General features: G+C 41.2%; 177 protein-coding genes, 1 tRNA gene, 3 pseudogenes and 1 riboswitch. Of the genes and pseudogenes, 76 read left to right on the forward strand and 105 right to left on the reverse strand.

The genetic code is table 11. From position 1 onward, the window contains the following. Both RMX98_RS08995 and RMX98_RS09000 read right to left on the reverse strand, forming a co-directional pair. The coding region (locus RMX98_RS08995) for a DUF937 domain-containing protein (RefSeq protein WP_409881344.1) at positions 1 to 2,650 on the reverse strand (2,650 nt) is incomplete at its 3' end. A 57-nt stretch (positions 2,651 to 2,707) separates the two neighbouring features. Continuing rightward, complete coding sequence (locus RMX98_RS09000; protein WP_409881345.1) at positions 2,708 to 3,031, reverse strand: hypothetical protein; 324 nt, start codon at positions 3,029 to 3,031, stop codon at positions 2,708 to 2,710. A 177-nt stretch (positions 3,032 to 3,208) separates the two neighbouring features. Here RMX98_RS09000 and RMX98_RS09005 point away from each other — a divergent pair, with 177 nt between their 5' ends. Next, positions 3,209 to 3,646 (forward strand): hypothetical protein, encoded by a 438-nt coding sequence (locus RMX98_RS09005; protein WP_322676414.1) that lies wholly within the window; start codon positions 3,209 to 3,211, stop codon positions 3,644 to 3,646. 220 nt (positions 3,647 to 3,866) lie between these two features. Here the strand turns inward: RMX98_RS09005 and RMX98_RS09010 are convergent, their stop codons facing one another. The 7 genes from RMX98_RS09010 to RMX98_RS09040 all read right to left on the reverse strand — a co-directional run bounded on the left by RMX98_RS09010 (position 3,867) and on the right by RMX98_RS09040 (position 12,980). Next, positions 3,867 to 5,084, reverse strand: a complete 1,218-nt coding sequence (locus RMX98_RS09010; RefSeq protein WP_322676415.1) for an ABC transporter permease — start codon at positions 5,082 to 5,084, stop codon at positions 3,867 to 3,869. A 92-nt stretch (positions 5,085 to 5,176) separates the two neighbouring features. After that, positions 5,177 to 6,646, reverse strand: coding sequence for an efflux RND transporter periplasmic adaptor subunit (locus tag RMX98_RS09015; RefSeq protein ID WP_322676416.1), 1,470 nt, complete (start codon positions 6,644 to 6,646; stop codon positions 5,177 to 5,179). 505 nt (positions 6,647 to 7,151) lie between these two features. Next, positions 7,152 to 7,793: a Uma2 family endonuclease gene (locus RMX98_RS09020; protein WP_322676417.1), complete on the reverse strand. Its 642-nt coding sequence runs from the start codon at positions 7,791 to 7,793 to the stop codon at positions 7,152 to 7,154. A gap of 568 nt (positions 7,794 to 8,361) precedes the next feature. Continuing rightward, on the reverse strand, positions 8,362 to 8,964 hold the full coding sequence (locus RMX98_RS09025; RefSeq protein WP_322676418.1) for a hypothetical protein: 603 nt from the start codon (positions 8,962 to 8,964) through the stop codon (positions 8,362 to 8,364). Between the two features lie 45 nt (positions 8,965 to 9,009). Next, on the reverse strand, positions 9,010 to 10,035 hold the full coding sequence (locus RMX98_RS09030) for a glucokinase (RefSeq protein WP_322676419.1): 1,026 nt from the start codon (positions 10,033 to 10,035) through the stop codon (positions 9,010 to 9,012). Positions 10,036 to 10,120: 85 nt separating this feature from the next. Next, the gene (locus RMX98_RS09035) at positions 10,121 to 10,768 is read right to left on the reverse strand and encodes a histidine phosphatase family protein (protein WP_322676420.1); all 648 of its coding nucleotides are present in this window, start codon (positions 10,766 to 10,768) and stop codon (positions 10,121 to 10,123) included. A 406-nt stretch (positions 10,769 to 11,174) separates the two neighbouring features. Further along, entirely contained in the window at positions 11,175 to 12,980 is a 1,806-nt protein-coding gene (locus RMX98_RS09040; protein WP_322676421.1) for an endonuclease, read from the reverse strand. Positions 12,981 to 13,249: 269 nt separating this feature from the next. On the opposite strand from RMX98_RS09040, the gene RMX98_RS09045 reads away from it, so the two are divergent. Continuing rightward, a complete protein-coding gene (locus tag RMX98_RS09045; RefSeq protein ID WP_322676422.1) occupies positions 13,250 to 13,984 on the forward strand; it encodes an SGNH/GDSL hydrolase family protein in 735 nt (244 codons plus the stop codon). A 237-nt stretch (positions 13,985 to 14,221) separates the two neighbouring features. Here RMX98_RS09045 and RMX98_RS09050 read toward each other — a convergent pair whose 3' ends face one another. The 4 genes from RMX98_RS09050 to RMX98_RS09065 all read right to left on the reverse strand — a co-directional run bounded on the left by RMX98_RS09050 (position 14,222) and on the right by RMX98_RS09065 (position 19,870). Beyond that, complete coding sequence (locus tag RMX98_RS09050; protein ID WP_322676423.1) at positions 14,222 to 14,683, reverse strand: hypothetical protein; 462 nt, start codon at positions 14,681 to 14,683, stop codon at positions 14,222 to 14,224. A gap of 27 nt (positions 14,684 to 14,710) precedes the next feature. Then, entirely contained in the window at positions 14,711 to 16,549 is a 1,839-nt protein-coding gene (locus tag RMX98_RS09055) for a bifunctional serine/threonine-protein kinase/formylglycine-generating enzyme family protein (RefSeq protein ID WP_322676424.1), read from the reverse strand. A gap of 556 nt (positions 16,550 to 17,105) precedes the next feature. Next, positions 17,106 to 17,915: an ABC transporter permease gene (locus RMX98_RS09060; RefSeq protein ID WP_322676425.1), complete on the reverse strand. Its 810-nt coding sequence runs from the start codon at positions 17,913 to 17,915 to the stop codon at positions 17,106 to 17,108. A 323-nt stretch (positions 17,916 to 18,238) separates the two neighbouring features. After that, positions 18,239 to 19,870, reverse strand: coding sequence for a DUF655 domain-containing protein (locus RMX98_RS09065; protein ID WP_322676426.1), 1,632 nt, complete (start codon positions 19,868 to 19,870; stop codon positions 18,239 to 18,241). Between the two features lie 373 nt (positions 19,871 to 20,243). Here RMX98_RS09065 and RMX98_RS09070 point away from each other — a divergent pair, with 373 nt between their 5' ends. Both RMX98_RS09070 and RMX98_RS09075 read left to right on the forward strand, forming a co-directional pair. Further along, the gene (locus tag RMX98_RS09070; RefSeq protein WP_322676464.1) at positions 20,244 to 21,413 is read left to right on the forward strand and encodes a cysteine desulfurase family protein; all 1,170 of its coding nucleotides are present in this window, start codon (positions 20,244 to 20,246) and stop codon (positions 21,411 to 21,413) included. Positions 21,414 to 21,705: 292 nt separating this feature from the next. Beyond that, entirely contained in the window at positions 21,706 to 21,933 is a 228-nt protein-coding gene (locus tag RMX98_RS09075) for an antitoxin (RefSeq protein WP_196518916.1), read from the forward strand. Positions 21,934 to 22,128: 195 nt separating this feature from the next. Here the strand turns inward: RMX98_RS09075 and RMX98_RS09080 are convergent, their stop codons facing one another. The 3 genes from RMX98_RS09080 to RMX98_RS09090 are packed head-to-tail and all read right to left on the reverse strand — an operon-like array spanning position 22,129 to position 22,889. Beyond that, positions 22,129 to 22,305, reverse strand: coding sequence for a hypothetical protein (locus RMX98_RS09080; protein WP_322676427.1), 177 nt, complete (start codon positions 22,303 to 22,305; stop codon positions 22,129 to 22,131). Positions 22,306 to 22,359: 54 nt separating this feature from the next. After that, a complete protein-coding gene (locus RMX98_RS09085) occupies positions 22,360 to 22,569 on the reverse strand; it encodes a hypothetical protein (protein ID WP_322676428.1) in 210 nt (69 codons plus the stop codon). Further along, complete coding sequence (locus tag RMX98_RS09090) at positions 22,566 to 22,889, reverse strand: hypothetical protein (protein ID WP_322676429.1); 324 nt, start codon at positions 22,887 to 22,889, stop codon at positions 22,566 to 22,568. Before RMX98_RS09090 ends, RMX98_RS09085 begins: the two co-directional genes overlap by 4 nt. A gap of 433 nt (positions 22,890 to 23,322) precedes the next feature. Here RMX98_RS09090 and RMX98_RS09095 point away from each other — a divergent pair, with 433 nt between their 5' ends. From RMX98_RS09095 to RMX98_RS09110, 4 genes are all read left to right on the forward strand, one after another. Further along, positions 23,323 to 25,389: a pentapeptide repeat-containing protein gene (locus tag RMX98_RS09095; RefSeq protein WP_322681241.1), complete on the forward strand. Its 2,067-nt coding sequence runs from the start codon at positions 23,323 to 23,325 to the stop codon at positions 25,387 to 25,389. Between the two features lie 258 nt (positions 25,390 to 25,647). Continuing rightward, entirely contained in the window at positions 25,648 to 27,195 is a 1,548-nt protein-coding gene (locus tag RMX98_RS09100) for an FAD-dependent oxidoreductase (protein ID WP_322681242.1), read from the forward strand. Between the two features lie 23 nt (positions 27,196 to 27,218). Beyond that, on the forward strand, positions 27,219 to 27,923 hold the full coding sequence (locus tag RMX98_RS09105) for an actin-binding WH2 domain-containing protein (RefSeq protein WP_322681243.1): 705 nt from the start codon (positions 27,219 to 27,221) through the stop codon (positions 27,921 to 27,923). Between the two features lie 43 nt (positions 27,924 to 27,966). Next, on the forward strand, positions 27,967 to 28,674 hold the full coding sequence (locus tag RMX98_RS09110; protein ID WP_322681244.1) for an actin-binding WH2 domain-containing protein: 708 nt from the start codon (positions 27,967 to 27,969) through the stop codon (positions 28,672 to 28,674). Positions 28,675 to 28,735: 61 nt separating this feature from the next. Here RMX98_RS09110 and RMX98_RS09115 read toward each other — a convergent pair whose 3' ends face one another. The 4 genes from RMX98_RS09115 to RMX98_RS09130 form a co-directional block, all read right to left on the reverse strand. Beyond that, entirely contained in the window at positions 28,736 to 29,317 is a 582-nt protein-coding gene (locus tag RMX98_RS09115) for a L,D-transpeptidase (protein WP_322681245.1), read from the reverse strand. Between the two features lie 198 nt (positions 29,318 to 29,515). After that, entirely contained in the window at positions 29,516 to 30,214 is a 699-nt protein-coding gene (locus tag RMX98_RS09120) for a hypothetical protein (RefSeq protein ID WP_409880829.1), read from the reverse strand. A 595-nt stretch (positions 30,215 to 30,809) separates the two neighbouring features. Next, positions 30,810 to 31,196, reverse strand: a complete 387-nt coding sequence (locus tag RMX98_RS09125) for a response regulator (protein WP_322681247.1) — start codon at positions 31,194 to 31,196, stop codon at positions 30,810 to 30,812. After that, positions 31,168 to 34,242 carry a response regulator gene (locus RMX98_RS09130; RefSeq protein WP_322681248.1) on the reverse strand — a complete coding sequence of 1,025 codons (3,075 nt, stop codon included), beginning with the start codon at positions 34,240 to 34,242 and terminating at the stop codon, positions 31,168 to 31,170. Before RMX98_RS09130 ends, RMX98_RS09125 begins: the two co-directional genes overlap by 29 nt. A gap of 412 nt (positions 34,243 to 34,654) precedes the next feature. On the opposite strand from RMX98_RS09130, the gene RMX98_RS09135 reads away from it, so the two are divergent. Then, positions 34,655 to 35,059, forward strand: coding sequence for an NIL domain-containing protein (locus tag RMX98_RS09135; RefSeq protein WP_322681249.1), 405 nt, complete (start codon positions 34,655 to 34,657; stop codon positions 35,057 to 35,059). A gap of 30 nt (positions 35,060 to 35,089) precedes the next feature. Here RMX98_RS09135 and RMX98_RS09140 read toward each other — a convergent pair whose 3' ends face one another. Then, entirely contained in the window at positions 35,090 to 36,157 is a 1,068-nt protein-coding gene (locus tag RMX98_RS09140) for a DUF3616 domain-containing protein (protein WP_322681250.1), read from the reverse strand. Positions 36,158 to 36,445: 288 nt separating this feature from the next. Here RMX98_RS09140 and RMX98_RS09145 point away from each other — a divergent pair, with 288 nt between their 5' ends. The 5 genes from RMX98_RS09145 to argC all read left to right on the forward strand — a co-directional run bounded on the left by RMX98_RS09145 (position 36,446) and on the right by argC (position 44,684). After that, complete coding sequence (locus RMX98_RS09145) at positions 36,446 to 37,429, forward strand: CHAD domain-containing protein (RefSeq protein ID WP_322681251.1); 984 nt, start codon at positions 36,446 to 36,448, stop codon at positions 37,427 to 37,429. Between the two features lie 1,899 nt (positions 37,430 to 39,328). Next, positions 39,329 to 40,498, forward strand: coding sequence for a PAS domain S-box protein (locus tag RMX98_RS09150; RefSeq protein ID WP_322681252.1), 1,170 nt, complete (start codon positions 39,329 to 39,331; stop codon positions 40,496 to 40,498). Positions 40,499 to 41,014: 516 nt separating this feature from the next. Beyond that, complete coding sequence (gene glpK / locus RMX98_RS09155) at positions 41,015 to 42,529, forward strand: glycerol kinase GlpK (protein ID WP_322681484.1); 1,515 nt, start codon at positions 41,015 to 41,017, stop codon at positions 42,527 to 42,529. A 103-nt stretch (positions 42,530 to 42,632) separates the two neighbouring features. After that, complete coding sequence (locus RMX98_RS09160; RefSeq protein WP_322681253.1) at positions 42,633 to 43,235, forward strand: hypothetical protein; 603 nt, start codon at positions 42,633 to 42,635, stop codon at positions 43,233 to 43,235. A gap of 453 nt (positions 43,236 to 43,688) precedes the next feature. Further along, a complete protein-coding gene (gene argC, locus RMX98_RS09165; RefSeq protein ID WP_322681254.1) occupies positions 43,689 to 44,684 on the forward strand; it encodes an N-acetyl-gamma-glutamyl-phosphate reductase in 996 nt (331 codons plus the stop codon). Between the two features lie 99 nt (positions 44,685 to 44,783). Here the strand turns inward: argC and RMX98_RS09170 are convergent, their stop codons facing one another. From RMX98_RS09170 to RMX98_RS09200, 7 genes are all read right to left on the reverse strand, one after another. Further along, positions 44,784 to 45,773: a DUF1350 family protein gene (locus RMX98_RS09170; protein ID WP_322681255.1), complete on the reverse strand. Its 990-nt coding sequence runs from the start codon at positions 45,771 to 45,773 to the stop codon at positions 44,784 to 44,786. A 354-nt stretch (positions 45,774 to 46,127) separates the two neighbouring features. Continuing rightward, positions 46,128 to 49,364 carry a hypothetical protein gene (locus RMX98_RS09175; protein ID WP_322681256.1) on the reverse strand — a complete coding sequence of 1,079 codons (3,237 nt, stop codon included), beginning with the start codon at positions 49,362 to 49,364 and terminating at the stop codon, positions 46,128 to 46,130. A 268-nt stretch (positions 49,365 to 49,632) separates the two neighbouring features. Continuing rightward, a complete protein-coding gene (locus tag RMX98_RS09180; RefSeq protein WP_322681257.1) occupies positions 49,633 to 50,259 on the reverse strand; it encodes a transposase in 627 nt (208 codons plus the stop codon). A 75-nt stretch (positions 50,260 to 50,334) separates the two neighbouring features. Beyond that, on the reverse strand, positions 50,335 to 54,312 hold the full coding sequence (locus tag RMX98_RS09185; RefSeq protein WP_322681258.1) for a TonB-dependent receptor: 3,978 nt from the start codon (positions 54,310 to 54,312) through the stop codon (positions 50,335 to 50,337). Then, positions 54,309 to 55,859 carry a hypothetical protein gene (locus RMX98_RS09190; RefSeq protein WP_322681259.1) on the reverse strand — a complete coding sequence of 517 codons (1,551 nt, stop codon included), beginning with the start codon at positions 55,857 to 55,859 and terminating at the stop codon, positions 54,309 to 54,311. The genes RMX98_RS09185 and RMX98_RS09190 overlap by 4 nt, the downstream gene beginning before the upstream one ends. A gap of 140 nt (positions 55,860 to 55,999) precedes the next feature. Beyond that, positions 56,000 to 56,563 carry a hypothetical protein gene (locus RMX98_RS09195; RefSeq protein ID WP_322681260.1) on the reverse strand — a complete coding sequence of 188 codons (564 nt, stop codon included), beginning with the start codon at positions 56,561 to 56,563 and terminating at the stop codon, positions 56,000 to 56,002. 275 nt (positions 56,564 to 56,838) lie between these two features. After that, positions 56,839 to 59,328 carry a hypothetical protein gene (locus RMX98_RS09200; RefSeq protein ID WP_322681261.1) on the reverse strand — a complete coding sequence of 830 codons (2,490 nt, stop codon included), beginning with the start codon at positions 59,326 to 59,328 and terminating at the stop codon, positions 56,839 to 56,841. 830 nt (positions 59,329 to 60,158) lie between these two features. Here RMX98_RS09200 and thrC (RMX98_RS09205) point away from each other — a divergent pair. Together thrC (RMX98_RS09205) and RMX98_RS09210 are read left to right on the forward strand one after the other, a co-directional pair. After that, positions 60,159 to 61,463, forward strand: a complete 1,305-nt coding sequence (thrC, locus tag RMX98_RS09205) for a threonine synthase (RefSeq protein WP_322681262.1) — start codon at positions 60,159 to 60,161, stop codon at positions 61,461 to 61,463. An 89-nt stretch (positions 61,464 to 61,552) separates the two neighbouring features. After that, on the forward strand, positions 61,553 to 61,828 hold the full coding sequence (locus RMX98_RS09210) for a ubiquitin-like small modifier protein 1 (RefSeq protein WP_179064724.1): 276 nt from the start codon (positions 61,553 to 61,555) through the stop codon (positions 61,826 to 61,828). Between the two features lie 164 nt (positions 61,829 to 61,992). Here the strand turns inward: RMX98_RS09210 and RMX98_RS09215 are convergent, their stop codons facing one another. Both RMX98_RS09215 and RMX98_RS09220 read right to left on the reverse strand, forming a co-directional pair. After that, positions 61,993 to 62,346 carry a hypothetical protein gene (locus RMX98_RS09215; protein ID WP_322681263.1) on the reverse strand — a complete coding sequence of 118 codons (354 nt, stop codon included), beginning with the start codon at positions 62,344 to 62,346 and terminating at the stop codon, positions 61,993 to 61,995. A gap of 953 nt (positions 62,347 to 63,299) precedes the next feature. Next, positions 63,300 to 64,967, reverse strand: a complete 1,668-nt coding sequence (locus tag RMX98_RS09220) for an iron uptake porin (RefSeq protein WP_322681264.1) — start codon at positions 64,965 to 64,967, stop codon at positions 63,300 to 63,302. A 291-nt stretch (positions 64,968 to 65,258) separates the two neighbouring features. On the opposite strand from RMX98_RS09220, the gene RMX98_RS09225 reads away from it, so the two are divergent. Then, on the forward strand, positions 65,259 to 67,619 hold the full coding sequence (locus tag RMX98_RS09225; RefSeq protein WP_322681265.1) for a hypothetical protein: 2,361 nt from the start codon (positions 65,259 to 65,261) through the stop codon (positions 67,617 to 67,619). A gap of 236 nt (positions 67,620 to 67,855) precedes the next feature. Here RMX98_RS09225 and RMX98_RS09230 read toward each other — a convergent pair whose 3' ends face one another. After that, the gene (locus RMX98_RS09230) at positions 67,856 to 68,047 is read right to left on the reverse strand and encodes a hypothetical protein (protein ID WP_322681266.1); all 192 of its coding nucleotides are present in this window, start codon (positions 68,045 to 68,047) and stop codon (positions 67,856 to 67,858) included. Between the two features lie 766 nt (positions 68,048 to 68,813). Between RMX98_RS09230 and thrC (RMX98_RS09235) the strand changes: the two genes are divergently transcribed. Next, on the forward strand, positions 68,814 to 69,905 hold the full coding sequence (gene thrC, locus RMX98_RS09235) for a threonine synthase (RefSeq protein ID WP_322681267.1): 1,092 nt from the start codon (positions 68,814 to 68,816) through the stop codon (positions 69,903 to 69,905). A gap of 114 nt (positions 69,906 to 70,019) precedes the next feature. Here the strand turns inward: thrC (RMX98_RS09235) and RMX98_RS09240 are convergent, their stop codons facing one another. Continuing rightward, complete coding sequence (locus RMX98_RS09240) at positions 70,020 to 70,478, reverse strand: hypothetical protein (RefSeq protein WP_322681268.1); 459 nt, start codon at positions 70,476 to 70,478, stop codon at positions 70,020 to 70,022. A gap of 174 nt (positions 70,479 to 70,652) precedes the next feature. Here RMX98_RS09240 and RMX98_RS09245 point away from each other — a divergent pair, with 174 nt between their 5' ends. From RMX98_RS09245 to RMX98_RS09255, 3 genes are all read left to right on the forward strand, one after another. Next, positions 70,653 to 71,552, forward strand: coding sequence for a YihY/virulence factor BrkB family protein (locus RMX98_RS09245; RefSeq protein WP_322681269.1), 900 nt, complete (start codon positions 70,653 to 70,655; stop codon positions 71,550 to 71,552). An 87-nt stretch (positions 71,553 to 71,639) separates the two neighbouring features. Continuing rightward, a complete protein-coding gene (locus RMX98_RS09250; RefSeq protein WP_322681270.1) occupies positions 71,640 to 72,146 on the forward strand; it encodes a DUF4112 domain-containing protein in 507 nt (168 codons plus the stop codon). 19 nt (positions 72,147 to 72,165) lie between these two features. Next, positions 72,166 to 73,098, forward strand: a complete 933-nt coding sequence (locus tag RMX98_RS09255) for an alpha/beta hydrolase (RefSeq protein ID WP_322681271.1) — start codon at positions 72,166 to 72,168, stop codon at positions 73,096 to 73,098. A 129-nt stretch (positions 73,099 to 73,227) separates the two neighbouring features. On the opposite strand, the gene RMX98_RS09260 is transcribed toward RMX98_RS09255, so the two are convergent. After that, a complete protein-coding gene (locus tag RMX98_RS09260; protein ID WP_409881347.1) occupies positions 73,228 to 76,164 on the reverse strand; it encodes a TIR domain-containing protein in 2,937 nt (978 codons plus the stop codon). Between the two features lie 205 nt (positions 76,165 to 76,369). Between RMX98_RS09260 and RMX98_RS09265 the strand changes: the two genes are divergently transcribed. Further along, positions 76,370 to 76,642 (forward strand): hypothetical protein, encoded by a 273-nt coding sequence (locus tag RMX98_RS09265; RefSeq protein ID WP_322681273.1) that lies wholly within the window; start codon positions 76,370 to 76,372, stop codon positions 76,640 to 76,642. Positions 76,643 to 77,383: 741 nt separating this feature from the next. Here RMX98_RS09265 and RMX98_RS09270 read toward each other — a convergent pair. The 5 genes from RMX98_RS09270 to RMX98_RS09290 all read right to left on the reverse strand — a co-directional run bounded on the left by RMX98_RS09270 (position 77,384) and on the right by RMX98_RS09290 (position 85,112). Beyond that, positions 77,384 to 77,878, reverse strand: coding sequence for a hypothetical protein (locus tag RMX98_RS09270; RefSeq protein ID WP_322681274.1), 495 nt, complete (start codon positions 77,876 to 77,878; stop codon positions 77,384 to 77,386). 357 nt (positions 77,879 to 78,235) lie between these two features. Further along, positions 78,236 to 79,336 (reverse strand): D-alanine--D-alanine ligase family protein, encoded by a 1,101-nt coding sequence (locus tag RMX98_RS09275; protein WP_322681275.1) that lies wholly within the window; start codon positions 79,334 to 79,336, stop codon positions 78,236 to 78,238. Between the two features lie 203 nt (positions 79,337 to 79,539). Further along, entirely contained in the window at positions 79,540 to 80,631 is a 1,092-nt protein-coding gene (locus tag RMX98_RS09280; RefSeq protein WP_322681276.1) for a hybrid sensor histidine kinase/response regulator, read from the reverse strand. A gap of 152 nt (positions 80,632 to 80,783) precedes the next feature. After that, positions 80,784 to 81,521, reverse strand: a complete 738-nt coding sequence (locus RMX98_RS09285) for a response regulator transcription factor (protein ID WP_322681277.1) — start codon at positions 81,519 to 81,521, stop codon at positions 80,784 to 80,786. A gap of 273 nt (positions 81,522 to 81,794) precedes the next feature. Next, positions 81,795 to 85,112, reverse strand: coding sequence for a PAS domain S-box protein (locus RMX98_RS09290; RefSeq protein WP_322681278.1), 3,318 nt, complete (start codon positions 85,110 to 85,112; stop codon positions 81,795 to 81,797). 1,571 nt (positions 85,113 to 86,683) lie between these two features. Here RMX98_RS09290 and RMX98_RS09295 point away from each other — a divergent pair. The 3 genes from RMX98_RS09295 to RMX98_RS09305 are packed head-to-tail and all read left to right on the forward strand — an operon-like array spanning position 86,684 to position 92,465. Then, the gene (locus RMX98_RS09295; RefSeq protein ID WP_409881348.1) at positions 86,684 to 90,295 is read left to right on the forward strand and encodes a PAS domain S-box protein; all 3,612 of its coding nucleotides are present in this window, start codon (positions 86,684 to 86,686) and stop codon (positions 90,293 to 90,295) included. 28 nt (positions 90,296 to 90,323) lie between these two features. Then, a complete protein-coding gene (locus tag RMX98_RS09300) occupies positions 90,324 to 91,337 on the forward strand; it encodes a response regulator (protein ID WP_409881366.1) in 1,014 nt (337 codons plus the stop codon). A 12-nt stretch (positions 91,338 to 91,349) separates the two neighbouring features. Then, entirely contained in the window at positions 91,350 to 92,465 is a 1,116-nt protein-coding gene (locus tag RMX98_RS09305; protein ID WP_322681280.1) for a hybrid sensor histidine kinase/response regulator, read from the forward strand. On the opposite strand, the gene RMX98_RS09310 is transcribed toward RMX98_RS09305, so the two are convergent. The 4 genes from RMX98_RS09310 to RMX98_RS09325 form a co-directional block, all read right to left on the reverse strand. Next, the gene (locus tag RMX98_RS09310; RefSeq protein WP_322681281.1) at positions 92,437 to 95,763 is read right to left on the reverse strand and encodes a GAF domain-containing protein; all 3,327 of its coding nucleotides are present in this window, start codon (positions 95,761 to 95,763) and stop codon (positions 92,437 to 92,439) included. The two genes, RMX98_RS09305 and RMX98_RS09310, sit on opposite strands and share 29 nt — an antisense overlap. 255 nt (positions 95,764 to 96,018) lie before the next feature. Next, positions 96,019 to 97,206 (reverse strand): TRC40/GET3/ArsA family transport-energizing ATPase, encoded by a 1,188-nt coding sequence (locus RMX98_RS09315; protein ID WP_322681282.1) that lies wholly within the window; start codon positions 97,204 to 97,206, stop codon positions 96,019 to 96,021. 104 nt (positions 97,207 to 97,310) lie between these two features. Further along, positions 97,311 to 97,592 carry a hypothetical protein gene (locus tag RMX98_RS09320; protein ID WP_322681283.1) on the reverse strand — a complete coding sequence of 94 codons (282 nt, stop codon included), beginning with the start codon at positions 97,590 to 97,592 and terminating at the stop codon, positions 97,311 to 97,313. A 286-nt stretch (positions 97,593 to 97,878) separates the two neighbouring features. Continuing rightward, complete coding sequence (locus tag RMX98_RS09325) at positions 97,879 to 98,256, reverse strand: hypothetical protein (protein ID WP_322681284.1); 378 nt, start codon at positions 98,254 to 98,256, stop codon at positions 97,879 to 97,881. Between the two features lie 130 nt (positions 98,257 to 98,386). Here RMX98_RS09325 and RMX98_RS09330 point away from each other — a divergent pair, with 130 nt between their 5' ends. Together RMX98_RS09330 and RMX98_RS09335 are read left to right on the forward strand one after the other, a co-directional pair. Continuing rightward, positions 98,387 to 98,575: a hypothetical protein gene (locus tag RMX98_RS09330; protein ID WP_292809150.1), complete on the forward strand. Its 189-nt coding sequence runs from the start codon at positions 98,387 to 98,389 to the stop codon at positions 98,573 to 98,575. 460 nt (positions 98,576 to 99,035) lie between these two features. After that, positions 99,036 to 99,533, forward strand: coding sequence for a hypothetical protein (locus tag RMX98_RS09335; protein ID WP_322681285.1), 498 nt, complete (start codon positions 99,036 to 99,038; stop codon positions 99,531 to 99,533). A gap of 64 nt (positions 99,534 to 99,597) precedes the next feature. On the opposite strand, the gene RMX98_RS09340 is transcribed toward RMX98_RS09335, so the two are convergent. From RMX98_RS09340 to RMX98_RS09350, 3 genes are all read right to left on the reverse strand, one after another. After that, positions 99,598 to 99,975: a DUF2358 domain-containing protein gene (locus RMX98_RS09340; RefSeq protein WP_322681286.1), complete on the reverse strand. Its 378-nt coding sequence runs from the start codon at positions 99,973 to 99,975 to the stop codon at positions 99,598 to 99,600. Positions 99,976 to 100,029: 54 nt separating this feature from the next. Further along, on the reverse strand, positions 100,030 to 100,593 hold the full coding sequence (locus RMX98_RS09345) for a leucine zipper domain-containing protein (RefSeq protein WP_322681287.1): 564 nt from the start codon (positions 100,591 to 100,593) through the stop codon (positions 100,030 to 100,032). Positions 100,594 to 100,850: 257 nt separating this feature from the next. Next, positions 100,851 to 101,525, reverse strand: a complete 675-nt coding sequence (locus tag RMX98_RS09350) for a HupE/UreJ family protein (protein ID WP_322681288.1) — start codon at positions 101,523 to 101,525, stop codon at positions 100,851 to 100,853. A gap of 701 nt (positions 101,526 to 102,226) precedes the next feature. Here RMX98_RS09350 and RMX98_RS09355 point away from each other — a divergent pair. Then, positions 102,227 to 102,901 carry a hypothetical protein gene (locus tag RMX98_RS09355; RefSeq protein ID WP_322681289.1) on the forward strand — a complete coding sequence of 225 codons (675 nt, stop codon included), beginning with the start codon at positions 102,227 to 102,229 and terminating at the stop codon, positions 102,899 to 102,901. Here the strand turns inward: RMX98_RS09355 and RMX98_RS09360 are convergent. The 4 genes from RMX98_RS09360 to sat all read right to left on the reverse strand — a co-directional run bounded on the left by RMX98_RS09360 (position 102,888) and on the right by sat (position 109,313). Then, positions 102,888 to 104,429, reverse strand: a complete 1,542-nt coding sequence (locus RMX98_RS09360) for an NAD(P)/FAD-dependent oxidoreductase (RefSeq protein WP_322681290.1) — start codon at positions 104,427 to 104,429, stop codon at positions 102,888 to 102,890. The genes RMX98_RS09355 and RMX98_RS09360 overlap by 14 nt on opposite strands. Positions 104,430 to 104,601: 172 nt before the next feature. Further along, on the reverse strand, positions 104,602 to 105,732 hold the full coding sequence (locus RMX98_RS09365; protein WP_322681291.1) for a tetratricopeptide repeat protein: 1,131 nt from the start codon (positions 105,730 to 105,732) through the stop codon (positions 104,602 to 104,604). A gap of 67 nt (positions 105,733 to 105,799) precedes the next feature. Beyond that, on the reverse strand, positions 105,800 to 107,968 hold the full coding sequence (locus tag RMX98_RS09370) for a caspase family protein (RefSeq protein WP_322681292.1): 2,169 nt from the start codon (positions 107,966 to 107,968) through the stop codon (positions 105,800 to 105,802). Between the two features lie 166 nt (positions 107,969 to 108,134). Further along, positions 108,135 to 109,313 carry a sulfate adenylyltransferase gene (gene sat / locus RMX98_RS09375; RefSeq protein ID WP_322681293.1) on the reverse strand — a complete coding sequence of 393 codons (1,179 nt, stop codon included), beginning with the start codon at positions 109,311 to 109,313 and terminating at the stop codon, positions 108,135 to 108,137. A 190-nt stretch (positions 109,314 to 109,503) separates the two neighbouring features. Between sat and RMX98_RS09380 the strand changes: the two genes are divergently transcribed. Beyond that, a complete protein-coding gene (locus RMX98_RS09380) occupies positions 109,504 to 110,082 on the forward strand; it encodes a Uma2 family endonuclease (RefSeq protein ID WP_322681294.1) in 579 nt (192 codons plus the stop codon). A gap of 5 nt (positions 110,083 to 110,087) precedes the next feature. After that, the gene (locus RMX98_RS09385) at positions 110,088 to 110,357 is read left to right on the forward strand and encodes a type II toxin-antitoxin system ParD family antitoxin (RefSeq protein ID WP_322681295.1); all 270 of its coding nucleotides are present in this window, start codon (positions 110,088 to 110,090) and stop codon (positions 110,355 to 110,357) included. Between the two features lie 12 nt (positions 110,358 to 110,369). On the opposite strand, the gene RMX98_RS09390 is transcribed toward RMX98_RS09385, so the two are convergent. From RMX98_RS09390 to mnmA, 3 genes are all read right to left on the reverse strand, one after another. After that, positions 110,370 to 110,771 carry a hypothetical protein gene (locus RMX98_RS09390; RefSeq protein WP_322681296.1) on the reverse strand — a complete coding sequence of 134 codons (402 nt, stop codon included), beginning with the start codon at positions 110,769 to 110,771 and terminating at the stop codon, positions 110,370 to 110,372. Continuing rightward, on the reverse strand, positions 110,761 to 111,105 hold the full coding sequence (locus RMX98_RS09395) for a hypothetical protein (RefSeq protein WP_322681297.1): 345 nt from the start codon (positions 111,103 to 111,105) through the stop codon (positions 110,761 to 110,763). Before RMX98_RS09395 ends, RMX98_RS09390 begins: the two co-directional genes overlap by 11 nt. A gap of 86 nt (positions 111,106 to 111,191) precedes the next feature. Further along, on the reverse strand, positions 111,192 to 112,247 hold the full coding sequence (gene mnmA, locus RMX98_RS09400) for a tRNA 2-thiouridine(34) synthase MnmA (RefSeq protein WP_322681298.1): 1,056 nt from the start codon (positions 112,245 to 112,247) through the stop codon (positions 111,192 to 111,194). Positions 112,248 to 112,642: 395 nt separating this feature from the next. Between mnmA and RMX98_RS09405 the strand changes: the two genes are divergently transcribed. After that, entirely contained in the window at positions 112,643 to 114,523 is a 1,881-nt protein-coding gene (locus RMX98_RS09405) for an ABC transporter ATP-binding protein (RefSeq protein ID WP_322681299.1), read from the forward strand. A 266-nt stretch (positions 114,524 to 114,789) separates the two neighbouring features. Here the strand turns inward: RMX98_RS09405 and RMX98_RS09410 are convergent, their stop codons facing one another. The 12 genes from RMX98_RS09410 to RMX98_RS09465 all read right to left on the reverse strand — a co-directional run bounded on the left by RMX98_RS09410 (position 114,790) and on the right by RMX98_RS09465 (position 133,102). Further along, on the reverse strand, positions 114,790 to 115,347 hold the full coding sequence (locus tag RMX98_RS09410; protein ID WP_322681300.1) for a hypothetical protein: 558 nt from the start codon (positions 115,345 to 115,347) through the stop codon (positions 114,790 to 114,792). An 84-nt stretch (positions 115,348 to 115,431) separates the two neighbouring features. Beyond that, entirely contained in the window at positions 115,432 to 117,141 is a 1,710-nt protein-coding gene (locus tag RMX98_RS09415; protein WP_322681301.1) for a multicopper oxidase family protein, read from the reverse strand. A 282-nt stretch (positions 117,142 to 117,423) separates the two neighbouring features. Further along, entirely contained in the window at positions 117,424 to 118,608 is a 1,185-nt protein-coding gene (gene tyrA, locus RMX98_RS09420; protein ID WP_322681302.1) for a bifunctional chorismate mutase/prephenate dehydrogenase, read from the reverse strand. A 188-nt stretch (positions 118,609 to 118,796) separates the two neighbouring features. Then, positions 118,797 to 119,234 (reverse strand): chorismate mutase, encoded by a 438-nt coding sequence (gene aroH / locus RMX98_RS09425; protein WP_322681303.1) that lies wholly within the window; start codon positions 119,232 to 119,234, stop codon positions 118,797 to 118,799. A 229-nt stretch (positions 119,235 to 119,463) separates the two neighbouring features. After that, positions 119,464 to 120,954 carry a DHA2 family efflux MFS transporter permease subunit gene (locus tag RMX98_RS09430; RefSeq protein WP_322681304.1) on the reverse strand — a complete coding sequence of 497 codons (1,491 nt, stop codon included), beginning with the start codon at positions 120,952 to 120,954 and terminating at the stop codon, positions 119,464 to 119,466. Positions 120,955 to 121,317: 363 nt separating this feature from the next. Continuing rightward, entirely contained in the window at positions 121,318 to 121,980 is a 663-nt protein-coding gene (locus tag RMX98_RS09435) for a PEP-CTERM sorting domain-containing protein (RefSeq protein WP_322681305.1), read from the reverse strand. 509 nt (positions 121,981 to 122,489) lie between these two features. Further along, positions 122,490 to 123,635 (reverse strand): 3-oxoacyl-ACP synthase III family protein, encoded by a 1,146-nt coding sequence (locus RMX98_RS09440; protein ID WP_322681306.1) that lies wholly within the window; start codon positions 123,633 to 123,635, stop codon positions 122,490 to 122,492. Positions 123,636 to 123,986: 351 nt separating this feature from the next. Then, positions 123,987 to 125,837, reverse strand: a complete 1,851-nt coding sequence (locus RMX98_RS09445) for a ScyA-related TPP-binding enzyme (RefSeq protein WP_322681307.1) — start codon at positions 125,835 to 125,837, stop codon at positions 123,987 to 123,989. Positions 125,838 to 125,885: 48 nt separating this feature from the next. After that, complete coding sequence (locus RMX98_RS09450; protein WP_322681308.1) at positions 125,886 to 127,406, reverse strand: long-chain fatty acid--CoA ligase; 1,521 nt, start codon at positions 127,404 to 127,406, stop codon at positions 125,886 to 125,888. Between the two features lie 340 nt (positions 127,407 to 127,746). Continuing rightward, a complete protein-coding gene (locus RMX98_RS09455; protein ID WP_322681309.1) occupies positions 127,747 to 129,450 on the reverse strand; it encodes an aromatic amino acid ammonia-lyase in 1,704 nt (567 codons plus the stop codon). Between the two features lie 247 nt (positions 129,451 to 129,697). Continuing rightward, positions 129,698 to 130,804 (reverse strand): 3-deoxy-7-phosphoheptulonate synthase, encoded by a 1,107-nt coding sequence (gene aroF / locus RMX98_RS09460; protein WP_322681310.1) that lies wholly within the window; start codon positions 130,802 to 130,804, stop codon positions 129,698 to 129,700. A 1,422-nt stretch (positions 130,805 to 132,226) separates the two neighbouring features. Next, complete coding sequence (locus RMX98_RS09465) at positions 132,227 to 133,102, reverse strand: DUF3102 domain-containing protein (RefSeq protein WP_322681311.1); 876 nt, start codon at positions 133,100 to 133,102, stop codon at positions 132,227 to 132,229. A gap of 464 nt (positions 133,103 to 133,566) precedes the next feature. On the opposite strand from RMX98_RS09465, the gene RMX98_RS09470 reads away from it, so the two are divergent. Together RMX98_RS09470 and RMX98_RS09475 are read left to right on the forward strand one after the other, a co-directional pair. Continuing rightward, entirely contained in the window at positions 133,567 to 134,247 is a 681-nt protein-coding gene (locus tag RMX98_RS09470; protein ID WP_322681312.1) for a HEAT repeat domain-containing protein, read from the forward strand. A gap of 75 nt (positions 134,248 to 134,322) precedes the next feature. Then, positions 134,323 to 134,889 carry a phycobiliprotein lyase gene (locus RMX98_RS09475; protein WP_322681313.1) on the forward strand — a complete coding sequence of 189 codons (567 nt, stop codon included), beginning with the start codon at positions 134,323 to 134,325 and terminating at the stop codon, positions 134,887 to 134,889. Between the two features lie 73 nt (positions 134,890 to 134,962). Here the strand turns inward: RMX98_RS09475 and RMX98_RS09480 are convergent, their stop codons facing one another. Next, positions 134,963 to 135,466 carry a 2TM domain-containing protein gene (locus RMX98_RS09480; protein ID WP_322681314.1) on the reverse strand — a complete coding sequence of 168 codons (504 nt, stop codon included), beginning with the start codon at positions 135,464 to 135,466 and terminating at the stop codon, positions 134,963 to 134,965. Positions 135,467 to 136,029: 563 nt separating this feature from the next. Here RMX98_RS09480 and RMX98_RS09485 point away from each other — a divergent pair. Together RMX98_RS09485 and RMX98_RS09490 are read left to right on the forward strand one after the other, a co-directional pair. Next, the gene (locus tag RMX98_RS09485; RefSeq protein ID WP_322681315.1) at positions 136,030 to 136,746 is read left to right on the forward strand and encodes an ROK family protein; all 717 of its coding nucleotides are present in this window, start codon (positions 136,030 to 136,032) and stop codon (positions 136,744 to 136,746) included. 1,058 nt (positions 136,747 to 137,804) lie between these two features. Further along, the gene (locus RMX98_RS09490) at positions 137,805 to 138,359 is read left to right on the forward strand and encodes a peptidoglycan-binding domain-containing protein (protein WP_322681316.1); all 555 of its coding nucleotides are present in this window, start codon (positions 137,805 to 137,807) and stop codon (positions 138,357 to 138,359) included. A 155-nt stretch (positions 138,360 to 138,514) separates the two neighbouring features. On the opposite strand, the gene RMX98_RS09495 is transcribed toward RMX98_RS09490, so the two are convergent. Continuing rightward, positions 138,515 to 140,935, reverse strand: coding sequence for a sucrose synthase (locus RMX98_RS09495; protein WP_322681485.1), 2,421 nt, complete (start codon positions 140,933 to 140,935; stop codon positions 138,515 to 138,517). Between the two features lie 344 nt (positions 140,936 to 141,279). On the opposite strand from RMX98_RS09495, the gene RMX98_RS09500 reads away from it, so the two are divergent. Continuing rightward, entirely contained in the window at positions 141,280 to 141,933 is a 654-nt protein-coding gene (locus tag RMX98_RS09500) for a methyltransferase family protein (RefSeq protein ID WP_322681317.1), read from the forward strand. Positions 141,934 to 142,251: 318 nt separating this feature from the next. Here RMX98_RS09500 and RMX98_RS09505 read toward each other — a convergent pair. Then, a tRNA-His gene (locus RMX98_RS09505) sits at positions 142,252 to 142,324 on the reverse strand. A 124-nt stretch (positions 142,325 to 142,448) separates the two neighbouring features. Here RMX98_RS09505 and RMX98_RS09510 point away from each other — a divergent pair. From RMX98_RS09510 to RMX98_RS09570, 13 genes and pseudogenes are all read left to right on the forward strand, one after another. Next, entirely contained in the window at positions 142,449 to 142,832 is a 384-nt protein-coding gene (locus tag RMX98_RS09510; protein WP_322681318.1) for a DUF4359 domain-containing protein, read from the forward strand. A 144-nt stretch (positions 142,833 to 142,976) separates the two neighbouring features. Further along, positions 142,977 to 143,723 (forward strand): sirohydrochlorin chelatase, encoded by a 747-nt coding sequence (locus RMX98_RS09515; protein WP_322681319.1) that lies wholly within the window; start codon positions 142,977 to 142,979, stop codon positions 143,721 to 143,723. Further along, positions 143,720 to 144,499 (forward strand): uroporphyrinogen-III C-methyltransferase, encoded by a 780-nt coding sequence (gene cobA / locus RMX98_RS09520; RefSeq protein ID WP_322681320.1) that lies wholly within the window; start codon positions 143,720 to 143,722, stop codon positions 144,497 to 144,499. Before RMX98_RS09515 ends, cobA begins: the two co-directional genes overlap by 4 nt. A gap of 173 nt (positions 144,500 to 144,672) precedes the next feature. Continuing rightward, positions 144,673 to 145,047 (forward strand): DUF433 domain-containing protein, encoded by a 375-nt coding sequence (locus tag RMX98_RS09525; RefSeq protein ID WP_322681321.1) that lies wholly within the window; start codon positions 144,673 to 144,675, stop codon positions 145,045 to 145,047. Next, complete coding sequence (locus tag RMX98_RS09530) at positions 145,044 to 145,436, forward strand: ACP S-malonyltransferase (protein ID WP_322681322.1); 393 nt, start codon at positions 145,044 to 145,046, stop codon at positions 145,434 to 145,436. Before RMX98_RS09525 ends, RMX98_RS09530 begins: the two co-directional genes overlap by 4 nt. 27 nt (positions 145,437 to 145,463) lie before the next feature. Next, positions 145,464 to 145,559: pseudogene (locus RMX98_RS09535) on the forward strand (uroporphyrin-III C-methyltransferase); the annotation flags it as partial. Between the two features lie 176 nt (positions 145,560 to 145,735). Beyond that, positions 145,736 to 145,898: riboswitch (cobalamin riboswitch) on the forward strand. 21 nt (positions 145,899 to 145,919) lie between these two features. Next, positions 145,920 to 146,333, forward strand: coding sequence for a DUF1636 family protein (locus RMX98_RS09540; protein ID WP_322681486.1), 414 nt, complete (start codon positions 145,920 to 145,922; stop codon positions 146,331 to 146,333). Positions 146,334 to 146,555: 222 nt separating this feature from the next. After that, positions 146,556 to 147,311: a cobalt-precorrin-6A reductase gene (locus tag RMX98_RS09545; protein ID WP_322681323.1), complete on the forward strand. Its 756-nt coding sequence runs from the start codon at positions 146,556 to 146,558 to the stop codon at positions 147,309 to 147,311. Between the two features lie 75 nt (positions 147,312 to 147,386). Further along, on the forward strand, positions 147,387 to 147,992 hold the full coding sequence (locus tag RMX98_RS09550; RefSeq protein WP_322681324.1) for a PEP-CTERM sorting domain-containing protein: 606 nt from the start codon (positions 147,387 to 147,389) through the stop codon (positions 147,990 to 147,992). Positions 147,993 to 148,130: 138 nt separating this feature from the next. Next, positions 148,131 to 148,391 carry a hypothetical protein gene (locus RMX98_RS09555; RefSeq protein ID WP_409880821.1) on the forward strand — a complete coding sequence of 87 codons (261 nt, stop codon included), beginning with the start codon at positions 148,131 to 148,133 and terminating at the stop codon, positions 148,389 to 148,391. A gap of 243 nt (positions 148,392 to 148,634) precedes the next feature. Further along, positions 148,635 to 149,504, forward strand: a complete 870-nt coding sequence (locus RMX98_RS09560) for an inositol monophosphatase family protein (protein WP_322681326.1) — start codon at positions 148,635 to 148,637, stop codon at positions 149,502 to 149,504. A gap of 51 nt (positions 149,505 to 149,555) precedes the next feature. Beyond that, entirely contained in the window at positions 149,556 to 150,533 is a 978-nt protein-coding gene (locus tag RMX98_RS09565; protein ID WP_322681327.1) for a 2-dehydropantoate 2-reductase, read from the forward strand. A gap of 80 nt (positions 150,534 to 150,613) precedes the next feature. Next, the gene (locus RMX98_RS09570; protein WP_322681328.1) at positions 150,614 to 151,195 is read left to right on the forward strand and encodes a Uma2 family endonuclease; all 582 of its coding nucleotides are present in this window, start codon (positions 150,614 to 150,616) and stop codon (positions 151,193 to 151,195) included. Positions 151,196 to 151,231: 36 nt separating this feature from the next. Here the strand turns inward: RMX98_RS09570 and RMX98_RS09575 are convergent, their stop codons facing one another. The 8 genes from RMX98_RS09575 to RMX98_RS09610 form a co-directional block, all read right to left on the reverse strand. Next, positions 151,232 to 152,287, reverse strand: a complete 1,056-nt coding sequence (locus RMX98_RS09575) for an Mrp/NBP35 family ATP-binding protein (protein ID WP_322681329.1) — start codon at positions 152,285 to 152,287, stop codon at positions 151,232 to 151,234. 2 nt (positions 152,288 to 152,289) lie between these two features. Then, positions 152,290 to 153,273 carry a HEAT repeat domain-containing protein gene (locus RMX98_RS09580; protein WP_322681330.1) on the reverse strand — a complete coding sequence of 328 codons (984 nt, stop codon included), beginning with the start codon at positions 153,271 to 153,273 and terminating at the stop codon, positions 152,290 to 152,292. A gap of 18 nt (positions 153,274 to 153,291) precedes the next feature. Then, a complete protein-coding gene (locus tag RMX98_RS09585; RefSeq protein ID WP_012408944.1) occupies positions 153,292 to 153,519 on the reverse strand; it encodes a ferredoxin family protein in 228 nt (75 codons plus the stop codon). A gap of 78 nt (positions 153,520 to 153,597) precedes the next feature. Further along, positions 153,598 to 154,062 carry a GNAT family N-acetyltransferase gene (locus RMX98_RS09590; RefSeq protein ID WP_322681331.1) on the reverse strand — a complete coding sequence of 155 codons (465 nt, stop codon included), beginning with the start codon at positions 154,060 to 154,062 and terminating at the stop codon, positions 153,598 to 153,600. Positions 154,063 to 154,081: 19 nt separating this feature from the next. After that, positions 154,082 to 154,864: a class I SAM-dependent methyltransferase gene (locus RMX98_RS09595; protein WP_322681332.1), complete on the reverse strand. Its 783-nt coding sequence runs from the start codon at positions 154,862 to 154,864 to the stop codon at positions 154,082 to 154,084. A gap of 75 nt (positions 154,865 to 154,939) precedes the next feature. Next, a complete protein-coding gene (locus RMX98_RS09600) occupies positions 154,940 to 155,635 on the reverse strand; it encodes an HAD-IA family hydrolase (protein ID WP_322681333.1) in 696 nt (231 codons plus the stop codon). A 15-nt stretch (positions 155,636 to 155,650) separates the two neighbouring features. Next, positions 155,651 to 157,360 carry a fumarate reductase/succinate dehydrogenase flavoprotein subunit gene (locus RMX98_RS09605; RefSeq protein WP_322681334.1) on the reverse strand — a complete coding sequence of 570 codons (1,710 nt, stop codon included), beginning with the start codon at positions 157,358 to 157,360 and terminating at the stop codon, positions 155,651 to 155,653. 213 nt (positions 157,361 to 157,573) lie between these two features. Next, entirely contained in the window at positions 157,574 to 158,062 is a 489-nt protein-coding gene (locus RMX98_RS09610; protein WP_322681335.1) for an NUDIX domain-containing protein, read from the reverse strand. Between the two features lie 63 nt (positions 158,063 to 158,125). Here RMX98_RS09610 and RMX98_RS09615 point away from each other — a divergent pair, with 63 nt between their 5' ends. Beyond that, positions 158,126 to 158,746 carry an NADPH-dependent FMN reductase gene (locus RMX98_RS09615; RefSeq protein WP_409881356.1) on the forward strand — a complete coding sequence of 207 codons (621 nt, stop codon included), beginning with the start codon at positions 158,126 to 158,128 and terminating at the stop codon, positions 158,744 to 158,746. Between the two features lie 72 nt (positions 158,747 to 158,818). Here RMX98_RS09615 and RMX98_RS09620 read toward each other — a convergent pair whose 3' ends face one another. Both RMX98_RS09620 and RMX98_RS09625 read right to left on the reverse strand, forming a co-directional pair. Then, positions 158,819 to 159,784, reverse strand: a complete 966-nt coding sequence (locus RMX98_RS09620; RefSeq protein ID WP_322681337.1) for an acetamidase/formamidase family protein — start codon at positions 159,782 to 159,784, stop codon at positions 158,819 to 158,821. Positions 159,785 to 160,088: 304 nt separating this feature from the next. Next, positions 160,089 to 160,385, reverse strand: a complete 297-nt coding sequence (locus RMX98_RS09625; RefSeq protein ID WP_322669940.1) for a hypothetical protein — start codon at positions 160,383 to 160,385, stop codon at positions 160,089 to 160,091. 156 nt (positions 160,386 to 160,541) lie between these two features. Between RMX98_RS09625 and RMX98_RS09630 the strand changes: the two genes are divergently transcribed. The 4 genes from RMX98_RS09630 (at position 160,542) to RMX98_RS09645 (ending at position 165,402) form a co-directional block, all read left to right on the forward strand. Beyond that, positions 160,542 to 164,003: a tetratricopeptide repeat protein gene (locus RMX98_RS09630; RefSeq protein ID WP_409880820.1), complete on the forward strand. Its 3,462-nt coding sequence runs from the start codon at positions 160,542 to 160,544 to the stop codon at positions 164,001 to 164,003. Between the two features lie 336 nt (positions 164,004 to 164,339). Beyond that, positions 164,340 to 164,612 carry a hypothetical protein gene (locus RMX98_RS09635; protein ID WP_322681339.1) on the forward strand — a complete coding sequence of 91 codons (273 nt, stop codon included), beginning with the start codon at positions 164,340 to 164,342 and terminating at the stop codon, positions 164,610 to 164,612. A 5-nt stretch (positions 164,613 to 164,617) separates the two neighbouring features. Further along, positions 164,618 to 165,028, forward strand: coding sequence for a PIN domain-containing protein (locus tag RMX98_RS09640; protein WP_322681340.1), 411 nt, complete (start codon positions 164,618 to 164,620; stop codon positions 165,026 to 165,028). Positions 165,029 to 165,048: 20 nt separating this feature from the next. Beyond that, the gene (locus RMX98_RS09645; protein WP_322681341.1) at positions 165,049 to 165,402 is read left to right on the forward strand and encodes a hypothetical protein; all 354 of its coding nucleotides are present in this window, start codon (positions 165,049 to 165,051) and stop codon (positions 165,400 to 165,402) included. Between the two features lie 157 nt (positions 165,403 to 165,559). On the opposite strand, the gene RMX98_RS09650 is transcribed toward RMX98_RS09645, so the two are convergent. From RMX98_RS09650 to RMX98_RS09660, 3 genes are all read right to left on the reverse strand, one after another. Further along, a complete protein-coding gene (locus tag RMX98_RS09650; protein ID WP_322681342.1) occupies positions 165,560 to 166,198 on the reverse strand; it encodes a histidine phosphatase family protein in 639 nt (212 codons plus the stop codon). Positions 166,199 to 166,808: 610 nt separating this feature from the next. Then, positions 166,809 to 166,991, reverse strand: coding sequence for a CsbD family protein (locus RMX98_RS09655; protein WP_322681343.1), 183 nt, complete (start codon positions 166,989 to 166,991; stop codon positions 166,809 to 166,811). A gap of 349 nt (positions 166,992 to 167,340) precedes the next feature. Beyond that, on the reverse strand, positions 167,341 to 167,805 hold the full coding sequence (locus RMX98_RS09660) for a hypothetical protein (RefSeq protein WP_322681344.1): 465 nt from the start codon (positions 167,803 to 167,805) through the stop codon (positions 167,341 to 167,343). Between the two features lie 253 nt (positions 167,806 to 168,058). On the opposite strand from RMX98_RS09660, the gene uvrB reads away from it, so the two are divergent. Next, positions 168,059 to 170,056, forward strand: coding sequence for an excinuclease ABC subunit UvrB (uvrB, locus tag RMX98_RS09665; protein ID WP_322681345.1), 1,998 nt, complete (start codon positions 168,059 to 168,061; stop codon positions 170,054 to 170,056). Positions 170,057 to 170,145: 89 nt separating this feature from the next. Here uvrB and RMX98_RS09670 read toward each other — a convergent pair whose 3' ends face one another. Then, complete coding sequence (locus RMX98_RS09670) at positions 170,146 to 170,679, reverse strand: adenylate kinase (RefSeq protein ID WP_322681346.1); 534 nt, start codon at positions 170,677 to 170,679, stop codon at positions 170,146 to 170,148. Between the two features lie 375 nt (positions 170,680 to 171,054). Here RMX98_RS09670 and RMX98_RS09675 point away from each other — a divergent pair, with 375 nt between their 5' ends. The 5 genes and pseudogenes from RMX98_RS09675 (at position 171,055) to RMX98_RS09695 (ending at position 172,708) form a co-directional block, all read left to right on the forward strand. Further along, positions 171,055 to 171,381: a DUF1330 domain-containing protein gene (locus RMX98_RS09675; RefSeq protein WP_322681347.1), complete on the forward strand. Its 327-nt coding sequence runs from the start codon at positions 171,055 to 171,057 to the stop codon at positions 171,379 to 171,381. Then, a pseudogene (locus RMX98_RS09680) lies at positions 171,382 to 171,501 on the forward strand (Uma2 family endonuclease); the annotation flags it as partial. Between the two features lie 69 nt (positions 171,502 to 171,570). Beyond that, positions 171,571 to 171,900 (forward strand): DUF4258 domain-containing protein, encoded by a 330-nt coding sequence (locus RMX98_RS09685; RefSeq protein ID WP_322681348.1) that lies wholly within the window; start codon positions 171,571 to 171,573, stop codon positions 171,898 to 171,900. Beyond that, positions 171,893 to 172,114 carry a YgiT-type zinc finger protein gene (locus RMX98_RS09690; protein ID WP_322681487.1) on the forward strand — a complete coding sequence of 74 codons (222 nt, stop codon included), beginning with the start codon at positions 171,893 to 171,895 and terminating at the stop codon, positions 172,112 to 172,114. Before RMX98_RS09685 ends, RMX98_RS09690 begins: the two co-directional genes overlap by 8 nt. Positions 172,115 to 172,309: 195 nt before the next feature. After that, positions 172,310 to 172,708: a DUF1877 family protein gene (locus RMX98_RS09695; RefSeq protein ID WP_322681488.1), complete on the forward strand. Its 399-nt coding sequence runs from the start codon at positions 172,310 to 172,312 to the stop codon at positions 172,706 to 172,708. A gap of 164 nt (positions 172,709 to 172,872) precedes the next feature. Here RMX98_RS09695 and RMX98_RS09700 read toward each other — a convergent pair whose 3' ends face one another. Continuing rightward, positions 172,873 to 173,496: a hypothetical protein gene (locus RMX98_RS09700; RefSeq protein ID WP_322681349.1), complete on the reverse strand. Its 624-nt coding sequence runs from the start codon at positions 173,494 to 173,496 to the stop codon at positions 172,873 to 172,875. Positions 173,497 to 173,794: 298 nt separating this feature from the next. Here RMX98_RS09700 and RMX98_RS09705 point away from each other — a divergent pair, with 298 nt between their 5' ends. The 3 genes from RMX98_RS09705 (at position 173,795) to RMX98_RS09715 (ending at position 175,927) form a co-directional block, all read left to right on the forward strand. Continuing rightward, complete coding sequence (locus tag RMX98_RS09705; RefSeq protein ID WP_322681350.1) at positions 173,795 to 174,274, forward strand: MEKHLA domain-containing protein; 480 nt, start codon at positions 173,795 to 173,797, stop codon at positions 174,272 to 174,274. Between the two features lie 135 nt (positions 174,275 to 174,409). Further along, positions 174,410 to 175,129, forward strand: coding sequence for a rhomboid family intramembrane serine protease (locus RMX98_RS09710; RefSeq protein ID WP_322681351.1), 720 nt, complete (start codon positions 174,410 to 174,412; stop codon positions 175,127 to 175,129). Positions 175,130 to 175,255: 126 nt separating this feature from the next. Beyond that, positions 175,256 to 175,927 carry a rhomboid family intramembrane serine protease gene (locus RMX98_RS09715; RefSeq protein WP_322681489.1) on the forward strand — a complete coding sequence of 224 codons (672 nt, stop codon included), beginning with the start codon at positions 175,256 to 175,258 and terminating at the stop codon, positions 175,925 to 175,927. A gap of 81 nt (positions 175,928 to 176,008) precedes the next feature. Here RMX98_RS09715 and RMX98_RS09720 read toward each other — a convergent pair whose 3' ends face one another. From RMX98_RS09720 to RMX98_RS09740, 5 genes are all read right to left on the reverse strand, one after another. Continuing rightward, a complete protein-coding gene (locus RMX98_RS09720) occupies positions 176,009 to 178,183 on the reverse strand; it encodes a polysaccharide biosynthesis tyrosine autokinase (RefSeq protein ID WP_322681352.1) in 2,175 nt (724 codons plus the stop codon). 253 nt (positions 178,184 to 178,436) lie between these two features. After that, positions 178,437 to 179,618: a polysaccharide biosynthesis/export family protein gene (locus tag RMX98_RS09725; protein WP_409881358.1), complete on the reverse strand. Its 1,182-nt coding sequence runs from the start codon at positions 179,616 to 179,618 to the stop codon at positions 178,437 to 178,439. A gap of 242 nt (positions 179,619 to 179,860) precedes the next feature. Then, positions 179,861 to 180,583 (reverse strand): cyanoexosortase B system-associated protein, encoded by a 723-nt coding sequence (locus tag RMX98_RS09730; RefSeq protein WP_322681354.1) that lies wholly within the window; start codon positions 180,581 to 180,583, stop codon positions 179,861 to 179,863. A 259-nt stretch (positions 180,584 to 180,842) separates the two neighbouring features. Continuing rightward, positions 180,843 to 181,736 carry a cyanoexosortase B gene (gene crtB, locus RMX98_RS09735; protein WP_322681355.1) on the reverse strand — a complete coding sequence of 298 codons (894 nt, stop codon included), beginning with the start codon at positions 181,734 to 181,736 and terminating at the stop codon, positions 180,843 to 180,845. Positions 181,737 to 181,799: 63 nt separating this feature from the next. Beyond that, a complete protein-coding gene (locus RMX98_RS09740) occupies positions 181,800 to 182,993 on the reverse strand; it encodes a DegT/DnrJ/EryC1/StrS aminotransferase family protein (RefSeq protein ID WP_322681356.1) in 1,194 nt (397 codons plus the stop codon). A gap of 735 nt (positions 182,994 to 183,728) precedes the next feature. Between RMX98_RS09740 and RMX98_RS09745 the strand changes: the two genes are divergently transcribed. Continuing rightward, on the forward strand, positions 183,729 to 185,282 hold the full coding sequence (locus RMX98_RS09745; RefSeq protein WP_322681490.1) for a GAF domain-containing sensor histidine kinase: 1,554 nt from the start codon (positions 183,729 to 183,731) through the stop codon (positions 185,280 to 185,282). Positions 185,283 to 185,585: 303 nt separating this feature from the next. Further along, positions 185,586 to 187,004, forward strand: a complete 1,419-nt coding sequence (locus tag RMX98_RS09750) for an IctB family putative bicarbonate transporter (RefSeq protein WP_322681357.1) — start codon at positions 185,586 to 185,588, stop codon at positions 187,002 to 187,004. Positions 187,005 to 187,222: 218 nt separating this feature from the next. Here RMX98_RS09750 and RMX98_RS09755 read toward each other — a convergent pair whose 3' ends face one another. Together RMX98_RS09755 and smpB are read right to left on the reverse strand one after the other, a co-directional pair. Further along, positions 187,223 to 187,510, reverse strand: coding sequence for a WGxxGxxG family protein (locus RMX98_RS09755; RefSeq protein WP_322681358.1), 288 nt, complete (start codon positions 187,508 to 187,510; stop codon positions 187,223 to 187,225). A gap of 181 nt (positions 187,511 to 187,691) precedes the next feature. Then, positions 187,692 to 188,159 carry an SsrA-binding protein SmpB gene (gene smpB / locus RMX98_RS09760; RefSeq protein ID WP_094349892.1) on the reverse strand — a complete coding sequence of 156 codons (468 nt, stop codon included), beginning with the start codon at positions 188,157 to 188,159 and terminating at the stop codon, positions 187,692 to 187,694. 748 nt (positions 188,160 to 188,907) lie between these two features. Here smpB and RMX98_RS09765 point away from each other — a divergent pair. Further along, positions 188,908 to 189,591, forward strand: coding sequence for a response regulator transcription factor (locus RMX98_RS09765; protein WP_322681359.1), 684 nt, complete (start codon positions 188,908 to 188,910; stop codon positions 189,589 to 189,591). A 254-nt stretch (positions 189,592 to 189,845) separates the two neighbouring features. On the opposite strand, the gene RMX98_RS09770 is transcribed toward RMX98_RS09765, so the two are convergent. The 4 genes from RMX98_RS09770 to murC all read right to left on the reverse strand — a co-directional run bounded on the left by RMX98_RS09770 (position 189,846) and on the right by murC (position 193,822). Beyond that, positions 189,846 to 190,331, reverse strand: a complete 486-nt coding sequence (locus RMX98_RS09770) for a low molecular weight protein-tyrosine-phosphatase (protein WP_322681491.1) — start codon at positions 190,329 to 190,331, stop codon at positions 189,846 to 189,848. 186 nt (positions 190,332 to 190,517) lie between these two features. Next, positions 190,518 to 190,865: a YbaB/EbfC family nucleoid-associated protein gene (locus RMX98_RS09775; protein ID WP_099100025.1), complete on the reverse strand. Its 348-nt coding sequence runs from the start codon at positions 190,863 to 190,865 to the stop codon at positions 190,518 to 190,520. Between the two features lie 369 nt (positions 190,866 to 191,234). Further along, positions 191,235 to 192,233: a UDP-N-acetylmuramate dehydrogenase gene (gene murB, locus RMX98_RS09780; RefSeq protein ID WP_322681360.1), complete on the reverse strand. Its 999-nt coding sequence runs from the start codon at positions 192,231 to 192,233 to the stop codon at positions 191,235 to 191,237. A 125-nt stretch (positions 192,234 to 192,358) separates the two neighbouring features. Then, on the reverse strand, positions 192,359 to 193,822 hold the full coding sequence (gene murC / locus RMX98_RS09785) for a UDP-N-acetylmuramate--L-alanine ligase (protein WP_322681361.1): 1,464 nt from the start codon (positions 193,820 to 193,822) through the stop codon (positions 192,359 to 192,361). A 403-nt stretch (positions 193,823 to 194,225) separates the two neighbouring features. On the opposite strand from murC, the gene nadD reads away from it, so the two are divergent. Together nadD and RMX98_RS09795 are read left to right on the forward strand one after the other, a co-directional pair. After that, a complete protein-coding gene (nadD, locus tag RMX98_RS09790; protein ID WP_322681362.1) occupies positions 194,226 to 194,852 on the forward strand; it encodes a nicotinate (nicotinamide) nucleotide adenylyltransferase in 627 nt (208 codons plus the stop codon). Between the two features lie 117 nt (positions 194,853 to 194,969). Beyond that, the gene (locus tag RMX98_RS09795) at positions 194,970 to 195,983 is read left to right on the forward strand and encodes a type I glyceraldehyde-3-phosphate dehydrogenase (protein WP_322681363.1); all 1,014 of its coding nucleotides are present in this window, start codon (positions 194,970 to 194,972) and stop codon (positions 195,981 to 195,983) included. A gap of 64 nt (positions 195,984 to 196,047) precedes the next feature. Here RMX98_RS09795 and thiL read toward each other — a convergent pair whose 3' ends face one another. Then, positions 196,048 to 197,052, reverse strand: a complete 1,005-nt coding sequence (gene thiL / locus RMX98_RS09800; RefSeq protein WP_322681364.1) for a thiamine-phosphate kinase — start codon at positions 197,050 to 197,052, stop codon at positions 196,048 to 196,050. A 98-nt stretch (positions 197,053 to 197,150) separates the two neighbouring features. Between thiL and RMX98_RS09805 the strand changes: the two genes are divergently transcribed. Next, complete coding sequence (locus tag RMX98_RS09805) at positions 197,151 to 197,723, forward strand: Uma2 family endonuclease (protein WP_322681365.1); 573 nt, start codon at positions 197,151 to 197,153, stop codon at positions 197,721 to 197,723. Positions 197,724 to 197,756: 33 nt separating this feature from the next. Here RMX98_RS09805 and RMX98_RS09810 read toward each other — a convergent pair whose 3' ends face one another. Next, entirely contained in the window at positions 197,757 to 198,305 is a 549-nt protein-coding gene (locus RMX98_RS09810; RefSeq protein ID WP_322681366.1) for a pentapeptide repeat-containing protein, read from the reverse strand. A 108-nt stretch (positions 198,306 to 198,413) separates the two neighbouring features. After that, a complete protein-coding gene (locus RMX98_RS09815) occupies positions 198,414 to 199,520 on the reverse strand; it encodes a peptidylprolyl isomerase (RefSeq protein WP_322681367.1) in 1,107 nt (368 codons plus the stop codon). A 187-nt stretch (positions 199,521 to 199,707) separates the two neighbouring features. Here RMX98_RS09815 and efp point away from each other — a divergent pair, with 187 nt between their 5' ends. The 3 genes from efp to RMX98_RS09830 all read left to right on the forward strand — a co-directional run bounded on the left by efp (position 199,708) and on the right by RMX98_RS09830 (position 201,341). After that, positions 199,708 to 200,265 carry an elongation factor P gene (gene efp, locus RMX98_RS09820; RefSeq protein ID WP_109012189.1) on the forward strand — a complete coding sequence of 186 codons (558 nt, stop codon included), beginning with the start codon at positions 199,708 to 199,710 and terminating at the stop codon, positions 200,263 to 200,265. Positions 200,266 to 200,373: 108 nt separating this feature from the next. Continuing rightward, positions 200,374 to 200,931, forward strand: a complete 558-nt coding sequence (gene accB / locus RMX98_RS09825; RefSeq protein ID WP_322681368.1) for an acetyl-CoA carboxylase biotin carboxyl carrier protein — start codon at positions 200,374 to 200,376, stop codon at positions 200,929 to 200,931. 62 nt (positions 200,932 to 200,993) lie between these two features. Then, entirely contained in the window at positions 200,994 to 201,341 is a 348-nt protein-coding gene (locus tag RMX98_RS09830; protein WP_094349905.1) for an ArsR/SmtB family transcription factor, read from the forward strand. Between the two features lie 92 nt (positions 201,342 to 201,433). Here RMX98_RS09830 and RMX98_RS09835 read toward each other — a convergent pair whose 3' ends face one another. Both RMX98_RS09835 and RMX98_RS09840 read right to left on the reverse strand, forming a co-directional pair. After that, on the reverse strand, positions 201,434 to 202,045 hold the full coding sequence (locus tag RMX98_RS09835) for a GerMN domain-containing protein (RefSeq protein ID WP_322681369.1): 612 nt from the start codon (positions 202,043 to 202,045) through the stop codon (positions 201,434 to 201,436). 312 nt (positions 202,046 to 202,357) lie between these two features. Next, on the reverse strand, positions 202,358 to 204,172 hold the full coding sequence (locus RMX98_RS09840; RefSeq protein WP_322681370.1) for a proline--tRNA ligase: 1,815 nt from the start codon (positions 204,170 to 204,172) through the stop codon (positions 202,358 to 202,360). Between the two features lie 316 nt (positions 204,173 to 204,488). On the opposite strand from RMX98_RS09840, the pseudogene RMX98_RS09845 reads away from it, so the two are divergent. From RMX98_RS09845 to RMX98_RS09860, 4 genes and pseudogenes are all read left to right on the forward strand, one after another. Continuing rightward, positions 204,489 to 205,058 (forward strand): annotated as a pseudogene (locus tag RMX98_RS09845) (Uma2 family endonuclease). A gap of 273 nt (positions 205,059 to 205,331) precedes the next feature. Beyond that, on the forward strand, positions 205,332 to 206,714 hold the full coding sequence (locus tag RMX98_RS09850) for a 1-acyl-sn-glycerol-3-phosphate acyltransferase (RefSeq protein ID WP_322681371.1): 1,383 nt from the start codon (positions 205,332 to 205,334) through the stop codon (positions 206,712 to 206,714). A gap of 503 nt (positions 206,715 to 207,217) precedes the next feature. Next, positions 207,218 to 208,147 (forward strand): XDD3 family exosortase-dependent surface protein, encoded by a 930-nt coding sequence (locus tag RMX98_RS09855; protein ID WP_322681372.1) that lies wholly within the window; start codon positions 207,218 to 207,220, stop codon positions 208,145 to 208,147. A gap of 282 nt (positions 208,148 to 208,429) precedes the next feature. After that, entirely contained in the window at positions 208,430 to 208,552 is a 123-nt protein-coding gene (locus RMX98_RS09860; protein ID WP_322681373.1) for a hypothetical protein, read from the forward strand. Positions 208,553 to 208,808: 256 nt separating this feature from the next. Here RMX98_RS09860 and RMX98_RS09865 read toward each other — a convergent pair whose 3' ends face one another. The 7 genes from RMX98_RS09865 to cysE all read right to left on the reverse strand — a co-directional run bounded on the left by RMX98_RS09865 (position 208,809) and on the right by cysE (position 213,040). After that, complete coding sequence (locus tag RMX98_RS09865) at positions 208,809 to 209,354, reverse strand: (2Fe-2S) ferredoxin domain-containing protein (RefSeq protein ID WP_322681374.1); 546 nt, start codon at positions 209,352 to 209,354, stop codon at positions 208,809 to 208,811. A gap of 158 nt (positions 209,355 to 209,512) precedes the next feature. Beyond that, a complete protein-coding gene (nifT, locus tag RMX98_RS09870; RefSeq protein ID WP_069070440.1) occupies positions 209,513 to 209,716 on the reverse strand; it encodes a putative nitrogen fixation protein NifT in 204 nt (67 codons plus the stop codon). Then, positions 209,691 to 209,978, reverse strand: a complete 288-nt coding sequence (locus tag RMX98_RS09875; protein WP_069070441.1) for a nitrogen fixation protein NifZ — start codon at positions 209,976 to 209,978, stop codon at positions 209,691 to 209,693. The genes nifT and RMX98_RS09875 overlap by 26 nt, the downstream gene beginning before the upstream one ends. Next, complete coding sequence (gene nifV / locus RMX98_RS09880; RefSeq protein ID WP_322681375.1) at positions 209,965 to 211,098, reverse strand: homocitrate synthase; 1,134 nt, start codon at positions 211,096 to 211,098, stop codon at positions 209,965 to 209,967. The genes RMX98_RS09875 and nifV overlap by 14 nt, the downstream gene beginning before the upstream one ends. A gap of 371 nt (positions 211,099 to 211,469) precedes the next feature. Further along, entirely contained in the window at positions 211,470 to 211,667 is a 198-nt protein-coding gene (locus RMX98_RS09885; RefSeq protein WP_094349915.1) for a DUF2949 domain-containing protein, read from the reverse strand. Positions 211,668 to 211,969: 302 nt separating this feature from the next. Continuing rightward, on the reverse strand, positions 211,970 to 212,200 hold the full coding sequence (locus tag RMX98_RS09890) for an Asr1405/Asl0597 family protein (protein WP_322681376.1): 231 nt from the start codon (positions 212,198 to 212,200) through the stop codon (positions 211,970 to 211,972). 99 nt (positions 212,201 to 212,299) lie between these two features. After that, positions 212,300 to 213,040, reverse strand: coding sequence for a serine O-acetyltransferase (gene cysE / locus RMX98_RS09895; RefSeq protein ID WP_322681377.1), 741 nt, complete (start codon positions 213,038 to 213,040; stop codon positions 212,300 to 212,302). Positions 213,041 to 213,809: the final 769 nt, after the last annotated feature.

The raw sequence follows: 213,809 nt of genomic DNA on the forward strand, positions 1-213,809 counted from the left end.
CTGCCCATTTTTGGGGAAAAGCCTTACGGGTGAAAACTTCCATTGCTTCAGAAAAAGCTGCGATCGCAATTTCAATACTCTCTGCTTTCTCGCCCAATATTCTATCAAGGTAAACAGTTCCCAGATTATTTTGCGTATCTGCCCAATTTTGGGGAAAGGCGTTGCGGGTGACAACTTCTAGTGCAGCAGTATAAGCCGCGATCGCAATTTCGATATTTTCAGTTTTATCTCCCCTGATTCTCTTGTGGTAAGCAAATCCCAAATTATGTTGCGTATTTGCCCAATTTTGGGGAAAGGCGTTGCAGGTGAAAACTTCGATTGCCTCAGAAAAAGCTGCGATCGCAATTTCTACATTCTCGGCTCTATCTCCCCTAATTCTATCGAGGTAAGCACATCCTAGATTATATTGCGTCATTGCCCATTTTTCTGGGAAGACGTTGCGATTGCAACCATTGAGTACAGCAGTGTAAGTAGCGATCGCAATTTCGATATTTTCAGCTTTATCTCCCCTGATTCTATCAAGGTAAACACTCCCTAGATTATTTTGCGTATTTGCCCATTGTTCGGGAAAGCTGGTGCGATTACAAACACCAAGTACAGCATTGTAAGTAGCGATTGCAATTTCTATATTCTCGGCTTTATCTCCCCTGATTCTTTTACGGTAAGCATCACCTAGATTATTTTGCGTATCTGCCCATTGTTCGGGAAAGCTGGTGCAAGTACGAACTTCCAATGCACCTGAGAAAGCTGCGATCGCAATCTCTATATTTTCAGATCGCTCTCCTAATATTCTCTTAAAGTAAGCAAGCCCTAGATCATTTTGTCCCCTTGCCCATTCTTGGGGAAAGGTACTACGTGTGTAAACTTTTAAGGCAGCGTTCCAAGCTGCGATCGCTTTTTCGATATTCTCAGCTTTATCTCCCCTAATTCTTTCATAGTAAAGATTACCCAGATTATTTTGCTTAACTGCCCAATTTTGAGGAAAGGCTTCGCGGGTGTAAACTTCTAGTGCAGTAGTAGAAGCTGCGATCGTCATTTCGATATTCTCGGCTCTATCTCCCTTGATTCTGCAATAGTAGGCATTGGCCAAATTATTTTGCGTATCTGCCCATTCGTGGGGAAAAGCATTGCGGGTATAAACTTTTAGTGCGGCAGTGCAAGTAACAATAACCATTTCGATATTCTCGGCTTTCTCTCCCCTGATTCTGTCAAAGTAAGCAACCCCCAGATTTCTTTGCGTTCGTGCCCAATTTTCAGGAAAAGCAGTTTGGGTATGAACTTCTAGTGCAGCAGTATAAGCAGCGATCGCTTGCTCTATATTTTCGGCTCTATCTCCTAAAATTCTTTTAAGATAAGCAGTCCCCAGATTATTTTGCGTATCTGCCCAACCTTTGGCAAAAGCGCTGCGAGTAATAACTTCCAATGCACCTGAGAAAGCAGCGATCGCTTGTTCGATATTTTCAGCTTGCTCTCCTAAAATTCTCTCACAGTAAGCAATCCCCAGACTATATTTCACTAATGCCCATAGGCTGGGAAAACTGTGGCGAGTAACTTCTAGTACGTTTGTATATGCAGCGATCGCCAACTCCAGATTCTCGGCCCGCTCACCCAATATTCTATAACGGTAAGCAGTTCCCAGAGCATTTTGCGTCATTGCCCAATCATCTGGAAAGGCTTTGCGGGTATAAACTTCTAGTGCAGCAGTATAAGCTGCGATCGCAATTTCGATATTTTCAGCTTTAGCTCCCTCGATTCTTTCGCGGTAAGCATTACCCAGATTATATTGGGTATCTGCCCATTTTTGGGGAAAAGCCTTACGGGTGAAAACTTCCATTGCTTCAGAAAAAGCTGCGATCGCAATTTCAATATTCTCTGCTTTTTCGCCCAATATTCTATCAAGGTAAACAGTTCCCAGATTATATTGCGTATCTGCCCAATATCGGGGAAAGGCGTTGCGCGTGAAAACTTTTAGTGCAGCAGTATAAGCCGCGATCGCTTGTTCGATATTTTCAGCTTGTTCTCCTAAAATTCTCTCACAGTAAGCAATCCCTAGACTATATTTCACTAATGCCCATAGGTTGGGAAAACTGTGGTGAGTAACTTCTAGTGCGTTTGTATATGCAGCGATCGCCAACTCCAAATTCTCGGCTTTTTCACCTAATATCCTTTCAAGGTAAGTCTTCCCCAGATTATATTGCGTGATTGCCCATTCTTGGGGAAAGGCACTACGGGTCACGAGAGTTAAGGCTGTTTTATAACCACTAATAGCTATTTCGATATTGCTAGCTTTGCTACCCAAAGGAAATTGACGAACCAAACTACTAAAACTATCAATTATTCCAGCAATGTGCATTGCGACATCTGGTTCAACGTTTGTCAGGGTATTTGTTGCCCAATTCCGCAATACTTCTGCAAAAATATCATTTAGTTTATCAGTATTAGTTGCGAGTAATGGGTAAACTACCTGCTGATTGCCATCGCTGTCTAGCATTGCTTGCAGTACATCTCGTAAAAATTGCTCATAAACCTCTAAATCTCGTGAGGTAGCAGAGATAAGTTTTTGACGTTTTCGAGCTTTTTTTGCGGGGGGATTGAGTGCTGCACTGAGTTTCCTAGTCAAATTCCGTAGGCAATTTGCTATTCGCCGCATTGTAATTCTCTCTTTTGCACTTCCACAAAGTCAGCACCAAAAATACCGAGAAATAAATCATACGGTATTCTTAGGGTATGAGATGCGATCGCGTAATCTACCTTCATCAAGTTGATTCGGCGATCGCATTTGTTGATTCGGCGATCGCATTTGTTGATTTAGCGTTCGCATTTGTTGATTTGGCGTTCGCATTTGTTGATTTAGCGATCGCATTTGTTGATTTGGCGTTCGCATTTGTTGATTTGGCGTTCGCATTTGTTGATTTGGAGTTCGCATTTGTTGATTTGGAGTTCGCATTTGTTGATTTGGAGTTCGCATTTGTTGATTTGGCGTTCGCATTTGTTGATTTGAAGTTCGCATTTGTTGATTTGGAGTTCGCATTTGCTGATTGCACTTATTCTCAAACAACAAATCGATAAAAGAAATGAGTAAAAATACAGACAAATTCGTAATTATTTTGTTGAAATTTTAATGAAATAAATCCACAAAACTACCCATCTCAGGCAAAAGGATATTCCACTATGTTGAAAAAGGAATTATTAAAAAAAAGGATATCTCATGTCTTTAAGAACTCGTAGTTCTGCTGCTGTTGACAAAGCCCAACTTCGTCTCGCCTTGCTTAGATCCGTTGATGAAAATCTGGATTTAGGATATGGATTAAGCATTGAAGCCTACAATTACCTCATCAATACTACTCGTGCAACGTTAGAAGCTCATAACACACTTGTATCCAATCTTGAAGAATCGCGTAAAACAATAATCCAGATGGATAAAGCCCTCTCCGAAATGTCTGAACGAATGCTCAGTGGAATTGCAACTATCTACGGCAGAAACAGTATAGAGTATTCCAAAGCTGGCGGCTCTAATGGAAAAAGAAATAAAAAATCTACTTCAAAAATTGCTCCAGTTGTAGCGGTTCTTCCCAGTCAACCTGCTCAAGCTGCAATTGCGAATGCGTTAACTAACGGTAACGGCACAACTCCTTTGCGGCAATAATCCGCTTCGTGCATAAATCTAGTGCCGTGTCAAGCCTAAATTTGTACATTAAATGTAAGTTGGGTTGACGTAAGGAAACCCAAGATGGATCGTGTTGTTGGGTAACGCATTGCCTCAAGCCAACTTACCTTTAAATCCATGTGAATTTTATAGTAGCGATCGCCATCAAAAATCAACACCTCAATTCAATTAGGAAGATTAAGTTTCGCCATCCACATTTTTAAGCACTTCTTAAGGCCACAATAGGATCGAGTTTAGCAGCGCGGCGTGCAGGAACAACGCCAAAGAATAAACCAATCGCACCAGAGACACCAACGGCCATACTAATCGCTACAGGAGAAAGACTCGCTTCTAAAGGTGTCAAGGCTCCCACTATTAAGATGCCACTAACACCAACCGCAGTCCCAACTAAACCGCCAGCTGCGGAAACTATTACAGCCTCAATGATGAACTGTAGCAAAATATCTTGCTCTGTTGCCCCGATCGCTTTTCGCAATCCGATTTCTTGGGTGCGTTCGGTGACGGAGACTAGCATAATATTCATAATGCCAATGCCACCGACAAACAACGATATGCCTGCGATCGCTGCTAGCATAATTGTCAATGCACCTGTAATTTGACCGACAGTTTGCAAGGCATCTTTTTGGCTGCGGAGAGTAAAATCATCTTCACCATTAATTTTGTGCCGTAGACGCAACAAATTAGTAATTTGAAATTCTGCTGCATCCACGCTATCGGAATCACGAGCGGCAGCAACGAGGTAATCTAAGGCGATACCATAAGGAGAATTCTTGCCTACAAGTCGGTTGGCTGAGGTGGTGATTGGTATTAAGGCAGCATCATCATAATCTGCTCCCACGCTGGAACCTTTGGCTGTTAACGTCCCAATCACTTGAAAGCTGGTATTTCCAACTCGCAATTGCTGGCCGATGGCGTTACTATTACCGAATAGTTTTTCTGCCAAGTCTGCACCTAGCACAACAACTTGGTTACTTCGCTTGATGTCTACCTCAGAGAAAAATCTGCCTTTAGCAGTTTCAAAATCCCGCACCGATAGGAAGCTGGGAGTTGTGCCAATGATATTAACATCGGTGTTTCTGTTGCGGTATGTAACTACCTGTCTTCTGTTTAACTCTGGTGCAACTCCTACTACAGTTGGTACTTGAGAAGCGATCGCTTCCGCATCTTGCAACACTAGAGTTTTTGGCACTTCAAAGGAGATCCTCTGAGTTTCTTGATTACCTGGCAGTACAAATAGCACATTTGGTCCTAGTGACTCCAGCTGTTTATTGACATACTTTTGTCCACCTTCGCCAATGCCAATCATGGCAATCACTGAGGCGTTACCAATAACTATACCCAACATGGTGAGGGCGCTACGCAGCTTATTTGATAGCAGGGTTTTCCCCGCCATATTCATGCTTTCGAGGAAGTTCATATTAATTTGTAATTAAAATTTCAAAAACCTTTTTATCAGATGTTTTCTATTCGTTAATCTGCTGTTGAGACAATATATTCTTAGCAAGAAAATTATTTATTCTGTTGTTCTTTTACCTTTTCGATTTTGTAGTCTTTGGGTGGGTTGACAAATATGCGATCGCCTTCTTTAACTCCCCCTAAAATCTGAGTTTGATCTTGGATTTGTGCCCCAACTGTAATTTCGCGGAACTGGGGTTTATTGTTGGCATCTGGGATGAGTACGCCAGTTTTACCCTTTTCGGTAACGATTGACACCGTTGGTAATACCAAGGCATTATTAACGCGATCGCCTAAAAAAGTCAGATCCACATTCAAGCCAGAACGTAATTTATCAATGCCAGTATCAAGAGCAACCCGCACCTGGAAGGATGTTACACCTTGTTCCACCACTGCTTCTGGAGCAATCAGGCGGACATGACCTTTAAAAACTTGATCGGGATAGGCATCAGCAACAATTTCTACCTGCTGTCCCTGTTTCATTCTACCGAGGTCGGCTTCGGGAACTTGAGCTAATATTTCTAAACCACGTGCTACAGCGACAATTGAACTGGAAGTTGCCGATGCACTAGTAGATGCAGAAGTTGTGGGTGTGACAAACGCGCCTGGTTCAGCATACTTTTGGGTAACAATTCCCGACAGAGGAGCGCGAATAATAGTATCTTCCAACTGTACTTGTACACCCTTTAACTGAGCCTCAGCAGATGCAACGGCGGCTTGACGCTGGGCAATTTCTTCAGAACGAGTTCCATCTTCTAACAGCACCAATGCTGCCCGTGCTTCGTTAACAGCCGCTTGGCGTTGGTCGATTTCTTCACTACGAGAGCCACTTTGGACTAAAGACAATCGTTTTTTAGCTTCTTCTAAATTGGCTCTAGCACTTTTGTCTTCGCTAATGGCTTGATCGAGTAATTGTTTTTTCTCTGCTCCCTCTTTATATAGATATTGGTAACGCTTTACCTGTTCATTGGTGTAATTCACCTTTGCTTGAGCCGCATCCACTTGTGATTGAGATTGAGCAATTTCTTGGGGACGATTACCAGTCTTAGCTGCGGCTAACTGGGCTTGAGCTTGTGCTAGCCGCGCCTTTGCTTGAGCGATTTCTTGAGGACGACTACCAGCAAGGGCTTCGGCGAGTTGTGCTTGACTTTGGGCTAAGTTAGCACGGTACTGGCTCCTTTGAGCTTCAATGCTGGCGCTATCCATGCGGGCGAGAATTTGCCCTTGTTGAATGCGATCGCCTTGTTCTACATATAATTGTGATAGCACTCCGGGATTCTTCGGACTAATATTGACGCTCTGAACTGGCACGACTTTGCCACTAGCTGTAATCCGCAACGTCACGTTTTGTGCTGTAACTGGGACAGTTAATTGAGCAATGTTTTCTTTGTTCGCCCCTTGATTTACCAAAGTGTAAGTTGTTATGGTACCCACAACCAAAGCACTCCCCGCCATCAGCCCAATCAGCCAGCGCAATGGATACTTAACTTTGCCAATAACTGGAATTTCTATGTGCGTAGCCATATAGTAGAAGCCTGTAAATCTTGCTGTATAAGAATATTTTTTAATTAGAGGACAAGTGGAAAATACGGAGTTGTTAAAGCTTTGGGATTAAATTTTTATGAATCAATTAACAACTAGACGCATAATAAGCTTCACAGTTGCTTAATCTTCCTTCATACTAGGCATTCGTATTTCTGTATGTCTTCACCTGAAAGGGTGACTTTAGCCACAGCATGTTACACCTGCCTTGAAAATAGAGAACAGGTTACAGGTGACAGAGGATATGTTAAAGGGAAAAAATTTTGAGTTTCTTTACCCTTTCACCCGACTTTTGCAAGAAGTCTATTAGTGCAATCCTGAACTATTCGTGAGAAACGAGATCCTCGATTTTTTTGAGAAGCTGGGAATCTCCGGCTGGCAATTCTCACAAATCAGATAGGATTGCTATAGTGCGATCGCGCTTTAGTTGCTCTGTATTCTTTTCTTTTTCTCTACTCCCCATTCCCTACCGCCAAGCAGTTTGTAATTATTGCTGAAATTGAGTTAATAACCAAGCACCAACTTGACTTTGATTTATTTGACGAGTTCGCCGTAATGCATCATTTAATAAAGAAATAGCTAATCCTGACAATACCTGAGATTCGGTAATTCGCCTACTACCTTGGTTTTCAATAGCAAAAGCCATAATTTGAATATTCTGGACATTTAAAATCCAGTATTCTTTCACTCCTAAATCTTCGTATAAAAGTCGTTTTTCACCTTGATCGTCAGCAAGTGAGGTATTAGCTACTTCAATAACTAAATCTGGTGGTGGATATATATCTAGATTGATGATAGAAGTGCCGTAGGGAATGACATCAGCATTTTCACCAATATAATAAGACACATCAGGTTGAGCTTCTTTAAAACCTGCTTTCCGATATGTACAATTAGTTAAACCTTTGGTGGGTATGCCTTTTATTGTGCAAAAAAGGTTAACAGCAAAGGCAATAATTGTGTTGTCGCAAGCGTGGTCGTGGCCTAGTGGTGGCATTTCAATCCTCATGTGTTCATTGTAGTAATAGCCCTTGGCTTTTTCGTAGACAGGATTTTCAATTGCTTGAATATATTCATCCCAAGTGGCTTTTACCCAGGTATCGGTTGCTAGTTGGGTCTTTAATTCGCTCATAATATTGCCAAAGAGGAACTTTAACAACAATCATACAAGTTTTATTTTCCAGTATTAAGTTGATAGTCAAGCGTTAACTCCATCTTTACTTCAATCCTACCTCCTGAAAGACACGCAACGCAGATGCTTAAATCTATCTACTAGTGTAAAATCAGTACATTGTCGGCCACTAAAAACAGCCAAATCGGTTGTCTAGTCTTGAGGTTAACTTCTGCTGCTAGATTGTCTTGTGTCCACGCCTTGAGAGCAAATGCTTTTTATTTCACGTCAGAATTCAGTCCTTCAGAATTCAGAATAGTGGCGTTGCTGATTGCGGTATGAAAAATAATTTTGCGTTATTTCAAAATCCTTGTAGAGACGTTGCATTGCAACCCTTGTAGAGACGTTGCATTGCAACATCTCTACATCCAAATTTATACCTCGATTCAGCAACACCCAGAATAGTTAAAGAATCAGGAGAACATTTGATGAATAAATATACCAATCATTCTAGATTTCTGATAAATTATGACTCCTGACTCACCTCGGCTACGCTCGGCGACCACTTGGGTGCTGAATTCTTACTATTTCACTTTTTCAAAACTACATGGAAGGAATTTAAATACCCATTAATAGTTTTAGCTAATGTCTTCTGCTGTTTTTTTGTAGTTATTGCCATCACTTGATATAATCTACCTTCAGCGACATACATTCTACTTTTAGTGATTTTCCCTCCAGAATTGATGTATTCAATTTCTTTACCGGGATGATTATTAGAACTACGAATGTTTCTCTGACTAATTAAATTACTTTTCGTAGTTTTTAAAGCCATATCCCGTGCATTATTAAGTACAGCTTGGGGATCAGCCATTTGACCATAGCTATAAGGAAAATCATTGTAAGCAACTATGTATGCTACCTGCTGTTTTGGGGGTTGAGCGACAAATATTTCTAAGGTAATTTCCCCCATATAAGTTTTTTGGAATTCGGTATTTCTGTTGGGGTTTCCCGGCATCAAAATACTAAAGCGCCCATCGGGAGCGGTGTATAACTTCCATTTTGGCTGCACGGGTTGAGAAACCTTTGGTTTGACAACAGGCGTGGTAGGTTTGGGTTGACGCGCTTCCACAAAAACAGAACCACCACAGACGAGTGTGGCGGCGATTAGTGGCAACAGACTTTTAATTGTCATATTTTTTGCCTTTTGAGATGCTGATCTCACTGATGATGCTAGCTGTTATAACCTAGCAGCACATAAAGCAGCACCTATTAGCCCCACTTGTGGGTTGAGGATAACATACACAGGGATCTCTTCAAGGAGGCGGCGCATCCTGCCTTTTTGGGTGAAATTTAATAAGAAACCGTTGTTTTGAATTAAGGGCAAGATTTTGGGCGCAATTCCACCAGCAATATATAAGCCACCGTAAGGTAAGAGTTTCAGGGCAAGATTGCCAGCTTCTGCACCGTAAGCCTCTATAAATAATTGCAAAGTTTGTTCGCAGAGGCGATCGCGTTTTTCTAGTGCAGCTGTACCAATGACAGCACCAGGATCAACACTTTTCTCTTCTTGTCCAGCTTCTTCTTCCCAAGTTCTGACGATTTGGGCAATATCTGGGGATTCGACGGCAAATTTGCGATCGCGCAGAAATTGGTAAATTGCCACAATTCCCATTCCAGAAACCACGCGTTCTACAGAAACGCGCTGGATATCATGTTTACCCAACAGGTATTTCAACAGTTGAAACTCGATCTCGTTCCGAGGAGCAAAGTCAGCGTGTCCACCTTCTGAGGGAAAAACTTGATAGTCGTTTCCCTGTTTAATTAAAAATCCCTGCCCTAAGCCAGTACCAGCACCAATAATTCCAATGGGGGTTTCGGGTTGAGGTTTGCCAACTTGCAACGTCAGCAAGTCTTGTTTTTGTAAACCGGAAATGCCATAGCCAACGGCGGCGAAGTCGTTAATTAAAGAAATATGTCGGATACCCAATTCTTCTTCTAAACGTTCGGTATCTAGGAACCAAGCTAAATTGGTCAGTTTGGCAGTATTTTTGACAATGGGGCCTGCGATCGCAAAACAAGCCTTTTCTGGTATGGGTGTGTTAGCTTTGACCAAAAAATCCTGCACAATTGGTACTAAATCGGGAAAATCGGCACTGTGGTAACTTTCCTGATAAATAGTATGTAAAGCTGGTGAGTCTGATTTTTCAACCAATTGCAGAATCGTTTTCGTACCGCCGATGTCTCCTGCTAGTAACAAAGTCATAGAATTTATTGGTGAATTAAATTACTTTTTTTGTAAGATATACCCAACCTAGCAGAAGTCATGAACCCAAATCTCTATCAGAGGTTTAAGCAAATCGAATAACTTCTTCTATGTGGGTTAAATGGGAAGTATCTCCCGTTAGTTCTAATAACCATTCTGGGTCTTGGCGTACCACTTTTACTAGCGAACATAAAGAAGCTTTAACTTCTGTCTTAGCAATTTCCCCCACTAGCCCCATTGCTCCCCCCAATACAGATGCACCATGTGCTACTAGCAGGATATGTTCTGGGAAGTACTCAGTAGCTAAACATCTCGCAGTTTGCCCAGAACGTTCTCGCACTTTTTCGTGAGTTTCAGGATATTTGGCGGCGATGCGCGAAGTGTAGCTGGTGTCAATTCTGGGAAATAACTCTGCTAAGGCTGGAGTTGAGAGTCTTTTGGGTTCTTCTGTCATCCAAACTGGATTTAGCCATTCACTCAAGCCTGTTTCGAGTTTGATCGGCAAGTTGAGCATTTCTGCAACTGCATTTGCCGTCTGTACGGTTCGCAGGAAAGGCGAAGCGAAAATATGGCCAATCTTTTCTCCTTTCAATCGTCTAGCTAACTGTTGTGCCTGCACCATACCATCATCAGACAAGGGTGGATCGTAGCGTCGTTCGGCGGTGAGAAACCAATCAGGGTTTACGAAATCGAGGCGGTTAGCGTGTCTTGCGATCCAGACTATTTGACTCATGGGTTTAATTATTCCAATGAATAGAATTTGCCGCTAAACAAATAATAGATATCTGCAAGGAGGGCTAGAAATATTAATATATTATGACAAAATCGTAATAATTTTTAATAATACTAATGATTAGGAAAAGTTATAAATGCTGTCAATGCAGTTTTACTCAAAGCCTTTTTAGCCAAGTCTCTAAAGCAATATCAACTATAGTTTTATTCAATTCACGAAATCCATTATCTCGCTCTGACTTCAGTAAATTACTACTTTTAGCATTCCCAAAGCTAGATATGAATTTATACTATTGCTTATATGGCGGTTCTTAGTTTAGGTACTGAACCCCACCCCCAATCCCCTTCCCTTGTAGGGAAGAGGGTTGGAGGTGGGGTGTTAGGGACTTTTGCAAAAGGTCTATTTATTAATTACAGTATGCCCGTTCTGCTAATGTGACATCTAGGACAAATGGATTGTCATTACCCTGAAATTTAGTGATCGCCCGATTCCGTTCTATTTCAGTAGTATCAGGTAGGTCTTGCTGATTCCATTTACACAAAGTCTGACGCTGATTCTGAAAGTAATTTGGGTCTACTTTATCAGCCTGTTGCCGATAAATAGTGTAAAAGTAGAAAATTGCCCTGGCTATATCTCCTTTTACTTTCTCTCTCGGCTCAAAATTAGAAGATGCTGATTCGCTAAACTCGTCAATTCCACTACTAGGAATTGTAGATTGAACAGTGTTATTTCGATACCATTTCTTAGTAGTCGTGTCAGCTATATCATCAAAAGGTTTATTGCCTCGCTCACTATTAATATCTGCTCGTGCCGGAAATAAATGGTGCAGGTCACTTCGGGAATTACCTTTGTCAGCGCCTTTACTTTGTGGCCAAACATGCTCCGTATTCAGTCCTAATTTGTCAGCTTCCTGACTAGGATCGTCATTGCCAATTAAATTAATTGGGTAATTGGCATAAATGTCTGTCACAATCCCTGCTTGGTTATCAATAACACCAAACATTTCATCTCTTGCGCGATCGTAATTCAAAGTTTTGCTAGGCGTATATTCCTTAGCTAGTTCGTCAACTAGAGCGAATTTGGATAATTGAGGCAATATAATCGCTGAATCATCTATGGGAGTGGGAGTGGGTTGAATAACAGGAGGAATGGTGTCAGGGGTAGACTGGTTAGCAGGTAATGTAAACGCTGCAATCACAGGATCGTGGTCGCTGACAGGCTTCTTAAAGCCAACATTGACATGCACGATGTCAATTTCTGGTTTAGCAACACTAGAAAGATTTTTACTGACTAACAAATGGTCAATCAGTTGAGGATTTCCTTTAAATTTAAAACTATAGCGATCGCTAAGAGGTAAACGATCCGTCAAATTCTCCAGAATGTTACCCTTCAAAGCCTTCAGAGGTAAAGAATCTGGTAAATCGTTTAAATCACCCAATACAATTACTTTGGCTTGCGGGTCAACTTCTAGTAGTTGCGCTACAAATTCATTAACGATTTCGGCTTGTTTGACTCGTTTAACATCGCTGGGAGAACCTCCAAGCTTAGAAACAAAGTGATTAGCAATGATAAACACTTTTTGATCGTTAAAAATAAATTCTGCTGCCAGTGGTTTACGGCTTTCATCAAAAGCAGCATTCGTGGGGTCAATCCGACCAGGGTTAAGGGAGAGATCAAGACCATTTGGACTTTGAGTAATAGCTACGGCATCTAATGAACCGCCTCTTCTAGGTAGTTTTGCTAGAGTTATTCGGCTGGGTCGAAACAAGAAACCGACACGAATATTACCTCCAGGTTCTCCACCATCGCGATCGTCGCTGGGCGGAATATCAACAAAATCGTATGCTAGACTACCAATATTTTCCAGCGCCGCAATCAATTTTTGGTAAGTCTGGTTTGCATCCACAACATCATCATCGGTTGGCCCGTTGTTATCCTGAATTTCAATTAAACTGATGACATCTGGTGCGTTCAAATTATTGGCAATAATTTTGGCAATATTATCAAAACGTTGATCTTTCGGGTCTAAGTTCTCGACATTAAAACTAGCAACAGTCAATACATCCCGTGAATTTTTCAGAGATGTTGTTTCACGTTCTGCAACCAAAGGCAAAGAAGTTGGTAATTGCGCTATTGGACTAGCTTGGAGTGGACTAATCCATGCAAAGAAGATAAAAGCAATACTAAGTAGTAGCAATTTGATGGATTTCATTCTTTCTTCCAGCAAAGATATTTTCTAGATTAGTCTTCTTTCTTAATACAGTTCAGTTAAGAAAAGTTTTAGGTTGGGTAAAGTTTGCAATCTCTTGGGAAAAATTTTCAGATTTGGCAGTTTCAGAATAATTCATCAAAAGTCAGAACTATTTCCGAAAAAATCCCGTCGTGAGAATAAGTTATACTGCAAAGATTTCAGGGATGATGAGCAACACCAACATAATATATATTTGTTTATTCTTCTTTCTGATGATTGCTTTGTTTAAAATGCTAGGAAGTCCAATTCAGACAAATTTATTTCCAGTAGCTCAACAGCAAGCAATCAGAGTTTTATTTATTGGCAACAGCTATACCTATTTCAACGATCTTCCTTGGTTGACACAACAGTTGGCTGCCTCGGCAAAAGAACCGAAAACGCTGGAAACTGAAATGGTTGTGGTTGGTGGAGCTACACTCAAAAGTCACTGGAAACGTGGTAAAGCAATTAAGCGTTTGAAAGCAAAACGCTGGGATTACGTAGTACTGCAAGAGCAAAGTAATTTACCAATCACTAATCCCAAGGAAATGTACAACTACGCTACTCTATTTGATGCCGAGATTAAACGAGTGAATTCGCAAACAGTCTTTTACTTGACTTGGGCAAAACAAAATCAACCTGAAACGCAACAGATATTAACAAATTCATACATGAGCATTGCTAAAGAACTAAAAGCTAAAGTTGCACCTGTGGGAATAGCTTGGCAAAAAATTCAGGAAGCAAATCTAAAATTAAACCTTTACAGTTCTGATCAAAGCCACCCTAGTCCAATTGGATCGTATGTAGCAGCGTGCGTATTCTATACAACATTTTATGAGAATAGTCCTGTAGGCTTGAGTCGTCGTTTATACAGTAGTAATTCTAATACCCCACAAGAAAGCAACAGAATTGAGTTGGAAAGTTTAAGTAAAACAGATGCCCAAATGATTCAAAATTTAGTTGAGTACATTGTCATAAAAAGATAAAAACAGCCTGTTGTCTGCTTTCCAATACTTTTCGGATAAGCCTAACAATCTCTCTTTTGGTCTGGAAAAAGGTTAAAGGGTAAGCGGGAAAAGTGAATTAAAACCTTTCCCTTTCTCCTTTCCCCCAAAACCCGAAAAGTATTGGTCTGCTTCCAACAATTGTGAAAGTTTTTAGCCTTAACTACATTCAGACTTTTCGCTGTATTTTAATGTACCTAATTTGGCTTACTTCTTGGTTCACAAACTTGTTCTAATCCACCAGTTGATTTTCTCCAAATTAGGATCTATTTCCTGCCAACAACTTGCTGAAGAGTCTAACTCTCTTGTTGCTGCGAGTATTTTATCTATATCATCAAAGTTTTTTTGAATCAACTGCTTATCTAATTTAGGAATATCTAATTTAAGATATTTCAGACGGTTGGGTAACTCTACTTGCTCTTTTGACGGCAAGTTAGAAATTTGATTAACTTGTTCTAAAATTTTATCTACTGATACAATAACTTCTTGCAAGCTTGGCTTTTTAGTTTGTAATTTTAAATCTTTTTCTTCAAAAGCTTCTTCTTGATTACCTAACTTTACTAACACTATTTTGACAAAGAAAATATTGTAATCAATCTCACTTACTTCACCCACTTGCTGATGATATTTTCCACTTTTATTTATAATTACTATGTCACCTTTCTCAATTTTGTTGTTCATAATTTATACAGGATTTGAATTAAATTACTAAATAATTTCCTCTACAGAAAATACTACCCTAAAGCCACAAATCCTCAGTCCACCGTCTGACTCATTCCAGCTACGGCTAGCGCTGCGACACAGTTCTGCACTGAAACTCCAAGAACCACCGCGTAGCACTCGGCGATTAATATCACCGCCAACTTCCCAAGCTGTTCCATCTAAGGGTGCGTCGTTGTAATTGTTGTGCCAGGAATCAGCGCACCATTCCCAAACTAACCCGTGCATATCGTACAATCCAAAGGCATTAGCAACTTCAAAACTACCGACGTTTGTTGTTTCTTTACGGAATTTGCTTTTTGGTTCCATAGTGCAACTGACTAACTCAGGGGTAATCGTTTCGCCAAAGTGGAAGGATGTTGTAGTTCCAGCACGACAAGCATATTCCCATTCAGCCTCACTCGGTAAACGATAGTCGCGTCCAGTTTTTTCTGATAGCCTGAGACAGAATTCTACAGCCTCATACCAAGATACATTTTCTACTGGTCTATCTAAACCTTTGAATTTCGATGGATGGGGATTTAAAGCTTGTTTGACTTGGGGTAAAGCTGCTACTACTCTCCACTGTGCTTGAGTTACGGGAAATTTCCCCATAAAAAATGGTTCGACGGTAACTTGATGTTGAGGACGTTCGTCAGCATCTCCTTCAAACTCCGGTGAACCCATCATGTAAGTACCACCAGGAATCGATACCATTTCTAATGTGACAGACTTACTCAATTGTTCGGCAAAGAAGTTTGCATTGCAATTCATGCGGTTTACTTCTCTACCACCTGTGTCTACTGTTACTACGTCAAATTCAAAGGTTTCTAAGGGGGGTAATGGTACGATTACTTTTTGTGGTGGCGGCAGTAATATAGATTGAGACATCGAAACAATTTTTAAGGCAACAGGTTCAATGTTCGATGTTGCAAAATTTAAATCGTTGATAACATCTACTGCTGTTTGATACCTTTCACTTGGTAAATGTTTGAGTAATTTATCTAAAATTTTCCCTAATTCGTCGCTGATAGTAATACCTTTTTCTTGTAAACGTTCGCGCCATAACCATTTAGCGCTCATCGCATCATAAATAGGATCGTTAACTTGTCCAGAAGCATCCTGTAAAGGCAAACATCGAGTTAAAAGACGCACACAAGTTACACCCAAAGCATACAAATCACTGCCGTGACAGGCAAATCCAGCCATTTGTTCAGTTGGGGCATAACCAAGGGTATAAATTACTGTAGCTTGTCTTCCTAAACTGGTTTGTGTTACCTGTTTAGCACCACCAAAGTCAATTAATACGGGTTTTTGATCACTTGCACGGCGGATAATATTTTCTGGTTTGATATCCCGATGGATGACATTATGAGTATGAATGAATTGCAGAACTGGCAATAAATCAGCTAAAAGTTCCCAAATTTGTTGTTCGCTATAAATTTGTTGCTGAACTTCTTGTAAAAGAGTTTTTCCTTGAATAAATTCTTGTACGAGATATAAACTAGCACCTTGTTCAAAATAAGCTAATAATCTGGGAATTTGCGTATGATTTTCTCCCAGTTCATACAACCGAAAAGCCTCTTCTTTGAAAAATTCTGCTGCTTTGGTGCGTTGTCCTGTTCCCTGAAATTGTGGGAAAAATTGCTTGATGACGCAAGGCGCGTTTAGTCTGTCTACATCTTCTGTAGCATAAGTTCTACTAAATCCACCTTCACCTAAAAGCCTTAATACACGGTAACGGTTTCTTAGAAGTTTGCCAAAGTTGCTTTGTCCGCAACTCACGCAAAATCTATTGCTATCAGAGTTAAATGGATTTGAGCAATTGGGATTTTGGCAGATTTGCATAATGAGGGGGAAATAGCATCTTCTCCAAAGTTAGCCCCAATATTATCTAATTGAAAACAGTGATGTAGAGAAGCGAACACGGAAATTTATTCATGTGCTTAAAACTATCTTTCACACGAGGGCATAAGGATAAAGAAATTATATTTATTAAGAAGAATTCAGGAATCAAAAGCCAGAATAGGCTAAACCTTAGCTATCCGCTAACAGCATGAATTCTGTACGAATGGTCAATGAATATTGGTTAAAACCTTACTTTGTCCGGCTACGCTAACGTCCTTGGTGGGCGAAAAGGCGAAAAAATTAAAATATTCAATAAGCTAAAACTCTATCCCTTGATGGGTAAAGTATTCTGAATTCTGTATTCTGACTCCTTCTTTATTTACTTATTTATACTAAGACGTTACGTTAGCAAAAAGTACGGCATATTGCCATAATATTAGTAAGTTTTGGCAAGCCTAATGCACCCTAGATTTTAATATAGCTGTTGTTCACTATCTAAAAAAGTTCACGAAGAACCAAATCACCTACTTAGAACTTTTATGAGCGATTGTGACTCTTATTTGAAACTTTTATTTTCTCCAGAAGCGCGAATTAATTCAGCTAAAATAGCAACGATCGCAGATACTAAAATCAACATTACACTCAGTGCATTAATATCAGGTTTAACTCCGCTTCTAATCCGGCTAAAAATTTCCATTGGCAGGGTGTTAGAACCGCTACCGGCAGTAAAACTAGCAATAAGAAAGTCATCTAAGCTAAGAACAAAAGCCAAAAGACAACCAGCGACAATCCCAGGCATTAATTGAGGTAGCAATACTTTGATGAAAGCTTGGGTTGGTGTCGCGCCTAAATCTAGTGCTGCTTCTTCTAAGTGCGGATCTAAATTATTCAGTCGGGAAGCAACTACAAGCCCAACGTAGGCAAGACAAAACACGACATGGGCTGCAACTATCGTCCACAAACTCAAAGGTATTGCAAAGGCCGCTAAACATACTAGGGTAGCCACTGCGATCGCAATATCGGGAATAATCAATGGTAGGTAAGCAATACCGCTATACAATTTCTTACCAGGAAATTCGTAACGCGCCAACCCAACCGCCATCAAGGTTCCCAGCACTGCGGAAATTGCCACGGCACAACTTGCAACTATCATACTGTTTTGCAAAGCCGATAAAATGCGATCGTCACTGAACAACTTGCGATACCAATCGAGAGTGAATCCTTGCCAAGTTGCACTGTAAGGCGACTTATTGAAGCTATAAAAGCCAAGTACTAGTATAGGCAGGTACATGAACACAAACATCAGCAGTGAGAAAACCGCTTGCCATGAGACACGCGGTTTTTTGAGAGATGAAGAGATATTCACGTTTATATATGATTTTTCTTAGATAGCAATACAAAATATCATATATTATGTAATAAGTCAATAATTTAACTATCTTCTCTCCTTTTTAACAGATTCGTGTAATTCTCCTTCCTTTGCGAAGCAGGGAGGGGATGCAATACGGTTCGGTTAAAGGGGAAAGGGGAAAGGGAAAAGGTTTTGAATACATCCTTTCCCCTTTACCCCTTATCCTTTTCCCAGACCACAAGGAAAGTGAAAAATGCTTATCCGAACCGTATTGGGAGGGGATGTAAGCGAGTCAAAAGCGAAATCAGACCATCGTAGGGTAGCACATCTGTGCATCCTTACCAAGTTACGCGATCGCCCCATTTTTCTAAAGTTTTAGCACTTACTCCTGGAACTCTTTCTAAGTCATGTAAAGATGTAAATTTTTGCTGTTGACGACTTAGAATTATTCGCTGTGCTAACTTCTTACCCACGCCAGGGAGAGTTGCTAATTCTTCTAAATTTGCGGTGTTGATATTTACTTTTTGAATTCCTTGTAAATCAGTTGATGAAGATGTTTTTATCTGGGGACACCGTGTTTTTTCTAATTTAATTTTTTCTTGAATTGCTGGTGGTAAACCGAGTTTAACTTTAGTATAAAGACGAGCAAATTCCCGCACATAATGGGCAGCAACTATCGGATTTTCAATCACTACAAGCGTTTCATCGTTACCATTATTGGCAGCGTTTGACCAATTATGAGAACCTGTAATTACTGTTTGACTATCAATTACACCAAATTTGTGATGCAATAAATCACCTTTGGGTAACACAGGTACACCTACTGTAGTAATTGGATTTGACCAAGGATGATTGTCAATTTCATATTTACATTTGTTACTCAGAGCAACGCCCATCATATCTAAGGCTTCGCTGTAAGAACGATAAGCAAATTGTGGTTCAATTAAAGCGCGAATTTGTACATTTTCTTGATGGCGTTTTTCTAAAATATTGGCAAGAGGCTGTTCAGAAAATACAAATAACGCCATATCAATAGATTTGGTTGCTGAATCTAAAGTTTTACCAATTAAACCATTACTACTGTTACTCCAAGGTTGAGTTGGAGAAGTTGGCGAAAATTGCACAGTAATTTTGGTGTTACCCAAAGTTATTTGTTTAGGTAAACGCATCGGTTTTTCCAAACCAAATCGACTATCTGGTTGACCTCCAGGGCCATCACCCCACATAATATTAAACTCTTCTGTAAATAAAGATGCTAATTCTGGGCTGTCAATCTGCAATAAATTATTGGCATTGCCTAAACTGCTGGGATTTGTAAAATCACCAGAAGTATCACTTAATGTAAAGTTGGCGGAAGTGATAATTACAAGGCGATTGTCTACAATCACAAATTTGTGATGCATCAAACTGCTACCAGCTGAACCATCTGCTCGATCGTCTATCCAAGGAATTTTGGCATTCTGCAAAATCATCAAAGCATCCCTTTGATTGATTTCCGTTGGGGTGAGTTGATTATCGTGGTTAATATCGATAAATTGGCGAAATTCGTTGTAACGTTCTTGTTCTCTTTTATCTAACTTACCTACTTCAGCAGATGTTAAGCTACTCCAAGGTCGGCTATAGGTATTTTCTAAAATTATCCTGACTTTTACCCCAGCTTTTTGTCTATCAACCAGTGCTTGAGCAACTTTGGGTAAACGTAATTCTTGCACCGCCACATCTACTGTAGATTTAGCCTGGGTAATAGCATCGGTAATCTGTTTTTCTAAATCATCCCCAAGGCGAGTTTGCTGACGGTAAGCTTCTTGGTATTCTGAAGACTCAGAATGGTTAAAGTAAACTTGAACTAATGGATCTTGCGGTAAAGGTGTTGGACGTTGATTATAAGACTGGACTCGTTGACAACCAGCAAGGGAGAATATCAGTAAAAAGATATATAAAAAATATCTTTGTCTAGAGATAAGTTGCACTGTAATCTGCTAAAAGTGGATTGGGAGTGGACATATTTATCATTCCCAAAATTTGATGTTTTGAATTACAGCAGAATTCAGGAGTCAGAATTCAGGAGTCAGAATTTAGGAGTCAGAATTCAGAATGGGCTACGCCCCTCTGGGCTAACAGAAGTAAAACAGTTTTTATACTTGGCTTTGAGACGCAAGCTTGTGTACAATACTTTCCTTGAAATCTGTTGTAAGTAGAGAAATAGCTTTCCAAGCAAAAAGAAAAATCCACTCCCAGAGGCAGAATTACAAAGATGTTTTTCAGGATTTATCGACTAAAACTGTATATTCTGAAAAGATCGACAGCTTATTAGCAACAGATGTTCTCACCATTATCGGTTATATGCAAATTTATCTAGATTACAGCGCCACTACTCCGACTCGAAAGGAAGCGATCGCAGTTATGCAAACAGTCCTCACTCAACAGTGGGGTAATCCTTCCAGCTTACATGAGTGGGGACAACGCGCTGCAACAGTTGTAGAAGAAGCCAGAGTCCAAGTGGCTGGTTTAATTAACGCCGCCACTCCTGAATCGATCGTTTTTACCTCTGGCGGCACTGAGGCAGATAATTTGGCGATTATGGGTGTGGCTCGGTTGTATGCTGTTCCTCAACATCTAATTATCTCCAGCGTTGAGCATTCTGCAATTTCTGAGACAGCACGGTTTCTAGAAATGTGGGGTTGGGAAGTTACGCGCTTGTCTGTAGATGTTAAAGGTAGAGTTAATCCCTTGGATTTAAAGGCGGCGTTGCGACATAACACAGCCTTAGTTTCTATAATTTACGGGCAAAGTGAAATTGGGACAGTGCAACCGATCGCAGAACTGGGTAAAATTGTGCGATCGCATGGGGCTTTGTTCCACACAGATGCGGTGCAAGCTGCGGGACGCTTACCCATAAATGTGCAAGAACTACCAGTAGACTTACTTAGCCTTTCTAGTCATAAAATATATGGGCCACAAGGTGCAGGGGCGCTATATGTGCGTCCTGGTGTGGAATTAATATCTTTACTGGGCGGTGGTGGACAAGAAATGGGATTACGTTCTGGTACACAAGCAGTACCGATAATTGCCGGATTTGGTGTAGCAGCAGAATTAGCAGCCGAAGAATTAGCTATAGAAACACCACGGTTAATTAAGTTACGCGATCGCGCCTTTGCCCAATTAGTTGAAATTCCTGGTTTAATTCCTACAGGGGATGCTTGCGATCGTTTACCTCACCATGTGAGTATGTGCTTAGAAAACGCCGATGGCAAAAAACTCAGTGGTAAAACCTTGGTACGACAGCTAAACCTTGCAGGTATCGGCATCAGTGCTGGTGCTGCTTGTCATAGTGGAAAACTTAGCCCTAGCCCGATATTGTTAGCAATGGGTTATTCCGAAAAAGCCGCTTTGGGGGGAATTCGCATCACATTGGGGCGTGATACGGCAGAAGCTGATATAGATTGGACAGTGATGGTATTGAAGCAAGTTTTGCAAAGGCTGATACCGGATTTATCTTTAGTTAAGCGTTAAATTATTGGCAACGCTACTAAGATTTCAACCGTGTAAAGTTGTATGTCAAAAATTAATCAGATCCAAAAATAACTACAGGAACAAAGCGGTGAAAAGTTTCAAAATATTGCCGATGCTTACCTTCATAAAAAAGGATATGAGCAGATTAATCCTCTTGGAACTTTTCTGCAACATAAGCAATACATATAACAACTTATTCAGGGGTTACGGGAAGAAATCGAAAGAGAAAAGAAGCATGACTTCATGCACGACTAGGTTATGAAATACTAGCTAATTTAAGGATAAAAACATCATGAACACTGCAAAACTCACCACTGATGGCACTCACCAAATAGTTATTTTGCCCGAAGATTTCCAACTCACTGGTACTGAAGTTTATATCAAAAAAATTGGTAACGCCATTGTCCTGATTGCCAAAGATAACCCCTGGCAATCTCTCATTGATAGTCTAGACAACTTCTCCGATGACTTCATGAATTCTAGAGATCAGCCAGTTATTGACACTAGAGAAAGTTTTTAAATGCGATACCGGCTGACACCGGATTTATCTTTAGTTAACTAATTTGCCGTAAGTCCTCCACCCCACGAAAGATCCCCAAGTAGAGGAGCCAGCCGCGTGGGCGGTTCTCCCGACTTGAGTGGACTGGTGTCATCTGGCGTGTGGGCTGCAATGCCGAGAGAACATAACTAAAGGCTATCTTTAAGCGTCACCACATCAGCTGAATTTGGAATTGCTGCAATCAGAAATAATCGCAGGTGCTTGGTCAAATTGGCTGATGGGAGCGGGTTTCATGTCGCGATAGTCCAGCAGTTGAACTAGGATGAGATAGGCGATCGCTAAAATCACCGAAATCGCACCTGTAAGAATGGCAATTATTTTCGAGCGTTCCATCAGTATTTCCTGTAATGCAAGTTATTGTGCAGTGCCTATATCCACATTAATAGTTTAGACACACCACACGCTTAACGATATACATTCACCTTTGAGCCGCTTGATGTTTGGATGTTCATAAGCATTCTGTCGTAGTGGCGTTGCTGATTCCATGTATGATGTAGGATTTTGCATAATACCAAAATCCTTGTAGAGACGTAGCACTGCTACGTCTCTACATCCAAATTCATACTTTAATTCAGCAACGCCGTCGTGGTTAATCAAAGCAACGGTTTAGTCGTTAGGCTAGTGATGCATCTACTTCTTGATAAAACTTCTGTGCTTTGCGAGTCAGTACCAGTTAATACATGACGACGAATACTGTCAAATGACACCACTTCCCCAGCCTCAGCTTCCTGCATAGCTTCACGCAAAGCTTGCTCAAAACCAGGGATATTCAAAAGTTCCGTTGTCGCCTCATTTTCTTCTCTTTCTTCTAGATCGGCCAGAAAATCACTCACTACCCGCAGCCTTTCTGGAGACAGTCGCCGTAAACGCTTCTCAGTTTCCTGAAGAATAGTAACGTCATCTTGCTTTGATTCCATAGTTATTTCTATAGCTAATGTTTTTTACCGTCGATTTACTCCTTTCTTTATATGTTAAGGGCAGCTAGTCGTCAGACATCGCCCTAGAATTGGCGATCGCTAAAATGACCGAAATCGCACCTGTAAGAATAGCAATTAATTTTGAACGTTCCATCAGTATTTCCTGTAATGCAAAGTTGTTGTGCAGTGCCTATATCCACATTGTCAAAATATTAAGTTGCACATCACGTTTTAATATAAAAGGGCAAAAAATGAGCCTTTGATGCTCGAAGTTGACCTTCTGAGGCTCGACGTTGACCTTCTGAGGCTCGAAGTTGCGGCTTTTATCCTCGAAGTTGCACGTTTGAAGCTCAACTAACAAATATATCTAACCATTCCTGAATTTACAGGGGTGAGCGTGTAGTAAAATTTGCTTACCTCTGTAAAGTGGAACATGGCTTTAGACTTCTCCGGTGAAAATCTCCGAGGACGCAACTTCAAAGGACAAGACCTTGCGGGTGCAAACTTTAGCTATGCCGACATCCGAGGGGCAAACTTCGCCAACGCTAATTTGACAGGGGCAAACTTCAGCCATGCCAAAGCTGGATTGCAACGACGTTGGGCAATTGGTTTAGTTATTATCTCATTCTTATTGTCGGGACTGTCAGGATTTCTCTGGGCTATCAATGGTTACTTGGTGTCGAGTATATTTAGCTCATATAGTGATAGCCAAATGGCGAGCAGGGTTGCTCTAATCACATTGATTGTCTTTTTCGTCATCACGATTCGCCAAGGAATAATAGCTGGTTTAGGAGCCGTCGCCTTCGCCGTCGCCTTCGCCGGAGCCTTCGCCTTCGCCGTCGGAGCCAGAACCTTTGCCCTCGCCGTCGCCGGAGCCGTCGCCGGAGCCGTCGCCGGAGCCGTCGCCTTCGCCGTCACCGGAGCCGTCGCCTTCGCCGTCACCGGAGCCGTCGCCTTCGCCGTCGCCGGAGCCGGAGCCTTAGTCTTTGCCGTCGCCGGAGCCGGAGCCTTAGTCTTTGCCGTCGCACTAGGATCCTTGACCGTCGCCTTCGCCTTTGCCGTCGGCTTCGCCATCACCTTGGCCGTCGCCTTCGCCGGAACGTTATTTAGTATCTACATCAGCTGGCGAGCCATGAAAGGAGATCAAAAACACTCCTTAATTCGCAATATTGCGATCGCCTTTGCTGCTACAGGAGGTACAAGTTTTCGTGGCGCTAATTTGACCAATGCTGATTTCACCCAAGCCACACTCAAAAGTACAGATTTGCGCAACACTATTCTTATCTGTAGCCGTTGGCATCAAGCCAAAATGCTTGACCGTGTTCGTCCTGGCAAAACTTACCTTGAGAATGCACAAGTACGTCAACTGCTGATTACTGGACAGGGACAGGATAAAAACTTTAACCGTGAAAACCTGCGGGGTATCAACTTACAATCAGCAAACTTAGCAGATGCCAGCTTTATTAGTACCGATCTCAGTGAAGCCAACTTGCAAGATGCCGATTTGTCAAGAGCAAAACTGAAGCAAACGCAACTAGACGGCACAGATTTAACAGGTGCAACCCTCACAGGCGCGTACATTGAAGATTGGGGCATTACAAATACAACTAAATTGCATGGGGTGAGGTGTGAATATATCTTTATGCGCTTACCCACCAAAGAAGACCCCGACCCGCTCCGCAAACCTGATAATAAACGAGAGGTATTTGCAGACGGAGACTTTGCCGACTTTATCAAACCAATTTTTGACACCCTCGACCTTTACCACAATCAAGGCGTTGACCCCCGCGCTATTGCCATTGCCTTCAAAAACCTGGCCGAAAAACATCCCGAAGCGGAGTTAGAAATCGTGGCAATGGAAAAACGCGGCGATGATAAAATCTTGCTCAGAGCCAAAACCGCCGCAGGTAGCGATAAATCTCAACTGAGTGCAGAATATTTTGATGATTATAATCAACTCAAAGCGTTATCGCAGAGTCAGCAATTATTGCTGGTAGAAAAAGATCAGCGCATTATTAGTTTAGAAAATATGGTAGATACTGCTCTCAAGCAGCCGAAATTTTATACTCAAGGAGATACAAATATGTCTGATATCAGTGGCATCAATATTCAAGGTAGCAGTAATGTTAGCGGTATCGCTGGCAATAATTCTATCGCTAATCTAGGAACCATTAGCGGTAACGTGAGTATTGCCCTCAATGAGTTACCTGATGCAACCGATGCCGAGAAACCAGGAATCAAAGAATTATTGTCGCAGTTGCAAGATGCGATTGTCCAATCCACATATTTGTCAGAAGAAGACAAAGCCGAAGCGCTAGAACAAGTGAACACTTTGGCAGAAGCGGGTAAAAGTCCTCAAGAATCCACCAAGCAGAAGACGGCAAAAACTGCAATCACTATGTTGAAAGGGATATTTACAGGCTTACCTGCTGTTGCTTCGCTAGTTGAAGCGGGTAATAAATTATTGCCTGCGATTTCTAAACTATTCGGTTTGGGATAATTTAACGCGAGGTCTTTGAAATAAAAAATCCTTAAAAAGATGTTTTAAAAGTTTTTTGGTCGGTAGCAAAACGTTTTAGATCCCCCTAAATCCCCCTTAAAAAGGGGGACTTTAATTTCGGTTCCCCCCTTTTTAAGGGGGGTTAGGGGGGATCTCTCTTGCGTAAATCCTGTTCCAATTGCGATTTACCTGGCCACGATCGCATCTACTTTCTTCATTCTCAGGTAGTTTTGGAATGTAGAGTTGAATTTTTCCAAAATGTCTTTAACTGAAGAAATTCTTTCCCAATTACCAGGCGATGTTTTAAAAGGATTGCGCCAAGGCGATCGCATCTTAACATCTGTGCGCGAAAACTCCGCACCACTACCAACGCTAGTTAAAGAAAGTCAACAGCCTTTAGGCGATATAGACTTCGATGTGCTTATCTGCGGTGGCACTTTGGGCATTTTAATTGGTTGCGCTTTGGCGGTGAAGGGACTGCGGATAGCGTTGCTGGAACGGGGAATTTTGCGGGGGAGGGAACAAGAGTGGAATATTTCTCGCAAAGAATTAGATGTGTTTGTGGAATTAAACTTGCTGACTGAGGAAGAATTAGCAAGTGCGATCGCCACTCAATATAACCCAGCGCGAGTTAGTTTTGCTGGCGGTACAGAAGTTTGGGTAGAGGATGTTTTGAATATTGGCGTAGATCCAGTTTATCTACTCGCTACCTTGAAAACTCGATTTCTCGCTGCTGGAGGAAGGTTATTAGAAAACACACCCTTTACCGAAGCGGTGGTTCATCCAGACGGCGTGATGGTGAATAACCAATTCAAAACTCGGTTATTAATCGATGCGATGGGACATTTTTCACCCATCACCCAACAAGCACGCCAAGGCAAAAAACCAGACGCTTTATGCTTGGTGGTAGGAAGTTGCGCCCAAGGTTTTGCGGAAAATAACTCAGGCGATTTATTATTATCATTCACATCTTTGCAAAACCAATGTCAGTACTTCTGGGAAGCGTTTCCAGCCAGGGATGGCAGAACCACTTACTTGTTTACTTATATGGATGCAGAACCCCAACGTTTAAGTTTAGAAGCTCTATTTGAGGAATATCTGCGTCTTTTACCAGAATATCAGGGAGTAGAGTTGAGCAAACTGAAATTTCAACGGGCGCTATTTGGTTTCTTTCCCACCTATCGCCAAAGTCCCTTAAAAACTCCTTGGAATCGCATTTTACCAGCCGGAGATAGCAGTGGTAGTCAATCTCCCTTGAGTTTTGGTGGTTTTGGGGCAATGGTGCGTCACCTGAAGCGTTTAACCTATGGCATTGACGAAGCGCTAGAAATAGAACAATTATCTGCAAAAGCTTTAGCACTGCTGCAACCCTATCAGCCAAGTTTGACTGTTACCTGGTTGTTTCAAAGGGCGATGAGTGTTGGTGTAAATCAGAAAATTGCCCCAGATCAAATTAACCAACTACTCTCGGCAGTATTTGAGGAAATGCAACAGTTGGGTACACCAGTGTTAAAACCATTTTTACAAGATATAGTGCAATTTTCGGCACTAACGCAAACACTGTTAAAAACTGGTTTATATCATCCGATATTAGTTGCCAAGATAATTCCGCAAGTAGGTTTGGCAAGTTTGTTAGATTGGATGTTACATTACAGTAATTTAGGTGTATACACTGCCTTGCTTTCGCTAAGTCCAATGCTAGAAACATGGATTAAGAATCAACCAAAAGAACAACAATATTATTGGCATCGTTTGGTTGATGCTTGGAAGTATGGTTCTGGCGGTGATTACTCAGATGAAACTTAGAATTTTATCGATGTGAGGATAACATGATAGAACGGAAATCATCAGGAATCAAATATTTTGCAGTGCTGATTGGATTCCTGCGCGATCGCCAAGGATTTCTAGAGGAAATTCGCCAAGGTACGAGATTACCAAATAAAATCATTTCGCTGCTAGTTTGCAGTTCTTTATTTATCGCTGCTTATGGCGGAATCATTGGTGCATACCATAGTTGGATGCAAGCTTTGTCTTCCGCCATTAAACTCCCAGCGCTTTATTTAATCACACTTTTGATTTGTATCCCGACGTTGTTCTTTGCTAACATCATTTTTGGTTCCAAGCGGACTTTTGCACAGCATTTAGCATTAGTATTAACTGCGGTTTCAGTCACGAGTGTACTTTTATTTAGCTTTGCTCCAATCACACTGTTTTTCTTAATTACTACCAATAATTACCAGTTCTTGATTTTGTTAAATGTCTTTATCTTTGCCATCACTGGATTTATTGGTGTTTCGTCTTTATATCAAGCCACCAGTTTAGTTTTAGAACAAGATGATGAAAGTACCAAGACACGCCAAAAGATTTTACAATTTTGGCTATTTCTTTACGCTTTCGTAGGCAGTCAGTTAGGATGGACTCTCAGACCGTTTTTTGGTACACCTGGTTCTGCCTTTGAACTATTCCGCGAAAGAGAAGGTAATTTCTATTTAAGCGTGATTAAATCTCTTAGCTATCTCTTTGGATTCCGTTAATTAGTCATTAGCAATTCCCCAAAATATACAAGCTAATAAAATTATGCTGAAAAAACAAAATCGCGGAATTCAACAATTTGGTGTTTTGGTTAATTTATTGCGCGATCGCCAGTCATTTTTAGAAGAGATTCGTCAGGGAGTCAGGTTACAAAATAAAATCAGTTCTCTATTCGTAACTAGTTCCATATTCTTTGCTCTTTATGGAGCAATTATCGGTGCATCCCATAGTTGGGCACAGGCATTATCTGGTGCGATTAAACTTCCGGTATTCTATTTAATCACACTGATTATTTGTTTCCCGACTTTGTTCTTTTTTAATGTTTTATTTGGTTCTCGGAGCAGTATTTTACAGCATTTCGTTGTATTACTCACATCTGTATCAGTGATTAGCGTACTTTTATTTAGCTTGGCACCAGTTACGCTATTTTTTCTGATCACTACACCCGATTCTTATCAATTTTTCAAACTATTGAATGTATTAATTTTTGGCATTACAGGCGTATTTGGCGTGAAATTCCTGTATGAAGGGATGCAATTACTTTCTCAACAAGATGAAGTCGGTAAAAAAACCCGCACTACTATTTTAAGATCCTGGTTATTGCTTTATGCCTTTGTTGGTATGCAGTTAGGATGGTTTCTCAGACCCTTTTTTGGTGCGCCTGACTCTAAATTTGAATTGTTTCGCGCAGTGAAAGGTAACTTCTATTTGGATATTGTCGCGGCGATTTCCGAAATTTTAGGTTTGCGTTAATCTAAGATTTCTACCTGTTTAGCTACACTCGACAAAGGCTTTCATGCTGCTCCCATATCAGCTATCGCACTACAATAACTGGTGTTCCCAGACTTACCTGATCGAATAATTCTTTCACATCGTTGTTGTACATTCGAATACAACCGTGTGACGCAGCCTTACCAACTGAATCAGGATTAGGCGTACCGTGAAAACCAACCCAATTTTTACCGTTTGTCCAAAATCCAATCCAGTATTTGCCAAGTGGGTTTTCCGGGTCTCCTCCTGGGATAGCCTTACCTGTAAAAGGATTTATCCAAGTAGGGTTTTCCAACATTGTACGGACTCGGAAATTACCAATTGGACTGTCCCAGCCTTGACGACCTACTGCTATAGGATAACTTTTAATTCGGGTTTTTCCTCGATAGACGGTAACTCGACGGTTGCGAACGCTGATCTCTAGGTGAAGAGGTTGAATAATTAAATTATTAAAATTAGTATTAGTTACTTCAGAGACTAAATTTTTACTTGAAGTATCAGGAGTCACTTTTAGCTCAGAAGCTAAGGAGATAGCTGGATTAAAATTTAATCCAGATGCACAAATAATAAAAATAACTAATTTATTTAATTGCTTGAACATTTTCAAATTTAAAATTTTGTCCATCGACATCAAATAGTTTAACCACTAAATATCAATAGTAATTTCTTCAGAAAAATAGAATTTTCAAAAGGAGTTGCAGTAGAAATAGAATCATTTGAAAGCGGATCTCTTCTTTTCTACTGCATTTACTATTGATAACAGTCACTATTTTAAATCATCTACAAGCTTAACAAACTCGCTAGTCCGTGTAGGACTAGTAAATTACCATAGCGCTCTGACACCTCCACCAGTGTTTTGTCCACCTGTTGTGTTGTTACCACCTGTATTATTCTGCGTTCCGGTAGTGCCGTTACTTGGATACTGCTGTGTTCCAGTAGTACCATTATTTGTCCCACTAGTGCCATTATTTGGATACTGCTGCGTTCCACTAGTGCCGTTACTTGGATACTGCTGCGTTCCAGTAGTACCATTACTTGTCCCACTAGTGCCGTTACTTGGATACTGCTGTGTTCCAGTAGTACCATTACTTGTCCCACTAGTGCCGTTACTTGGATACTGCTGTGTTCCAGTAGTACCATTACTTCCATTAGTGCCGTTATTTAGATTCTGCTGCGTTCCAGTAGTACCATTACTTCCATTAGTACCGTTATTTAGATTCTGCTGCGTTCCAGTAGTACCATTATTTCTTCGACTAGGGCCATTATTTGGATACTGCTGCGTATCAGTAGGATCATTATTGGCATTATTTGGCGACTGCTCCGTTCCGTTGGTCGAATCACCTGTAGATTGCCCTGCTTGAGAGTACAATCTATTACCTATCGGGGCTTGACTAGTTTCCAAATTTCTAGCGTTGGATTGGGGTATAGCATATACCGGAAGACTTATTAAAGCACCAGTACTAGCAACACCTACAAGGCTAGCAAGCATTTTGAGCAAATTTTTATTGTGGTTTACGTTCATTGGTATCTCCTGAACCTGAGTTTAAAGTTAAATGCTTCTTATCCCACTAAGCAATTTGCTGAAATCTAGAAAAAGTTTTTTCTATTTTTCAACTAAAACTAATGATCTAAATCAAAAGTATTTGACAGTAATGTTGTTATTTAATTAACAAGTTAACTGAATTAATTTCTTAGTCCTTCTCCCTAAAGTCTAGTCTGATGTTAAATTAACTTGTAATATTCTAGACACTATTTGTTTAATATTTTTTCAACAATCTACTTCTTTAGATAGACGCTTAATATATTTTTTCATCTAATAAATAATATTTTAAAGTTCATATAGCCTTTCCTAATCTAGCGAGGTACAGCTTAACCTCATCCCGATAAAGCTGTGCTTTATCTCCTCTCTCTTTGGTAAAGAGAGAGGTTGGGGATGAGGTTTTGATATCTAATTCATGCACCTGAAAAGCGCTATAGCATAAATCAAAAAATAACACAATTGCTTATGGATATAATTAAATTCAGCTTGCTGTTACTAAGAGCAAAACCATTACCAGCTAGCTATGCACCCCTACAAATAATTGTGGTTCAAATAGATAAGAAAAGGGCTGTTTAGCTTACTTTTCTAGACTCCAGCCCAGGGCTACGGCGACTTCAGCCGCTAATTCTAGAGGATTGAATGGTTTTGCGATCGCACTAATCATTCCCATCTGAGTATAGCGACGGCGATCGGAAGCCTGGATTTTGGCAGTTAACAAAATTACCGGAATCGCTTTAGTTAATGGATTGGTTTGTAATTTTTCAAAGGTCGTAATGCCATCCATCTCTGGCATCATCACATCTAGTAAAATTGCATCTGGTTGGTAAGTCTCAGCTTTAATTATGCCCTCTTTACCGGAACTCGCTGTCACTACTTTCCAGCCTGCGACTGTTTCCAAGCAAATCTTGGCAACTTCTTGAATATACTGCTCGTTATCAACCACTAGAATTTGCTTTGTTGTCATCACTGCTATCCTCTTGTTGGTTTAGGGGAATTCGCTGAAGTAACTTCATCACCCGTTGTTCAAATTCTTCGGTGGTAACACGCCCTTTGGTGACAAATTCTGCATCTTGACTTAATTGGCTATTTATGAGTGCATCGTAATTACTAGGAATCACGGGAATGCTGGAAGAGTCTTCTAAATCAGTATTTTGGAAAGTCCCAAACAACGGCAGAGTCACATAAAAGGTGCTACCTTCACCCAATACACTTTCAGCCCAGATGCGTCCGCTATGCTGTTGCATAATGCTCTTACAAATTGCCAAACCTAAACCAGTCCCATCATGGTTGCGTGAATCTGAAGAGTCAACTTGTTGAAAACGCTCAAAGATACTCTCAAGTTTGTCTGCTGGGATACCACGTCCAGTATCTTTGACTGTCAACAAAACTTCATCTTTTTGTTGTTGCGCCCCCAAGCAAACCGTAGATCCAGCAGCCGAAAATTTAATGGCATTACTCAGTAGGTTAGTCAAGGTTTGAACAATGCGATCGCTATCTGCTAAGACTTGACCAGATAAAGCAGAAATGGATACTTTCACTTCTGCTTTGTCGGCCAGAGGCTGTATGACATTTACTGCTTGGGTGATCAGATCAACGATATTGCAGATTTCTGGTTCCATCTTCGCCTTACCCGACTCGATCCGCTCAATGTCTAGGATGTCGTTGATTAAACGTACTAGGCGTTCGCTGCTATCAGTAGCAATTTGCAGCAGGCGTTTTGCCTGCTCTGAGTCTGAGGGTAGCAAACCACTGGCTAGCATTCCCAGGGAGCCGTGAATCGAAGTTAAAGGTGTACGGAGTTCATGACTAACAACAGAGACAAATTCATCTTTCATCCGTTCGATTTGCTTGCGCTCTGTGATATCTCGTAAAATAACCGTATAAAATATTTCTTCACCCATATCTATTTTAGAGATGGAAGCCTCGGCCGGAAATTCAGTCCCATCCTTGCGGCGACCATAAATTTCACGCCGTTCTCCCATCCGACGGGCAATGTTGGGAGATTGGCCAAAGTCAACGACGTGTTGACGATGCATTTGGAAAAAGCGTTGCGGTAAGAGTAAATCAAGCCCCTGTCCAATCACTTCCTGGGCAGAGTAGCCAAAAATCTTCTCTGCTCCTTGATTAAACAAGGTAATGCTTTGAAACCCGTTGATGGAAATAATTGCATCATCAGCAATATCTAAAATCCGTGCAAATCGGGCTTGAGAAAACCGTAATTCTTCCTGTGTCCGTTGACGTTCATCGAGTTGTGACTGTAACTGTTGATTTACCCTAATTAACTCGGCAGTACGTTCTGCTACTCTCAATTCCAGTTCGCCAATGGCTCGTAAATTGAGAGATGAGGGAAAACTTACTTCCCCTGCCTCCCTTACTCTTCTTCCCCCTCTGCCCTCCTCCACGCGCTGCCGCAATTTCATCCGTTCTAAGCGATTAACGATCCGGGTTACTAGTTCTGGCCCGACAATCGGCTTGCTTACAAAGTCATCAGCGCCAACGCTAAACACCTGATTTACCGTTTCGGCATCGCTATGCACAGTCAGGAATAGGATGGGTAATTCACTCCAGGGCGAATCGTTGCGTACTAATTGGCAAAGTTCTATACCATTTATATAAGGTAATTCCACATCCAGAATTAGCATATCTGGCGTAACTGCTTCCAAGGTGTTCCAGAACTGGCGCGGATCTTCAAGAGCGATCGCCTTTAATCCCCAAGGACTTAGTAAGGTTTGCAACAATGCCTGAATTTGCGGATCGTCATCCACCACCAATATTTTAGTTTCTGTATGGAGGTCATTTTGCAGAGGTTGTGTGACTGTTTCTAATACCTGTGGGTTTGGTGATGCAGATATTGCCGCAGCTTCGTTTCCGTCAATTTGCTGACGCAATAACTTTACCCAACTTTCGAGGTTATTAATCTCAGATTGACTCAAGGTTTGGCCAGAACTCAGCAGCAGTTCGATATTGCGTGCCAATTTTGAGCCAAGAAGTAAGCCAAAAGTACCTAAAGATCCCGCCAAGGTATGCGCCTCTTTGGCTGCAAGAGAGAGCAATTCGGAATTTAAATTATTTTGGTTTAAAGTTGCGATCGCTTCCTCAACTCTCCTCACCTGCTCGTCCACCCGTCCTTGAAATCGTTGCCAAATTTCCGCAACTGCCATTACTGTTTGCTGCTGTGATTTGAGATTGGGAACTGGGGATTTTATACAATCTAATTCCCCCTGTTCCCTACTCCCTGCCCCCCTTGTACTAAGCGCAGTCGAAGTATGCTCCCTGCTCCCTGCCCCCCTTGTACTGAGCGCAGTCGAAGTATGCTCCCCGCTCCCTGCCCCCTCTTCCCGTGGTTTCAGCCGATAGCCGATACCATAAACTGTTTCAACCAAATCGCTAGGCGCTCCCACAGCTTTGAGTTTGTGTCGTAATCCTTTGATATGGGTGCGAACAGCTTCTTCTTGTGGAGTGTCTTCATAACACCAAAGATGTTCTAAAATCATGCCGCAGCTAAACACGCGGCGAGTATTTCGCAAGAATAGTTCTAACAGAGCATACTCTTTTGGAGTAAGTGACAGCAGATTTTCAGCATAGATCGCTTCACAGCTACTAGGGTCTAGCCGCAATGCACCATACTCTAGGACAGGTTGTGAAGTTACGCCTTTGCGACGCAACAGCGCTCTGACACGAGCAATTAACTCCTCTTCGTCAAAGGGTTTAACTACATAGTCATCTGCGCCTGCATCTAGTCCGATCGCTTTATCATGACTACTATCGCGCCCTGTTAATAACAATATTGGCATTTGCAAACCGCTAGACCGGATTTGACGACAAAGACTAATGCCATCTAGCTTGGGCAATACTACATCCAAGAGGATTAAATCATAATCATAAATTTGAATAAAATTCCAAGCAGCATCACCATCAGTAGCAACTTCAACTGCGTAGTTTTGGTTAGTCAAAACTGTGGTGAGTCTGTATGCATTTAACTCGTCGTCTTCTACAACTAAAATTTTCATGTTAAAAGCTTTACAAGTTAAGATGGATACAACAGATAACAAGCAAAAAGCTTATAGCAATTTTCAGCTATTAAGACTGAGACGGGCAGTAGTGTATTTCAATTACTTGAAAAGCACTGGTAATTACAAAATAAATATATTAATTTTTAATTTTAAAACATATCCCAAAAGGTCTATATTTCCTGTTTATCCTGATTAATAAATATCAAGATTGATTAATTTATAATTCGATTTTTCTAGCTGCTTGCTTAGGAGCAGATGCTATGGTGGAAATAAAGATTTTATAGATGCTAACTTTATACTACCTTACTTAGAGATTCTTATACTACAGAGAGACTCAGATTTATTTCCTCCTGCCTCCTCTAATAAAACGCTCAATACGTTACAAGAGAAAAAACCCTCTGCTAAACCTGTGAAAAAACGAGTAACGCTTACCTTCCCAAGACGCGCCGTACAAATGCCAGTCACTTACGTACTGGCCAAAGAGTTCAACGTCGCCGCTAATATAATCCGTGCCCAAGTTGCTCCAAATCAAATTGGTAAACTAGTAGTAGAACTATCGGGAGACATCGATCAATTAGATGCGGCCATCGAGTGGATGCGATCGCGCCATGTTAACGTTTCTTCTACATTAGGCGAAATTGCGATCGATGAGGATGTGTGTGTCCACTGTGGCTTGTGTACTGGGGTTTGTCCTACCGAAGCCCTCACTCTCCACCCAGAGACGTACAAATTGACATTCACGCGATCGCGCTGTATCGTCTGCGAACAGTGTATCCCCACCTGTCCCGTACAAGCAATCTCTACTAATATTTAACAATCTAAAATCCAAAATCCAAAATTGAAGTTAGCCTAACTTAAACACATCCGCGATTACACCATCATCACCCACCAGCCTACTTTTTGCTGGAGAGTCATAAACTACCAATAGCGAAGGTATGCCAGTTACATCCTCAAACAGCGTCATTCCTTCAGCGTGTTCTTCCCGATTGCCATAAGGAATATCTTGCACGAAATCAGGATTGCTGAAGACATTTTCTCGCGAATTCACACCATTTATCCAGCGATAAACTTGCACAGGGCCATCTAAATCCATCGTTGGCCCGGCTAAAATCAATAAATCTTTGCCATCTATATACAAATCCCGAATTCCTAAACCATTCAACCAGATAAAATGCTTTTTATATAACTCTTGTAATTCCCCAATTTGCTTTAGTTTCATCAGCCCAGGAGTAGAATCTTCTAACTCTATTTCCAGCACTACAGCCCAACCCCGCAATACAGGCCCGCGCAAACCCAGAAAGACGCGGTTTTGATAAATGCCTATTCCTTCAATATCAAAGCCATTATCCTTTCCGGGAATTGCTGCCTGAATAAATAAGCCTAAATGGGCATCATCTGCTAAAGCTGTCATTAGCAAATTGCCCTGATTTGTCACCTCTAATTTAGCGGCATTCAATTGCACATCTGGCTTTTGCGGGTGTGGGCAAGACGAGAGTAACTCACCGTCTATTAGAGGAATCCGTCCTAAGACGTAACGGTTAGGTTCTGATTCAATTTTTGCTAGCCTTTTAAAGTTTTTGGCATCTGTATTTTCGGGTTTGGGTTTTTTGCGTTTGTAGCTGTGAGAACCAACAAACCATAAGTAATTATCAGCGTAAGCCAGTCCTTCTATATCAATTTCTTCCTCTTCTGGTGCAGGTAAATTAATAAATTCTGCTACTCTAAATTGTTGATGCTCTGTAAATTTATCAGTATCAACCAAAGATAGACGCTCAATAGTTGAGGTTTCATCTGATCCTAACCATAAATACTTCTGATGTGTTAGCAGCACCGATGATAAATCTTCTCTATGTTCTTTAAAATTATCCACAAAAATCAAGGAAACTTGATTGAGAAAATGTAAGTCTGGCATTTTCAATCATCTTTCTAGTTACAAAAATGGTAATTGTGCTATTATTATGTATTCAATGTGCTGTGTGCTGAAAAATTTTTCAAAAAATATAGTTTATATCAAATCATGAGAGTGAATCTGCTCTTGCGACCTTTGATAGATATTGTGTATCTATCAAAGACCATGCAACTATCAATAGTTATAAGCGTACTTGACAATTTTTATAATAAAAAAAATATCAAAAATCGCTACATATTTTTAACTAATGTTATTATGCAATAACCTATGAGGTAGTCATTCAGATCAATTATGAAATTAGCCACACAACCCACGGTAAAAACTCTAGGTGACTACGCCTACCAAGCGATTGAAAAACACTTTAAGAAAACCTTGAAGTGGGAAAAATCAGTCAAAAAAGATGAAGATCCAGAAGCACTGCACCAAATGCGAGTGGGAATGCGCCGCCTACGGACAGCAGTAACTCGGTTTGACCTAGCGCTGGATGTACCGAAACCAGTTAGTGATAAAAATATTGGTAAAATAGCCCGTCGTCTTGGTAGTCTGAGAGATTTAGACGTACTCAAAGAAAGCTTGGAAAACGATTATAAACCAAACTTACCCTGCAAAGAGCAGGAATCTCTACAAACAGTTTTTAAAGCTTTAGCTAAACAACGTGAAGATGTACTAGCGAGTGTACAGAAAACGTTAAAAGATGAATCTTACAAATCTCTAAAAGATGCATTAGATAAGTGGTTAGATAAACCCAGTTATCAACCTTTAGGATCTATTACGATTCAACAAGTTCTACCAGACTTACTATTACCAGAAGTGAGTAACTTCTTATTGCATCCGGGTTGGCTAGTGGGCACCCAATTTGTGGACTCAGAAGTTAAAATCCAGAAAAATTGGGAACCAGAAAAAATCGAAAAACAATTAACGATAGAAGGTGAAGTTCTTCACAGTTTACGAAAAGAAGCTAAACGGATACGCTACCAGATGGAGTTATTTACTGACTTATATGGTGAATCTTACGCAGCTTATCTTACAGAAGTGAAAAGTATCCAAGAAATTTTGGGTACGATGCAAGATAGTGCAGTTTTAACTGACTGGCTTACAGATGTTTTAAAGTCAGCAATTGAGACTGAGTTGCCTACTCTGGCTACTTTGTTAACTCAAAATCGCTACCAGTCGTGGCAGCAATGGCAACCTTTGCAAGAACGGTATCTGAAAAGTGAAACCAGACATAGTTTTCATTTAACAATACTGCACCCGCTTTCAGGAGTAATAAATTAAAAGTTACTCTTTGTTAGGTAAAGATTGGACTAATGAACAGGCAATTGAATAGGAGCCTCTAGGAACAAAACCTAAACGCTGCTCTGAGGAATTTGTACAACACGGGTATTTTCAGCGAAACGCAAACCTGAAATTAGTCCAACAGCGCTCAATACGGTTTGGTTAGCTTTTATTAGCGATGATTTTGGGGGTGTGGAGAAACTCTACATGAATAGCAAAGACACTAAAAATCTTATCCGAACCGTATTGCAACAGCGTTTTCCTAGCATGGCTCCCTAGTCAATAGGAGATTGGGGCTACCAATAAAAAAGAGGGTAAAAGGTTAAAGGGAAAAGGGGAAAGGCATGGATTAGGTCGCCCACCAGGGGCGAGGTTTTTACCTTTCCCCCTTCCCCTTCTTGATAAATAAAGACGGGTTGCAGCCCGTCTAAATAGCTTGAAAGTGCAAATACACCTTGTATAGCACTGAAAATAACACAGTTAATTTTCTCAGAGTTGCCAATTTGCCAAATAATAAAAAAATATTTTGCAAAAAATCCCCTAAAAGCTTGCTTTTTGGCTGTTTTGGGTTCTTATTTGTGATTTATATAACACTTTTCGTGCGATCGCTCCACCTTTGCTTTCGATTTTAACCTTTCAGAATTAATCTGATAAGCCACCAGTGAAAAGCTTGAAGTAAGTAAAAAGGAGTGACGAGATTTTATCGTATTGACACCTCACCCATCACTCCTTATAAATTGCGCGTTGATTAGCTGTTACGCATTGTTAAATTACACCAGCTTATTACTTCATTTATCCTCTAACTAAAGAGAGAGACAGATAATTATTAAGTTAATATGTAACTTCCTATACAAAACAATTTAACTTTTGTAAGATATCTAGTTTTTCCACTTTTCTCTTCTTTTAGGAGAGGATTAGGGAAATGCAGGAAGGGAAGACTTGCTCAGGAGTTAGGTTTCCGAGCTTTTGATGTTAGCAAAAATACTTTTAAAACATCCTCTGATGAGTTGTCAGGAATCTTGTTGTGAAATTCTATTAATAGAGAATGTATTCATCAGCACAACCAAACTTAACTTAGTTTCTATATCTTTGGTAGTATTTGCTTGATTCTTGTGATGGAAGTTTAGGAAAATCTTATCAGTTAGTCTAGGTGATAATCAAAACAATTATCGTTATTAGTAAATCATGCATTGAGAGAATGACAAAGCCGATTCAATAAGAATAGTGAGAAATTAAGTTTAAGAGTCAGGGTTTTCCGACTTGTGAAATTTTACCTAATTTCTCTACTAGTCATAATTTTGACTGGTTTATCAGTTGAGTTGCAAATTAGTATAATCTTAGACTAGTAGATTTTGCACTTGTATTTAGCTGAGTTTAACAGCTTTTCTGACCAAAGGTAGACGTAATACTTAGCATAGTTCCGTAAAATTAGTTTTTATAAACAATAATTTGATACTTATTCTATGTGAGGTTGTGCTTCATTCACGTAGGGGTAATACCCTGGAGGAAACCACTTTGCATCTACATGAATTGGCATAAATTGACCTTACAGCGTGTAGTTTTGCGTAAGTTTTATCGGCACATCTTCAAAAAGAATTGGTTGGTATGAGTAGCGAAAGTTCTTAAATGAAACTTCCTAATTTCCTAGATTTAATTTACTTTGACTATCTAAGTCGAATGTGACATCTGTAGTTTAAAAAGCTAGCCTATATTCTGTAGAAAATAAATTGTTGAAAACGTAAATAAATGTACTTTTACAAGTTTAACGGAATAACAATTGCAGTTTATAACTAGTTAAATTTATTACTCAGCCAAATCGTAAATGTTGCAATTTTTCCAAGGATTTATCTAGTAGATTTTTTTTGCTCAACCTCTGCAAGGAACTAGCGGGAAGTTAAGGTGAACATAGAAAAATTTATTCAACGCGCAGAAATATTGCATAAACGTTTAGCAGATTTATACCAAACAGCTAATGTATTGCCTTGGATTCCTCCAGATATGCTGCCGCAAGCTTTTAAGGAACTTTATAATACCTCAAAAATAGTACAGTTAGCAGCAGAGGAGCTGTCTCAGCAAAATGAGGAATTAATCCAAACACGAAATTGGCTAGAAGCAGAACGCCAACACTACCAAGATTTATTTGAGTTCGCGCCAGACGGTTACTTAGTAACTAATACAGAAGGAATCATTCAAGAAGCCAACCATACCGCAGCTAAATTGCTCAATGTTTCAAAGCAATTTCTGGTGGGCAAACCAATAATTAACTTCGTCCCTTTAGAAGAACGTCAGCACTTTCGCAGCGAACTAATTCAGCTATCGCAATCAGACAATGTTAAAGAATTATTGGTACGTTTTCAACAACGTTATGGCGACTTCTTTGATGCATCTTTAACAGTGGCAGTTGTCCACAATCACCAAGGTAAGGAAATCTCTCTGCGCTGGATACTGCGTAATACTACTGAGCGCCAGAACTTAGAATCAGCAATAGTCAAAAATCACAGCGATATTTTCATTGATCGTCCCATACAGAAATATTCTAAAGGAGAAACTATTGCTCTCAACCCATTAGTAATTTGGTATGTTTGTCAGGGTTTTGTCAAACTCAGTACTTATTGTGAAACCGGCGAAGAAGTGCTGATAGGATTGGCAAAGGCAGGAATGGTTTTTGGCTCTAGTTTGACATCTCTAAACATTTACCAAGCAACAGCTCTCTCTGATGTTGAGTTAGTGTCAATTTACGTAGCAGAAATAGCAGCTTCCCCAAATATGAGTCATACACTTTTACCAAAAATTAATCACCGATTACAGCAAACAGAATCTTTTTTAGTCATTTGTGGAAGACGACGAGTACAAGAACGCTTGCACGATTTATTAAAACTTTTGAAACGAGAAGTCGGTGAAACTGTGCCAGAGGGAACTCGCCTAAGTGTTCGTTTTACTCACGAAGATTTGGCTAGCGCCTGCTGTACAACCAGAGTTACAATTACACGGTTGATGGGGAAATTACAAGAACAAGGCATAATAAGTTTTGATTCAACAAAACACATGATATTGAAAGATTTGGATTAATTACTTTGCTGTAATTGTTTATATTTTTAGCCAATCAATAAAATTGCTATATCCGCAAAAATATAATAGGCAATAGGTAAGAGGCAATAGGCAATAGGTAAGAGGTAAGAGGCAATAGGCAATAGGCATAAAACTTTAGTATCGTAATCAGACTTGAATCAAATGGCACTTTGTACGTTCTCACATAAATTTCATACTAAAACTTGTATGAAGTTACGTGCAAAATTTCCTCGATCGCAGCACAGCATTTATATAATCATTTTTGATGCCGATCTACTTAGAGGATGCTTTAAAAGTTTAGCTACTTATTGATCCCTAGATACGGCAAGGCTTCTCTAAGAGAGGTTATGCTAATGCCAACGCTCTCATAAATACTACAGGGACGCAATGTAAGCGCAACGCTATACAAATAGGGAATTCAAAATGTATCCAAAATAATGTATATCTGATTGAGGGCGTATTGCTAAAATTGCGATGCCTACGGCAGGCTACGTCTATGCAGTATTCAAAGCGGTTATGCACACACTTGGTAAAAAAACTCCATCCTTGGGCTACATTTTAGCATTGGACTTAGGTACGACAGGCAACCGCGCCTTTGTGTTTAACGCAGATGGTAAGATTGTTGGGCAGGCATATAAAGAACTAACTCAGTATTATCCTCAGCCAGGATGGTTAGAACATGACCCTCAACAAATCTGGGAGGATACCTGTTGGGTGATGCAAACTGCAATTGAAAATGCCCAGATTGCTCCATCTACGATCGCAGCCTTGGGATTAACTGTACAGCGCGAAACCTGTTTGATTTGGGACAAAACCACTGGTAAACCGTTCCACAGAGCGATCGTCTGGCAAGATCGCCGCACTGCTCCCCTTTGTCACCAGTTACAAGAGCAAGGCTACGGTGAAGAAATTTACGATCGCACCGGATTAATTATTGATGCCTACTTTTCTGCTACCAAACTCAGATGGCTATTAGATAATTTTCCAGATGTTGACCTAAACAATGTCTTAGCAGGTACTATTGATACCTGGGTGTTGTGGAATCTCACAGGTAGGAAAGTCCATGCTACCGACCACAGCAACGCCAGCCGGACAATGTTGATGAATCTCAAAACCTGCGAATGGGATGAGATTTTACTGGATCTGTTTCAAATTCCGGCTCATATTTTGCCCCAGATTCAGCCGAGTTTAGGAGTATTTGGAGTTACCGATGCAACTTTGTTGGGTGCGGAAATTCCCATTACCGCCATCTTGGGAGATCAGCAAGCGGCTTTATTTGGTCACGGCTGCGATCGCCCCGGTTTGATGAAATGTACTTACGGTACTGGTAGTTTTTTGGTTGCTCACACAGGCTCTGAAATTGTGCGGTCGCACCATCAACTCATTTCCACGGTGGCATGGACACAAGCAAATTCCGGGGATATTTTAGATGTCGGCTATGCCTTAGAAGGCAGTATGTTTACTAGTGGTGCTTGTATTCAATGGTTGCGCGATCGCCTGAAGCTGATTAAAACTGCTGCTGAAACTGAAGCAATGGCCAATCAGGTAAAAGATAATGGCGGAGTCTATTTTGTGCCTGCATTTAGTGGGTTGGGCGCACCCTACTGGGATATGAGCGCCAGGGGAGCCTTTTTCGGCATTACCGCCAGTGTACAACCAGAGCATCTAGTTCGGGCTGTGTTGGAAGCGATCGCTTATCAAGTTCTGGAGGTGGTGCAGGCGATAAATGCATCTAGCAGTACTCCAGTTGGGCGATTAACCGTAGATGGTGGTGCTTGCGAGAACAATTTTCTGATGCAGTTTCAGGCTGATGTGTTAGGTATTCCAGTTGAACGCCCGATAATGCGGGATACGACCGTTCAGGGTGCAGCATTTGCAGCAGGTTTAGCTGTAGGATTTTGGGAGAGCTATGAAGCACTGGTGGAACAACGGCAAATAGAGCGGGTGTTTGAGCCGAAGAGTGATTTTCCCTTGTCCAACTTTGGCACTTGGCAAAAGGCAGTGAAACGTACTCTGGCTTGGGAAGAGTAGCCGAACTAAAAACGAGTTGAAGCGAAATTTATATCCTGAAACGGGGAAGGCGAAGAAACAAATACTATTACAATCAAGCAAATTGATGGAGTTTTGATTTATCATGCCCTACAGTCAATTCAACATTGACCGAGTGAAACAAGATTTTCACCTGAATACTGTCGAAGGAGTCCGCTTTTTCCCAGACTCGATTGAACCCATTACTCCAAGCTTCAGACTACAAGGTATTTTAGAGGATTTACCGTGGGCGATCGCAGTCGATACAGAAAAAGCTCGTTCCGAGGCGATAATTAATCCTATCTTGCTAGAAGTGCGACGCATCTTCAATTCCACAATTAGCGTGTTTTCAGGGGAAGAGTTTAACGTTGATCCGAGTATTGGACTCAACGATGTATGTGACTTTCTACTTTGCCGTTCACCTGGACAATTAACGGTGGAAGCGCCTGCAATTGTCATTGTTGAAGCAAAAAAATCAGATTTAAAATCTGGATTGGGACAATGCATTGCAGAAATGGTAGCTGCACAGCGATTCAATCAAGCAAGAGAACAACCCTTGACAGCAGTTTACGGTACTGTCAGCAGTGGAACCCAATGGCGATTTCTTAGATTAGAGGGGCAAACAGTCACAATTGATTTAATGGATTATTCGCTTCCTCCTATCGAACCAATTCTGAGCTTTTTGGTGTGGATGGTGAAAGCAGGTTAATTTCATTGCAAAATTGATCGTTAAAATAACTCTTATTTTTATAATTCATAGACATCTAGTGAAAAAATAGAGACTATAGCAATCCGCTTTGATTTCTGTTCGCGAAGCGTGGCGTAGCCATAACTATTTGCGTAGGAGGTAAGAGGCAATAGGCAATAGTCAAGAAACCTCTTTGAGTTGTACTGAATTTTTTCAGAAATCAAATATGAGTCTTATAGCAGTGCTAAGTACAGCCCACCCCAAAAAAGTATGGAATTTAATCATTCGTAGGTTGGGTGGAACCCAGTGAAACCCAACATCAACCCTCGATATTTCCGAACCCCTTTTGCGGTGACGTGTACTAAGTCTCTACAAGGGTTCTGGATAACAGAGATTTAATTTCTGGAAATATCTATTTAGCAGAAGTCAAGTAAGTATTAATCAGTCAAAATATCACTCACACATAAGAAGCGCATGACTACTAAACCGAAGATTTTCATTGATGGAGAATCAGGAACCACAGGCTTACAAATTTACTCACGCCTCAACCAACGCGATGACATCGAGTTAGTTAGCATTGAGGCATCTAAACGTAAAGATGCAACTGAGCGAGCCAAACTAATCAATGCCGTTGATGTTGTCATTCTCTGCCTGCCTGATGATGCGGCCCGTGAAGCTGTTAGCTTAGTTAGTAATACTAGGGTTAAGATCCTTGATGCTAGCACTGCCCATCGCACGGCTCAAGACTGGGTATATGGTTTCCCAGAACTAAATCCAGGACAACGAGAGAAAATTGCCAGCGCCCAGTTTGTCAGCAATCCGGGCTGTTATCCCACAGGATTTTTAGCTTGTATCCGTCCATTGATTGCCAAAAGACTCTTGAACAGTAACTTTCCCATCACCGTTAATGCAGTGTCAGGTTACTCTGGTGGCGGAAAGAATCTGATTAAACAGTATCATAGCTTCCATGAACAGCAAGCTGGGGCAGAGTCGCTCTACCCCTATGGCATCTACGGTTTGCAGTTTGGGCACAAGCACGTCAAAGAAATGCAACATTACTCAGGGTTAGCATTGCCACCGTTATTCGTACCCGCAGTAGGGGATTTTGAGCAGGGGATGCTAGTACAGATACCTTTGCCTCTGGTAACTTTAGATAATCCACCATCAGGTGAGGTTATCTATAAAGCGATCGCTGACTACTACCAAAGTGAAAAGTTTGTGCAGGTTGCTCCATTCCAAGATTCTACACTGCTCAGAGACGGAATATTTTTGGATGCGATGTCTACGACGGGCTACGCCTACGCACTGAATAATACCAATATTCTTCAGGTTTTTGTATTCGCCAACGACACCACCAAAGAAGTGTTGTTAGTTGCTCGTCTTGACAACCTGGGTAAAGGCGCATCAGGAGCCGCAGTCCAAAACCTAAACATCATGCTCGGTTTTCCAGAAGAGTTGGGATTGTCATAAAAGAGGGTTAGGGAGTGGCGAGTAGGAGTTGGGGATGAGGGAGCAGGGGGAGCAGGGGAAGAAATAACTAATAGCCCAATCCCCAATCCCCAATCCCGATTACCTTGATTTTGCTTTCAGTTCTTCGAGCAATTGAATTACATTATGCTCAAATGCTTTGTTTCGCTCTTGAACTGATTCAATTAATGGTTTATCAAAAAGATTAACGACATATTTAGCTAGCTGAATACCTAAAGGTCTTAAATGTCCACCTGCTACAGTGTTGCGAAAATCTTGCGGTGGCTTTTGCAGAATCTTAGTAAACCATTCACAGGTTGATTTAGCAATATTATCTGATTTGAAACAGACTAAACCCATGATATTAAATAGCCCACTATCCTTGATTAAATACTGAGTTTCTTCAACAGTTGGTTTCACACCCCAACCAAGATTATCAATGATATCCGCTAAAAATTGAGGACGAATTGCGCTCCCTGTGTCAGCAATAGCAGGTGCTAATAGGATAGAAACCTGTCCTTTAATAAATACACTGTTAATGTTCATATTCTTATGTACATAAGTGTAAATTAATTTTTTAACTTCATCACTTTTTCGCGTTAGTTCATCAAAGAGAATGTTAATATCTGCAATAACACTTTCGATCTGTGACTCATCCGAAGTATGAGATAGCAGGTTCCGAATAAACTGCTCTCTATCTTGAGGCTTTGGAGGTAGAGCAGTAAATCCTTCTAAGAGCGAGATATATTTACAGCCAAGGCTATGTCCAATCCAAGAAAAGTTTTTATCATCTAGATAAGCTTCATAATCATATCCTGCAACACTTGCAATTTTCACAAGCTCTGGCAGAATTTCATACTGTTCTCTCATGAGAAAACCAGCTTCTACATAATGGTTAAAACTAAAATTAAATGGCAAAAGAATAATTGTATATCCCTGCTCAAATAGAGATTGAAGCAGATAACGATAAAAAAGCATAGGGCCAAATGTACCAAAGAAAGCCCCAGCAATAAATTGAATTACCCCTTTAGGCTTTGGATGTAGAGCAACCCAACTGTGAGAAACCGGTTTAAATCTCAGTTTTAGATTCATATTTACGATGACTTATTCGTAGGTATATGTTGAATCTCCAAACTGAAGTTGCTGTTTTTCGGATTTTTTAAAAGATATTTTTGCAAAAGTCCAGAAATTCAAGATACGTGACATATAGCAATCCGATTTGATTTCTGTTCGCGCGGGGTGGCGTAGCCATACTTATTTGCTTAGGAGGCAAGAGGCAATAGGCAATAGACAATAGTCAGAAGCCTTTTTAAGTTGTACTGAATTTTTCATAAATCAAATATGAGTTCTATACAAATCTTGTAAAGACGTACTATTGCTACGTCCCTATATTGATTTTCACTCATATCTTTATTCCAGAAATGCCAAATTTCTCTTAGACTTCACCTATTTCACCCTTCCCCGGAAACGAATGAAACCATAGGAAGTTAGTGGTGTTCCAGATCCGGTAGCATTGGGTAAATCACCCAAATTCACTACGATCGCACCATTGGTATTAGCACCGCCACAATCGACAACCTTTTTACTTGGATTAATGGGGTCATTGTAGACTGTTGATGGTTCGACACCAGCAGGGAAGTATTGAGCGACATCTCCATCTTGGGTATTGGTAAGAGATTCGGTATTACCGTTATGCTGCCAGATAATTCCTCGATCGGCACTTGGTAAACCCGCGCTGTTTTTGGTGCTGAAGCTATTAAAAGCGGTGGGAATGAAGCTGACATTATTGGGAACGCGATCGCATATCAACACTTTGGGTGCAGTTCCATCACCTGCGGAGAGGAAATAAATGGTGTATTCCATTTCATCACCCGGCTTGACATTACCGCCATAGATGCCGCCAATCATGAAGCTATTTAAGGCTGGCCACTTGTCAGTGTCTTTGGGCGGGTCTGTTGGTGTCGGTTGGGTAGGAATAGTGATGTTATTATCATCGTAGGGATTAGTTGGGGCATCAATATAGCCGACTAAAGAATCCCCCCCAACTGTGGTAGTGCCGCCGTTGATGGCAGTAATTCGCTTGACCAAGAGAACATTAGGATTAGAACAAGTCAGAGTGGTGGTGGCTTGAACGCTCAAGAAGAAACCAGCCAAAGGTGGGCCAGAATCCATGATGATTTCAATGGTGTTAACCCCAGCCTGCCAACCGTTAGTGATGTTAACGGATTTCAATGTCCCATAGTCAGCAGCTTGGGAATTTGCTGTCGGAGTCGGCAGTAGATTTTCTACTCCATTGACCTTAATGCTGACAAATTGATTATCAATCGCCACACCAACGGGTAAGGAAATCGAACTCGTATTGGCATTACTGGGTAAAGTCAGATTCGATGTGAATTTCAGTCGCACCGCGTCAGAAGTACCAGAGATCGGAACACCACTACCATCTTCCCCATTAATTCCGTCTAAATCAGCATCAGTATGCTTGCCATTGATGTTAGTAGATAATCGAAAAGGATAGCTAATCCAGCGAGCATTAGTTGGCTCATTCACCCAAGCACCGTCGAGTTTGCCAACGACTACAGCAGGCATCGGCCCGACTGGACGAGGAGTAGCATAAGGCGTTCCAGTACCGCTAGCGGGGCCAGCAATCCATTGAGTAGTCCAGTTTAAGTCATTTGCTCCTACTGCTAACTGTCCACCAGTAGCACTAATCCCTGTGTTCAACGCAGTTCTATAGTCTGGGCTACAGATTGTAGGCGCGGCATCAGCAGTGATAGTGTAGGATTGGCGAATGCCAAAGTTTTGATTGATGACATTGCTTGTAGTAGTGGTCAGGGCAATATCTCCTAATGTAGCGATCGCCGCATCGATTGTGCCATTGAGGTTTTTGCCTGTATGATACCAGCCACTTGGTAAGCTAGGAGATATAGGTGCGGTTGCCCCAATTGCTAAAGTTGAATCATTAGTAAGCCGTAGCTTCACACTGGAATTTACCGGGACATTGGTGAAACTGTAAGTACCATTAGCTGCGACAGTGGCTTTATCTAGTACAATGCCCTTCGTATCGACGGCATAAATGGTCAGGTTTGCCGATCCGGCATTTGTTCCAGCATCGCTGCCGTTGATGCTAACATCTGCATCAGCATCGCTAAACACCGTCCCGGAAATATTGATGGTCTGCTGCTTAATCCCAAAGTCTTTACTAGAGATGCTTGTGCCAGTATTAAAAGTAGCTGTTGTTAGTGGGCTAGTATTGACCCAGGTAGCAGGAAGCGATGCTGTAGGGGCAGTATTACCGACTGTGCCAGCAGTTGTACTTAAGATAATTTTAACATTGCTTTGATTCAGGGGGACATCGAGAAAAGTATAAGTACCATCTGCTGCAACAGAAGTACTTTTTAATACTTTATTGTTAGAATCTACAAGAATTGCATTTAATAACCCACCTGCATTGGTACCGATTTCTAAGCCAGTATTGATATTATTAAAAGTCCCGTTAGCGCTATTGTCGACATCATTCCAAACCTTGCCACTAAGGAAATCATCATCATAAATCGTATAATTGGAAACGACTGTTGGGGAACCACCACAAGTTGTGGTTGAACTGGCGAAAAAACTAGTTGAAGTTTCTATGGTGAATACGATTGTCCTCACACCTTGAGGAACATTATTATTAATAACAGTAAAGGGAATGGTAAAAACACTAGTGGCATCACTACCATCGTAGTTTCCCGCAGGGATAGTGATATTAAAGGTAGATGTGCCTGATGTTGTATTGTAATCTGTGCCCAAAATTGCTGTTCCACTCACGGAGATAGGAACGCTTATCCCCCCAGTTGGCACTAAACCAACGATTCTGAGTTTGGGGGGGTTAGTTGTAGGGTTAGTTTCTGATTCTGCTGCACCACCCGAACTTGCTGTAAACTCGACCACCGGTTTACCAGCAAATTGCACCTCATCAAGGAAGTTACCTATAGTATTGTTCCCGCCTGCTGTGGAAACAGCCGCAAATCCTACAGGTTTATTCCCAGTAGTCCCGGTGTAAGGAACAGTGCCAGTGTATCGCACCCAGCCATTTCCGGCGTTATTGTTAGTTACAGTAGGAATAGTTGCACCATTCTGTGCTACTGGTTGTGCCGTAACTGTTCCATTGCTAGTTGTTGAGAATTTGCCAAAAACAGTTGGTGTTGGATCGGTAATTAGTCCAATTAAAAAGTTGGCCACATCAGCAACAGTTGAACTTGAACGCCCACGATGTAGAAAAGAGAACGTAATCGTCTCATCTTTAAGGAGGCATAAATTCTGATACAACTCAGAAGCTTGCTCGGCATTTAACTCTGCAAATTGCCTCCCTGCACTAGTTGGTGTCGTTGCTGTGCTAACACTATTAAATCCTGTTGTCCAAATTTCAATGAGTGGTACTGACCCTGGAGATGTATAACCAGTACAGTTACCTGTTCCTGCTTTTACTGAACCATGAGTTGTACTCCAACCAGGGATAAGGTTTTCATTCACTTGAACGTAACATTGTTGATTTGTAGAACCAAAAGCAGGTGACTCAAAGCCAGGATTTAGAAACGATCGCTGGATATATTGAGCCTGCGCTTGTGTAGGTTTAAGTATCAATGTCGCACCAATCAGCCCCCAGCCAAAAAGATTAAAATTTTTCCATAAATTATTCATTAGTAAATCACCATAAAATAACTTTTAAAAAATGTTGATCGTCGCCTTAACTTTAATCATCAATAAGGGCTGATTTCCCTCAAATAAAGCTTCAATCTTTAGCTTGCCCAAAATCGTAGATAATCTACCATCTGTATTCAGATTTACTGTGGCGATCGCTTTTAAATAATGAAAAAAGATTTGATTTAAAATTTAATAAATCTTGGCTATAAATTGACTATTTGTAGAGACGTTGCAATGCAACGTCTCTACATTGTGGATATAAATATCACATCCATAAATTTGTAGGGTTATTTTTGTCTTTGTCCCATTTGATGGGATTATTAATGATGTATTCTCGAATTCGGTCTAAAGAACCATCGACGCGAATGATGTGGTCATAAAATCGAGGCTGCCAAGCAAAATTTTCATAACCATTTTCCCGACACCAACGGGTAACGGCAGATTTATACGATCGTGCGATCGCACTTAATGAACCTGATTTTGGGGATATTTTAGACATGAATTGACGCTGGGTAACGTCGCATAAAGTTTCCTGTTGAATTCTATCGCTTTGTGTAGAGACGTTGCAGTGCAACGTCTCTACATACTGCAACGTCTCTACATTTTGGGATAGGGGTTTATCAATAACTACAATTCCGTGGACATGATTGGGCATAATTATGTATGTATCAATTTGGATATCTTCAAAATGGTTGGGAATTTGTATCCAGTATTTTTGAGCGATTTCTCCTATTTCCGAAAGTTTTACCTGACCTGACACGATCTGACCAAAATGATCGAAGCAATCTTTAGTACAAATGGTGATGAAATACCAACCATTAGCAGCATAATTTCGGTTTGGTAAACGGGTGGACTCTACGCGGTATTTGCCCTGAAATCTTGGTTTGATCATCGTGAAAATTCCCCATCCGTTGTTTACAACCCAATGTAGAGACGTAGCACTGCTACGTCTCTACAAATAAACGTTTTATATCTCACGTTTTTGCATTCCCCTGGTTGCAGCCTTGAGTTTACTCACCAAAGTTTTCCTTGCAGATTCCTGTGGCTGGCGTGGCGGAATTTTTTGCTGTCCAAAGCCGTCAAACAATTCGTTGAGCTTAACCGTAAAGCCTAAGTACGCGCCTCCCGCAGAACGTGTTCCTGAGAAATCTCGATCATCAACTTTACCAAACACATATCCAGCAGAGACGCGCAGATTAGGCGTGAGGTAGTAACCCGTTTCCACAACAAAGCCTGTCTCGCTGTAGCTAGACTGACTAATTACACGAGCCTCACCCACCAAATCCCAGCTATATCCCAAACGATAGGTAGCGCGTAATTGCGCCAGATTTACTGTGCTAGTACCAGCTAAATCAGTGGCTATGTAAGAAGTACTGTTACGCAAGGCATACTTACCGTAGAATTCCCATTGCCAGTTAGGAGCGTAAATAGCTTCTAAAGCAAAGGTATGGTCTTCGGAACCCGTACCACTTCCTAACAAGATAGTGTCAGGGATGGTTGACGGATTTTTGCGATATTCATAACGCAATAAGGCATTAAATTTATCGTTATTGGGGTCGCGGTAGGCTAAACCCAGCTTCAGGCTAGCAGTATCTCCCAATCCTGAAAGCTTTTGATTGGAAGAACCGGCTTGTTGATAACGTACTAAGGCTGTGAGAGCCGGAGAAATTTTACCCGCAGCTGCGGCGGTAATTACTGTATTCCCTCCACCAGAAGAAGAACGATGTTCATAACGGGCGCTGGCTTGAAACTGTGGATTATCACTGTATTCCAGCCCTACACTGTAACTATCACCACCATCAAATCCGATCGCAGATGCTGATTGACCAAAAGCGAAGGGTTGGGCATATTGTTGACCGGCCGCAGTTCGTCCGAAGAAGTTGCCAAATACGTGTTCGTAAGCAACATTCAGCCGCAATCCCGAAGCAATAGTCCAACGATTATTTAGACCAATCGCCCCTTGGGTAGTCATTTCGTTAGCACCACCCAAAATTGAATAACGACCGGTTAAGGTAGTATCTGATCCGAGTTTGTGTTCGCCGTTGACACTCAAACTAGTGATGGAATTACCCGAATATTGACCGCTACTGTAAAACTGTTGGGCTAAACTGACGCTGACACCAGGAATTACCGCCCAATTCAACCCGAAGATGGTGCGGTCTGGGTAAATAGGATCTTTTTGGGAAGATAAACTTAGTTCATTTTGCGCTTGGAAAGTCAGGTTTTTCGCAAGGGGAACTGAAAAACGCGATCGCAGTTGATCGGAATTACTACTCAAGCTGCTGTCGGGGATACGGTCTTCCCGATGACGATGAATCCAATCCAGATCAATAGTAGCTTTACCCAAGCGTTGTTGAATTCCAGCAGAAATCGTCGTCAGCGAGTTATCAACCTTGCTCCCAGGGATGGCTTCATAACGTGGTGCAAATAGTTCTTCAAAGGTATCTAGAGGTTGGGGAGCAATCCCAAAATTATCTTCGTGGTCGTATTGCGCTCTGAGGTTGGTAGTTGAGGTCACTTTAGCTGTAACCTGCGCTCCATAACGAGTTTGTCCTGGGACAAAGCTGATAGTGGCATTATTGGCAAAACCTGTATCAGCAAAACGATAATAGGCACGGCCTTGAATCCCATTAGCAATTTGTCCCTCAGCTTCCAACCGATAAGCATCACCTCTGACTTTTCCCACAACATCAGAATCATTAGTCGAATGGGCATATTCTGCGATTAACTTACCGTTGTCGCCCAAAGCAATCAGCGCATCTGCACCATAGAGTTGAAAGTCGCGTACTCCGTGATTTTCTTGGACATAAGTTGCTCCAATCCAACTTTCCTGATTAAGCTTGCGGGAAAGGTTATATTGCAAACGACCAGCATAGATATTGCCATCAGAGTTTTGACTGTCGTATTGATAGCTAACAACAATCCGACGTACCAATACTTGTCCAGCCTGATCTATATCGGTGCGAAGAATGGGTTCGCGGAATAATAAAGTACCGCGATCGTAATCAATTTCGTAGTCTGGGCCTCGGTTAAGCTGTTTGCGTTCTAATACAGTACCAGGACGATTGAGTTCTTCTAACTCGATAAAAACATTTTCGCTACCTGGTTGTAGGAGTCTACGAGAGAGGAAGTAATAGCCGCTAGTACCATCGGGAGGAATCGTGTCCCGTTGAAATCCTTCTAAATGGTCGCCATAGAAACCTGTAATTTGGAAGTTTCCTAAGTTGTAGTTAGCTTTAAAGCCGTGAAGTTGACGGGTAATTGAAGTAAATTGCTGCGATCGCCGCGCAAATTCTTCTGTGTTATAGTCACCCCACATAGCATAATCAGGGGAAGCTCCAGGGATGCCAGTTGAGCGCTCAAAACGCAAAAATACGCTATCAATGGAAGGAGTAACGACATCAACTTTCGAGCTATCGCCGTAGACTGGATAATTTTGCTCGCTAGATTGGTAAGTTCTAAACAGGCGATTATTACAATCGCAATCTTCATTGAGGCTACGAGAACTGTTGTATGCACCTGTAAACAACCATTCCCCGATCGCACCAGTGGCAAATACCGCCGAGTGAAAATCTAATTGCGTTCCATTGTTTTTGTCAGGAGGGAGGAAATCACGGAAACTACCGTAATAATTTGTACCTCTGGCCCCCAAACGTAAATCCACTACCCCTGTCACCAGACTCGGACGCAGTGCCGTTTCAAATTCTAGTTGGGTAAAGGCTTCTAAATTATTAGCGATCGCCCGAATTCGGACAGTTTCGGCTTTGAGTTGCGATCGCAACATCGCTGTAAATTGTCCTCCTTTCGCCTCCACTTGAAATCCGGGTTCATCGGGCTTGAAGTCTTTCCCGACCAACTCTCCAGCACTGGGTATGAGGGTGACAACAGCATCACGATTAGAGCGATTGCCATTTGCATCAAGCAGTTGACCCCGGATTGTTGCTGTAGAACGTCCATCCGCAGGGATACGAGACTCAACTGTTTCTAAAGTTAGCTGCTGTGGCGCTCCCCGCACTGCGACTTGCACTGTTACAGGAGGTTCTGTTTGTCCAATAATTTGTGCAGAGATGGTGTTTACGCCTTCTTTTAACGAGACACCATACCATGTCTGCGTTACTAAGCTAGTGGTAGCATCACTTTCCGTTCGTCCCACTAAAGAAGGATCTACCAACGCGCCATTTACCCGCAATTCCACTTGACTACCAGCAGGAAACTGCACAATCACCGTGCTAGCTTGGACATCTACAACACTGTCAGCCGTCGGAGTCAGAATTTTGATGGCTGTAGATATGGGGAGAGTGGGAGACACGGGAAAATTTTCATTTACCCCTTGTCCGTTCTCTATTCCTGCTATTTTGCGTAAGCCTCTAGGCAAACCTACCGAAGTTACTGGTTGAAATGGTTGTATTGCCGTTGGAGAAACTTGCAACTGTGTCTCGGTTTCTTTACCTCCATCATTTTTGTTCTTGATTTCGGCTACTTTATTTAAGCTTCTGGGCAAATCAACAGAGTTTACTGGTTGAAACAGTTGTACTTCCGTCTTTTCCTCAATTCCGGCTACTTTATTTAAGCCTGTGGGCAAATCAACAGAGTTTGCTTGTTGAAACGGTTGTATTTCCGTTTCATTTGCCTGGACATCTGGAATTGAAGTATTATTAGTTAGTGTTAAAGAAGTAGAAGAAAATTCATCAGATAGAAACTGCTGCTTAGAACTTCCCAAAAGATGGGGAGACTTCAAAGCCTCTCCCCAGCTAAGAGTTCCCTGCTCCCTTGCCTCTTCTTCAACACCCTTGTGTGCTTGCGAAGGTGAATCAGGGAAAAAAAGATTTTCACTCTTAATTTCAGCTTTGACTATAGCAGGATACAAAAGCAGGCAGAGAGCTACTGGCATTGCCCCCATCAATTTCAGGTTATATATAGTTGCACAGTGCAGTCTGGGTTTCATTTCTTGACTGGCTCCTGAAATGTTGGGGTGAGGGCGAAGTTCATACGTACCAAGCCACCAGGCTCTAAATGCACCAAGCGAGATTGGCTATTTCGTTCGCGGAATTTTTTGTTATGAGCTAGGGTGTAACCAGGTACACTGCTCAGGTCTAGTACACCTGTGTGGTATCCAGGTAAGGCATTAGCCAAGGAGAACAGACCATTAGGATCTGTAGTAATGCGGTTTCCATCCTCCAGAAAAATCACTGCATTTGGTATCCCTGGCTCACCAGCTTGTTGTTCGCCGTCAAAGTTTTTATCAACAAACACCCGACCGATAATCGTGCCACAGTCAGAAACGATTCCTGAGCGAATTTTCAACTGGTGTGTTGCAGGGCCATCCTTAGTGCTAAAACGGTTATCGGCTCGTTGAGCATTAACGATCGCACTGTTGCGACCAGTCCCACGCAATGCATCAGGTGTTAATTGAGCAGCGTAGGCAATATTCAAGACTTTCTCTGTGGGAATGGTTACATCTGTGCGGAATGTCACTGTGTTACCATTGCGCTCTGAGGTGATAGTGACTAGTTGACCATCCACCTCTCCCCGCACAGATTTCGGCAAAAACTCGAATCCTAAAGGTAGGTTGTCGGTGACAAATATATTACTCAAACCAGCATCAGCGAGATTTTTTACTGACAGGCGGTAGATTACTGTATCTCCAGGTTCAGCAGCAGCGCGATCGCCTGTTTTGATAATTTGCAACTGATTGGCTTGACACAAATTTGTAGTGAATTCAAAGGCTAATAAATCTAGTCCCACCGTTTCTGCATTGGGAACTAAAACAACTGTTTGTTCTACTCTGGTTTCGCCTGTGAGACTGATTGGTTGACCATCTAAAGAACTAGCAACATATCGCACGACACTATTACCTTGTGTGCCAGTGCTACTAAGGATTTCAATCTTGATCCGCCGTTGTCTGTAGATAGAATTTGGTGGTGGATTAACTACAAAAATGTAGCTTCTACCTGGATCGGTTTGACCCTTATTCGGATCGAGTAGGAAATTGTAGACACCCGCAGGGTTATTCGTAACAAAGTAGGGGTTACTATTCTCGGTATTTGGCGATCTACCGCCAGGAACATTGTTATTAGGAATATCTGGAAACTCTGTTCGAGTCAAAGCAACCAAGCCGCCTAATTCTGTCCCCGTTGGATCGCTAGAGTTAGGTTCGTATACCCCAACTGAAAAACCTGTATAGTCAGGTAAAATTGTGCCAGCACAACCTAAAATCCGTCCTAAAGGATCAACTAATGGGGTAGGACTAGCATTGATCTGGCTAGAACTTCCTTGATATTGATTATTACTAGCAGAATCTGTATAAGTGTAAGTAGCTTGATTTATTAATGGCGAAGACGCAACTTGATTGTTAGTTTGTTGCGCGATCGCTGGTGTAGATATAGTAGTATGCAAAAAACTTCCCAAAAGAACACTAGCTGTTAACCGTCGCCACCAGCTACTGCTAGAAGTAATTTGCTTTTGGTTTTGAGGACGGCTCACCGAACACATCTCCTATGAAATGTCAAGCTTGTTGTTAATAAAAGCACTTATTTATTTGTGGAAATCCAGTTAAGCCAAAATTTAAAAATTTCGTTTTTAGTTTCCATCTCGAAATACAGTCACAAAGACGGCGTATCCCCGCGTCCCAATCAGCGCACTTGGGTTTGATAAGTTGCTTTCACTGTTGTCTTAGCTGCAAGTGAAGGAATCTGCAAACGGATATGGGTGTAAGCATTGGCTGGTGCTGGTTTTGTTTCCACTTTGCCGTTAGGAAGAGTAACTTTCACAGTGGGATTTTCGACAAAGCTACGCCCGCCATCAATGCTATAAATAACTTTGGCATTGTTGGGAACATTGGTAGAATTCAGCACGTAGACCATTCCTTTCGGAATAGTTTGATTAAACGTCAAATTCTTCACCGGGCGATCGCTCTTATTTTCACCAGTTAAGGTATACCGCAACACATCTCCAGGTTGCACCACAACTTGACCTTTCAAAGGTTCCCATTTCTGACTTTGCTTACCCTGCTGATCCTGTGTCACCACTTGCTTTTCTGCTTCTAAACGCAATTGAATTTGCCCTTGAGTTTTGATATTCTGAGCAACGGCACTTGTAGAATGCCATACATTTGTGATTCCCGGAATTTGACCGAAAAATGGGACTGTAGCAATGAGTGCGATCGCTCCTAAACCTGCAAGATAAAAACGCTTCATAATAAATAACCTCAAAAAAACTTTCAGAGTCTCGATAGTTGACTTATCTTTCCCTGCTTTTGCGAAGAAAGAGTCACGTCGCTTCGCTTTGAATTCAAAATTCAAAATTCAAAATTAATGATCTTTATAAATAAAGGGGCTTGTATCATGAGTCGTTTTCGGTCACTCCCCTATTTGCTTCCTGTTTAGAGGTTGGGGATAAGGTTAACTGGTTGCGGCGATCGCTCTATTAGAATCTGCGAACGTCAAAGTCACCAATCCCCAATCCCAGGGAATTAGTTCACCTTGCGTTGGAAGGTAAATGTTCTTTGAATACCCGGTGCGATCGTGCCAGTTACGGTATTTACATACTTAGCAACATCAGTACTTGCTGTAGTTCCAGTTTGGTCAATGCCAGAGTTAGTAGCTGGATTACCACTGAAGAATTGGATAGTTGAAGCTCCAGAATCTTTAGCTGAACTAACAATGTTGCTAGTATCAATTTGAGTGTTATTGTCGTTGTCTAGCGCCCAGTTATTGGGGGCTTGCGTACCATCTTCAGTAATCACAACTTTGTTAGCATTCAAAATCACGTTACCAGTTCCAGCTTGAGGATCGGAAATATTGCTGTACTGAATTTGGTACTCAATAATGTTTCCTGGTGCAGGCTTTTTCGGATCGATACTGAATGTGCCATCATTCCCCTGGACTACAGGCCCAGTTCCTTGTAAGACTCGCGACAGTTTCAGCAGTTTCAGGAAGCCAGTGTAAACGCGATCGATGGAGATGTTGTTAACCTCACCAGTATCAACTACACCATTATTATTAGTGTCAATAAAGGCAGTAATTGGTACTGGGAAGCCCTTATTGATATCAGTCGATAGTTGCGTACCAGCTGGTAGGTCAACTTCTACGCCATAATTTACACTGCTTCCAGCAGCAACACCAGAGATTTTAATTGGTGTATTATTGGCTGCTAGGGTGAAAGTGCCAACGTTATTGGTGATGCTGTAAGTATAGACAGCAGATTGACTGTTATAGCTAACAGTCACCTTTGTACCATTGGGCAAATCTGTAGCTGTAGCTGGTACTGTTGGTACTATGGTAATGTCGTTAGGGTTAGTCCCACTGTTCTTAATTGTGTTGGTAAAACCAACTGATTGTGGATCAAGCGTACTACCAGGTAATGTGTTAGGAGGAACAAAAGAGGATTTGTTTGTGAAGTCGTCGTTATTATTTGTTGGGCCAACAGCATCAGGTGCATTATTCGGCCCGTTTAAAACTGAGTTTGCTTGGGCGACTGAAACAGTGTAGACGTTGACATTTCCTGTAACAGAATTACCACCTTGGTTGTTATTACCTGTGTCAGTTTGATTGGCGGGAACTGTACCGGGATAATAGCCAGAGTCTACTGTAGTAGGAAAGGCTCCATTAGTGGGGTTGATGTTATCTGGATTTTGATCACCTGAATCGTCAAAGAGTAGAGGGCTATTTGGATCTCCAGCAGTTTTTCCGAACACTTGAGCGATGTTGTTAACATTTGTCGCTGTCGTTCCTGTGATTCCAGTGGTTTTTACTTGTACTATAAAACCTGTAACGGTTGTCCCAGTAGCAACTGAAGAGATAGAGTTAGGATCGTTAATAAAACCAACGCGTTTAACTACACCACCTGTGACATTAGCACTGTTAGTTTTCCATAGAGCCTGATCGGCAGTTGTAGTTGTAGGATCTTCGCCAGCGTAAACCACTATCCACCCTGAAGGAGCGGTTGGGGTTCCATTAAGAGTTGTTGATGCTGGAAGTGCATCAGAAACTAAGATGCGAGTAACTGGATTACCGTCTACATTGATGGTTGTACCAGCTAAAGCTGCGGGTGTTAGCCCACGATTAGTTACGTCGTTACTTTCAACTCGCAAGCTTAAACCATAAGTCAGCACATCATCATTGAGTACGGAAGTGTTACCAGCGTTATAGCCTGTCCGAGTTTTGAGTATTGTGGCTAGAGCAACAGTTTTAGCTGTGTTGCCTACTTGAATTTGCTGGGTAATACTAGATTCTCGTGTACCGTTAACTGGTGTGCCAGGAACTTCCCCACCACCTGCGTTATCAGCATTATCTACAGTATAAACGTCACCACCATCGGGACTCCGCAGTTGGTTTTGGGCATCACCAGGAGTGTTACCAAGGGTAACTTTAATTACGTCGCCCGATTGAGCGCCAGTCTGTACAGTTACCGGCACACGCACCAACACAGTACCACTAACTGGAACTGAGGGTGTATCTACACCACCAGCTGTTACATTTGTCCAAGTTGCACCACCATCTGTACTATATTGCAGTGTGCCACTAGCTGGTGTTACCCCATTTTTATCAGCAGGAAGTACACCAGAAACCGTACCAGGCCCAGTTGTTGTTGCTTGGTTAGGAATATGGAATTTGGTGGGGTCATTACCTACGTTTGTTAGGGTGTAGGTATAGGTTAGTAAATCGTTAATTCCAACACTGCCACCATTGTTATCTGTAACACCTGACGCTGTAACAGTAATACCCGCAACCTCTGCTACAGTCACGGTGACAGTGTTAGAGGTGGAATTTATAGTTGTCCCTGGATTGTTGGGATCTTCGTAGGTTGCTGTCGCAGTGTTACTGATAGATGTACCTCCAGTAGTTCCGTCAGCTAATACAGGTGCGACAAATTGGAAAAGGCTACCAGTTAATAATGCTGTTGCTACTAGAGATTGGTAAACTTGACGCTGCTTGTTGACAGATTGATTTCGATTTACCATAGAAGTAGTTTGTTTGTTTGCTGAACTTGTATCTTGGATTTTGAGACAGGATAAAGTTCGGCAATTCCTTAAAAAATTGCCGATTATAGCCGCCCAAAGCTTCAACATTTCGGGAATGTTATTTAAGAAGTTAAATTACTGGCACTCCTGAGAAACCCTCTTGAGGCAATAACCAGAAATAATTTGTCTACTTGTTTTACGCTTACCCTTGAAAATTAAGGTTGGCAATCGCAAATATCTGTAATTTATTACTGTGTCTTGCTGACTTATCAATGTATTTAGCAATGTAGCTTTTAAAGCAAAAAAAATCTTCCGTGTAAATAAGTAACTTCTTTTGCTGTGAATGAGTGTATCAAAGCTGAAAAATTAGCTTTATTTTGGCAACACATATAGAAATTTTAATGGTTAAACGCAGACTTTAGGAAGACTAGAAGCTATATTTGATAATGCTTTTGAGTTTTTGTTGTTAGAAATCTGTATTACTCTATGGAATTATTTAGATTAAAAAATTGAAAGTTGACTAAGCTATCTAGAGCGTTTAAATGAGATGGGATTTTAAATAAATGCAATTTAATCATAATTATGATGCAATTTAATCATAGCTACTGCCAGTATTAATCCTGGGTATTCTCGCCTGTTTTCTTTTTTTTTAACATTAATAGTATAAGTATAAATACTAACTACAGGGATTACTGATATTAAAGTTTTACAAGAATCATTCGATTCAACACTAAACATACCCGACTTTTTTTATCGGGTATGTTTGACTGGTATTTTTGCTCGTGTTACTATCAGGCGACAGTCGACAGACAAACAGGGAAAGCTAGTTTATGACTCAGGCAATTACAACCCAAACCCAAAGCAGCACTGCCTACTTTCAAGCCTTGAAGTGTAAGGAATGTGGTGCAGAATATGAACTCAAGGCCAGCAATGTTTGTGAGTTATGTTTTGGGCCATTAGAAGTTAAGTATGACTACAACGCCCTACGTCTAACTGTGACTCGTGAAACGATTCAAGCTGGGCCTAATTCCATTTGGCGCTACCGTCCCTTTTTGCCTGTCGCAACTGATAATGTTATTGATGTGGGAACTGGTATGACTCCCTTGGTTCGTTCCCACCGTCTTGCCCGTCGCCTGGGTCTAAATAAGCTTTATATAAAAAATGATGCCGTGAATATGCCCACCCTGAGCTTTAAGGATCGGGTGGTCTCAGTTGCCCTATCTAGAGCGCGAGAGTTGGGTTTCACTACTGTTTCTTGCGCTAGTACTGGTAATTTGGCAAATTCTACAGCTGCGATCGCAGCTCATGCTGGTTTAGACTGCTGTGTGTTCATCCCCGCAGATTTAGAAGCCGGTAAAATTCTCGGTAGCTTGATCTACAGTCCCACTCTCATGGCCGTCAAGGGCAACTACGATCAAGTAAATCGCCTTTGTTCAGAAGTTGCCAATACACATGGTTGGGGTTTTGTCAATATTAATCTGCGTCCTTATTACTCTGAAGGTTCCAAGACGCTAGGTTTTGAAGTTGCAGAACAATTGGGCTGGGAACTACCCGATCATGTTGTTGCTCCTTTGGCATCTGGTTCGCTCTTTACCAAAATTTATAAAGGGTTCCAAGAATTTATCGAAGTTGGTTTGGTAGAAAACAAGAGTGTCCGTTTCAGTGGCGCTCAAGCTGAAGGTTGTTCACCCATCGCCCAAGCTTTCAAAGAAGGACGTGACTTTATTAAGCCAGTTAAACCGAATACAATTGCGAAATCGTTAGCGATCGGCAATCCAGCAGACGGCATTTATGCTGTGGAGTTAGCTCAGAAGACTGGTGGTAACATTGAATCAGTCAATGATGCTGAAATTATTGATGGCATCAAGTTGCTGGCAGAAACCGAAGGCATCTTCACAGAAACAGCTGGTGGTACAACCGTTGCTGTACTGAAAAAACTGGTAGAAGCTGGCAAAATTAATCCAGACGAAACTACTGTGATTTACATCACCGGCAATGGTCTGAAAACTCAAGAAGCAATCCAAGGCTACGTTGGCGAACCCTTGACTATTGATGCGAAACTCGATAGTTTTGAACGGGCGCTAGAGCGATCGCGTACTCTTGATCGCTTGGAATGGCAACAAGTTCTCGTTTAGTTAGGAGTTAGGAGTTATGAGTTTTTTATATTCATAACTCTTTACTCTTAATTTTATTCCTAACTCTCCACTCTTCACTTTTTACTTCTATGGCTGTAAAAGTTTTAGTTCCTACAACTCTTCAGAGTTTTACTAATAATCAAGCTACTTTAGAATCCACCGGTAGCACTATTGCTGAATTGTTAGATTCTTTAGAACAAAGCTTTCCTGGTATCAAATCCCGGTTGTGCGATGAACAAGGTAAGCTACGTCGGTTTGTAAATTTTTACGTCGATAGCGAAGATATCCGCCATTTAGATGGTATAAACACAACTCTTAAAGATGGCGATGAAGTAAGTATTGTCCCAGCTGTCGCTGGTGGTTAATACACAGAACAGCAAATAAAGTAGAAGCCTAACTAGACAATTCTTTGAAAGATTTTCTCGTTCCCAGTCTCTGACTGGGAATTGCCATTAGTGGCTGCCGTTTACCTTACTCATAGCAGAGATGATGCAGTGGTCTTTTAATTCAGCACTTTTCATTTGACCAACTATGTAGTAATTATCTGAGAAAGCCTTTGTTGCCAAGATTCATTGTTATCAATAGTTAAAATAATCCGCTTGTAGGATTCATCTCGCAATTCAATGGTTAAATAATTTGTCTTTCGATTTACATACCAAAACTCTTTACCCCGGTTAGTGTAATAAGTTCCAGCCTTAATCACTCCAGGAACAAAGCTACCAGGGGCACGCAATTCTCGCCAATTACTTTGGGGTTCGGCTGTAGTAACTTGTCGAAGATGGGCTAGCGATATTTGCCAAAGCTTATTCCAGCGAACAGCTAGCAGTTGCTCTTTAAACGTAAATTCTATCTGCAATTTATCATCAACTATATTTAGGTTCATGATGAACTTCCTCGTCAGTAATTTTTTCTTTAGCATGACCGAAAAACTTCCAATCATAATCAGTATTTCCTGGGGATTGGAAAGTGCCAAAATTATTCACTAGGATTGTAAAATTTTTATCAAAACCCCAAATATCGATAGGCTAAGATTTCCACCTTATTAAAGAAGTCGGGGATCTTTTTGTTCGTAATCTAAGTATATCCAATTGATAGTGCGATATCTAGGACAGGTTATGATGCTTGTTCGTGTAGCGTCTCGTTGGCGCTAACAGGAGTAAAACACGCTTTATACTTGGGTAACAGAAGCAAGCTTGTGTACCTCACTTTCCTTGAAATCTGCTATATGCTTCGAGTAACGATTAATTTATACGCTGATAAAACTATCCAATTACAGATAAATGAATACTTGTATTTTATTGGTAAGCATTTGGCAATTTGGCAGATTGTAATTAGAGTATTTTGATATATTGCAGAAATTACCAAGATGTTTTTACTTATTATACAGAAGACGGGCTAACCCCCGTCTTTTATTTTGCTTCTAGTTGGAAAAATCGCTTGGATGCAAGTTATAGGCGTAAAAATTATTCTATTTATTTTAATAACTTTAACATCTAAATTAATCTGCTATAGCCATCTAGCATCTGGCAGATTATTTTTATATTTTAGTATTTGGGGATACTAGGGTAATGTCGTATCAGGTTTTAGGATATTTGCATACATACTATAGGAAGATGCCTTATGAATATAATCATGAGTAAATTAATTCGGGATGTTGTTATGCACTGGATTTATAGAAAGGTTTGGTTCACCACCAAACCTTTTTTATATTTAAAATGGAGCATGGTTGATAGGGAATTGAGTATGGAATATTGCAGATTTTCATTGTTGTTGCGCCTAGTTGGATACAAGCATCGGTGAATACTTAAGTTCAATCATATTCATCTGCAAGCGGAATTAAAAAAGAAAAGTACTCCGCAGAATGCCGATGGTAACTGAGTCGCTATTTGGTGTGTTACCAGGCTCCATAATATGAATTATTCCTGGTGTAATGCTGATATTATCTGTTAGCTGGAAACGATAAAATGCCTCAATTTGAGTAGTCGTCCCTGGTTGCCCACCTGCACGTCCTAAACCTGTATTGATAAAATCAGGGACATTATTCCCTACAGGTAAGTTGCTACTAGTTATTTTAGGAGGTTGACCAACATAAATTCCACCTAGATTTCCTTTAGCAAATAAATCAGGGAAATTCATAAACACCATATAATTTGTCGTCTCTACACTTCCCGATTGCCCAGGAATATAAGATTTAGTATAACCACCCCACGCACCTGCACTAATGTGGGGAGAAATTTGCCAAGTTACAGTCGCACCCACGGCGTTAGTTTGCAGTGGTGCTGATTTTCCAGTGGTGGTATTAACTGTAGTTAAGCATTCATCACCAACAAAGGTTAGTAAACAGCCATCTGAAGAGTAATTGTTAACGTAATACAAACTTAAATCTAGAGTCTCGGTTGGTGTCAGCAGCAATTGCACACCGGTAGTGGTGTTTCCATCAAATAAACCGCTACCTTTATTAGGATTTCCTGGTTTGTAACTAGTATAAATTGCCTGCAAACTAGCGCGTTTAGCAAATTGCCAATCAATAGCTATACCGCCGTGACCGTATCCCATATTTAAAATTGGGTTTCTTTGGGCAAAATAAGACAACGGCCCTGTTGCAGCGCTTTCTACTCGATTGGGGCCTCGGAAAGCAGCTGGCATACTTACACCTTCTGTTCCCACCATTACTGCTAATTTATCTGTTACTAGCCAATGAAAATTGAGGTCACTTACAATCAAGCTATCTGTAGGAAATTCGTAGCCGAGTAGAACATCATTGCGAGAAACACTATTGGTAAATCTAGGTGTAGTTTTTCCTTTACCATCTAAAAGACCTGTAAACAAATAACTACGGGGAGTAATTTGACTAGTTAAATATAGTTGCGCCAGGGAAATAACATTAGTGTTTGTCCCTGCATCATCTGTATCTTTTTGTTCATCTCTAGGATTAACATCGCCACGATTATTAGTACGTCCTTGAATGCCAACTATCAGTAGTCCACTGAGTTTAGTTGTTGTTGAGAATTGATATGCTTCGATTTCGGCAGTTCTGGATTCTAAACTATCGACACGACCCCGCAAAGTTGCTAATTCAGCCGCAAATTCTGAGTGCAGTTTTTGTAATATTGCTAAATCTTCACGAGTAACTAAATCGCTGGTGGCTGTAGTGATTAATTCGTTAACTCTATCTAAACAAGCATTGACTCCGGCAGCAAATTCATACCGAGTTAGGGCGCGATTACCGCGATAGCTGCTATCTGGATAGCCGGCTATACAACCATAACGTTCTACCAAAGACTGTAATGCTTGGAATGCCCAATCGTTGGGTTGTACGTCCTTAAGTTGAGAAACCGATGTAACTTGCGCCATCGGTTCTTCTGGTGAAAGAGAAGGAGATGAGGGAATAATATTATCGCTCTTAATTCCTGACTCTTGAGTAGTTTCTGTATTTATGTACTCTTGTGCTAGTACTTTTTGGGCAACTCCATTTACTCCTGCAATAAGTAACCATGCAAGCATCCATGTTTTGCGATGATTGCGGTTAATAAGTCTACCTTTCAATTTTTTCCACTCTGCTCACATACTTAAGTGATGAGTGTATTCGCGATCATCTAGTGTTCACATGGGGACATTTACGGATTTTGCCCCAAATTAGACTTAAATACTTCTGGGCAACTTCTGAAAGGACGAGTATAACAGGGTATTAGGTACTGGGGGCTAGGTATTGGGGACTAGGAAAGAGTCTTCTCAATGGCCAATCTCCAATCCTCAATCCTCAATTCCTAATCCCTAATCCCTAATATCCAATCTATGGCAAATCGCTCACGCAAGCTGACGCCAAAATCCTCGAAACCAAATAAACCTCGTGCTGGTGCGATAAAACGCGTCGTTAAAAAACCCCAGAAAAAGCTAAAACGGGGAAGTTGGTTGTCGTCAATGTTAGCGATCGCAATTCTGTTAAGTAGTGCTAGTATAATTATTGCTTTTGCCTGGATTAGTGTTCTCTTCATCTTCAATCCAGATCAGGTAAGCTGGCTAAATAAAATTTTACCTACATGGGCACAAATCCCCCTTGGTAAACACGAACGCCCCCAAACTCTCAAACAAATTCAACTCGATTTGAGTCAGAAAAACCAAATATTTGGGGAAACTCTGCCTTTACATCAGGATGTGAAAAACTCATTTTTACTACCAGTTTTTCAACAGCGTGCTAATTGTCAATCTGATTGTGAAGAACTGGTGGAACTCAGGGTTTACGAACGCTCAGTTGAGTTAGAGTTTAAATCTCAGTCAGAAAATTACTACTATCTAACAACTCAATTACCTGTAACTGGCCTAGATGAATCCTTGGTGATTTCTTCTTTGCTTGATGGGACATCAGAAGCCCAGGATATCAGCATTCCTCTACCTTTAACTAAAGTGCAACGCTTTGAAGGTAAGACACCATCATCAGGCGTTTGGTTTAATTTGCGGGGTAAACGTCAACAAGGAAGTGTTGCGATCGCTTATGGTCAAGTCGTATACTACAATCCAGAACGCACTAATTTACTACAAATGTTGTCTTGGGCTAGTCCTAATGGACAATTGCCCAAATGGCAGCAGGTAACTGGTGATAGTACCAAAGAGTTAGTTGTTGAGCAAACAGTAGGTTTAGAACCACACTTACAAGTTTACCAAGTCAAACCTCTGAAGTTATTCCTCAAACCAATTCAATTGGAGGCGATTAATCTCAAATCACCAGTTATCAAGGATTCTGCATACCAAAATGCCCTGTCAATTGCCCGTAGTGGATTGTGGACACCAGCTTTTGAATGGTTGAAATTCATTAAGAAACAGCGCAAAGGAGTTTTACCAGAGGCGGCGCAAGCGCAAATGGATTTGATTCGCTTGCATTCCCAACTTACTAAAATTCAAGCCCAGAAAAATTGGGCAAGTCCGAGTCAAGAAGTGCTGGCAGATTTGATTGATGGTCGCTGGGAGAAAGCTTTACAGGTGTTTGAAGCGTCGTCACATAATGCCCAAGAAATTGCTACTCTACTTAAAACTGATGAACAACGCTTATGGAATCGCACATCTGCGGCGTTGCGGGTGAACCCAAATAGGCGAGAGGTACAAGCTTGGTTTGCTTTGATTTTAGCAGTTCAACGGGGAGAAGAACATACTAATTCCTGGTTAAAGGCGCAACCAAAAATTACAAAAGATAATCTTGCCTATATTCAAGGTCTGTTAGCAAGACTCAATGGTGAGGGTACAAAGTCGCAAATATCTTCTACTCACCCTAGTCAGATTGTTGGTACAGTCCAACCAATTACCCAAGTTACCAACAGCGAGTGGCTGCAACCAAATTCTTCAGCAGATTTGAAACTCACGGATAACCAAGTTTGGTATCAGGTGGAGGTGAGTGCATTTAATGACGGAAAAGGCTGGTTAAATTCTCCCTTTGAGAATTTCAACCCACCCAAAACTGACGCAGCTAAATTTTTCTGGAAAACTTTGGGAATTACTTCTGACCCGGAAATTCAGATTGTAGTTTGGTTGCCAAATGGGGAACAACAAATTACTATAGCCGCTATTAAAGCGGTGCAACTACAGGGTAAAGTTTTACGGCTATTAGCTGCTGGCCCAAGAATTCCAGTGAATCAAAATGATGTTCTTCAACCTAGACCTTTAGCCCTGACCAATGCAGCACTGGAGTGGGTGCAACCATCTCCCATCACTCTACGAGAACTACATCAACAAAATCCCGAAGGGGTAAAGGTAATGCTATCGAGTTTGTGGCAATCTTTACAGCAATCTGGTGAAGTTCCAGATGGTGATATTCCTAGCTTTGAGCAGATGCAGGAAAAGTTGGGTGATTGGCCCGTTCAAGTGATTGATTTAACAAATAACGCTCAACCAGAAATCATACTGACTATCTCACCAGAAGCAATAGTATCCTTGAATCAACCGATATCTGGAATTCAAGAGGAAAACACAAAGCAACGCCGTGACCGGACTATAATTTTGTCTGATGGTAATAAAGTCATTTACACTGATTTTACAGGAAATTACTTACAAAAACTCTCTGCGATCGCCAAGCTTTCAGGGGTGCAATCCTTAGCTTTACTGGTAGAAAATGCTCATAACTACAGTTTGAGGCGCTGGTCAGAGAAAAATCAGCGCTTTGAATAATGCACCCCTGACTCAAATTTCCCCTTTACTCAAATTTAAATTAAAGAGGTTCAAAGCGTAGGCGTAGCCCGCACTTCTCTACGAGACGCTGCGCGTAGCTTGCTTCCCCGGAGGGGTACGGCTGCGCGGAAATCGAGCGACTTGCACTGAGTTTCGACTACGCTCAACTACCGCGCAGTCGAAGTGAGTCGAGATTCAGTGACCATCGTAGACATCGCTGTTGGACAAAACTGAACTTATTCTTTTTCGTTAGTTTCGGCTAGACGTTGGTGCTTCAGGTTTTCCAACTGCTGCAACAGAGAGTCTACTTCTGCTTGTAAATGCATCAATTTAGCTTGCTGATCGTCCTGATAGTAAGACTTGGTTAACTTACTGACCCAGTTAGCCTGGGACTCGCGATCGGAAACACTAGATAAATAAGTAGGCATTGTTAATTAAATCCACAACTTAACTCACACCATTAGAAATATTATAATAATGCTCTTTTAAGCTTTATTATAATATTGGATATTTTCAATCAATTACTCTAATGGATTTTTGGGTCAATCATAAGAGACGGTGATTATAAAGGCTGTGTTCCAAAGAAAACATCGCCCAAACTCTGCAAAGTTTCCGTTCACTCGACGTTACTTACAAGTATTTAATTTTAGCCTGTCAATTATGGTTGTACTAATTATTATCGCTGTTTTTAGGGAATTTACGCAATAAATTATATGTAGACTATATCAAGAATTAGGCCAAATTATGAAAAAACGTACTTGGATATTGGTGTCAACTTCAGCTATAACTCCTTTAAAACCTGGTTTCCAGCCAGATATTGGGAACGAGACAATCTCTAAAAGCTAGAACGGACGCATCTATGTATATTTCCGCAGTGAAAAATAAGAGTTTCAGAAACTTATTGCGTAAGTATCATTATGTTTACCGAGCATTTTTCACCCCGTTAGCATCCCCAAGCTAAATTTGTTTAACCGAAGGTTGCTGTGGCAATTATGATAAACTGACATTCTAAATAAAATAAAAGTAGCAAGTTTAACCCCTGCACCACAAAAAATAATATTCTTAATGGAATTAAGGGACTAGTAACTGGGAACTAGCAAAGAAAAATTCACTTTCTTTCTCTTCCCCATGCTGTACTTCCCTATCCCACCCTGTCTAAATATCCAATCCTTACATTAAAAAATTTTAAATCCTGTGACTTTGAGCCTGTCTGTTGCTACATCTTATCGCCAACCCTGGCCTGGACTGATAGAAGCCTATCGCGAATACTTGCCCGTCAGCGAAAAAACACCGATTGTCACTCTATTGGAGGGCAACACACCTCTAATACCAGCGCCAGCGATCGCAGAACGCATTGGCAGACAAGTGCGGGTTTTTGTAAAGTATGATGGTCTGAATCCCACCGGCAGCTTCAAAGACCGGGGAATGACTATGGCAATTTCCAAGGCCAAGGAAGCAGGGGCAAAAGCAGTAATTTGTGCCAGCACTGGCAATACTTCAGCCGCCGCCGCCGCTTACGCTAGACGCGGAGGGATGAATGCCTTTGTACTGATTCCCGACGGTTATGTGGCGCTGGGCAAGCTAGCTCAAGCATTACTATATGGGGCAGAAGTATTGGCAATTAAAGGTAATTTTGACCAAGCTCTAGAAATTGTCCGCGAGATGGCCGAAAGCTATCCAGTCACTTTGGTGAATTCCGTCAATCCCTACCGTCTCGAAGGACAGAAAACAGCCGCCTTTGAAATTGTCGATGCGTTGGGTGATGCACCAGACTGGTTGTGTATTCCCGTGGGTAATGCCGGAAATATCACAGCATATTGGATGGGATTTTGTCAATATCATCAAGCTAGAAAGTGCGATCGCTTACCCCGAATGATGGGATTCCAAGCCGCAGGTGCAGCCCCCTTGGTACATGGTCAGCCAGTGGCGCATCCCGAAACCCTAGCAACAGCAATTCGTATTGGCAACCCTGCTAGTTGGGATTTAGCGATCGCAGCCCAAACTGCAAGTCAGGGAAATTTCCACGCCGTTACCGATGCCGAAATTCTCGATGCTTATCGACTTTTAGCATCATCAGAAGGTATCTTCTGCGAACCTGCTAGCGCTGCTTCTGTCGCTGGGTTGTTGCAGGTGAAAGACCAAGTTCCCACAGGAGCGACAGTGGTTTGTGTACTCACAGGCAATGGTCTAAAAGACCCAGATACAGCCATTAAACACAATTACAGTCAATTTAAACAGGGTATTACAGCAGAATTGGGTGCAGTAGCTGAGGCAATGGGATTTTAGGGCATTGGGCAAAACCCTTCGGGTAGGGAAAAGGGAAAAGGGACAAGGAGGGAGCTTTCCTTTCCCCTTTGCCCCTTGCCCTTTCCCCTTTGGCGTTGCCATCTCCCCTGCCCCCTACGCCCTGCCCCCTGCCCCGGCCCGTTCGCGTGTCAAGCTGTCAATAGCATCACCCAAGGCAGTAGTCAGGCTATTACGAGTTTGGGCATGGTTGTCTTGCTCAGTTTTCAACGCTTGCAAAAGGCGATCGCGTTCTTTGATTACGGCGATGAGTTTAGCTTGCAAGTCCTCGACAGATTTTAGCTTTTCTATTTCTTGTTGGATAGCTACTGGTGTCTCAGCAGCCAGTGTCTGTAGCTCAAAACCCTGGAGTTTGTGCAAATCTGCTTTCAGAGATGCGATCGCCTGTTGGGACAATTGGGCATCTGTGCGGCGTTGTTCTGCTTCTGTATTGTAAAGCTGTCGCCATTTTTGGGCACTTTCCCAAGCAGCATCGCGCTCATGTTGCAGCCCTGCCATCTGCTCTTTGATTTCCTGAATTTCTGTCAACCACTGCTGTGTTAAATCTTGATTCATAAATTAATAGTCATTAATCATTAGTCAATGGTCATTAGTCAAGAGTCATTAGTCAAGAGTCATTAGACATCTGGTAAAAACTCGGTATACTTGCAGTAAAAAAAAGATAGATGCGATCGCTACGCAAAATTTGGCACAGTAGTTAAGAAACCTAATCAGTTTTAACTCTAAATCATGCCAAAACCTCGTTTTTTTCGCTTTTTTCGTCACTTGAATTGGCGCACGCTCAAAAAAACTTTTTCCAGGACAATCGAAAGGCGACTTTTGGGACTCGCCTCGGAAATCGCCTACAATGCCATGCTATCGCTATTTCCAGCAATTCTTGCGATTATCACAGCCATTGGCTTATTGGCAGAATCTTTACAAAACACTTTTAAACAATTGGCAGCGCAACTAAGCCAAGTCTTGCCTGAACAAGCTTTGGATTTGATTCGTGATTTTGCCACCACAGAAATTACCAACTCCAAAAACACTGGTTTGTTTTCTCTGAGCTTTGTATTAGCAATTTGGACTGCTTCTGGAGCGGTAAATACGGCGATGACAGCCCTTGACCAAATCCATCAAATTCCTCCAGAAAACATACGTCCCTTTTGGAAAGCCAAGCTCGTCTCTCTGGGATTAACAGTCGGTACTATGTTGCTTTTAGTACTGGCTTCTTTCTTAGTATTTACCAGTGACTGGCTATTGGGAATGGTAGTACGTGAGAATAGTTCTTTAATCTTCTTGTTACATCTTTGGCAGCTGTTACGCTGGCCTTTAGCTTTAAGTATTGTTGCTGTTGCCTTTGGCTTTGTCTATCGCTATGGGCCAAGCAAGTGGAACTCAGGCACGCCAATGATGCCCGGAGCAATTTTAGCAGCTGTTTTCTGGGCAATATTATCTGCCCTATTTCGATTGTATGTGGCGAATTTTGGCAATTATAATAAAGTATATGGTGCTGTAGGGGCTGTGATAGTTTTAATGCTCTGGCTGTCAATGAGCGCTGCTGTTCTGTTAATCGGCGATCAGTTGAACGTGACAGTCGGCGAAGAAATGCGTTTAAAAGCGCAGTCGCAATCGAAAGTAAAATATTAATTCGTAAATCCCTGAGAAATTGATTGCAAAAGCTCAGTAGGGGAGTAAAATATCTAACGATTCAATACAAAGTTAGCGATCGCCTTCATGCCAGATTCTCCACCTCGATTTTCGATGATTGAACCTGATACCAAAGCACCCACCCTAAAGCGCCTGCGTCAGTTAAGTCGGCTACTGGATAATGTTATTACCATTCCTGGCACACAAATTGGTTTTGGTTTAGATCCAATTTTAGGACTCATACCGATTGGTGGTGATTTTTTGGGAGTGATGTTTTCTTGCTACATCATCCTAGAAGCAGCCCGGCTAGGCGTATCTAGAGCCACTCTAGGTAAAATGGTTTTGAACGTAATCATTGATGGCTTGGTAGGTGCTGTCCCAGTTTTGGGAGACTTTTTTGATTTTGCCTGGAGAGCTAACACTAATAATATCAAGCTATTAGAAGATTACTTAAAATTTCCTAGCGAGCAAAAGAGTGCAGACAGGTGGTTTATCTTTGCCGTATTGGTTGGATTGTTGCTAATCTCCATTGTCTTAGTAGCATTGCCCGTGATCCTAATTAGAATCCTGTGGAACGCCTTAACCGGCGGTTAAATTGTTTATTGATAAAAGAATGAAAGATTGGTGGCAAGCTACTTTTCCTAAAGGGCGGCAAAGTCTAGTTATTACTGATGCTAAAGGGTATCCTATACAAATTGCTTATGGCGAAAAAGGTAAAGGTAAACCGCTAATTTTATTACATGGTATGGGAAGTTGGAGCTACAATTGGCGGCACAGCGTAGCACCATTATCTAAAAATTATCGGGTAATTTGTTTTGATGCTAAAGGTTTTGGTTTTTCCGAAAAACCATTATCTCGTAGAGAACACAATGGCCATCAAGTTATTGAGTTTCAAAGGGTTATTCAGGCATTATGTGATGAACCCGCAGTGATTGTGGCTGAATCTCTAGGGGGATTAGTTGCCCTTGCTCTTGCTCAAGAAAATCCGCAGCTAATCGGACGACTGGTAGTAGTAAACGTACCTGTTTTTGCCGAACATCTACCCCATTGGGCTATGTGGGTACTTGCCCAAACGCCCTTAGAAGTAATGCAAACAATTGACTCTTTACGTCTGACATATTTATTTGCACCTCTATTTAGAGAAGTTATGGCAATAGAAAGACGTAGAGTATTATTCGATCCCTCAATCTTGACGCAGGAAGATATCTATTGGATAACTTACCCGTTTATTGAATTACCTGGTGCGATCGCAAAAGTTGCCGAAGAATTACAAATAGCCGCGCGAGAAATTGAAAATTGGCAAGCAAATAAGCCAAATATGCTCACCAAAATTCAAAATAACCTGAGTGCAATTAAGTGTCCCACACTAGTTTTGTGGGGCGAGCAAGATAGTTGGTTTCCTGCTAGTCATGGTAAAAAATTACATCAACATATCCCTAATTCCAAATTACAGATTTTATCTAACTGCTGTCATGATGCCTCAACTGGGGCTTCTGAGGTGTTGAATAAAACGATTCTTGAATTTTTACAAGATACTAACTTCTAAAGAAGAATTCAAAAGCCAGAATTCAGAATTCAATAATATTTTAGTAAGCGTTTTAAATCTGGTGATTCAGACGCTCTCTACGTTCGCGCAGCGTGTTGCAGATACAAATACTTAAGTTAAAACAACAGCCTAAGCCAACAAACGATTACGTTGATTCACCAGATTCAAAGCCGTAAATGGTTCACCGTCAAATTCAATTTGCCTTTTTCGTATGCCGTGCTTTGCTAGATAGTCTGATACATTCATCCAACGGATTTGTTGGTCTGAAGTACGGATGACAAGCATCACCGGATAATTTTGACTGTCGGGATGCCAGTATTTAGCGTGGGGTGGTTTAGGGAAAATCTCTTTACCGTCTCTTTTGCGCTTAGATAGATATGAGTCTCCAGACTTAAAGTGCAGATAAACTCGCTTGCCACTGGCTTCTCCTTGGTCATTTTTGAACTCGATCTCACCATCAATGCCGCAGTCAGAGTTTGAGATTTGGCGAAAGATTTGTCCTGCCTCCCCAGCGATCGCATAGGCATGTCCCACCAAAATCAGTTCTTTGCTTTGGTTATCAATAACAGCTTGGGATTTAGCTTCTAGTTTACGAACTCGTTCTTGGAACTCCGGTGAGGCAAATTTTTCCTCAATTAAATCCCAAAGGGGAACTCGCTCCTCACAATCGACGCAGAGAATGTCTTTTTTGCCTACTTGTAAGCGTTTCTGAACCGTTTTGAGATTTTCGACAGGGGTAGCACAGTGGGGGCAAACATAGTGGCGATCGCGATGCACCTCCGTACCTTTTCGGGATAGGTGCTCATGGACGTATCGAATAAACGTGACTTTAGTATCGATAGAAATTTTAGGGTCACAGTAAACCATTAACTCTGCCAAGCCTTCCCGCTTCTTTGTCAACTTAAAGCCAATTTGCTGACCTGTGGGAGCTTTGAAGTCGGCAGCAAATTTCCAGAGACGGTCGTTATCAAAGGCTGACGTATGATGCAGGCGCACTACCAGGGTTGCATAAATCTCTTCAATCCCACCTTTAAAGCGATAGCTCACGATCGGGGCGGGATGATCTTCCAGGTCAGGACGTTCGCGTTTGAAGAATGACGGCAATACGAGTTGCGTTCCCTGGTCGGTTTCTTCTCTTAAGCAGATGCCATAATCCACCAAGGTTTGATGCATTGCCCGCAGTACAATAGCTTCGTCGTCAGGTGGTAGCCGCTTCATGTCTTGAAAATCCAAATTGGCATCGAGGATGTCTCGTTCTAGGATGCAGCCGATTTCTTCGGGATGTTCGCGAACCTTACGTACCAAGGCTGAAGCATAAGCATTGATGCGTTCGGGCTGAAGCAGCACAAAATCGCCAAACTCTAGCTTCCAAACTAATCCTGGCCCAGCCAGCAGACCGACAACGGCCCGTAGTTCTTCAATCGCAAAGGATTCATGCGGCAGACGGAATTCAAGCTGCTGTTTGAGTTCCGCCATACGGAGCAGAACCTTATCTTCGTCCCTCAGCTTGATGATTTCCTCTTTGAGGGTTTTGAACGTCTGGGTGGTCGTTGTCCAGGGGATAGAATCCCAATCGATGTTTTCAATAATGGCCTGGAGCAGGTCGTTGCAACCAGCACCCGTTTGAGCACTAGTTTCCAGATAAGTGGTAAAGCCTCGCTCTTTTTGAAATTCCTCAATGCTCTTTTTGCTGACCATCAAGCCGCCTCGGTCACAGCGACCCGCAACCAGCAGCTTTTTGAAAGCGCGACGAGACGCTTTTTCTAAGTCGCTGTCCCACTGTCCTAGCCCTTCAAAGGGATTTTCTTGCTGGGGATTAAACACCATTACCGCTAGCTGGGTTTCATCCATAAATAACTGATGGATAAGGCGATAGTCGGGCTGTCCGGCAAAGTCCCATAGCCAAATTTCGCGGGCGGTATTTGAGGTGTTGGTGTCTTGGGGTAGCTTGAACTGAGAGGCCCAGTGAGCATCAGTGGAGATTGTCGGTTCAAAGGTGTTATGGGTGAGGCGCAGAGCTAGCCCAGATTTGCCGACGCCAGTATCCCCCGCCAAAATGACTTTGGCATTAGTGTAGCGCGTTCCGAGAGTGGCTTCGCTCGAACTATCAGGCTCAGGTAGTTGCCAAATCCTCAGCGTTCCTGCCGAACTTGAGATAACGGTCTTGCCATCGGGAGTAATCGCAACTGCGTACAGACTAGCCGTGTGGCCTGCAAACGTGGCTCGGCATTGTCCAGTAGCTAAATCCCAAACCTTAAGGGTAGCATCGTCAGACCCCGATACAACGGTCTTGCCATCAGGAGTAATAGCAACTCCTAACACACTACCCCTGTGGCCTGTAAACGTGGCTCGGCATTGTCCAGTAGCTAAATCCCAAACCTTTAGGGTATCATCGGCAGACCCCGATACAACGGTCTTGCCATCGGGAGTAATAGCAACTACGTACACATTATCCATGTGCCCTGCAAACGTGGCTCGGTATTGTCCAGTAGCTAAATCCCAAACCTTGAGGATAGCATCCTCAGACCCCGATACAACGCTCTTGCCATCGGGAGTAATGGCTATGAAATATATTGTACTGTCATCGTCATCTTGTTTAAGAACTATTGGCTCCTGGATAATAGAGTCCATTGACAGGGCAGATTCTGATGGCTCAATTTCTCGCCCTCGGCATGTAGCTAAAAGCTTGTCGTAACTTTCATCCAATGTATTGCGCCAGTCGATGTAGAGAAACTGGGCAATAATGTTGGGTCGTTCACAATCAGCAATCAAAATGGGAATGAAGCGACGTTGGGTATTGGTAGGATCGCGAAATAAAAGTGATAGGTGTTCTAGCTTGCCCCACTCAGATTTAAAGTAGTTAGGCGACATGCACATCAGCAGTGTGCGTGACTGCTCTACTCCCTGCTGAACCTTGAGCGGTATTGAGTCTCCCGGTTCAATCACCCAGGCATCAAGCCATACCCGGACAGCATCATTCTTTAGCCTTTTCGCCAGGTTATGAACAACAGCCTTGTCTTTTGTGCTATAGCTCAGGAAAACATCAAATGCAAACTTATTACTCATGGCTCAACTGGGCAGCTTGATAGAACTATCATCATGATGTTTGTTCTTTTACCAATGACAAAGCTGGTTCAGCATTTCAACTCTCCAGTGCTGATGCACAATTTTTACAAACCCAAAGATACGGCTCCTGCTTAAACTTCATGAACAAGACCCTATAGCAATAGCAAATTTCCAAGAAAAACTTGCTCAATTAACAATAGCACGAGTGGCTGCTGCCACCCTGATTGCCATTGCCGTTACTCTGATTGTCGTGCGTGCAGGTCGGCGCAAAATGCTCGACTGGCATAGTCTGCGGGGATTAAGTTTTTTACAATTAGGATTACGCGAAATTGAACGTTTATGTTATCAACGCTTCCCAATTCCCCTATTAGCTACCTTACCTCGAAAGAGTCCTCCACCTGCCACTGCTTCACTAAAAAAACGATCGCAGATAGAGCAACAAATTGAGTTCTCCCGTGTTCCTGTCTTCTCAACTTGAGCCACCAGAAACTTTTCTGCACCACTAAGCTCCTGAATTCTGTTTCAATAAAAAGAGAGTGGGAGGAAGCATATCCGTTAGCTTTCAAACTCCCACTCTGCCATTTGCTACTGAAGTGAACAGGAATGTATACAGACGTTGCCCGTTATTAGGGGGCTAATGCGTACTTCAACAACGCCTATATGCATTTAATATTCCTGTTGCAGCAAATGCCAAACCTAATTATTCATATTTATTTGCTGATAACAATCCTCTGCAAATAATTGATAGAGATAGTTTTTTATTTTTGTAAATCACTTAGAAAATAGTGTTTTACAAAAGGAATTTGCTTACGTGGTAGCCCCTGACAACAAAACCCTTGAAGTCGTTTATCTTCATATAATTTAACTTGGTTAATCAAAAGCTGGTTGCCATTTTGGCAAGTTTTTAAATTTTCTAATTGTTCATATCTAACTTTTTAAAAGTAGTTAAACTGCTACATAGCACAATACGGTTCAGTTAAGTCTTAGATCCCCCCTAGCCCCCCTTAAAAAGGGGGGAATTAGATTCAAAGTCCCCCAATTTATCGAGGGATTTAGGGGGATCTTCAATAATTGAGTTTCACTAGCTGAACTGTATTGCTATCTAGCAATTAATAATTCGCTCATAACAAGATTCCCGACTTATTTAATAAGTCGGGAATCTAAGCCAAGCTAATTGGCAAAAAGCGTTAATTTAACGGGGTTTTACTTTACAGTAGTATTAATACTGGCGTAAAATTGCAGACAGTGAACTATTTTTACGAAGATCCATCAAGTCTGCTAAAGGTTCTGTGGGCGTATCCAGGTGATGCTTGTGCTCTGCTGGTAGAACCGTTACCAAATGCTTTGTTTTAGGTTGCATCTGCATAACGGGCATCAGTTGTGGCTGTGGCACAAAAATTGGCTGCTTCTTGGGAAGATGTGGTTCCAATCTTTGGTAATGGTTCTGTGCCAAGCGTGCCTGATGGCGGTTAACCTGTTTTTGGACTTTTTGTGGTTGCTTTGTCCGGTTGAGCAGTCGGAAAATCAGCAAAGAACCACCACCACAACTGAGAACGATCGCAGCCATCATCCATAAAGGTGTAGGATTACCATTCTCAGAGGGCGGACTAATTGGTTCTTCAACTATAACTGGGATTTTTTCTGGTTCTTCTTGTGCTATTGGGCCAGCATTACCTAAGCTATACAAGGCAAAGGCACCACCTCCTATAAACATGGCTAAACACCCGGTTAACAATAGCCAAGGATGATGTGCAACCAGATATATCAGAACGTTCGAGCTTTGTTTTAGTCTCGATTTCCTGTTTGTCAGCTCTGGAGTAGCCCTTTTTAATTGGATTCGCCCGCGCTGTACACTCTGACTTTTTTCCATGATTACTTTCAGATTTGTACCCCTCTAGTCAATAAATTGTACTGGAGGAGTCAAGCATCAGGTATCCGTAACAAAATTTCAGATTCAAGTAGCTTTTTTGTAAAATAGATGCTACTAAATCTGGCTAATTTTTGCCAAAGTTCTGTATTTCGTGTGACTTTTTGCCGTAATAATCTGAAATCAGTTCGGTTATTTTCTCTGTCACTTAGGAGAATGTCTTTCAAGAGCAAGTTGAATTAATCGGTCAACTAATTCGGGAAAGGAAACTCCACTATGGGCCCAGAGTTGGGGATACATACTCGTCGCAGTAAAGCCTGGCAACGTATTGATTTCATTAATAAAAACTTCTTTTGTCGCTTCCACATAGAAAAAATCTACCCTTGCCAAACCCGCAGCATCAACAGCTGCAAAAGCTTGCAAAGCCATATCCTGAATTTGACGGGCGATCGCATCTGGAAGTTGTGCCGGTATCAGTAAATCTGCTAGACCTTCAGTATATTTAGTTTCATAGTCATAAAAATCGCTGTCATAAGTAATCTCTCCAACGACAGAGGCTTGAGGTTGATCGTTACCTAAAACGGCACACTCAACTTCCCTGGCGACGACACCAGCTTCTACAACTAGCCTTCGGTCATAACTGGCAGCACTATCTAAAGCAGCTTCTAATTCTTGGCGCGATCGCACTTTGGCGATACCCACCGATGAACCCAAATTAGCAGGTTTGACAAAAGCAGGATAACCCAATGCTGCCTCAATGTCATCACACAATTTCGGAAATACGCAAGGATTAGACCAAACCTGCGCTCTCGTAATCGCCTTATATTTTACCTGTGGTAGTCCTGCTTGCTCAAAGGCAATTTTCATGGCAATTTTATCCATCCCCATTGCCGAACCTAACACTCCAGAACCGACAAAGGGGACTTGCATCAAAGTCAGTAAACCTTGAATTGTCCCGTCTTCACCGTTGGGGCCGTGGAGAATAGGAAACCAAACATCCACTTGGGCAACTTGAGAGGGAGATTGCCACTTACTTAAAGTTTGGGCTTGAGGATTGGATGTCAGATTTCCTTCAGAAGTTGATTCTGCTGATTCAAGTAGCGGAGTGCCGGTTGCTAAAACCTTTTCGGGTGCTTCTCCAGCTAGCCAGCGTCCATCTTTTTGGATGTAAAAAGGCAGGATTTCGTACTTATTAGCATTTTGTTCTGCACTTAAGGCTTTAGCGATCGCCCGTGCTGAATTGATCGAAACTTCATGTTCTCCCGAACGACCGCCAAACAGTAACCCCACGCGCAGCTTAGTCATTTTCGGTTCCTCCACACTTCTCAAGCAGATAGCGTATCATAACCTACAAAAGTTGCCATCTTTTTCTATATAATTTTTTTGCCTGTTTTACCCTGGCTAGAAAAAACTCTCGATTTGAGGTGTGAAAATTTTTTCACAAAAGTATTGTAGTGATTTCGGGCAAATTCCCACTTATGCTCTGGGTGCGATCGTCGCAAGCATCCCTAGCAAGGTAAACAAACATTTACAATAGTTCCTTTTTCAGGAATGCTATCGATTATCAATTCACCGCCATATAATTTCACTATATGCTGAACAATAGCCAGCCCTAACCCAGAGCCTTGTTGTTCCCATGACTTTCGATTAAATTGCACAAAAGCTCCAATTTTATCAATTTCTTCAATTGTCATCCCCTTACCGCGATCAATTACATATAAATTAAATTTACTACCTTTTACTTTACTGATAACTTTAACTTCACTGCTTGCCAAAGAGAATTTAAAAGAATTTTCCAATAATTCTTCAATTAGAATACTCAAATTTTCTGCTGAGATTTTTACTGTAGATTCTTGGATATCTAGTTTTAAATCTTTTTGTCTACAGTTTTCTGTAGCTTTTTTGAAAGCGACTTCACTAATAATTCTCTCAGCAAGACATTTATCTTTTTGTTCTCGGACTTGACGGATTTTCTCAGGATTTTTGGCTATTAATTCTAGATTACTATATAATAAAAATCTTTTAACTAATTCATTCAAGCGATTAGCAGATGTATAAATTAATTCTGCAATTTCGACTTCTTCAGAACCAGGCATGATGCCACAATTTTCCACCAACAACTGTGACATACCGAGAATACCATTTAAAGGAGTATTCAGTTCGTGAGGTAATGAGTGAGCAATATTCATTCTGAGCTCGTCTAATTTTGCTTGAGTTTGCCGCTCAACCAAAGCGTGTTTCTCTAGACGACAAGCGATCGCATTGAGTAGTTCTTCAGGAGTAAATGGTTTTGTCAAATAGTCATCAGCCCCAAAATCCATTCCTTGACGAAAATCTGAACGCTCTGCTTTTGCAGTAACAAATATTAAAGGAATATGAATAGTTGCTTCATTTTGACGTAGAGCAGATAGCACGCTATAGCCATCTAATTCAGGCATCGTAATATCACATATAATTAAATCTGGTAATTGTTTTTTAGCAATTTCTAATCCAATCTTACCGTTTGCAGCTATCAAAGTTTCAAAATCAGAAAGTTGTAAAATTTCCTGAATATTTTCCCTGACTTGGGGTTCATCTTCTATGATTAAAATTGTGTTCATCTATGATTAATAAAAATAAGAATATCATTTTTATTGGTCTAGTATCTGAACTGGCTCAACAAGACAAATTAAGTTTCAATAATACTGTACAATCATTTCTCTAACCTAAGTAAAAACACTGAAGTTTTACTAGATAATCCTTTGAGAATCATTTACTGTTTATGATGATTAACCAAATTAAATATGTGCAAGACTTTGGCATTCTCAGGAGTTAGTAATGTTTGTAAATTCTTTATTTCATTCAAAAGCATTATTTCTTTAGCATACTCTTGTTGGAGAATATTCAAATAGCGATCACGCTCAATATCTGATTGAGCTTTTTTTAGCATATAGATTGCCATATTAATATTTGAAAGTGGATTCCCTAAGTCTTGTAAAAGTTTTTGTAAAACTTCATTACGTATTTCTGCTAAGTGTTGGCTTTCTTGCAGTTTTTGTGAATTTACTTCTATTTGCTGCTTCAAATTGGCATTTTTTTCATGTTCTTGTTCATATTGTTGTTTGATTAAAGTTGCTTTTTCTAGCCTAGCCAATCTAACCTTAATTGCCTTTATAAGTTCTTCTGTAGAGAAAGGTTTTGTGAGGTAATCATCGGCTCCTAACTCCATACCTTGGCGGAAATCACCACGGTCTACTTTTGCAGTCATAAAAATGACTGGGATAGATTCAGTTAATGGGTCTTGGCGTAAAGCTGTTAGTACACCATAACCGTCAAGTTCAGGCATCATAACGTCACAACATATCAGGTCTGGTTTTTCTGTTTTAGCAAGTCGTAATCCTTCTAAACCATTATTTGCAGCAATAGCATGGAAATCTGATAAACTTAAAATCTCTTGAACATTTGAACAAATTTGAATTTCATCTTCGATTACTAATATTTTTTTGTTCATTGACTTATTTTAATATTGATTTTCACTAGGCACTTTTATTTTGTCTATAGCGTTTCCTAATCATACAAAGTACATCATAATCCCTTCATCGCTTGCGGGGATGGGTTTGGGGGTTGGGTTGCTGTACCTCAGTCAACACAGAAACTCTATATAAACGCAGATGCTAGAACAGATTCTCTAGCTTAATTATTTGGGAATCTACATAGGATTCTAAATCATATACTGTAATTTATTATTCCCTAAAATTATTCAATAATAATACGTTATATATTTTTAATTGACGACATTGCTTATAATTAGTGGCAGTTCCACCCTAAATGTCGTACCAACTCCGATCTCGCTAGTAAAGGTAATTCTCCCTCTATGAAGGTCTATACAATTATTGACTATTGCCAAACCTAATCCCGTTCCTGGAGTATTACCAATATTACTGGCTCGGTAGAATGGTTCAAATAAATTCTGCTGTTCCTCTGGTAAAATACCAATACCTTCATCTTTAATTAAAAAAACTGCGATTTTATCTTGAACTAATAAATCCATTTGAATATTACTACTGTCTGGTGAGTATTTGACAGCGTTTGAAAGCAAATTGCTTAGTATTTGTCGCAACAGTTTATCGTCTATACAAGCCATAAAGTGATGACCTGTTGATAAATTCCCTAAATACTGGGGACAGAAGGCTAGGGTATGCTTGGGAGAAGTGAGTTGAATTTCTTCTACTAAAGAGCGACAAAAATCAACCAAATTAATACAAGTTGGTTCGAATGCTAATTTTCCAGCTTGAGCTTTATTAATTAGTAAAATATTATCTAAAAGTTGAGTAGTGTGTTGAACATAAGTCTGAATGCACTGGAGATGTTTCTGCTTTTGTTGTTCATCCAGTTTATGACTAAAACTTTTTAAAATTCCCGCAGAGGAAGTAATCACAGCCAAGGGAGTTCGGAATTCATGGGAGGTCATAGAAATGAAGCGAGATTTCAACTCACTGAGTTCTTTTGCTTTTTCTAAAGCTTTACAAATATTTTCTTCAGCTTGTTTGCGTTCGCGTATATCTTTAACTACCCCAATTACATAAATTGGTTTGCCAATGGTATCTCGAATCAGCGAAACCGTTAGATTTATCCATATTACATCAGCATTTTTATGTAAGTAACGCTTCTCAATGGAGAACGTTTCTATCTTTCCTGCTATTAATTTTTGCAACTGATTTACATAGATTTGAATATCTTCTGGATGTGTGATATCTCTAAAGTTTTTCTGAAGTATTTCTTCTTGGCTATAGCCTAAAATTTCACACAACTTTTGGTTAGCTTTCAGAAAATTACCATCTAAAGTTTCTAGTTTAATTCCCACAGCAGCTTGATTAAAAATAGCCCTAAGTTCTGCCTCACTTTTTTGTAAATCTAAAGTGCGTTGCTGAACTCTAACTTCTAAATCTTGATTGAGTTTTTGTAGGGCTTCTTGCGCTCGTTGCCTTTGCAGTTCAGCAGATGCTCTGGCTGCAAATACTTTGAGAATTCCTTCAAATTTATGTTGGTCAGGTATAGGTTTGTCATCTACTATGCATAGTGAGCCAATTGGTTGACCAAAATCATCACTCAAAATAACTCCCATAGAACTTTCAGCTTCTATAGCAGCTAATTTTTTAGCATTAGGAAAAACTTGCTGGATTCTCGAACTACAATGGTAAAATCTTTGCTGAACCAAAATTTCACACAGAGTTGATTTTGGGTCATAGCAAATATTAGGTTGTAACTGCCCATCAGACCAAAATCCTAAAGTATGAGCTTGACCATCAATTAATTCACTTACTAAAGTATTGCGGACATCTAAAGTAGAAGAAATATGCTCGACTAATGCTGGAAAAAAGTCACGTCCAGTCGTAGAAGCCGTACTTTCTATCAAACTTTGTAAAGCTATTTCAGCTTGTTTGCGTTTTGTAATATCGATTCCAATTGCAACGGCAGCTGTGTTTTGTTGATATTTTTGAGCTACGAGCAAATAATTGCATGTTTTACTATTAATTTGAACATCAATAACCTTAGAATCTGCTACATCTTGACTATCTAAAAATTCATGCATAAATTCGGTAAATTGCGGGCTGTTTTCCATAAAGCCCAATTCTTGACCCACAAAAGCATCGGGAGTCAAGTTAAAACTTTCAGCTAAATGGCGATTAACTCCTAAATAATATCCATCATCATTTACCCAAGAAACAAATCCAGGTACTGCATCTAAAACTGTTTGTAATTGCTCTTTTGCTTGTTGCAGATTTTTTTCTGCTCGTTTATATTCTGTAATGTCCTCGGAAATACATAACAGGTATTCAGGTTGTTGGTCTTTGTCATACAAAGGAATTTTAGTAGTGTGTAAAATTCTTCTGCCAAAATTGAGGCTGTCAATAGCTTCTTCAGAAATATTTTGAGGTACACCGCTTGCAAAAGTTTCTAGGTCTTTTTGACAAAAAAAGTCTGCTTGTTCTTTCGGGAATAATTCGTAATTTGTTTTGCCAATAGCCTGTTCCGCCTTAATACCAAAAATGTTTTCGCAGGTATGATTCCAGAGCTTGAATTTCCCAAAACTTTCTGGTTTGGCATCTTTAACAAAGACGGCCACAGGCAGATTGTTAATCATTGACTGTAAAAAATTGCGAGTCTGCTGGAGCTCCTCTTGTGCTTTTCGACTCTCAGTTATGTCAATGCCTGTACAGACAATATACTCAACTTGATTATCCCCATTAAGTAAGACCTTACTTGACCAAGAAATTAAGCGGCGATCGCTATCTTTAGTAACTAAATAAGTTTCGTAACGTTGAGGAAACTCTATCTTTGCTAAATTTTGAAAAATACTTTTGATACATTCTGTTTTTTCAGATAACAACAGCACATCCCAAACAAATTTTCCTTTAACTTTATCAAATCCATAACCCGTAGTTTGTTCGCAAGTATGATTAAAGCGAAGAATTTTCCCCTGAGAATCTAGTACAATAACTAACGCATCTGCTAGATTCAAAACGGTAGAAACAAAATTACGCTCTAATCGCAGTTCTGCTTCGATTCTCTTGCGTTCTATAAGTTTAACTCGTGTATAATTATAGAGTTCAGCTTGGAAAATAGAAACTGTCAGCAGACTCGTAGGAGTAACCAATCCAATTAATTCTCCTTGCTCTCCTACAATAGGCAGATGGCAAATTCGATGTTGCCTTAATAAATGCAACGCAGTAAAAACATCTTTAAAATCTTTTAATTTCAGTGTTATTAACTCCCTTGTCATCACTTGAGCAACACTGATACCCTCTATATTCTTTCCTTGTGCTGTCAGCTTAATTAAATCTCGCTGCGTAATTATCCCTACCAACTGCGAGTTTTCCATAACTAAAACACAACTGGTGGTTTGAGATGTGTTGCTATCTATCTCTTTACTTGAGTTTTTCAAATAATTAGTATTTTTGTTTGACAATTCATCATAATTACCTGATGCTTCATTAATTAGTGAAATTACATCTGGAAGTAGAGTCACAGAGTTAACAATCAGTGGATGACGAATGATAGTCAGTTGTAAATTATCAGAACTGAGAGAGTTAATAAACATTATTTATAGATGCCTGGAACCAAGTTATGTTGAGCAAAGATATAAATAATATTTTTACTGATAATTTTTTTGAAAACATCAGTATTTTCTAGGATTAATTATATTCTCACTTTTTCATAAGAATAATTCAGAAATCAGGAGTCAGAGTTGCTGTATGAATTCTGTACAAGTGGTTAATGAATATTGGTTATAACCCTACAACTCTTGGAGACGTACTCGCGTTCGTCCCGCTATGCGCTTTCGTTGCTGGTGGACGAAAAATTAAAATATTCAACAAGCTAAAACTCTATTCCTTTATGGGTAGAGTATTCTGAATTCTGTATTCTGACTCTTGATTTATATAAGCTTTACATTCTTATTAAGAAATACATCAAATTTAAAACATGAGTTTTTTTAGAGAGTATATTATTGATTATTGGCGGGAGTTATGAGCTTTGACTTCATTTAAAAAATATTTTAAGGTAGATGCAGCTTAATGGTAATATAGGCAATTGGAACTAAGTAAAAATTATCCTTTGAGCAAAAGACTTATCTTTAAAACATCGGATTATGTTCAGAATCCCAACATTTATCATTTTGCCAAGTTCTACCACTATATTGGCAGTCAAACTTATTGTTAATCCAGGGAATTGATGTAGGACTGGCTTCCGAAGATGAGATTATAGAACTAACTGAAGACAGGATGTCAGAGGCAATAACAAAGCTAGAAACTCCTAGAATAATTGAACCCACTAAAAAAAACGTAAGATTAATAGGATTCAGTTTATAATTGACAGCTTTCATAAAATACAATTGCTGCTTTATTCGATGATCTGCACCAGCTAGTGACATTAACTTAAAACTCCTTTTGAAATTGGGATGAAGTTGAAAAACTGAAAACCGCTGAACTTGCTATAAACAAATATCTTCTGGTAATTTTCTAATAATTTACAAGGTATTTTTCTTTGCTTTAAGTTTATTATTCAGGATTTAAATCAAAAAGGATATTGAGGAAAAACAGGAATTTTTTTTCTGATTAAATTGAGAGTATTTACTTGAGTTGCTATTTTGAATTTGCGAATAAGTACTGAGTCGCTACTCTAGCTCATCAGTAGGATTGAGGAGATTTTATAGAAGGATGGAAGATTGCCAATTAAGTTAGGTCTATTGCATAAATCACAAAATTTGAACTTTGCGAATAAAAATCACTGTATAGGCGTAGCCCTTCGACTGCGCTCAGGAACCGCCCGTCGTAGGCATTGCTGCAAAACAGAGGTTTTGATGTTACTCTTACGGCTACTGATGGAGGAATTTTGAAAGTAGCAAATCTACTGAAGTTCTGAGAAGACCTTTAGGTAAGATTACAAATTCCATTTGTTTATAACACGCAGTAGTAAAGCGCTCAGAGAACGAAATATTTTGAGGGATTTGGGGAACACATCACCCTGAAGGGCAATATAAAGATATTTCAGGCATTTTGTCTGTTCTGTATCTCCGTTGTCCAGTTATGACTCGACTTATGTCAAGCTATTAACACGATGATTAGTGATTACAATTTTTTGGGAACGCGATCGCGTTTGTATTTTTAACTTATGAGTCATCCTTCTTGCCTGACGATCCTGCTGATTGATGATTGCGCTGAAGATCGGGAAGCATATCGTCGCTTTTTGAAGCAAGACAGCCTGTATACCTACCGCTTTTTGGAATTTGAGACGGGAACGCCAGCACTCAAATGGTGTCAACAGGAGATTCCAGATATCATTTTGCTAGATTTTGCGTTGCCTGATGGGGATGGACTGAAGTTTATTCAGCAGTTTCGGGAATGCCATAGCAATACTCAAACTGCTGTAATTATGCTGACAGGACAAGGGGATGAAATTACTGCTGTCCGTGCGATGAAAAGTGGTGTGCAAGATTATCTGGTTAAAAATAAACTCACACCTGAAGTTCTTCAAGGTGCAATTCATCATGCTATTGAACGGATGGATTTGACTCGACAGTTAGAACAAAGTCGGGAACAACAGCAACTGATTGCTGCGATCGCTTTACGGATTCGTCAGTCTCTGAAACTAGAAGAGATTCTGCGTACCACAGCAACAGAAGTACGGCAGTTTTTGAAAGCAGACCGAGTAGTTATCTATCAATTTCAGCCGGATATGAGCGGCACAATTATGGCAGAGTCAGTGCTTCCTGGTTGGACAGTGGCTCTGGGAAAAGAAATTTTGGATACCTGCTTTCACAAGGGAGCCAGAAGTGACTATCGTCAAGGGAAAAAACGAGCAATCGACGATATTTATCAGGCTGGCTTAAACAATTGTCATTTGCAGCTTCTAGAACAATTTGAAGTTAAAGCCAATCTAGTAGTACCTATTTTGGTCAAAGAGCAATTATGGGGATTATTAATTGCTCACCAATGTAGTGCCCCTCGTCATTGGCAATCAGTAGAACTAGATTTGTTAGATCAACTAGCGGTGCAAATAGCGATCGCGATTCAACAAAAAAGTGCCTACGAGCAAGCACAGGCAGAACTAGCAGAACGCCAACGGACAGAAGCAGCCCTCAAAGCCAGCGAAGAAAAACTCAAGCTTACCCTGAATTTTGCTGGTATTGGCTACTGGGAGTGGAACCCAATCACCAATCAACTATTTGCTAGACCGATACAATTAGCCGACATTTTACTAGACATTACCGCTCAAAAACAAGCAGAAGCCGCCCTGCGAGATAGCGAACGTCGTTATGCAACCTTGGCACAAGCGGCTCCGGTGGCTATTTTCCGCCTGGATGCCTTTGGTAACTGCATCTATATTAATGATCGCTGGAGTGAGATGACAGGTAGACCAACAGAGGCGGCATTGGGGATGAGGTGGATACAGGCTTTTCATCCAGAAGACCGCGATCGCATTCTCAGAGAATGGCATAAAGCAAAATTAGGACAAACAGGACTTTTTTGGAACGAAGGCAGGCTTCTGCGCCCAGATGGCAGTATCAACTGGTTTTACTGCTGTATTCAACCTGAAACTAACGCCAGTGGCACTGTTAGCGGCTATATCGGCACACTCACGGATATTACCATTCGCAAACAAGTTGAGGAACAGCTTAATGCTCTTTCCGAACGGCTAACCATCGCAATCAGTTCTGGAGGATTTGGTATTTGGGAATATGATTTCGTCCAGACAAAGCTGATTTGGGACGATCGCATGTACGAACTGCATAGCGTGAGCAAAACTGATTTTAGCGGTTCTTTTGATGAATGGCTAAACTGCCTGCACCCGGATGATCGAGCTTATATGTTGGCAACCATCGAGCAAGTTCTACAAGGAAAACAAGAATATAATGTAGAGTTCCGCATCGTTGAGCCGAGTGGAAAAATTCGTTTCCTCAAAGGTTACGGTATTCTCAAACGTGACCCGCAGGGTGAACCTGTACGGATGATTGGGGTGAACTTTGACATCACCGATCGCAAACAAGCCGAACAGGAACTCATGCACAATCGGGATTTACGAGAAGCAATTTTTAATGAATCTGCCGATGCGATCTTTCTGGTTGATCCAGAAACACTACTCACCCTGGATTGCAATCGGCGGGCGGTAGAAATGTTTGAGGCGGCTACCAAAGCTGAATTAAGCAATATCAATGGGCAGACACTCCAGCGCCGTCCATTTACTGCTAGCGAAACGGATGCGATCGTCAAAGATATGCAGTCAAAAGGTGTATGGAGCCGAGAGATTGAATATGTTACTCTTCAGGGTAGGATTTTCTGGGGAAACATTGCAGCTAAACCAATTACTGTAGCGGGGCGTACTATGCATCTAGTACGGATCACTGATATCAGCGAACGTAAACAGGCACAAGAAGCATTGGCAAAATATGCCCATGAGGTCGAAGATTTGTACAATAATGCTCCCTGTGGCTACCATTCTCTCGACAGCGAAGGTCGATTGCTCAAGGTGAACGAGACTGAACTGCAATGGTTGGGTTATACCCGTGAGGAAATGATTGGCCAACCACTGCTGAATTTTTTCACCCCAGCCAGTCGCTTGGCGTTCGCACAAAACTATCCTCATTTCAAAAAACAGGGCTGGATAAAAGATTTAGAGTATGACATGCTCTGTAAAGATGGCACAGTTTTACCAGTGCTGATCAGCGCCACTGCCGTCAAGGATGTCGGTGGAAACTATCTATACAACCGCGCCACCTTATTTGATATCCGCGATCGCAAACAAACCGCGCAACAACTGGAAGAATCACGTAAAATGCTGCAAACTGTACTAGATACATTTCCGCAACGTGTTTTCTGGAAAGACCGCCAATCACGCTTTCTCGGTTGCAATCCAGCATTTATCCGCCATGCCCAACTGACAATTGATGAAATTATCGGCAAGAGCGATTTTGAGTTACCTTGGGCCAAGTTAGCACACCTCTACTGTGCTGACGATGCAATGGTAATGAACACCCGAACACCTAAACTAGGCTATGAGGAGCCATTTGAAGGGGATAATGGCGAACAACTCTGGCTGCGAACAAATAAAGTTCCCTTGACCAATAGCGCAGGTGAGGTGATTGGCGTACTGGTATCTCACGAAGATATCACAGAAGGTAAACAAGCAGAAGCACAACTGCGGCAGACGAATGAGCAACTTGCTAACGCCAATGTGGAACTTGCCCGCGCCACTCGCCTCAAAGACGAATTTCTCGCAAACATGAGCCATGAACTGCGAACACCTCTGAATGCGATTTTGGGGATGTCAGAGGGCTTACAAGAAAGTGTATTCGGCTCTATTAATGAAAGACAAGCAAAAGCGATCGCTACTATTGAACGCAGTGGCAGACATTTGCTAGAACTAATCAACGACATTCTAGACTTGTCTAAAATCGAATCTGGCAAACTGGAACTGCAATTAAGTGATGTTTCTGTTAAGAGCCTCTGTGATATCAGCCTTGCCTTTGTCAAACAGATGGCTTTGAAAAAAAATATTCGTCTTAGTACTCATATTTCTGACAAGATTGACTGCATCCAAGTAGACGATCGCCGCCTGCGTCAGGTACTGATCAACCTACTGAGCAACGCTGTCAAGTTTACGCCAGAAAGAGGATCTGTAACTCTAGAAGTTCGGCTGGAGGGGGCAGGGGAGCGAGGGAGCAAGGGAAGTAAATTCTTCCTCATCCCCCTCATCTTCCGCAAATCTCTGCTTCCATGTTACTGACACTGGCATTGGTATCGCCCCTGAAGAAATTGGTAAGCTGTTCCAGCCTTTTATCCAGCTTGACAGCAGCCTTAACCGCCAGTACAGTGGCACTGGTCTAGGTTTGGCACTGGTACAAAAGATTATTACCCTACATGGAGGAACGGTTTTAGTTAGCAGTGAAGTTGGAAAGGGAAGTTGTTTTACCGTCCGCATTCCCTACCGTACCAGCAATAATCTTCTCAGGACGCAGGTAACGACTTCATTGCCCAGCTATCCTTTACTTGCTAAGAATGCTCAAGTTTTAATTATCGAAGATTCTGTGGCGGCGGCCGATCAAATTACTCGCTACTTGCGCGAAATGGGAATGCAATCCACTATCTATCCCCAAGGTGAAGGAGCAGTAGAAGAAGTGCTACGAGTCCAGCCGACTTTAATCATTCTGGATCTGCAACTACCGAACCTATCGGGTTGGGATGTGCTAAATCAACTCAAGACCAACCCAAAAACCAAAGATATTCCAACGATCATCATTTCAGTTGTGGATGAACATAGCAAAGGACTAGCTCAGGGAGCATTTGAATATCTGGTCAAACCCATTACCCGCGCTCAACTTCAGGTAACTATAGAGAAACTACAACATCCTGCCCGTTCTGAGGAGCCAAGTTTAATTGTATTGCCAGAAGTCTTTCTGGAAACTCCTTTGATTTTGCTGGCAGAAGATAATCAAGCAAATATTGATACTATGTCTGGCTATCTTGAAAGTCGAGGGTATCATCTCATTTTGGCAAACAATGGACAACAAGCTATCGATCTTGTCAGAGATCAACGCCCCGACTTAATTGTAATGGACATTCAAATGCCAGGAATGGATGGGTTAGAAGCAATCCGTCGCATCCGTAGCGATCGCCAATTTGTGCATATTCCGATAATTGCACTAACGGCATTAGCTATGCCTGGCGATCGCGAAACTTGTTTAGCAGCCGGAGCAAACGAATATTTGACCAAACCCGTAAAACTTAAACAGCTTGTAACCACAATTCAACAACTTTTAAAAAGGTAACGGAAATTCTCGATGGATAGTCAACTCTCTATTTTAGTGATCGATGATGAACCCGATAACTTTGATGTTGTTGAAACCTTGCTCGATGGTGAAAACTACCAGCTATATTACGCTCCTAGTGGTCAACAAGCTCTAAATCGCCTCGATAGTTTTCAGCCCGATCTGATTTTATTAGATGTGATGATGCCCGATCTAGATGGGATGGAAGTCTGCCAACGCATCAAAGCTGATCCACAATGGCAAGCAGTACCAATCATTATGGTGACAGCATTAACCGATAAAGAAGATTTGGCTCGATGTCTGGCGACTGGTGCAGATGACTTTATTAGTAAACCCGTTAATGGTGTGGAATTACGAGCTAGAGTTCATTCCATGTTGCGGATTAAACAGCAATACGACAGTATGCAAGTATTGCTCAAACTGCGAGAAGATATGGTAAACATGATTGTGCACGATCTGCGAAATCCACTTACCAGTATCGTTTTAGGCACAGAGATTTTGCGGTTGCCAGATTTGTCACCTGAACAACAGCAAGGCAAAGTCGAGCAAATTTTACTTGCTGGACAACAACTACAATCGTTGATTGATAGCTTGCTGATCATGGCAAAGCTAGAATCGGGAAAAATGCTTCTCAACTACACAGAAGTAGACCTTTTTATGCTGTGTATGTCAGCATTGGCAGATATTGAAGCGATCGCTACTCAAAAGAATCTCACCCTGATTAGTGAATTACCCGAACCTGGTGGCATTGTTGTAGTAGATGCAGTTATCTTTCGGCGAGTGCTGGATAATTTGCTCTCTAATGCCATTAAGTTCTCCCCCTCCAAGTCTCAAGTTACCCTCCGGGGAGAGTATTTGGCAGCAGGTGGTGCAAAAGTGCAAGTTGCCGATTCTGGTTCGGGAGTAAGTCTTGAGTTACGACAAATAATTTTTGAAAAGTATGAAGTTGGAACTCCGATGCCAGAAGTTTCGCAAATTGGTTTAGGTTTGGCTTTCTGCAAAATGGCGGTCGAGGCACATTCCGGTACAATTACTATCGAAGATAATCAGCCAAATGGTAGTATCTTTACTGTACTATTCAAAAGTCAACGACCCATAACTAATCCGGGAGTTGATGGTGCGATTTAGTGATTTGTCTAATCGGAATTTCAATCCAAAATTCTGTACCTAAGCCCGGTTGAGAATCACATTTCAACACACCACCGTGTTTATCTACAACAATCTGGTAACTAATTGATAACCCCAAGCCAGTGCCTTTTCCTACTGGCTTCGTAGTGAAAAATGGGTCACAGATTCTTGCCTTCAGAGATTCGGGTATTCCTGGGCCATTGTCTCTTATGCAAATTACTACACTCTTGACATTACCTTCAAGCTCTCCAAGAGCAGTACGGATGGTAATTTGATTACTATGAGTTGTTGATTGAGATTCTCTGTAATCTTCTAGAGCATCGATCGCATTGCTTAAAACATTCATAAATACTTGATTTAGTGGCCCGGCATAGCACTCTACTAAGGGAAGGTTGCTGTATTCTTTGACTAATTTAATCGCCGGACTTTCTGGTTTTGCTTTCAAACGATGCTGCAAAATTAGCAAGGTACTATCAATACCCTCATGAATATCAACTGGTTTTTTTTCTGCTTCGTCAAGGCGAGAGAAATTCCGTAAACCCAAGACAATCTGCCGGATGCGATCAACCCCAATTTTCATCGAAGATAGAGTTTTGGGCAAATCCTCCATGATAAATTCTAAGTCGATCTCGAAGGCGCGATCGCGAATCTCAGGGCTGGAGTTGGGGGCATTTTGTAAATAGAGGTCTAGTATGCTGAGTAAATCTTGGGTGTAATCATTGACATGATTGATGTTGCCATAAATAAAATTTACCGGGTTATTAATTTCGTGAGCAACACCAGCTACCAGTTGACCCAGTGAAGACATTTTCTCTGTTTGGATCAGTTGGGTTTGAGTTTGCTGTAAATCATGCAAAGCTTGAGCTAGCTTTTGGGTCTGCTCTTTGGTTTGATTATGCAATTGGGCTTGCTGGAGTGCAACCCCAAGCTGATTGGCAATTTGAGTAATAAATTTAATTTCCGAGGCTTCCCAATGGCGGGGTGCAGAATTCTGGTAAGCTGCTAATAAACCCCATAGCTGTTGCCCAATAAATATAGGTGCGATCGTATAGGCCCTTGCTTGAATTTGTTCTAGAACTGCAACATGGCATTGAGAGTGGCCAACTTCATAGATATCATCAACTGCAAAGGTTTCATTGTAACGATATCGCCCACCTTGGGTTTCCTGTAAATAGCTATCTTGCCAAACTGTCTTGGTATCAGAACTTACTAGCTTTATCCAACCATCACCCACAAACTCGGCGATATATTCACCACTCCAATCAGTCTGGAAACGATAGACGGCAACTCGATCTGCTTGTAGTGATTTACAGATTTCTTGGGTAGTTGTCTGAAAAATTGCCTCTAAATCTAAAGATTCTCTAACTTTGGCCACAACTTCAAACAATACCCGTTGTTGTTCTGCTGCTTGTTGTAAATCTAATGTCTGTTGTCGTGTCTGAGTGAGTAAATCAGCTTGCTGGAGTGCTACGCCCATTTGGGCAGCAATCTGACTGAGAAAGTTAACTTCTGAAGTTTTCCATTGTCGGGGGCCAGTATGTTGATAAGTTGCTAGTAAACCCCAAAGTTTTTGCCCAACAAAAATCGGCGCCAGCACAAAAGCGTGAATTTGAAACTGCTCTAGATTGTCGATATGACACTGAGCAAACCCCATTTTGTAGATGTCATCAACTGCAAATGTTTCATTATTGCGGTAACGTCCTCCTTGTGTGTCTTGTAAGTAGGTGTCATTCCAAATTGTATTAATACCTAGTTCAGATTCATTCGACCAGTATGGACTAGCAGCCTCAAAATCGCCGACAAATTCACCACCCCAATTAGCATCGAAACGATAAACAGAAACGCGATCGGCTTTGATTAATTGACAAACTTCTTTAGTTGTGGTTTGAAAAATTGTATTTGTGTCCAGAGATTCTCGAATCTCGGCAATAACTTTAAACACAGCCTGTTCTTGTTCAGCTGTCCGTTGTAACTCAACGGTGCGTCTTTTAACTTGTTTTTCTAAATTTTCATTAAAAACTTGTACTTGTTGGTGTAGTTCATACTGCTGAACTGCGGAAGCAAAGTGTTTACCGAGGTTTCTAGCCAGTTCAATCTCTTCAATTGTCCATTTTTGAGCTTGTGCTTTTTTAGATTCGCGCCAAACCTCAAAGGATCGCCGGGGATACTGTTGCCTTTGATCGCCCTCATGCTGTCCCGCCCATAAAGTTTCTGTATCTATCTCGTTGCGGAAAATACTTAGGTAGCCCAGCAACTGCTGACGATAGTGGAGTGGAATCATCAATATGCTGCGAATTTTAGTTGGTTGAAAAGCAACTTGCAAACTTCGCAAGCCAGGAGTGTTATATATATCTGAAATTGCCCAAACATCGTAGTTAGTAAATTTGTAATGTTCTTGCCAGATACTATATTGCTCGATCAGTGGATATATAGTTTGTTCTGGTATTACAGGTTGCTCTCCACAGATATAAAGCTTGATACAAGTATTTCCTGGTATTAAGCATTCTGTTAAGCTGGTGACGTTGCCATTGTGAAAATCAAAAGCTTCATTTCTAATACAAAGCCTGCCACCAACGCCATTAAAGGCAGTAACAGCCGCTTCTAGGGCTGGCTGTAAGACAATCGTCGGGAGTGAATGTAGTAGAGTAGCAATGCGGTTAACGATCGCTTCTCGTTCGGCTGTTTTGCGAACTTGAGTGTGCAGGTTACTTTGAGTGATCGCCATTGACAGCTGCTCGACTACCATTTGTATTGCTTCTAGCTCATATTCTGAAATCAAACGTGCTTGAGAATTATGAGACACCAGCAGCCCCCAAAGTTGATCTTGATGGAGAATAGGCGCTACTACAGAAGATTTTACGCCCATTGCCGTCAAATATTCAATATGGCAGGGGTCTACAGGGCGGTAACGGATCTCCTCTGAGATATCTCCATTATCCAATTCACGCAGGTGAATTTGACCAATCTCTTTAGTGTCAACATTTACAACAGAACGCACCTGTGATTTGAGAAATAGTTCACGGGCATAGGATGGGATGTCATCGGAGGGAAAATTTAGTCCTAGTAGCGACGGCAAACAATTTTTATTAATTGATTCAGCGATCACTTGACCACTACCATCGGGATGAAATTTGTAAATCATCACTCGATCAGTTTTTAATAGCGATCGCACCTCTGCCGTTGTCACGCTGATAATTTCTTCCAACTCTAAGCTTCGTCGGATACGGTTTGTAATGCGGCGTAGTAAACTTTCTTCATGGCGATATAAGGGCAAATCTTGTTCAAAATTGGAGGACATTGTGATAGCAAAATAAATTAATAATTTGAAAACTGGCATAATTAAATCTAAAGACATTTTGAAATTTATTTCATCATTTTGTCTTCAGTAAAACTACGGTCAAATCATTAATAAAAATATTTTTTTGCCTTTTATTAAAATTCACCCAAAAATCATAAAAACAGACGCTAAAAAGATGGCGTCTGTACTAGCTATAAGAGAAAGTTTTGGCTTTTTAGTTTGAAATATTTGTTGACAAAAAAACGTTTAAAAAAATTAAACTTTTGTGTTGTCAGCAAAGCGGATTTTCAAATAGTCGTTTTCCATCTTCGCTCCGCCTGGTTGTAGTGCTGCTAAGGCTTGCGGCAAAACTAAGTTACGACGATGGTTGCCAATAGTAATGTTTAATTCGTCTCCAGTTTTACTTAGTTGAACTTGGTCTTTAGGAATACCAGGTAAATAAAGTTCTAAGCTGTATTGGTTTTCCTCTTGCACAACTCTTAAAGTTGTTTCTTTGTAATAAACCTGAGTCGGATCTTCATCTTTATAAAGAGTTTCTTTCAGGCGTTCTAATGAAGCTAATCCACACATTTCTTCAGAGAATAGGGGAACTTCTTTCACCGGCAGAGGGTGAAAATCATCATGAATTTCCCGGCGATATTGCTCTTGATTTTCCTTCCAACGTTGAAAAAATGGGTCTTGGACTTCACTCGGTATAATCCGATTCGCCACGACTAAATCTGTTGCAACATTATACAAACTTAGATAAGCATGGGCCCGTAGGGACTCTTTAATCACCATCTTTTCGGGATTAGTGACAAGACGCACTGAAGTTTGAGTATTATCTGTTAATACTTTTTCCAGAGCTTCAATTTGTTCATAAAATTCATAAGGTGCATCCATCACTTCTTTATCAGGTAGCGAAAAACCAGCAATTGGTCTAAACAAAGGTTCAACCAGAGGTCGAAGCGCCACCGAGATGTTTTGAAATGGTTTGTAAAAACGGCGCATATACCAGCCACCGACTTCAGGTAAACTCAGCAAGCGCAATGCTGTACCAGTGGGGGCTGAGTCGATAATTAAGACATCAAACTCACCTTCATCGTAATGGCGTTTCATCCTTACCAAGCCAAAAATTTCATCCATGCCTGGTAAAATTGCCAATTCTTCCGCCTGTACGCCGTCTAAACCCCTTGCCTGTAAAACTTGGGTAATATAACGTTTCACAGCACCCCAGTTTCCCTCCAGTTCTTGCAGTGCATCCAGTTCAGCACCCCACAAATTTGGACGAATTTTTTGGGGTGCATGTCCCAGTTCCATATCAAAACTATCTGCGAGAGAGTGGGCGGGATCTGTACTTAAAACCAACGTCTGATAGCCTAGTTCCGCACAGCGCAGTCCAGTTGCAGCAGCGACGGAAGTTTTGCCCACGCCGCCTTTACCAGTCATTAAAATTACACGCATAAATGCTTTTGTCCTGACTGAGAATTTTTTACATTTATTTACATTATCGACTGTTTAAGGAAAATAAATGTTGTTTCAATACGTCTAGGGATTATTATGAGTATTTACCCTAACTCATCCGTTGGGTTTTGCTGCAATAACTGGTCAAGCTTAGTTTCCAGTGCCGAGAGTTTTTTAAGAATTGTGGGGCGATCGCCATCAAGAGAAATCAGTAAATTGGTTATTCTCTCTTGTATATTCGTTAATTGTGCTACTGCACTCTGGATTTGGAGCATTCCTTCTCGGAGTTCTTGGCGTTCCTGACGTGCTTCCGCCATTTCATCTAACATAGCTTGGACTGTTTTAGCATTACTCTCAATTAGATGTTTGAGTTCTTTATCAGTCATTGCGATCGCGCTTTGAAGTTAAGTCTATTATTAACTCTAAAGTATTGAGGGATTTTGTTTCAATCCCCAGTAGGGCAGCACAGTTGTGCTACCCTGCATTATGGTTTAACGTGAGTTCGACGAACCTCTCCCTCGCAGCCTCCCTTTGGGTTTCCCAGAGGGAAGAGTAGCGAAAAATTCAGCTTTTGCTCCCCTCTCCGTGTCGGAGAGGGGTTGGGGGAGAGGTCAAATAATACTTGTCGAACTCACGTTGGTTTAATTATCTGAAAATTACGACAAGGGCTATTTACTGGCTCAACATGGCAAAAGCTTGCTCAACCAGCATCTTAGCTTTGTGCAAGTTCAACAGTTTTTCTTGTTTAAATCTATCTGGGTAAGTCATTTTTTTACCTTCGAGCGTTAGCCGAATCAATGCTATTTGCTCATCTGTAGGTGAACTCATCTCATCTATTGCTGCGCCAATATACTGAAAAGTCGTGAAAGTGGGAGCCTTTAACCCTCTTCCCTCTTGCATCTGATGTAGTGCTAATTGCGGGAATGCCATCAGAGAAGTGATGTAAGAAACTTTGTATCCTGGGTTTCCTGTCGGCTTGATACCGTAGCGTCGGCATAAGTCGCGTAACTCTCGGATGGTTTTGATTTCAAGTTCGGAACGCGTGAACATAAAATAGAAGTGTCCATTTTTGATAGTGGATATTGGTAGGTGTCAACTTTTCCAGGGTGAACACCTACCTTCAATACAATCTATTGTTATGCGCGCATATCGTTCAAGGTATATTTACGTTTCTATATAAATGCCTAATCCCAAAGGAACACCAGAAAATTTAAACCCTATTGAATCAAACAGAGAAGAAAAGTTAATAGCAAATCTCAGCTTTCGTGTTACCGAATCTATGAAAGAAGAGGTAAAAGCTAAAGATGACCCTCCAGAATTTTGCCGTCGTGCTATTCAAAAAGCACTAGATGAAGAAAAAGAGAAGTAGTGCTTAGAGACCATTTATAAAGTAGATCTTACTTACGGTGTGTTACGGCTTTAGCCTAAGAGGATGTCTGAAAAGTTTTTTGTATACACCGAACGCTTAGAGATCCTCTAACCCACTGCTATATAACTTGGTGATCCCTCTTCGAGATTCAGTATATTGTTTATCTTACTTTGCCAATTTATTAAATTTTTAAAATACTATATCTAATTTCTAGTAATATCTAGCAAATTTATCAATACAGTGATTTACAAATACTCGTAAAAATTATTAAATCACCGTAATAACAACAGTATCTAGTGAATCCGGATAACTCTCAGGACATTAATTATATTAATAGGTCAAGATATTTGTATAAGTTAAGTATTAAATCTCTCTATGTCTGTAATAGAGATGAAATATTTAATTTACTGAATCATGAGGCTTCATAAAAATTCTATCATAAATAATTTTAATTTAAAAAATGAAAAGTTTTCCATTGGTGTTATTTGCATTAATTTTAGGACTTGCAAGTTGTCAAAACATCGGTAAGTCAGTGAGCAAAGGTTTATTTAAAGGTCCAGGAGAAGCTATTGGCGAAACCGCAGGAAAAATTATTGGAGAATCTATTGTTAATTCACTCGCTCAAAAAAAAGTATCTTCTCATAGCTATCTGTTACAAATTGCCAGCGAAATCAATAAGGATTTGCCAATGATGGTAGATAAAGAAACTATGCTCATTAATGTTGGAGCGCAGAATGATGCTTTAATTTACAACTACACTCTAGTTAATTATACGTCAGCAGAAGTAGATGAATATCAATTTTTAACAACTATGGGTGAGAGATTAACGAATTCAGTATGTACTCATCCAGAAACAAAAGAATTATTAAATAATGGGATATCACTTCATTATTACTATAATGGAAATGACTCTATTTTTATTGGAAAAGTAATAATATCGCCTTCAGATTGTCGTTAAGAACAAAGATAACGATTGATATATATTTAAATATAAATCACTCTACAATTTCAATGTCAATTTTTTAAAGATAAAAATGCTGCTTCACTACATCTAGGCGTGAACAGTTCCAATAATCGATATGGGAGACAATCAAACCATCAGAGTTAAGACCTAATTCACTCCAACCAGGAATAGAAATGCGTGGCTTCCAGGGGAGAGGAGTATTCCAACTGAGTGTCCACTCGGTTTTTATTGTGTCTCCTAAACGTTGAATATTATGTAAGTCCATCTTGGGATTTAAAAACCAAGTTTGGATAAAATTAATCATTCCTTTGTAACGTTTAACACCCCGAAATTTATTCATTGGGTCTTGAAAATAAACCTCTGGCGCATAAATGCTGTAAGTTTGATTTACAGGGAATCTTTGATAGTCTTCTTTGAGGATTTCAATGATATCCATGATAGATAAATATATCTGTAAATTTGTTTAAATATGGAAACTTAAAAATTGAAATTAACCCTCATTCCATAAACGTTCTAACTGACGCCGCCAAGCACTTAAGACTTCTTCTCGTCCTTGTGAAGTTTGATTTATTTCACCCATCATTCCTTCGGCGTAAAAGCGTTCTAAGCTTTGCATGGTAGCTTGCAGAGATTGTCCTTGCTGTTTTGCTACCTGAATAATTTGCCGGATGCGGCTTTCAATTAATCGATTAAAGACACGATCTAATCGAGCTTGATGGAGAGATACAAGTCGGTTGATTGCATTGGACAAATCTGCACTCACTAAAGTACCACTGTTATGTTGAAAGACTCCCCAAATTACCCCTTCATACAAAGCGTAGCGTACTTCTTGAGTGTCATCGAAGTTGGCTTCTAGGAACTGTTCTAAAAATGGTTGGGCTTCTTGGATGGGCAGAATAGGCAGTAAAACTCGCAGCCAAGTATTATCTTCGGAAAGCAGCACCAATAGCCGAAAATTAGAAGTGTCTATTTGCCACTCGCCAGGAGCGATCGTAGCCACAGCCGATGTGTCAAATAATTCTGTTAGCGTACCCGCAATTTCTTCAGGTGTCATAACTTTTTATTTATATATATATAGCAATCCTAAATCATTGGTGAAAAATTAGATCCCCGACTTCTTGAAGAAGTCGGGAATCTGGACATCGCGCATTTTCACAACTCATTTAGGATTGCTATAGTCTCTAGATTAGCGCAGAGGTGCATTAACTTATTCACTAGAATGCTTGCTTGTCCATGAAAACACAGTGGGGGCGCACAGCTAGGTGTACGCCCCCACGAATGAATGTATTCCACTGAATTGAAATATCTGATTTAAATAAACGAATTGCTCAAAAACACAATACCGATCGCACACAAAGCAAAACCAGCAAGGCTGATTTTCCAGGGTAAAGTTCGGTGTATTTCGCCCATACCCATCCCAACCCCAATTTCTCTGGCACTTATGGCAACTGCAAACAGAGTCAAGGTAATACCTAGTATATAGGCAACTGCTGGTATCATTCCTGATCCAACAATAGATGCAGCATTAGTGTAACCCTGAAATAAACCAGTACTAATGCCTAGCAGCGCAAGCACTAGAAAATTTAGTTGATTTGGCATCATCAGCATAGTACCAAAAACGATGGTAGAGATAGCGATCGCTATTTCTGTACCTGGTAAATTTAGCTGGTATAGATGAATTACAATGCCCAAGATTGCTGCTAAGACAAAACATCCAGCGATCGCAGCGCCACGAACAAACACAGATGAGAGTAAGCCAATCGCAACAATACCAACTAAACAATTCAAGCTAATTACTGGATCTGCCAATCCCCAGAGAAAGCTTTCCCAGATGTTAGAGGTGGTATGTTCAAATGGTGTTCCACTCAATGAACTCAGTAAGCTAATTAAAATTAAAGCTGCGATCGCTCCAATATGGCGATGCATTAACTTTGAGGAATAAAATTCTCCCCAAGCACGCGATTCTGATAACTTAGTTTTGAACATCAATATATACCAAATGAGTTTTTTCGGTAATTTATACTACCCACAGACTCAAAAAAACTAACGTGGTAAATAATTATCGTTGGAATAAGGCAGGAGGCGGGGGGTAAAAAGGGTTTGAGCTTTGTTTACTTTTCTCCACACTGCTTGCTTTTTTGTGCGAAATTATACTAGTTTTCAAAAGAATGTAACACATAGATAAAACCCTTCCCTAAAGCTTTGGGGAGGGTGCGCGATCGCGCGGGTGGGGTATTTCTGTACCTCACGTTGGCGTAGCTTCTCGTAGAGAAGTTGAAATCTGCTGTATATAAGATGGTACTTCAACTCTTAATCTAAACTTCTAATAACTAAATGTAAAGCTTATGCTTGACCACTTCATACTTGTTAGCTTGGAGGCTAAATAGTTGGAATGGACATAATTAAACATAACTATATTTTTTTCATCTTATGTTCTAATGCCTTATATTTCATACCTTTCACCACATTGTGAGTAGTTGTTTTTATTTATAACTACTTACTTTACTTTGTATTTTTAACTGTATGACTTAAATTTTGTTATTAACTGGTTATTTACTTAATCTAAACTTTAAAAAAGTATTATTTTAAATTCTGAGAGTCTAGTGTTAACAGTAATTTATAAGTAGATAGATGAATAAAGATAATTTTTATAGATAAAATAAACACAAATATCATCAGGGCTATATATGCGTTTTTCCCAATTTGCAGCGATTATTGGTTGTACGACAGCAGCTTTTATATCAATTGCACCCATACAAGTAGAAGCTGCAACTTTTAAAGTGATCTCTGGAGTTACTAGCATTGATCGTGACCACGAGGATATTCTTAGTAGTATCGGGCTAAATTTGACAGGCACGAATCAAACTGTCGCGCCAATTCCTAGCAATTATTTAGTTGGCTTCAATATTGACTCAGCCACAAACTTTACGTTTAGTGATGAGGGTGGCTTTACTCCGCTCTCAGGTACAATCGAGCATACTGGTACTGTTACCTTCAATAAGGAAATTACTGTTGGTGACTTTTCAATTGGTTTTGTTCAGGGACGTACTGTCACAGGTGCTAGCGGATTTGTTTTAAGAGACACATTTTCTCTAAATACAATTTTGTTTGATTTAAATATTTCGGAACCTGTGGCATTTGATAACAAAAATTTAACCATCCCTGATGTTAAATTGTTAATTTCTCCAGAGTTTGCTAAGATATTAAACAACACTAATTTAACAGGTTTGTTTGCTGGAACTGCAAGAATTGATGCTCAAGTTGTGGCTGTACCCGAACCTGACAGTGTACTAGCAATTTTGGCAATGGGTGCAGTTCTTTTGGCAACTGGATTCTATACTCAAAAAATTAAATGCACTTGATATCCTGAAGCATAGCTAAATGCTTATTAACAGGTGCAAGTGTATTCGCAGCAATCAGCCCACTGGCAGCGACTGCTGGTAAACCAATACCGGGAAATGTTGAGTCTCCACAGCACATCAATCCTGGCAGAGGTGTACCAGGGCCAGGAAACATACTAGATCCAGCTTGAATTGCTGGGCCGTAGGAACCTTGATGACGGCGGAGATAACGTTCGTGGGTTAGAGGTGTACCAATAAGTGTAACTTCGCAACGAGAGCGAATATCTGGAATGACTCTCTGTAGCGCTTGCCACATTACTTCTGCACGCGATCGCTTTTGTTCGGCATATTCTTGGTTCCTTCTATCCATTCCCTGCCAGATAGCATAAGGCTCATTACCAGGAGTATACACATGAATCACATGTTTACCTGGTGGTGCTAGGGATGGGTCGAGAATTGAAGGGATTGATATCACAACAACATTCTGAGGTGCTGTTATGCCCAATTCCCAGTTATTAACTACGATGTAATGACAGCGCAAATCTGGCTGTAATCCTTGAGCATCAATGCCTAAATGTAGATGCATAAAACTATCACACTCAGGTGTTGCTTGTCGCTTGCTGCGGTACTGTTCGGGTATTGCCTTTTCTGGTAATAGCTTCAGTGTGTCCCAAACCGATGCATTAGAAATTACTGCCCGCCGCGCTCGAATTTCTTGGCGATCGCGCAGACGCACACCCACCGCACGATTTCCTTCTACAAGCACTTGCTCCACATGAGCGCCTAATATCAGCTTCCCTCCGTGGCGCTCCAATCCTTGTACAAGGCTGTCAACTAAAGCACCACTACCACCAATCGGATATTCAAGTACTGCATCTGATCGATACCAATCGGCAAACATAAATGCTACTTCTGCGGCACTAGTGCCATCTGCTGGCAGTCCAGAAAGCAGAAAACACAACAAATTCAGCCAATTTCGGGTAAACGAGTCTTTAACAACGCCATCCATAATCCGGCTGAAGGGGCCTGTTAACTTGATGACATCTGGTAGATTTTTTGCCAAAGATAGGACAAACGGGGCTACAGTTCTAGCTGCACCCAAATCAAAGCGTAATGCTGCTGGTGGTATGGAAATTGCTGCACTAGCGAATGGTTCCATAACGCGCTGGAGTTCTTGCCATTCGGCAACAGCATCATTACCACGCAATTTCATCAGCACTTCAGAAAATTGCTCGGCACCAACCGATGTGTCAAAATCACCTTCTGGCAGACAACAACCCCAAGTATCGTAGGTTACGCATGGTAATTCCGAACCAATGGCATCCAACACTTGTTTTAGGGGGTTGGTGGATGGGCTGTAAGATAGTCCAGAGTAAAGAGACGGGCCAGAGTCAAATTTGAAACCGTTGCGCTCAAAACTGTGGGCAGCACCACCAGGGATGGAGTGACTTTCGCAAACTACGACATCAAAGCCGTACCGTGCCAAAAGAGCAGCACAACTTAAACCGCCAATACCGCTACCAATGACAACTATATCTGTGTTTTGCATATTTTTATTCTATGTTTAAGTAAATGGGCAAGAATAAATTACAGCAGTTTGCTTTTTAAGTGAGGTATAAAAGGCAGGACTCACGCATCAGATTATAAAGAGTTTCTATCTCTTACTCTCTGACTCCTGCCTCATCTTGTAAAGAAACAGAGAAATTGTAGGCTGCAAAAATTTAACCTGCAAGTATTTTATTGAACCGCTCATCTGCTCGAATTAGATCAAAATCAGAATTAGTTTTTGCCAAATCTCGATGCTGATCCCCTCTTAGCTTAATTGCCTGTGTTAAACTTTCAATAGCTAAATCTAGATCATTTTTTAATGCATGACAACGGGCTTTATGACACCAAGCCCAATGAAAATCAGGCTGAAGTTCTAAGGATTTTTCATAAGAAGCGATCGCCTCATCAAATCGTTGCAATTTTCTAAGTGAATTACCGCAGCCAAACCAAGCTATATAACTATCTGACTGGATAGAAATTGCTTTTTGATAAGATAACAATGCTTTTGAGTAGCGCCCCAATCTTCTCAATGCCCAGCCGTGATTGATCCAAGTAATGAAAGAATTAGGTTCTCTCTCAATCGCTTTTTCATAGCAGGCTAAAGCATCCTCATATCGACATTCAAAAAATAAAGCATCTCCTTGTTTCAGGTAATCATTAGCAGTAAAAAATAAATGAGTATTTCCAGCCTTCAATATATCTAGTTGTGTTGTTAATTCTTGGATTTTTTGCTGAATTTCTGGGTGAACATAATCTTGTGTTAAGGAAGGTGAAGGTGTTAAACCAGAAAGCTGTTTAAGAATTTCCTCTTTTTGGTTTTGAGCATCTAAAAATAGATTATTTAATTGGGATAATTGCCCTAAAAAGTCAGACTTTAATATTTCTAACTCTTGTTTAAAATCTTCTGTTTGCTTTTTTACTTCTGCCGCGACTTCTTTTTCTAGTTGTGTTTTTACTTCTGTCTCTAATTGTTGCTTTGTTTCAGCTACTAATTCACTAACTACACTACGACGCAGCAGCCAAACACCAGCCGCAGCTAAGATTGGCAAAAAAGTCAATACAATTAGCAAAATGTTGAGTAAGGTTGTACTGTTACCAAAAGCACGGTCTACTTCAGATTGGACGCGATCGCGTATCTCTTTCTCTTGCTGTAGTTTTTTCAGTTCCTCTAGCTGTTGAGTTGAAATTGTCGAATTGGACTGAGGCTGCTTCTCTGAGTCAGTTGGCTTTGGTTGGGCGATAGCAACACTGGCAGAGAGTAAGACGAGTGACAACGCTAACCCCACCTGATTGTTGATTTTCATGAAACTTAATTACGTGTTAACACAGCATCTATAGTTACATACACAACTAGCTTACTCAATTCCATGTTTACACCACTTGAAAACTAAAGCTAAGACTTGCCCAATTATTTACATCCAAGATATATGAGTCGGCTGCTGTGCCATTCATTTCCGTTTTGAGATGCAAGTCTTGTAGCAAGGTTTGTGCAACGTCTAAGGGATTCAATAATGGGCTAATCGGACTTTGTTCAGTGGTGGAATATTTAGCAGTGTTCAAAGCGGCGAGAGTTCCGCTAAAGGGGGCGGTACTAAAAATCAGTTGTTGTTCGCACTCAGAAGTTGGCCCGGAAATTACCCATTCGGAAGCACCATTAGTTTGGGGTAAGGTGAGGGTTTCACCTGGGGCGATGACGACTTCTTTGAGGAGGAGCTTGGTGTCGGTAGTTTTTGGTTCTTGGGGAGTTTCCCAAGGGTAGAAGGCAACTGCTGTATGATTATTGTTTAATCCTAGCAAGATTAAATATACTGGGCGATCGCTCTGGTTTTCCACTCGATATTGCATTCGACTACCGATAGGCACTATGGGAGTGGGGATTGATGTTTTAATCGAAGTTTCAGTTTTGAAAGCTCGGACTGTTTCGCGTTGCATGATGACGCGAGGTGATGTATCAGTAATTATTTCTAAGGTTGCCTTGAGAGCCAAGCGGGAAGAACCTTGATTTTCTGTGAGTCGCCATAACTTGGCTGCTAGCAATGTTGACAATTTTGGCGCTAACCTTTGCACTGCTAATTTTACTGCTTCTCCTACTTCTCCCGTGGTATTGGGAATTAACTCACTACCAAGAGAAAATAGACCATAACGACTAGGAATTTCTTGGAGTTTACCAAATACATAATCAGCAGGTTTTTCTCCTACTACTACGATGGAGATATGGGAAAATCCAGCGAAGGCACTTGTCGCATCTACTCGCTCAATTCTTTCCAATCCAGTATCCAAAGCTATTGTTAAATTAATATTTCGCGGTAAAACCCGGACTGCTTCTTGGATGAGTTGCCCAACTTGGAGGGGATTTGCACCTTCAATTTTGGAAATATAAGCTTTTGCCGTTAACCCAGTCCGCGATCGCAATACTAACTGTTCTGTTGTTGCTAGGGTGAATCGAGAATTAACTCCGTAGTATAGCAGCACTTGTGGCGGTAATCCTGCCAACCAAAGATGGACTGTTTTGCCGTCTTCTTCAATAGCTGTCACTGCGCCTTCTGCACCAATGATATCGCCTGGAAAAGCTAACGCAAAACCTAACCCTCCAGCCCCCTTTCCTTGTAGGGAAAGGGGAGAATTCAAAGCCTCTCTCCTCACAGGAGAGAGGTTTTCCAGATCCCTCTGACTACTTAATAACGCTGGCTGCTGGTTACTACCCAATTTAGATAGAGAATTTTCTACATGGGAGAGGGCGACTTGAATTGTGGTGGCTGGGGTGAATTCCCACAAATACTGTGTCAAAGCGTAGGTAAATAACCCAGCACTAAAACCAGAAAAGAGTCCTTCCCTCGCCGACTGCTTTGCTTCTGAGGTAGCTGCTAAAACAATTGGAGTACTAGGTAACTTCTGAGTTTTAAGTTGTTGGAGAAAGTCGAGTTCTTCTGTTGCTAGCTTTGCTGCTGACTCTTGAAGGGCGCGAGTTTTTAATCCTAAAACTGGACTTGATGCATAATAGCTAGTATCTAATACTGCTGTTACTTGGTTTGTGGGGAGCGATCGCAATAATAGCAGTAGAGTTTCTTCTAATATATAGTTGACTATTTTCTCATCTTGTGTAATCTGAGTAAAATTAGCTGTCACCAGAACATTTTGCATTTTCTCTGGCGATGTTTCCAATTTTACACGACTGCCATAACCACTAAAGTGGAAGACAACTAGATCACCGGGTTTAGCTTGCTTACCCAAGTGATCCAAAAAAGCCGCCTCAATGAATTCCCTGCTGGCTTGTTCCTCAGTTAAGGTTAAAATATCTGACCCTTGGAAACCAAAGCGATGAATCAAAAGCTCTCTTTGTAATTCCACATCCGTCAGGCAACCACTGAGGGCTGGAATTTTCGGGTATTGGTTAATACCTATTAGCAATGCCAATTTACGCGGACTGGGTTGTGCCAAAGCCTGATAATAGCGATTTCCCAAAGACAACCACTCAGCTTCAGTTACCCCCAATACCGCGAGTATTGAGCCAATTCTCTGCAAAAACGTGCGCCGTTCCATAGTTAGCTATCAGCCCTCAGCTATCAGTAAGCAGCTTACAGGGCTGAACTCTGTATTGTAAAGTTACACAAGTGTGGGGAGTGTGGGAAGCAGGGGAGCAGGGGAGCAGGGGAGTAAGGGAGAAGTTGTACTAAGTCTTTCCCTTGTGCCTCTTGTGCCCAATGCCCTAAGCTGGTACTTCTATCCGCATTGCCCGCGCTAACTCTGCTGCTACCTCTGGACGAGAAAATTCTGGTGGAGGTAATTCACCGCGCCGCAGCATTTCTCGGACTTTTGTCCCTGAAAGGTGAATGCGTTCTTCTGGCCTGCTGGGACTGGTTTTAGATGTTGCCATCTGTTTAGTGCGCGTGCAGTAGAAAGCGTGTTCAAATTTCATTGGCACAATGCCTAATTCACTTGGCGCAAATTCATCAAAGATATACTGAGCATCGTAAGTGCCATAATAGTCACCGACACCAGCATGATCTCGTCCGACGATAAAGTGAGTACAGCCGTAGTTTTTGCGGACTAAAGCATGGAAGATGGCCTCACGAGGGCCTGCGTAGCGCATTGCGGCTGGATTTATTGCCAAAGTTACCCGGTCTAAGGGGTAATAGTGTTCCAGCAAAATTTCATAGCAGCGCATCCGCACATCAGCAGCGATATCATCTTCTTTTGTCGCCCCGACTAAAGGGTGCAAGAATAGACCATCAACGATTTCTAAAGCGCATTTTTGAATATATTCATGGGCGCGGTGGATGGGGTTGCGAGTTTGAAAGCCGACAATGGTTTTCCAACCCTTGTCTTTAAATAGTTGCCGTGAGGCAGCTGGATCAATTTGATAAGTGGGAAACTGGGGATGAGGTTCGCGTTGCAACAACCAAATATCACCCGCCAGATGTACAGTACCTTGGTTATAGAGTACCTGCACGCCCGGATGTTTGACATCATCAGTGCGGTAGACTTTTATTGCTTCGCGGGTTTTGTCGTAGTGATATTTTTGGCTGAGTTGCAAAACTCCGATAAATTCGCCTCTGGAGTTATCCAGACGGATTAAGCCGCCTTCTTGCAACGGGGAAGCTACTTCTTCGCTTACCGATAGTGTAATCGGGATTGACCACACAAGACCGTTAGCTAATCGCATTTCTGTTACAGTGCGATCGTAGTCTTCTTGGTTCATAAAACCCGTGAGTGGACTAAAAGCACCGATCGCAATCATTTCTAGATCGGAAACGGCGCGATCGTCTAGTTGCACTCGCGGCAAAAAGTCAGCTTTTGAGAGAAACTCTGCTCTTTGTTCTGGTGTGGCGATACGGTTAACCAACTGTCCACCGTGCGGGGCTATGGCATCTGGATTGTGACTCAACGTAATCCCCTCTTTGTATTAACTGTTATTGTTTCAGATTATGTACTAACTTATCAAATGCTGGTACGTAGAGGAAAAGACTTTAGGGAATGGAAGAAAATTTTGTAACTAGCCTCTAAACAATCTGATTAGGTTAGGCTAAAGCTAATTCAGGCTCAATCAGAATAGTTCCTTTATAAGGAAAATGCTTATGACTGCTGTATCCCCCGTTGTTAAACCTGTTAGCAAAATGCGGCTAGCGCCTGGTAGTACAGTGTCTATTCAAGATGTAAGCTGGAAGGAATTTGAGTCTATTTTGCAAGAACTGGGGGAAAAGCGATCGCTACGAGTTGCTTACAGCAAGTCTACGTTAGAAATTATGGTTCCTCTACCCGAACACGAAAAATCAAAGGACTTAATTTCGGATATTGTCAAAATCTTGCTGAAGATCGCCGGAAAAAGTTATGAACCCTTCGGTTCAACCACTTTCAAGCGGGAAAATATAGCGGGGGTAGAACCAGATGCTTGTTTCTACATTCAGAACTACCAAAGAATGATCGGTCGTCGCAAACTGGAACCAAACGATCCGCCTCCTGATTTGGCAATTGAAACAGATGTGACATCAAAAACAACTCTTGATGCTTACGAAGCGATCGCAGTTCCAGAACTATGGATTTACGATAGTAAAAAGCTGTCGAGATATCTGCCTCAAATAACATGGCCAGAAAAATTTTACCATAATAGCATACAACAACCTGATATCACTTTCCCAGATGGTTATAGCATTTAGAAAGTATGAAAAGTATAAATATATTTCTCCCTGACGCGATGCGGACTTATATAGAAGAGAAAGTGGCAGATGGTGGTTACAACAGCGTCAGTGAATATTTCCGTGAGTTAGTGCGCCAAGACCAAAAGCGTCAAGCTGCTGAACGTTTGTCAGCAGTGCTTTTAGAAGGTCTAAATTCTGGGAATGCAACTGAGATGAATCCTGACGATTGGGAAGACATCCGCCAAGCTGTGCGGGAAAGAATCGCCAAGCATAAAGGGTCAAACCAAGGTTAATCAGTAATGATTTTAGTCACTCTGAAACTGCAAATATTCCAAAAGTAGTAAACGCAGGTAATCTAACGTTCTAATATAACTCTTTATCTGTTCATAATTGCCATTACTACCAAAATAAAAACTGGCAATCTGAGGTATATTTAAAACTCGCATAGCTTGTAATTGCTCAATTGCCTCGGCTTGATTGACAATTTGACCTGTGCTTTGAATTTGACTAGCATAACCTCTAAGATTTACTGTTAAAAGTTCAAGTTCTTCTAAAAGTGAAAAATCTTCATCTTCTGGTGGAAACTGAATAGAAATTTCTTGTCGTTCACCGCGTGTATTTTGATAAGTATTAGTCAACTGTGCTAACAATTGAATAATATTTTTCTTAATCAATTCTTGCTGATTTAAAATTGCTTTAGTCATCATTGACTCCATAAGTAACTATCTTTTCAGTACCATATTGGTCAGGTCTGACAATCAGATATTCATTACCTTTACGGTATACAGCTGAACTATCTCCACGATATCCAGTTTTCGGAACTCGAATCGCTCCTTTTTTATTAAAGTTATGAGCTTTGCGTAGATACTTTAATCGGTCGATTCCTTTTCTATTAGCATGGTCTAAAATACTCTGTGCAACACTCGTATAGGTAGCAGCATCCCACTCACTGATGTATTGTCGAATCTCTGCCGCTTCTGTAGAAGTATAACCTTCTAATAGCTGTATCAAAAACTGATCGGAGATAGGTTCTTCCGGCATATATCCCATTTAAAAATAAAAATACCCCTCCTTACAAGCGAGGAAGGGTAGTTTTGCTTTATCCCAAAACAGAGTAAGAGTTATTTTTAACTAAACTGTTCAATTATCCCGCCACCTAAGACTTTTTCCCCGTCGTACCATACTGCCGCTTGTCCGGGGGTGATGCTGATTTGGGGTTCATCAAACACCAAACGCACACGGGAGTTTTCTAACGGAATCACCGTCACTGGTGTAGCCGTTGAACGATAGCGAATTTGCACTTCGGCATGAATTGGGGTGGATGGTTCCGCAATGGAAACCCAGTTTACCCGATTTACTGTGCATTCTGGCTGAGTTACCTTGGTGCGATCGCCTACTACTACTTTATTATTTTCCGCATCTAATTCAATCACATACAACGGTTCGGCAGCAGCAATCCCCAAACCTTTGCGCTGGCCGATTGTGTAGTGATGGACACCATCATGCTGTCCCAAAACTTTGCCTGTGACATCGACAATATCGCCTGTTTTGGGGGCTAAATATTTATCCAAAAATGCCCGCATGGAACCGTTACTTTCCACTAAGCATAAATCTTGACTTTCTGGCTTGTCAGCAGTTTTCAGACCGTATTCACTTGCAATCCGACGCGTATCAGTTTTTTCTAGTTCGCCCAGAGGGAATATCGTTGCTCTTAGTAAATCTTGAGACAAATCATAGAGAAAGTATGACTGGTCTTTGTTACGGTCAACAGCTCTTAATAATTGGTAACGTCCAGTTGCTTCGTCATAGCTAATGCGGGCATAATGACCAGTGGCAATGCGATCGCACCCCAATTCTTCACGAGCATATTGCACCATTGGCCCAAATTTCACCGTTTTATTGCACTGTGAGCAAGGCAATGGTGTAATCCCAGCACTGTAACCAGTTACCAAGTAATCGACAATATGCGTCTGAAATAGATCCCGAATATCTACAACCTGATGAGGAACGCCCAGTTGTTCGCAGAGTTCAGCCGCGTCGATCATACCTTCAGAGCAACATTGACCTTTGCCTTTCATTAGCCAAAGAGTCAAACCAATCACTTCATAGCCCTGATGGTGGAGGATAGCGGCGGCGGTGGAACTGTCAACGCCACCAGAAAGACCAACGACGACTTTTTTCATACATTACACGACACGATATGCGTGGTTGTCCAATTGTAGCACATACTCTTCAAAGCCTTGCTACCAAAGCACTTCAGTTTTAAAGTCACAGATGAGCGTAGACATTGCTGTTCACTCCTCCATCACCCAATACAGTTAAGTTAAGCAAATTTATCTGTTAAGGCAGGCAGGGGGAGCAGGGGAGGCTTCGGGAGCAGGGGGAGAGAAAAAAGCTTAACTGAACTGTATTGCTCCATCACCCTGCTTAAGAGAAGGCAGTTCCAGAGAGAGAAAAGAATTATGAATAAAACTTTACTTCTGGGTATAAAATCCAGTTTAAAAAGAAGATACTGATAGGAGATCCACTACCTGAAACCAGCGTATTTTTTTGTAAAAATTAATATAATGCTCTTACTATGAGCATCTACCAATCTCTCAAAAAATCCTATACAGAAGATCGGCGGCGTGAGAATGACTGGCGGTTGTTTTTGCGTCTAGTGCCTTATGCCCGTCGTAGCGGCCGGTTATTGGCGCTGTCAATGTGCCTACTCATACCGATCGCCCTAGCTAATGCCATACAACCGTTCTTAATCGGCCAAGTAATCTCTCTGCTTCGTAATGAACCAAGCGCTTACGAATTTTTTCGGAATCGTCCCTTATCGCAAGGGCTAAATATCCTAGAGGGATTACTGATAATTGCGATCGCAATCGGATTGATGTTTACAGGCATCCAAGGTTATATAGTCCAAAAGCTAGGGCAACAAATTACCGCAGCCATTCGCCAAGATTTATTCCAGCATGTGACATCTCTGGCAGTACGCTTTTTTGATCGCACGGCTGTAGGTAAATTAATTACCAGAATCACCAGCGATGTGGAAGTCTTAGGCGATGTCTTCTCGACTGGGGCAATTGGCATTGTATCGAATTTGTTTTTAATGCTGGTGACTTTTGGCTTAATGTTTTCTATCCAGTGGCAATTGGCTTGCTTGCTGCTAGTGGTACTTTTACCAATTAGCTGGCTAATTGTTTACATCCAGAAACAGTACCGCAAAGCCAATTACAAAGGACGAGAAGAACTTTCTATATTGAATTCCCAGTTACAAGAGAATGTAGTTGGCATTAACGTTGTGCAGTTGTTCCGCCGAGAAAAATTTAATGCCGAATTGTTTCGTGCTACGAACAGCCGCTACACTCAGCAAATGGATAAAACCATCTTCTATGATTCATTTGTTTCCGCAACCTTAGAATGGACTGGACTGATTGCGATCGCAGGTGTTTTGGGTGTAGGTGGATGGTTGCTATTGGGAAAAAGCTTGACTTTTGGAACATTATCGACATTCATCTTATATGCCCAACGATTATTCGACCCTTTACGGGATTTTGCCGAAAAATTTACGGTAATTCAAGCTGGTTTTACAGCCATTGAACGCGTAGGCGATATATTAGATGAACCGATAGAAATCCGCGATCAGGCCAATGTCCGTTTTTCAATATTTGATGCGAAATTTGGCTACATAGACGAGATAGTTGCCAATCTAGAATCCCCAGACATCACTTCCCCGCCAGAACTGGGAGAAATTCGTTTCGATCACGTCTGGTTTGCTTACAAAAATGATGATTATGTAATTAAAGACTTAGATTTCACCATTCATCCCGGTGAAAAAGTGGCATTAGTTGGCCCCACAGGTGCGGGTAAAACTTCGATTATCCGTCTTTTGTGCCGCCTCTACGAACCTACCCAAGGACGCATTCTCATAGATGGCGTAGATATTCGGGAAGTACCACAAGCAGAACTGCGGCGCTACATGGCAGTAATTTTACAAGAAGGCTTTTTGTTTGCTGGCGATGTTAAAAGCAACATTTCTTTAGGAGATGGCTATACTATTGAACAGATTCAAAAAGCAGCAGAAGAAACCAACATTGCCCAGTTTATAGAAGAACTACCCCAAGGGTATGATACTCAACTTCGAGAACGGGGCACAAATATTTCTAGTGGTCAAAAGCAACTTTTAGCCTTTGCGCGGGCTGCCATTCGCAATCCCCAAATTTTGGTACTAGATGAAGCTACCGCTAGTTTAGATGTTGGCACAGAAGCTTTAGTTCAAGAGGCATTAAACCAGCTTTTACTGAGACGTACCGCCATTATTATCGCTCACCGCCTGTCGACGATTCGCAATGTAGACCGGATTTTTGTACTCAAACGTGGCGAATTAGTCGAACAAGGAAGTCACGACCAACTACTGCAACAGGAAGGGCTTTATGCCACTTTACATAACTTGCAGATGTTGGGAAGTTAAGATATTTTCCGAACAATCCCAAGTTTGAGATCAGATGCTCAATTTATGAGAAGACTCAGAAATCTTGTTATTAAAAAAACCTACTGTTGATTAACAGTAAGATAAATTTGTTAATTGTGTCGTTGTGTCTCATAAAGAAGGCGGTTCGTTTCCTTGTCTATATTTTTACCGAATCAAATAGAAGTGCGATCGCATAAATCACACAAACACTTATTAAGGAAACAGTAGTTAATTATACTTTCATACATAATACTAATAAAAGAGCGTTAATCAGCAACGCCTGAATTGTGATTATCGAGTTTTTTCAAATGACTGAACCTACCGTTTCTTTTCTTAATAGTCACTAAAGCAGCTATACTTAGTATGCCTAACATTAAGGAAGACTCAGGGATAGACGTTATAGAAAAAGAAGTGAGGGGATAACCTGTGTAGTAACCTTGATCGCCTATTTCTATGTAGTCATAAGTGTGAAACACATTATATGACACTCCTTCTACAGTGTAAGCAAATCCAAATTCATCCAATGCAGGATTTTCAGCCAATAAGAGATTGTCATTATCAAGAAATGATCCTGGAGATAACAAAGACTCTATTGAGTTGCCATTTCTTGTGCCAGTAATATCTATAATCTTGTAACTATTTGTAGCTGAATCGTAAGGGCCAGTTATTAATTTTCCGTTAGCTGTAACAATGTCATTTGGGTCAAGTACACTTCTACCAAAGTAAGAAAAATTAAACATGGCGGCCGAAACAGGAGCCATCATAGTTGTTAAAAGGCAGACTGTACCAGTGATAGTAACTGCAAGCTTTTTGTCAAAATTCATTCCATCTTTCCTTTTATTTCAAACCACTATTAACAAGGATTTTCATGACTACTTATTTGTGTAACTAATAGTTGCTGGTAAGGGCTACGCCACCACGTCAAAAGGAAGCATCATGTCGTTATCCTCGTGATTAAGCATGTGGCAGTGCCATACGAAGCGTCCAGTGAATGAATTGCCAAAAGGTAAGTTTGCTGTGGCTTTAGCACCGAAGGGAACTATCAGACGAACAACCTCAAACGGATTGACTACCACAGTATCCTTCCAACCAGCTTCGTTTGCTGCTGGCGGTTTTGCTAAACCTTTTAAATAGGGGGTGGGGTCGGGTGGTGGATAACCGAACGGCACCATATCCCCACCAGGCGCGTTGTGCATCAGTACTTTACGAGGCCCACTAGCTCTGTATGCTGCGGAGTATGCAGCATCATTGATTGATTGACGGTTGAGGATTTGAAATGGTACTAGATGCAGGTGCATTGTGTGGGCAAATGGCTGTAGATTGATGAAGTTCCACTGCTCTACTGTGTCTACTTGTGGCCGCTCCCTCAATTCTGGGTGGTTGGCTACTTCATGCCAGTAAACCGCGTTGAGCATCATCGCTAACACCTCAAATCTAGGGTTCAAAATATCTGTTAGAACCAGATTGCGCTCTTTGACTGGTTTGGTAGCAATCTTTGTTATTAGTGGATTGTTTACTCGCAGCCGTCTGGGAATAGCTTTAGGAACGGCAGCCCCCTGATTCACCGTAAACTGCATAATTTCTGGCATTTTAAAGTAACCCTGGTCAATGACCGTAGCCAAACCCTTGGGATAAGGTGCAGCAGCGTCATTTTGCAATACAATCTTATCTCCTGGCAGATTTTTAGAAAAATCGATTAGCACATCAGCTCGTTCACCAGGCCCCAGCAAGAGCTTAGACAAATATACTGGAGCGTTCAGGAATCCTCCGTCACTGCCAATTTGAATTAGTTGCTGATTTGACGACAAACTAAGTCTGAAAAATCGCGAGTTTGAGGCGTTGACGATACGGAAGCGGTACAAAGTTCGGTCAACATTGAGGTTTGGCCAAGCCTTGCCGTTGACGACAGCAACATCACCGTAAAACTCATGTTGCCATTTGACTGGGAAGGACATCGAACCATCAGAATTGAAGGAATGATCTTGCAGCACTAACGGCACTTCATAGGGCGCTCCGGCTGGGATACCAAGCGGGCCATTGCCACCGATGGGATCGTCGTCATCCCTAATCAGGTACATCCCAGCCAGCCCGACTTGGAGGTTCAAGGCGGTCATACCAAGGGAATGGTCATGATACCAGAGTGTCCCTGCTTCTTGATTGTTGTTGTAGTTGTAGACGTTGCTCTGTCCGGGCAGGTACGTGTCTTCTGGATAACCGTCACTCTCAGGTTCGGTATTGCTGCCGTGTAAATGTATAACTGTCCGTGGGTTAATTATGTCCGACGGATTGACACCATGTAAGCCTGTATCGACTGAACCAGCTAATGGATGAGTACCGAGTTTGTTGAACGCCCGAATGCTAACGGGTGTTCCCCTTGTTACCTCGAAAGTAGGGCCAAGATAAGGCAATCCGCCGTAACCCCAGGTAGGAAAAGACCCTAAGCTGCTGTGAAAGGAGTGTATACCTGGGGCAATATCTAAGGTATTAGGCGGTGAAATAGAGTATGAAATGGGCAGAGATTCGGTAAATTTTGAAAGTGAGGGCGAGGCTGCATAGGTTCTCTTTGCTTTAAGTATTTCGGGGAGCAGGATTCCTACTCCTACACCTGCGCTCATCATGAGAAATTGCTTTCTAGTTAACATTATTGATTATTTTGTAAAAATTAGCGTTGAGTCTAGAAAAATCTGAACTTACGTAAGAAATCTTTAAAACTCTTATTTTTTTTTGGCGTTGCATAATTGCGGGATGATTTTGCAAGTTATAAAATCTCCCCCCCTGCTCCCGAAGCACCCCCTGCCTCCCCTGCCTGCCTAAATTCATCCCTCTGTTCTGCAACACCTTTTTTCTTTGCGCTCTATACCTTCAGATTCAATAATTCTCCCAACAGAAGGAATCTCGGCTCATAGTGTTATGTGTTGATTAGCGATGGCTACGCCCGCCGTTGGCGTTCGCGAAGCGTCTCGTAGAGAAAGCGGCATCGCACTTTGCTTACTAACAAAAGATGATTGTTTTTGTCCGACATCTTTAGCTGCTAATAGTGTACTCAAGGTGTCAATCACATAAGTACTTTCCTCTACAGCAGAGTTCATTTCTTCTCCCAAAAAGCTATGGGCTGCTTTAAACTCCCGAATCAGGGTATCTCGATCATTCTGAATAATTAATTGCGCCAAGCGATTATAAGTGCCCGCAAGTCGCTTAATAGCTTCACGACGCTCTGGTGTAGCAAGCATAATATCTACTACCAGAGGTGCAGACTGAGAGAATAAGCGGCTAATTATGTCAATTTCCAGACGGAAAATAGGACTAGAAAAATCTAAGCTCCGACGGATGTCAATCTCTTCATCTACCAGACAAACACCAAGACTAAAGGTTTTAAAGTTACGGATTGCTTGAACAGCAATCATCATTTGGTCGTGTTCTTCTGGTGTAGACATAATTAGTTTACCACCATCATTTTCAATCAAATCTAGAAGCCATTGAAACGCATGGTCTTCACGACCAGAACAGACTACAACTTTTTGAGATAAGAACGATTTGATGCCTGGCCCAAACATCGGATGCAAGCCCATTACAGGGCCACTATGCTGCTCAAGCATAGTCTGTAATATTGGAGTCTTGATACTAGCAATATCAGCTAAAGCAGTAGTTGGAGAAAGGTATTTAGCAAGTTTATGGATCACCTCTGTTGTATATTCAATAGGAACACAAACTAAAACTAAATCTGCTTTTTCTAGTAGCGATTCTGCTTGTTCCCAGTCCCCCTGGTCGAGAATACTGACGTAGTGACCTGCGGCTGATAACTTCTGCTGGAAGAAGTGTCCCATCATCCCTCGTCCGCCAACTAGAGTAACCTTTCGTGGCTTGGTCTTAACTGGAAGCGAAAATGCACTAGCAACAGCAGCAGTACAACCTATAACCAGGTTTTTCCACATCGACTCTGGAACACCAGCCTGCACCAATGAAAATGCAAAATTAGCAATTTGTTCCTCTAAAGAAATGGATTGTGATTCAGCCAAAACGGCAATTCTTTTACCTAGTAAATCAATGAGTTGTTGGTCAATTTTCTTCAGCTTTTCTGGAAGCATAATACCTCTCAAATGTATTATTGATTTAGCTCTCGCCTCAAGGAGCGATGTCAATACGCTTGGGTTAAGCAAATTTATCTGTTAAGGCAGGCTGTTCTTGAGCAGGGGAGGCTTCGGGAGCAGGGGGAGAGAAAAAAGCTTAACTGAACTGTATTGGGAGTGATGTCTGCGATGGGTTACGCCTACGCCTAACTAAATATCGCTAAATCTGGGCGTAACTGTGCAGCACCGCGCAAATAGATCGGGCGTAATGCATTCTGAGGCAAAGGGGTATTGAAATGAATTAGTACCCGAATACAGTATTTCAGGCTACTGTTTACCTGCATTTGCTGTACGTCCAACAGAGGAACTTGATCCCACCCCGGACGACGACGCGCCACCGACGCTGGAAATATGGCATCTAAGTCAGGAGTGGCAGAAAAAGTGACACTAACGATTTCGGCAGGATCTAACGGATTGTTTACTTCTAAGGCATTCAATAACTCATCTACAGCTTCAGCGATCGCTTGTGCACAGTTATGACTAACTGTAGTTGCACCCCGGAGTCCCCGCACCCGCCATTCTCCGAATGTCGCTGATACATTATTTTGTTGGTATGTATGTGTAAGGAATGTAACCTGATCCATATCGATTTGATCCTTAAGTACTTAATTTTTTTCTTAATACAAAGCTTTAGCTACAAAATCACCTATAGGAATCCGGTTTGATTACTGAAATCACTTGGCTTAGTAGGCAATAGGCAATAGGCAAGAGGCAAGAGGCAAGAGGCAAGAGGCAAGAGGCAAGAGGATTTCAGAAGATTAAGGTGTACCGAATTTTTTTCAAAATCAAATATGAGTTCTATAGTGTTTCAACCTAAGAGAATTGAAGCTTTTTTCGAGATGTTAGTCTCACTCTCAGAAACATTAAAGGTAGATAACTAGTAAGAATGATGAAGGTACTGTAGCGAAACAAGTCATTGTAAGCTAAAGCTATTGCTTGCTGTTGCACTAAGTCTAATTGTTTGATAACGTGGGCGAGATTAGTAGAATGAAATGTTTCTAAACGCCCAAGCATAACAGTTAGCCCAGCAATGCCAATACTACCTCCTAACTGGTTAATCAGGTTGTAGAGACCGGAAGCATAAGTTCTTTTAGCTTTGCTAACATAGCCTATAGTTGTTAAAGACAAAGGTACAAATAATAATCCTAAACCAATTCCTCGCCAAATCTGCGGCCAAAATATATTCCAGTAATCTGATTGCAGATTTAGATAACTTAATTGCCAAGTACCAACAGCAGAAAAAGTAATTCCTAGCGCCAAAATAATACGAGCATCTATGCGGCCTGTCAACACACCTGTTAAAGGCATAATCAAAGCAGTTGCTACTGGCCCTGGCATTAGTAGTATTCCTATTTTCAATGAGTCGTAATTCAGAACTTGACTCATAAATATCGGGGTGATAAATATTACACCAAAAAGGCTAAAACCAGCTAAAAATGTAATGATGTTACCTGCGGCAAAAGTTCTATTTCTAAATAATGATAAATCAATAATGGGAGAGCGAGTCACCAATTCCCACCAAACCAGATATGCGATCGCACTAACCCCAGCTATCAATAGAACAGTAATTAACCTAGACTCAAACCAATTCAATCTTTGCCCATTTTCTAGAGCGTATTGCAAGCTAGATAAACCAATTACTAAGGCTATCAAACCTAACCAATCAAATTTACCCTGTGGTTTCTTTAAGTAAGGTGAATCGTGAATAAATAGAAATACCATTACCGCAGCAATCAATCCAATTGGAACATTAATCAGAAAGATTGAACGCCAGCTAAGTGTATCTGTTAAATAGCCTCCTAGTACAGGGCCAAAAGCAGGAGCCACAAGCATCCCCAGACCAAAAATACTCATTGCTTTGCCATGTTCTTCTCTAGGGAAGGTATCTAACAAAATAGCCTGAGCCGTTGGAAAAAGAATGCCTCCACCTAATCCTTGAAGAATACGAAAGAACACAAGCGCTGACAAATTCCAGGATAGTCCACATAACAATGAGGAAGCTGTAAATAATATGATTGCCCCGGCATAAAACTTTTTACGACCCCATAAGGCACTCAGATAGCCAGTTAAAGGCATTACAATTACATTACTAATAATATAGAATGTTACGACGGAACTAATTTCATCAATTGAGCCACCTAAATTGCCTTGAATTTGAGGAATTGCAATATTAACTATACTAGTGTCAATAATAGCAATTATCGTACCTATCATCAGGGTTGTTACAATCAGCCATTTATTTGTCGGAGGTGGTGTAATAGCAGATTGCTCTTTTTGAGAGCTAAGAGTGTATTTCGGTTTCATGGTTTTAAAATTTTACTTTGCAGCAAAAAGTCTCAGAGATTGTGGCTAAAAATAGTTAGTCTACAACTCAATTTCAGAAAGTGATATTGTTGTTTGATATCTTTAAATACCAATAGCTAGAGCGGATTTTTGAGGATGCGATCGCCTAGTGTGGTCTTTATGCGATATATACCAAATATATGTTTTTATAAAACATATATATACCATTTAAATTCAAGGATTAAAAACTAGAAAAGTATCAGTAACCCTCTTTTATCACTTTCTGTGAAATTAATACTTGTTCGATGATTTCAGATTTGACCAAAGGTGATAAAAGAGGGGTAAAATAGATATGGTTAAAAGTTAACCAAACTAGCATCTTTTCTATATCCCTGTATCAAGTAGTTCTCCTTGGCGCTGACGACGACGGAAGATAAACCAAGCACCAACTCCCAATAATGCAGACACTGATGCAGGTTCAGGAACCTTTTCGATTTTTGTTTTAACAGTTCCTTGAAATGTGTAGTCTCCCGTCGTATTAGGGAAATCCCAGTATGGGTAAACTCTGAGTCTAGCAGTGTCAGGTACGCTCGTTCGGATGGCAACAGAATCTGAAAAGGTTCCCTCTGGGTAACTAAAGCGAATTGACAAACCGTATTGCTCGCCACGAGCAGCCGGAGGAACGTAAAGAATAAAGTCATCAACAGTATCGTCGTAGCCTAAATTACCTACACGTCCAAGATAAACAATATTTCTGGCTTCATTATGTATATCTTGTTGCGATCCTTTTGTTCCCTCGGCGACAATACCCCCTGCATTAATAGAATATTGTTCCACCGAGCCATCATATTCAGCAAGAGGAAAGTCAGGCCCGAGAGGTTCTATTTTAGTAGCTGAGTCATCATAAATAAAGTAACCATTGGCTTCCTCACTCTCGAAGGTAAATTTAAAAAGAGCAGCTTGGGCTGGATTTGTGTCAATTGCTCCTAAAACTAAAAATGTTGCAGCGCTGATAGCAGATATCAAGAACTTATTTAACAAAGCCATTTTAGTTATCTCGCAATATAGATATACTTGAATGCTGGGAAGTTGACCGTTTAGCAGGCGATCGCGTTATGGATGAGAATACCATGTGTATGTGTATTCTTTGTATTATGAGAGAAATGATAATACAAACATTATGTAAAACCTCAAATTGATATGAAACTCCTATTTAGTTTGGTGAAAATTTGAGTACACATTTATTCATTCCTTCCTTGTTCAAATTTCTCTCTAAAAATTAAATTCCATAGATAAGAGGTTAGAGGTTAGAGATTAAAGGTTAGAGGCTGTAAGTTGAGTTTCGCAACAGCGAAACTCAACAAAATCTTGAGAATGTTGGGTTTGGTTCCTTAACATCTTTAGATTTAACTAAATTGACTGCTATAGGACTCATCTTTGATTTTTGAAAAAGCTCCATACAAGTCAAAAAACTTTCTTTCCAATTCCCAATTCTCAATTCCCAATTCCTCAAAATCAAAACACCTTCCTGAGAACTTCTGAATTCTCAAAAATTCTTAGTGACGAATCAAAATTTTCTCCTCTTGTTGAGAAAAGCTAACTGATGGAGCAGGAGCAGGGCCTAGTGCGACATCGCCCCAGCGCATTACACAACCACCAGCATTAGATGACGAACCCATTGTGTAGACAAGAACTAGGTCATTTTCACGAATTTTACCTGCATGGGCGGCGTGGTAGAGATTCGCAATGGGAAAGGTTGGCCCAATGTTGGCATATAAAGGATTGATGTTGATTGTACGCTCTGGCTCAATATCTAGAGCGCGGATGCAAACTCGTGAATACCAAGCACTGGGTGTATTAAAGACAAAAAAGTTGATTTGATCTAAGGTGAGTCCAGCATCAGCGATCGCACCGTGGCAACATAGACGAATAAACTTCACTGTCGTCTCGTTAAACATCTTGCTTGCACCTTTGCCGCCTCGGATGAACATTTTGACGTTACCATGCTCATCGGTAGTAAATTCATTATAGAAAGCACCACAGGTAGCAGAGGTATTGGCAATTTTGGTACCAAGAATACCTTGATTTGGTTTCAGTTTACCAACAACAAAGGCTCCAGCACCGTCGCCCGATAAAAACGCTAGAGTATCATTTTCGTCGGTATAGCGCGAGTACGTAGTGGAGATGACCACTAACACATTGCGATACTGTCCTGTTTGCACCAGAGAACAGGCTGTCTGAAGCGAAACTAATCCTGAAGTACAAGTTGATTCTATATTCCACGCCGCACCCTGTAGTCCCAGTTTACCTGCGAGAAAAGCAGCATTACCAGGTGTGATTTGCTCTGGAAACAGTGAAGTAACGAGCATAAGATCGATGTCTTCAGGAGATAGCTTTGCGGCTTCGAGAGCATCGATCGCGGCGCGATATTCTAGTGAGAGCGAAGTCTCATCAGGAGCTAACACCCTTCGCTCGACAGTACCACGGAAGGGGTCTGACATATATGGTGCTACCTCTTGTGACCAGATATCGTCGTCACTATCGATTGTGGCTTTATCGGGTATAAACAGTTTCGCCAGGGTTTTTTGTTCAGCTTCAGCAACCATCTTGGGGAAATTCTCTCTGTAATAATCGTTAGTGCGGATGATGCTAGGAAAGTTAACTGAGATTGCGCGAATACCTACTGGTTCTAATGTTGTCATGAGAAATATCCTGTTGATTTTGTTTTTGGTGTTACACAATGGAACTGAAAAATACTGATATAGCAGTCGATAAGAGATCCCCCAACGCCCTTAAAAAGGGAGCTTTTTAGATCCCCCTTTAAAAAGAGGGGTTAGGGGGGATCAAGGTTTTAGGTTTTGAGTGCGTAAGTCTTATTGCTATGACTTTTTGATTAACTTCTGAGCAAAAGATTGAGGATTTACATAGATGCACAGATTTAGGAACCAATACAGTTGAGTTAAGCTTTTTTCTCTCCCCCTGCTCCCGAAGCCTCCCCTGCTCAAGAACAGCCTGCCTTAACAGATAAATTTGCTTAACCCAAGCGTATTGATTTAGGAACGCCCTGTTTTGGATTCTATGGCTCCTTGCTTAATCAGACTCTGAATGCGACCTCCAATAGGTGCGGGTCGGGTTGGGTCAATTTTCACATCAACAATGAATGGAACAGTAGAGGTAAGTGCTTTTTGCAGCGCTACTTCCAAGTCAGGCTCGGTATAGACACAGATGCCATCAGCTCCCATAGCTCTAGCGATCGCGGCAAAATCAGTACTCGGTATCTCCGTATCTATGGGAACGTTACCACTTAACCCCTGCAACGCCATTCCTTGGGCGCACATATTGTAGCGTCCATCGTTGAGTACAATCCAGACAGATGGAATCTCGAATTTCACTGCTGTGCTAACTTCGTTGTTCATCAGCATTGCTCCGTCCCCAACAATAGCAACAGCTTTACCTTTTCGCCCTAATGCCGTACCAACTACCCCAGTGGCAGCATGACCCATAGACCCAAAACCAGTACTAATCCGATAACGACCTGGTTGGTTAAATCGCAGCAAATTAGTTGCCCAAGCAAAGGAGTTACCCGCTTCAGCTAAGATTGAGGCATCGCTGCCTTCAATAATTAGCCGTTGAATTGCATCCATCAGGGCTTCGGGTCGCACTAAGCCATTTGTTCGCTGAGTATTCGTATAGGCTTCAGGACGCGGTAGGGAGGAAGTGGGAAACCAATTAAGACGCTGTGGAAGGTGTTTTAATATAGCTCTGAGGAATGCTTGGATTTCAGAGTGAACAGCCAGAGTCTCTACTGATGGATAAGCCACTCCTGGAACTTGCGGATCAATATCAACATGCACGAACCCGTTAGCAGGAATCATCACTGGACTCCAGAATGAAGTCGGCTCACCAAGGCGCGTTCCTAACACTAATATGCGCTGCGGTCGTTGCTCTTGCATATATGTCAAGACAGATAAATGCCCACTAAAGCCTGTGACACCGATAAACTGGGGATGATGTTCTGGAAAAATGCCTTTGGCACGAGGTGATGTCATCACCGCCGCTCCAGTTTTTTCTGCCAACTGGCGGATTTCTTCTGCGGCGTGTCGCGCACCGAAGCCAACCCAAATAGCAAAGGATTCTGCTGATAACAACTTTACACATTCAGCGATCGCTTCTTCACTAGCAGTTGGTACAGATTGAGAAAACGCTGGCTGAGGTAACTGTGCTTTTAATGGTGTCGTCTGTATTGGGGTGGGAACACTAATATGGGCTACAAAGCTGCCTGGTTGTGCTAAACCTTGGGCAAGTCTGCGTGAAATTTCTGGTAGTTGATCCCCAGACTCTAATATGGTTGCGTAATTGAATAGTGGGCCTGAGGTAAAAATACCTGAGAAAGGCATTGTGTGGGCGCTGGTTTCTTGACAAGCTCCCCGACCGCGATTTCCAGTTGAGGTTGCAGCCGACAAGAAAATTACCTTTGCTCCTTCTCCTCGGGCAGCCAAAAGCCCAGTTAGAGCATTAGTGATACCAGGGCCTGTAGTAGTGAATACCACGACGGGGCGATCGCTGGCAAAATAAGCCTCGGTGGCGGCAAAGGCTGCTCCTGATTCATGGCGAAAGTGAAGCAATTCGATGCTGCTACGGTTTAATGTTGCCCATAATGGCCCAATACCGCCTCCTGAAACACCAAATGCATAGTTAACTCCCAAGTTTTCCAGGATCTCAATTAGACCTTCTGCAACCGTAGGGGTTAATTCTGACTCTGGAGATTTTTCATTCAGCGATGCAGGGGAGAAAATGGAAGATCCAGTTGAAGTTTCAAGTGAAATTTGATTAGATGGGAGGTTAATTTTTGTTCCCAAACCTTGAGAAGAATTAGCCTTTTTGTTGATATATTTAGTATTCACAATTGCCAACCTTGTTTTTACTTTTCTTGAATACTTAGCTCAAAGCATTTAGTTCTTAATAGCCGTTAATTGAAAACTTGATTGCTGACGTAAAACTCGTTTTAGAACTTTGCCAGTTGGGTTTTTTGGCAGGGAATCCACAAAATTAACTTTACAAGGAAGTTTGTATTTTGCCATCCTTTCAGTACAAAATCTGATAATTTGTTCTTCGCTAATTATGTGACCCTGCTTTAAGACAATATTTGCCTGAACTATCTCACCTTTAAAAGCATCCTTAATGCCATATACAGCTACCTCAGCAACAGATGAATGTTGATAAATTACATTTTCAACTTCAGTTGGATATACCTTAAATCCAGACACATTAATCATGTCTTTCAATCTGTCAACAAGATAGAAAAAACCGCTCTCATCTACCCGACCAATGTCGCCAGTATAGAACCAGCCATTTTTAATTACTTCAGCAGTTTCAAATGGGCGATTCCAATAACCAAGCATGACGTTAGGCCCTCGAATTAAGATTTGACCCAATTCACCAGGCTGTACCTGATGATCGTTAGCATCAATAATTTTCATTTCTACATTTTCAATGGGAGCGCCAATGGAACCGAGTTTGTATTTCAAGTCGTGGTTATAACATGCACATGGTGAGGTTTCAGTTAAACCATACCCTTCATGAATGACTATTCCATACTTTTCTTGCCAAATTTGAGCTATTTCAACTGGCATAGGTGCCGCAGCAGAAAAGTAATAACGTATGCTCTCAAAGGCTTGCTTAGGTATATCGCTATTTAAGATTTTGATGAATACTGTCGGTACACCAAAGAACATTGTGATTTTATGAGTAGCGATCGCATTTAGAACTTGTTCCAGGTCAAACCGCCGTTGCAGGACGAGAGTGGAACAAGAATTCAGTGCAGCATTGAGAATAGCGTTTTGACCAAAGCAATGAAATAGTGGTAGAAAAAGTAGTAATTGGTCATTAGCTTGCATTCCACAACAACGATTTTGGGAATACATATTAGAAATTATATTGCCGTGAGAAAGAGTAGCTCCTTTAGGAAAACCTGTGGTTCCTGATGTGTAGACGATGCTAGCAGGAGCGTGGCGATCCATTTCAACAGCGCGGGCGTTAGGGGAAGAAGTTTCTATTAGTTGGGCTAAACTTATTCCCTTATTGCTGCTACCTTCTGCAATCAAAATATGTTGCAATTCTGGTAAATCTGCCTCTAGAACTTCTAAAGTACCTGACTCTGTAGTGATGATGGCTTTAGCAGCACAATCGTGCAAAATATAGCTAATTTCAGAACTTTTCAGCATCACATTCACAGAGACAGCAATAGCACCAATTTTGAGAATGCCAAGATAAGAAGTAATAAACTCTGGAATATTTGGCAAAAACAAGGCCACGCGATCGCCTCTTTTTATTCCCAATCCTTGTAAACTGTTAGCTACTCGATTTACTAACTGATCTAGATGTCTGTAGGTAAAAGATTTATCCTCAAAAATCAAGGCAATTTTATTAGGAAATAATAAATGACCGCGCTCGATATGGTTAGCAATATTCATAACTTAAAAGTCTCTCTTTCATTTGAGTATGGCAACAAATTAAGTTAACAAAACTTTCGGAATAGAATGACACGAAGAAAAAGTGAAATTTTTGCTAAGGCTGGGTGTAAGGGTGTAAGTGAAAAAACTACCGTATCAACTATTGTTATGCTTTTACCTACACCCAAAAGCCAGTTAAATCAGCATTTTTGCTAATCTTAGTGTCATTCTCTTCTGAATATCTGGTGCATAGACATTACCAAGACCGATTTATAGTTCCAATATCATGAGGATGCCGTGGCGGGGACACAATGTGAACAGTGAACATCGGCTCTTTTTCAACCAGATAGCTACTCAAAACTTAATTTAAACTCGACAATATATCTTGAACTGCTTGCACAATCTGCCCACCAGATGCGATATCTGCACTAATCCGGGCAATGTGTTCGTCAAGAGGTTGTTCGTGGTCGTTCCAGATGTAAGGACGGTCAGGTGAAGCTGGTTGTCCGATGACATCGCGCACTGCCATATATAAATCTCTGGTAGCGGGAGACAGACAAGCACGGGCATCATAATGGTCTGCAACTAGATAGGTGCGTAAATCAACTGCTTGCACTCCAAATATCAAGGCGATCGCTATATACTGTTGGAAGATATCTACTGAGCGACGCGCTAAGTTTGCCGAAGCAAAACCCTGACTGTTGATATTTTGGTTAAATTGTTCAGCATGGGTAGGAAATCTGTCTGCGATCGAATTTCCATAGAAGGTTAACAATGGCATGATGGAATTCCCAGATATTTGCAGACCTTTTAACCCCATGTTGACACTGCGCTCTCGGTTCCCCACTAAAGATGCTGGCAAACCATTGTTAAATTCTGGCGCTACCAGATAGGCTATTTGCACATCCAAATGTTTAGCCAACAACCCGATGTAGTAGCGCAGCTGATCCATTCCGACACCGATGTACTGCCCTAAGAAATTACCGCCATGATAGCTAACTTGGTTCTCAACATCGATCAGTGGGTTGTCGGTGACAGAATTAATTTCTACTTCGATTTGTTTTTTAATCTGCTCGATCCCATCTACAATCGGCCCCATGTATTGTGGTAAACAGCGCAGTGAATAACGGTCTTGAATTGGATCTCCACCCCGATAATTGTGAGAACCATCTAGTTCTTCACGGACTAAGCGTGAACCTGCTAGTAAGTTCAGCATTTGGTTCGCAGCCCATTTTTGCCCTGAATGCGGTTTGAGCTGATGAATAAATGGGTGGAATGATTGATTAGTACCATTCAAACCTTGAATTGCTAGGGCATGTGCCCCCATTGAGAGAGCTAATAAAACTCTGGTGTCATAGACACAATTGGCAGCAATACCTGTCATGACTGAGGTGCCATTCATCATTGCCAAGCCTTCTTTAGGAAGTAATTGCAATGGCTCTAAACCCAGATGACTCAATGCTGTCGGTGCGTCGATTTCTTCGCCGTTAAAGTCAACAGTATAACAACGGTCTAAACCAACCAATGCCCCAGTAATGTAGGATAAAGGCACTAAATCACCGCTTGCACCAATCGATCCAAATTCATATACATGGGGTGTAACTCCAGCATTTAAGAAAGTTTCCATACGCTGGATCAGTTCTAGACGAATGCCAGATGCACCATGCAAGTGGGAGTTAGCACGCAAAAGCATGGCGGCGCGGACATCAGCTAGTGATAATTTTTGTCCGGTTCCGGTTTTGTGATACCAAATCAGGTTGTTCTGAAGCAGTGCCGCAGATTCAGGGGAAATTACAACATTGGCCATACCACCAAAACCACTTGTCACACCATAAATTGGTTGACCAGATTCCACAGCATTACTAATGTAATCGCACGATGCTTGAACTCCTTGCAAAACATCTCGATTATCGCTTAGGCGTACTTGAACACCCTGACGGGACACACTGGCTACTTCGTTTATTGTTAGGTTTTGGTTGCCCACAACTACAGTTTTGCTGGAATTTACCAGGGAAGTTGTAGAAGAATGAAAGGTCTTGTTTTTGTTGAGCGATGTTGTATTCATTGAACTTCCAATTATTATTTAAATTGCACAGATAATGGACTTATTGGATGTCCTTGTTGGGAATTGTGCTTTTGTTGCTTTGTTAGAGGATGTTTTAAAAGGGTCTTTTGCTTTCAAAATTAGCAGAGCTAAGTATCTCAGTACATGGCTAAAACCTTGATTTGTCGCCAGAGTTGACCTAAGTAAGAACGGCAGAATTATACCTTCTAGGACTTTTAAAACATCCTCTCAGAGATGAATGGCACGCTTATAAAGCGCGACTGGCAGTGGCAGAAACTCGTGCAGCAAACTTGGGGGTAACGGTGGTGCTATGTTGTTTAGACCAACGACCAAAGTACTTACCTAAAGAAGCCATTTCTTGCATTAAGTCTTGAAATCCTTCCAGTGTTAAAGATTGAGGGCCATCTGAAAGAGCCTTGGCTGGGTTAGGGTGAACTTCAATCATCAAGGAATCTGCGCCAGCTGCGATCGCTGCCAAGGTCATAGGTTGGACAAACTCTGATTTCCCGGTGGCATGGCTAGGGTCAATCATAATTGGTAAGTGAGTCAAAGTCCGCAAGACAGGGATTGCAGATATATCAAGAGTATTCCGTGTATACTGCCGATCAAAGGTGCGAATTCCTCGCTCACACAAAATTACATTGGGATTGCCTGCTGCCAAAATATATTCAGCTGACATCAACCAATCTTCAATTGTGGCTGACAGTCCCCGCTTCAATAACACTGCTTTACCAGTAGCGCCGACTTTTTTCAGTAGGGAGAAATTCTGCATATTGCGGGCACCAATTTGAATCACATCTGCTACTTCAACAATCTTGTCTAAATCAGCTGCATCCATGACTTCTGTGATGATACCCAAACCAGTAGCTTCACGAGCTTTTGCTAACAAACCTAATGCACTCTCGCCATGTCCTTGGAATGCATAAGGTGAAGTCCGAGGTTTGTATGCCCCACCTCGTAGAAACTGTGCCCCTGCTGCTTTTACTATCTGTGCTGTTTCAACAATCATTTCCTCGTTTTCAACAGAACATGGCCCTGCAACTACAACTAAAGGATGAGTTTGTCCAAAGGTAATAGATCCATTAGGTGTGGATACAACCACTTCACTATGTTCTCCATAGCGGAATTCTAAAGAAGCACGTTTGAACGGTTTTTTTACTCGGATAACTTGCTCAATAAAAGGGCTGATGTTTTGAATTTGTCTCGTGTCAATTTCTGCTGTTTCACCAACCAAGCCAATTACTACTTTATGTTGACCTTGGCATACTTCTGGCGTGATTTCGCGACGACGAATTTCTTCAATAACACGCTCAATTTCTACTGATGGTGTGCCTAATTTCATGACGATAATCATTGGCTTTAAGTCTCCTAAAAGTATTGCAAATATTTCTTTGGTTCTAGTCTCTAAATTTTAAAATGTTGTTTGTTGTTTATTTAACCCTCAAATAACTATCAGTTCAATTTTTGAAACTTATGCAAACTTCTATAAGTTTTTTATTTACAATTTCTCGAAATAATTATCTTATAGAGTCTCTGGCTTTGCCTGTTGATTATCAAAGTTTTCTCCGTAGAAAATTTTCGATTCTACGACTGGGTTTTGAAATTTATCTGGTCTTAATTTTTGCAGCATCACCTACTAAATCAATTACTAATAGGTCTACATCTAAAAACACTAAACTTTCTATTAGTGTGCTGCTTATTTTTATATTTACCATTCTTCTCAAAAAAACACAAGCCCTAATTTATAGTTTTTTGATGATATTTTTGAAATTGACTTAAATTTATCAATTTTAAAATTGGACTTTTAATTATTGCTATTTTATTGCTTAATTCAGCTTATCTATATTATTTTTATGCAAAATTAAAACTGGATAAAATTTTTCCAGCTTAAGGATTATAAAAAATAAATTCTCAATCAGTAGGCGTATAAGTAAGTGGACACAATTATTTATAAGATGCATTTAGACTTCTCCCAAGGGGAGACGCTACGCGAACGCTCAATGCTCGATAGCTTGATTCAAAGAGGGTTGAGCGAAGTCGAAACCCGGCAATGTCAAGTTAGCTTTAATTTAGTCCATCTACTTAGCGTCTTTTAGCAGACTACTATCGAGACGCACAGGGCATAAATAAATCAATAATATAGGACTCATCTTTGATTTCTGAAAAAATTCGATATACCTCAATCTTCTGAAATACTCTTGCCTATTGCAAGAGTGCCTATTGCCTACTAAGCCAAGTGATTTCAGTAATCAAACCGGATTCCTATAGAGACAATTGTTGTATGAGAATTGTGGATTTATTGAAATTCGTAAGTCTATTATATTTAGCACTAATTTATCTAAAAGCTAGTTTTATCTAGACAATTAGACAGATTTTAAAACAGTAATCATGATACTAACATACTTCACAGATTACAGTAAAAGCTAAGTTTTCATACATTTAATTAAGTTTTGCTGGATGAATAATATAAATATACTCTTTTCCTTATAGGGTTAGTAATTAGAAATCGGCGATAAGCACTTTTGAAGTAATAAATGAGCTTTTAAAGATATTTCAAGAGCAAAATAATCATAGGTGTGTAAATTGTAAAATTACTCAGTTATCAGATAAATTCATAATCTCAAGCAAGTTTCAATCGATGATATTAAAACAATGTAGAGACATAGCAGTGCTATGTCTTTACATTGTGTATGGCTAACGCATATTTAATTTTGAAGATATCTATTGATTCTATTAGATGAAAATTAACTCAATAATTCAGTACTTAGGTAAGCTATCAGAGACTCCCCTCAATACTTCTAGTTTTGCTACTTTGTAATAAACTTAATTCTGAACGAAGTTTTGCAACTTCCAGCTTAAGTTTCTGATTAGTTCTCTGTAGTGCTTCTAATTGCACTTTGTAATTATCACATTCCGCTAGCAATTTTTGTAGTTCATCCTGTTGAAGTGGAGAAGAGAGGGGCAGATGATTACTAGTTGTTTGTTCAATATTACCAACTCCAGCCTTGGGTAAGACTAATGTCTCTACTTGATTTGTATCACTCTGCTGGCTAGCTGAAGAAGCTTTTTGTTCCTGTTCTTTTACTGTTTTAGGATTTCTATATTTTTTGATGAGATTTTTCGCAACATCTGGATCAACTACTTCGCCTGCCTTCAAAAGATTTATTGCTTCATCTCTAGCAGCTTCGGATGTACTAGGAGCGGCCAGTTTATAGAGAGCAGTAGGAGTAATACCATTAATCAAATTTCCGATAATTGGAATTTTTGACTCAAATGCTCTAGCAACGTGAATAAATTCATAGGCTGAAGTTTTTCCCATTCCGAACTCCTGGCGTAACCAAGGTAGAAACTCGCCATGTTCGGTAATTTTTTGAGCTTCTAGCAAGTTTACACCAATGCAATAAATGTCCATAGCACTTCGTTTCAACCTACGTCGTGTGTCTTCTGCTAAAATAGCTAGACGTTGTTGTTTTTCGTCTTTACTCTCAAAGTCTGATTTGTTTTTAGATACTAAAGGCTGGTCAATAATTGTCTCTGATTGGGTAGGTATTACTTTAATTTCGATAGGAAAAGCTGTTGACTCATGGTGACTAATCTTCATACAGTATATTCCTGCTAGCATTTGTATTTTTCCGAGAGATATTTTTGCCAAGCAGTGTTTTAAGCTTGTAGTTTGATGTTTAAGTGAACCTGTATTATGTAACTCAGGTCAAGTTAATAGCTTTACGCAAGTTCTTGTTATTTCTTTACAAAACTACATAATCAAGCCAATTAGTTTAGATGTGCCTAAATTTATTATTTATACTGCACAGTAATTAATTTTTCCTTTAACTGAAGCTATTTTCATCGATTTTAAGTCTTTTGAATTCCGAAGGTTTTGAATGGCATTATTCTTGGGAGTGTTGCCATAGGGTTTCTTAAAAAGGCTACCGATGCGGGTGATTTTCCCAAATGGCAGACGCTTTACATCTACTTTTGCAACTGGTACAGCGCGATCGCATTTTTATTCATAATTGAGGCATTTTGTAAAGTCGCCAAACTCCTACTTCAGTAGGGCGACAGCCTGATGAACAGATGGAGTAAATTAAGATAAGTAAAGAAAACGCTTTGAACTAAATGGCAGCTCTAAGCTTACAAGAAATTTCTACTCAGTTAGAAAGTCCGAATTTACGCGATCGCATGGTAGCCCTTGCTAATCTGCGTCATGTTTCACCTGAAGATGCAGTCCCTTTGATCAAAAAGGTACTGGATGACGAATCTTTACAACTGCGATCGATGGCAATATTTGCCCTGGGAATCAAGCAAACACCAGAATGTTATTCAATTTTGGTAAAAATTCTCGAAAATGACCCCGATTATGGTATACGTGCTGATGCCGCCGGTGCTTTAGGATATTTGGGTGATGCCAGAGCCTTTGAGGTGCTTTCACGGGCATTTTATGAAGATACTGATTGGCTAGTACGCTTTAGTGCAGCTGTTTCTCTAGGTAATATTAAAGATCCTCGCGCTCGTCAAATTCTTCTTCAAGCATTGGATAGCAAAGAAGTTGTATTGCAACAAGCTGCAATCTCTGCACTGGGAGAAATTAAAGACATCGAGTCTGTAGATCAGATCCTGCGCTTCGCTCAATCAGATGATTGGTTAGTAAGGCAACGTTTAGCAGAAGCCTTGGGAAATCTTCCCACTCCAAAGAGTGTCTCAGCTTTAAAATACTTGGAAAAAGACAATCATTTTAATGTTGCTGAGGCAGCCAGAATTGGCCTCAAGAAGCTTGAAGAAATAGGTAATCAAGCTTAATATTAAAGCCTCCTGCTAGCTTTTAATAATAATTAAGTGGGAATTTTAGCATTTTGATGCAGGGTAATTTCATTCATGAATATTGAAGAGTTTTTTCAGTTAAGTACTGGTAAATGGTTTTCTCATCGTACTAGTCAACATTTGGCTTTTAACCAATCGGAACATAGCAAGTCAGATATCATCATTGAGTCGCTAGCAGTAGATCATCCAGAAGTAATCAAGTTGTGTCAAAATTACAACATTAATCCTAGTGCTGCTTCCTGTGCTACCAAAATTACTTGGAACGGCACAATGGACAAGGATCAAACAAAACACAGTGGTTCAACTGTATTAGTTTCGGTACCTGATGCGGATAATCCGGCTCAAGGCAAGTTACTGAGAGAAATAGTTGATGCCAATAAAACTCCAGTTGCCGGACGTTATAAATTTGACAGCGATGGTGCTTTGATCCTAACTACAGAGGATGAAACGATTTTCTCAGAGGAACGCTTGTGGTTTGCTAGCCCTAATTTGCGAATGCGAGTAAATGTCCTCAAGAGTTTAGGCGGATTTAGTATCACTTCCTTCACTTCTGAGATTCGTATGGGTGGCTTTCCACCAGCTGAGAAGGCTTCTCAAGCGGCTAATTCAGTCTCTAGTTAATTTGATCGCCAAATATTCCCCCCAGAAACGGGGGGAATTAAGTAACATGGGTTAGTGTTAGGGAAAGTTTTGATTAAGCTTGTAATACCTTAAACCACTTATTCAAAACTGTGCTAATGGTTTTCTTAATCTGATGGTTACGACTCCACTTTTGGAATGCCATTTCATACTCTTCACCTTTGATTTGAAAAGTATTCCAGACATCAAGCCCTACTGGCAATCCGCAGAATAGCAAAATATACAACGACCAAGAAATTCCGCCAGCAGTTATTAAATTAACCAGTATAAAAAAGCCATTGAAAATTGCATATTTGCTTAGACGCTTCTGAAATCTTCTGATGCGGTAAGCATCAAAAGCTTTTCGTTGTTGGACTTGTCCCTGTTGTAGTATCCAATCGCGTTCTGCTAATTTTAAAGAATCAGGTGATATTTCTAACTCAGCAGCAATTTCTAATATCTGCTCATAAGAAAATTCTGTGTCTTTGTCATTAGCTTGACGAGCGATCGCTAAGTGCAGAATTTGTTGGACATCTTCTTGGCTATACGAGCGGATGCTTTGAGGTTCAAACGCCGTCATAATTCTTTCTCTTATATTACTTTTAATAGAAATTTGCTGCTCGACAAATTTTAAGCAGCTACGCCAGTACTATTTCCATTATTCTTACATTAACAAATCTAGATGCTGTCCGGCATCGAATGTATGGGATTTTTAACTTTGAGTAAAACGTGTCAATCCCTCCTCCACTTTTGGTTGTCCATAAGCATAAATATCTTGGATAACTTGCACCGTATTGAGCATTGAGTATTGAGATGTTTATTTCCTTTGTCCCCTCATCTCCTCCATACCCGATGCGCCTCAAGAGTGCTGAGTAATGAGTGCTGAGTGCTGAGTGCTGAGTGGGGAATCTCAGTTTCTGCTTGCTTAATATCTAGCAAGCCAGACCTCAAGAGTGCTGAGTAATGAGTGCTGAGTGCTGAGTGGGGAATCTCATTTCTTTACTCAGCACTGGGAACTCGGAACTCGGAACTGTTTTGCCCAATGCCCACCAATATAAAGACTCTCCAAACATCGAGATATTATCAAATGCAGCAGAGCATAATTAATAACGAAATAACAAACATAAACAAGGATGTAATTCAATGGTTGAAGAAAATGGATCGGTTCGTACCCTATCAGTTGATATTGGCGGCAGTGGCGTTAAAGCTATGGTTTTGGATATTACGGGGAATCCTGTAACCGAAAGAGCGCGTTTAGATACACCCCAACCTGCGACACCGGAGGTTGTAATTAATGCAATTGTTGTGTTAGCAGCAGCTCAAGGTGAATTTCATCGCGTTTCAGTCGGTTTTCCTGGTGTGGTGCGGTCTGGAGTCACGGAAACAGCAGTAAACTTACATCCAGATTGGATCGGATTTGATTTGGAAACAGCACTATTAAAACACTTAAACAAGCCTGTACGGGTGATTAATGATGCAGATATGCAAGGGTTGGGTGCGATCGCAGGTAAAGGTGTCGAATTGGTGATTACTCTAGGTACGGGGTTTGGTTCGGCTTTATTTATGGATGGTAAGTTAGTACCGAATATGGAAATGGGGCATCATCCGTTCCGCAAAGGAGAGACTTTTGAGCAACAGTTGGGGCGTGCAGAGTTGGAAAAAATTGGTGAGAAAAGATGGAATAGGCGTTTAGAAAAAGCGATCGCATCCTTGCAACATTTGTTCAATTATGATTACCTTTACATTGGCGGTGGTGAAGCTGTAAGAGTGAATTTACAGCTACCATTAAATGTCAAACTTATCCCCAATATCACTGGTTTATTAGGTGGTATTGCTTTGTGGCGAGATGAAAAAAGGTAAAAAGTTTTTCAATATCCACAACTGGGTATAAGCGATTTCTCTAAAGCGCTACACATACACAGTTTTAAGGTGCATCCTTTCTTAAAATTTCAAAATGATATAAAAATTAACACAGATTAGACAAGAGAATTGCACAAACATTATGTTCAGTGCCTCTGTGTAATTTTATCATGTAGTAGTCTAAACTCTAGTTCAAATTAAAGACCGTGCAACAACCAATGTTGTGCGGTTTCATTATCTTGAGGTCAAAGTGTGAGCTTTTTGATAATACGGCGAAAGAGCGAAATCACAGCGATTGCTAAAAAGTTTATAACTCCCTCTAAAGGATGACAAATTGTTTGAAATCAAGAGATGATCGTTGTGGTTAAATATTGCATTAATCAATACGTAAGAATTCAGTAGTCAGAATTCTGAATTCCGAATACTTAAAGAATCAAGATAATATTTGATGCAATATACCAATCATTCTAGATTCTTGATAAATTCTGGCTTTTGACTACTGGATGCTGAATTCTTACGGTTTGATTACTAAAATCACTTGGCTTAGTAGGTATATAGGCAATAGGCAAGAGGCAATAGGCAAAAGGATTTCAGAAGATTAAGGGATACTGAATTTTTTTCAAAAATCAAATATGAGTCCTATATTAAGTGCGATCCAAAAATAACTAGGCAAATTTCTTTGATGGCATTCCCAGATGAGCGTATAGTATGTTATTGTCTAAACCGTTGATTTAGATGGCATATCTGACAACTTAATGGCTTGATTAAAGATAAAAAAGCACAAAGCTAATGATATTAGTCTGATTAGATGGAATCGGAGGTGGGCAAATACAAGCATGATAATACAGCAGAATCCAGGAGTCAGGATTCAGAATTCAGAAGTAAAACAGTTTTTATACCTGGCTTTGCAAGTTAGCTTGTGTACTTCACTAAGTTGAAGTCTACTGTATTATCTGAAAATTAGTACACGACTTTTTTCTTGAGTCAGTATGTACTATCCCAGACAGCAACAATGTTGTTGGTTAAAAGAAATATTGGTTGAAGTAAAATAAACTACAATGACTGAAATTGGCCTGATGATGACGGGCGTGTTAACAATTAGACAAGCATCTGGGGCCAATTTGCCACAGCAGCAATTATTTCAGGTTGAAAATGACGTAAACCAGTCAAAACAGAGTCAGTTAAAAATAGCTACTCAAGTCACACCACCTGAATTCATGCAGACAGATGCGATTTTCCAATCTTCTCCCTCAGCGCCCAAACCAGAAAAAGAACACATACTTAAGAAAATCAGCAGACAGAATCAGTTTCTAATTTCTTCTAACTTAAGTGAGTCTAAAAAGTATTCTCAGTCTGAAGCTAAAGTCCGTACAAAGGCTAGAGGAAAGTTCCAGAAGTTTAGTAGCCAACCTCTCCCCACTCTTTATTTCGGGAGTTCTGGTATTGCTGTCAGAGCCTTACAACAGCTATTAGTGTCTAACGGTTATGCTGTGAGAGTGGATGGAATTTTTGGCGCACTAACAGAAACTGCTGTCAAAGCCTTTCAAAACCAGCGAAATTTAGGTGTGGATGGAGTAGTTGGTCAACGAACTTGGCGTGCGTTGACAATTTAGTAATTTGTTCATTGTCCTTAGTCTTTAGCTAATGACAAATGACGCCACGTGCCTAACTTGGGGAGGCCCCAGACGCTCGCGGACTCGCTAACGCTGCGCTATCGCCCTTAGCGTCTCCCCTTGAGAGAAGACCGCAGTGGCTCACAAATGACAAACTAACGGTACTGATGCTGCTCTAATAGCTGTTGCGCTCTTGGTTTGTAAATTAAATAGAACAAAGCCTCAAGATAACGTAACAAATCTTCTCGATTTTCCTTTGAGTTAAAGTTCCAGAAGCCATAAATCCGTGCCAATGATAACAGCTTACTAGTGTGAATTTTCCAAGTATAGGTGCTATAAACTCGGTCAATTCCTCGCTGGGAAATTTCACTCCAATAGTTAGGATTTTGTTCGCATTTTGTGATGAAGTCCACAATTTTGCTGGCTGTCTCTTCTAAATTCGTTGGGTTAATCAAAAAGCCATTCACCTTATCTTGAATAATCTCTAATGGCCCGCCAAACTGTGTGGCAAGAGTTGGCAATCCTGAAACCATCGCCTCTAAAATTGTTAAACCAAAAGCTTCAAATAAAGCTGGTTGTACAAAAATTCCTTGACAATCGGCAATGACTCGGTAAATTTCACCGGAGTCGGTTTTGGAGAGGCGTACACCCAACCAACGAATTTTACCGTGGAGATTGTACTGGTCAATTATTTGGTAGAGTTTGATAATTTCGTCGCGTTCTTCGTTGTCGCCTGATTCTTCGACGCGCAATTTACCCGCCACTAAAATTAAATTGCAATGCTCTTGTAATTCTTTACTTTGACCATAACATTCAGCTAAACCTGTGAGGTTTTTGATGTGGTCAAGACGCGCCATTGAGAAGAGAGGGCGCTTGTTAGGATCGTCGAGTTTGCCAAATATTTGTGTAGGATCTTCTAGAGTAAAGAGTATTTCTGCAAGGCGTTGGCGATCGCTCTCTACTCGGTCTTTAGTTCGGGTGTAGGGAAAGTAATTATTTTCGTTTACTCCAGGCGGTACCACATTAAATTTGGGACTAAATAATTCAATGCCATTGGTAACATGATATAACTCCGGCATGGTGAAGCACTTATAAGACTCGTACTGTCCCACACTATCCGGTGTTCCGACAATTTCTTGGTAGGTGCTACTGATCACAAAATTGGCAGCATTCATTGCAATCAAGTCTGCTGTAAATTGCAATGAAAAATGATATTTATCCTCTAATTCTTGCCAGTATAGGTTACTGAACAAGTATTTAGATTTCTCCAAAGCATGAGCAACATTGCATTGAGTAACTTTCAACCGTCGCGCCAGTAAGAATGCTATTAAATTCCCATCAGTATAGTTCCCAACTATTAAGTCAGGCGTGCCGTGAAATTCTGCCCGTAGTTCTTTTTCTGAATCAATGGCGAAAGTTTCTAGATAAGGCCAAAACTCAAACCGGGAAATCCAGTTTTGAGTCATGTTAGGATTAAATTCCCGTAAGGGCACTCGCAAAATCCAGGCATTTTCGCTACCGTGGACTTTTTCTAGCCGTTGATTACAAAGAGTGCCATCACTATTGGGAATCAAGCGGGTAAGAATAATTACTTTTGGCTCGACATTTAGTTTTTCTAAACCCGCAAGCAGGACATCTTCTTGTAGCTGCTTCTCTAGGCTTTTTGCTTGGTCAAGGACATAAACTACCTGACCGCCGGTATCGGGACGACCCAAAACGCCCTCTTGCCCAAACCAACCGTGAGCTGACACTAAGACGATTCTAAAAATCATCGGGACACGAGAAATAAATGCTTCTAGGGTCTGGGGATCGGCAGAATCAATCAATTCATCGAGAATACTTAAGGTTTCCCGGACTCGCGCTGCGGTGTTACCCCAACCCGGCTCAAAACCCATTGACTGCAATTGGAAGCGGAATTGTTCGTAGGGTTCATCTTCGGGGCGGTTATCAACAAAACCGATCGCTTTTTTAACTTGCTCCGAAAGCTGCTGCTGTGATTGAATGCGATCGTTGAGTAGCAGTTGCACACCGTTGTAGTGGTGCACCCGCAAGAAATTCAATAAGCTGTCCAGCAATTCTTTGGGGTCTTGAAAGATTTGGCTGGATAGATAGCGGTTGAGAAATTGTACCCCTTTACCAATATTTTTGGGGTCGCGGATGACTGGGGTGTAGTCATAAAACGGGCCGAAGTCCAATTCTAGCAGGTCGCCTTCGTTGGGATGATATTTGTTTACCAAGCGATCGCGCAAATCCAGCAAATCCTGCACAGTCATCGCCTCAATGCTTAAGTCTGATGTCAACCAATAAACTTCTTGGCTGGCAATCTTAGAACGGATAATGAAACAGAAGTTTGAGTCCTCCTGAATAATTTCTTGAGTATAGTAAATCAGTTTGCCTAACTCAGAGGAAATGTAAAATTCCTCTGGTTTCTGGGACTTTGAGCAATACTCACTATATACATTCAGTATGTCGTTCCGCAGCAAGTACCTCTTTTCTTGTTGGCGTAATTCACTAAGAAAGGAACGCAAATCACTTCTTTCTTCACTATCTAAGACTGCTTGAAGCAATTCAGACATGGGAACTCCAGTAGATGACGATGTTTGCATTGTTGACTTTCAAGGCGAGACAAATAAACCTCCACCTTTTGTTAGACCGTATATAAACACGAGATAACACAGATAAATATGGTTTATCTGTGTATCTACAAGTATCAACTTTTCAGATGGCACTTACAATCATGTTCTACTTTACTTAAAGTATCTATGACTCAGTATTTTTGGATCTAACTAAAGGAATACAATTTTTATTTCTTTTGATATATGTTAGAAAATAACTGCATAATATTGAACGGGGCGCAATCCATCATGCCCTCAAATGCTTTATTTAATCATAAAGACATCTAGAAAACAATATCGAGATTATGAAAGTTAAATATACCATCAATCTCAATAAAGGACTAACATTCTTTTTTGTACTCGGACTTATGTTTGTTTACCAGAATTTCACTCTTGGCGCTTGGGTGTATTTAGCACTTCATGGTACTTATGGCTTTCTGTGGCTACTAAAAGACCAGCTATTTCCAGATAAACAATGGGAGCAATTCGTTTCTATTCCACAGAGCATTTTCGGCTTTATTCTGGTGAGCTTATATTGGATAGCACCCTTTATTTTGATTAGTAGTGGCACAGTACCACCACTACCACTAGTGGCAATAGCCATTTCCTTAAACATCTTTGGTGTTTTTCTACACTTTGCTAGCGATGCCCAAAAGTACTATACCCTTAAGTATCAGAAGGGATTAATAACAGAAGGATTCTTTGCTCGTTGCCGCAACACAAATTATCTGGGAGAAATATTTATTTATACTGCCTTCGCTATGCTGACTCAACACTGGCTGCCATTCTTAATTATCGGAGGTTTTATCAGCACGGTGTTTATTCCAAATATGCTTAAGAAAGACTCTTCTTTATCTCGTTACTCTGAGTTTGATGACTACAAAAATCGCTCTGGGCTTTTATTCCCAAAACTGTTTTTGATGCCAGGTTCTAAGCAACAAGAAAAGACTGTCATTTAAAATTAGTTAGTTAGACAGCATCTGAATTCACGGCAGGAGCAGTCCAAACTCTTACTTGTTAAATTTTTTATACTATCAGGTTGCGTGGAGAAGTGCCTTGTCCTCAGACATTGCACATCTACTTATTTTCATTTATAAAGTAGATTTGCTTATATACATCAAATTCTTGATAAGATAATCTAATAAATTATTGGGTATTTGTAACCCTTGGAAATCCATGAAATCGTATACGGCAGATCCTTGCTAAAGTAATGGTTATGAATATTCACAACTACCACCCATCTTTATATAGGAATATATCAATATGAAATTATGTAGGGCGAACGATGGGACTCGAACCCACGGATGGTGGTACCACAAACCACTGCCTTAACCACTTGGCTACGCTCGCCATTCAACAATTTGAATTATAGCAATAATTTGGCAAGCGATCAAGAGTTTTTCTTCAAGGAACGGACTTAGTTGATTTAGAGTCTCCAAAATCTAACAATTACAATGAATTCTACTTGGCAAATATGAAACCATTGACCATCATCGCGTATACTGGAGCAGCAGTAGGACTCGCCGCCTTGGGTGTGACAATGGCGAAAACCAATCCCAGTCAGGTTGAATATGAAGAATATGCGGTTCAACGACTGACAAAATACTTAAAAACCGATGTATGTAAAAAAACTACGAATATTATTGAAAATTTAATCCGTTTTAACTGTGATAAGTTGGTTGACTCGGCTAACCCGCAAATCCAAGGAATTATTGCCAGGACTACAGAAAGGCAAAATTTTGTTGTTTTTAGTGTTTACCGTACAGATTTAAAAATAAATTCTTGGATACCTTCTTACAAGTTTGAAACGGTAGGAGCTTTTGATCAATTTTATACTTACACTGTTGAAGAACAATAATATAAAGGAGCAGCAGGAGAAGATAAAAGTGATTAATAATACTTGTATTCAGTAATTGATAATAGTTTCCATAATTACCAGAGTACCTATTATCCCCAGCTTCATCTTAAATAAGAATAGTAACTAAGAGTTCAGGCTTTGCCAATGTCATCTGCGTATCTGCTATTATCTCACGGAAGTCGCGACCCGCGCCCAGAAATTGCTATGCAGCACTTAGCAAGGCTGGTATGTCAGAAATTGCCAAAAAAGCCCAACTCAGTAAATAATGAACATTTGGTTGGTATAGCTGCTTTAGAAATGAGTCCTCAGCCTTTACACGAGCAGATTCAACAATTTGCTAAGAGTGCTTTTGGCGATGGCACAGTGTCTCAAAATAAGAATCACCTCAAAATTGTACCCCTATTTCTGCTGCCGGGAGTGCATGTGATGACAGATATTCCCGCCGAAGTAGCACTCGCACAACAGGCTACGGGTCAAGATATCATCATTGAATTGCAACCATATTTAGGCTCTCACTCCAATTTAGAGAAATTGCTGGCAAAGCAAATAGCTGCTATAAAAGCAGAAGCATGGATTCTCTTAGGTCATGGTAGCCGTCGTCTAGGTTCGCAAGAAACTGTGGAAGCAATGGCGGTGAGTTTGGGAGCCGTGACTGCTTATTGGGCTGGGCCTCCTAGTTTGGAATCACGGGTGAAAGAGTTGGTAACTGCTGGTTATCAGGAAATTGCAATTTTGCCATACTTTTTATTCCCTGGTGGAATAACCGATGCGATCGCCACCTCAATAGAGGAGCTAAAATTACAATTTTCTGCGGTGAATTTCCAATTGGCAGAGCCATTGGGAGCAAGTGCAGAATTAGCCGAGCTAATTTGGGATTTAACACAGATATGAACCGCACAGAAAAACAGGAGAACAAGTATTTGGGAAAGGTTTATTTAGTCGGTGCGGGGCCAGGAGATCCAGGATTAATTACCCTGAAGGCCAAAGGTTTATTAGAATGTGCAGATGTAGTGATCTATGATGCCTTGGTGAGTCCGGCAATTTTAGCAATGATTAATCCCCAAGCCGAGCAAATTAATGCTGGTAAACGGAGGGGAAAACATTCGCTGTTCCAGTCAGAAACAACTCAATTGCTGATTGATAAAGCCCAGGATCATGCAATTGTAGTGCGGCTCAAGGGTGGCGATCCCTTTATCTTTGGTCGCGGTGGTGAAGAGATGGAAGAATTAGTTCAAGCTGGAATATCAACGGAAGTTGTACCCGGTATCACTTCGGGAATTGCAGCAGCAGCTTATGCAGGTATTCCTTTGACGCATCGGCTGTATAGTTCGTCAGTGACATTTGTAACTGGTCATGAAGCGGCGGGTAAGTATAGACCGCAAGTAAATTGGAGTGCGATCGCTCACGGTTCCGAAACCATTGTAATTTACATGGGAATTCACAATTTGCCTTATATTGTGGAAGAATTAATTGCAGCTGGGTTGAATTTAGAAACGCCGATTGCTTTGGTGCGCTGGGGTACGCGTCCAGAACAAGAAGAATTAATTGGGACATTAGAAACAATAGTCACACAGGTAGAGGAAACTGGATTTGGTGCGCCTGCGATCGCAGTTATTGGACAAGTAGTAAATATGCACAGTATTTTATCTCATTGTCGTCCAGTTTGATGCTTGGTTTGAAGGTTGTCCAACATCAAACTAAGATTGACAGCACATTCCCAAAAACAATGATTTTCCTATAGACTGCAAATAGTCGCAAAATGGTGATTATTCAGCGTAAAATTACTGTTGATATATACTATGGTTACTAGCAGTAAGTCTTTTGTTTGGAGGATTTGGGTATGACTTCCATATCAAATGAAAAAGCAAGAATTATCCGCACCGAACGAGGGCTGACGATCGCTGGAACACGCATCACGATTTACGATGTTATGGATCATCTCAAAGCAGGATGGTCATCCAAGCTAATCCCGAACTGGCTGCCTTTGACGGAAGAACAACTCGACGCTGCACTCTCCTACATTGACACTAATCGTACTGAAGTGGAAACAGAGTATCAAACTATTCTACAGGAAGCCCAAGAGATACGAGAATATTGGGAAGACAAAAATCGCCATCGGCTGGCAGAAATTGCAAAGATGCCGCCAAAACCAGGACAAGAAGAAATTTCTACTAAACTCCAAGCCTGGAAAGCAAAGCTTGGACTCACTGCATGATTGTATTGGTTGACTATAACCTGAAGGGCTACGTCGTTCTTCTACAAGGAACCTTAGCTGCTGAGGGTTGGCTCGACTTTTTGTCAATTCGCTTTGTAATGTTAGAAGAGGCTGGATTAGCCATTGATAGCAACGATCGAGTCATCTGGCAGTTCGCACAAGCTAACCAAATGCTTTTGTTAACCGCAAATCGAAATGCAAAAGGCAAAAATTCACTGGAGCAAACAATTCGTGAAGAGGGTACACCAACATCGCTACCTGTAATCACAATTGGAAGTCTTGAGCGACTCATCGAACGAGAGTATCGAGAGCAATGTATTGCCCGTCTTGCTGACATTGTGCTGTACATTGAGAACTACTTGGGCGTGAGTCGGCTTTTCATTCCCTAAAGGCTATCCGTTAATTGCAATACAGTTCAGATAGAAGAAACTGGATTTAGTGCGCCTGCGATCGCAGTTATTGAACAAGTAGTAAATATGCACAGTATTTTATCTGGCTGTCGTCCAGTTTGATAGTTGGCGCAAAGCTTATTGTTTGGTATTTTCCGATAACCCTAAGACTTCTTGGCATTTGTCGGGAAAAGGGAAAGGGGGAAAGGGGAAAGGTTCTGTATTGTCCCCTTTCCCTTTAACCTTTACCCTTTTCCCCCTCTTGCAAAAAGCACAAATGCCAAGAGGTCTCTAGTGTATGATCAATAAGGTTGTTCGGTTCTGGTGGGAGTCAGCTACCAGAGGTAACGGGGAAAGTTCGGTGCAAATCCGGCGCTGTCCCGCAACTGTGAACCAATTTGAGATTAAATAAAATCTCAAGTTGAGTAAGTCAGGATGCCCGCCGAAATCGATTTATTAGTTTCACATATCTGCGAGGTACAGATGACTACGACTGTAAATATTTCCCCAACTAATCCCTTGGATGTTGCTGAACATACTTTATTTGTTTGCAAAACCTGTGCCAGCGTTTGGCAAAATGGAAAACGCTTAGGTGAAAGTGGTGGTGAAAAACTTTTACACCAACTTCAGCAGCTGGCACAAGATTGGGAGTTACGAGATCAATTTCCGATTCAGGAAGTTGAATGTATGAGTGCTTGTAATCGTTCTTGTGTAGTCGCCTTTGCTGGCAAAGGCAAATTAACATATTTATTTGGCGATTTAGCTGTTGATGGGAGTGCCTCTGCTGTGCTGGAATGTGCTAGTCAATATTATGCTAAAGCAGATGGTTTACTGCCTTGGTCAGAGCGTCCAGAAGCGATGAAGAAGGGCATTTTAGCAAAGATTCCACCTTTATGAAGAAGAACTCAGAAGTCAGGAGTCAGGAGTCAGAATTCAGTAAAGTTTTCTGTACGAATAGCTGATAGAGCAAAGCAAAGCGAGTCCGCGAGAGAGTAAGTATAGATTAAAACCTCTTTCCCCGTGGGCAAAAAGAAATTCAAATATTCTTCCTTAAACCTATCCCTTTATGGGTAGAGTATTCTGAATCCTGAATTCTGAATTCTGACTCCTTTTTAATGAATGCGCGTTTTGATTTTGGGTGGGACGGGTGATGCAGTAGAACTAGCTGCCAAAGTTACGACTATTCAAGGGTTAGAAGTAATCACCTCTCTAGCTGGCCGCACCCGCGAACCATCAGTTCCGTTAGGCGATTTGCGGGTTGGAGGCTTCGGGGGTGCGCCTGGATTGGCTAGCTATCTGCGAGTCATGCAAATCGACTTATTAATTGATGCAACCCATCCTTTTGCTAGTCAGATTTCCTTCAATGCGGCAGATGCAGCAACGGAAGTTGGAGTACCCCATTTGATGTTAATCCGTCCGCCTTGGGAAAAAGAAAGTGACGATCGCTGGATTGAAGTTGACAGCGTTAAAGCCGCAGCAACCGCGCTAGAAAATCAGTCACAGCGAGTGTTTTTGACAGTTGGTAGGCAAGAACTTGCCGCTTTTGCTCACCTAGAGAAAATTTGGTTTTTGATGCGGATGATTGACCCTCCTACCGAGGATGCTTTAGTACCGCCAGGAGTGGTATTGTGCGATCGCGGGCCTTTTACCCTCAATAATGAGAGACAAATTCTGATTGAAAATAACATTGATACCATCGTCAGTAAAAATAGCGGTGGTAATGCCACAAAACCCAAGATCATTGCCGCGCGAGAACTGGGCGTAAAGGTTGTGATGGTAAATCGTCCACCTGTACCGCCAGGGAAGCAGGTTAGTAATGTTGATGCTGCTTTGGCTTGGTTATTAGATCGCTGCGAAGGAAATAGCCAAGATTGATAATACTATCTCTCCTAATTTCCGTATAATACACGGGAAACCTCTACAAGATTTGCGATCGCAGCAACGACTTCCATGAAAAATCTAGCTCTATCTGCCATAGCCCTCGTCACCACATCTGGATTAGTATTCGGGACAATGCCAGCTGCTTCTGCTTTAAGTTGGAACTGGAATTATTCTGGTACTGGCATAGCGGCGAATGGTACTTTCACCACTAATGACACCCCAAACGATTTGGGTTTTTACCTGATTACTGGAATTACTGGTACACGAAATGGTGAAACAATTACTGGTTTGCAACCCGCCGAGACTCCGATACCAGGAAACGAACCTTTTAATATTGATAATTTAATTAGTCTTAATAATCAGCAGTTAACAGGTGATGGTTTTGGGTATTCCACTTCGGAAGGAAACTATTCTAGTCCATTTTTCGCGAGTTTTTTGCCGACACCAGGTTATTTAGAGGTATTTTCTGCGCCGCCAATCATACCAGGTTTTGAAAATTTGGGATTGGAAGATAGTGAGTTACCTATTAGTTTTTCTGCAACCATAGTCACTGTCTCTGAACCTACTTCTATCCTTAGCCTACTCATTCTTAGTACTCTTGTTGGCGCACCTTCATTACTCAAACGCCACGATCTATCCAAATTTACTCAGAAGAAGCTCGAAAAAGTTTCCTAAAACCATCAAAATTCAAAATTATACCCTTACAAGTAAGCAAGCTACGCGTAGCGTCTTGTAGAAAAGAGAGTTGCAGATGGGAATTTAAAGCCTGATGGTAACTTGCTTTTTGTAGGGAAACTTTAGTTAAATACAGTTTTGCGTAAAAGCGTAGCGTTTTTAATACAAGTCGCCGCATTAACAATACAAGCCACCGCATTAACAATACAAGTCACCGCATTAACAATACAAGTCGCCGCATTAACAATACAAGTCACCGCATTAACAATACAAGCCACCGCATTAACAATACAAGCCGATGCATTAACAATACAAGCCGATGCATTAACAATACAAGCCGATGCATTAACAATGCAAGCCGATGCATTAACAATGCAAGCCGATGTATTGACATTGTAGGGTATTGCCAAATTTAATTCGCTATGAATTAATGAGATGCTGTACTAAATATTGACGTTCGGTCTTAAACCCTTAATTTTGCGATAAAAATTGCAATCTCTCTATAGGCTCTTTGATACATACAGATTAAAGTAATATAGCAACGGTGGTATCATTGCATCAAAATGATACCGTAATTTTGTCTAGATATAGAATTCTATCGCCCTGTTGACGGTAGATTATTTCTAAAAGGAGTTTGCTGCAATGTCCACAACACCAACTACTAGATTAATTTTAGAGACTTTACTCCCCCATCTGAAAGTAGCAGCAGCCTATGCCCATTTTCTACAACCAAAAATTGCTGCACTTCCTGTCAAAGAACAAGCAAACAACTTTTTTAGTGCCGCCCTTACTGATGCAGATGTGGCTATTCAAAATCTAGTAGAAGTAGTATTACTGGGAACTTTCCCTGATATTCGCTTTTATGGTGAAGAATATGAAAGTTCTAATAATACCAAATATTTTCGCGCTATCGAACTCGGTTCAGAAGGTGATTACTTAATCACACTTGACCCGATTGATGGTACGAAGTTTTATATGGATGGACATTCTAATTACCAAATTATTCTGGGTATTCTAAATGCGGATGACTTTGAAGCAGTAATTGCCATTTCTCCTGCCCAAAACGTTTATTTTTACGCGCTTCGAGGCGAAGGCGCTTTTAAAGGCACGCTAGACATGAACTTAGAAGCCTGTGCCCCATTAGATATAACATCCGCCAAACCTGCTATTTTATTGGGATGGGGTATGAATGCGATCGCACCTTTCTTAAAAAATCGATATAAAGTAATCGATATAGCGGCTGATTACTCTAGTGATATTCAAATTCCCAATCTCAATGGTATTCTTAGTGGCGACTTGAGTGGAGCAGTTGTCAAATCGGGTAAATTTCTTGATAGTGCTGCACTTGCTTTTATTGCAAAAGAGGCTGGCTGGATTGTAACTACTGTGGACGGTTCGACTTTACCGCCATTGCATACTTGTCAAAACTATAGTCTGCCTGGATTGATCGTAGCTGCCTCAAAATCTGTTCATCAAGACCTATTAGAAGCGATGCAAAGTGTAGCTGTTTGAGTTAAAAGCAACTGGATACCGTTTTCCACGACTCATATATCTTTTGGCAAAATGAAAATCTGTATTGTTGGCGCGGGTGCGATTGGTGGATATTTAGGGGCAAAACTGGCACTGGCTGGTGAAACAGTGACGCTGATTGCGCGTGGTTCTCATTTGGAGGCAATTCAAAAAAATGGGCTGAAGTTACTCATGGCAGACGGTTCTAGCCAAATTGCTACTCCGATCGCAACTAATGATATCCAGTCAGCAGGGGCGCAAGATGTAGTAATTTTAACTGTGAAAGCTCACAGTGTTCCGGCGATCGCACCTTTTCTTCCTGCACTCTACGATGCTCACACAATTGTGGTGACAGCCCAAAATGGCATTCCTTGGTGGTACTTTCGTCAGCATGGTGGTGAGTATGAAGGTACGCAGATTCAATCTGTCGATCCAAATGGGATTATTGAAGCTAATATCGGTGCTGAACGCGCTATCGGTTGTGTGGTTTACCCGGCAACTGAGATAATTGAACCAGGTGTAATTAAACATATTGAAGGCGATCGCTTTACTCTCGGTGAAATCGATGGCACTAAAACAGAACGCATTCAATTATTAGCACAAACTTTGAAACAGGCAGGATTTAAAGCCCCAATCCGCAATCAAATTCGCACAGAAATTTGGATCAAGTTGTGGGGAAATGTAGCATTTAATCCGATCAGTGCCTTGACTGGTGCGACTCTAGAAGATATTTGCCGCTATCCCTTCACCCGCGAACTAGCGCGACAAATGATGACTGAAACTCAAGCGATCGCAGAAAATTTGGGTATAAAGTTTGGCATCACTTTAGAACAGCGAATCAATGGGGCAGAAAATGTTGGCGCTCATAAAACCTCAATGCTACAAGATATTGAAGCCGGACGCGCTACGGAGATAGACGCGATTGTAGGCGCGGTGGCAGAATTGGGAAAACTTACTCAAATTCCCACACCTTATATTGATGCTATTTATGCCAGCGTCAAGCTGCTGGAGGCAACCAAAGTCAAGATTTGACGTTTGTAGATCGTAGTGGGTAAAAGACTTATCAAGACGTAAAATATAGGTTATGGAGTGATAATTAAATAAAAAAGTTTATGATCGCAGCAGCCAATAAACTCACTCTGGTTGAATATCTTGCCTATGATGATGGCAGGGATGTTAAGTACGAACTTGTGGATGGAGAGTTGGTTGAAATGCCACCGGAAAGCGATAGAAATAACTTAATTTCTCTCTATCTACTTTCACAGTTTCTCAAGTTTGTCCCGATTCAACTTATCCGCCATAAAGATACAGAACTTGTGGTAACAGGCAACCGTACTCGTGTGCGACTGCCTGACTTGATGATATTGACACAGGAGTTATTAGAAGCGATCGCCGGAGGACGGGCTACAATCACTCCAGATATGCCTTCTCCAATGATGGTGGTTGAGGTAGTCTCCCCAGGAAAGGTAAATGAGGATAGAGACTACCGCTATAAGCGTTCTGAGTACGCAGCACGGGGTATTCCTGAATACTGGATTGTTGACGGCGATCGAGCGCGAATTACCCTGCTGACTCTGGTAGATGGGCTGTATGAAGGAGCCGTGTTTCAAGGAACAGACATTATTAAATCAGTAACTTTTCCAATGCTGAATTTGACCGCAGCCCAAGTATTGACGGCTGGACAGCATTTGTGAGAGCTTAGACTTAACGATCGGGGAGTGTCAGTCAGGTTATCTGGAATTGCTAAAAGTTGCGTTCAGCGCAGTGGCAATTTGGACAAAAACCTCACTTGCAGATGAAGTGCAATCGCTAATTGCAATCGGATTTCCAGTATCACCACCAATACAAATATTGGGATCGATGGGAATTTGCCCCAGCAGTGGCGCTTGTAATTCTGCTGCGAGTTGTTCGCCGCCACCACTGCCAAAAATTGGCGTGCGTGCGCCACAATCACCACAAATTAAATAGCTCATATTTTCAACGATCCCAAGGACGGGTACACCCACTTGGCGAAACATATATATGTTGCGTCGTACATCTGCGATCGCTACTTGCTGGGGAGTTGTCACGAGAATTACTCCACAAACAGGGCTTTCTTGGATAATTGTGATTTGAGCATCACCTGTACCGGGAGGTAAATCTATTAATAAATAATCTAATTCGCCCCATTCCACATCTTGCAAAAATTGAGTAATAATTTTATGCAACACAGGGCCACGCCACGCCAAAGGACGATTTTCTTCTACAAGTAAACCAACTGACATTAGTTTAATTCCCTGAACTTCTAGAGGTAAAAACTTATCACCTGTAGGAGTATGAATTACTTGAATATCAGCTTGTCCTAAACCCAACATTTGCGGCACGTTAGGGCCATAAATATCAGCATCAAGTAGCCCGACCTTTGCACCTTGTAATTTTAAAGCGGCGGCTATATTTACGGCTGTTGTTGATTTCCCTACGCCACCTTTACCGCTAGAAACTGCTAGGGTTATTTTAACGCCAGGAATTGTACAAATTTGAATATAAGTTTTTTTACACCAAGTTAGAAATGATAATTTAGATTGAATTTCTGTTTGTAATTGCTGCTGATGGGAACCAATATATAAACGCAAGTAAACATAGTCATCAACTATGTGGAGATTTCGCACCATTCCCAAACTAACGATATCATTTTTTAAGGTAGGCTCGATAACCTCTTTGAGGAGTTGGATGACTTCTTGCTGATGGGGATTAGTATCTGATTTTACTTCTTCCGAATGCTGAAAGGGGGATTGCTGGTGAGACATGATCAGGAGAAGCCTTTCTCTTGGTTATTTACTGCTCCCTTGAGACTATTGCTTTGAATCTTATGAATTGCCCGTTGCGCTTGGATGGACACTTCTTTATCAGGATCGTCTAAGGCTTGTTGTAGGGGGTTAATAACGTCGGGATGAGCTAAATTACCAAGTGCGATCGCAGCTTCTTTGCGTACATCTGCATATTCATCTGTTAATGCTTGAATTAATCTCGGCATAACTTGAATATCTGGAATTTTTTGCAAAGTTTGTGCTGCTGATTTCCGCACTTGCCAATGTTCATCATTTAAAGCTATTTCTAATGCTGAAATTGCTTGATAATTTTCATGGATAGCCAGAGATTTAGCTGCATTCCGGCGAACTTGCCAGTCACTATCATTTGTCAGTGCTTGACAAAGTATTGTAATCACTTCTGTATCTTGTAAATGTTCTAAAGTTAAAGCAGTAGCACGACGTACACTTACTTCCTCATCAAAGATTAAATTCAAAGCTTGCGGACATTTTTCTAGCTGATTGATATATCGCAGTGTCGTAACGGCTGCTTCTCTTAACTCAGGATTTTTTGATTCTAAAAATGGTAAAATCTCGGGTAAAGATTGAATATCATGTATCTTCCGCAAAAGCACCAAAATATTTAATTGAAGATTTACATCATTATTTTGGAGCTTATTTAGTAAAAGCAACAATTCATCTTGTGTAACTAACTCGTTTAATGCTGATGCAGCTTCAGTGCGAATATCTGTATCTGCTGAAGCGAGGCATTCAATTAAAGCCGGGATGGCAACAGGATTAGCAATTTCCCAAAGGGCAGCGATCGCTATTTTTTGAACAGTAATATTTTCATCTTGCAAAGCGATAATCAAAGCATCTACTGTTTCTTCATCGCCTAAATGCTGCAATCTTTTCACAGCTACTATGCGGTCATTTATATTAGGCGATTGCAGCATTTCTAGCCAATAATTTAGGTCATCGTTCATTCTTTTAACACAGTATAATTAACGTAATAAGAAGGGAATCTGCACAGTAATAGCATTTGTTGGACATTCTTTTTCACAGGGTAAGCAAAACCAACACTCATCATATTTCATGTAAGCTTTACCTGTCTCTGGATTTTTTGCCAATACATCCAAGGGACAAACTTCAATACAGGCTGTGCATTTTTCTAGACATTTTGATTCATCAACGATAACAGGAACATCTATTCTCTGATTGATTAAAGCCATAAAATAAATCCATAATTTTGTACTGTAACTGCTAAACGGTAAAATAAATGAGGTAAACTTGCATGAATTATCTCACGATTATATTGTAAGTTGTTTCTGAAAATTCAGTGATTGTTTTATATTGGTATAACCAATTTTTTCATAAAACAAGTGAGCCTCTTTGCGTTTAATATTAGAACGTAACAGAACACTATCACATCCAGCCAGAGAAGCCCACTGTTCAATTTGTTGCATTAAAAAACGTCCAATTCCACTATGACGATAATCTTTATCTACAACTAATCCCAAAATAATTGCTGGAGTCGGAATAACTATTGATTCACAAATATGAGCGTGCGCCCAACCAATTATATACTCATCTTCTACAGTGGCAACATATACAATATGAGCATCGTTATTTTTAATTTTAGTAAGGCGCTGCTCTATTTGTTGATTTGTCACAGAATATTCAAGTTGTTCGCAAAGACTAGCAATTCTCACTACATCTTTAATCTCAGCTTGTCTAATTTTAATCTTCTCACCTACACTAACTTTGTTTGTCATAATTTAAAATTACAATTATTTAGTTATCAAAAGTTGCACGTATAAAACGGTAGCCTATATCAATCTCTGTCAAATTGCGAATATCACCGTATTTTTTGCTCCATTTTCCACTACTTAAATCTGCTGCAAGTAGTTTTACTCCTTGCTCAATTAAATCTTGATTAGCTAAAGCAAAAGACGATATCCCTGCACGTACTTCTGGTTGAAGATATAACTCTGGTCGTCTCCAGCCTGCTGCTGCGAATAAATCAGATAAATCGTATGGTAACAAAAGGGGTATGGCTTCAACACGCCTATTACTATTACTCTGAATTAAATTAACCTGTTCGTTAAGTGGTAAAAATCGTAACGCATCTTCCCACAAAAACGGAAAATAATCATAAAGCCATATCTTCTGAGCTAATCTAATATCAAAACTTAACAAAATTATTGCCCCATCTTTAATTATTCTGTGCATTTCCTGAAAAGCTTTTTCGAGATTAGAAAAATGATGAATTGCCAGGATACTTACAACAGCATCAACAGAGTTATCTAGTAGAGGTAAATTTTCTGCATAGCCAGTAAACCACTTGACTTGCTGATGTTCTACTGCTTGTTTTTGCATCACTACAGAAGGTTCGACAGCATGAACAAGAAATCCTTTATTAGCTAGCGCTAGACTGTAACCACCAGTACCAGCGCCAATATCAGCAATAATGCTACCTTTGGGTAAATTGAGTAAATCAATTAATTTATTGACAATACGGATATCAGTAACGCGAGTTTTTGAGTATTGTTGACCAATTGAATTATATATAGACATATTATAAAAATCCTCAAAATAATTTAAAACAACCCATTTAAAATATAATTTTAGATGAATAAATCAAAAAAACTGTTAGTTAAACAATTCCAGTAAATTTAATAGTTCATTTATCATAAACTTTGGTTTTGCTTCTGGTGGTAAATTTTGATTTTTTCTGTTGTAATAACAAAAATCTATTTTGACTTGTGTTGCTCCCGCATAGTCGTGCTTTAGAGAATCTCCAACGTAAATAACTTCTGCTGGTGTTAAATTTAATCTAGACAAAGCATAATGAAATATTTCAGGAGATGGTTTAGCAAAACCAATTGCTTCAGAAACTACAATTTCTTCAAAAAAATGCTCAATTCCAGCAGCTTGCATTCTCGGTAATTGCGCTGATACAAACCCGTTTGTAATCACAGCCAAACGATAATTATCTGCGAGAACAGTTAGTACTTCATTTACATCAGATTCCATTAGAGCAGAATGATTAAAAATATGCCAAAAACTTTGGCTAAGATTGCTGATTTTCTCTGTTTGTATATCTAATTTAGCAAGTGTACTTCGATAAGACATCTCGATTAATTCATTAGGAGAAAAGGTTTCTCGTTGTCTCCAATACTGGGAATTATAAGTTTCAAAGGCTTGAAGAAAAGTTGTCTCTCTTACTCCCTTTAAATATAAAGATATTCCACAATCTTCAAGCGCTCCCAGAATAGCTTGGCGTTCGCATAGCTCAAAATTCAACAGTGTATTATCGAGATCGAAAATTATTGCTTCGTAGAGCATTTTATAATGGTAATTTTACTTAACAGCAACGCTGTATACATCCTTGACTGTATCGACTTCTACAATGTAAGGATCTACAGGACGTTTAAACAATACCATTTTCCCTAATTCATCTTTCTTTAAATTGACATGACAAAACCATTCCTCATCATTTTTTTCTGGATAATCTAAACGATAATGATAAAGACCCCAACGAGTCTCTTGACGATACAATGATGCTCTGGCTGCCATTTCTGCACAGTCGCGAATAAAGTGAACTTCTAAACTACGCATCAATTCATGAGGGTCACGAGCGCCCATTAAATCTAATGTTTCTTGATATTGCACAAAATGTTTTAAACCAATTTCGATTTTATTACCTGATTTTGGTGGTTGTAGATAATCATTAACTAAGCGTCTTAATTTATATTCGACTTGAGTATGAGGTACACCATTCGGACGAGTTAATGGTGCATAAATTCTGGCTTTTTCAGCTTCTAAAAAATCTCTATCTGGTTCAATAAAGTCTAAATCTTGGATATATTCAATCGCATGAGTTCCGGCTATGCGACCGAAAACAAATGCCCCAATCATGTAATTATGGGGAACGCTAGCCATATCTCCGGCTGCATATAAACCTGGGACGGTTGTTTGAGCGTTTTCATTCACCCACACACCAGAGGCACTATGACCGCTACATAAGCCAATTTCGGAAATGTGCATCTCTACACCGTGAGTCCGATAATCTTCATTTCTACCTTGATGAAAACGTTCTCTACTTGGTCGTTCATTTGCCCAGAGTATTGATTCAATTTCAGCGATTGTATCTTCATCAAGATGAGTCATTTTGAGTTGGATTGGCCCTTTCCCAGAATTTAATTCTTTCCAGATTTCCAACATCATTTGACCACTCCAATAGTCGCAACTAATGAAGCGATTTCCTTCGGCATTAGCTGTATGAGCGCCAAAAGGGCCAGCAACATAAGCACAAGCAGGGCCGTTATAATCTTTAATTAGAGGATTAACTTGAAAGCATTCAATATTGCTGAGTTCTGCGCCTGCATGATAAGCCATTGAATAGCCATCCCCGGCATTGGTAGGATTTTCATAAGTGCCGTAGAGATAGCCAGAATCTGGTAATCCTAATCTGCCGCAAGCACCCGTACACAAGATGACTGCTTTGGCTTGAATGACAATATAATCGCCGTTCCTGACATCAAATCCCACTGCACCGATAGCGCGTCCTTCTTTAACTAATACCCTTGTTGCCATGACGCGATTTGTTACTTTGACTTTGTGGCGTTTGACTTGACGGGTGAGAATGGTTTTTAAGTCTTTACCTTCTGGCATGGGTAGGACATATTTACCTACACGATGCACTTGTTTTAAGTCATAGTTACCTTGGGCATCTTTTTGAAATTTAACACCCCAACTTTCTAATTCTTGGATGACTTCATAACCTAATTTGCCTGTTTGATATACGGCTTTTTGGTTGAGAATGCCATCGTTAGCCAAGGTGACTTCGCGCACGTATTGTTCTGGTGTAGAATGACCGGGAATGACTGCGGTATTCACTCCATCCATACCCATTGCGATCGCACCACTACGACGGATGTTAGCCTTTTCTAAAATCAGCACATCTGCATCAGGATTCGCTTGTCTTGCTTTGATACCTGCCATTGTTCCTGCTGTACCGCCGCCAATGACAAGTACATCTGTTTTAATCCATTGGGTATTGATATTCATATATAAAGTATTTTTTATAGGTTTTGCACAAAATACGGTAAAATCTTGAAGTTACCGTATTTTATCATTGTTAGGGATTTCCAACAAATAAATTATCCAATCTTGTCGGGGATTTTTTTATTTGGAAATCCTTTATTGAGATGTGAAAAAATGTGTAGTGGGCACAAATGTGTGCCCCTACAGTGTGTTGCTTGAAATCTGAGTACCAGATTTTTAGAACAACAGAAATTCGCCGTTTTTCTTGTATTCTTGAAACTTTTCCAAAATAGGGCGATCGTTTAGCATTAATGTAGGTAAGTCCGCCAAATCAAAAAATTCCAGTGCCAGCGATTCTCCATCTAGACAAGCGAGACTGCCTGACCATTCAACGGCTCGCAAAATCAAATTGAAGGTTTGGACGCGATCGCCATTAGGATAGGTTACAGTTTCAAAGGCTGGATTGGAAGAAAACCCCACAGCTGCAAAACGCTTAACCGTTAAACCAGTTTCTTCAAAAACCTCTCGTGCTGAACATTCTTCGGCGGATTCACCTACTTCTGGATAGCCACCAGGTAGCGCCCAAAGATTAAAATCACTTCGTTTTTGCAACAGAACGCGCCCCAAATTATCCTCGATAATCACGTATACGCTAAATAACAGAAGTAGGCGATCGCCTACAACTTGTCGTAACTTACCAAGATAAGAATCTGACCAATTCGCCATAAACGAGAAAGTTTGTAAAGAAAATCTAAAAGTAGCAAATAGCGATCGCCTGAAAACAGGATAATGCACCTGAACAGGTTAATTATTCCCATTCAACCTAGAACTATGGCATCTACAGCTAAAATCCTCGCCTTTGCAGGCAGCACCCGGATTGAGTCTTACAACAAAAAATTGGTAAAAATCGCGGCGGCTGGCGCTCAGGCAGCAGGCGCAGAAGTGACTTATATAGACCTCCGCGATTTGCCTTTACCTCTGTACGATGAAGATTTGGAAGCTCAAGAAGGACTACCTGCCAACGCCCGCACATTCAAGGATTTGCTGATTTCTCATCAAGGATTGCTGATTGCTTCGCCAGAATATAACAGTTCACTCACAGCAGTTTTGAAGAACGCTATTGACTGGGCATCCCGTCCCGCCCCAAATGAAGCGCCATTGGCGGCTTTTGCAGGTAAGGTTGCTACGATTATGAGTGCTTCTCCAGGCGCTCTTGGTGGTTTGCGGGGGTTGGTTCACCTGCGGTCTATTTTGGGAAACATCAAAGTTTTGGTACTACCCGACCAAATAGCAGTAACCAAAGCTTATGAAGCCTTTAATCCTGATGGCACGTTAGTAGATTTTAAACAGCAAGAATCTATTGAAAAGTTAGGCGAGGGCTTAACAAAAATATTGCTGAAGCTAAATTAAACTCTTCAGGTGTTCAGTAAACAGCGAACACCTAAAATATTTAGATGTAAAAAATGGTCGATAGATTGCAACTTATAAATTGACAGTCTTAGACAAAATTGATTTTGGTAGCATTCCATGCACACCTTTTTGGGGACTGTTCACAACTTGCGTGATATGAAAATTCACAGCTAAACTACACAGTACATAAGCATCTTCTGGCGACAAATTGATGAAGCGTTCTAAAAAATCAATCATGTTTTTTAAAGCCAGTTCTAAGGCTTCATCTAAGGTTTGAGCAAACCCCATTGTAATGATATGAGTTGGAGTTTCGGCGATTGGTGTTGTTAGTTGTAAATCTTTGCGAACTTTGAGGGTAATTTTACCGTTCATCGAAGTTTCAATGGCGGTGACATTTACCTCACCATCTCCCTGCGCGGAATGCCCATCACCAATAGAAAATAATGCACCTGGTACGAAAATCGGCAAAAATAAACGAGAACCAGCTTGCAGTTCTCGATTGTCGATATTACCGCCGTAAGAACCTGGTGGGATAGAAGTTCGAGAGGTTTCTGGAGTAGCGACACCAAGAATTCCAAAAAACGGTTTGAGGGGAATTTTTATGCCAGCACCCGCCGGAAATTCCGCGACATTGTTTGTTAAATCTAGAGGAATGAATCTCAACGCAGGTTGAGGAAACTGATGTGGTAAAGCTCCCCAACCTGTACGAATGGCATTGAAGCCGATGGGTAAACTAGGTGCGATCGCATTTAATTGTACTTCTAAAACATCCCCTGGTTCGGCATCGCGCACATAAATCGGCCCTGTGAGTAAATGCGGCCCCCCAGCAATTTTACGTTCTGGGAGAAGATTTTGACAGATGTCGAGAAATTCTGGTGTAAGAAACTCAGATGGTGCTTTGTCATAAACGTAATAACCACTATAAGTTTCTACATCAACAGTATCACCAGAATCAATAGTCAGTGCTGGTTTTAGCAGATGAGAGAAACCACCTAAATGCACAGTTTCTTTTGATGCTTTTAAAATGTAATGAGTCATTGTTGCTTTATTTTTAGTTACGTGTAGCAGCCTAATTAGGAACATTTTCAACCAAAAGCCTCTCGTAGAGATGGCGATTAGTTTCTTTATCTATAGAACTCATATTAGATTGCGTGAAAAAATTCAGTACAACTTAAAAAGGCTTATTGCCTATCACCTATCACCTATCACCTATTGCCTATTGCCTATCACCTATTGCCTATTGCCTATTGCCTATCACCTATCACCTATCACCTATCACCTATCACCTATTGCCTCCTACGCAAACAAGTTCAAAAATAAAATCAGATTTCTATATGCATCCCTACTCCCAAGTGGAAACATCTCGTAGCAAATTAGGAATTTCTCCTTGAGATAACGGAAACTCAAGCAAGGTTTCTCTAATACCCAAATACCCAGATTCAGCAAACGACAAAAGCATTCGCGAAAGCGCTAGCCAAACCTCCGGTTCGTATTCCCAATCACGATAACGTGAAGCTTGACCAGCAATTGAACGTAGCGCCCAAAAATAAGAATTTCTCACCACAGAACCACCCTTCTTAAACTCTGGTAAATCTTCGTGGTGGATAAAAAGTATTTTATTTTCGATTTTAGCTCTCATAACAATTTTAGATTTTAATGGATAGCTTACAAGGGAGGGGAGACGAAGCGTAACTTTAGCAAGGTGGGATTCTTCGGGTTTAACAAGTAATCAGTTAACCTCTGCGTGAATTACTAGGATAAGGTAACATCACATTAACTAGTGTTGGCAGTAGCTATGGTGCAGAATTGGTTGCGGATTACGCATCAAGACGACAAAATCCAACTTTCTTGGCAACGCGGATATGAAAGTCCTCGTTTTGCGTCAGAAGTCGTCTTCCAACAACCCTTCGATAAAGAAAACGCGGCTGAATTGCGCTGGTATTTAGAAGATTATTTACAGTTTCCTTACGGTATTTTTCCAGATAACGCTGTCAAAATTGAACAAAAATTACAGCAATGGGGACAACAGCTATTTGAGCTAGTATTTCGCAGTACAGAGAAAGGAAGAGAGTTTTTTCAGGAAGCGATACGGGAAGGGCTAGATAAGTGTGAACTGGGCATCATTTCTGATAACGCCAACGTGCTGAATTTGCCTTGGGAGTTGCTATATTCCCCCGATTATCAATTTCTTGCACCTTCACTGGGGGGAATGTATCGCAGTCTCAGCAGTCAGGGCGTAAAAGCACCATTGCCAGCAATGCCCAATGACCAACTGAATATTTTACTAGTTATTGCGCGTCCTTACGATCAGCAAGACGTTGGGTTTAAAACCATTGCCCGTCCCCTGCTGGCGGCGCTACAACCGATACGTCAGCGAGTCAATCTTAAGGTATTGCGTCCCCCTAGCTTGAAAGCATTTGAAGCGGAACTGCAAGCAAATAAAGGTTTTTATCATATCGTTCATTTTGATGGACATGGAAATTTTGACAGCGAGACTCAGGGAGTTTTAGTCTTTGAGGATGAACAGGGAAATGAACAAGCTGTCAGTGCTAGGGAAATTGCCCAATATTTAACAGATTGTCGCGTACCAATTTTTGTGCTGAATGCTTGCAAGTCTGGACAAGTAGGCGAAGAAGCTTTTTCTTCTGTAGCGGGACAGTTGGTAAAGTTGGGGGCTAAGGGCGTGGTAGCGATGGCGTATTCAGTTTACGCCAAAGGTGCAGAACACTTTATTGGGCGGTTGTATGGGGAATTAGTCCGGGGAGAGTGTATCGCCACAGCAGTTGCAGCAGGGCGTAAGTCCATGTCTATTGACAAAATGCGCCCCAGTCCTAAAGGAAATTTACCTTTACAAGATTGGCTTGTGCCGGTGTTGTATCAGCAGGAACCCTACACGCCTTTTGTTCCTAAAAAGACAGCACCCAGTTTTGCCGATTTGATGGCGCAAACAGACAACACCCCAGAAAGCAGCAAAGCTGTAGGTTTACCTGATGAAAGCGCCTATGGTTTTATTGGGCGAGATTATGAGATTTTGCGTTTAGAGAGAGCATTTCGGCAAAATCATCTGGTTTTGGTGCAGGGAATGGGCGGCGTTGGTAAAACTGAGTTAGCCGCAGGTTTCGCCAGATGGTTGGATGAAACTCAAGGACGTACAGGCGGTATGTTCTTCACCTCCTTTGAACAAGGTGCGGGGTTGAGTCAGGTAATTAACCAAATTGGTAGGGCGTTGGGCGGTGAGAGATTTTCCCAAATGATGCTAGAACAACAAGAGGCTGTGGTGCGGCAATATCTGCAAACTCATCCTTGTTTATTGATTTGGGATAACTTTGAACCTGTCAACGGTTTTCCTACGGGGAATGAACCATTATTGAGTGGAGAAGAGAGAAATAAGCTGAAGCGGTTTCTTAAGGAATTGCGGGGTGGTAAATCTTGGGTATTAATTACCAGTCGCCGCGAAGAACCTTGGCTAGATTGTGGCTACAGTTTAATCAATTTGCGGGGGTTGTCTCAAGCGGATGCCCAAGAGTTAGCCGCGAAGATTTTGCAAACGGTGGGTGTGGAGAGAAAGAACCTGCCAGCAGAGTATTTAGAGTTGCTGAAATTGCTGGGGGGACATCCCTTGTCGTTGCGGGTGGTGTTGCCGCATTTGCAGACACAGACACCCGTGCAGTTAATTGAGGCACTGCGACGGGGGTTGGATACTTTTAGGGGGCAAGAGGAAGAAGGGAGAGAAAAATCTCTTACTGTGTCGTTGGATTATTCTTTTGCCAAGTTGTCGGAACGTACACGACGGCATTTACCATTTTTGGCACTGTTTTCGGAACGGGTTGATGCAGATTGGCTACATAGTTTTTCACAAAGTTCTGATGGTTATTATGGGCAAGCTTATCGGGCAGTCTTAGGGGAGAACTTGCAAAAACCAGATTGGATGAAAATTCTCAATGAAGCCGCAGCCGCAGGTGTTTTGGAATATTTGGGTTATGAGACTATCTACAAAATTCACCCAGCACTACCTTGGTATTTGCGTCAGCAGTTAAACATAATTACTTCCCAGGAGTTGATTAACGAACTTGAAAAAAAGTTACTGATTTTCTACGCTTATTTGGCGGGTAGCTACCGTGAGAAACTCATCAGCAATGCGGAACTGGCAACTTTTGTGCTGCGGGTAGAAGAACCAAATTTGTTGCAAAATCTGCGCCTTGCCGAACAGCAACAGGAATGGGCTTATGCACAATCGATTCTGCAAGCCTTGGGAGAAGTGTATAAGCGCATAGGGCGCAAACCCGAATTTAAGTCACTGCGACAACGGGCGCTGAAGCATATTGGTATTCACTTGGCAGATGCCAAAGCAAAGGGTAAAGATGCTCTAGATTTCTGGATGTATCTGCGGGGTGGGGATGCAAACGAAGCGTTTCAAAGTGCTGACTTGGAAGGGGCGAGGACAATTTACCAAGAAATTCTGAATCAACTAATAGCTTTAAATGGCTTGTCAATTAATGACAAAATTGCCACTGCTAATCATAATTTAGGCTATGTTGCCCAAGAGCAACGGCAATTTGCTGTGGCTGTTGATTACTACAACAAAGCATTGAAGATATATGAAGATGCTGAGGATTTGTACAGTGCTGCTAGAGAATATCACCATCTGGGTATGTTAGCCCAAGAACAACGGCAGTTTGATGTGGCTGTTAATTACTACCATAAGGCGCTGAAGATATATGAAAATGCCAGGGATTTGTACAGTGCTGCTGATGAATATCACAACTTGGGTGTGGTAGCCGAAGAGCAACGGCAGTTTGATATGGCTTTTGATTACTTCAACAAAGCGCTGAAAATATTTGAAGATGCTAGAGATTTGTACAGTTCTGCCACAGAATATCACGCACTGGGCATGGTAGCCGAAGAGCAACGGCAGTTTGATGTGGCAATTAACTATTATCAAAAAGCTTGGGAAATTTATGAGCAATTCCGTGATTGGTATTGGGCTTCAGCAACATTGGGTAAGTGGGGAAGGGTTTTAGAAGCTCAAGAAAATTACGCTCAGGCTTTGCAAATTTACATTCATGCTTTAGCCATTGACTTAGAGCATAATCAAGATTTTATTGGTTACTATATCAATGCCTTAGCCCGTATGCTCAAGCAGTTAGGAGAAAGCCAATTTCAAGTTATTTGGCGCGAGGCGACGGGTGAAGAGTGCGCGGGTGAGGTGCGCGAGGTAATTTTGACAGCGCGGGATAGGCTAGAAACAGAGTCTTAGGGTGCAGTGCAAAATTTATTGCCAACGTCAAATTATTCATAAGTTTTATTTAAGCATTGCTAGCGATCGCACAGAGCGCACTACCCTAAAGAGCGATCGCATAAGCTTTTGTCAAAAAGTTGTAACCTTAAGCCTTAATGTCGTAACCTTAAGCCTTAATCTTATAATGCTGGTGATTAATGTTGTAACGTTAAGCCTTAAGGTTGTAGCGTTAAGCCTCAATGTTATAAGGTTAAGCCTTAAGGTTGTAGCATTAAGCCTTAATGTTATAGCGTTAAGACTTAATGTTGTAATGTTGGTGACGACAAGACATTCACTTATAACTGCGATCAAAGTATGCAAGCCTACAAGCTCAACGCCACAATTGATGAATCAGGTCATTTAATTATTGACGAACCTCTAAATATTGCTCCTGGAAAAGTGGAAGTGATTATTTTGCAGCCACTTCCATCCTTGGAAACTTCTACTGAATCACAGCCAGAAAAGCCGAGAAGAAAGTCTAAAGTCAAAGCATTTGAAGGTTTATTTGAAAATGCCCCACCCACACCACCAGACTTTGACCCAGAACAAGCCCGATGGGAAGCTTTAAAAGAGAAACATAATCTGTAAAAATCTTGTTAGACACCAACATCATTGTAGATGATGCCCTTGAGCGTGAACCTTTTCTAGAGGCAAGCGAACAAGTATTGGTGCTAGTTGAGCAAGGACAGGTAGAAGGTTATATTTCCGCCTCAACTTTTAGTGATTTGTATTACATTATTCGTAGGGCAAGAGGTCGAGAGTGGACACTTACTTATTTAAGGCAGTTGGTCAACTTTTGCCGTGTCGCTACCGTAGACAGTACCGCAATCAACATGGCACTAAACCTTAACTTTAGAGATTTTGAAGACGCTATTCAATACAGCAGTGCGGTACTCAATCACTTAGATGCTATTATTACTCGCAACCCTAGAGATTTTCCAGTTGCTACTCCCAGAATTATCACACCTGAAGAGTTGATTCAGGAACTAACAAATACTCCATAAATAATTAAGTCAAATATAATATGAATGCCCAATTAACCCCTGTCGAAATCCAAAAATTTCAGCAACTTCTCCCAAACGACACCCCAGCGCAACATGCACTTACTACCCTACAGCACCACAACGGGAATCTAGAAGCGAGTTTTGATGCACTCTGGCAAGAGAAAGTCGGCAAAACAGATTATAGTCAGGGCAAAAAATCTCTCTTACAACTCACCCTCGACGAAATCCGCGCGGAAATCTGTGGTGATGATGGTTTACGGGGCAAAATCAAAGAATACACCAATAACCCTGGTAGTTCTTCTCTGCTCAACAGCATCATTGGCTCCTTGGTTGCGGTTGCGGCAGTACATGGAATACCGATTGATGGTGCGTAGGCGTAGCCCGTCGTAGACATCGCCACAATTGTCGTGTTATATATTATCAAAATTGGAATAAACGTTCTCTGCAAATACACTGAGCCAGATAGCCAGCCAGAGTAAGGGTAAAAATAATATTGTAAAGACGCGATTAATCTCGTCTCTCCTAAATCCCTCATGTCCCCGGTAAATTTCGCAAACGGCTATCCAAATGACTATGATCTGCCAAAACCTTTAACAGTGGCCCATGTGAGCTAAATTCTACAATACTCACCGAAGCAACAGGGCATCCCAAACGAAAACGGAAGCGTCCCACATCAATCCCTAGTACACTACACAGAATAATTCTGATGGTTGCCTTGTGTGAAACAACTAAAACATTTCCACTACTATAATTTTGTTTAATTTCTTCAATTACCTGCAAAGCGCGAGAAGCAATTGTAACAGCCATTTCTCCACCAGTTGGAGCATTCCAAGCCGGATCTGCTGACCAGCGAATATAATCATCGTGATATTCACGGCTAATTACTTCTGGCGTTCTTCCTTCCCACTCACCATAGTTGATTTCCTTTAAACCATCTCTGAGTTGTGGTTCTATCTTTATTGCTTCACATAAAGGTTTTGCTGTCAATACAGTTCGCTGCATTGGACTACAAAATATAGCTGTCCAATCCATAGAACTATATGCGTCAGCAAAAGCCTTGGCCATCTCTAAGCCTTCTGGGGTAAGTTCTGAGTCTATGGAACCGCAAAAAGAATTATTGCGGCTGCATTCTGTCTGTCCATGACGGAGGAAATAAAGAGTTAGACTCACGGTATATTCTCATCGATGGTGAATTTAAGAGCGCTAATAATCAGATATAGCGTTTCCTAATCATAATAAGGTAAATCATAGCCCTCTCTCGAAGAGCGGGGAAGGGGTTTAGGGTGGGGTTCAATACCTACTCAACCGAGAACCGCTATGGTTAATGCCCGTGCTATATTACTACAATTTCATGATATTTGGAATCATCTTCAGATGAAGTCATGCAATTGAGGTTATGTGTAGAAAGCCCCAATTGCTCTAGATGCTTATTATTGAAATTTTAAAAAAATAGCTTTTAAATCTGCTCGAACTAATTGAGTTTTTAACTTCTGAGTTTAAATTTATGCATAAAAAAATTTGTAGCAAGCACTTTAGTACTTGCTACAAATTATCAAGATTAGTTTGCCAAACTAAGATAGTTTAATTATTTAAGTTAGAGACGTAATTAATTACGTCTCTACAAAAAATTTGCCAATCAAGCTAATACTTTGTTTTCTAGCCTTTGCTCAGGGAATATCACAAGAGTTTAGCTTGGTTTTCAAACAATTCACGTTTTTCTGCAAAAATGGAATCCACCCCATTTATATCCCTAGAGTTTCTGCAAAAAAATTATGAATTATTAGTCAATGTTTTTCTTGACATTATCTTTTACGTCTTCAATTCCGTGACGTACTTCACTTTCAGCTTGCTTTGCTTTACCTTTCGCTTTATCTTCTGGATCTCCAGTTAGATTTCCTAATGCTTCTTGGGCTTTACCTTCAACATTTTTAGCAGCTGCTTTTGCGCGATCTTCTATACTCATTTTGTCCTCCTGAGTTTAATAAAAAATTCATTTCAAAGTTATAAACTGACTTTGAAATCCTTTGTGATTACCTTTACACAATAACTTAAAGTTTTTCCTAAAGCCTTCCACCACAAGGCATATTAAACAATTAAAAATTGAAAATTAAAAACTAAAAATCAATAAAAGTAATTGTAGTAAGCGTTCTGGCTGCTGGCTGAATGTAAATTAAAGCAAGAACAGTTTAGTTACCTATGCTCAAAGACATAGAACAAGTGGAAATCTGGTAATCTCTACTTTTGGCTCTTTAACTAAAAACCCAGTTCCGTAGAGAAACTGGGTTAGTAAAGTTATAGGGATATTTTTTTGTCTAATCTAGAAAACCCATCAGGTTTTCAGAATTGTCAATCTCATTTGATGCTATCGGACGATTACCGAATGTTGAATAGCTTTCAGAAATTACCAATGAACTTGACCCAACTGGACGAAGCCCAGAGAGATTGATATTTTCAACAACTTGGAATGTATTAGCACCAATTGGACGAATACCCATTGCGTTATAGGTTTCAACTACTTCTAAGCTACTGGTGCTAACAGGACGCACCCCAGAAATTGAAAGGTGTTCAGCAACTTCTAAGTCGCTAGCGCCTATGGGACGAATTCCAGAAATGGCGAGTGTCCCAGTAGCTCCCACTGGCAGATCAGTAACTTCCTCGACTCTATCAGCATTCAAGCTCTGGTCTTGTTGATTTTCAACTTTCTCTGTAGTTTCCCCTGAAGACTTGGCATTGTTTTGCCGAGAACTGGTTGCTTTGCCAGCGCTGCTAATAGCCATAAACGAAGACCTCTGATTTGTTAATTGAATTTTACAATAATTAAGGAAAGATGAAATTTTTTCCCATATACCTTAGAGTTTAACCTTAAAAAACCTCACATAGATATAAGAATCTTTAAAACTTATACATAAGTAAATTTAAATTAATAATTTTTGTAAAAAATTATTACCATTTATTTAATCTAATAAGCCAGCTACAATAGATACAGGGCGAAATTGTCACCATGAGATAGGGTATTTTCAGCAAAATTGTATGACAGAATTTTGTCTTCAAGCTCCCTTTAGTCCTACAGGCGATCAACCACAAGCGATCGCACAATTAACTGCTAGTATCCAATCAGGCAATCGTTATCAAACTTTACTTGGAGCTACTGGAACTGGTAAGACATTTTCGGTAGCAGCAGTTATTGAGAAAATTGGCAAGCCTACTTTAGTTCTGGCGCATAACAAAACCCTCGCTGCCCAGCTTTGTAACGAGTTGCGGGATTTCTTTCCCAACAACGCAGTTGAGTATTTTGTCAGCTACTACGATTATTATCAGCCAGAAGCGTATATTCCCGTTACCGATACTTATATTGAAAAAACGGCAGCGATTAATGATGAAATAGATATGTTGCGGCATTCAGCGACGCGATCGCTTTTTGAACGCCGTGATGTCATCGTCGTTGCTTCCATCAGTTGCATCTACGGTTTAGGAATGCCAGCAGAATATCTGAAAGCTGCCATCCCCCTTCAGATAGGTATGGAAGTAAATCAACGCCAAATTTTACGGGATTTGGCAAACGTTCAATATAGCCGCAACGACATAGAAATGGGTCGGGGAAAATTTCGCGTCCGTGGTGATGTCTTAGAAATTGGCCCAGCTTATGAAGACCGAATTATTCGTGTGGAATTCTTTGGCGATGAAATTGACGCGATTCGCTACATTGATCCGGTGACAGGTGAAATTCTCAAGAGTTTGGAAGCGGTGAATGTTTACCCAGCACGCCACTTTGTCACCCCAGAAGAACGGTTAGAAGTAGCTTGTAATGACATTGCAGCCGAATTAAAACAGCAAAAACTAGACTTAGAACAAGCAGGGAAACTATTAGAAGCGCAACGTATAGATCAACGTACACGCTATGACTTAGAAATGCTGCGCGAAGTAGGTTACTGCAATGGCGTTGAGAATTATTCCCGTCATTTAGCAGGAAGACAAGCTGGAGAAGCACCAGAATGTTTAATTGATTATTTTCCCAAAGATTGGCTACTAGTTATAGATGAATCTCACGTTACAGTGCCACAAATTCGTGGGATGTATAACGGCGATCAAGCTAGAAAAAAAGTTTTAATTGAACATGGATTTCGGCTTCCTAGTGCTGCTGATAACCGTCCTTTAAAAGCCGAGGAATTCTGGGAAAAGGTGAATCAGTGTATTTTTGTTTCAGCAACTCCCGGAAATTGGGAATTAGAAGTTTCTGAAGATCATGTAGTTGAGCAAGTGATTCGACCAACTGGGGTGGTTGATCCAGAAATTTCTGTGCGTCCTACAGAAGGACAAATTGATGATTTGTTGGGAGAAATTAAAGATAGAGCCGATCGCCATGAACGAGTGTTAATTACCACATTAACCAAGCGGATGGCGGAAGATTTAACCGAATATTTGCAAGACCACGGTATAAGGGTAAGGTATTTACATTCCGAAATTACTTCTATTGAGCGCATCGAGATTTTGCAGAACTTGCGCGAGGGAAATTTTGATGTATTGGTTGGTGTGAATTTGCTGCGGGAAGGTTTGGATTTACCGGAAGTTTCATTAGTAGCAATTATGGATGCAGATAAAGAAGGTTTCTTGAGAACCGAGCGTTCCTTAATTCAAACTATTGGTAGAGCCGCGCGTCACGTTCAGGGACAGGCGATTTTGTATGCCGATAATTTGACAGGTAGCATGATTAAAGCCATTGATGAAACAGATAGACGGCGTGGTATTCAAACAGCACATAATCGACTGCATGGAATTACACCACAACCAATTGTCAAAAAATCAAGTAATGCGATTTTGGCTTTTTTAGATGTATCTCGGCGGTTAAATGCAACTGACTTGAAAGTTGTAGATGAACATATAGATGAACTGCCATTAGAACAGATTCCAGGATTGATTACTCTGTTAGAAGCGCAGATGAAAGAAGCGGCGAAGAAATTGGAATTTGAAGAGGCGGCAAAATTGCGCGATCGCATCAAACATCTGCGGGATAAAATGCTAGGACATTAATGTGAATCTTCTGCTGACCAATATTCGCCTAATAATATGAATTACGTTTAGCCGGAGGTGTGGTTCAACTCCGGCGCTAGGCTAATGTATCATCTCCTTAAGTTAGTCTCATTTTCAATTAATTCAAAAAATTGCGAAATCTGTTCAGTCGAGCGAATGTGATAAACACTTTTAGTACTTTGAGCTTGCTTGATGTACTCACGATATTTTGGGGTCAAATATTTGTGACATAACCAAAGCACGCGGTAGCTAGTAAGCGAACTCTTAAATATTGGACTATTTTGGGGCCAGCCTTCTGGCGGTTTAAAACGGCCTGTGATTAGTCGTTTAGTTACCCACCAGAAATGCACATATAGCGGTAGATCGATAAAAATTAGAGTATCCGCCTCGTTCAGTCTCAGCCAGACGGTTTCTATGGAACCAAACCCGTCAATAATCCAACGGTCAGTAACCAAAATTTTCTCATGGATGTGCTTATATTCTTCTTGTGGAACCTCAATACCGCCTGATTGATATTGAATCTTGTCTAAGGCGTGAAGTGGCAAACCAGTGATTTCCGATAATCTTTTGCTCAGAGTTGATTTACCGCCTCCAGTATTGCCAAACACCGCTACTTTTTTCATCGCCACTTTCCTTTTAGTGCAATTAAGTCATTTAGTAAACTAGATTGAGGTATGAAACGAAACCCAACAATCCCAGTCCTTTAAATGTCTAAGAAATGCTTCTACCGGACAGACACGCTGGCTTCATTTATATTTTATCTGTCACCGATGAAGCTAGCCGTTGTTCTGACGACAAAGTATAAATATTGACATTAGAAGCGTTAATGTGAATCTCATACTGACCAAATATTAGCCCAAATTGAAATAGCTGATTCCAGTCTCAAGTATGATCGAGAAGTAAAAGCGAACGCATACTCTAAATACTTTTGTTGCTAGAGTTCTTTTGTTGAATTCTCAGCAAATTATAGTTGTCTAACTAGCTAAAGGAGAAGCATCATGGCTGTATATTTAATTGCAGACGTAAAAGTTACTGATGATGCCTGGATTTCGGACTACGCAGCAAATGTTCACGATATCGTACATAATCATGGAGGGAAATACCTTTCCCGCAGTGGCAATATTACGACTATTGAAGGCGAGGGATTAGGAACAACATTGCTTGCTTTGCTGGAATTCCCTTCTCTGGAAGCAGTACAAGCGTTTGTTAACGATCCAGCCTATGCAAAATATCGTCAAGCTCGTCAGGCTGGTAGTATCAGCAGGTTCCATATAATCGACGACACCGATGTTGCTGGAACTATACCGTATTTACCAAAAGCTTAATATCTATCGTCGATGTATAATTTGGGCGATATATTGCGGCTGGAATCGGTGGATGTAGAAATAGCGATCGCTGATTTGTACCGTCAAGTGCAGTTTGAAACCGAAGTAACAGATGCGTAGCAAATAAGAGTCTACATGGAGGATAAATAACATATATTCTGAGCTAGACTAATGTGAAAAAATAGATACATGACCTCGCTTATTAAAGAAATCCGTCAGAAAGTTGCTGATGAACAATTTGAGTTTTCCAAGCACGCCGTTGATCAATCCATCTTGCGACAAGTTCAGGTTCAAGAAATCAGAGAGGTAATTGCTAATGGACAGGTTATTGAAGACTATCCAAATGATAAGTACGGCCCAAGCTGTCTCATTAGTGGTTTGACCCAAGCTCGAAGACCCATTCATGTTCAATGTAGCTATCCCTCTCGTCCATTAGTCAGAATTATTACTCTGTATCAACCTGACCCACAGAAATGGGATGAAAACTTTACACAAAGGAAAAAGCGTGGCAATGATTGATGAGCAAGAAACGCTAGTTGAAAAAAAGGTAACTTACACCTTAGAGCTAAATGGACAGATATTCATGATTGAGAACGTACCTGCTCGCGTGAATGAAGAAACAGGAGAACAATTTTTTTCTCCATCAACTGTAGAGCATTTACAGCAAATTATCCTCAGTGGGCAACAGCCGGATCGCTTCACTGAAATTCCTGTTTACAACTACGCGGCATAATTATTGCAGATGCCCATTTGTACCGTCAAGTGCAGTTTGAAACCGAAGCCACAGAAAATTGACATGTAATCCTTTTTTTGTATGGGTATTGAAGCCAGCTATAGGCGTGTAACACCTCAAGAGTTTGAAAGATTGTAAAATGAGGTTGCCTATGCAGGTGTTTATTTTGGTGATGACTTAGAAACGGATGAAGAGATTTATGCCTACTTTGAAACCCTAAGAAATAGCGATCGCTATCTCGATATCGATAAGTATTGGCACTCACTTCACTTCTTATTTACAGGCGTTTCATACGATAGTGAAAACAATGGTGATATGTTGCTGCATAAAGTGTTTATGGGCGGTTCAGCAACGCCTTGGGAAGCTGGATATGGGATGGTACGTTATCTGACAGTAAGTGAGGTTAATGAGATGTCCGAGGCGTTAAATAATATTTTAGAGGACGATTTCAAATCACGTCTCGACAGTTTGCTTGGTTTTCATGAGAGCAGAGTTTACATGGAGCCACATATTTTCGATTTATATGTTCAGTTCGTTAAGTTTTTCAATGTAGCGGCACAAGAGGGCAATATAGTACTTTTATCACTAGATTAGCGAGAAAGATTTTAATCTGACCCTCACGAATTTGGTTTAGGTAAAAAGTGATAGCGAATTCATTGCTAGTTATAGCATTGGTAGAATAATGAAAACTTGGAGAGTTCCAGAATCAATTAATAACTGTAGTGACCAGCAAACATTGGTAGCTTATCTAAAAAAACTTAGTTTATGCTCGTTCGTAACTTCTTATGTACCTGTGCTAAATACCACATATAATCATCAATTTTATAATTATCAGCAGCTTTCACTATATATTCCTGAGCTAAATCAAGATTATTTTGAGCTTCGTAATATAATCCCAAGTAAAGATGACTGTAAAAATTTCCCTTAATACCTTCTGATTGACCCACAGTTAAAACATCATCTGGTGTACAATTTTCTGCATATAAATCATATACACGCTGCATAATACGTCGAGGGTCATTTTTTACAGTTAGTAAAGAATTACGCGCCTCTTCAACACCTAACGAACGAGCTATGCAGAGATATCGCCATACTGTTTCTTCTACATCTTGAGCATTTACAGTCAAATCTATTTCAAATTGTTCAGCGCCTTCAGCAAATCTTTCTGCATAATAATACGATAATCCCCGTTGCCAGAGGTAGGGTTTAATACGAGCATCCAATTGCTCTGCTGTGTCGAAATCTTGAATAGATTCATCAATTTTGGCCAGTTGAAAATTAACCATGCCTCGACGGATGTAAGCATTGGGATTTTTCGGCTGATTGCGAATGGTTTCGTTCCACCGTTGGAGTTGATTTTCCAAGGAATTTGAGAAAAACATGAGTTTGCCTAGCTAATATGCATTAAACCTCTTGCAAAAGTGCTTTTTGCACTCTTGTGGGAAAAGGGTAAAGGTTATGGTTCGGCAAGCTCACCAACCGGGGGAAAGGCAAAATACAGAATCTTTCCCTTTCCCCCCGCCCCTTATCCCCAGAGGGGGCCCCACCTTCCCCTTTTCCCGACAAATGCCAAGAAGTCTATTAAATAGAATATTTTCAGGCTTGAGGAGAATTCGTCAACCCCTAAAATAAGTCAAGTTTTGTCATACTAAATTCTTGGCGTTATATTTCCACTTTTCCATGACTAGCGTAATTGAGTTTCCTTGGCAGCAAGCGACCATTATTCTTCACAGCCAATATCTAATAAATAGTTTTCAGCATTGGACAGGAAATTCTTTGCTAGATGCCAATGGTTCACCACTTGAAACAGCACAAATGCTATTTGAAGCGCCCTTTGCCTTAGTTTCTCACGGCACTGAATCAGACCCAATTTTCAACTACGGTAATCGCAAAGCGTTGGAACTATGGGAGCTTTCTTGGGAAGAATTTACCAAAATGCCTTCGCGAAAATCGGCTGAAGAAGTAGTGCAGGAAGAACGCGATCGCTTATTATCAGAAGCAGCAACTAAAGGCTTTATCACCAATTATTCGGGTATCCGTACTTCTAGCACTGGTAAACGCTTCTGTATAGAAGATACCATCCTATGGAACATCTTAGATGAACAAAATCAGCACTGTGGTCAGGCTGCTTTCTTCTCTAACTGGAAATTTGTGGCATGATGCTTACTGTTTCAGGGGAAGATCCTACAAGAAATTTTAAAATATCAAACAGAGATCCATCCACGGGGTAGAAGAAACTACTTGTAGAATTCAGTATTGTGAAACTACTGTCTTAAAATTCAGGAAAAAACGCTCGTGGTTCCCATTAGAGATAATAATCCGACAACAATCACCCCTTATGTGACTTATGGACTGATTGCTGTTAATGTCCTCGCTTTTCTTTATGAAGCAAGTCTTCCCCCACAAGCATTAAATGGATTTTTACACCTTGCGACTGTAGTTCCACGAGAACTGACTTTAAGCTTTGGCGGCATCTCTGTACATCAACCAGTTCCAGAATGGGCAACTTTGATTACTTCCCAATTTTTGCACGGTGGTTTCTTGCACTTAGCTGGTAATATGTTGTTTCTCTGGATTTTTGGTAACAACGTTGAAGATAAGTTAGGTCATGCCAAATATTTACTGTTTTATTTATCTTGCGGTGTTTTGGCATCTTTGACCCAGTGGTTCTTCGCTCAAGATTCTAGCATTCCTTCTTTGGGTGCAAGTGGTGCGATCGCAGGTGTTATGGGTGCATATATTCTTCGCTTTCCCAACGCCGAAGTTCTCGGCGTTGTACCTTTAGGGTTTTTCTTCCCGACTTTTCGTGTTCCGGCATATTTCTTTTTAGGATTCTGGTTTCTCGAACAAGCCTTCTACGGGCTTACTAGTCTCGAAGCACGTACCAACATCGGTATGGAAAGTGGCGGTATTGCCTACTGGGCACATGCCGGCGGGTTTATCTTCGGGGCAATTCTCGGCCCCCTGTTGGGTTTATTTAGCGATAAATCCCAAGAAGAATCTTGGTATAAGTAATTTATAATTGTATCATTGTTCCCCTCACTTATACTGATTAATTTAATAAGTGAAATTGCCTAACCTTCGCAACTGCTAACCTTACAAGCTATATTGCAGTTAGTCAATAATTTAGGAAAAACACCTGTGTTTCCCCTCTACGATGAAAATCCGACGCGAATCACCCCGTATTTCACCTACGGGTTAATTGGCATGAATATTTTAGTTTTTATTCACGAGGTGAGCCTGTCACATGCACAATTGAGTCAGTTTTTAAGTGAGTATGCAGTAGTGCCTCAAGAGTTAACCACCAATTTGAATGGAGAGTGGATAACGTTATTTACGTCGCAATTCTTACACGGTGGTTGGTGGCACTTAATCTCAAATATGGTGTTTCTCTGGGTTTTTGGCAACAATATTGAAGATCGATTGGGCCATGCCAAATATCTGATTTTTTATTTGGCGTGTGGTGCTTTAGCTGCCTTGTGCCAATGGTTTATTGGCATGAATTCTGAGATTCCTTCTTTGGGGGCAAGTGGTGCAATTTCTGGGGTTTTGGGTGCATACATTATCCGTTTTCCCCAGGCTAAAGTCATGACCTTAATATTTTTAGGGTTTTTCATCACCACAATTAGAGTGCCAGCACTAGTAATAATTGGACTTTTCATTGTGCAAAATGTCATATCCGGTCTTGCTACCCTGCAAACAGCCGCTAATATGACTGTGGAAACTGGTGGAGTTGCCTACTGGGCACACATCGGTGGTTTTGTTTTTGGGGTAATTCTCGCTCCCCTATTTGGCTTATTTCGGCGCGACTAAATACAACATTTCCCAAAACTCCTAGTCAAACAATTGCCACCTATCAATCCTCTGCGTTAAAACTTCCATATTTGGAAACTATTAGTTTTTGTTGGCACTCGCTGAAACTTCTTCTGATTCTTTTACCTCAGATGTAAATGTTGATGGTTTTGAAACTTCTTCAGATACAGAAACGATGATATCAGCACCATTGATAATTGCTCCCAATAACCCTAGTTCCGATTCAACCAATTGATCAACGGCTTCACCTAGCATATTCTCTTGTGTATAGTGTGGTCGTGCCACTAGTATGATCCCATCGCTGTAGGGTTGGATTAACAAAGGGTCATTGGATATGCTTAGAGGACTAGTATCTAAAATAACTAAATCAAAACGTTCGCGGACATCTTCCATCAGCCGCCGGATTTCGCTTGATTCAAGAATAGCAGCAGATTGGCGGACAGGGCCAGGGCTGGGAATAATGTATAAATTTTCTACATCAGGAACCAAACGAATACATTCACTCAAATTAGCGTAATAACGCAGGGGTTCGAGACTGGACTCTGGGTCAGGAATTACTTTTAAGGATGCACTACGGGAAGGCGATCGCAAATCTGTTTCGATAATCAAGGTTCTTTTACCAGCACGGGCTGAAGCAACACCCAAGTTATAAGCACTCGCCGTTTTGCCCTCTAGGCTACTGGTGCTAGTAATCAACACCACCTTTAAGTTTTTACCACCAATGCGGCGCAGATTACTACGGAATTTCTCATAAAATTCTAAATAAGGAGAGTCGGCGGAAAGCAGTACTGGCACAGCATCTGGAGCCAAATCATCAACTGGCATTAAAGGCAACTCTCCCAACACTGCCACTTCTCGTTGCTTGAGGCTCTGGCGGATATCCTCTCTGGTTTTGAAAGTTCCTTCCAACGCTCCCAACAAAAATATCACTCCGCCACCAATCACCACACCTAAAAAACCACCCACAGCAAGGGTAATAGGCACACTCTTCGGAGGTTTGAGATCGGGAGTGACTGTAGGGCGTCTGGCAATGCTGAGACTGCTAGTAGTTTCTGCCTCTGCGGTTTTGGCATCAGTTAGCTTCACCTGCATTTGGTCATAAATGCCTTTTTTGAGTGCAACCTCCTGTTCTAAACGCGATCGCTCTAATTGCTTATTGGGTATCAGAGAATACTCTCGCCGTAGTCGCGCTTCTTGTTGGATTTCTTGAGTTAGTTGTTGTTGCAGCGTCTCCCGTTGGGTTTGCAAAGACACCATTTGGTTTGCCAATTGCTGGCGGGCCGGATCTAAGCTACTTTGGGTGCGAATACCTGTAACACTACCCTGAAGCGGAGCCGCCGTCCCATCACCACCTAACACCTCCGAAGCACGTTGTTGCAGCAATTCCTCAGCAGCTTGTTTCTGACGGAACAACTGAACCATCGTTGGGTGTTCTGGTCGCAAATCTTTTCTGAGTACGGCGATTTGCGACTCACTTTGATAAATTTGCGCTCGTAAATTACCAATAATTGGATCGGCACTCAAAGCAGAAGAAATATAAGCCTGTCCGACTGTTAAGCCTAACTTATTTTGTAAACTGCGAACTTGACCATCAACCCCAGAAATAGTTAATTGAATTTGCCGTTGTAGATTTTGGCTGGCAGTAATGGCGTTTAACAAGCTACCATTCTCTGCTGCTAATATTGCTGTTCGCTCGATGCGATCGTACTGTTCCAGCTTCTTTTCAGCAACTTGCAGTTCTCGTTTAGCTTGTGGTGTGCGATCGTTAATCTTTTCAATAATTGCTTGTAATCGCCCAGTATTGATATCACTGCTCAACTTGACCATTGCTTGCATCAATTCTGTCAAGACCTGAATACCTCGTTTGGCATCAGTATCTACATATTTCAATTCCAAGACACTAGATTCCAATTCTCCAGTCCTGGGATTTTTTTTAGGAACAGAAAGGACGACACTGGAACCGAGCTTTTGCGGTTTGATCCCGACTTTTTCTGCCACTGCTGAAATTATCTGGTTTGACAGTAAAACTTCCTGATTCAGCTCTTTTCCTTGCTGTTGGATTTCACTACCAGTTGCAGAGAAAGAAACTGGTGGACCACTATAAGTAAGTGCGGCAGATGCTATATAGCTAGTAGGTGGCTCTGGTTGCATAGCCACCACTGTTGACCCGGCGACAACTAAAGCAAAACTAGCTAGTCCAATCCACTTGTACTTATCAAAAGCAATCAGATAGCGCTTAACAATTGGTGGGGTCATGGTCGCTTCGCTCCAATTAAAAATTCAAAATACCCTACGGGAACGCCAAGGGCGTACAAAATTCAAAATTAGGAAGCACCAAACTAAAGATAGTGGCTTTGAGATAAGTACGCTATCAACTTCCTACTGTATATACCGATTGATATCTTTAAGATTTTTCCATTAACAAATTCCAAGATTAAGTTGGAGATATGGCTGATTCCACTCCCAACTATATCCAGATTGTATCGTTCTTTTAGAGTCACTAATTTGCTCAATTGCCACCGAAGTTGTCAAAAAACCGGAGAAAGGATTGCACATTGAAGAAAGGTTGGGTGATGGTAGTCAGTAAATTAGTAATTCTACCAATGAGGTTCCGACCAACAACAATAACATCATTATCTTGAAGGGCCACATTTTGAGATGCATCACCACCTAGAGCTTTTTTAGCATCAAGTTTTTGGGTAACAGCTTTACCTTGTTCAGGATCAAAGCGAACCAAGGCGATATCTCGGAGGTTAGCAGTGTCAAGATTTACTCCTCCCAAAGCATCCACAAATGTACTACCATTAGGCAAAGCTTGCGTGGAAATACCTCCTGCTGCGTAGTTTAAAACCCGGACTCTAATCTGTGGTGTTGACAATGATGAACGTGCTACCAAATTGCGGTCATAACCGTCATCATTACCAACTTCACGACGGGGTATGAGTATCGCATCTCCATCTTGTAAGCGTAAATTCGGGATTGAACCGCCATCTTGCAGTGCTGCATATAAGTCAATAGTTTGTGAAATCACAGAACCATCGATTAACTTTCGGCGTACTTGCACCTGTCGCAGGTCTGCATTCAACGTTGAACCACCAGATATTAGCAAGGCATCAGCAACGCGCGGTGTTGTTGAATTAATTGGATAAATTCCTGGTCGAAATATTTCCCCGCTAATAGTAACTTGAACTGGTCGGGTGCCTACCAAGGATACTACTACGATTGGATCTGGTACAATGCGACTCAAACCCAAGCGAATTTTTTCTTGAGCTTCTTGCAAAGTTAAACCTTGTAAGAAAACTGTTCCCAGTAAGGGCACTACAATATTACCTTCTGGGTTGATTAATGCTTGAAAGCTCAAATCTGGAAAGCGCTGAACCGAAACGCTAATTCCATCTCCTATGCCCAAGCGGTATGGGCCAGGAGGACGCTGAAGCACAACGCCAATTGCATCTCCTGGGCCCAAGAGGTAGCGGCTGAGTTGTGGGGAAATTTCGTTATTTGTACCTGGAGGTACAACCTCAGTACCTGGCACAGGCGAGGGAGGTTGCCCTGGTGATTGTCCTTGAAAAGGAAAAGGCTGCTGGGCAACAACAAGTTGGATAGGTGTTGTTAAGAAAACTCCTACTTGAAGACTAACAAAACACAGGGCGCTGAATCCACGCATAATAATATATGTAATAACTGGCATCTATGAACATCGGTGCAGAAAATACTGATGTAGAAATTAGTCGCGCCGAGTGGTTATTTTACTCTAAAAATGTCCTAGATGTCTCTTTTGCCTGCAAGTATTTACCAAGAAAAAGAGAAGAATTTTTCTAAATTTTATTTCTAACTTCATATTATTAACATTTTTTAGGTGAGTTTCAGCCTCAAGGCAATTTATAGAGATACTTTTGATGAATCTCTGCACAAAAGCATCTGTACCAGACTCTACAGAGAGCCTGCCATTAATGCAGCTTGCACTGTTTCTCCAATAGACTGGGCTAAAGACCAAGATGTTTCTACTTGCCCCAAAGGTTCCATTGGTATTAAAATACTTACGCCTACCCAAGGAGTGCGTTGCTTGCGCCACTGTGCCAATTGATCCGCCACGAACCAGTGAAAAGGTGATGGATTTCCGCCGTCTGGCATAGCATACCATTGCAAAACAGCGAATGTTTGCTGTGGTGTGACCGCCCGAAAAAACCTGGCTTTTACTTGCGTTTTGACATTAGAAGCCAACTTTGCAGATGGTTTGACAGTAAATTCACCAGAACGAGATTGAGCAACATCCCACTTTCCCCAGCGTGATCTTCCCCAGCCGTTAACGTCTGTCCACTCTACCTCTGGTTGATCCATAGGCCCATTTTGCGGCAGCAAAAGCAGGATTGCTTGGGATTCGGAACCTTCTTTTTTAATTACCTGCAAAGACCATTTATGTTCGCCAATTTGCTGTTCTGCTTGTTCAATGGTTTGCCAACCAGGAAGGGTTAACCCAGCCTTGCGGATCTGTTTTAATTCGTGGAGGGTAGTAACAGGTGGCGGCTGTTTCCATTGCCAGTGTCCTGTTAGGTATCCGGGAACCCCTGCTATTACTAGCAGCAGTAGCAATAACAAAAGTGCTACTACCTGACTCAATTGGTTTTCTTTGAAAAACTTGGAGAAGGAAGTCATCAGTAAAATTTGCAATACTTAGGCAAAATTTTACTTTATAAAATAACATTGTGAGTTCAGTAATATTTAGGACTTACGTATAAGTGATGAAAAATTAAGGGAGTGGGGAGTTAGGAGTTGTTTATTGGGAAGAATTCAATCCCAATGCCCCATGCCCCTCAGGAGTGCTGAGTAATGAGTGCTGAGTGCTGAGTGGGGAATCTCATTTCTTTACTCAGCACTGGGAACTCGGAACTCGGAACTGTTTTGCCCAATGCTTCTAACTTTCTGCTTCTTGCTGAGTTTCTGGAGATGGGGAGAAATAGTTATTAATCCAATTCAGTAAGGGCACTAATGACACCAGCATACAAGCAGAGTAGAGATCGCCACCCCAACCCTCATGCAGCCATTTAAAAGCCGCTTCTTGACCTGTGCCGTGAAAGAAAGTTAGTAAAGTATTACGAATGATATTGGCAATAATACTAACGATCGCAGCAGTAGATAAAAACGATATAGTTGTACGGCGTGAAGACAAAGAATCTGTCCAATAAAGCAGCATCAAGCCGACGTAGAGAGTCGTAAACAACATTTTCAGCCCTGCACAATAGGGCGCAACTTCCACAATCCGTCCTCCCACGTAAAGATTGATCTCATCTACAGTTACTTCCATACCAAATTGATTCAGTATGAAGCCTGCTGTGCCAGCGATAAAGCTTTGGAGAGGCATGGTATAGGGAGCAATAAGATAGGGTAATGCTGTTGGGGTTGCTAAAAATACTAGTAGCAGGGGGAATCCTTGTAATTGCAAACCAGCTATTCCCTTAAACCACAAGCATAATCCTACCAATATAACGGGCAAGGATAGGTTAACCCACTCTGTAACCCCGCTCAGATAAAAAACTGCGCCTAATAATAATAAAACAGCGCCCAAAGGATGGATGGTATTTGGCAAACGTTTCCACTTTTTCCGGTTCATCCAGCCTAGATAAGCCGCAAATGGTAGACCAATAATCCCGTGGCTGAAATATTCGTGTTCTGTACTAATATTCTTGTGTAGCCAACCATCCAACCAATGTAGCAATATCGGAGCATAAAGCAGCAGCAAAACGCCTAAAATAGCTAGGTTTAACAAGCCTGATGCGTTTATGTTTTTAACCTGTTGCCGGAGTGCCATGATTTTAAGTAATTCAAAAACTGTCAGTAGTCGGTGGTCAGATTTTTTGCCGTTGAATTAACTTCAGGCTACCACGCTGCCAAGGTCAGCAGCAGACAGGTTATCTGCTTTATAACTTGTTGAGACTGCATTAGCGATCGCTGCTACAACTTCTTTAACTTGGCTACTACTCAAACCAGGATACATCGGTAATGATAATATTTGCTTTGACAACTTCTCTGCCTGGGGAAAATCTCCCGGTTGATAGCCTAAGTTGGTGAATGCTGGCTGGAGATGACAAGGAATTGGGTAATGAATACCAGTTTGAATTCCCGCTACTGTAAGTTTTTCCTGGAGTTGCTGACGTTCTATTGGGCAAGAATCATCAACTTTAATCACATAAAGATGATATACGTGTCCTGTATCACTTTGATTTTCTATAGGGATAATTCCAGCAGCTGCTAAGGGTGCTAGTTCAATATCATATTGTTGAGCAATAGTCAAGCGATCGCGATTCCACTGTGGCAAATATGGTAATTTCTGGTGCAAAACTGCTGCTTGCAAAGTATCCAAGCGGCTATTCGTACCTGGTTCAGTATGAAAATACTTTTGCGATGCACCATAATTTCGCAAGCGTACCATCTTTTGGGCTACATCTGCATCTCGTGTCAGCAACATTCCCCCATCCCCAAATGCTCCCAAATTTTTGCTGGGATAGAAACTAAAAGCTGCTGCTATTCCTACAGAACCAGCGTGATATCCGTCTCTTTGGGCGAGGTGTGCTTGGGCGGCATCTTCAAAAATTAGGAGTTTATAGGTATCGGCAAAGTTAACTAAATCTCGTGGTGATACCATCTGACCATAGAGATGCACAGGGATAATTGCTTTGGTTTGAGGTGTAACTGCCTTTGCTGCTTCTCTTAAATCAATTAAAGCAGTTTGGCGATCGCAATCTACCAAAACTGGCTTGGCACCAGCGTGTAGTACTCCAATTAAGGTTGCGACAAAAGTATTTACGGGTAAAATCACTTCATCGCCAGCACCAATATTACACGCTTGTAATCCCAGAGCGATCGCATCTGTTCCTGATGCCACACCAACTCCATAATCTGCACCAGACGCTGCCGCAAATGCTGCTTCAAAATCTGAGAGTGCTTGCCCTAAAATAAAATCTCCCCGTTCCAATACAGATTGGATTGCATCTTGCAATTGCGTTTGAATTGGTTCATGTTGTAACTTCAAGTCTACAAAAGGAACTCTAATAGTCGTTTGATTCATTAGCAGTTGTCCTCAAAAAATATTTCCTCGTATGAAAAAAATAGAAAGCCCTGCACAATTTTTGACGTAAAATTGTAATAGCTTTAATCTATTGGATAAAAACTTAGATAAACTATTTAGTCGGCTATGGGTAATTTAAAATTACGCCCTATTTATTTGAGCATCCGAAGTTGCCATTAGATTTCTCTGAAGCCACCACTCCAACTTATCTCAAAAAGCTTATAAACTAAGCTTTTTCCTAATTTAGTAGCTTGCTTACTCATAAGGATATAGGTTGGTCTATTTACGTCATCCTGCACTAGGAGTATCATTTTTTGGTGCTATTTGTTATCAGTAAAACTGGCTAGCTTTAATTACACTAATACATAATTTTTTAAGTAAATTTACTTTTAATGTTTCAGTAAAAATTTTCCCTTATATACATAAAGAATCACAGCCCCTTTGTATTGTATCCTTAGCATTAGCTTACCCTGGCTGAATCAAAATCTAACGCAGTCTGATTGTAAAATTTCAAGCAATAAAGGCTACACCAGTGCTAAATAAAGAACATTCAGCACCAGTAACTAGTAACTAGCGGACACTACATTGTCGGTTTAATGGAAGGGAGAAAAATTTTTGCCCTAAATTTGTTTGTCAGAGGCAAAATTAGGGAATGCTTAAAAATAGCAATTGATAACCTAGAAATAGGACTTGGATCAATTACACGATAGAGAAATTATTAAGGTAGCAGTGGCAATGATAGAGCCTGAAAACAAATTATTTGCCCTAAAGGATGGTTGGGATTCTCATGAATCAAGAGAACAGCAACGCCTCAAAGCTTTGTCAGATTTAGGTTTGCGGCAACCAGAAACGATTCCGGTTTTTGAAGAAGCCACACAGACTGCTGCCCACTTTTTGGAAGCGCCAATTTCCATATTGGGATTTGTAGATCAAGAACGCCACTGGTTCAAGTCGGCGGTGGGCTTATCTAGACTGGGACTCATGAATCATTTGGCCCAAAGCCGCCAACTACTACGCCGGGAATCATTTTGTACTCAAGTAGTAGAGAGCTTTCAAATATTTGTAATTAATGATACACATAAACTTACTGATCCAGTCCTTGCTAGTAGCAAATTGGTGCAAGATTATGGTATTCGTGCTTACTTAGGAGCGCCACTAATTGATGCTGAGGGACATTGTTTGGGAGCATTGGCGGTGATGGATTTAGTCCCGCGCAATTTTACAACTAGAGACATAGAATTTTTACAAATCATTGCTCGTTGGAGCATGAGTGAATTTGAACGTAACCGACTCCTGCAAGGGAAACTCGAATCAAGTACTCCCAAGAACGCTCCGATATTTTCACTCAATGACGAACGTAACACTGAGATTAAAATTACTGCATCTACTAAAGATAGCGACTCTGTTTCTACCAAACAACTGAAACTAGAACTTTTAGGTCAGCTAACTCAAGAGTTACGCACGCCTTTAACATCTGTACTCGGTATGGCTAGTGTTTTAGGACGTGAGATTTATGGGCCTTTGACGACTAAGCAGAGAGAATATTTGGAAATTATCCAACATAGCGGTCGGTACTTACTTTCCCTAGTAAACGAAATTACCGAGCTAGGAGCTATGGATGAAAACTCTACTGTGCTAAATATAGCTCCTGTGGATATTGAAATGCTATGTCAACAAGCTATCAATACTCTAGAAGAAGTGGCTAATCGCCGCGAGCAAGATATTCGCTTGTCTATCGAACCGGGACGCAATCGCATTTGGCCTTTAGATAAAGACAAGGTGCGGCAAATACTGTATCACTTGGTTTACAGTGTGATTCAACTTTCGGCTACAGGTAGCATTGTTCGCATTCATGTCTCTTACAAAGAAGATACGCTCAACATTACTATTTGGGTTTCCCATCCCTGGTTAGGGGACGGCATAACAGAGGTTGATCCCTATTTCCGTCTCAATTCTTTGTCGCTGCTAGAGCTAACAGGTGAGGTAGCAACTTACAATACTCATCCAGAAAGAGAAGAGCAACTAGATACTGCATCAGTAGCAGTGGACAATTCCAATAACTTGAGTGATTCCCACTTAAATTTTTTTGCTACTAGTTCAGGTATAAATTTAGCTAAATCACATGGCAGCCTTTCTCGTGAAAGCTTGGGTCTATTGCTAAGTTGTCAATTGGCAGAATTGCATGGGGGAAACATTTTGATTCAAGGTTCACCAGAATCAGGATATCGTTATGTGCTTTCTTTGCCACTACAACTAGCTAGTCCCTCACAAGCAATTAACGATGTCTAATGATGGGGATTGGGGATTGGGAAAGACGTATTTTCTATCTATAATTTCATTAATTCGTAACGAATTTTCTCTGTGCTTCTGCGCTTACCTATGCGTTTAAATTTCAACCCTCAATTCGCCACTATTTTACGTAAAGCTGTACTAAGTATATGAAAGACTATCTTAACTTCCTATTCGCTAATGGCTAGGAATAACAGCGCTATCACAGGATGTGCAATCTCCGTTATTACCTTTTTATAGCTATAGGCATTATGATCAATTCCAAGTTCTGCGTCAGCAGGCTAATTGATCGCAATGTTTTTTATGAATTCAGTCTGGCAACGATTTACTTTATCATCTTTACCGCTCAAAGAATATTTTGCTAGCAGTTATGTACACCGCTCTCTGGTGGGACTGTTAAGTTCTTGGCGGCAAACTAGCGTCTTGCTCCAGTGGGGAGATGTGATAGCGGCTGCTTTTCTCAGCTTAATCTACGCTCTTGCACCTTTTGCTTCGAGCACGTTGGTGGGTTTGCTGTTGGTGGCTTGTGTCGGATTTTGGCTGTTGTTGACTTTATCTGATGAAGTAACACCAACAAATGTCTCGTCAGTCACTCCCATTCACTTCCTGGTATTGCTCTACTGGGGAGTTGCCGCCGTTGCAACAGCATTATCACCAGTGAAAAAGGCGGCACTTAACGACTTGGGAACGTTGACCTTGTATTTGCTACTTTTTGTCCTTTGTGCCAGGGTATTAAGGTCGCCTCGCCTCCGGTCTTGGATTATCGCTCTTTACTTGCACGTATCGTTAATTGTTAGTGTATATGGGTTGCGGCAATGGTTTTTTGGAGCTACAGCACTGGCAACTTGGGTTGATCCAGAATCTCCTCTGTCTAAGACTACAAGAGTCTACAGTTATTTAGGCAATCCCAACTTATTGGCTGGATATCTCTTACCAGCAGTGATTTTAAGCTTAGTGGCAATTTTTGCATGGCAAAGTTGGGCCAGGAGGCTTTTAGCATTAACAATGCTAATTGTCAATACTGCCTGCCTGATTCTAACTTTTAGTCGTGGCGGTTGGATTGGACTAGTGGTATCAATTTTGACTGTGATGGCATTGCTAGTTTATTGGAATAGCGTAGAAATGCCTCGTTTTTGGCGTACTTGGTCACTGCCGATTGTGTTAGGAGGTTTGATCGGCGTATTGGTGCTAGCAATGATATTTATAGAGCCATTGCGCTTGCGAGTGTTCAGTATTTTTGCCGACCGTAAGGATAGCAGTAATAATTTTCGCCGAAATGTGTGGGATGCTGTTTTTGAGATGATTCGCGATCGCCCAATTCTCGGCATTGGCCCTGGTCATAACTCTTTTAATCAAGTTTATCCCCTCTATCAACGCCCTCGTTATACTGCTTTGAGTGCCTATTCGATATTGTTTGAAGTAACTGTAGAAACTGGCTTTGTTGGTTTAGCTTGCTTTCTCTGGCTGATAATTGTCACATTTAATACGGCATTTTTGCAAGTGCGACGATTGCGACAATTGAAAAGTGTAGAGGGATTTTGGTTAATTGGAGCGATCGCTATTTTGTTGGGTATGCTAGCTCACGGCACGGTGGATACTGTCTGGTATCGTCCTGAAGTCAATACCCTCTGGTGGCTCATAGTTGGCTTAATTGCTAGCTACTGGACACCTTCAGCTCCAAACCAGGCAAATTCATCTGGCTCAGAACCCGCAGTCAATTAACATCAATAAGTTGTCAGTTGTTTTTCTACTGAACAACTGACAACTGATATTTTTTGAATTTTGTAGATGGATAGCAACTCGCCAAAAAGTATTTTGGATTACTTGTACCAATTTGAAAAATTATTCCGACAGATGGATTCACAGAAGGCAAACGCAAAAGATCATTTCTAACTAATCCAAAATCGTTCGACTGAGCGAAGTCGAAGTCCAAAATCGTATCAGTCTCTGTAGGTAGTGGCACTTGGCGCATTAGGGTCGCGATAAGCAGTTGGTTCATGATCGCGCTTTTTGCCAGCCAAACCACCTAGACCTAATAAACCAATTAATCCTAGCCAACCCCAATCAAAATCATTGCGATCTTCAGTGGTAGTTGTTGGAGCAGTAGTAGTAGTACTAGCTCCAGAGTCATTACTTGTCTGAGCTTGTGCAGATAAAGTTAAAGGTAAAATTCCCATACTCAAGCTGAGTATGCCAGCGCCAATAGCTGTAATCAAATTACTTTTCATAAGTTGTGAAAATTCCTAGTGTCGTCCGAAGTTACTCACCACTGTATCGATTTTCAACGTTAGTAAAATCAATCTGCGGCTAGAAACTAGGCATTTTCATAATTCACGCTGTGGACATACAACATGGTTTTCACCTCATCTGTTTCTCACTCTGCTGTGGTAGTTTAGCAATAACTGAACCTCAATAGCTTTTCATTGCCCGCTGAATGTCACGCTGGTCTTGGCGTCGTTTCAGGTCTTCTCGCTTATCGTGGAGCTTTTTACCTTTGCCAAGGGCTATACTCACTTTTAGCCAGCCTCGTTTGAGATACATCTTCAAAGGGATTAAAGTTAAACCCTGCTGTTCTACTTTGCCAATTAGCTTACGGAGTTCTTGCCGATGCAATAGTAGCTTGCGTGTACGCCGTGGTTCATGATTAAAATATTGTCCACTAGCGTTGTATGGCGAGATATGCACATTGATCAACCATGCTTCGCCATTACGAAGCAAGGCATAGCCATCTTGGAGATTGACTTTACCCGCACGAATCGACTTCACCTCGGTTCCTGTCAATTCAATTCCAGCTTCGTAAGTTTCTAGAATTTCATACAAATAACGGGCTTGACGGTTGTCGCAAATAACTTTGTAACCTTCGTTCTTGTCGCTCATTGATAATTTTGTGTGCTTGAAATGTACCTAAAAAATTATTTGGATTGGCTTGTGAATTATAGGGTGTATCTTAAAACCGCTATAAATGTTGAACTGTATATCACTAATTTAGCTTTTCTAAGTTCACAATTAAGGTTTTCTGGTAAATTCTAAATTACCTGACGCCAATAAGCATTAAACCTCTCGCATAAATCAAAAATAATAAACCTATACGCCAGTCTGTTCAAGTCGGGATAGACCACGCCCACGCCGTTGGCTTCTCCACTTGGGGAGACGCCAAAACCGCATCGGCTCCCCTTAATCCCTCCTCGCGAGTTCTTAGGGTAGACAGAGCGTAGCTTTGACTCTTTGGGGTGTGAGGGACTTTTGCAAGATATCTATTAGTGATTAGCTAAGGAATAATCACAAAAAAAAGATATTTATACTTACTTGGCTTTTGGAAAATGATTGATTAAGTTAATATCAATTTACACTAGAGTAAGCATTTCCTTTGGCTTATTTAGGAGTTGTTACAAATTACAAAGCTCTCTGTGCCTCCCAAGCAGAGGAAGTCAAAGATAAGTTAAACTTCGTTAACTCATCCTCCCGATTTTAGATTTTCTTTATAAATCAACCCTGAAGTCATTCATTCGCTGGTAATACTGTCATAGTATGAAACATAAGAACACTATTATTTATTGTCTGTGTTCACTGATGAAGCGCGTAGAAGCAAATTTCTGAGTAAAAAAATTCTAGGGGTGTATTGTCCATGCCCTTGACGATCCTTGTAGTGGATGATGATTTGGGCACTCGTCTGTCTGTTAGCGACTATCTTGAACTGTCTGGCTACTCGGTGATTACGGCTAATGACGGTCAAGAGGCTTTGTTTATGGTGGATGAGTATCATCCTGATTTGATTGTCACCGATATCGTTATGCCACGAATGAATGGCTATGAACTGGTGCGCCGGGTGCGGCAACAACCAGTGTTTCGTTTATTGCCTGTAATTTTATTAACAGCTAGAACTAAGACCCAGGAAAGAATTATGGGCTACCAATCAGGGTGCGATTTATATTTACCCAAGCCTTTTGAACTGGAAGAGTTAGCAGCAGCAATCCGCAATCTTTTGGAGCGATCGCAAATCATCCAATCAGAGTATCGCTTTTCTCATAAAGAAAGTTTGGGCATTTCCGGCTCGATCAAAGCGACGGATGTTCATAATTCTCTGTCCACTCAAATTCAGAAATCCCATCTGCACTCATCCCTAACTCATAGAGAACAGGAAGTCTTAGAGTTATTGACTCATGGTCTTTCTAATGCCGATATGGGTCTTCAGCTACACCTGAGTCCTCGAACAGTGGAAAAGTACGTTAGCAGTTTATTAAGAAAAACTTCAACTAGCAACCGCGCGGAATTAGTGCGTTTTGCGATGAAGCATGGTTTAGTGGAATAAAAAAGTGAAGAGTTAAGGATAATACAGTTCAGATAAGCCCAAAACCCTGATTTAGAGACGCGATGAATCGCGTCTTGAAAGACCAATCATTTACACCAATAACCCCATATTGAGATATGGGAGTGAAAATGAATGTAGAGACACAGCACTGCTACGTCTCTACAAGGGTTCTGGATAAAGCATATTTAATTTCACCAGATGTCTAGAAAAGAGGTAACTCCTCACTCCTAATTTTCAATTTCAAACTCCAAACTTTAAATTATTGGTTGTTGGCTATTGACGTATATAAGCAGACCTTCACAAGCATCGATCAGTAAATCAATAACCTGATTAAATCCCTCTTGACCACCGTAATATGGGTCTGGAACTTCCTTTAAAGTGTGTCGAGAGCAGAACTCGCACATCAAACGAACTTTATGCTGATATTGCTTAGTTTGATCGAGAGTGAAGATATTCTCATAATTTTCTCGATCCATTGCCAAAATCAAATCAAAGTCTTGAAAGTCTGACTTTTGAAACTGGCGTGCTCGACCACGCAGTTTAATTCCTAACTTTGTAGCAGCCGCAGCGCTCATGCGTCTGTCAGGTGGGCTACCAACGTGATAGCTAGATGTACCGGCAGAGTCACAGAGGATGTGTTTGCTCAAGCCAGCCTGCTCAATTAGATGATTCATGATGTTTTCTGCCGATGGCGATCGGCAGATGTTACCTAAGCAGACAAACAGCAACTTGTAAGGCATAGATATTATTTGTCCTTTGTCAATAGTCATTTGTCTTTTGTCCAATGACTAATGACCCTTCGGGTGACGTTCCTGCGTCGCTACCGCTTCGCTAACACCAGTTGCTCATGGGGGAAACCCCCATCGCTTTTAGCGTCTCCCTTGGGAGAAGACCGCACTGGCTCACCAATGACTAATGACCAATGACTAAAATCCAGGTAACTCTAAACCACTGGTTAATTCTTCCATACGTTCCCGCATTGTTGCTGTGGACTTGTTGTAGGCTTCTTTCATTGCCACTGTTACAAGATCAGAAAGTACTTCTGCACCTTCTGCTAAAGCATCTGGAGAAATTTCCACTCGTTTTGGTTCTTGGTTTCCACTGACAATCACCTTTACCAGACCACCGCCAGATTCCCCTTGAATCTCCATTTGCTCCAATTCTTCTTGGAGCCGCTTTGCGCCTTCTTGAACTTGCTGCGCTTTCTTAAAAGCTTCGGCCAGTTCCTTCATTTTTCCTAAGCCAAAGCCGAATCCTTGTCCTTTTCCTGTCATAATTATTTGTACGCATGTGCGCTGAATAACAAATCAAATTCAATTATAGATGCGGTAAGTAATTTGCCTCTTTTTTTACTAATAATTAATGCATTCTGAAATTGGGCATTGGACATTGGGCACTTGTACTGAGTTTCGACTACGCTCAACTACCGCGTAGTCGTTGGCGCAGCCTCTCGTAGAGAAGTATTGGGCATTGGGGAGGCAGTGACGGGTACGCAGGGGTCTCCGCAAGTGGAGGAGGCAGTGCGGTCTTGGGGTCTCCCCAAGTGGAGCAACTGCCGTCAACTGCCGTCATTGGGCATTGGTTACACCCCATCTTCCCGATCTCCCTCATCTTCCCAATCCCCATCCCCTGAATTGAAAGTTTCAACAAGCACCTTGAAACTCTCCGAGCATTTTGACTTCGGGTTCTAAATTAATAGACCAGCGTTCTTGTACTTGATGTTGGATGTGGCGAATCAGACAGAAGATGTCACTAGCTTTTGCTCCACCCCGGTTAACGATGAAATTAGCATGGAGTAGTGCTACTTGTGCGCCACCAATTTGATAGCCTTTGAGACCAGTTTGTTCAATTAACCAACCAGCGCTGTAAGGTTTGGGATTGCGGAATACACTCCCACAACTGGGAAAGTTGTATGGTTGGGTGCTTAACCGATGCTTTTTGTGTTCTTTGGTAATTGCCACAACTTTTGCTGGGTCTGCACCTGGCGCGAGTTGTAACGTGGCTTGGGTGACTATGCGATCGCCACCTTGCAATAATGAAGTCCGGTAGCTATAACCTAACTGATCGGGGGTAAGAGTTTCTAGCGTACCATCGGGTGAAAGTACCTGGGCACTAACTAACATATCTGCAATACAGCTATTATGTGCCCCTGCATTCATCACTACGGCACCTCCGGCTGTTCCGGGGATACCAACAGCCCACTCCAATCCTTGCCACCCTAATTCTGCTGCCGCCCAGGCCAAGCTAGGAATTGATTCTCCAGCAGCAACAGTTAATTGACCGGTTTGGGGGTCAAAGTGGTTGAAGCGGAGATGACGAGTAGCAATGACTAAGCCTGATATACCACCATCGCTCACTAGCAAGTTAGAACCTGCTCCCAGTGTTGTCACCTTTAAATTGCGTTCTTTTGCGTATTTCAGACTTGCTTGCAGTGCTTCTAAGTTTCGAGGGGCAACGTACAAATCAGCTGCTCCCCCAACCCTATAGGAAGTAAACGCTGACAAGTAAGCTTGGGGCTTGATCGTACAATCAGTATTTGGTAGGTAAATTACTTCATTCTCCACCGAATTAACCGTTTGATGTTTCTTTGTATTCAAAGCAGAAACTGTGCAGACGTTTCCAGCTGCCTGGGAAATGGTCATCTTTACTTTTTTTTGGTAAAATTTTTACATTTATTTACCGCAAAGATACGGTAATAGAGTTCACAGATGAAACCGTTGCTAGAGGGGCACTTTGCTCGGAAATAAAACTTTGCAAAGTCTCCACTTTAGGATGTGGCTTTAGCAGGTTCGCAAAGTGCGGTAATTATTTCAGGAATCACCTGGTTCAAGTTTCCAGCCCCTAAAAACAGCGCCAAGTCTCCTGGGCGTAATGTTTTTAGCAAGTACTCATATACTGCGGGTAAAGTTGGTTGATAAACGACCTGCGAATGCTGTTTAGCAATTTCTGCCGTTAGACGTTCACCACTAATTTGCCCTAAATTCGGTTCGCCTGCACTGTAAATATCAGTCAGCACCACCAAATCAGCATGGGTAAATGACTCGGCAAATTCTTCTAAAAAGGTCAGTGTACGACTATAGCGATGGGGTTGGAAGATGGCAACCACTCTTTGCCCTGGTCTTGCCTGTAAACGGGCTGCGGCGAGAGTAACGCGAATCTCGCTAGGGTGATGAGCATAGTCATCAATGAAGGTAATGCCATTGACTTCACCTCGGAACTCAAAGCGTCGTCTTGCTCCTTCAAAAGTGGCGATACCTTTGGCAATTGCTCCAAATTCTAAGCCCAAGACGCGACCAACAGCCACTGCGGCTAGAGCATTGCTGAGATTGTGCCGACTGAGCAACCGCAACGTCAACACGCCCAAAGCTTTGCCTCTTTCCCAAACCAAAGCCGTGGTACCATCAGCACGATAATCAATATTGGTGACGGTGTAATCAGCGTCGGTATCTGAGTGTAAGCTGTAGGTAATTGTGGGTTGCAAGCGATCGCGCACTGTCGCACAGTCTATGCTACCTATTAAAGTTTTACAACCCTTAGCAAATGTCTGGAAGGTGTCAATGACTTCTTCTAATGTATCGTAGTGGTCAGGATGATCGAGTTCAATATTGGTGATGATGCCAATTTCGGGAGCGTGTTTTACTAAAGAACCATCTGATTCATCTGCTTCGGCTACCAAATATTGGCTGTGTCCCAATCGAGCATTACCGGACCATGCATTGACTTCGCCACCGACTAAAATTGTTGGATCTAGGCCTGCTTCCAGAAGCATATAGCCAATCATACTACTGGTTGTAGTTTTGCCGTGTGTTCCTGCCACTGCAATACTGTAGTAATCGGCAATTAAAGCTGCTAGGACATCTGAACGATGAAAAACTGGACAACCTAATTCCAGCGCTGCTTTGTATTCTAAATTATTAGTGTTAATTGCTGTTGAACAAATGACTTGAGGCAGTTTTGACTTAGTATCAGTAGGTAATTCTTCTGGTGAATTTAATACTACTGGATTAGCTAATACCTGAGGATGAAAGAATTCGAGATTGCTTGCCTCTTGTCTACCAAAAATATGAGCACCGATAGATTCCAATTTGTGCGTAATGTGGTTAGGACGAAGATCCGAACCTGATACTGGAAATTGACGCTTTGCAAGAACGTATGCCAGAGCAGACATACCTATGCCACCGATGCCAATGAAATGAAATGGTCTACCACTAAAATCTACAGAATTAGTCATTTATTACTCCTTTTACACCACACCACACCATAATCACAAATGACACGCGTATCATAACAGGAATTTGATTTTTACCGTAACTACTCCTGTATCATGTTCATGTTTGATGCCCAAATGATGTTTCTGCTCTGGCTTTCCTGATTGAGAATGATTTTACCTTGGTTGGAGGTTTTTGCTATTTCTGAACTGTTCTTAAGATTATTCTGAAAATTTTGGCTGCATCGGGAAAGAAATTCTTGTAATGTCAAATACATATTTTTGGCTACCTTACTGGAATTGGCTACATAATACATTGTTTAGTGAAACTAAATTGAAATTGCATCAAGTTTAGGCGTAAATTGAGTACAATAGTACATTGGTAATGAAACTATTTTTCAATTGCATATAACCCAGGCTGATCTGGATGCAGCAACTAGCAATTTTTGGTGGCACATTCGATCCAATTCATTGGGGACACCTGCTCGTAGCCGAGACAGCTTTGCATCAAGTATCCCTGGAAAAGGTAATTTGGGTGCCATCCTTAAACCCTCCTCACAAAGAAGCAGCTTTGTTTGAGCATCGTCTGCAAATGCTGCAATTAGCCATCAAAGATAACCCAGCGTTTACTGTCTCACTAGTGGAGACTAATCGCTCTGGGACTTCTTATGCCATTAACACCCTGATTGACTTATCTGCTTGTTACCCAAATACTCATTGGTACTGGATTGTGGGCTTGGATACTTTCCAAAGCTTACCCAGTTGGTACCGGGGACACGAATTAGCACAAATGTGTGATTGGTTAATCGCACCCCGACAGCTAGGTGGTGAGACTATAACTCAAAGCAAATTAATCTGCAAGCAAGTCGAGCAACAACTCAGGGAACAGTCTTTGATCATTCACTGGCAACTCTTGAATATACCAATAGTCGGAGTTTCGTCAAGTCTAATTCGCAAATTTTGCCGCGAACGCCAGTCAATTCGTTATTTAGTCCCGGAATCGGTCAGATCATATATCACTAACAACAATCTCTACTCTTACAAATCTGAATAAATTATGTGTTTTTTTATTGATCTAACACTTTATGGTTAAAAGTGCCCCCCCCCTTTGCGATATGATTGGGGTCAACGATATCAACATAATAAGCATAAATACAGAGGGCAAGACACTGTGATTAGAGTTGCAATCAACGGTTTCGGGCGGATTGGACGTAACTTTGCGCGTTGCTGGGTGGGTAGAGAGAATAGTCGGATCGATCTTGTCGCTATTAATGACACTTCAGACCCTAGAACCAATGCTCACCTGCTGAAGTATGACTCCATGCTAGGCAAGATCAAAGATGCTGAGATTAGTGCTGACGATAACTCGATCATCGTCAACGGTAAGACCATCAAGTGCGTATCCGATCGCAATCCCGAAAACTTGCCCTGGAAAGATTGGGGAATTGACCTAATTATCGAAGCAACCGGGGTATTTACTAGCAAAGAAGGAGCGCTCAAGCACGTAAATGCTGGAGCCAAGAAAGTTCTGATTACCGCTCCTGGTAAAAACGAGGATGGTACTTTTGTGGTTGGTGTGAATCATCATGACTATGACCACAACAAACACCACATTATCAGTAACGCTAGCTGTACTACCAACTGCTTGGCACCAATCGCCAAGGTGTTGAACGATAAGTTCGGCATTATCAAAGGTACGATGACCACTACCCATAGCTATACAGGCGATCAGCGCTTGCTAGACGCTTCTCACCGGGATTTGCGACGGGCAAGGGCCGCGGCGATAAACATTGTACCCACTTCCACTGGTGCAGCAAAAGCAGTGGCGCTGGTTATCCCAGACCTGAAAGGCAAGCTAAATGGCGTTGCCTTGCGCGTACCAACCCCGAACGTCTCAATGGTAGATTTCGTAGTTCAGGTTGAGAAGCGTACTATTACTGAAGAAGTTAACCAAGCTCTTAAGGATGCTGCCGAAGGCCCACTTAAAGGGATTTTGGACTACAGCGAACTAGAACTAGTATCTTCTGATTATCAAGGTACTGACGCTTCTTCGATTGTCGATTCCAGCTTGACTTTGGTTATGGGCAGTGACTTAGTAAAAGTTATGGCGTGGTATGACAACGAGTGGGGTTACAGCCAACGAGTCTTGGATTTGGCAGAGTTGGTAGCCGAAAAGTGGCAATAATTAATTAGTCATTAGTCATTAGTCATTAGTCATTGGTCATTGCTTTTTCACAAATGACAAAGGATTATTGACTAAAATGTTGAAATCCCTGGCTAAGACTCAGAACTTGGTCGGGGAATTTTTTTTGCTCGTCGTGTAATATTACTGTCGAGCCGGCTGTAATCCTGCCTGCGATCGCAGCACCTTCTCCAAGGTGTTGCACTAAGGCTGATGCTAATTCTTGTGGTAAGCACAGCACTAATTCAAAGTCTTCGCCACCGTATAGAGCATATTCCAGCGCTTGCTCTGGTGTCAGCCAATGGTTAAAAGTTTTTGGTAGGAGAATTTGTCTGTGTTCTAAGACAGCGCCAACGCCACTCGCGCGGCAAATTTGAATAATCGCATCTGCTAAACCATCGCTGCTATCCATACCAGCAATAGAGAATTGGGAATTAGAAGTTAGGATTTTCCAGAGGATTGGTAAGACATCTAATCGTGGCTGTGGGCGTTGGTGTGCGCGGATTAGAGCCGTCTTTTCTTCGTTGTTGAGGTTTTGTCCTAATTCGGGATGTAAGAGCAGTTCTAAGCCTGCTCTTGAGGCTCCATGAACGCCTGTAACGACGATCGCATCCCCCACAACAGCAGCAGAACGGCGGATAATTTGACTAGGGTTAACTTGACCAAAAGCGGTAATTGCCAAAGTCGTTACAGGCGATCGCACGACATCACCGCCAACAATTGGGGTATTGTATTTTTGCAGGCATTCCGTCATTCCCTGGTACAAGCGTTCTACCCAACTCACCCTAAGTTCACCAGGTAGTCCCAATCCGACAGTGATTCCCAATGGAGAAGCGCCCATTGCTGCTAAATCTGATAAATTGGCAGCAGCAGCTCGCCAACCAGCATCTTCTGGGGAAGTGGTGAGGTTGCTAAAATGCACGCCATCAACCAGTACATCTGTAGTTACTACCAAAAATTGCCCTGGTGTAGTCTCAAGTACTGCGGCATCATCGCCGATAATTTCTGGAGGACAGAAGCGCTGTAATCTTTCTAAAAGACCTTGTTCGCCAATGTCTTTGATTTTAGTCATTAGTCATTTGTTATTGGTTAATTCTCCGCATCTCTTTCATCTGCCTAATTCCCATTCCCCCAAGTTACGATAAAGGTATCGTCTAGAGGGATGTTGGAATGGTATCTACACCAGTAACAAAGCTCACATTTGAAGAGTACTTAAATTATGATGATGGCAGTGGTTTTCACTATGAGCTAGTAGATGGCAGGCTGGAATTAATGAATCCCCCTACAATTCAACATTTCTTGATTGTCGCTTTTTTAGATACCGCACTCATAGCGGAAATTCAGCGCTTGAGTTTACATTGGTTAACTTTTCGCGAAACTGGGACGAGGACGGGGAAAAATAAGTCTCGGTTAACTGACTTGTCTGTGGTGACGCAGGAGCAAGCAAGAGAATTGCTCAATGCATCAGCTGTCTTTGAGTCACCACCATTACTAATTGTAGAGGTAGTCAGTCCAGATTCTATTAAGCGGGACTATCGTTATAAGCGGTCTGAATATGCGGCGGTTGAAGTCCCAGAATATTGGATTGTAGACCCACTAAAAGAAAAGATTTCTGTGTTGTGGTTGGAAGAAGGATTTTACGAAGAGACGGTGTTTACTGGCGACCAGCAAATTAAATCGCGGACTTTTCCAGAATTAGCGATCGCAGTTGATCGAGTGTTCGCTGCTGGGAATCTGAGTTAGGGGAGTTAGAAGCTGGAAGTTAAGAGTTAGTAATTATTCGTCCCTCTTTTCCCTACAACCATCATTTCTAATACTCCCATCTGGCATGATAGTGTTGCACAAGATAGCACCCTTCAGTCTACGTTCACTCAAGTACTTAGCCCCCATCAAATTGGCGTTGCTGAGGTTGGTATTGTAAAAGAAAGTTTCATCGAGAAAAGCTTCACTGAGATTGGCACTCCTCAAGTCAGAACTATCAAATACAGTTTGCAACAAATCGGCACTACTCAGGTTAACACCCTTCAAAATAGCATTATTGAAACTGGCTTGATGCATACGAACACCGCTCAGGTCAGATCCAGTGAGATTAGCTCCACTGAAGTCAATATCATCCAAAATGGCATTTCTCAAGTTAGCTCCACTCAGGTTGGCATCGCACAGTTCAACAGCTCCCAAATCCGCTCCTTCCAAGTTGGCATCACTGAGATTGGCTCGACTCATATCTCCATCAAAACCAAGTCCTCTGAGATCGGCTCCACTCAAATCAATCCCAACCAAATCGGTTTCATTACTGTAGCGCTTGATAAATTCCTCTCTGTCCATAACTTAAGGATCGCAGTTGATCGGATATTCACCGCCGGAAATCTGAATCAGGAGAGACGCGATTAATCGCGTCTGTACAAGAATTATTCTTCTGTCCCCTGTGTCTTCTTATGCAGCTTGCGGTTCAACCAGATTTTCTATCCCCTGAACCACAGTTGCCGATTCAATTTTGTCACCAGCTTTCAGTTTATCCAAAACTTCTTTACCTTCGGTGAGATAGCCAAAAACGGCATAACGACCATCCAATAGATTGCGTCCGGCGGGGGTGAGTTCTGGTTCAAAGAGAAAGAAGAAGAATTGCGAAGAACCACCATTCACTTCACTTTCGGGACGAGCCATTACTACTGCACCAAAGGCAGAAAAAGGTAGAACTGGCATATCAACGTAACGTCCAGCTTCTTCTAGAGTAATGCCATAAGTAGGCGCTTTATCGCCTTGAACTAAGATTTCTAAGGGAATAGCGCGATATTTGCCAGTTTTTGGGTCGATGAAACCCACATCTTTCCCAGCAGGATCTCCAGTTTGGAGAAAGTAAGATTCTTCAGAACGGGTAAATTCTAAGCCATTATAAAAACCCCTATTTACCAAATCTACAAAATTACCAGCAGTCACAGGAGCGCTGTAACCGTCTACGACAAGGGACAAATCGCCTTTGTTGGTTTTGATTTCTACAGTGGCACGACCTTTAAGTTGCGGCAGATTACTGTACTCAGCAGGCACTTCAAAGGGAAATTGTTTCACCATTGACTCTTCTAGCTGAGTAACAAGATTCAAAAGTTGGCTTCTCTCTTGCAGAATTTGTTCTTTATCTTTGCTGTTCGCCAATTCTTGTAATTTACTCACCCCAGATTTCAACTCGCTAATCCAAGCTTCGGCTTGGGGTTGGCGTTCTGCGGGAACGCTTGTTAAGATTTGGGAAGGTTTATCGAGAATGCGGGATGCTTGGCTGATGTCTTTGGAAATAGCACCCCAACGTCGATTCGCCCGCAGTTGGGCAGAGATGTCCTCTAAACTGCCTTGTAGTTGCCGCACAGGTTTGTTATCTATCGGGAGTGCATACCGCAACAAAGCCTTTCCGTCGGTAATTGCATTGCCAGCTGGCAGTGCGGCGCTACTGGAGGGAGTCCACCCAGCTGTAGTTATGCCTAAAAATATTGTTATCAGCAGTATTGCCATTAGGCTGTTCTTCAGCCAGGATTTTAATAAGTTAAGCATGGGATAACTCAAATGCAGCAGTGAATTGTTGACTGGACGTAACCCATAAATAATCTTCCCACGTTAAGGGCGGAGGATAAATCACAAATGACTAATGACAAATGACAACTAATTAATGAGAAATGCCCAATGACGACCCTAGAAGGGTACAATAAATGCCGATTGTCTTCCAAAATTTGAAAGTTTCATGATCTCCAGTAACGACTTTCGACCCGGTGTTTCAATTGTATTGGATGGGTCTGTATGGCGAGTGCTTGAATTCTTGCACGTCAAACCAGGCAAAGGTTCTGCCTTTGTACGAACTAAGCTAAAAAATGTTCAGAGTGGGAGCGTTATGGAAAAAACGTTCCGCGCAGGGGAAACAGTGCCGCAGGCCACTCTAGAAAAAAGCACGATGCAGCATACCTATAAAGAAGGCGATGAGTTTGTCTTTATGGATATGGAAACCTACGAAGAAGGTAGATTGACTCGCGAACAAATTGGCGATCGCGTCAAGTACCTGAAGGAAGGAATGGAAGCTGAAGTTATTAAGTGGGGCGACCAGGTGTTAGGAGTAGAATTGCCTAAGTCTGTGGTTCTAGAAATTGTCCAAACAGATCCAGGTTTAAAAGGTGACACTGCCACAGGTGGCTCAAAACCAGCAACTCTAGAAACTGGTGCAGTTGTGATGGTTCCTTTGTTTATTTCTCAAGGAGAACGCATCAAGGTTGATACTCAGGAAGATAAATATATCAGCAGGGAATAACTTTCATCTCTACGGAGATGCAAGTCCCGATTTAAATCCCTACATAGGGATTAATTCCCTGCCACACTTAAGATGCTCATTTACGGATAGGTCGAGGTAATAAAAACTGTGCCATTGGACTTTAATGAAATCCGCCAACTTCTGGCAACTATCGCACAAACAGATATTGCAGAAGTCACGCTCAAAAGCGATGATTTTGAGCTAACAGTCCGTAAGGCTGTGAGCATTAGCAATCAGATGTTGTCGGTAGGTCAAGGGACTTTAGGCGGTGTGGTAGGTTCAGGCTTGACATCAGGTTCATCTGGGGGAAACCAGATGAACTCAAGTCAGGTAACGGAGATGTCCACATCTCGTGTATTTGAGAATACTGGAACTAGCACACAAATGCAGTTATCAGTAAATTCTCCCTCAACCATTGACCAGAGATTAGTAGAAGTGCCTTCCCCAATGGTAGGAACGTTTTATCGCGCTCCTGCGCCTGGGGAAGCGGCATTTGTGGAAGTGGGCGATCGCGTCCGCAAGGGTCAAACAGTCTGTATCATTGAAGCCATGAAGCTGATGAATGAAATCGAAGCCGAAGTCTCTGGACAGGTAATGGAAATTCTCCTCCAAAATGGCGACGCTGTAGAATATGGTCAACCTTTGATGCGAATTAACCCTGATTAAGTATTAATGTATATATGACATGAGTCATTGTTAAAACTTTCAGTCCTTGTGGGTCAACCCTGATGAAACAAACGTTGCCTTTACCACCAGAAGTGGTGCAACAAGTAGCTGAATACTTCAGCCTATTAAGTGAGCCAATGCGCCTACGGCTGCTACACTTATTACGGGATGAAGAAAAATGCGTGCAAGAGTTGGTAGAGGCAACACAGACTTCTCAGGCAAATGTGTCAAAGCACCTGAAGGTAATGTGGCAAGCAGGTATCCTTAGCCGCCGCAGTGAAGGAACTTGCGCCTATTACCGGGTGGAAGATCAAATGATTTTTGAGTTGTGTAATCGGGTTTGCGATCGCCTCGCCACAAGGTTGGAGCAGCAAGCCCGTAATTTTCGCGTATTAAATAGCAAACGTTAGGTCTTTTGTCCTTTGTCAGTTGTCCTTCGTCATTTGTCCTTTGTCATTTATGAAAAACTAATGACTAATGACCAATGACTAATGACTAATGACTAAAGCGGATAATCTTTTTGAAACTGTTCGCGAGTGAGTGGTTGTTGTAACTCTAGACCCTCGCCGCCTAAAACATCTAACGGTTTGCCGTTCACGTCAATGTACACTTTGGCTTTGGGATTTAAAGTTGTTGCAGTGTAAACAACTTGTCCAATGCGGCCCATCATTGAAGTGCTACCACCACCGCTAGTAAAATCTTCAGATAAATTAACACGAACTTCATCTTTTTCCGCCTTCAGCCCCAACAGTTTGGTTCCTTTGGGGATGGTTGTAGAATCTGTTCCTTCTGTTGGGCCTGCTAACAAACTTTGGAAAGCTGCTTCTAAAGCCTGGTTGGGTAGTACAGAAGCTACTTTAACAGGCTGGGGAACCAAAGCAACATTTTTGTCTTTTGGTCTTAGCCAATAAACGTTGGGGGTTTGCTCATTAGATGGCTGCCTAGTTGATGGCTGTGCTGGCTGTTCAATGCGGCTAGAAGGGTTTGACGGTGTGGGAGGATTGTTGGATTGTGTGGTAAACCAAGCTACACCGCCACCCACCGCTACAACTGCTGCTGATACAGCTGCAATTACGCCTGAAGAAATACGATTAGATCCTTGTTGGTCTTTCATGTTCAAAACCTTCCTAACTGAGGGCTGATATGGTAGTTATGTGAGGAGCAGCCTGGTTAACGACGATACTTGTAACTGAAGAGTTTCTCATAACCGGGAGGAGACTTGATGCCTCAAAATACAACATTAGTCTTGTGACTCCCTGATTCAATTCTAGAATTTTTACTTCTGATCCGTCACCTGCCAAATTATGTAAATCTCATTCTTTGTGGAGATGATCGAAAATTAAATTTACAAGGCAGAGGAACGCAAAGTATTTCTCATAAAAAATACTCCGCGAAACTCTGCGCTTCCCTTTGCGCCCCTCTGCGTTTAATCTTTACCCTCTATTGCTTGTGTAATCCACTTATGAAGTGTGGTTGTCACTTCATCAATGGCAATTTCTTGAGATTTACGGGTGGCTCTTTCTACAACTTCAACTTTGCCATTAGCGATCGCTCGTCCGGTTACAATTCTATAAGGTATGCCTATCAAGTCAGCATCTTTAAATTTGACTCCCGCCCGTTCGTCGCGGTCATCTAGTAGAGTTTCAATTCCTGCTTGATTAAGTTCTGTGTAAAGTTTTTGAGCGATTTCGATTTGTTGAGCATCTTTAATGTTAGGGATTGTGACGATCGCGTGATAAGGTGCGATCGCAACTGGCCAAATAATCCCATCTTTATCGTAAGATTGCTCGACGGCAGCTTGGGCTAATCGTGACACGCCTACACCAAAACAACCCATAACTAGCGGCTTCTCTTCACCCTGTTCGTTGGTATAAGTTGCACCCATCGCTTGAGAGTATTTCGTACCTAATTGGAAGATGTGACCTGCTTCAACTCCACGGGCGCTTTGTAGGATTTGTTCTGGATTGTGGATGGCGCGATCGCCTGGTCTTGATTTACGAATATCTACTACTCGTTCTGGTAACTTAAATTGCTCGTTCCAATTAGCACCAACTACGTGATAACCTGCTTCATTCGCGCCTGTAACAAAGTTTTTTAAATCAACGGCTGTTCGATCCACCAAGCGCAAAAACTTGGGATGGATCTGTTTATTAGCAGTAATATACTCATCTGCAATATCTGGCGCAATGTAGCCTAAAGGCAGAGATTTAGTTGTCCATGCTTGCTGGGCTTCTACATTTGGTACATTCAAGCTAATAATAGTTTTAGCGCCATATTCAGAAGCTAATTTAGTCAGTTCATTTTGTAATTTGACCTCATTAACTTCCTGATCGCCTCGAATGCTTACCAGGACTAACACTGTTGCGCCATTATCATAAACTGTCTGATAAAGGACATTTTTCACCAATTGAGTCGGAGAACAGTTGAGGAGTTGACACACCTTTTCAATCGTTTCTGTTCCAGGTGTATCGCGTTTCTCATAGGTTGTAAACCGTGAGGTTTCGGCATCAATTGGTAAAGAAACAGCCTTTTCTACGTTAGCGGCGTATTTACCATCTTCAGTGTAGAGAACTTCGTCTTCGCCAGCTTCCGCCAAAATCATAAATTCTGTAGAACCAGAACCACCAATTGCACCAGAATCAGCTTCCACTGCCCGAAAAGCTAAACCAGAACGCCGCAGGATATTGCTGTAGGCTTTATACATATCCTGGTAAGTTTCTTTGAGGCTAGCTTCATCGGTATGGAAGGAATAGGCATCCTTCATGATAAACTCGCGTCCGCGCATTAAACCAAAGCGGGGACGAATTTCATCGCGGAATTTGGTTTGAATTTGGTAGAGATTTAGTGGTAGCTGGCGATAAGAGCGAATCATATCACGAGCGATCGCTGTAATTACTTCCTCATGAGTTGGGCCTAATCCTAATTGTTGCTCGCGGCGGTCAATTAGGGAAAACATGATCCCCTCAGCTTTTGTGTAAGTGTCCCAGCGTCCCGATTCCTTCCATAAATCAGCAGGTTGTAATTGTGGTAGGAGACATTCTTGTGCGCCTGTAGCGTTCATTTCTTCCCGCACAATTTGGGAAACTTTTTGCAGTACCCGCCACATTAGCGGCAAATAAGCATAGATACCACTACCGATGCGACGAATGTAACCTGCACGGAGTAATAATTTATGACTGGGAATCTCAGCATCAGCCGGATCGTCCCGCAGTGTAACAAATAACATTTGTGAAAGTCGCATCGTTTATTCCCTTTCCAGAATCTCTAATTTGTTTATAAACCAACTGGCAATTAGAAATCGCAGCCATACAAACTCTCGTTTGCCTGCGTTGACTAACAAGGTATTCTAGTTTTTGGTGCGCCCAGAGCAAGCGCGATCGGCATCATACAGCCGTTAAGACATAGCATGATATAATTTCTGCAACTATTTAACTAGGTCGCGGCATTCTTCCCCCACCATAATTTGTCTATTTAGCACCCAATCCCTAATCCCCAGTCCCCAGCGATGCACTGAGCTTGTCGAAGTGTCCCCAGCCCCTTTAATCTAGGTCTAGGTTATGAGTCCTTTGACATTAAAACTAGACACCGTTCACTTGAGTGACGAACAATTTTATCACTTATGTCAAAATAACCGCGAATTGAAATTTGAACGCACTGCCAAGGGCGAATTAATCATCATGTCCCCCGTTGGAGGCGAAAGCGGCAATCGAGAAGCAGATTTAATTATCGATCTGGGAATTTGGAATCGGCAAACTGGCCTTGGTTACACTTTCAGTTCTTCTACTATATTCAAATTATCCAATGGTGGCGATCGTTCCCCAGATGCCGCTTGGGTTCAACGAGAACGTTGGCAAGCACTTACACCTGAACAAAGACGTAAATTTCCCCCCATTGCACCCGATTTTGTCATTGAATTAAGGTCAGCAACAGATGATTTGGAAATGTTGCGTTCCAAAATGCAAGAATATATGGATGCAGGGGTGCAGTTAGCATGGTTAATTAACCCCCAATAGCAGCAAGTGGAAATTTATCGCCAAAAACAAGATACGGAAGTGCGAAATCTACCCACACAATTATCGGATGAAGATGTATTGCCAGGATTTAGCTTGAGTCTTTCTTGTTATTAAGATTTGCAAGTGCTGCTAAATCTCTACATCTGCCAACACTTTTCATTGCAGCAGAAAATACTTTATAAATCTGCGTAAGTACGTTTCATTAAAATAATTTGCGTAGATTAAGAAGGTATCCTAGTTTTCTAACCTGAGTAATGTGCCAAGTACAGCGCAAGAGGCGGGTTTTACCTCGACTTCATTACTCAGGGGATATTACAGCCGTTAGGATATCTTAAAAGAAATAACCAGCAGGCGATTAGAATCAGGGAATCTTTAGGAGAAACTACTTTGGCAGATGTAATTTATCAAGCACAGGCACCCTTAGAATTTATTCCTCCCGCGTTTAACCCTTTATTGCTACGAGTTGTCCATCTATTACTACCCAGTTGGATAAACTGGCAAACACCTATTAGCCAAATTGAAGCAGATAACGTAGAGGTTCTAGTGGATCTTTATCGCCAGTTTCAGGAGGGTAAAATCCGTTTTATGCTGGCATTTCGCCATCCCAAAACAGACGATCCGTTTTGTTTGGGTTACTTGCTATCTCAACTCGTACCAAAGACAGCGCGATCGCAAGGTACAAAACTACAATATCCCATTCACGCTCATTTTATCTACGATCGCGGCATTCCTCTCTGGGCAGGTTCCTACGTTGGCTGGATTGCTTCTCATTTAGGTGGTACTCCGATTCAGCGAGGTAAGGCTGACTGGACGGGGTTACGTTCGGCGCGTGACTTGTTCGTTAATGGGAAATTCCCAATGGCGGCTGCGCCAGAGGGTGCTACCAATGGTTTATCGGAGAATATTAGCCCGCTAGAACCTGGTATCGCCCAATTAGGCTTTTGGTGTGCTGAAGATTTGCAAAAAGCGGGAAGCGACCAACAAGTTTTAATTGTACCAGTTGGGATTAAATATAGTTACGTTGATGCTCCTTGGGATGCGATCGCTAATCTTTTAAGTGAATTGGAAGCGGCTAGTGGTTTACTTGTAAATCCACCAGAAAATGCTTCTGTGGAGTCACTTTATCCCCGGTTGTTGACTTTGGCAGAACATTTACTTTTGCTCATGGAAGAATTTTACACCCGGTTTTATCATCAAAAACTGCCAGATCCCAAGATTGTTAACGGGCAAATTCCCGATAGAAATGAAGCATTAGCAATTCGTTTACAAGCTTTATTGAATGCAGCGTTGCTTATCTCAGAACAGTACTTTAATTTGCAATCAAAAGGTAGTTTGAGCGATCGTTGCCGACGAGTCGAGCAAGCGGGTTGGAATTATATATTTAGAGAAGAATTTAAAGATGTTAAAGGAGTATCTGCGGTTGAAAGAGCTTTAGGCGATCGCATTGCAGAAGAAGCGAATGCGCGGATGTGGCACATGCGTTTAGTAGAAAGTTTTGTGGCTGTTTCTGGTAATTATATTCGGGAAAATCCAACAGCAGAAAGGTTTGCTGAGACGACTTTAATTTTATGGCAGATGATTGCTAAAATCAAAGGCAATAAAACTGTGCAGCGTCCGCAATTAGGTAAGCAAAAAGTAAAAATTACTGTGGGTGAACCCATATCTATTTCTGAGCGTTACCCAGCGTATAAGGAAAATCGTTTGGGTGCTAGACAAGCTGTTGCTGATCTGACAAACGATTTGCAACACGCGTTAGAAGGTTTGATTTGATTAGAAAAGTTGCATTTTTTGCTAGGAACCAGAATAAAGGTGTCAGTCGTCAGGAAGCTTATTGATTTCGACCCCTGCCTCCTGACTCCTTTAAATAGCAAGGTGCAATGAAAATGCCCAAATGTTCATCCGAATCGGATATTACTTTCTAAAGTAGATCGCGGGTGCGGGTTTAGATGCCCTGTACGTAGATGCTGGCGGGATAGGTTTATTAAGCTTACACAAACCCAAAAGTTTGTTAAAACTATCTAATTAAATAGGTGCAGATAATCGTAGGCTACTACACCTACTTGGCTTTGCTGCTATTTCACTTTAATACAACTGGGTTAGATAAAGGCAATTGTAACTAAAAATGTCCTTCTTGATTTGAGTTTTTATCAAATTAACGTTAAGTTATCCAAATTATCTTTTCCGAAAAATCACGCTTTTATATTTTTTTATTCTAATTAAAAATAGAGGAGTCCAAACAATTGTGATTCTCTAAATCAATCAATTTATAAATAATGAAAACTCAAAACTTATTCAATTTACTGAAGGTTGGTATTGCTACTTTTGGAATCTTCTTTGTGGCTGGTCAAGGAGCCTATGCCTCAGACTTAAAGGGAACAGCATTTAGCATCTCTTTGGAGTGTCTGAACGACACTACCGGTCTTTTGGTGGGTCAAAACTCCACTGATGCTAGCGGGTGGCAGTATGCATTTGATTCAAACAAAGATGGGATGAACGGGAACTACTGGGTTGGTGCCGCGCCAGGAAAAGTAAACCCCTATGATATCTCTGGTATGGCTATTAAAGAAACTGCTACCAGCATCATTGTGGCAATCAACGGCAATATGAAGTTAACAGGAGAGGCTGAACAGGGTGCTGCCGATGGTCAGATTGGATATGGTGATTTGTTCTTCAACATGGCGGGTAAAACCTTTGAAAATGCTATGAGTAGCGGAGATTTGTTTGGGATTCATTTCTCTTCAGTGAATGCTTCAGGGGTACAACAACTAGGTGTTTATAGTAATGTCCAGGCAAAAACAGTTACTGATATCAAAGAAGGCTACACCGTTGCTACATATGGTGGTTTAGCAGGAGGAGGGAATTCTTACGAAAGTCAGGTAAAACAAGGTGGTGGTACTGTCGGTTATGGTGATTTGACCAGTAGTTATTTTACTAATAACGGCAAGGACAATACATTTAATCTCAATGTCATTAACTCTGGAAATTATCTGAGTGGAATCTCGTTCTTAGCACAGGGTGATATAACCCAGCAATTGCTAACCACTGGTTATGATGCCAGCAAATTTAATGGTACACAAACTATTGCATTTGAATTCAAGAAATCTGGTATTGTCCAATCGACTCCTGAGCCTGCTAGTCTCGCTGGTTTAGGAATCGTCGGTCTGGCTTTGGCTGGTAGCAAGCTACGCAAGAAATTAGCATAACAATTGGATAAGGACTATTCGCAATCCGGCTTGATTTATCTTCAGTGATTATAGACAAGATAAAAGACTATTTTTTCTCATGTAAATGAGCGCTGGAATCATGAAATTTGGGATGAAGCTTAAGCGAAAAGTATCCCAAGTTGTATAGATTTACTCACTAAAGATTAAATAGGTAAACTTCAATGCCCTTACTTTTTAGCAAGGGCATTTTTTTCTAATATAAACCTCATCTACGTTGAAACCTAGAGTTTTTTAAAACATATATTTTTGTAGGTTGGTGGAGTGAAACGCAACCCAACATTACCACCAAATTTTATGTTGGGTTACGCTATCGCTGCACCCAACCTACAAAACTACGGTTCTCAAGGTAGACGAGGTTTAGTTATCAAATACAAAACTACTTAGGCAATTCTCTAAAGAATCTCGGTAACGCTCATGACACCTATACTCGCTATAAGGCTTGCAGCAACTTGTTGTCTGACATCGCTCCTTATATCTTAACCTGGGTTCTGTTTGTATTTGGTATTACTAACGTTGCAGCAGTTATAACTTAGCCGATCGCAGTTTGACAAGGGTGCTATACTATACCAACAACAAATAGGGGTAAAAATTTTACCCCTACAAATTTATGTATTATTTTAAGAATAGCTAGAGAAGTTTATTACTCTGAAGTTAAATGACTTTCTAGCAAAGTTGCGATCGCTTCTGGATGAATATTCTTGTATTTCTTTTTACCAAGCTGTAAAACACAGTTGGGAGCGCTACCACAGCATTTTTGGCAACTAGTATGTTCAATGCTAACTTTGTCTAACAAACCGCGATCGCACAAAGTTTTTTCTAATTCTGATAATAAACCTTTACCACCACGTTTTAGGCAACCGCCCTTTTGACATACCATAATCCTCGCTTTGGGTTGAGGTGGTAAATCTTGCTTTGGACACACATCAATTGGTGTCACCTTATAGGCTTTAATTTTAATTTTACTTGTGCGTGAGTCTATCTTACTATGACCACAAATGCGAAGTTGCTGACCAGGAACTAAGGATGAACTTAGTAAACGACGTAACTCTTTAGGCAGTTTAATGTCTACATTTCCAGATGGAACTGCCAATTGCAAGTATTTATATTTTCCTGGTTCACCACCAACAAAACCTAGTAACTGTCCCTCAAGGTTCAATTCTGATAACGTCAAATATTTGTTACCCATGATTGATAAAAATTTAGGAGTGAGGAGTTAAAGCGAAGAGTTAGAAGTGAGGAGTTAGGAGTGAGGAGTTAAAAATGAGGAGCTAAGAGTTAATAATTCATAACTCTTAACTGATAACTCTTAACTTCTAACTCATAACTCTTAACTCCTAACTGTTTTTAAGCTAGGCGTTTAGCTTCTACTGTTTGAGGTAAATTTGCTGTGTCTGGCAATTCACGAAATTCTAATTCCCAACCATTTGCTAGGGTGAGAATCTTGCCATCATTTCCATCGGTTTGTTTGACGACTTCTTCTTCCAGGTCTTTTTTAGCAACGTAAACTACTAAAGTGCCGGCATCATTCATCCGTAGCATTACTTTCATGAGACTCCTCAACCGATTCTAGTTCTTTTTTCTTGCAGCCGACGACAAACCCTGTTTCTAAGAAATGCACAGCATATATATAGGAAGTCTGCAAATATGTGCCTATACTCGCTATGTAACCGATATCTCCCTTGTTGACTAAAACTTGCCCAACTTCCTTACCAGGAAAGGTACCATCGTTTTTTAGCAGTTTACGAACTCTGACTTTTTCACCAATTTCAAAAGCGGGTGGCAAGTTTAGTTCTAATTCATCGCGTTGCATGAGAGTACCTCTGTTCTCTGACCAAATTCAACAATTCTTCTGTCGTCAAACTGCGTTTTTTCTGTACCGATTGATGGCGCACAGCGTCTAAAACAGATTGGGTTTCTTGGGGGTTCAAGAAAATTCCATGCTGTTCTAGTAAGTTAGCAACTAAATGCCGTCCAGAATGTTTTCCTACTACTAAACGCCGTTCCCAACCCACCTCTTCGGGTGCAAATGGTTCGTAGGTGATGGGGTTTTGCAATACTCCGTGAGCATGGATGCCAGATTCGTGAGCAAAAGTGTTTTCGCCAACGATCGCTTTCCAAGGTGGTACGCTAGCTCCTGATGCGGCTGCAACTAGTTGAGATAGTTCCAGCAAACTGGGTGTGTCAATGCCCAAATTAACGCCGTAGATGCGTTTAATCGCCATGACAACTTCTTCTAATGCTGCATTTCCCGCCCGTTCACCCAATCCGTTGACTGTGGTATTCACTGATGATGCTCCGGCTTTGATACCAGCAAGAGCGTTGGCAGTTGCCAGACCAAAATCATTATGCGTGTGGATTTCTAGGGGAATCGTCAACGCTGAAACCAGCCTTTGGACTTTGGTGTAAGTGGTGAAGGGGTCGAGAACTCCTACAGTGTCGCAGAAGCGGAAGCGGGATGCACCCCAATCTTGGGCATAAAGTGCTACATCTAAGAGGAAGTTTTCATCAGCTCTAGAAGAATCTTCTCCGCCAACTGCTACCCAAAGACCTTGGTCAAGGGCGAAGTGGATTGAGTCTTTAAGTTTCTGTAAACCTATTCGCCACTGACCATGAAATTTAGTGGCAATTTGGATACCAGAGACGGGAATGGCAATATGCACCCGATTCAAACCACAGGCGATGGAAGCCTTGATATCTGAGATGACAGCACGGTTCCAGCCCAAGAGTTTTGCTTGTAAACCTAAGTTAGAGATTGCAGCAATCGCCCGGGTTTCTTCATCGCCCATTGCTGGTATACCCACTTCTAATTCCGGTATACCAATGGCATCGAGAAACTTCGCGATCGCTACTTTTTCTTGTAGAGTAAAGGCAACACCTGCTGCTTGTTCGCCATCACGTAATGTAGTGTCATTAATTATGATTTGATTCATTGCAAATATCCCTCTCTTGGAAGTATTCTTAATATCCTTTCCCTCTACAATCCCCGGCGATGGCAAATGCTAAAAATATCACAATTCATAATGTAGGATACATGATCCTTAATTATTGCCTTATTATTAGCATCACATCTGTATGACAGGGAACTAAAACAATGTATAAATTACTAATCGTTTTTACCGATGTCAGTTGAAATGTCTTCGAGTAGCAATGAACTAATATAACTATTAGCAAATCCCGAACAAAGTAATACACAAAAGCCAGCAATTAAGGATGTAATCATCTTCGTAACCTCATCTTTTCTAGTGCATTTAGGTGTAATTTAGGCAGGTAATGGTACTCAACGTTAAGAAGTACAAATTCGCTAACTTTGGTCTGCTAGCCAATCAAAAATTTTTCCTAACTGCTCCAAGTCAACGAAACCATACTGCCAAAGGAGCATCGGTAGCGGGCCATTTTCTAATTCACGGTGTCGCAGAGCTACAGCAATATCGGCATTTGAAAGTTCAAGTTCATTGTGCAAAAAATTGAGGAGTTTTATATCTCTGTTCCGAGTCGCCATAATTGAACTTTCAATTTCTTAATTTGGGAAAAGGTTAAAAATCAGAAACTCCAATTTATATTTAGGAATTTCGTCTTTTTAATTGTTGCTATATGTCAGGGAAGTTTCAGATTTAGTAGACCCAACAAAATCTAAACTCCATCTAATCCATCTCAGTCTGCAATAAATTCTGCTAGCGGACAGTAGCTTCAAACTCTAAACCTATTTGAGCTTTGTGCATCTATGAACAAAAAGGATGAAGTCCAGTAGTTGCGTCATGAATTCAAGATTAATCGTCTGTGAATTAGGTCTTTTTGAAATAATCATGACTGATCACTGTAATCCCAGCAACGCTCTAACCACTCTAATAATTCGTGACGAGAAGCCAGAAGTTGCATAACTGTACTGCGAATTAGAATTACTTCCAGCAAATTGTTCACTTGCACTCGCAAAGAACCATCAGGGGGACAAGAGCAATTAATTTTTAACTCTTGCAAACGGTGATAGATTCGCCAGCGATCGCTCAAAGGAATCTGCAAAACGTGATTTGTCATTTGTCTTTTGTCCTTTGTCCTTTGTCCAATGCCCAATGCCCAATGACCAATACTTCGACTACGCGGTAGTTGAGCGTAGTCGAAACTCAGTACAAGTGACTAATGACTCTTAACGCTTAAAGTTTGCAGTTGTTTTTCGAGTTCTTCAATGCGCGAGAGCAAAGAACGAATCACGGTTGCTTCCACATCGGGTAGCTTTCCATGTTCTAGAGGAGAAAGGCTGGCGTTTTCGTTGCGAGAAATAATTCTGCCGGGAATTCCGACAACTGTGCAGTCGTTGGGGACATTCCGTAAAACAACCGAACCTGCACCAATACGGACGCGATCGCCAATTTGCAGATTACCCAAAACTTTCGCACCCGCCCCAATCACCGCATTTTTGCCGACTGTGGGATGACGCTTACCAGTTTCTTTACCAGTTCCGCCAAGGGTGACGCCCTGATAAATCAGTGTATAGTCGCCGACGATCGCAGTTTCGCCAATGACTACACCCATTCCGTGGTCGATAAACACGCCTTCACCAATCTCTGCACCTGGGTGAATTTCAATTCCGGTCAAAAATCGCCCCAAGTGAGAAATTAAACGGGGGATAAAACCGACTCCTCGATTATGTAACCAGTGAGCAAGACGATGCAAACATAGCGCGTGCAATCCTGGATAGCAAAATACTACCTCTAGCCAATTCCGTGCTGCGGGATCGCGCTCAAAAATAATGCAAAAATCACTCAATAATGGCTCAAAAAAAACGCCAGAGAAGAGATTTTTCAGCATGGATGTATGGGCAAAATCCTGCGTTTTAGTACTTGGGGAATCGCTAATACTGTCTAAAGACTGTTGCATCGGTAATGTCTATCTGGTAAATGAGTCATCTGCTATTTTTATGCTTATATCAGGTGACATCCAACTCGATACCAAACCCAATGCTGATTGGATTTATTGGATTGATTGAGGTTGCACTCAAACGCCGAAACCCCGACTCCAGATAAACTTAAAATTTATCTTGGGGTAGGGGTACTAGTATTTAATGATGGGGGTACTAGTATTTTTGGGGCAGGGGTTAAGAATTTATGTTCATGCTACAAGAAACCTTACCCGTAAGCATTTACTAAGATTTTATCAAGATATTTTGCAATATATTAAGCTGTACTCAGATGCACTCAAATATGAATTTGGTAAGGCTATAAATCTATTTTCTGTATATCCTATTACTATTAGTATCTTATTATTTAGATAGGCGAAAGACAGGTTTCTTTATTTTCTTTTAGGATTTGCTGTCTGTATGTATGTATACGTTTCAAAATATAGTTATCGCTCATAGTGAATATCTTATTATATAGATGTGTTGAAAGAAAGCATTTCAATAAGTGCAAATATATCTGGCAATTAGAAAGCGCGGCTATACAAACTCTCGTCCGTCGACGCGGACTGTAGGAATTTGAAACCCACACAGATGGGTTTTGTATTTCGACTCCGGCTCCATCGAGCGACTTGCACTGAGTTTCGACACTTCGACTCCCTTCTCTACGAGAGGCTGCGCCAACGGCTCCGCTCAGGGCAAGCCGCTCAGTGCATCGCTTGGCGGTAATCGAGCGACTTGCACTGAGTTTCG

Source organism: Nostoc sp. DedQUE02 (assembly GCF_034531035.1).
Classification (GTDB): Bacteria; Cyanobacteriota; Cyanobacteriia; order Cyanobacteriales; family Nostocaceae; genus Nostoc.

What these genes read in the sequence shown, in the direction of transcription:
- RMX98_RS09000 (WP_409881345.1), bottom strand. Translation starts at nt 3,031, where the DNA reads ATGCGAACTCCAAATCAACAAATGCGAACTTCAAATCAACAAATGCGA.
- RMX98_RS09005 (WP_322676414.1), top strand. Translation starts at nt 3,209, where the DNA reads ATGTCTTTAAGAACTCGTAGTTCTGCTGCTGTTGACAAAGCCCAACTT.
- RMX98_RS09010 (WP_322676415.1), bottom strand. Translation starts at nt 5,084, where the DNA reads ATGAACTTCCTCGAAAGCATGAATATGGCGGGGAAAACCCTGCTATCA.
- RMX98_RS09015 (WP_322676416.1), bottom strand. Translation starts at nt 6,646, where the DNA reads ATGGCTACGCACATAGAAATTCCAGTTATTGGCAAAGTTAAGTATCCA.
- RMX98_RS09020 (WP_322676417.1), bottom strand. Translation starts at nt 7,793, where the DNA reads ATGAGCGAATTAAAGACCCAACTAGCAACCGATACCTGGGTAAAAGCC.
- RMX98_RS09025 (WP_322676418.1), bottom strand. Translation starts at nt 8,964, where the DNA reads ATGACAATTAAAAGTCTGTTGCCACTAATCGCCGCCACACTCGTCTGT.
- RMX98_RS09030 (WP_322676419.1), bottom strand. Translation starts at nt 10,035, where the DNA reads ATGACTTTGTTACTAGCAGGAGACATCGGCGGTACGAAAACGATTCTG.
- RMX98_RS09035 (WP_322676420.1), bottom strand. Translation starts at nt 10,768, where the DNA reads ATGAGTCAAATAGTCTGGATCGCAAGACACGCTAACCGCCTCGATTTC.
- RMX98_RS09040 (WP_322676421.1), bottom strand. Translation starts at nt 12,980, where the DNA reads ATGAAATCCATCAAATTGCTACTACTTAGTATTGCTTTTATCTTCTTT.
- RMX98_RS09045 (WP_322676422.1), top strand. Translation starts at nt 13,250, where the DNA reads ATGCTAGGAAGTCCAATTCAGACAAATTTATTTCCAGTAGCTCAACAG.
- RMX98_RS09050 (WP_322676423.1), bottom strand. Translation starts at nt 14,683, where the DNA reads ATGAACAACAAAATTGAGAAAGGTGACATAGTAATTATAAATAAAAGT.
- RMX98_RS09055 (WP_322676424.1), bottom strand. Translation starts at nt 16,549, where the DNA reads ATGCAAATCTGCCAAAATCCCAATTGCTCAAATCCATTTAACTCTGAT.
- RMX98_RS09070 (WP_322676464.1), top strand. Translation starts at nt 20,244, where the DNA reads ATGCAAATTTATCTAGATTACAGCGCCACTACTCCGACTCGAAAGGAA.
- RMX98_RS09075 (WP_196518916.1), top strand. Translation starts at nt 21,706, where the DNA reads ATGAACACTGCAAAACTCACCACTGATGGCACTCACCAAATAGTTATT.
- RMX98_RS09080 (WP_322676427.1), bottom strand. Translation starts at nt 22,305, where the DNA reads ATGGAACGCTCGAAAATAATTGCCATTCTTACAGGTGCGATTTCGGTG.
- RMX98_RS09090 (WP_322676429.1), bottom strand. Translation starts at nt 22,889, where the DNA reads ATGGAATCAAAGCAAGATGACGTTACTATTCTTCAGGAAACTGAGAAG.
- RMX98_RS09095 (WP_322681241.1), top strand. Translation starts at nt 23,323, where the DNA reads ATGGCTTTAGACTTCTCCGGTGAAAATCTCCGAGGACGCAACTTCAAA.
- RMX98_RS09100 (WP_322681242.1), top strand. Translation starts at nt 25,648, where the DNA reads ATGTCTTTAACTGAAGAAATTCTTTCCCAATTACCAGGCGATGTTTTA.
- RMX98_RS09105 (WP_322681243.1), top strand. Translation starts at nt 27,219, where the DNA reads ATGATAGAACGGAAATCATCAGGAATCAAATATTTTGCAGTGCTGATT.
- RMX98_RS09110 (WP_322681244.1), top strand. Translation starts at nt 27,967, where the DNA reads ATGCTGAAAAAACAAAATCGCGGAATTCAACAATTTGGTGTTTTGGTT.
- RMX98_RS09115 (WP_322681245.1), bottom strand. Translation starts at nt 29,317, where the DNA reads ATGGACAAAATTTTAAATTTGAAAATGTTCAAGCAATTAAATAAATTA.
- RMX98_RS09120 (WP_409880829.1), bottom strand. Translation starts at nt 30,214, where the DNA reads ATGAACGTAAACCACAATAAAAATTTGCTCAAAATGCTTGCTAGCCTT.
- RMX98_RS09125 (WP_322681247.1), bottom strand. Translation starts at nt 31,196, where the DNA reads ATGACAACAAAGCAAATTCTAGTGGTTGATAACGAGCAGTATATTCAA.
- RMX98_RS09130 (WP_322681248.1), bottom strand. Translation starts at nt 34,242, where the DNA reads ATGAAAATTTTAGTTGTAGAAGACGACGAGTTAAATGCATACAGACTC.
- RMX98_RS09140 (WP_322681250.1), bottom strand. Translation starts at nt 36,157, where the DNA reads ATGCCAGACTTACATTTTCTCAATCAAGTTTCCTTGATTTTTGTGGAT.
- RMX98_RS09145 (WP_322681251.1), top strand. Translation starts at nt 36,446, where the DNA reads ATGAAATTAGCCACACAACCCACGGTAAAAACTCTAGGTGACTACGCC.
- glpK (WP_322681484.1), top strand. Translation starts at nt 41,015, where the DNA reads ATGCACACACTTGGTAAAAAAACTCCATCCTTGGGCTACATTTTAGCA.
- RMX98_RS09160 (WP_322681253.1), top strand. Translation starts at nt 42,633, where the DNA reads ATGCCCTACAGTCAATTCAACATTGACCGAGTGAAACAAGATTTTCAC.
- argC (WP_322681254.1), top strand. Translation starts at nt 43,689, where the DNA reads ATGACTACTAAACCGAAGATTTTCATTGATGGAGAATCAGGAACCACA.
- RMX98_RS09170 (WP_322681255.1), bottom strand. Translation starts at nt 45,773, where the DNA reads ATGAATCTAAAACTGAGATTTAAACCGGTTTCTCACAGTTGGGTTGCT.
- RMX98_RS09175 (WP_322681256.1), bottom strand. Translation starts at nt 49,364, where the DNA reads ATGAATAATTTATGGAAAAATTTTAATCTTTTTGGCTGGGGGCTGATT.
- RMX98_RS09180 (WP_322681257.1), bottom strand. Translation starts at nt 50,259, where the DNA reads ATGATCAAACCAAGATTTCAGGGCAAATACCGCGTAGAGTCCACCCGT.
- RMX98_RS09185 (WP_322681258.1), bottom strand. Translation starts at nt 54,312, where the DNA reads ATGAAACCCAGACTGCACTGTGCAACTATATATAACCTGAAATTGATG.
- RMX98_RS09190 (WP_322681259.1), bottom strand. Translation starts at nt 55,859, where the DNA reads ATGTGTTCGGTGAGCCGTCCTCAAAACCAAAAGCAAATTACTTCTAGC.
- RMX98_RS09195 (WP_322681260.1), bottom strand. Translation starts at nt 56,563, where the DNA reads ATGAAGCGTTTTTATCTTGCAGGTTTAGGAGCGATCGCACTCATTGCT.
- RMX98_RS09200 (WP_322681261.1), bottom strand. Translation starts at nt 59,328, where the DNA reads ATGGTAAATCGAAATCAATCTGTCAACAAGCAGCGTCAAGTTTACCAA.
- thrC (WP_322681262.1), top strand. Translation starts at nt 60,159, where the DNA reads ATGACTCAGGCAATTACAACCCAAACCCAAAGCAGCACTGCCTACTTT.
- RMX98_RS09210 (WP_179064724.1), top strand. Translation starts at nt 61,553, where the DNA reads ATGGCTGTAAAAGTTTTAGTTCCTACAACTCTTCAGAGTTTTACTAAT.
- RMX98_RS09215 (WP_322681263.1), bottom strand. Translation starts at nt 62,346, where the DNA reads ATGAACCTAAATATAGTTGATGATAAATTGCAGATAGAATTTACGTTT.
- RMX98_RS09220 (WP_322681264.1), bottom strand. Translation starts at nt 64,967, where the DNA reads ATGCTTGCATGGTTACTTATTGCAGGAGTAAATGGAGTTGCCCAAAAA.
- RMX98_RS09225 (WP_322681265.1), top strand. Translation starts at nt 65,259, where the DNA reads ATGGCAAATCGCTCACGCAAGCTGACGCCAAAATCCTCGAAACCAAAT.
- RMX98_RS09230 (WP_322681266.1), bottom strand. Translation starts at nt 68,047, where the DNA reads ATGCCTACTTATTTATCTAGTGTTTCCGATCGCGAGTCCCAGGCTAAC.
- RMX98_RS09240 (WP_322681268.1), bottom strand. Translation starts at nt 70,478, where the DNA reads ATGAATCAAGATTTAACACAGCAGTGGTTGACAGAAATTCAGGAAATC.
- RMX98_RS09245 (WP_322681269.1), top strand. Translation starts at nt 70,653, where the DNA reads ATGCCAAAACCTCGTTTTTTTCGCTTTTTTCGTCACTTGAATTGGCGC.
- RMX98_RS09250 (WP_322681270.1), top strand. Translation starts at nt 71,640, where the DNA reads ATGCCAGATTCTCCACCTCGATTTTCGATGATTGAACCTGATACCAAA.
- RMX98_RS09255 (WP_322681271.1), top strand. Translation starts at nt 72,166, where the DNA reads ATGAAAGATTGGTGGCAAGCTACTTTTCCTAAAGGGCGGCAAAGTCTA.
- RMX98_RS09260 (WP_409881347.1), bottom strand. Translation starts at nt 76,164, where the DNA reads ATGAGTAATAAGTTTGCATTTGATGTTTTCCTGAGCTATAGCACAAAA.
- RMX98_RS09270 (WP_322681274.1), bottom strand. Translation starts at nt 77,878, where the DNA reads ATGTTTATAGGAGGTGGTGCCTTTGCCTTGTATAGCTTAGGTAATGCT.
- RMX98_RS09275 (WP_322681275.1), bottom strand. Translation starts at nt 79,336, where the DNA reads ATGACTAAGCTGCGCGTGGGGTTACTGTTTGGCGGTCGTTCGGGAGAA.
- RMX98_RS09280 (WP_322681276.1), bottom strand. Translation starts at nt 80,631, where the DNA reads ATGAACACAATTTTAATCATAGAAGATGAACCCCAAGTCAGGGAAAAT.
- RMX98_RS09285 (WP_322681277.1), bottom strand. Translation starts at nt 81,521, where the DNA reads ATGAACAAAAAAATATTAGTAATCGAAGATGAAATTCAAATTTGTTCA.
- RMX98_RS09290 (WP_322681278.1), bottom strand. Translation starts at nt 85,112, where the DNA reads ATGTTTATTAACTCTCTCAGTTCTGATAATTTACAACTGACTATCATT.
- RMX98_RS09295 (WP_409881348.1), top strand. Translation starts at nt 86,684, where the DNA reads ATGAGTCATCCTTCTTGCCTGACGATCCTGCTGATTGATGATTGCGCT.
- RMX98_RS09305 (WP_322681280.1), top strand. Translation starts at nt 91,350, where the DNA reads ATGGATAGTCAACTCTCTATTTTAGTGATCGATGATGAACCCGATAAC.
- RMX98_RS09310 (WP_322681281.1), bottom strand. Translation starts at nt 95,763, where the DNA reads ATGTCCTCCAATTTTGAACAAGATTTGCCCTTATATCGCCATGAAGAA.
- RMX98_RS09315 (WP_322681282.1), bottom strand. Translation starts at nt 97,206, where the DNA reads ATGCGTGTAATTTTAATGACTGGTAAAGGCGGCGTGGGCAAAACTTCC.
- RMX98_RS09320 (WP_322681283.1), bottom strand. Translation starts at nt 97,592, where the DNA reads ATGACTGATAAAGAACTCAAACATCTAATTGAGAGTAATGCTAAAACA.
- RMX98_RS09325 (WP_322681284.1), bottom strand. Translation starts at nt 98,256, where the DNA reads ATGTTCACGCGTTCCGAACTTGAAATCAAAACCATCCGAGAGTTACGC.
- RMX98_RS09330 (WP_292809150.1), top strand. Translation starts at nt 98,387, where the DNA reads ATGCCTAATCCCAAAGGAACACCAGAAAATTTAAACCCTATTGAATCA.
- RMX98_RS09335 (WP_322681285.1), top strand. Translation starts at nt 99,036, where the DNA reads ATGAAAAGTTTTCCATTGGTGTTATTTGCATTAATTTTAGGACTTGCA.
- RMX98_RS09340 (WP_322681286.1), bottom strand. Translation starts at nt 99,975, where the DNA reads ATGGATATCATTGAAATCCTCAAAGAAGACTATCAAAGATTCCCTGTA.
- RMX98_RS09345 (WP_322681287.1), bottom strand. Translation starts at nt 100,593, where the DNA reads ATGACACCTGAAGAAATTGCGGGTACGCTAACAGAATTATTTGACACA.
- RMX98_RS09350 (WP_322681288.1), bottom strand. Translation starts at nt 101,525, where the DNA reads ATGTTCAAAACTAAGTTATCAGAATCGCGTGCTTGGGGAGAATTTTAT.
- RMX98_RS09355 (WP_322681289.1), top strand. Translation starts at nt 102,227, where the DNA reads ATGCGTTTTTCCCAATTTGCAGCGATTATTGGTTGTACGACAGCAGCT.
- RMX98_RS09360 (WP_322681290.1), bottom strand. Translation starts at nt 104,429, where the DNA reads ATGCAAAACACAGATATAGTTGTCATTGGTAGCGGTATTGGCGGTTTA.
- RMX98_RS09365 (WP_322681291.1), bottom strand. Translation starts at nt 105,732, where the DNA reads ATGAAAATCAACAATCAGGTGGGGTTAGCGTTGTCACTCGTCTTACTC.
- RMX98_RS09370 (WP_322681292.1), bottom strand. Translation starts at nt 107,968, where the DNA reads ATGGAACGGCGCACGTTTTTGCAGAGAATTGGCTCAATACTCGCGGTA.
- RMX98_RS09380 (WP_322681294.1), top strand. Translation starts at nt 109,504, where the DNA reads ATGACTGCTGTATCCCCCGTTGTTAAACCTGTTAGCAAAATGCGGCTA.
- RMX98_RS09385 (WP_322681295.1), top strand. Translation starts at nt 110,088, where the DNA reads ATGAAAAGTATAAATATATTTCTCCCTGACGCGATGCGGACTTATATA.
- RMX98_RS09390 (WP_322681296.1), bottom strand. Translation starts at nt 110,771, where the DNA reads ATGATGACTAAAGCAATTTTAAATCAGCAAGAATTGATTAAGAAAAAT.
- RMX98_RS09395 (WP_322681297.1), bottom strand. Translation starts at nt 111,105, where the DNA reads ATGCCGGAAGAACCTATCTCCGATCAGTTTTTGATACAGCTATTAGAA.
- mnmA (WP_322681298.1), bottom strand. Translation starts at nt 112,247, where the DNA reads ATGAAAAAAGTCGTCGTTGGTCTTTCTGGTGGCGTTGACAGTTCCACC.
- RMX98_RS09405 (WP_322681299.1), top strand. Translation starts at nt 112,643, where the DNA reads ATGAGCATCTACCAATCTCTCAAAAAATCCTATACAGAAGATCGGCGG.
- RMX98_RS09410 (WP_322681300.1), bottom strand. Translation starts at nt 115,347, where the DNA reads ATGAATTTTGACAAAAAGCTTGCAGTTACTATCACTGGTACAGTCTGC.
- RMX98_RS09415 (WP_322681301.1), bottom strand. Translation starts at nt 117,141, where the DNA reads ATGATGAGCGCAGGTGTAGGAGTAGGAATCCTGCTCCCCGAAATACTT.
- tyrA (WP_322681302.1), bottom strand. Translation starts at nt 118,608, where the DNA reads ATGCTTCCAGAAAAGCTGAAGAAAATTGACCAACAACTCATTGATTTA.
- aroH (WP_322681303.1), bottom strand. Translation starts at nt 119,234, where the DNA reads ATGGATCAGGTTACATTCCTTACACATACATACCAACAAAATAATGTA.
- RMX98_RS09430 (WP_322681304.1), bottom strand. Translation starts at nt 120,954, where the DNA reads ATGAAACCGAAATACACTCTTAGCTCTCAAAAAGAGCAATCTGCTATT.
- RMX98_RS09435 (WP_322681305.1), bottom strand. Translation starts at nt 121,980, where the DNA reads ATGGCTTTGTTAAATAAGTTCTTGATATCTGCTATCAGCGCTGCAACA.
- RMX98_RS09440 (WP_322681306.1), bottom strand. Translation starts at nt 123,635, where the DNA reads ATGACAACATTAGAACCAGTAGGTATTCGCGCAATCTCAGTTAACTTT.
- RMX98_RS09450 (WP_322681308.1), bottom strand. Translation starts at nt 127,406, where the DNA reads ATGAATATTGCTAACCATATCGAGCGCGGTCATTTATTATTTCCTAAT.
- RMX98_RS09455 (WP_322681309.1), bottom strand. Translation starts at nt 129,450, where the DNA reads ATGAATACAACATCGCTCAACAAAAACAAGACCTTTCATTCTTCTACA.
- aroF (WP_322681310.1), bottom strand. Translation starts at nt 130,804, where the DNA reads ATGATTATCGTCATGAAATTAGGCACACCATCAGTAGAAATTGAGCGT.
- RMX98_RS09470 (WP_322681312.1), top strand. Translation starts at nt 133,567, where the DNA reads ATGGCAGCTCTAAGCTTACAAGAAATTTCTACTCAGTTAGAAAGTCCG.
- RMX98_RS09475 (WP_322681313.1), top strand. Translation starts at nt 134,323, where the DNA reads ATGAATATTGAAGAGTTTTTTCAGTTAAGTACTGGTAAATGGTTTTCT.
- RMX98_RS09480 (WP_322681314.1), bottom strand. Translation starts at nt 135,466, where the DNA reads ATGACGGCGTTTGAACCTCAAAGCATCCGCTCGTATAGCCAAGAAGAT.
- RMX98_RS09485 (WP_322681315.1), top strand. Translation starts at nt 136,030, where the DNA reads ATGGTTGAAGAAAATGGATCGGTTCGTACCCTATCAGTTGATATTGGC.
- RMX98_RS09490 (WP_322681316.1), top strand. Translation starts at nt 137,805, where the DNA reads ATGACTGAAATTGGCCTGATGATGACGGGCGTGTTAACAATTAGACAA.
- RMX98_RS09495 (WP_322681485.1), bottom strand. Translation starts at nt 140,935, where the DNA reads ATGTCTGAATTGCTTCAAGCAGTCTTAGATAGTGAAGAAAGAAGTGAT.
- RMX98_RS09500 (WP_322681317.1), top strand. Translation starts at nt 141,280, where the DNA reads ATGAAAGTTAAATATACCATCAATCTCAATAAAGGACTAACATTCTTT.
- RMX98_RS09510 (WP_322681318.1), top strand. Translation starts at nt 142,449, where the DNA reads ATGAAACCATTGACCATCATCGCGTATACTGGAGCAGCAGTAGGACTC.
- RMX98_RS09515 (WP_322681319.1), top strand. Translation starts at nt 142,977, where the DNA reads ATGTCATCTGCGTATCTGCTATTATCTCACGGAAGTCGCGACCCGCGC.
- cobA (WP_322681320.1), top strand. Translation starts at nt 143,720, where the DNA reads ATGAACCGCACAGAAAAACAGGAGAACAAGTATTTGGGAAAGGTTTAT.
- RMX98_RS09525 (WP_322681321.1), top strand. Translation starts at nt 144,673, where the DNA reads ATGACTTCCATATCAAATGAAAAAGCAAGAATTATCCGCACCGAACGA.
- RMX98_RS09530 (WP_322681322.1), top strand. Translation starts at nt 145,044, where the DNA reads ATGATTGTATTGGTTGACTATAACCTGAAGGGCTACGTCGTTCTTCTA.
- RMX98_RS09540 (WP_322681486.1), top strand. Translation starts at nt 145,920, where the DNA reads ATGACTACGACTGTAAATATTTCCCCAACTAATCCCTTGGATGTTGCT.
- RMX98_RS09545 (WP_322681323.1), top strand. Translation starts at nt 146,556, where the DNA reads ATGCGCGTTTTGATTTTGGGTGGGACGGGTGATGCAGTAGAACTAGCT.
- RMX98_RS09550 (WP_322681324.1), top strand. Translation starts at nt 147,387, where the DNA reads ATGAAAAATCTAGCTCTATCTGCCATAGCCCTCGTCACCACATCTGGA.
- RMX98_RS09560 (WP_322681326.1), top strand. Translation starts at nt 148,635, where the DNA reads ATGTCCACAACACCAACTACTAGATTAATTTTAGAGACTTTACTCCCC.
- RMX98_RS09565 (WP_322681327.1), top strand. Translation starts at nt 149,556, where the DNA reads ATGAAAATCTGTATTGTTGGCGCGGGTGCGATTGGTGGATATTTAGGG.
- RMX98_RS09570 (WP_322681328.1), top strand. Translation starts at nt 150,614, where the DNA reads ATGATCGCAGCAGCCAATAAACTCACTCTGGTTGAATATCTTGCCTAT.
- RMX98_RS09575 (WP_322681329.1), bottom strand. Translation starts at nt 152,287, where the DNA reads ATGTCTCACCAGCAATCCCCCTTTCAGCATTCGGAAGAAGTAAAATCA.
- RMX98_RS09580 (WP_322681330.1), bottom strand. Translation starts at nt 153,273, where the DNA reads ATGAACGATGACCTAAATTATTGGCTAGAAATGCTGCAATCGCCTAAT.
- RMX98_RS09585 (WP_012408944.1), bottom strand. Translation starts at nt 153,519, where the DNA reads ATGGCTTTAATCAATCAGAGAATAGATGTTCCTGTTATCGTTGATGAA.
- RMX98_RS09590 (WP_322681331.1), bottom strand. Translation starts at nt 154,062, where the DNA reads ATGACAAACAAAGTTAGTGTAGGTGAGAAGATTAAAATTAGACAAGCT.
- RMX98_RS09595 (WP_322681332.1), bottom strand. Translation starts at nt 154,864, where the DNA reads ATGTCTATATATAATTCAATTGGTCAACAATACTCAAAAACTCGCGTT.
- RMX98_RS09600 (WP_322681333.1), bottom strand. Translation starts at nt 155,635, where the DNA reads ATGCTCTACGAAGCAATAATTTTCGATCTCGATAATACACTGTTGAAT.
- RMX98_RS09605 (WP_322681334.1), bottom strand. Translation starts at nt 157,360, where the DNA reads ATGAATATCAATACCCAATGGATTAAAACAGATGTACTTGTCATTGGC.
- RMX98_RS09610 (WP_322681335.1), bottom strand. Translation starts at nt 158,062, where the DNA reads ATGGCGAATTGGTCAGATTCTTATCTTGGTAAGTTACGACAAGTTGTA.
- RMX98_RS09615 (WP_409881356.1), top strand. Translation starts at nt 158,126, where the DNA reads ATGCACCTGAACAGGTTAATTATTCCCATTCAACCTAGAACTATGGCA.
- RMX98_RS09620 (WP_322681337.1), bottom strand. Translation starts at nt 159,784, where the DNA reads ATGACTCATTACATTTTAAAAGCATCAAAAGAAACTGTGCATTTAGGT.
- RMX98_RS09625 (WP_322669940.1), bottom strand. Translation starts at nt 160,385, where the DNA reads ATGAGAGCTAAAATCGAAAATAAAATACTTTTTATCCACCACGAAGAT.
- RMX98_RS09630 (WP_409880820.1), top strand. Translation starts at nt 160,542, where the DNA reads ATGGTGCAGAATTGGTTGCGGATTACGCATCAAGACGACAAAATCCAA.
- RMX98_RS09635 (WP_322681339.1), top strand. Translation starts at nt 164,340, where the DNA reads ATGCAAGCCTACAAGCTCAACGCCACAATTGATGAATCAGGTCATTTA.
- RMX98_RS09645 (WP_322681341.1), top strand. Translation starts at nt 165,049, where the DNA reads ATGAATGCCCAATTAACCCCTGTCGAAATCCAAAAATTTCAGCAACTT.
- RMX98_RS09655 (WP_322681343.1), bottom strand. Translation starts at nt 166,991, where the DNA reads ATGAGTATAGAAGATCGCGCAAAAGCAGCTGCTAAAAATGTTGAAGGT.
- RMX98_RS09660 (WP_322681344.1), bottom strand. Translation starts at nt 167,805, where the DNA reads ATGGCTATTAGCAGCGCTGGCAAAGCAACCAGTTCTCGGCAAAACAAT.
- uvrB (WP_322681345.1), top strand. Translation starts at nt 168,059, where the DNA reads ATGACAGAATTTTGTCTTCAAGCTCCCTTTAGTCCTACAGGCGATCAA.
- RMX98_RS09670 (WP_322681346.1), bottom strand. Translation starts at nt 170,679, where the DNA reads ATGAAAAAAGTAGCGGTGTTTGGCAATACTGGAGGCGGTAAATCAACT.
- RMX98_RS09675 (WP_322681347.1), top strand. Translation starts at nt 171,055, where the DNA reads ATGGCTGTATATTTAATTGCAGACGTAAAAGTTACTGATGATGCCTGG.
- RMX98_RS09685 (WP_322681348.1), top strand. Translation starts at nt 171,571, where the DNA reads ATGACCTCGCTTATTAAAGAAATCCGTCAGAAAGTTGCTGATGAACAA.
- RMX98_RS09690 (WP_322681487.1), top strand. Translation starts at nt 171,893, where the DNA reads ATGATTGATGAGCAAGAAACGCTAGTTGAAAAAAAGGTAACTTACACC.
- RMX98_RS09700 (WP_322681349.1), bottom strand. Translation starts at nt 173,496, where the DNA reads ATGTTTTTCTCAAATTCCTTGGAAAATCAACTCCAACGGTGGAACGAA.
- RMX98_RS09705 (WP_322681350.1), top strand. Translation starts at nt 173,795, where the DNA reads ATGACTAGCGTAATTGAGTTTCCTTGGCAGCAAGCGACCATTATTCTT.
- RMX98_RS09720 (WP_322681352.1), bottom strand. Translation starts at nt 178,183, where the DNA reads ATGACCCCACCAATTGTTAAGCGCTATCTGATTGCTTTTGATAAGTAC.
- RMX98_RS09725 (WP_409881358.1), bottom strand. Translation starts at nt 179,618, where the DNA reads ATGCCAGTTATTACATATATTATTATGCGTGGATTCAGCGCCCTGTGT.
- RMX98_RS09730 (WP_322681354.1), bottom strand. Translation starts at nt 180,583, where the DNA reads ATGACTTCCTTCTCCAAGTTTTTCAAAGAAAACCAATTGAGTCAGGTA.
- crtB (WP_322681355.1), bottom strand. Translation starts at nt 181,736, where the DNA reads ATGGCACTCCGGCAACAGGTTAAAAACATAAACGCATCAGGCTTGTTA.
- RMX98_RS09740 (WP_322681356.1), bottom strand. Translation starts at nt 182,993, where the DNA reads ATGAATCAAACGACTATTAGAGTTCCTTTTGTAGACTTGAAGTTACAA.
- RMX98_RS09745 (WP_322681490.1), top strand. Translation starts at nt 183,729, where the DNA reads ATGATAGAGCCTGAAAACAAATTATTTGCCCTAAAGGATGGTTGGGAT.
- RMX98_RS09750 (WP_322681357.1), top strand. Translation starts at nt 185,586, where the DNA reads ATGAATTCAGTCTGGCAACGATTTACTTTATCATCTTTACCGCTCAAA.
- RMX98_RS09755 (WP_322681358.1), bottom strand. Translation starts at nt 187,510, where the DNA reads ATGAAAAGTAATTTGATTACAGCTATTGGCGCTGGCATACTCAGCTTG.
- smpB (WP_094349892.1), bottom strand. Translation starts at nt 188,159, where the DNA reads ATGAGCGACAAGAACGAAGGTTACAAAGTTATTTGCGACAACCGTCAA.
- RMX98_RS09765 (WP_322681359.1), top strand. Translation starts at nt 188,908, where the DNA reads ATGCCCTTGACGATCCTTGTAGTGGATGATGATTTGGGCACTCGTCTG.
- RMX98_RS09770 (WP_322681491.1), bottom strand. Translation starts at nt 190,331, where the DNA reads ATGCCTTACAAGTTGCTGTTTGTCTGCTTAGGTAACATCTGCCGATCG.
- RMX98_RS09775 (WP_099100025.1), bottom strand. Translation starts at nt 190,865, where the DNA reads ATGACAGGAAAAGGACAAGGATTCGGCTTTGGCTTAGGAAAAATGAAG.
- murB (WP_322681360.1), bottom strand. Translation starts at nt 192,233, where the DNA reads ATGACCATTTCCCAGGCAGCTGGAAACGTCTGCACAGTTTCTGCTTTG.
- murC (WP_322681361.1), bottom strand. Translation starts at nt 193,822, where the DNA reads ATGACTAATTCTGTAGATTTTAGTGGTAGACCATTTCATTTCATTGGC.
- nadD (WP_322681362.1), top strand. Translation starts at nt 194,226, where the DNA reads ATGCAGCAACTAGCAATTTTTGGTGGCACATTCGATCCAATTCATTGG.
- thiL (WP_322681364.1), bottom strand. Translation starts at nt 197,052, where the DNA reads ATGACTAAAATCAAAGACATTGGCGAACAAGGTCTTTTAGAAAGATTA.
- RMX98_RS09805 (WP_322681365.1), top strand. Translation starts at nt 197,151, where the DNA reads ATGGTATCTACACCAGTAACAAAGCTCACATTTGAAGAGTACTTAAAT.
- RMX98_RS09810 (WP_322681366.1), bottom strand. Translation starts at nt 198,305, where the DNA reads ATGGACAGAGAGGAATTTATCAAGCGCTACAGTAATGAAACCGATTTG.
- RMX98_RS09815 (WP_322681367.1), bottom strand. Translation starts at nt 199,520, where the DNA reads ATGCTTAACTTATTAAAATCCTGGCTGAAGAACAGCCTAATGGCAATA.
- efp (WP_109012189.1), top strand. Translation starts at nt 199,708, where the DNA reads ATGATCTCCAGTAACGACTTTCGACCCGGTGTTTCAATTGTATTGGAT.
- RMX98_RS09830 (WP_094349905.1), top strand. Translation starts at nt 200,994, where the DNA reads ATGAAACAAACGTTGCCTTTACCACCAGAAGTGGTGCAACAAGTAGCT.
- RMX98_RS09835 (WP_322681369.1), bottom strand. Translation starts at nt 202,045, where the DNA reads ATGAAAGACCAACAAGGATCTAATCGTATTTCTTCAGGCGTAATTGCA.
- RMX98_RS09840 (WP_322681370.1), bottom strand. Translation starts at nt 204,172, where the DNA reads ATGCGACTTTCACAAATGTTATTTGTTACACTGCGGGACGATCCGGCT.
- RMX98_RS09855 (WP_322681372.1), top strand. Translation starts at nt 207,218, where the DNA reads ATGAAAACTCAAAACTTATTCAATTTACTGAAGGTTGGTATTGCTACT.
- RMX98_RS09865 (WP_322681374.1), bottom strand. Translation starts at nt 209,354, where the DNA reads ATGGGTAACAAATATTTGACGTTATCAGAATTGAACCTTGAGGGACAG.
- nifT (WP_069070440.1), bottom strand. Translation starts at nt 209,716, where the DNA reads ATGAAAGTAATGCTACGGATGAATGATGCCGGCACTTTAGTAGTTTAC.
- RMX98_RS09875 (WP_069070441.1), bottom strand. Translation starts at nt 209,978, where the DNA reads ATGCAACGCGATGAATTAGAACTAAACTTGCCACCCGCTTTTGAAATT.
- nifV (WP_322681375.1), bottom strand. Translation starts at nt 211,098, where the DNA reads ATGAATCAAATCATAATTAATGACACTACATTACGTGATGGCGAACAA.
- RMX98_RS09885 (WP_094349915.1), bottom strand. Translation starts at nt 211,667, where the DNA reads ATGGCGACTCGGAACAGAGATATAAAACTCCTCAATTTTTTGCACAAT.
- RMX98_RS09890 (WP_322681376.1), bottom strand. Translation starts at nt 212,200, where the DNA reads ATGACAAATCACGTTTTGCAGATTCCTTTGAGCGATCGCTGGCGAATC.
- cysE (WP_322681377.1), bottom strand. Translation starts at nt 213,040, where the DNA reads ATGCAACAGTCTTTAGACAGTATTAGCGATTCCCCAAGTACTAAAACG.